The organism is Stenotrophomonas rhizophila, from assembly GCF_000661955.1.
GTDB lineage: Bacteria > Pseudomonadota > Gammaproteobacteria > Xanthomonadales > Xanthomonadaceae > Stenotrophomonas > Stenotrophomonas rhizophila.
This window is the reverse complement of the sequence record NZ_CP007597.1, coordinates 737,605-968,290: the sequence shown is the minus strand read 5'-3', so window position 1 is coordinate 968,290 and position 230,686 is coordinate 737,605. Positions and strand designations below refer to the sequence as shown.

The following is a 230,686-nucleotide window of genomic DNA, read 5'->3' as shown; positions in this document are numbered from 1 at the left end:
TGGTGGTCCAAGGCAACCTAGCCAAGTTCACCCAGAACGCGGCGTTGGGTGCTTTCCTGCGCAGCACCGGTGACCAGGTGCTGGTGGAGGCCAGCCCGGTGGACACAGTGTGGGGAATCGGGCTGGCTCAGGACCATGCCGATGCATGCAACCCGGCACGCTGGAAGGGTCTGAACCTGCTGGGTTTTGCGCTGATGGAGGTTCGGGCGCGGTTGTAACCGGCGCCATTGGGGTTGCCGGCCAGCGGCCGGCACTACCGGTCAAATGCAGAAGGCCGGGGAATTCCCGGCCTTCTGGATTACATCTACATCATCGAACGCTGTGCGTCAGAGCGCCTTGGCTGCCGCCACCACGTGTTCGGTGGTGATGCCAAAGTGCTTGTACAGCGCTTCGGCCGGGGCCGAGGCACCGAAGGTGTCGATACCGATCACCGCACCGTCCAGGCCCACGTACTGGCGCCAGAAACCGGTAACGCCCGCTTCCACCGCCACGCGCTTGCGCACGGCGTTGGGCAGCACGGACTCGCGGTAGGCCGCGTCCTGGCGCTCGAACACGTCGGTGGACGGCATGGACACCACGCGGGTCTTGATCCCGGCGGCATCCAGCTCGGCCTTGGCGGCCACGGCCAGACCCACTTCCGAACCGGTACCGATCAGGATCACGTCCGGCACACCGCCTTCGGCGTCGGCCAACACGTAGCCACCGCGCGCGATCTGGGCAACCTGCTCGGTGCTGCGCGGCTGGTGCGGCAGGTTCTGACGGCTGAACACCAGGCAGCTCGGGCCGTCGGTGCGGGTGATCGCCGACTTCCAGCTGACCGCCGACTCAACCGCATCGCACGGACGCCACACATCGTTGTTGGGGATGTAGCGCAGCGAGGCCAGGTGTTCCACCGGCTGGTGGGTCGGGCCGTCTTCGCCCAGGCCGATCGAGTCGTGGGTGTACACATGGATGGCGTGCGCCGGGATCAACGCGCTCATGCGCACGCCGTTGCGGGCGTAATCGCTGAACACCAGGAAGGTGGCGTCGAACGGAATGAAACCGCCGTGCAGGGCCAGGCCATTGGCGATGGCGGTCATGCCGAACTCGCGCACGCCGTAGTACACGTAGTTGGCGTTCGGGTCGTCGGTGGCCACCGACTTGCTGGCCTTCCACAGGGTCAGGTTGGAATGGGCCAGATCGGCCGAGCCGCCCACCAGTTCCGGCAGCAGCGGTGCGAAGGCCTCAATGGCCAGCTGCGAGGCCTTGCGCGAGGCGATGGTCTGGCCGTCGGCCTGCACCTGGGCGATGTAGGCATCGGCCTTGGCGACGAAGTCGGCCGGCAGTTCGCCGTGCGAGCGACGGGTCAGTTCATCGGCTTCGGCCGGGAAATGCGCGGCGTACTTGTCGAACTGCTGTTCCCATTCGGCCTGGCGCAGGGTGCCGGTACCGCCGGCACGCCAGCCGGCGTAGATCTCTTCGGGGATTTCGAACGGACCGTAGTTCCAGCCCAGCTGCTTGCGGGTGGCCTCCAGTTCGTCCTTGCCCAGCGGCGCGCCGTGGCTGGATTCCTTGCCGGCCTTGCCCGGCGAACCGAAGCCGATCGTGGTGCGGCAGCAGATCAGGGTGGGCTTGTCGAACTGCGCCAGCGCGCCGTCGATGGCCGCCTTGATGCTGTCCGCGTCGTGGCCATCGACGCCGCGCACCACGTTCCAGCCATAGGCTTCGAAACGCTCGGGGGTGTTGTCGGTGAACCAGCCGTCGGTGTTGCCGTCGATGGAGATGTGGTTGTCGTCCCAGAAGCAGACCAGCTTGCCCAGGCCCCAGGTACCGGCCAGCGAGGCGGCTTCATGCGAAATGCCTTCCATCAGGCAGCCGTCGCCCAGGAACACCCAGGTACGGTGGTCGACGATCTCGTACTCGGGGCGGTTGTAGCGCTGGGCCAGCAGCTTTTCGGCCAGCGCAAAGCCCACGGCGTTGGCCAGGCCCTGGCCGAGCGGCCCGGTGGTGGTTTCCACGCCGGGGGTTTCATGGTGCTCCGGATGGCCGGCGGTCTTGCTGCCGAGCTGACGGAACTGCTTGAGCTGTTCGATCGGCAGGTCGTAGCCGCTCAGGTGCAGCAGCGCGTACTGCAGCATCGAGCCGTGGCCGTTGGACAGCACGAAGCGGTCGCGGTTGAACCACTTGGGGTTGTTGGGGTTGTGACGGAGATAGTCGTTCCAGAGGACCTCGGCGATATCGGCCATGCCCATCGGCATGCCGGGATGCCCGGACTTGGCGGTTTCGACCGCATCAGCGGCAAGGAAGCGGATGGCATTGGCCAACTGGCGGCGGGTAGGCTGCGTCATGGTTCTGAGAGTCGGGAGGCTCCCGCGGAGCTGCGGGCAGCCAATTGTCCCACAGACCTCCGGCGGGGTCAGGCCGGGCGTCGGCTTTCTGAACAAAAACGCCCCGCACGGGGCGGGGCGTTTTCGGGGGCGGTGCGCGGCAGGCCGCGCCACGCCGGGCGGTCAGTCGCGCTTGACCTGTTCCGGCACCGGGCTGTCCTCGGTCTCGCCCTTGGCCACCAAGGTGGTCAGGGCCAGGTCGCCGGTGACGTTCAGCGCGGTACGGCACATGTCCAGGAAGTGGTTCACGCCCAGGATCAGGCCGATGCCCAGCGGGTTGACCCCGACCATGGCGCAGATCATCGCCACCACCGGCAACGAGCCCGACGGCACGCCAGCCGTGCCGATGCCGCCCAGGATGCAGACCGCCATCACCATGATCTGCTGGCCGATGCTCAGGTCCACGCCAAAGAACTGGGCCAGGAAGATCACCGTCACGCCTTCAAACAGCGCGGTGCCGTTCTGGTTGGCGGTGGCACCCACGGTCAGCACGAAGCGTGACACCTTCTGCGGCAGGCCCATCTGGTCGGCCACGCGCAGCGCGGTCGGCAGGGTGGCGTTGCTGGAGGCGGTGGAGAAGGCCATCACCGTCGCTTCCTGGGTGTCGCGGAAGAACGACAGCGGCGAACGCCCGGACAGCCACACCGCGGTGCCGTAGGTCACCACCATGTGCAGGCCCAGCGCCAGCACCACCACGCCCACGTAGGCGCCCAGGCGGATGATCAGGTCGAAGCCGAACAGCGCGGCCAGGTTGAACATGAAGCAGGCCACCGCGTACGGGGCCAGCCGGATGACCAGGTTGATCAGCGTCATCGACACTTCGAACACGCCTTCCACGGCGCGACGCAGCGGGGCAACCTTCTCCTCGTCGCTGAGCACCATACCGATGCCGAACATCAGCGCGAAGAACATCAGCGACAGGATCGCGCCATTGTCCGATGCGGCCTGCAGCACGTTGCTGGGCACGATCGACAGCAGCATGTCCATGCCCTTGGGGGTTTCATGGATACCGGCGACGATTTCCTTGCTGCGCTCGGCGTTCTCCGAGAGCATCTGCGCGGCCACATGCGGGTCCACCCCGGCGCCGGGCTTGAGCACGTTGACCAGCACCAGCCCGATGCCCACCGCGATGCCCGACAGCAGCACCGTGTAGGCCAGGGTCTTCCAGCCGATCCGGCCGAGCGCGCGGATGTCGCCCATCTCCGACACGCCCATGATCAGCGCCGAGAAGATCAGCGGCACGATCAGCATGAAGATCAGGTTGAGGAACAGGCCCGACAGCGGCGTGGTCACCCAGGCCATCACGCCCCTGGCGACGTCGGTCAGGCCGGGCACGCCCGGGCCGGCGGCGTGCACGATCAGGCCCAGCACCAGGCCCAGCGCGAAGCCAATGCCCATTTTCCAGTGCAAGGGCAGTTTCTTGCGGGTCGTTGCGGCCTCAGTCATCTAGCAGCTTTCCTGTAAAGAATTGAACGAGCTTAGCAAAGCCGGCCCGTCAGGCCCGGCAGCGCATCAAGATCCCGAAGGATATAGAGGCGCCAGCCCATTGTTTTCCGCCACCGCGGCGAGCTGCCAGTGCGGTCCGTCATGGAAGGCCCGGCGCAGCGCCTGGCGCGCGGCGGCCACGTCGCCGCCCTGGCCGGACCAGCGCACCCGCTGCATCGCCAGCAGCGCTTCGCGCTGGACCGGGTCGGCCAGCCGTGCCAGCAGGGCCTCCAGGCCCACTACCCCGCCCATGCTGGCCAGCAGCGCGATGATCTCATCCAGCCCTTGGCTTTCCAGCGCGCGCCGCAGTTCAGCGCGCGACACCACGACCGCGGGCGAACCGGGCGGGCCCGGCTGCGGGGCGGTGGCCGTATCCCGGCGCTGCACCCGGCGCCAACCCCACCACAGCGTCAGCAGCCAGAGCACCGCGAACCCGGTGGCGGCCGCGATCCAGCCCCAGGGACGCGCCGACGCCGGCGGGTTGGCCAATGGCAGCGCGTTGGAGGCCGGCGGCGCCTCGCCCGGCAGCGCCGACTGGGTGTCCACCGGCACCGCGGCGGCGGCACTGCCCGCCCCCGCGGCGGCGACCTGCAGGGTCAGTGCCGGCAAGCTGGCCGTCCGCGCCTCGCCCGCCTTTACGTCCCACCAGGGCATGCTCGGCCCGGGCACGCGCAGGGTGCCCGGCGTGCGCGGCACGATCGAGTAGCGCCGGGTCAGCTTGAGCTGGGGCGTGTTGCCGCTGAAGGTCTCGTCGAACTGGGCCGGTTCGGCGAACACCTGCGCGTCGGGGCCGACGTCCAGCGCCGGCAGTTCCGGGAACTGCGCGCGGGTGGCGCCCTGGGCCACGGCTTCCACCACTACCGTGGCCGCCTCCCCGGCACGCGCCTGGGTGGGGGCGGCGGTGTAGCGCAGGCGCAGGTCGTGCAGCGGCAGCCACGGCTGCGCCGCGTTGGCCGGCTGCGGCTGCACCTGCAGCGTGCGCGTCGGCGCCGTTGCGCGCAGCCGTCCGTCGCCACCGAACATGTCATCGAAGAAGCCACCGGCGGCACGTCCGTTGAACTGGGCGGCCGGCAGCTGCAGCGGGCCGCTGCGTTCGGGAATCAGCAGGAAACGCCGCTCCACCAGGTTGTAGCGGCGGCCATTGACCTCGCGCACCAGGCTGCGGTCTTCACCTACCCGCTGCATCGACGCACCGGCTGGGGTATCCAGCAGCAGTTCGCCCGACACCAGCTGCGAGGCGTAGTACAGACGCACCACCACGCCCACGCTCTGCTGGACGTAGGGGGTAAGGTCGTCGACCTCGGTTTCCATGAAGACCGCCGCGTTACCGGGGACGGCCGCCGGCGCAGCGGAACTGGCGCCCACCTGCAGCAGCAGCGGTGCGGTGCGGTTGGCCCCCACCTGCAACGCGGGAATCTGCAGCGTGCCCGTGCGACGTGGCGACAGGGCCACCGCGTAGAGATTGCGCGCGGTGGTACCGCCCGTGCCCCATTGCATCTGGCGGCTGCTGGTCTGCGCGCTGAGCTCGAAATCAGCGCGCAGGGGCGTGTAGTCCGGTGCCCCGCCTGCATCGCTCTCGATGTTGAGGGTCACCGTTTCGCCGTCGCTGATCTGCTCGCGGTCCAGCCAGGCACGGGTCTGCGCCTGGGCCCAGCTGCTCGCCGCCAGCAGCAGCCAGCAGCAGCCGCGCATCCAGCGTCGCGTGGTCGAAATGGTGCTCATCGTCCTTCCCGTTTCCTGCGTTCGTTTTCGAGTTGGAACTTGGCGCGCAACAGGCTGCCCGGATCATCCGGCACCCGCCGCATCCAGGCTTCCACGGCCTGGCGCTGCTCGCGCTGCTGCGGGGTTTCCGCGGCCTGCCGCTGCGCCGGGGTGTCCTTGCCGTCCTTGCCCTGCCGCTGCAGGGCCTGTTGCATCTGCTGGCGCTGGGCTGCATCGGCCTGGGCCTGCGCGGCGGGGTTGGGATCCGGGTTGCCGGCGTCCTGCGTGTCCTTGTCCTTGCCCTGCGCCGGCGTGCTCGGCGGCTGGCCAGGGGTCTGCTGCCCGGGCTGCTTCGGCGGCTGGCCGGCGTCCTTGCCCGGTTGGCCCTGGCCCTGCGACGGTGGCGAGGTCGGCGGTTGCTTGCCCTGGCCGTCTTTGGGCGGCGCCGACGGCGGCTTGCGCTTGCGGGCGGCATCCACCGCCGCGCGGTTGGCGACCGCATCGGGCATGCCCGGGGTCTTGCGCAACGCCTTGTCATACGCCTCGATCGCGGCGTCGTACTGACCCTGGCGCGCCAGCGCATTGCCCAGGTTGTACCAGCCGACGTCGCTGTCGATACCGTCGAACTGCGCCTGCGCGGCCTTGAAATCGCCCCGCCGGTAAGCCTCCACACCCGCGCCCAGTGCCTGTTGGTCCACCTGGTCGGCACGCGTCCACCAGGTGCCTTCGGCAGCATGCGCGGGGGTTGGCAACGCCAGGGGCACCGACAGGCAGGTCACCAGCACCACGGCCAGGCCGCGTCTGCGGAACGCCCACAACGACAGCAGCATCAACGGCGGCAGCAACCAGAACCCTTCATCGCGCCAGGCCATGCCATTGCCGTCGCGGCGATCGTCCATGCTCGTCTTGGGGGTCAGCACGCCCAAGGCGCGCAGGTCGCCATCGTCGCTGGCCATCCGCGCGTACTGGCCGCCGCCCGCACTGGCCACCGCGCGCAGGGACGCTTCTTCCAAACGCGCCTGGGCAATCTGCCCATCGCCACTGCGGTAGGCGGCGCCGGTGGGTGTGCCCACGCCAAGCACCGAGACCGTTACGCCCTGGCGGCGCGCCGCGGTGGCCGCGCTGCTGGCGGCGGCGTCGGCACGATCGGTGAGCAGCAGGATGTCGCCGCTGCGTGCGCCGGACTGTTGCAGCAGCAGTACGGCCGCGTCCAGTGCGCGCTCGGCGCGCTGGCCATCACGCGGCATCACGTCCGGCCCGAGCGCATCCAGATACAGCGCCACATTGGCGGTATCGGCCGTCAGCGGCGCCACGGTGTACGCATCGTCGGCGTACACCAGCAGGGCAACCTCCCCGCCTTTGCGCTCGCGCAGCAGCGCGGCCAACTTGGCCCGCGCCTGCAGCAGCCGCGAGGGCGGCAGGTCGGTGGCCGTCACCCGAGAGGACAGATCCAGCGCCACCACCAGCGGCGCCGGCGATTGCCACAAGGGCTGCGCCACCTGCCGCCAGCTGGGACCCGCCAACGCAACCACGGCCAGCGTCCACCCCAGCAGCAACACCATCAAGCCGCCCCACGCACGCTGCCCACCGGCCACCAGCAGGTGGCGCAGCAGGTGCGCATCCACCGCGCTGTGCCAGGCGCTGCCGCGGCGGCGGCGCCAGTACCAGAGCGCGGCGATCAGCGGCAGCGCCAGCAGCAGCCATAGTGCGTTTGGACGCACCAGGTGCAGGGCATTCCAGTCGATGTTCATGCCCACCGCCTTGGCAGCAACCACGCCAGGCCGGCCAACAGCAGCGACAGCGCCAACGGCCATGCATACCGTTCGATGCGGGGCCGCACCGCCGGCCCGGCCGATGCCACCGGTTCCAGCCGCTGTAGTTCGGCATAGATACCGGCCAGCTCGTCGGTATTGCGCGCACGGAAGGCGCGGCCGCCGGTGAGCGTGGCGATCTTCTGCAGGGTGGCTTCATCAACGGGGTCTTCGCCCGGCGCGATCTGCACGCCGAACAGGCTGAAGCCGCCGTCACCGCCGAAGGCCACGGTGTACACGCGCACGCCTTCGGCCTTGGCCAGTTCTGCTGCGCGCAGCGGTTCGAGCACGCCGGCATTGCTCACCCCGTCGGTGAGCAGGATCAGCACGCGCTGCCCCTGCGGTTGTTCGCGCAGGCGTTTCACCGCCAGCGCGATCGCATCGCCGATGGCGGTCTCACGCCCGGCCAGGCCGACCACGCTGTCCCCCAGTTGCAGGCGCACGCTGGCCAGGTCGCCGGTCAACGGGGTCAACGTGTAGGCGCGTTCGCCGAAGATCAGCAGACCGACGCGGTCACCGGCACGCCGGTCGAGGAAATCCGCCAGCACCGCCTTGGCGGCCGTCAAACGGTCCACCACCTGGTGGCCGAGCAGCATGTCGGCCTCGCTCATGCTGCCGGACACATCGACGGCCAGCATCATCTGCCGTCCCTGCTGCGGCGGCGTCACCGCCTCACCCAGCTGCTGCGGGCGCGCGGCGGCCACGCACAGGCAGGCCCAGGCCAGCCACAACACCAGCCGCCCCAGCCCCAACGAACGCCCGCCCGCTGCCACGCCCAACGCCTGCAACTGCGCCGCCGCATAGGGCACGCGCAGGGCGGCAGCGGTGGCGCTGCGCTGTGGCCACCAGCGCATCAGCACCGGCAACGGCAGCGCGGCCAACATCCATGGCCACGCCAGCGTGTCCAACCACGCCAGCCAGCTGGGCAACCAGGCGGCCCAGTGTTCGGGTATCTGCATCGCGATCATCGGCGACGCCCCGCCATCAACCCCAGGAAGCGCCGGCGCGCCAGTACCCGCAGCCGCGTGGCGGCCTCGGCCTCCACCTGGGGGCGGTAGCCGCCGTCCAGCAGCAGTCGGCCATCGCCATCGGAGAAGGCGCGGCTGCCGGGCTCATCGAGGAACTCGAGCCAGGCCTGACCCTGCAGCAGCTCGGCACCGGGTTGATGGGTGCGCGCGGCGCGGCGCAGTAGTGCGGCGATGGCGGCCACTTCATCCACCCGGGTGGCCGCCTGCGCCACGCCGTCGTCGAACGTGCGCATCCAGCGCTGTTCGCGGCGACGGCGACGCGCCCGCCACCACCACAGCAGCGCGACCACACCCAGCAGCGCCGCCAGCACCAGCCACCAGCCCGGGGCCGGCGGCCACCACGGCGGCGACGGCGGCAGGTGCACATCGCGCAGCGGCAGGCTGCTGGCCGCGGTCATGCCACCACCGCCGAGGGCATCGGGGTCAACCAGCAGTCGCTGGCGTCATCGGTGGCCACCACGTGCACCTGGATGCGGCGCGACGACAGCTGCTTCTGCAGCGTTTCCAACGGTGCCACGAAGCGCTCGCGCCAGTGCTCACGGACAGCGGCCCGGTCCAGGTCGAGCATCACGCGTCGGCCCTGCGACAGGAACGCGAGCGGTGCCGATGGCGGGGCCAGTTCCAGCGGGTCCACCAGCAGCATCACCACCACTTCGTGGTGCATCGCCAGGGCGGTCCAGCGTGCAACGCTGATGGCGGAAGCCTGGCCGGGGTCGGCCAGCACCACCACGCGCGCGCCCGGCCGCAGCAGGCGGGCGGCATGTTCCAGTGCACGGTCCAGGCCGGCATCGTCGGAAGGCGGTTGTGCGTACCAGCGGGTCAAGGCATCCAGCACGCGCAGGACGCCCCGGGTGCCACCGGCCGGCGGCACCGGCGCTTCGACCGCACTGCCGCGCAGTGCACCGAGGCGATCGCCCTGGCGCTGCGCCAACCAGGCGGCAATCGCGCCGACGCGCGCGGCCTGCACCGATTTGAAGCGCACCCGGGTGCCGAAATACAGCACCGGGTCGGTATCGGCGACCAGCAGGGTCAGACGCTCACGCTCGGCCTGGAACAGCTTGGTATGCGCACGGCCGGTGCGGGCGGTGACGCGCCAGTCGATGTGGCGGGCGTCGTCACCGGCCACGTACTCGCGCGACTCGGCGTATTCCATGCCGCGGCCGCGCATCGGTGCGGGCGCGCTGCCGGCATGGCCAAGCCGGCCCCGCCGGGCCGGCGCCAACCGGTGCGCATTGCGTCGCAAGGCGACCAGTTCGGCCAGGCTGGGGCGCAGGCCGTCGCCGTTGGTCGCGCCTGCAGCGCTGTCCACGTTGGCGTCCATCCGGATCAGGGTGCCGGTACGCGGGCCAGCAGTTCGGCCACCAGACGGTCGCCATCCCAGCCTTCGGCGGTGGCTTCGTAGCTGGGCAGCACGCGGTGGCGCAACACGTCCGGGGCTACGCTGCGCACGTCATCGGGCGTCACGAAGTCGCGCCCGGCAAGCCAGGCTCGCGCACGTGCGCAGCGCTCCAGTGCGATGGAGCCACGCGGGCTGGCGCCCCATGCAATGCGTCGGGCCAGTGCGGGGTCGTAACGGGCGGCGTCGCGCGAGGCCAGCACGATTTCGATCAGGTAGCGTTCCAACGCCGGCGCCATGTGCAGCGACAGCACCGCCTTGCGTGCGTCAAACACATCCTGCAGCGGCATCCGCGCCGGGGCCGGTGGCGGTGTGCCCAGGGCATCGCGGGCACGCTCGCGCGCCAGGCGCAGGATCTCCGCTTCGGCGTCGGAGTCGGGGTAGCCGATGCGCACATGCATCAGGAAGCGGTCCAGCTGTGCTTCGGGCAGCGGGAAGGTGCCCTCCTGCTCGATCGGGTTCTGCGTGGCCATCACCAGGAACAGCGCCGGCAGCGCGTAGGTGTGGCGACCCACGGTGACCTGGCGCTCGCCCATGGCCTCCAGCAGCGCCGACTGCACCTTGGCCGGGGCCCGGTTGATTTCATCGGCCAGCAGGATCGGGTGGAAGATCGGCCCTGGTACGAATTCGAAGCGGCCTTCCTGGGGACGCCAGATTTCGGTGCCGGTCAGATCGGCCGGCAACAGGTCCGGGGTGAACTGCACGCGCGAGAAGTCGGCCTCCAGGCGTGCGGCCAGCGCGCGGATGGCGGTGGTCTTGGCCAGCCCGGGCGCACCTTCGACCAGCAGGTGACCGTCGGCCAGCAAGGCGGTCAGCAGCCGATCGACCAGCGCCGCCTGTCCGACGATCTCGCCGGCCAGGGCATCGCGCAGGGCGCGGAAACCGTCGTGCAGGCGGTCGTGGGCCAGTTCGGCGGCAGCAGGGGTATCGATCGAGGCGTCTGGCATGGGGGGAGGCAGGTTCATGGCGTCCGTGTGACCCGCGCGGCGTGCGAAGGTTCCATCCACATGATGGCAGGCACGCCGGGGATCGGCATCAAGATTGCCTGAACGCGAAAGGGCCGCACGTGGCGGCCCTTTCGTTGGAGCAGGTGGCGCGACCTCAGTTGGTCTTGGCCACGCGCAGCACCTTCGGGGTGACGAAGACCAGCAGTTCGGCCTTGTCCTTGTTGCGGCTGCGCTTCTTGAACAGGTTGCCCAGGAACGGCACGTCGCCCAGGAACGGCACCTTGTTGACGCTGTTGCGGTCGGTGAACTCGTACACGCCACCGATCACCACGGTCTGACCATCTTCCACCAGCACCGCGGTGTTGACTTCGCGACGGTTGATGGTCGGCACTTCGCCGTAGCCGGCAAGGCGGATGTAGCCTTCCACTTCATCCTTCTTGACGGCCATGTTCAGGAACACGCGGTTGTCGTTGGTGATGGTCGGGGTGACCTTCAGCTCCAGCACCACTTCCTTGAACTGCACGTTGGGCGTGGCAGCGCCGCCAGCACCACCACCGGTGATGGTGACATAGCCGATTTCCTTACCCTGCTTGATGATCGCTTCACGCTGGTTGGTGGTCACCACGCGCGGATTGGAGATCACTTCGCCGCGCGATTCCTGCTGCATCGCCGACAGTTCGACGTCCAGCAGATAGCCCGCATTGAGGATCGACAGCGCCAGCGAACCCGGGTTGCTTGCCGCAGCGACCGGCAGGTTCCAGTTCAGATTGCCGGGCGAAATCGTGTACGGCGCGCGAACCGGCACCGCCCCCGTCCGGCCACCGGCATCCCAGTCGGCGACTGCCTTGGCGTAGTCATTGTTGACCTTGGCCTGATCGGTGATGTTCTCGTGATTATTGTCGGTATTGCCGCTGAAGAACACATTGTCACGACTACCCGTGATGCCGAACTTGGCACCCAGCTCACGTGCAAACGTATCCGTAGCGATGACGATGCGGCTTTCGATCAGCACCTGGTCAACCGGGCGGTCGATCACGTTGATCAACTCGCGCATGCGCGCCAGCTTCTTCGGGATGTCGCTGATCATCAGCGTATTGGTGCGCTCGTCGGCGACGATGCGACCACGCGAGGACAGGAACCCGCTGTCTTCCTGCGCGCTGTTGCCGCTACCGCCACCACCACTACCGCCACCACCGCCGATGCCCTTGGCTTCGGTCAGCGCTTTGAAGATCTGCGCGGCATTGTGGTAGTTGATCTGGATGTAGTCGGTGACCAGGTCTTCGCGGTTCTCGATCGCGATCCGCGCGTCTTCCTTGTCCTGCTCGAACTTGGCCAGTTCCGGCTGCGGGGCAACCCACACCACGCCGCCATCACGGCGCTTGTCCAGGCCCTTGGCACGCAGCACGATGTCCAGCGCCTGGTCCCACGGCACGTTGACCAGGCGCAGGGTGACATTGCCTTCGACGCTGTCGGAGGCCACGATGTTCAGGTTGGACTCTTCGGCGATCAACTGCAGCACGGTGCGCACCGGCACGTCCTGGAAGTTGAACGTCACCGGCTTGCCGCTGTAGCCGCGCTGGGCGATCGCGCTGGCCGCCTGCGTCACCGCGGTGGCGTTGATCGCACCGGTAGCCGGGGCCGCCTTGCGCGGGCTGATCTCCACCACGTACTCGTTGCCGGTCTGGTAGGCCAGCGATTCAAACGCGGTATTGGTGTTGAGCACCAGCTGGGTGCCGCCGCCGTAAGGCTTGGGATCGATGCGCTGCACCGGCGTGGCGAAGTCGGTCACGTTGATCGACTTCTGCAGGTTTTCCGGCAGACGCACGTTGCCGACGTCGATCACCACGTTGTTGCCCTGGGTGCGCAGGTCCGGGCTGGCGCCCTTGCCGTCGAACTGCAGGATCAACCGCCCGGCGCCGTCTTCACTGCGCTTGAAATCGATCTTGGATACCGACAGCGAAGCCGGCGCGGTGATCGGCGCGGCGCTGGCGGCAGGCTGCGGCGCCGCTGCGGCAGGCGTGGCCGCCAACAGCGTGCCATTGGCCACCATGAGCGCGACTCCCAGCGCGCACAGGTGGATCAGCTTCGGGCGCCGGTTGGGACGCTGCCGCATGGCATTGGAAAAGGTCATCGTGCTATCCCCGTAATCATTCATTGATCTTCAAGCGCAAGCGATGCAGGCCGTTCCAGCCAGCCGCCCGCGCCATCCGGCACCAGTTCAATCAGTTCGATCCGGTCTTCGAAGACCCCGGTCACCCGGCCGTCGCTCTGCCCCAGGTAGACGCCCGGACGCACCCGATAGGTGACCTTGTCCGGCGCCATCACCAGCGCGACCAGCCCGCCGCCCTTGCCGATCGAACCGACCATGTCCAAGGCATCCAGCGGGAAGGCTTCCAGCGGCTCCTTGCGACGGTTCGGATCGGGACGCAGCCCCGAGCCGCCCTGTGGATTGGTCCAGGCATCGGTGAACGGATCGCGCATCCCCTGCGCGGAGTATTCAAACGTCTCGAACTGCTGCATCACCGGCAGTGGCTCAAGCGGCGGCGCCGGGCGCGCACGCACGTCCTCCACCCACTTGGCCAGGTTCGGCGCATCGCCCGGGGTACTGCTCACCCCGCGCGCGCAACCGGCCAGCAACGCCAGCACCAGCAGCCCACACACCCGTGCGGTCATCCCCAGGCTCATTGCTTGCCTCCGGACTTGGCGGTCTTGTCATTGGCGGCGGCGGCTTTTTCCTGCGCTTCCATTTCCAGCTCGTCCAGGTAGCGGTAGGTCTTGACCGTACCGGACAGCTCCAGCGCACCGCTGCGCGCGGTGATGCCGGTCTTGGGGTCCTTGGGCTTCAGATTGATGTCATGCATGGTCAGGATGACCACGCGCGGCAGCGAAGCCACGCCGCTGACGAAGGCACCGAACTGGTGGTAGCTGCCCACCATGCGCAGGGCGATCGGCTTTTCGGCGTAGAACTCCTTGGGCTGCTCGGCACCAGGCTGGAACAGCTCATTGACCAGGCCGCTGGACAGCGCGGTCTGCGAGATGTCGATGATCAGGTCCGGCATTTCGGTCTTGCTGGGCAGCTGGCGCAGCATCTGCTGCAGCACCTGCTCCATCTGGGCCAGCTGTTGCTTGAGCGGCGCCAGGTTCACCGCGCGGCCCTGTTCCTTCTCGAACTCGGCACGCAGGCTGGTCTCGGTGCTTTCCAGCGACGCCAGCTCTTCACGCTTGCCGCTGATCAGGGCAAACCACGCCAGGAACACGATCAGCAGCGACAGCAGCACGCAGAACACGACTTTGGCCTGCTGCGGCCAGTTGCCGATGTTGTTGAAGTCCAGCTCTTTGAGGTTCATTTTCTGGCTCATGCGCCCCCCTTCTGCGGCGTACTGGACGCCGTCGGCTGTGCGGGTGCGGCGGGCGGGGCGATGCGGCTGCCCGACGGCTTGGACGGCTCGGCGGCCGGCGCAGGCGCAGCGGCCGGCGGGGTCGACGCAGGCGTCGCGGCCGGCGACAGCGGGGCGACCGCCGGTGCCGGTGCGGCGGCCGGATCGGCCGGGATGGCAGCGGCATCGGCCGGTACCACCACACTGCCATCGGGGCCTACGCCACCGACCGGTTCACTCTGCGCAGGCAGGGTCACCTTCACCTCGAACATGTACGGCAGTGCGCTGATGTCGGTCACCGGACCGGGGCCATCCTTGCCGGCCTCAGGCTTCTTGGCCTCGATCACCGACAGTTCCGGCTTGCTCATCCAGCCCGAGCTTTCCAGGTTGCGCATGTACGCACTGACGCGGGCGTTGGACTGGGTGCGCCCCTGCAGGGTGAGGATGTCCCCTTCCTGCTTGAGCGCGGTCAGCACCACGCCGTCCGGAATCGTACGTACCAGTGCGTCGAACAGGTGGACCATCTGCGAACGCTTGGCCTGCAGTTCCTCGATCACCTTCTTGCGCGCCAGCAGGCGTTCCTTCTGGCGATCCAGGCGGTCGATTTCCTTGTTCTGTTCCTTGACCTTGTCGATCTCGGTCTGCAGGAAGGCATTGCGTTCGCCCTGCCCGCTGACCTGACGGTCGTAGTAGAACCAGATCATCAACGACAGCAGCAGGCCGCCGATGGCCGCAAAGCCGAGCATGCCGTAGAAGTCGCGCTGGCGTTGCTTGCGCCGCTCGGCGCGCCACGGCAATAGATTGATTCTTGCCATCAGTCAAAGCTCCTCAGCGCCAGACCGGTGGCAATCATCAGCGCCGGGGCATCCTGGGCCAGGGCATGCGCCTGGACCTTGGGACCCAGGGTCATCTGTGCCAGCGGGTTGGCCACCACGGTAGCCACGCCCAGCTGTTCTTCCACCATCTCCGGCAACCCGGCCAGCGCCGCGCAACCGCCGGCCAGCACGATGTGGTCCACACGGTTGAATTCGCTACCGGCATAGAAGAACTGCAGCAGGCGGCTGATCTGCTGGACCGTGGCTTCCTTGAACGGCTCCAGCACTTCCATCTCGTAGCTTTCCGGCAGCCCGCCCTGGCGCTTGGCCAGGCCGGCTTCCTCGTAGGTGAGGCCGTAACGGCGCATCACTTCGTCGGTGAGCTGCTTGCCGCCGAACACCTGTTCGCGGCTGTACAGGCTACGCCCGCCACGCAGGACGTTCAGGGTGGTCATGGTGGCACCGATGTCCACCAGGGCGACCACGCCATCACTGGCGATGGGCAGTTCGCTGGCGACCAGGGCAAAGGCGTTCTCGACCGCGAAGGCCTCCACGTCCATGACCCGGGCGGTCAGCCCGCCGAGCTCCAGCGCCGACTGGCGCAGCTCCACGTTCTCCGACCGCGACGCCGCCAACAGCACCTGGACCATCTCCGGGTTGTTGGGAATGGCGCCCAGCACCTCGAAATCGAGGTTCACTTCCTCGATCGGGTACGGGATGTAGTTGACCGCTTCGAGCTCGACCTGGGCTTCCATGTCGTTCTCGTCCAGGTCGGCCGGCATCGGGATCAGCTTGGTGATCACCGCCGAGCCGGCGACGGCTGCGGCAGCGTGCCGGGCCTTCGTACCGGAACGGTTCACGGCGCGGCGGATAGCCTCACCCACGGCCTCCACTTCCACGATGTTCTTTTCCACGACCGCATTCGGCGGAAGTGGTTCCACAGCGTAATGTTCCACGCGGAAACGATTGCCACTGCGGGAAAGCTGCAAGAGCTTTACTGCAGTCGAGCTGATGTCGACGCCAATAAGCGGCGACTGGCTTTTTGGGATAAGCCCCACGGTTTCTCCCCTGCCGACGGGCACTTGGACGCATAACCTGCGCCCGCGCATTAATAACGTTTTTTTTGCAAACCGCAACCATCACGCAGTGAAACGTGCACTACCGCACGTTTCACGGCTCCCCAGACGGTCGTCGATCTGCGCTCCCCGGGAACAACCCCAGCCGTTCCCTTGCGTAATCTATACTCTGCGGCCACGAAATTCGCAATCGGAATCTGTCACTGATGACACGCTTTCGCCGCTGGCTGCGCTGGTTGCTGGTCGCCATCCTGGTCCTGGGCCTGATCGGCGCCGCCGTCGCAGGTGGCCTGTACTACGCCATTTCCTCCAAGCTTCCGGACGTGCAGACCCTGCGCGACATCGAGATGCAGGAGCCCATGTACGTGTATGCCAGCGATGGCAAGCTGATGGCCGTGTTCGGCGAGTCGCGGCGCGTACCGATCACCATGAAGGAGGTCCCGGAACGTCTCAAGCAGGCCTTCCTGGCCACCGAGGACGCCCGCTTCTACGAGCATGGCGGGGTGGACTACAAGGGCATCGGCCGCGCGGTCTGGCTGCTGGCCACCACCAACGACAAGCGCGTGCCGGGTGGGTCCACCATCACCCAGCAGGTCGCCCGCCAGTTCTTCCTGAGCTCCGAATACAGCTATACGCGCAAGCTGGCCGAGATCCTGCTGGCGCGCAAGATCGAGTCCGAGCTGAGCAAGGACGAGATCTTCGAGCTGTACCTGAACAAGAGTTTCTTCGGCAACCGCGCCTACGGCGTGGCCGCTGCGGCCGAGTTCTACTACGGCAAGAAGCTGGGCGATCTGGACCTGGACGAGATGGCCTCCTTGGCCGGCATCCCCAAGTTCCCGTCCTCGGGCAACCCGATCAGCAACCCCGAGCGGGCCCGCGAGCGCCGCGACTTCTATGTGCTGCAGCGCATGGCCAGCCTGGGCTTCATCAGCCAGGCCGAGGCCGACGCCGCCAAGGCGGTGCCGATGCACGCCAGCGCGCATGAGCCGCCGGTGCAGGTGGAAGCCCCCTACGTGGCCGAGCTGGTCCGCCAGGAAATGATCGCCCGCTTCGGTGGCGACGTGGTCAACAAGGGCTACCACGTGACCACCACCATCAACGCCGAGTTGCAGACGGCGGCCAACATCGCCGTGCGCGATGGCCTGCGCGTGTACGACCACCGGCATGGCTGGCATGGCGTGGAGCAGCACTTCGAGGTGCCGGCCGATGCCGATGCCAAGGCGCTGGCGGCCAAGCTGGTCGGCATTCCGGCCCAGTCCGGGCTGCTGCCGGCGATCGTGGCGTCCACCGCCGCCGATGGCAGCGCCACCGTGGTGCTGGCCAACCGCAGCGAGCTGGTGCTGCCCGTCGCGGCCAGCCGCTGGGTCAACAAAACCCCGGCCAAGCTGCTGACGCGGGGTGACCTGGTGCGGGTGCGCGCCGGCGAGAAGGAAGGCGAGTGGCTGATCGACCAGATCCCGCGCGGCCAGTCCGCGCTGGTCTCGCTGGATGCTGAAAGTGGCGCCTTGAAGGCACTGGTGGGCGGCTTCAGCTTCTCCGGCAACAAGTTCAACCGCGCCACCCAGGCGCGCCGCCAGCCGGGTTCGAGCTTCAAGCCGTTCATCTATGCGGCCGCGTTCGACAAGGGCTTCAACCCCGCCTCGATCGTGCTGGATGCCCCGGTGGTGTTCCGCGACCGCCGCGGCAAGACCTGGTCGCCGCAGAACGACGGCGGCGGCTTCCGTGGCCCGATGCGCCTGCGTGAGGCGCTGGTGCAGTCGCGCAACCTGGTCTCGGTGCGCCTGCTGGACGGCATGGGCGTGGACTACGCACGCAAGTACATCAGCGAGTTCGGCTTTGCCGAGGCCGAGCTGCCGCCCAACCTGTCGATGTCGCTGGGTACCGCCTCGGTGACCCCGTTGTCGGTGGCGCGCGGTTACGCCGTGTTCGCCAATGGCGGTTCGCGGGTGGATACCTGGGTGATCGACCAGGTGACCGACCGTGACGGCGTGGTGGTGTTCAAGGAAAACCCGGCGATGGCCTGCCGCGATTGCGCCGGCACCAGCGGCGGCGCGCCGGTCAGCCAGGTGGTGGACGGCTTCAACTTTGGCGCACCGCCTGCCCCGGCCACCGCCGCGGCGGCCAAGCCGCAGCAGGCGGCTGAACCGGCCAAGCCGGTCAACCCGGACGCCAAGGTCGCCCCGCGCGCCATCGACGCACGCACCGCCTACCAGCTGGTGTCGATGATGCGCGACGTGGTTCAGCGCGGCACCGGCACTGCGGCCAAGGTCCTCGGCCGCGAGGACGTGGGCGGCAAGACCGGCTCCACCAACGACCACCGCGACGCCTGGTTCTCCGGTTTCGGCGGTCCTTACGCCACGACGGTCTGGGTGGGTCGCGATGACTTCCGCTCGCTCGGCTACCGCGAGTACGGCGGCAAGGCTGCACTGCCGATCTGGATCGACTACATGCGCGCCGCGCTGAAGGACACCCCGATCGCGCAGAACGAGCCGCCGTCCGGGATGGTCCAGGCCACGCTCAACGGCGCCACCGAGTGGGTCAAGGTGGAGGACATGGACAAGATCGAGGAGTACAGCTTCGATACCCATGTGCAGCAGGCCGACGACGCCGCGTTCGATATCTTCTGATGTCGACGGCAGGATGACGAGGAAGGCCGGGCATTGCCCGGCCTTTTTCGTTGCCACCGCCCCCACGTCACGTAGAGCCGGGCTCTGCCCGGCTGCCTGCCATGTCGGCCATGTCGGCCAGCCGGGCAGAGCCCGGCTCTACACGTATGTCACATCGCCGGTGTACATTGCCGTGCAGGTCGCACAGGAGTACCGGTCATGCATCGAGCCCGCCAGCATGCAGCCACCCAGACCCGCGAGCGCCGCCACCGGCTTGCCCATGAAGCCGCCCGGCTGATGGCCGAGGGTGGCATCCGCGACTACCACCAGGCCAAGCTCAAGGCGGCGGCCCGGCTGGACATCCACGACGACGCCTCCCTGCCCCGCAATGCCGAAATCGAGGACGCGCTGCGCGAGTACCAGCGTCTGTTCGCCGGCGCCGATCATGGCGCGCAGCTGCGCCAGCGCCGCGAGGCGGCCCTGCGCGCGATGGAGTTCCTGGGGCAGTTCGCCCCGCGTCTGTGCGGCCCGGTGCTGGACGGCACCGCCGACGCCAACAGCCCGGTGCAGCTTCAGGTGCACAGCGACGACCCCGATGCGGTGCAACGCTACTTCGACGAGCACGGCATTCCGGCCGAGTTGCGTACCCGCCGCCTGCGGCTGGACCGCGAGCGCGTGCTGGACGTGCCGGTGTGGGTGTTCAGCGCGGAGGAACTGACCTTCGACATCGCAGTACTGCCGTACGACGCGCTGCGCCAGCCGCCCTTGTCGGCCATCGATGAGAAGCCGATGCGGCGGGCGTCGGCGGCGCAGGTTCGCCAAATGCTGGCCGAAGCGGAGATGGCCGGCTACCTGCAGACGGGGTAGTGCTGCGTAGTACGGCATGACCGCCCCCGCCAACGCGATGGACCGGGCGTCACGCGTCGGGAATGCTGCGCGCCTACGGTCTCACCAGCCCAGCAAGCCACGCTCGAATGCACCGGGTTTGAGCTTTCCGTAGAACGCATCGAGGAAGATCGTACCGTCCGGCTTCCCCTCCACTATCGCGGCGGCCGCCGGAACACGGACATCATCAATCACCTGCCACAGGTCTTCAGCGGCCATCGCATACGAGCTGCCTGGCAGGGAGAAGCGTGCCGTCGGTGGCAGCGCGCTGTCCATGGTCCTGGCCACCGCTTCGGTGAACGACTCCAACGATGCGGTTTTGCGCGGGCGACGCCGCACCATCTGCGCGAACATCAACTCCGAGAATATCCACGGCGAGCCGATGTAGTCGCGCCCCTCCACGTAGTCCTCGATCCTCACCGCCTTGCTGTCCAGGAACAGCAGCAATTCGGACTGATCGATCATGCGTTGCAGGGCCACATTCAAGATCATGTACATGCTCGCCGCAGTGCGTGTTACACGCTCGTAGTAGTACGTGTTCGGTTTGTGGGGAATAATCGAGCGGATCTTGTCGACGTCCTGAAGCAGCGTGTACACGTCGCCCCATACGCAGGAATCCACGAACATCTCCAATCCCAGGCCCTCCAGGTGCACGGCAAGGGCAACCACCGCATCGTGATCCTGGTGGGTATGCGACAGGAAGACATCGGCCTTCTCGGTTGGAAACAGGTCTTTGGCGATGGTATCGGCGTCGATCAGGTTGTCATCATTGAGGATGTATTCCTTGATCTTCACCAAGCGGTGCTCGTTGCGGCTCTTGAACGTGTCGATGGCGCTGCGATCGGCATCGATCGCCAGCGCATCGAAATTGGTGATTCTTGCATCCAGAAGCATGTTCGTTCCTTCTCATTCATGGGGGTGTTTTCGCGGGGCATGGCGTTCCCTCGCAGACTTCATATCCAGCCCAGCAGGCCTCGTTCCTGCTCACTCAGGGGCAGCTTTCCGTACAGGTGATCCAGGAACACCGGATGGTCGTGGCAGTAGGACGCAGCTGGAAATCCCGTGGTATCGGCGATGGCACGCTGGAGAACGTCCCACTCCATAACGTGCGTCGCTTCGGGCGCAGCGAATGCCGCAGGCCGTGTGGGCTGCATGGCTTTCAGTGCTTCCAGGCCCAGTCGGGGACGGCCACGTCGTGGCAGATGGCGGGCGAACATGAGCTCGGAGAACACCCACGGTGCGCCGACATGGCGACTGTCCTCCACGCATGCGTGTACCCGGGCAGGTTCGCCCTCCAGATGGAGGAACAGCTCGCAGCCATCGATCAGTCGCTGCAGCGTTGCATTGAGCACCATGCAGACGCTGGCCGACGTACGCGCCACCTTGAAGTAGTGAAAATGATGCGTACCGGGAGAATCGCGGCGCGCGGAGAGCATGTCGTCCATCTCCTGCTGCACCGCATACACGTTGCGCCAGAGGCAGGAGTCCACGAACACCGTCAGCCCCAACGCCTCCAGCATCACCGCCAGTTGCAGTACCTGCTCTCGATCGACGGCACCATGGGAGAGGAAAACATCCGCCCGGGGCGCAGGTAACAAGGCCTGCTGCACCGACTCGGCATCCAGCAGATTGTTGCTGTCCATCAGGTAGGCGGCAATGTCGTGCGAGGCGGGCCTGCACCGTGCCTGGAAGGCCGCGATGGCCAAGGTGTCCACCTTCAACCTGTCTGCGGCGAAGTTCCGGATGCGCAGTTTCAGCAGCATCGGCGTGCCTCCTCGACAACCCCGTATACCAGCAGGACCGCGGCCACCAAGGAGAGATGGAAGGCGAGCACTGTCGGCCGGCACATCACCTTCCACAGCGGCTCGCGTACCAAGGCGAGCCGAGTCGCATCGATCCGGAAGGCAAGCACCTGCGCCAGCGGTGCGTCGCTGGCGGCGTTGTACAGCTGCACGAAGGCGCGCTCCTGCTGCAGGAAGAAGGCATGAAAGCCCATGAACAGCCCGCCGGGCAGCACGAACAACGCCCAATGAAACGGCGTCTGTTCGCCAACCGAACAGGCCAGCAGGGCGGTCATCACCGCCACGCTGCCGCCCTTCATCGCAGACGCGCTGTTGGCGAGGCGCGCGATGATCCCCTGCAGGATGGTGAGATACCCCAGCCGCAAGGCGATCTGGTTACTGACGTTCTCCATGACGATCCCCTTCTATGGAGGCCGGCAGGGCGCCTCGTCGGCGCCCTGCCCCGGCCCTTACCAGCCGATACCCACGCCCAGGCCCACACTCTGCTCACCGCTGTTGGTGAACGCGCCATTGAGGCTGAAGGTGGCCGAGCCGCGCTCGTTGAGCACGCGCTGGTAGCCCACCGCCATGGCCGACTCGCCATCGCTGTAGCCCACGCCCGCGCCGAGGCGGTTGTAGGTGGCCAAGCCGGCGGTGTTCATGGCCATCGCCGTCTGCGCACTGCTCATCGCCGCCATGCGGTTGAAGCGCTTGTCCATCTTGTCCAGGCGCTGTTCGACCCCTTTGATCGCGTCATCGGTGTACTCGTTGGCGCGGGCGAGCATCTTCTCCAGATCGGCGGTGCTGACCTGCGGCGTGGGAGTGGGTGCAGGGGCGGGTGCGTCGGCCTTGGCCGGCTTGCCGCCGTCGTCGGCACTTGCAATGCGACCCCCACCGTCTCCGGCAGAGGCGGTCTCCGGCGTACCCGATACCGCTCCACTGCCTTCCTCCTCCGCCACGGGCGGCGTGGGTGCACTGGCGGTCGCCATTGCGCGACCCTGCAGCGGGGTGTCAATGCGCTGTTCCAGGCCGTCGATGCGGCCATCCAGGCGCTGCTCCATGGCATGCAACTGGCCGCCGTTGACCGCATCCCGGCTGCCGGGTGCGATCAGACCGTTGGCCACGTTGCCGAGCACCATGCCGTTGGCGCCGGCCAGGTTGAGCTGGTTGAGGCCGTCAGTGCGGGGGGCGGGGCTGTCTTGGAAGACCGAGCTGAGCTGGTGCTCCACCCGGTCGACGCGGGTGCCGTTGGTGAGCACGGCGCCGTCGAGCACTGCTAGTGCATCGGCGACCGTGCTCTGCGTGCTTCCTTGCATGCTATAAGTCGGACTGATGATGTTGCCGTTCACATCTACGCCTGCGCCACCGCCAAGCAGGGCGAGAGACTCATCAAGCTGGGCAACGGTGCTTGCATCTTCAGCGCCTCGGCCGCGGGCCACGTTCACAACGCGTCGCTTCTTCGTCAGGTTTCCAACAGACACGACATTCTCTTCAGTCGCCGTTGATTCTGCCCCGAGCGCGACTGAGTTCTCCGCTCCGCCCTCTACTCTGGAATAGCCACCAAGTGCAGTGCCATTCTTACTGAGAACTGTAGAGCCAGTCCCAAGCGCAAATCCGTTCTCCGCAGCCTCGTCCACGAACGACGCTCGACCCAGTGCAACTGAACCCTTTGCTCTGGCCCTTGCGTAAGCGCCGACTGCGGTAGCGCCATTGGTGCCTTCACCTGCCTCAGCGCTATCGCCAATAGCAACGGAGAAATCACCTGCTTTTGCAGGAGAGCTCATTTCATCAAAAGCCACGGCAATAAACCGCCTGGCGCTTTCCATCAAGGAAACTCGATGATTGGTGGCAAACAACTGTCCACCATTCACCGCTTCGGTACTCGCCGCCGAGCTCACATCCCCCGCTGCCAGTCCACGCACCCGACCACCGTTCATATCGATGGCGCCGTCAGCGGAGAACTTCACCACCCCCTCTAGGTCCGGATCGAAATTGTCGAACTCGGTGCGCAGTTCGTCCAGGTCACGACGGTTGTCTGTGATGCGCCCATCCTGCCCGGACAGTTGCGAGGAGTGTGTCGCCAGTATCCCTTCATTGGCCGTCACTTTCTGCTGGGTACCGAACAACTGCTTGCCCGTAACCACGTCGGTACTGGTCGCACTCAGGGTGCCATCTGCCACACCGCTCAGCTTGCGCGCTGCATTGGACCTGTTGCGCAGGTCCAGCGTGGTGCCGGTATTCTCAGCACCCAAGCGCAGGTTCCCGCTGGCTGACACCTGGCTGACCAAGCCTTCCAGAGCCGTCGCACGGGTTGCGACCCCGTCCGCCGTTCGCTGTGCGGCGGTCGCTGCCGCTTGCGCCGTGGTCGCCGTATTCTGCGCTGCGGTCACGTTGGTGTTGGTGGCATTGAGCTGCTTGCCCGTCACCGCGTCGGTACTGGTGGCACTGAGGGTGCCATCGGCGACACCGCTCAGTTTACGCGCCGCGTTCGACTTGTTGCGCACGTCCAGGACGGTGCCGGTGTTCTCCCCGCCCAGGCGCAGGTTGCCGCTCGCCGACACCTGGCTGACCAGGCCCTCCAGTGCCGTTGCACGGCTCACCACCCCATCGGCGGTTCGCTGTGCGGCCGTCGCAGCGGTCTGCGCCGTGGTGGCGGCGCTCTGTGCTGCGCTGACGTTGGTGTTGGTAGCATGCAACTGGCTGCCGGTGACCGCATCGGTACTGCCCGCGCCGATGGTGCCGTCCGCGACGTACTGGATCTTGCGCTTGGTAGTGGCATTGCCGACCGACACTGAGTTGGCGGAGTTGGTCACCGAGCCGGCGCCCAACGCTACCGCGTTGGTGTGGGTGGCACTGCTGCGGTCGCCCAGCGCCAGTGCACTGTTGCCGCCGGCCTTGGCCAAGTTTCCCAATGCGGTGGCATAGCTGCCCGTGGCAGCCGACTCGCGGCCGACGGCCGTGGCCTGGTTGGCGGTTGCCTGCGCACTGAAGCCCAGCGCAGTGGCATGCGTGCCCTGTGCCTTTGCCGAGGTGCCGCTGGCCAGTGCGCCGGTGCCGGTGGCTGTAGCCTTGTTGGCGTTGGTTATGGCGGTGCCGGTCGCAGTGGTGTTCGTCGCCACGGTAGCCTTGGCCAGCGCGCTGTCGGCGGCGGTCTTGGCGGCGGTTGCGGTGGTATGGGCGTTGGTTGCCGTGGTGCTCGCCGCCGTCACGTTGGTATTGGTGGCGTTCAGCTGCTGACCGGTGACTGCGTCGGTGCTGGTGGTGCTGAGCACGCCATTGGCGATGTTTTGGACGCGGCGCCGGGTGCCGCTGCGGTTGGACACGTCCAGCACCGTGCCGGTGTTGTCCATGCCAATGCGGATGGTGCTGCTTGCCGAGGTCTGGGTGACCAGCCGGGTGTTGGCCAACGCCGTGTTGGCTGTGCTCAGTGCGGTGGCGGCATTCTGACTTACCGTATGAAGCTGCCTGCCATTCACTGCATCGGTGCTGGTGCTGCTCAGGCGCGCATCGGCCACGTTGACGATGCGTCTTTTGGTGGTCGCATTGCCCACCGATACCGTGTTTGCCTCGCTGGCAAGGGCGCCCCTACCCAGTGCCACGGCTCCGCTCGCCGTAGTTTTTGCCTCATAACCCACGGCTACGCTGTCGTGGGAAGCCGCCGCCGCGCCGCCCAGTGCAATCGCACCGGTCCATCCCGCGGTACCGGCAAATGCATCGCCACCGATGGCAATCCTGGAGATTCCGCCCGTATCCTCATGAGTACGCGAGCCACTACCTACTGCGATGGAGTTCTGGCTATACGCGCGCGCTTCGTTTCCCAGTGCGGTAGCGCCAATGCCGCTAGCCACGGCGCTTGCCCCCACACCGGTAGCATAGCCGCCACCGGTGATCTGCACCCCGTTGCCGATTGCGGTGTTGTTGTCGCCACGGCTGGTGATGAGGCTGCCATAGGCGACTGAACGATTCCCGGACAGCGTGGAGCGGGAGCCCAAGACCACCAGCAGATCGCCGCTCACCGTCGAATCCCGGTAGGAGTAGTCCGTTGTCAGTGAGACCTGTCGGGTAATCGGTGACGCCATGACACCAGCAAGTGGTGCAGCCATCGTCGCAGGCGCCGCCGCTGTCGCTGCGAATGCAGCTTGGATTGCCCACTGCTGCGTGGACTGCTCCAACGACACATCGCTCTTCGGATCCTCGTCTGCCGCATGGGCAGTCGATGTAGCGAGTATCAGAACAGCAGCAAGCGCCCCGGCACCGATCACTTGGCTGGCCTTGCCTTGGGATTTACTGAGTTCACTTGCAACCACCCAACAATGGTGGGCGGTGGACCAGACACGGCGATGAATCCTATTCATGGAGACTCCTTGGGAAGCGAAGCGATGGGTGGCGGGCACGAACCGTCGTGCCCAGATGATTCAGGGGGTTAGGGTCTGCACGTGCTCTCGGTGGCCGTCGCGGGTGAGCCGGTAGCGCAGCTGTACGGTGTGGCCCGGCTGGATGGCGAAGGGCAGCTGCAGCGCGCTGCCGGGATACAGGCTGCGCGAGAGATCGTGGGCGGAGCATTGATTACCATCGCAGTCGGCGATGCTGGTGATGCCCAGGCGCAACGTGCCGGCGTTGCGCAGCTGGTCACCCTGTACACGGATATCCACCGAGCCGTCGGCGGGCAGTACATTCACCAACGCCCCCCACACAAGGTTTACGCCGATGCTGGCCTGGGCGCCCTCGCCCGCGTCCTGATCGCGTTCGTCCGGACCGCGCACCCCTTCGAAGTAGATGCGGTAGGCGGTCTCGGCCTGCACGGGCTGCAGTGGAATCACGCGGATCAGGCGGTTGCCACCGCCGGCCAGGGCGAACTTGCCCGGCGTGACCGCGATGGCCGCTTCGCTGGGGTCCACGTCGACCTCATGCTCCTGCTCGCCGGCGGCATCGACGATACGGCGGACCGAGGTCTGGATGTACTGCGGTTGGGTGGACTGGGAATAGATGCGGATCTGCGTGCTGCGCTTGCCATCGACCGCGGCGCGCATCGGGTGCACGGTGAGATTGGCGTGTGCAGGTGCCGCCAGCAGCAGCGACAGGGACAATAGAACAACGGCTGGAATTTTCATGGAAGCTCCTGGAAGGTCAGGGCGTGACCGTGGGGACGCGCAGCTCCACCTGCAGCTCGCCGAAGTAGGTGCCGGCCTGCTGGGTGGAAATGGGGACGCGCGGAATATCGAAGGTGATCGGCGTGGGGACGCAGAACACCGGTTGGCTCATGCCGGGCAACAACACCAGGCGCAGCAAAGCTGTGTCGATGCCATGCAGCTGTTGCTCCACGCCGTTGGGCATGAGCACCGGGGCGCCGTTGTGGTCCAGGGTGACGGTGTAGTCCAGGCGACGGGTATCGTCGCTGCCACCATCGGTATGCCAGAGCGAATAGCCACTCGGACCGGGCGGCTTGCCACTGCGGTCACGCACGGTCACGCCGAGGTACTGGGCTTGGGAGCCGAGCCCGTCGTACAGACACATCTCGAGTACGGTGCGGCCGCCTACCGTCTGGCGTATAGGGTCGTAGTCAGAGTTGAGCTGTACCAGTGGAGTGACGTGGTGAAAGGCCGGGAAGTAGATTGAGACAGCGTTGCGGTCGGTAATGGTGAGATCAAACGTAAAGCGATGCGTCGCAACCGCCGGCCCCGACAGCTCGTCACGCAACGTAAGAATGAGTTCAGCATCCCAGTGCCCGGCTACAAGCTTGGATATCTCCTCCACGGGAATCAGCAGGCCAGCTCGGGTTCCAACGGAAGGTTCGCCTCCACAGTCATCCTTGACTGCAATCCAAGGTGGACGAATGGGGTCGAGCCAGTAGGAACCGCATATCCGCGTCTCCATGCCCCGATTGATCCATCCTCTCACTGAGAAGCTTGTACGTAGACCCGAGCGCCGCTCTGTGGCCTGCACCTCGATCATTGCCGAACCGCTGCCGATAGTTGCAATGCCCGTGACGGGGCAAGCGCCCGTTCTTGGGTCAGTTGCCGATGCGCACGTAAAATGGAGCTGGCCATACTTCAGAGACTGGTTCGCGCTGTATCCGAGGACAACTTCAGGCACCCAAAGTTCGATATCCCCCGGCAGCGCCGACCGATCCCACGACATCACAATGTTCTGCGTAGCACTCACCGGATGCGTCTCCGGCGGCCGCTGCCCCCACGCCTTCGGCATCACCACCAACAGCGTCATCAGTAGCATCACCGCCCACACACCGCGCCGGTTCATGGCGTACCTCCAGCAGAAGCCGTCTGCGGCGTCGCCGCCAGCAGGGCCTGTTCCTGCAACAACCGGGTCACCCGCGCCTGCTGGCGGATCTCCGCCGGCAACTGCGCCACGCCCAGCGGCTCGCACTGCACGGCGCCCACCAGCATCACCACGCTGCGACGCTCACGCACCCTGAGCGGGCACTGCAACAGGCGGTCGTCCTGCAGCAGGTACAGGGTGCGTTCGCGGCGCGGGAAATCGGCCACGAAACCGCCGTTGCTGCCGGTGCCAGGCACCGGCGCATTGAGGATGCGGGCGCCGCCCAACGGCAGCCCGGCGATGTCGCGCGCGTTGCCGATAAAGGTGTAGGTCACCTCGATCGGCACCGGCATCTGCAGCAGCCGACCGGGTGACAGAAATACCGGGCGCGAGCCGCCCACGCCGGTCACGCGGATCGCGGCATCGCTGTTCAGAGCGCTGGCGTCCTGCACTTCGGCGCGGTGGCTCTGGTAGGCCGGCAGCGGCAACAGTCGGCGCTCGCCGAGTGCCAGCCGTTGCCGGCGCAGGCCGCCCACCTGCAGTTCGGCGGCGACGCCGGTCAGTTCCAGGTCGTCGGTGTCGTCCACCTGCACGGCCAGACCGGCCTCGGCCCCCAGCCCGCCGCCCCAGTAGAACCCGTGCCGGCCCAGTGCCAGGCCAGAGCTGTGGGTGGCGCTGTAGGCCATCTCGGTGCGGCCGCGCTGCTGGTAGTGGGCCACGGTGCCGCCGGTGTGGCCGATGCTGTTCTGCAGTTGCGCGCTGAGCGCGGCGCTGTAGCGGTCGCTGTTGTTGCCGCGCAGATCCACGGTGGCTTCGCGGTACTGCGCGTCCACGTCCTGGCGCAGGGTCTGCCCGGCGCTGTAGTTGATCTCCGGCCGCGCATGCTGCGGCTGGCGCACGTCCAGGCTGTAGCGGCGCTGCGAGGTGCCGCGGTCGCCGCGCTGCAGGCGGGTCAGGCTGAGGTTGAGGAAAATGCCGCGGTCCCGGCCGTCGCGCAGGCTGCTGTGGCTCTGCTGCTGCCACACGCCGACACGGGTGGAGATGCTGAACTCCTGCCAGCGCTGCACGCGGTTGTAGCTGGCCTGCCAGGTGCGGGTGAGACTGGGCTCGCTGCTGTAGCGCTGCTCCCACGGTGGCGGCAGCGGGTCCAGTGCGGCCAACGGGTCGTCGATGTCCCCTGCCAACAGCCGCCCGCGGCTCCAGGTCTGGCGCCGGGTATAGGCCACGTACGCACTGCCACCGGCAAGCGGCAGCGCCATCGAGGCACTGAGTGAATCGGCACAGCCCAGCCGGTCTCGGGCGTCGTCCTCGAACTGGCACGCCTTGCCGCGCATGCGCTGCTGGTACAGGTTCCAGGACGCATGGCGGCGGTAGGAGAGCTGGTGCTGCTGGCCGGTGCTGCCATCACTGCCCCGCAGGCCACTGAAGGTAGCGCGTATATCCTGGGTGGCGAAGGCGTGGCGCAGGTCCACGCGCAGCTCGCCATAGCTGAAGCCGCCGAGGTCGGCGGCCCCAGCGGTGACGGCGGCAGCGCGTCCCAACGGCAGGCGCAGGCCGGCCATGGCTGCCATCTCGCCGTCGAAACGGTCGCTGCGGCGCTCGTTGCGGCGGCCGCCCTGCAGGAACCACTGCACGCTGCTGTTGGTCCAGTCGCCGCCTTTGTCGAACGGCGCGTCCTCACTGCGTACCAGCACGCCATCTTCGTAGATGCGCAGGGTCACGCTGTAGTTGCCGAACGGGAAGCGGCGGGTGTCGAGTTCGTTGATGCCCGCCTGCAGGTAGAAGGTCTGCAGCAGGCGCTCACCGTCGAAGGCATCCACCCGCGCATCGCGCGCCAGCAGCACGGTCAGCGGTATCGCCTGCACCGCCGCCTCAGCATCCACGTAAGCCTGGGTGGTGCCCACGCGGAGGCCGGCGAAGCGGTCCATCGGCAGCATGCTGAAGCTGAAGGTGCCCCCTTGGGGGCTGGACAGGTTGCGACGATCCATGCGCCCGGCCTGCAGATAGTGCTGCTGGCCCAGGTCATGGCGGTAGTACGCGTTGTCGAACTGGACGTCATGGCGGCGCTGGCCACCGCGGTACTGCTGGCTGTTGAAGTTCCAATCCACCGCAATGTGGCCGCGCTGCAGTACACCCAGCGCACCTGCGCCCTGTGCAGTCAGCGCCTGGTAGCCGCGGCCACCACTGAAGTTCACTGTCTGCTGGTGCAGGAACGCATTGTCGGCGTTGCTGCTGACCGTGTGGAAACGGTCGGCCGCCGGCTCGGCGGTAATCCATTGGCGGGCGACGAACAGGCGCACCGCGCCCTCGCCCTCGTCGTAAAGTGCACGCACGGTATTGGGGTCCTCTGGCGGGTCGAGATAGCCGCAGCCCGCGCTGCCGGTGCCGTAGCGGCAGGCAAGATGGCTGTTGCGCGGCAGCGGCTGGGAAAGCGCGGGCAGCAACGCAGCCTGGGCCTCGGCGGAAAGGTCGAGTGCCTGCAGCACGCGCGCCGGATCTTCCAGCTGCACGTTCTCCAGAGTGACGCGCACCGGCGACAATCCGGCGGTGCGGCCGAACAGGCGCACATCAAGGTGCTCGGTCTGGCCGGCGACCAGATCTTCGAAACCGACGGGGACGCCGCGCGCCGCGACCAGCGGTGTGGCCAACGACAAGGCGAGCGCGACCGCCAGCCGGGTCAGGGCGGGTGCGTGAGCTTTCATGGGGAGTACTGCCTGAGGCCGCCGGCCCGGTGTCCGGGCCGGCGTGGGGTAACGCGAGGATTGAACCGTTACGGTTTCTGGGTCAGAACCACGCTGACGATCCCTTCGTACACGCCCTGCACCGTGATCGGGGTGCGGGTGGTCTGGGCGATATCGAGGTCCATGACGATCGATGCACCACTGAGCGCACCGTCGTACAGGTCCGCTGCCAGGAAATCCTGTGACGCAACGGTCAGGGCGCGCTTATTGAGGCTTACGGTGAGTGGAACGGCGGCGCCGATGCCGCTCTTGGGTACCAGCGACGGCGCATGTCCAAGCCGCACTTCCACATCCTTGTCTTCATCGTTGGTGTAGATACGCACGCGCTCGTTGTGCGTATTCAACCCCTGGCCCGGAACGTGGTCCAGTGCGATCGAGTCCGGCAACGCGGTGCCATCCTGCTTCATCAACGCCAGGGACGGATCGACATTGGTGTAGACGGTGATATGGGATTCGGCGGCGTTGGCCGACAGCGAAGCGGTGACCAGCGCTGCAGCGAGCGCGGCCTTCTTGAGAATGTTCGACATGGGGTTCTCTCTCTATTTTTGGGTACTTCGAAAGTAAGCTTCCGCAGGAAGCACCGCCGTCACCGCGTGGGGGTGTAGCAGCCCAGTCAGGTTAGTCAGGGAGGCGTGATTTACCCATTCAACCACTCCTAAAAACCGCAGCGCGGGTGCGATTTTGCGACGACACGCGCACTCCCGGAACATTGCAGAAATTCCTACGCAGCGTGCCTCTATCGGTTCGTATGGGAAGGCGTTGGATACGCAAAGGACGGCCGCAGCCGCCCTTCGCATGTTCCTGTCTCCAGCCACTTGGACGCGTGTCCCTGCGGCCCACACCCCACTCAACACCGGCTCATCCAGCAGCATCTCCTGGACATCCTTCCACATCTCTTCGCGCACCCGCCGTACCATCGCCGAGTCGCGCGCGGCCGGCACCGGCACCGGCAGCACCTCGCGGGCGTAGCGCGCCAACACCTCTGCCGCAGCAGTCGCCGGCGGTCTCCGCGCGGGGTCTGCTGGACCGGCCATGTGTGCGTCTCCATTTCCGTTGGAAGGAACTGCAGCGTCTGCCTGTGGTCCAGCGGGCATTGCTTCCGGCGATGCGCCCCGGGCAGGGGCGCAGGGCACGCGGCGTCCTGCGTCCGCCCATGGCGGCCACGTCATCATCAACCTGTGCGTTGCGCAGAGGGGGGTGGGCACGGCGGCGACAGTGCTGCGTCGCCGTGCGATGTGCCATCGCCCACGACGGTACGCAACGACGCGCGATCGTTCACCTGCTTCCACCAGTTCGTCTGTCCGGTGCAGCGCGTCTGCGAGGCGTTGGCACGGGTCGGTTCGGTTACCGCTGTTGCGACTTCATCCCCATCACACCCCCCTGCGTTGCGGATGCCACATGCATCGGCGGCGGGTCGGCGCCATGCCTGCGCCAGCCCGGTCCTGGTCATCCCGCGCTGCACGGCAGGCCGCAGGATGCGACGAGAGCGTCCGCCCGGCCATTGGGCGCGTCGATGCCTGAATCACGTGATGCCCTATTCAACATTTGAATCTGGGCGCGTACGCACAGTTCCGTTCGGCCGGTGTTCTCACATTCACGCACCGGGCTGGCGCAGAGATACAGCGATGTGCGCAAACGGGCATGCGGGAGGTCAGCGCGGCGGCAGCACCTGCACGCGCTTCACCTCGATATCAGTGGGCTTGAAGCGGTGCGTGTCGACCTTGCCCAGCAGTTCCACCGTGGCAGATGCGCCAATGGGCGGGTGAGGCATGTCCTCGTCGTCGATCTCGACCTCGATGTCGCCGGTGGCGTCGCGGAAGCGGTAGCGTTCGTCGCCGACCTTGGCGACCAGATGGCCCAGCAGCAGCACCGCATGGTCGTCACGCTGCTGGCGCGCCTGCGCTACGGTGGTGGCGACGGCGGAGGCGCCCGGCCCGGTATAGCCGGCCAAGGCGTCGCTGGCATGCAGGGCAACGGGGGCAACAAGCAGGGGAATCAGCAGGTAGCGCTTCATGGTTGGTCTCCTTCGGGAACGGCTCGATTGATGCGACCAGCCTGATCCGCAGAGCCCGATAGACCCATGCAATAAGTACGAAAACGTCAGCGCAGCGCGCCTGCGCGGAGACACCGTTCATCGTCATGACGGGGGGAACCACCCCATGGGTGGCTGCACGGGGTGCCCACACCAACCGGCGCCACCGCGCAAGACTCAAGCTTCTTCGCCCATGTACGGCGAGCGTCTTGTTGCAACGGCCGTCGCAGAGTGAGTACGCCGCGACGCGGATGGCCGGGGGTGCAGGCGCCGTTTGGATCGGCTGGCGTCTCGATCCGGCCGGTCGCGAGCGTGAGGGCCCCGTAGCAGCCCGTAGGCCCCTGGCGCAAATGTCCCCCGGCCGCGTGGCGGCCTCCTCCTTTATTTTGCCCAGGAGCCTACCGGCCGCTACGGGGCTCGGCTTGCGGTAAGCAGGGGACGCCAGGCTTTTCTGGTGCTGTCGGTGGGTCGGGCGCGGGGCCCCCATGCCCTTGGAGGCGAAATAAAGGGGGAGGTGGCGGCCGCAGGCCGACGCCGGAGGACATTCGCCGGAAAGGGCATGGGGGCCCCGCGCCCGACCCGCCGGCGACTGCACCTGCAAATCGTCAAGGCACGTTTCTGCTTGCACCCATATGGGAGAAGAACCAAAAGAAACGCCCCGCAGTGCGGGGCGTTCTTCAACACGCGTTACCGGGACGATCAGCCCTGGTAGTCGCGCACGTCGCTGCCGGTGTAGACCTGGCGCGGACGGCCGATCTTCATTTCCGGATCGACCTGCTGTTCCAGCCAATGGGCCACCCAGCCGGAGGTACGGCCCAGGGCGAACATGACGGTGAACATTTCGGTCGGGATCTGCAGCGCCTTGTAGATGATGCCGCTGTAGAAATCGACGTTCGGGTACAGCTTGCGGGCAACGAAGTAGTCGTCCTGCAGCGCGGCCTGTTCCAGCTTGACGGCCACGTCCAGCAGCGGATCCTGCACGCCCAGCTGCTTGAGCACCTTGCCGGTCATCTCACCGATGACCTTGGCGCGCGGATCGAAGTTCTTGTACACGCGGTGGCCGAAGCCCATCAGGCGGAAGCCGGAGGTCTTGTCCTTGGCCTTGAGCACGGCGGACTCGACGTTGTCGGCCGAACCGATCTCTTCCAGCATCTTCAGCACGGCTTCGTTGGCACCGCCGTGGGCCGGACCCCACAGCGCGGTGACGCCAGCGGCGACCGACGCGTACGGGTTGGCACCGGTCGAACCGACCAGGCGCACGGTCGAGGTCGAGGCGTTCTGCTCGTGGTCGGCATGCAGGATGAACAGCAGGTCCAGTGCCTTGACCACGTCCTGGTTCAGTTCGTACTGGCCGTCGGCCGATTCGAAGGTCTGCTTCAGGAAGCGGCTGACGTAGTCCAGCGAGGTGTCCGGCGTGTTGGCCGGCAGGCCCTTGCCGTGGCGGTAGATCAGCGCCGACAGGGTCGGCACCTTGGCGATCAGGCGCACGGCGGCCTGGCGGCGCTGTTCGGCGTCGGACAGGTCCAGCGAGGCGTGGTAGATGCCCGACAGCTGCGCGATGGCGGCAGTCAGGATGGCCATCGGATGGGCATCCTTGGCGAAGCTGCCGATCAAGGTGTTGATCGACGCATCGACGTTGGCTTCAGCCGCCAGCTCGTCGGTGAAGGCCTTCAACTGCTCGGCGCTCGGACGCTCGCCATTGATCAGCAGGTAGGCCACTTCGACGTAGCTGGACTTTTCCGAGAGCTGCTCGATCGGATAGCCGCGATACAGCAGCACGCCCTTGTCACCGTCGATGTAGGTGATGGCGGACTTGCAGCTGGCGGTGGCGGTGAAGCCGGAGTCGTAAGTGAAGAGACCGGTTTCCTTGGTCAGCTTCGAGATATCGACGCAATCGTTGCCGAGCGTAGGTTTGATGACGGGCAAAACAACCGACTTTTCGCCGGCGTTGAGCGTGACCTGATCAAGATCGGACACTGTGTGCGCTCCTCGAGGGAAGGCGCCCACCCAAGCGCATGGGGCAGGCACGTGAAGGAAGTCCACGATCGTTACCGTGGATCCCGCCATTATCGCACAGCAACATTTCTGCCGCCCTAGGACGGAAGTCGTAGACGCGGGTACGGGGCTGCGTATGGTGCGCCCTGCCAGCAGCGCCAAGGCTCCGCGCGGCATGCGGACAACAACGTCCGGACACAGCGTTCCGCAGGCACCCGTGCATCGCTTGGCCTGCGTTCAGTTCACGGCCCTGGAGCGGACACAAAAAAACAACGGCCGCCAAGGCGACCGTTGTTTTCGTGCAACTGCAGCGACAACTCAGCGCGCGTAGCGCTTCTGGAACTTGTCGATACGGCCGCTGGTGTCGATCACCTTGTGCTTGCCCGTGTAGAACGGATGCGAAGCCGAGGAGATTTCAACCTTGACGAGCGGGTACTCGTTGCCATCTTCCCACTTGACCGTTTCCTTGGCGGACATGGTCGAACGGGTCAGGATCTTGAAATCAGAGGTAACGTCGTGGAAAACCACGTCGCGGTAAACAGGATGAGTATCGGCCTTCATGGGCGCGCACCGTAATAAGGGCTGGTGATCAAGAGCGGCATTATAGCCCCGGATGCCGCAAAGGGCAAGCCGGGACCATCAACCGTGCGAAAGGTCCGCCGCAGCGGCGTCGTCAGACGCCGAGTGCCGCCCGGACCTGGGCTTCAAAACGCCCCTGGTCGTAGGCCATCAGCAGCTGGGTGTTATCCGGCTGCCCGGTCTGGCGGTTCCAGTCGACAATGGTAGCACCTCGGCTGTGCACGCCGGCCAGTTCGACGTTCAGCGGACGCGATTCGACCCGCAGGGCGCCTTCGGGCTGCAGCGCCCAGGCCATGGCCAGGGCATCGGCGGCGAACCAGCGCTCGCCGCGGCTGTCTTCGGACCACAGGCGGGTCTGGCGCGAAATCAGCTCATAGAAGCGGGCCTTGTCGGTGTCGGCAGCCAGCCACTTCTCGACGTCGGCGTGCAGCAGGCCGTGGGCGACGGTGGCCTCCCAGTCGGCTACTTCGATGTGCGGGAAGCCGGTGAACACCACGTGCGCCGCTTCGGGGTCGAAGGCGATGTTGAACTCGGCCGCCGGGGTAATGTTGCCGTGGCAGGTCACCGCCCCGCCCATCACCAGGAAGCGCTTCACGCGCTGCGGCAGGCTCGGGTCGAGCTTGAGGGCCAGGGCCAGGTTGGTCAGCGGGCCAAGGGCCACCAGGAACAGCTCGCCGGCGTACTGGTGCGACAGGCGCAGGATCGCCAGGGCGGCGTGCTCGGCTTCGGCCTGGCGCTTGGCGGCCGGCAGGTTCACATCGCCAAAGCCATCGGCGCCATGCACGTGGGCCGCGTCGACGGAGGGGTGCAGCAGCGGGTCGGCGGTACCGGCGTAGACCGGCACGTCTTCGCGGCCGGCCACTTCACACAGCTTCAGCGCGTTGCGCACGGTGTGGTCCAGGCCGACATTGCCGGCGGCGATGGTCAGGCCCACGATATCGTGGCGCTCATCGGCGAAGGCCATCAACAGGGCCAGGGCGTCATCGACACCCGGATCGGTGTCGATCAACAGCGGAATCTTCTTGGTCATCGTTGCCGTCTTGATAATCGGCAAGGGACTTTCGCACCCTGTCATGACAAATACAAGGCGGGGGCGATGCCTATCCGGACCGACCTACGGTTCGCCCATCATCCGCCCCATGCGCCGGCCTGCGCGCAATAGGCGCGGAAGGAGATTCCTGACCCAATTCGCGCAGATCGCTTCAGAGGGCGTTGTGCGAGCCCCTCCAACTTCGCCACTCCCTCAATCACCAGTTGTAAGGGCAGACCCAGCGAGTCTGGACCCAGGCAACGCTCTATGACGGGCCGAGCAATGCTGTGGATGTCATCCGCCACCTATATCCAGACACGACTACGTGTCATTGCGGTTGATAGGGACGCCTACCGTTAGGCAACGAATGGCATCTTTTTCTCCGGAATAGTCAATCGTTACCTCCAGGCCCTTACGCGTCCACATGTCCACTTCGTCCGAGAAGCCCATCTGCCTGGCTTCTCCGAATCCGCTTTCAAGCAACGCCATCCTTGCTGCGTCGCGCGACATCTGGAAATTCACCCCATAGGGCAGAGGATGGCTGTATGGGATCTTCTTCTTTCGTGCGCCCCAGAATACGACCTTCGTAAGCATCCAAGGCCCCTCGTGTTGTGCATGGCGAGGATCATCGCCCAGCAGCCAAGCATTCTTAAAATCCAGTTGCAGCCCCCGCGCTTCATCTGACCATAGCCGCCGCCCTGGGAGATTCAGGGGATACTTTTCCAAGCGATCCTCTCCGATGCCAAGTTCAGCGAATAGTCGTTTCAGCAGCGAGGAATGCGAGTCAGCCCCCACCGATGTTACGAGCGTATCCGTCGAGGTTTTTCTTGCTTTGTCCATTTCAGAATTTCCCTTTCGGGAGTCTCCAGTTTGTGTGTCGGATACTGCGCCTTGGTCAGCCGACGGAGCGATCGGTATCGCGGTTCGCCCGTCAACGGCCGACACCACCAGGCAGGCGGCGTTCTATGCCGAGGCATACCGCACGGCCGTGCCGATCCAGCGGCGCACGACCTTGTCAGCCACGTCCGGTGCTTCGGCCAGCAGGCGCTCGGCCAGGTCGTGCACGCCCGGCAGCAGGTCGGCGTCGCGGGCCAGGTCGGCCATGCGGAACGCGGCCAGGCCGGTCTGGCGGGTGCCGAGCAGTTCGCCGGGGCCGCGCAGTTCCAGATCCTTTTCGGCGATCAGGAAGCCGTCGTTGGTCTGGCGCATGGTTTCCAGCCGCTCGCGGGCCATGGCCGACAGCGGTGCCTGGTACAGCAGCACGCAGCGCGACACGGCCGAGCCGCGCCCTACCCGACCGCGCAGCTGGTGCAGCTGGGCCAGGCCAAGTCGCTCGGCGTTTTCGATGATCATCAGCGATGCATTGGGAACGTCCACGCCAACTTCGATCACGGTGGTGGCCACCAGCAGGTCGAGCTGACCGGCCTTGAACGCCACCATCGTGGCGAGTTTTTCGCTGGCCTTGAGCCGCCCATGCACCAGGCCCACGCGCACGCCCGGCAACAGCGCCTGCAGCGATTCGAAGGTGGCCTGGGCCGGGGTGGCATCGAGCTCTTCGCTTTCCTCGATCAGCGTGCACACCCAGTACACCTGCTGCCCCTCGGCGCAGGCCACGGCGATGCGCTGGATCAGTTCGGGGCGCCGGTCGTTGTTGAACGCCACGGTCTGCACCGGGGTGCGCCCCGGCGGCAGTTCGTCGATGGCCGACACATCCAGGTCGGCATACTCGGACATCGCCAGCGTGCGCGGGATCGGGGTAGCGGTCATCACCAGCTGGTGCGGCACGCTGCGCCCGTCCGCCCCCTTGTCGCGCAGGGCCAGGCGCTGATGCACGCCGAAGCGGTGCTGCTCGTCGACGATGGCCAGGGCGAGGTCCTTGAACACCACGCTGTCCTGCATCAGGGCATGGGTGCCGACCACCACCTGTGCGTCGCCGGAGGCCACGTCGGCCAGCACCTTGGTGCGCGCCTTGCCGGTGACCTTGCCGGCCAGCCAGGCAGTGCGCACGCCCAGCGGTTCCAGCCAGGCGCGCAGGTTGTTGAGGTGCTGCTCGGCCAGCAGTTCGGTGGGCGCGGCCAGCGCAACCTGCTTGCCCCGCTCCACTGCCAGCATCGCCGCCAACGCGGCCACGACGGTCTTGCCCGACCCCACATCCCCCTGCACCAGGCGCAGCATCGGGTGCGCCTTGATGAGGTCCTTGCGGATCTGTTCGAACACGCGCTGCTGCGCGCCGGTGAGCTGGAACGGCAGGCTGTCGCGCAGCTGCCTGACCAGCACGCCCGGGCCCCGCAGCGACGGTGCGTGGTGCGCCTGCAGTGCCATGCGCTGGCGGCGCAGGCTGAGGTGGTGGGCCAGCAGTTCTTCGATGGCCAGGCGGCGTTGTGCCGGGTGGCGGCCGGCGGCCAGCGCGGCCAGGTCGGCATTCGGCGGCGGCCGGTGCACGGTCAGCAGCGCGCTGCGCAGCGACGGCAGGCCCATGCCGGACAACCAGCCCGGCGGCACCAGTTCCAGCGTGGATTCTTCCGGCAACCGGTCCAACGCCAGCCCGATGAACTTGCGCAGGGTGGCCGGGCCGACGCCCTCGATGGCCGGGTAGACCGGGTCGAGGCTGTCGCCGAGATCGTCATCGTCGTTGACGCCCATCACCCGGTAACTGGGGTGGACGATCTCCAGCCCGGTATGGCCGGGCTTGGCGGTGCCATAGCAGCGGATGCGCGCGCCAACGGCGAACTGCGACACCTGCTGCGAGCGGAAATGGAAAAAGCGCAGTACCAGGGTGCCGTAGGAGTCGTCCTCGATGGCGACCTTCAGCACCGGGCGGCCACGGAAGCCGCGTTCAACCGCGCTGACCCGCCCTTCCACCTGCGCGGCCACGCCGGGCTGCAGTTGGGCGATGGTGGTCAGCCGGGTGCGGTCTTCATAACGCAGGGGCAGGTGCAGCCACAGGTCCTGCAACGAGGACAGGCCACGGGCCTCCAGCTTGGTGGCCACCGCCGGGCCGATCCCGGGAAGCATCGACAGCGATGCTTCCCCGGCCGCGGCCAGTGCCGGTGCAGGAGCCCGTGACCGTGCCACGTCAGGCCTGGTCGAGCACCATCACCGCATCAACCTCGAAGTTGGCGCCCTTGGGCAGGCCGGACACTTCGATGGTGGAACGGGCCGGGAACGGGGCCTTGAAGTAATCCTGCATGACCGCGTTGACCTTGGCGAATTCGGCCAGGTCGGTGAGGTACAGGCCGAGGCGGACGATCTGGTCCAGCGAACCACCGGCTTCTTCGGCCACGGCCTTGAGGTTGTCGAAGGCGCGGCGGGCCTGCGCTTCGATGTCGCCGGCGCCGACGATGTCACCGGTGGCCGGGTCCAGCGGGATCTGGCCGGAGAAGTACACGGTGTTGCCGGCACGCACAGCCTGCGAATACGGACCGATCGCGGCCGGGGCGTTGGCGCTGGTGATGATCTGGCGGGACATGGGAGCTCCAGGGGAACAAAAGTGGGCCCACCATTGTACCGCCGGACTCGCCCTCCCCGACGACGCATCCGAAGCCGACATCGAAGCCGAAATCCCTGGTAGAGCCGACCGTTGGTCGGCTGGCCGGAAAATGACGAAGACGGTTGGTCGGCCGGCCGACCATGTCGATCATTGTTGTGCGGTGCGCGAGCAGCCGACCAACGGTCGGCTCTACCCCCGGTGGTGCGCCAAGAGCGTCGGCGCCCATCATCGCCGCGCGGTACGCGGTTTACTGCCGACGAACCGACTGCACCACCGACAACCGCCGGAGTCTGCGCATGACCTCGGCCAGGTGGTTGCGGTCGCGGACCTGGATGTTGAAGGCCAGCACCGCGGCGTTGAAATCGCGGTCGAGGTAGTCCACGCGTTCGATGTTGGAATGGCTCTGGGCGATCGCCGCGGCCAGCTGGGCCAGCACGCCGGTGCCGTTTTCCACTTCCACCACCAGTGAAGTGTCGTAGTCGCCGGACACGGTGGTGTCCCAGCCGATGGGCACCCAGCGCTCGGGCGACTTGCGCAGTTCGGCCAGGTTCGGGCAGTCCATGCGGTGCACCACGATGCCCTTGCCGGCGGTGTGGTAACCCATGATGTCGTCCCCCGGGATCGGCTGGCAGCAGTTGGCGAAGCTGACCACGCCGCGCTCGCTGCCGTTGATCAGGATCTTTTCCTGCGAGTGCTTGGAATGCGCGCCGCCGCGCAGCTCGGCGTAGGCCATCAGCGCCTGCGCGGCCTGGTTGGGCATCCAGTTGCCCAGCGCCACTTCGGCCAGCAGGGCCTCCAGGCGCGGGTACCGGTGTTCGGCCAGGAACGCATCCAGGCGCCCCTTGGGCAGGCGTTCGAGCGAGCTGTCCATCGCCTCCAGCGCGCGGTCGAGCATGCGGTGGCCCAGTTGCACCGCGTCTTCGTGCTCCAGCTGTTTGAGCTGGTGGCGGATGGCGGTGCGTGCCTTGGAACTGACCACGAACTCCAGCCACTGCGGCTTGGGCGTGGCCGAGCGCGCGGTGATCACTTCCACGGTCTGCCCGCTGACCAGCTTGGTGCGCAGCGGCACCAGCTTCTTGTCCACGCGCGAGGCCACGGCCATGTTGCCCACGTCGGTGTGCACCGCATAGGCGAAATCGAGCGCGGTGGAGTTGCGCGGCAGGGCCAGGATCTTGCCCTTCGGGGTGAACAGGTAGACCTCGTCCGGGAACAGGTCCACCTTGACGTTGTCCAGGAACTCCAGCGACGAACCGGCGGCGCGCTGGGAATCGATCAGTTCCACGATCCAGGCATGCGCGCGGCTCTGCGCGCTGTTGGGCGAGTCGCCGCCGAACTTGTAGGTCCAGTGCGCGGCCACGCCTCGCTCGGCGATCAGGTCCATTTCCTCGGTGCGGATCTGCACTTCGATCGGCGACCCGTACGGCCCGAACAGCACCGTGTGCAGCGACTGGTAACCGTTGGCCTTGGGGATCGCGATGAAATCGCGGAAGCGCCCGTCCAGCGGTTTGAAGGTGGCATGCACCGCGCCCAGCGCGTGGTAGGCGCTGGGCACGTTGCGCACGACCAGGCGGAAGCCGAAGACATCCATCACCTGGTCGAAGGATTTGTTCTCGTCGTGCATCTTGTTGTAGATGCTCCACGGGGTCTTGATGCGGCTGACCAGACGGTGCTCCAGCCCTTCCTTGGCCAAGCGCTGGGACAGCTGCACTTCCACCTGCGCCATCGCCTCGCGGCGGACCACCGGCTGGCTGCGGATGTGCTTTTCCAGGATGGCGTGGCGCCACGGGTACAGCGCCTTGAAGCCCAGGTTCTGCAGCTCGCTTTTGACCAGGCTCATGCCCAGCCGCTGCGCGATGGGGGCGTAGATCTCCAGCGTTTCACGGGCGATGCGGCCGCGCGCTTCGCGGCTCTGCGCGCCCAGCGTGCGCATGTTGTGCAGGCGGTCGGCCAGCTTGATCATGATCACGCGCAGGTCGCGCGACATCGCCAGCAGCATCTTGCGGAAGCTCTCGGCGGCCGCTTCCTGGCGGTCGCGGAATTTCAGCTTGTCCAGCTTGGTCACACCGTCGACCAGCTCGGCCACCGCTTCGCCGAACTCGGCCGCCAGTTCCTCACGCGTGAGCGGGGTGTCTTCGATGGTGTCGTGCAGGATCGCGGCGATCAGCGCTTCCACGTCCAGGCCGAGCTCGGCCAGCACCTGGGCCACGGCCACCGGATGGGTGATGTAGGGCTCACCGGACTTGCGGGTCTGCCCGGCATGCGCGGAGGCACCCACTTCCCAGGCACGGCGCAGCAACGGCAGTTGCTCGGGCGGCAGGTAATGCGCTGCGCGTTCGAGCTGGAGGACATAGTCGGGTACGGCCGCGCCGGGGGGCGAGGCGACCTTGGCAGTGGGGCCTGGGTTCATGCTGGAAGACTATTCCAGCGGCGGGATAACGGCAAACATCTGAACAGGGATCGGAGGGGGCTGCGACGACCAACGGTCGTCGTCTACCGCGTTGGACGGTGGTGGCGCGATGGCCAACGGTCGTTGCCTGGACAGATCACCCTGCGTCGTTGCGTGCCGGTGTTTCCGCGGCCCAGACGCAGAACAGCCCGCCAAGGCGGGCTGTTCGTGCAACCACAACCGGTTCGCGCGAGGCGATCAGTCGTCGTTCTTGGACATGTCTTCGTCGGCGACGACTTCGGCAGCGGCCCATTCCAGTGCTTCACGCTCTGCACGCTCGCGTTCGGCCTTCTCGACTTCGTCGATCAGGGCGTTGTCGATCTTGCGGGCCGCAATTTCGCGCAGCGCCAGCACGGTCGGCTTGTCTTCGGTTTCGCTGTTGTCCAGGGTGGCCTGAACGCCATTGGCCAGCTGACGGGCGCGCTTGGACGCCATCATGACCAGTTCGAAACGGTTGTTCACGACTTCCAGACAATCTTCTACGGTGATGCGGGCCATGCGGGCTCCCGGCAGCCGGTGAGGGCTGCTCAATCGAATGAGGGAAAGGGGACGGATTGTACCGGCGGGGGCTGGACAAAATCAAGCCAACCCGCTAGCACCCCGTTTGGAATCAGTCAGTTGAGGCCGCATCCTGGGTCAGCAGAGCCTGGATCAGGCCCGCGTGGCGGACCTTCTGGGCCTCCCGGCGCAGCCGGCTGGCCGTGAAGATGGCGCACAGCTCGTCCACTGCGGTCTCGAACACCTCGTTGACGATGACGTAGTCGAAGTCGTTGAAGTGCAGCATCTCTTCACGCGCGGCGGACAGGCGCTGGGCAATCACCGCCTCGCTGTCCTGGCCGCGCTTGCGCATGCGGTCCTGCAGGGCCTGCTTGGACGGCGGCAGGATGAACACCGTCACCGTGCCCGGCACCAGCTGCCGGACCTGCTGGGCGCCCTGCCAGTCGATCTCCAGCAGGACGTCCTGGCCCGCGGCCAACTGCGGTTCCACCGACTGCCGCGCGGTGCCCTTCCAGTCGCCATGCACCCAGGCATGTTCGAAGAAATCGCCGGCGGCGATCATCCGCTCGAATTCCTCGGCGCTGACGAAATGGTAGTGCTCGCCGTTGATTTCACCCGGGCGCGTGGCCCGCGAGGTGAACGAGATCGACAGGGCGATCTGCGGGTCGCGCGCCAGCGTGGCGTTGACGATGCTGCTCTTGCCGGCCCCGGAGGGCGCGGCCACGATGTACAGGGTGCCGCGCGCAGGCGCACCGGCGGGCGTGGGCTGGCTGCTCATTCGATGTTCTGCACCTGTTCGCGGATCTGGTCGATCAGCACCTTCAGCTCGACGGCGGCATTGGAGGTACGGCTGTCCACCGACTTGGAGCCCAGCGTGTTGGCTTCGCGGTTGAATTCCTGCAGCAGGAAGTCCAGGCGGCGGCCCACCGGCTCGCGCTGGGTGAACACCCGGCGGATTTCGACGATGTGGCTGCCCAGGCGGTCCAGCTCTTCATCCACGTCCAGCTTCTGCAGCCACATCACCAGCTCCTGCTCGGCACGGCCCGGATCGACCGGGTGCGGCAGGTCGGCCAGGCGCGCGGCCAGCTTGGTGCGCTGGCCCTCGCGGATCAGCGGAATCAGCGTGGTGACCTCGGCAGCGATGCGCTCCACCCCGTCCACGCGTTCCTGGATGGCGGCGGCCAGCTTGTCGCCTTCACGCTCACGCGCGGCCACGAATCCGTCCAGGGTGGCATCCAGCAGGGCCAGCGCCTCGGCATGCAGCGCCGCGGCGTCCACCGCTTCGCCCTGCATCACGCCCGGCACCTGCAGCAGCTCGGTGAAGCTCACCTGCAGGCTGGGGAAGCCCGGCGCCAGACGGCGGGCCAGTTCGCCCAGCTGGGCCAGCAGCACGTCGTTGACCACCAGTGCACCGGTGACCTCCGGCGCGCGCAGGCGCATGACCAGGTCGATCTTGCCGCGGCTGCAGCGGGAAGCGACGCGCTCGCGCAGCTGCGGTTCCAACGCACGCAGCTCGTCGGGCAGGCGCACGCCCACCTCCAGGAACCGGTGGTTGACCGAGCGCAGCTCACAGGCCAGCGTGCCCCAGCGGGTGGCGCGCTCGCCGCCGGCATAGGCGGTCATGCTTCGAATCATGGTGGGTTTTCCGATGTTCCCAAAGGGGGAATGGTACCCTAGCGGTCTCATTCGAGCCTCCCTGCCTGCCCCCTCGGGGTGCGGGCATGGTCGCGTTCCCCCAGCTTCCACGGAACCCCAACGCATGTCCGACACCCGTCCCAGCGGCCGCCAGGCCGACCAGCTGCGCGAAGTGCGCATCGAGCGCGCCTTCACCCGTCACGCCGAGGGCTCGGTGCTGGTCAGCTTCGGTGAAACCCGCGTGCTGTGCACCGCCAGCGTGGAAAACCGCGTGCCCGGCTTCCTGCGTGGCAAGGGCGAAGGCTGGGTCACCGCCGAGTACGGCATGCTGCCGCGCTCCACCCACACCCGCAACGACCGCGAAGCGGCGCGCGGCAAGCAGGGCGGCCGCACGCTGGAAATCCAGCGCCTGATCGGCCGCACCCTGCGCGCCTGCATCGACCGCGGCGCTTTGGGCGAACGCACCATCACCCTGGACTGCGACGTCCTGCAGGCCGATGGCGGCACCCGTACCGCCGCCATCACCGGTGCCTACGTGGCGCTGGTGGACGCGGTGAACTTCCTGATCAAGCGCGGCGACATCAAGCGCAACCCGATCTTCGGCGCGGTGGCGGCGGTGTCGGTGGGCGTGTACCGCGGCACCCCGGTGCTCGACCTGGACTACGCCGAAGACAGTGACTGCGACACCGACATGAACGTGGTCATGAACGACGGCGGCGGTTTCATCGAACTGCAGGGCACCGCCGAAGGCCACGCGTTCCGCCGCGACGAGCTGGACGCGCTGCTGGTGCTGGCCGAGAAGGGCATCAAGGACCTGTTCGCGGCGCAGCAGGCCGCCCTGGCGTCTGCATGAACCGCCGCATCGCGCTGACCACCCTGGTGGTGGCCGACTACGACGAGGCCATTGCCTGGTACACCGGCATGCTCGGCTTCGCCCTGATCGACGACATCGACCAGGGCGACAAGCGCTGGGTGGTGGTCGGTCCGAGCGACGGCAGCGCAGCTGCCCTGCTGCTGGCGCGTGCCAGCAATGACGAGCAGCGCAGCCGGATCGGCAACCAGACCGGCGGCCGCGTCGGCTTCTTCCTGAACACCGACGATTTCTGGCGCGACCACGCCGCGATGACCGCGCGTGGCGTGGAATTTCTGGAGACCCCGCGCAACGAGGTGTACGCCACCGTGGCGGTGTTCCGCGACCTGTATGGCAACACCTGGGACCTGCTGGAGCCGAAATGAAGACACTGGTACTGGCCAGCGGCAACGCCGGCAAGCTGAAGGAACTGCAGGCCATGCTGGGCGACCTGCCGCTGCAGATCGTGGCGCAGGGCGAGCTGGGCGTCAGTGACGTGCCGGAAACCGGCCTGACCTTCGTCGAGAACGCGCTGATCAAGGCCCGCCACGCCAGTGCCGTCACCGGCCTGCCGGCGCTGGCCGACGATTCGGGCCTGATCGTGGACGCGCTGGACGGCGCGCCCGGTCTGTACAGCGCGCGCTACGCGGGCAGTCCGACCAACGATGCGGCCAACAACGCCAAGCTGCTCGACGCGCTGCGCGAGGTGCCGGCCGAGCGCCGCACCGCCCGCTTCTACGCGGTGATCGTGCTGCTGCGCCACGCCAACGACCCGCAGCCGCTGATCTGCGAAGGCAGCTGGGAAGGGATGATCCTGGACGAAACGCGCGGCAGCAACGGCTTCGGCTACAACCCGGTATTCCTGGACCCGACGCACGGCCTGACCGCGGCGGAAATGGACCCCGCGCAGAAGAATGCCATCAGCCATCGCGCGCTGGCCCTGCAGTTGCTCAAGCAGAAACTGCCCGCGTTGCTGTGATGCCACCCCTGATGATGTCTGGAGAGCCGGCCAGCGGCCGGCACTACCCGTGAATTCCATGTCTCAGCCACACGACCATTGCGACCACCTGCCCGGCGAACACTGCGCGGGCGACCACGACCACGCGCCGCGGCTGATTCCGCCGCCGCTGGCGCTGTACGTGCACCTGCCGTGGTGCGTGCGCAAATGCCCGTACTGCGATTTCAACTCGCATGCGGCCAAGGGTGAACTGCCGTTCGAGGCGTACATCGACGCCCTGATCCGCGATCTGGATCAGGACCTGCCGCTGGTCTGGGGCCGGGTGGTGAGCAGCGTGTTCTTCGGCGGTGGCACGCCCAGCCTGTTCCCGCCCGAGGCGATCGACCGCTTCCTGCAGGCGGCGTCGGCCCGGCTGCGCTTTGCGCCGAACCTGGAAGTGACCCTGGAAACCAATCCGGGCACCGCCGAACACGGCCGTTTCGACCGCTACCGCGCGGCCGGGGTGAACCGCATCAGCTTCGGCATCCAGACCTTCAACGACGAGGCGCTCAAGCGCCTGGGACGCATCCACGACAGTAGCGAAGCCGAGCGTGCGGTGAAGCTGGCCCAGGATGCGGGCTACGACAATTTCAACATCGACCTGATGTACGCGCTGCCGCAGCAGACGCTGGCCCAGGCCGAGCATGACCTGGAACGCGCGTTCGCGTTGCAGCCCACGCACATGTCCCACTACCAGCTCACGCTGGAGCCGAACACGGTGTTCTTCGCGCGGCCGCCGCAGGGCATCCCCGACGAGGATTCGGCGTGGGACATCCAGGAGCACTGCCAGGCGCTGCTGGCCGAGGCCGGCTACGCCCAGTACGAAGTGAGCGCCTACGCCAAGCCGGGCCGACAGAGCGCGCACAACCTGAACTACTGGCGCTTCGGCGACTACCTGGGCATCGGCGCGGGCGCGCACGGCAAGATCAGCAGCGGTGCCGAGCAGCACGTGCTGCGGCGTTGGAAGCACAAGCACCCGCAGACCTTCATGGACGCGGCGGGCACGGCAGCGGCGATCGGCGGCGATGACGTGATCGATGGCGAGCGCCTGCCGTTCGAGTACATGCTCAACCTGCTGCGTCTGCATGAAGGGTTCACGCTGAAGGACTTCGAATCGCGCACCGGTCTGGAGCGCGCGAGCATCGCCGTGCCCTTGCAGGCGGCGATCCAGCGCGGCTGGATGACCCTGGACGGCGAGCATGCCCGCCCCACCGAGCTGGGCCGGCGTTTCACCAACGACGTGGTCGAACTGTTCCTCCCCGCGTAGAGCCGACCGTTGGTCGGCTGCTGTTGGCGACATCCTGGCCGTGCGCGAAGAACAGCCGACCAACGGTCGGCTCTACGGCGGGGGCAATGCGTGGGGGTAGAGCCGACCGTTGGTCGGCTGCCGTTGGCGACATCCCGACCGTGCGCGAAGAGCAGCGCCGGGTGTCGGGGGATCCCTTCTGGCGGGGACACCGCGAAACCGTTAGATTCCTTACTCTCAGGGGAGCCGGAACCACAACGGATGTCTGCGTCCGCACCTTCATCGTCCCAGACCGACCCGGCCCGTTTCGCCCACGTGGCCGCGCCGCCGCGCGTGCGCCGCCTGCTGGCGTCGCTGCACGCGTTGGCCGCGCAGACCCTGGCCACCCCGCTGAAACTGACCATCGTCGAACTGGAGCGCGAGCTGTTCCGCGATGCCGAGCGCGCACGCAACAGCCAGATCCAGGCCGACATCTACGCCCAGACCCGGCGCCTGCACGAGGTCAACGCACAGTTCGCCCCGCTGTTCCTGGACGCACTGGGGGAGGCCCTGGCCCAGCTGCGCGAGCCGCGCGTGCGCCATGTGCCGACCCCGGCGGCCAGCACCCTCACCGCCAGTACCCTGACCCTGGTGGCCGACACCGACATCGACCGCGACATCGTGCTGGTGGAGATCATCCGCCGCGAGGCGCAACGGTCGGCCAGCGCCCTGCAACTGCTGGGGCAACGCTTCGCGGTGCTCGCCGCCGGCCCGGAGTTCGATGTCGAAGACCTGCCGTTCGGCCCGCACGTGCTGTGCCGGATCGTGCGGGAACTCGGCGAACGCTTCGAACTGGGGCTGGAAACCCAGCTGGCGCTCTACCGCGTGTTCGACCGCCAGTTGATCGACCGATTGGGCGAACTGCTGGAACGCGCCAACATCCTGCTCGGCCACGAAGGTGTCCTGCCCGGCCTGGTCTACACCCCCTACCTGGCGCGGTCGGCCACCACCCGGCGCATCGTCACCGGCGCCGAACGCAGCGGCCCGGCCCGTGAAGGCGGCAAGGTCAATCGCCCCCTGACCGGGTGGAGCGGATCGGCCAGCAACAGCGCGTGGGCGGCGATGACCAGCGAGGCAATGGGCGACCTGCCCGCCTCGCTGCGCTCCGGCCCGCCCGTGCCCGCCGGTGCGGAAAGTAACGCACCGGTTTCAGCAGCAGGCGCTGCGCCGCAGGATCTGTCGGCGCCCGCCATGTCTGCCCTGCACCAGCTGCTCGACGCCGCGCGCCAAGCCAGCGCCACGGGCCTTGCCGGGGCGACGGGCAGTGCTGGCGGTACCGCTGCAAGCAGCGGCGCGGCGGCTTGCGGCGCCGTGGAGTCGCCGGGTGTTCCAACGGCGGCCAGCCCCGCCTCCTCTGCCGGCCCGCCGGTTGCGGTGGCCAGCGAATCGGTCCATGCCACCCTGGCCAAACTGCAGGCGCAAAGCGCCGGTACCGGCACGGCCCGGCGCAGCATGGCCGACCTGCACAACGCGCTGCTGGCCCAGATGCGCGCCGACCATGGCGCGCAGGCCGCCTTGACCGTCAAGGACAGCGACACCTTCGACCTGCTGGACATGCTCTACGGGCAGATCCAGCGCGAAGTGCGCCCGGACGCGGTCGCCGCCGACCTGCTCGCGCGCCTGCAGGTCCCGGTGGCCCGGGCCGCCCTGTCCGACCCGGCGTTCTTCGTGCGCGACCAGCATCCCGCGCGGGAGCTGCTCAATGCGGTGGCCGAAGCAGGCGCCAACTGGCTGGGCGAAGACGACGTGGACCCGCAGCTGGTGCAGAAGCTGGGCCGCGCCGTGGACCAGGTGGTGGACGACTACCAGGGCGACGCGGCGGTGTTCGAGGCCGCCAACGAAGACATCCAGCAGCACTTCCGCGCACTGGCGCACAAGGCCGAACTGGCCGAGCGCCGCCATGTGGAAGCCGCGCGCGGCAAGGAACGCCTGGAGTCGGCCAAGCAGCAGGCCGGCGCCAGCATCGAACAGCTGTGCGCCCAATCCGAACCCCCGCGCTTCGTGCAGTCGCTGCTGAAGCAGGCGTGGTCGGACGTGCTCACCCTCACCCTGCTTCGGCATGGCGAAGGCTCCGAGCAATGGCAGCAGCGCGAGCAGGAAACCGCCCGGATTGCCGAGGTGACCTGCCAGCCGCCCGGCACCGCGCCGAGCGATGCCGACCTGGGCGGCCAGGTGGAAGCCGCGCTGCTGCAGGTGGGCTACCACCAGGACGAAGCGGCCGCGATCGCGCGGCGCCTGTCCTCCCCGGGCGGCGAAGATGAAGGCAGTTCGCGCACCGAGCTGACCGCCCGGATCCGTGCCCGCACCCGCCTGGGCGAACAGGGCGAGGGCCACGAGCCACGCAAGGTCGCGCCGCTGGCACGCAGCCTGGCCGAGGAAGACTGCTATCGCCAGCTGCGCACGCTGCCGTTCGGCACCTGGTTCGAATTCACCACCAACCAGCAGGGCGACCTGCGCCGCCAGCGGCTGTCGTGGTACAGCCTACTCACCGACAATGCGTTGTTCGTCAATCCGCGCGGGCAGAAGGTGGGGGAACACTCGCTGGATGCGCTGGCCCGCCTGATGGCGCATGGCCAGGTGCGCATCGTCAACGAGGACAAGAGCCGCCTGATCGACCGCGCCTGGCAGGCGACGCTGCGCACGCTGCGTTCGCTGGCCGGCCCTGGCCCTGCCGCAGAGACCGCTCCATGACCGCCGATACCGATACCCGCCGCGCGCCGCGCCGCCAGGTGGCCGAACTGGTGCCTGTCACCGACATGCTGGCCGAGGCAGTGGTGGGACGGCTCGGCAATATTTCCGAAACCGGCATGCTCATGCTGGCCTCGGCACCGATGCACGACGACGCGCTGTACCAGCTGCAGTTCGCCATTCCCGGCCCGAACGGCCAGCCCGTTGCCCTGGACGTGGGCGCGCACCAGCTGTGGAGCGAGCAGACCCATGCCCCCGGCCAGGCCTGGGTGGGCTTCCGTTTCATCACCCTCAGCCGCGAGCACCGCGAATTGCTGCGGGCGTGGATCGCGCAGGAAACTTCGGCGGTCTGAGTGCCGGTTCCGGCACAGCGCGACGGGCCTGATTGCGGCAGAATCATGGGCTGCACTCCGCACTGCCCAACGAGCCTCCGCGATGAACCAGCCTGACCTTGGCGCCCTGTACTCCCATCACGTCAGCGTGCTGCGCCAGCGTGCCGATGAAGCGCTGGCCCGCGGCGGTTTCGACCACCTGGTAATTCCCAGCGGCACCCAGCACTACCAGGCGTTCGACGACCGCGACTACCCCTACGCGGTGAACCCGAACTTCAAGGCGTGGCTGCCGCTGACCAAGCTGCCCAACAGCTGGCTGGTGTACACCCCCGGCCAGCGCCCGACGCTGATCTTCTTCCAGCCGTTCGACTACTGGCACGTGGTGCCCGATGCCCCCAACGGCTGGTGGGTGGAGCACTTCAACATCGAGATCATCCGCAGCGCCGAGCATGCCCTGGCGCTGCTGCCCCAGGACCCGGCGCGCTGCGCGATCCTGGGCGAGCCGCAGAGCGCCTTGGGTGCGTTCGTGCCGAACAACCCCGAGCCGGTGCTGCATTACCTGGACTGGCAGCGCGGCTACAAGACCCCGTATGAAATCGCACTGATGCGCCAGGCCCAGCGCCTGGGCGTGCGCGGTCATCGCGCCGCCGAGGCCGCGTTCCGCGCCGGCGCCAGCGAGTTCGAGATTCACATGGCCTACTGCAGTGCGGTGGGCCAGGACGCCAACGAACTGCCCTACGGCAACATCATCGGCCTCAACGAACATGCCGCCGTGCTGCACTACACCGACCTGGGCCGCAGCGCGCCGACGCCGTTGCGCAGCTTCCTGATCGATGCCGGTGCCAGCGCGTACGGGTATGCCAGCGACATCACCCGCACCTATGCCGCCGCCGGCCATGACGAGTTCCAGGCCATGATCGATGCGGTCGACGCGGCCCAGCAGCAGATGGCCGCCGGTGTGCGTGCCGGGGTGGACTACAAGCAGCTGCACGTGGACGCGCACTTGTCGTTGATGGGGATCCTGAAGGACTTCGGCGTGCTCAAGGTATCGCCCGAAGCAGCCCTGGCCACCGGCGTCAGCGCGGCGTTCTTCCCGCACGGCCTGGGCCACCTGATCGGCCTGCAGGTCCACGACGTGGCCGGTTTCGCCGCCAGCGACTGCGGCGGCCGCATCGAACGTCCGCAGGGCCATCCGTACCTGCGCCTGACCCGTGTGCTGGAGCCGGGCATGGTGGTGACCATCGAACCGGGCGTGTACTTCATCGACATGCTGCTGGACGAAGTGAAGCAGGCCGGTAACGGTGACAGCATCGACTGGAGCCGCGTCGACTTCTTCCGCCCCTACGGCGGCATCCGCATCGAAGACGAAGTGCTGTGCACCGACGGCGATGCCGACAACCTGACCCGCCCGGCGTTCGCCGCGGCCGATTGACGGCAGCCGGCCCGTAGAGCCGGGCTCTGCCCGGCTGCACGCGATGCCGGCCAGCGGCCGGCACTACCGGTGTCCCGGCCGCTCGTAGAGCCGGGCTCTGCCCGGCTGCACGCCACGCGATGCCGGCCAGCGGCCGGCACTACCGGTGTCCCGGCCGCCCGTAGAGCCGGGCTCTGCCCGGCTGCGTGCAATGCCCACCCACGGCCGGCGATACCGGTGTCCCGGCCGCCCGTAGAGCCGGGCTCTGCCCGGCTGCACGCAATGCCGGCCAGCGGCCGGCACTACCGGTGGTCCGGCAGCGCGCTCAGCCGGGCAGAGCCCGGCTCTACGGGTGTCAGCGCGCCGCCATTTCCTCTTCGATCTCATCGGCGCTGCGCGCCAGCGCCGCGGTCAGCACCTGGTGCCCGTCCTCGGTGATCAGCACGTCATCCTCGGTGCGGATGCCGATGCCGCGCCAGCGCGCTTCCACGCTGCGGTCATCTGCCGAGACATACAGGCCCGGTTCGATGGTGAACACCATGCCCGGTTCCAGCATGCGCGAGTCGCCGGCCAGCCGGTAATCGCCCACGTCGTGCACGTCCAGCCCCAGCCAGTGCCCGGTCTTGTGCCGGTAGAAGCGCTGGTAATGGCCTTCGGCGATGTTCTCTTCCGCACTGCCCTTCAGCAGCCCCAGGTGCAGCAGGCCTTCGGTGAGGGTCTGCACGGCCGCCAGGTGCCCGGCTTCATACGCGTTGCCCGGCTTGGCCTGCGCCAACGCTGCCGCCTGCGCCGCGCCGACCAGGTCGTGCAGCGCGCGCTGTTCGGCACTGAAGCGCCCGTTCACCGGGAAGGTGCGGGTGATGTCGCTGGCGTAGCCGCGGTACTCGGCGCCTGCATCGATCAGCACCAGCTCGCCATCGCGCGATCGCGCGTTGTTGTCGCGGTAGTGCAGGATGCAGCCGTTGGAGCCGGCCCCGACAATGCTGGAGTATGCCGCGCACGCATCATTTGCCCGGAACTCGCGCTCCAGGTCGGCCTGCAGTTCGTACTCGTGGATGCCCGGGCGCGCCACCCGCATTGCTACCCGGTGGGCCTGCACGCTGATATCGGCGGCGCGCTGCATCAGCGCGATCTCGGCGCTGGACTTGAACAGCCGCTGTTCGTGCAGCAGGTGGCCCAGCTCCAGGAATTCATGCGGCGGCTGCGCGCCATGCCGCACCTGCGAGCGCACCCGGTTGACCCAGCCGATCAGCTTGAGGTCGAACTCCGCGTCGCGGCCGAAGTGGTAGTACACCCGCGAGCGCCCCTCCAGCAGACCCGGCAGGATGTCGTCGAGGTCGTCGATGGGATACGCATCGTCCATCCCATACTGCGACACCGCGCCTTCCTGCCCGGCGCGCGCGCCGTCCCAGGCTTCGCGGTCGGCGTCGCGCTCACGGCAGAACAGGATCACCTCGCCGTGGCGCCGGCCGGGGATCAGCACCAGCACCGCGTCCGGCTCCGGGAAGCCGCTCAGGTACCAGAAGTCCGAGTCCTGGCGGAACGGGAAATGCGTATCCAGACTGCGCACCCGCTCGGCCGCGGCCGGCAGCACCAGGATCGCGTCGTCGCCGGCCATTTCCATCAACTGCTGGCGGCGGCGGGTGTACTCGGCGGCGGAGATGCCGGTCAGCTGCCGGATATCCATCTCAGTTCAGACGCTGCCGGTGGCGCGCGGCCATCACGCAGTCGCCGTGCAGCAGCAGCACCGCCACGCGGATGAACTCTTCGATCTCGGCCAGCGCGTCTTCGTCATCATCGTTGCCGCTTTCGAAGTCTTCGCTGGAGGCCTGGGCCAGCTTGGCCAGGTCGTTCAGGGCTTCTTCGCCCTCTTCGGACAGCGTCGGGCGACGGCCACCGGAGCCCAGCCCGAAGCCGCCCAGGAAGGCGCGCGCCCAGGTGAACAGCGCATCGGCCTGCGCGGCGGTGTCGCTGGCGTCGCTGAGCAGCAGCTCGAACGCAAAGTCGCGGTCTTCCAGCTGCGCCACGCTGGCCTGCAGCAGCTGCGACAGCGGATCGTCCTCGGCCGGCAGCGGCAGGTTGTCATCGGCCAGCACCCGCGCCGGCCATTCGCGCACCGGCGCACCGCCGGCAGACAGCCAGCCGCACAGCCCGCCATGCAGTTCGGCGGCATTGGCGCCCAGGCCCAACGCCTGGCTGGCCTTGTTTACGTCATCGACACTCGGAAGTTCGGTCATCTTGGGGCTCGATCGGAAAAAGGCGCCGGGGCCGCCGGGGGCGGCGCTCTGGCAGCCTCACAGTGTAGCAATCCGCCCGTGGCCGTCGGGTTGCCATCGCGTTCCCGGGCAGGCGCTGCGGGGGTAACCCGACCCCTGCTGAAGCCCCCGTCATTATTCGCTTGACCGGCTCCACCGCCCTTGCCTATCGTGCCGGGCATGGAACCTTCCGACGCCATCACCCAATTGCAGGCCTTCGCCGCCCGGGTGGAGGCGTTGCTGGAACGCAACCAGCGCCTGGCCGAGGAGAACCGCAGCCTGCGCCATCAGCAGGAGCAACTGGTGGCCGAGCGCTCCCAGCTGCTGGCCAAGAACGAACAGGCCCGCTCCCGGGTCGAAGCGATGATCACCCGCCTCAAGTCCCTGGAGCAGCACACATGAGCCAGACCGAACCGGTCAGTGTCCGCATCCTGGACCGTGAATACACGGTGGGCGTGGGCCCGGAAGAGAAAGAAATCCTCACCGCAGCGGCCCGCCTGCTGGATGCGAAGATGCGCGAGATCCGCGGCAGCAACCGCATGGCCGCCGTGGACCGGGTGGCCGTGCTGGCCGCCTTGAATCTGGCCCATGAACTGCAGCAGCTGCGCGATGAACACGCCCGCCAGGGCGTGGCACTGCAGCAGACCCTGGCCGATTTGAACCGGCGGCTGGACCGGGCGATCGACGGGGCGTGAGCCGTTGACCGGTAGAGCCGACCGTTGGTCGGCGCCACCCGAATGCTTGTGCAGCCGACCAACGGTCGGCTCTACCGATGTTCCACGCCATGTTCCATTCAACAAGGCCATCGCATGGCCTTCATCGATCTGAATTCAGGTGCAATCCGACCGACGAACGGCCTATCCCTCGGCGCGCGCTTGGCTATAATGGCGACGCGTTCTCTGCTGTGAACGACGGCGTGTGCAAACATTCGCCTTGTCCCTTAATTACGACCACGGGTGCGCGACGGCGCCGGGAGTGCAAGTCCGCCTTGTAGCGGGAAGCCCGAAGGAACCCCAGCGTACCCACTTGAACCCCGGGTTCAAGGTCGTTTCGCACGCATCGTCACCGCGGAGAATGCAGTATTCCTGCAAGAGCGACGCCCCTACCGGGACGTCGCTCTTGTTTTATCCGCGCCCGCACCACGCCCCGGACCCAGGCATGACCGACCCGCGCTCCGCACTGCGCCAGCAGCTGCGCCAACGCCGCCGAGACATCCCCGCCGCGCAGCGCCTGGCCGCCGCCGAACATCTGGCCGATCGCCTGCTCCAGCTCCCCTTCGCCCCTGCGCACGGCTTCGTTGCCGGGTACTGGGCGATGGATGGCGAAATCGCCCTGCACCGCTGGCAGATGCAGCTGCCCGACGCGCTGCAGTACTGCCTGCCGATCCTCGCCGGCGACACGCTGCGCTTCGCGCCCTGGCGACCCGGCCAGCCACTGACCGCCAACCGCTACGGCATTCCCGAACCGGACATCGCACTGGAGGCCACCCTGGCACCGGAGCAGATGACACTGGTGGTGGCGCCCCTGGTCGGTTTCGACGCGCAGGGCCGGCGCCTGGGCATGGGAGGCGGCTGGTATGATCGCAGCTTCGCGTTCCGCCACCAGCGCCCCGCACCGCCGTGGCTGGTGGGGGTCGGCTTCTCGGTGCAGCAGGTCGATGACCTGCCGGTACAGCCCTGGGATGTCGCGGTGGATGCGATCTGCACCGACATCTCCACCCTCGTCTGCGTACCGGCCAACGGTCGGCACCTACCGTAATCAAAGACTCCGCATGACCGCACGCAAGCGCTACTGGCTGATGAAGTCCGAACCGGACGCCTTTTCCATCGACGATCTGCAGCGCGTGGGCCGCGAGCCCTGGAACGGCGTGCGCAACTACCAGGCGCGCAACTTCATGCGCGACGGCATGAAGGTCGGCGACGGGGTGCTGTTCTACCACTCCAATACCAAGGTGCCCGGCATCGTCGGCATTGCCACGGTGGCCAGCGAGGCCTACCCGGACGACACCCAGTTCAACCCCAAATCCGACTACTACGACCTCAAGGCCACCCGCGAAGAACCGCGCTGGATGCTGGTGGACGTGGCCTTCGAGCGCAAACTGCGCGACACCATTTCGCTGGACGAGATCAAGCTGCACGCCGATGCGCTGGGCGAAGGTTTTCCGCTGACCGCGCGCGGCAACCGCCTGTCGATCCTTCCGGTGACCGCCGCGCAGTGGAAGCTGCTGCTGTCGCTTGAAAAACACTGATTCCCCTTTTCCCTCATAGAGTTGCCCGCCATGTCCGAAGCCAAGCGCCTGGCTGCTGAAAAAGCCCTGGAATACGTCGAAGACGGCATGATCGTCGGGGTCGGCACCGGGTCCACCGTTGCCTACTTCATCGACGGCCTGGCCCGCATCAAGCACCGCATCAAGGGCACCGTGTCCAGCTCCGAGCAGAGCACCGCCCAGCTGAAGTCGCACGGCATCGAGGTGATGGAGCTCAACCACACCGGCAACCTGTCGCTGTACGTGGACGGCGCCGACGAGTGCGACGGCAACAAGTGCCTGATCAAGGGCGGCGGCGCCGCGCTGACCCGCGAGAAGATCATCGCCGAGGCCAGCGAGCGCTTCGTGTGCATCATCGACCCGAGCAAGCAGGTGCCCGTGCTGGGGCGTTTCCCGTTGCCGGTGGAAGTGATCCCGATGGCCCGCAGCCTGATCGCGCGCCGCATCCTGGACATGACCGGCGGCCAGCCGGCCTGGCGCGAAGGCGTGGTCACCGACAACGGCAACGTGATCCTGGACATCCACCACCTGCAGATCACCGACCCGGTCAAGCTTGAGCGCGAGCTCAACCAGCTGCCCGGCGTGGTGAGCGTGGGCCTGTTCGCGCGGCGCCCGGCCGACGTGGTCATCGTCGGCGGCGAGCCGCCCCGCGTATTCTGATTCCGCGGCCGGCCCACGATGGCCGGCCTTCTTCCTGCCGAGGTAGACCCCGATGTCGCTGATCCGCCTGTTGCCGCTGCTGCTCCTGATGACCCTGACCGGCTGCGCCAGCAGCGGCACCCGCCACTGGGTGGAACTGAGCGGTGCCCGCTACCAGGTGGAACTGGCCCGCGATGACGCCAGCCGCGCGCGCGGGCTGATGTTCCGCGACCAGATGGATGCCGACCATGGCATGTTGTTCCTGCACGAGCGCGAGGAACTGCAGGCGTACTGGATGAAGAACACCAAGATCGCGCTGGACATCCTGTACTTCGACGAACAGCGCCGGCTGGTCAGCCAGCAGCGCGATGTGCCGCCGTGCTCGGCCGGCGACCGTTGCCCGCCCTACCCCAGCAGCGGCCCGGCCCGTTACGTGCTGGAGCTCAATGCCGGCCAGGCCGAAAAGCTGGGCTTGAAGGACGGCACCGAGATCACCTTCGGCCCCGGCATCGCCGACCGCTGACACCGCGTCCCCGCCCGGGGTAGAGCCGACCGTTGGTCGGCCGCCCCTGGCCCTCCTCAACGTTTCCGCTCAGCCGATCAACGGTCGGCTCTACCGGCGGGCGTGATCCGGCGCTGAAGCCCTTGAAACCGGCTGCGTTTGTCGCCAGTCTGTAGCCATGCAGGGGCAGATCACATTGCCGACGTGGGATTCACTGGCCGAGCTGGATGACGAGGCCCTGCCGCTGTTGCCCACAGCACTGCTGATCGCCCGCGACGAATACCCCGACCTGGACCCCACCGTGTACGACGCGGTGGTGCAGGCCCATGCCGACCACCTGCGTACCGAGGTGGACACCATCGAGCACTGGCCGCTGAAGATCGCCGCCGTGAACCGCCACCTGTTCGACGAACTGGGCTACGGCGGCGACCACGGCGAGTACTACGACCCGCGCAACAGCTACCTCAACCAGGTGTTCGAACGCCGCCTGGGCAATCCGATCTCGCTGGCCCTGGTGCAGATGGAAGTCGCGCGCCGGCTGGGCATTCCGCTGGACGGGGTGTCCTTCCCGGGGCACTTCCTGGTGCGTCTGCCGGTGGACGACGGGGTGCTGGTGATGGACCCCTACAACGGCGGCCGCCCGCTGGACGTGGAAGAACTGCGCGAGCGCGCCCGCTCGCACCTGGGCGGCGAAACCCCGGACGACCACGTGCTGGCGCAGATCCTGGATGCCGCCCCGGCACGCGCGATCCTGATGCGCATGCTGCGCAACCTGCACGGCGTGTATGTGGAGCGCGGCGAATGGGACCGCGCCGCGCGCAGTGCCGACCGCCTGCTCAAGCTGGCGCCCGAACAGGACGATGCGCTGCGTGACCGCGGCTTGGCGTACCTGAACCTGGATTACGAGGCCGGGGCGCGCCATGACCTGGCGCTGTACCTGCAACGCAACCGCCAGGCCACCGATGCGCAATGGGTGCGCGAGAAGCTGGTGGAACTGGGCGGACGGGCGCCGCGGTTGCATTGACGAAGGGGCGTATCGACCAACGGTCGATACCCGCCGGTCAATCGACCTCGACCATCTCGAAATCGTCCTTGGTCACGCCGCAATCGGGGCAGGTCCAGGTGTCGGGAATGTCTTCCCAGCGCGTGCCCGGCGCAATGCCTTCTTCCGGCAGGCCGTCTTCTTCCCTGTACAGAAAGCCGCAGACAACGCACATCCAGGTGCGGAAAGTGGTGGCGGTGGCATCGGTCATTGGATAATCACGGCTGGACAAAAACGGGCGACCGCCATTGTCCCACTCCCGTCGTGCTACCGGTAGCCACCGATGAATTCTGCTTCAGTCTCCCCCGTGCGCCCACGCGGCGTCTACCTGATCACCCCCGACGAGGCCGACACCGCCCGCCTGCTGGCGCGTACCGCGCCGCTGCTGGCCGCCGGCGCGACCTGGCTGCAGTACCGCAACAAGACCGCCGCGGCCGCCCTGCACCTGCAGCAGGCCACCGCGCTGCAGGCACTGTGCGCCCAGCACGGGGTGCCGTTGATCATCAATGACGACCCGGCACTGGCCCAGGCCGTGGGCGCCGCCGGCGTGCACCTGGGCGGCACCGACGGCGACATCGGCGCCGCGCGTGCCCTGCTGGGCCCCGACGCCATCATCGGCGCGTCCTGCTACGACCAGCTGGCCAATGCCGAACGTGCCGTGGCCGAGGGCGCCAGCTACGTGGCGTTCGGCGCGTTCTTCCCCACCACCACCAAGGTCACCTCCAGCCGTGCCACGCCGGACCTGCTGCGGCAAAGCGCCGCACTGGGCGTACCGCGGGTGGCGATCGGCGGGCTCAGCCCGGACAATGTGGGTCCCATCATCGCGGCCGGTGCCGACCTGGTGGCCGTGGTCAGCGGCATTTTTGCCGCCCCCGATCCGGTCGCCACCCAGCGCGCTTTCCTCGCCCAGTTTCCGTAAGACCCAGGACACCCCATGAACCACGACCAGTCCCACGCCCTGTTCACCCGCGCCCAGAAGCTGCTGCCGGGCGGTGTCAACTCGCCGGTGCGCGCGTTCAAGTCGGTCGGCGGCGAGCCGTTCTTCGTGCAGCGCGCCGATGGCCCGTACCTGTACGACGTGGATGGCAACCGCTACATCGACTACGTGGGGTCGTGGGGCCCGATGATCGTCGGCCACAACCACCCGGCCGTGCGCCAGGCGGTCAAGCATGCGATCAACAACGGCCTGTCGTTCGGCGCGCCGTGCGAGGCCGAAGTGGTGATGGCCGAAACCCTCACCCGGCTGATCCCGTCGTGCCAGATGGTACGCATGGTCAACTCCGGCACCGAAGCCACGCTGTCGGCGATCCGGCTGGCGCGCGGGGCCACCGGGCGCAATCGCATCGTCAAGTTCGAAGGCTGCTACCACGGCCACGGCGACTCGTTCCTGGTGAAGGCCGGCAGCGGCATGCTGACCCTGGGCGTGCCCACCTCGCCGGGCGTGCCGGCCGGCCTGAGCGAACTCACCCTCACCCTGCCCTACAACGATTTCGACGCGGCCACCGCGCTGTTCGCCGAACAGGGCGAGCACATCGCCGGGCTGATCATCGAGCCGGTGGTGGGCAACGCCAACTGCATTCCGCCGCGCGACGGCTACCTGCAGCACCTGCGCGCCCTGTGCACCCAGTACGGCGCGCTGTTGATCTTCGATGAGGTGATGACCGGGTTCCGCGTCGCCCTCGGCGGTGCGCAGGCCCACTACGGCATCACCCCGGACCTGACCACCTTCGGCAAGATCATCGGCGGCGGCATGCCGGTGGGTGCCTACGGCGGCCGTGCCGACCTGATGTCGCAGATCGCCCCGGCCGGCCCGATCTACCAGGCCGGCACGCTCAGCGGCAACCCGGTGGCGATGGCCGCCGGCCTTGCGATGCTGGAACTGGTGCAGGAACCGGGCTTCCATGACCGCCTCAGCGCGGCCAGCGCGCGCCTGTGCGCCGGGCTGGAAGCGGCGGCGGCCGAGGCCGGCGTGCCCGTGACCACTACCCAGGTGGGCGGCATGTTCGGGCTGTTCTTCACCGACCAGAAGGTGGACACCTACGCCCAGGCCACCGCCTGTGACATTACTGCGTTCAACACCTTCTTCCACGCGATGCTGGAGCGCGGCGTGTTCCTGGCCCCGTCGGCGTACGAGGCCGGCTTCATGTCCAGCGCGCACGACGACAGCGTGATCGACGCGACCATCGACGCCGCCCGCGAGGCGTTCAAGGTCGTCAAAGGCTGATCGGGTACCGGACGACGGCCGGGACGACGGATCGGCCCCGGTCAAGGGCGGGGGCGACGGATCGGCCCCGGTCCATGGCCTTCGGCGATGCAGGAGGGAACCGGGGGCGTTCGGCGATGCGCCTCGCTGGCAGGGTCGCATCCCGATCGACCGCCGTTGGTCTGCGCAACGTTCGGTGAGGGCATGCCCCCAAAGCGAAGATCGCTTCGGCACAGGTGATGCGTTCGCCGCACCCACACGCATCAACGGCAGTCGTTTGGGAACCGACCCTACCAAGGCGCGTGCCTTCCATCATCGCGGAGCCGCCAACGGTTCTCATGATGCCGAGGGCATTCGGCGATGTGCCTCGCTGGCAGGGTCGCATCCCGATCGACCGCCGTTGGTCTGCGCAACGTTCGGTGAGGGCATGACCCCAAAGCGAAGATCGCTTCGGCACAGGAGATGCGTTCGCCGCACCCACACGCATCATCGGCAGTCGTTTGGGAACCGACCCTACCAGGCGCGTGCCCTCCATCATCGCGGAGCCACCAACGGTTTTCATGATGCCGAGAGCGTTCGGCGATGCGCCTCGCTGGTAGGGTCGCATCCCGATCGACCGCCGTTGGTCTGCGCAACGTTCGTTGAGGGCATGACCCCGGAGCGCAGATCGCTTCGGCACAGGTCATGCGTTCGCCGCACCCACACGCATCATCGGCAGTCGTTTGGGAACCGACCCTACCAAGGCGCGTGCCGTCGCCGCACCGATGACGTTCTTACCCGAAGACCAGCTTGCCCTTCATCATCGCGAAGTGCCCCGGGAACGAGCAGAAGAACGTGTAATCGCCCCCCTTGGCCAGCTTCGCGGTCGAGAAGGTCACGCTGGTGGTCTGCCCACCGCCGATCACTGCGGTATGCGCCAGCACGCGCGCATCGCCCTTGGGCAAATAGCTGTCGGCCAGGCTCGTGCGCATGCCAGCCATCGCCACCGGCTGATAATCGGGGGTCCGCGTGAGCACCCAGTTGTGCCCCATCGCCGTGGCGGCCAGCTTGCCCGTGTGGCGCAGGGTCAGCTTCACCTGGCTGCAGTCTGCGCCGACCTTGATCTCCTTCTGGCTGAAGCTCATCTGGTCGGTGCTGTCGATGCTGACCGCACACACGCGGGCATGGGCAGCCGGGGCCAGCATCAGGCCGGCGAGCAACACGGGAACAAGCAGTTTCACGGCAATCTCCATCGAACAGTCCACGCGATTCTAGAGTCCGTGCCCACGCCCGGCCTGCGACGCGATGTCGCAGCGCGTGCCCCGGGTGGGGTACGGTCAGCAGTGGACCTGGACGAGAGTGCGCGATGGCCGTTGCCGTGGAGTGCCTGCTGCTGGATTTCGATGGCGTTCTGGTGCGCCATGCGCGCCACCTGCGCGTGCGTCACCTGGCGGCCAGCACCGGCTGCAGCGTCGCGCAGGTGCAGGCGGCCTTGTTCGACAGCGGCCTGGAGCAGCAGCACGACGCCGGCCTGGACAGCACGCTGTATCTGCAGCAGGTGAGCGCTGCGTTGGGCAGCACGCTGAGCATTGCGCAGTGGCAGGCGGCGCGCATCGCCGCCTCCCTGCCGCAGGCCGGGGTGATCGAACGCATCGAGCAGGTCGCCCGCCGCCTGCCGATTGCGATCCTGACCAACAACGGCGCGCTGATGGCCGACACCATCCCGCGCATCCTGCCTACCCTGGCCACGGCGTTGCACGGGCGCATCCTGTGCAGCGGTGCGCTGGGCGGACGCAAACCGGACCCGGCCGTCTTCGTGCAGGCGGTGGAACTGCTGGGCGCACGTGCCGGGCGCACGCTGTTCATCGATGACCTGTTCACCAACGTGCGCGGTGCACGTCAGGCGGGATTGCAGGCGGAAACGGCGACCGACAGCCGCAGCATCGGCAAGGTGTTGAAGCGGTACGCCATGGTGTAGAGCCGACCGTTGGTCGGCTGCATTGGCCCCAGAGCAACCGCAGCCGACCAACGGTCGGCTCTACCGGGAGGCGATGAAGGATTGCACCGCCGCGCGCAGGCGCTTGAGGCCCTCGGCCACTTCCTCGTCGGTGATGTTCAATGACGGCACGAAGCGCAGCACGTCCGGCCCAGCCTGCAGGGTCAGCAGGCCGTGCTCGGCGGCGTGGTCCAGGATGGCACCGGCCTGGCCGGCGAAATCCTTGTCCAGCACCGCGCCCAGCATCAGGCCGCGGCCGCGCACCTGGCTGAACACCTTGAACTCATCATTGATCCGGCCCAGGCCATCGCGCAGCGCCTGCGACTGGCGGCCCACGTTGTGCCCGATCTCCGGCGAGGACAGCTTGCGCAGCGCCACGCGCGCCACCGCCGCCGCCAGCGGATTGCCGCCGAAGGTGGTGCCGTGCGCGCCGAACTGCATCACCTCGGCCACCTTCGGCCCGGCCAGCATCGCGCCAATCGGGAAACCGCCGCCCAAGGCCTTGGCCAGGGTCACGATGTCCGGTTTGATGCCTTCCTGCCAATGCGCGAACAGGGTGCCGGTGCGGCCCATGCCTACCTGGATTTCATCGAGCACCAGCAGGGCGTCGTGCTGGTCGCACAGCTCGCGGATGCGCTGCAGGAAGCCCGGCTTGGCCGGCATCACCCCGCCCTCGCCCTGGATCGGCTCGAGCATCACCGCCGCCACGTCGCCGGCGGCCATCGCGGTTTCCAGCTGCACCTCGTCGTTGAAATCGACGTAGCGGAAGCCGCCGGGCAGCGGCTCGTAGCCTTCCTGGTACTTGGGCTGGGCGGTGGCGGTGACCGCGGCCAGGGTGCGGCCGTGGAAGCTGCCGCGGAAGGTCACGATCACCCGCTGGTGGGCCGGGCGGCCCTTCGAGGACGCCCACTTGCGCACCAGCTTGATCGCCACTTCATTGGCTTCGGCGCCGGAATTGCACAGGAACACACGCTCGGCGAAGCGCGAGCTGGTGACCAGCTCCTCGGCCAGGCGCAGCGGCGGTTCGCTGTAGAACACGTTGCTGGTGTGCCACAGCTTGCCGGCCTGCTCGATCAGCGCGGCGGTCAGGTCCGGGTCGTTGTGGCCCAGCCCGCACACGGCGATGCCGGCGGCCAGGTCGATGAATTCACGCCCCTGGGTGTCCCACACGCGCGCACCCTGGCCGCGCTCAAGCACCACCTGGCGCGGTTTGTACACCGGCAGGTAGTAATGCGACAGGGACAACAGCGGATCGGTGGCAGCGGCGGTCATGGCGGTCAGGGGGTTGCGGGAAAGTCCCATTCTCGCGCTTCCGGCCGGTGAGGCACAATGCGGCGCATGCGACCGCTCACCGCCCCCCAGCTCAACCCCGCCACCGAGACCGGCTGGCGCCGGACCTGGTTCGAGATCATCTACCGCCACGACACCCGCCCGTCGCGCAATTTCGACCTGCTGCTGGTGTACGCCATCATCGCCAGCGTGCTGGTGGTGATGTTCGACAGCGTGCAGCGCTTCCACATCGCCCATGCCGACTGGCTGTACGTGCTGGAATGGGGCTTCACGATCCTGTTCACCGCCGAGTACCTGCTGCGGCTGGTGGTGGTCAAACGGCCCCTGCGCTACGCGTTCAGCATCTGGGGCATCATCGACCTGGCCTCGATCCTGCCCACCTACCTGTCCCTGTTCATCCCCGGCGCGCAGAGCCTGCTGGTGGTGCGCGCCCTGCGCATCCTGCGGGTGTTCCGCATCCTCAAGCTGACCCGTTACATCGAAGAAAGCGGCGTGCTGATGGAATCGCTGTGGCGCAGCCGGCGCAAGGTGCTGCTGTTCCTGTTCACGGTGGTCACCATCACGATCATCGCCGGCACCCTGATGTACGTGATCGAGGGGCCGAACCACGGGTTCACCAGCATCCCCAGCAGCATGTACTGGGCGGTGGTGACCATGGCCACGGTAGGGTTCGGCGACATCGTGCCGCAGACCGTGCTGGGCCGCTTCGTCACCTCGGTGCTGATCCTGATCGGCTACAGCATCATTGCCGTGCCCACTGGCATCTACACCGCCGAACTGGCCAGCACCATGCGCGAGGCCGACCTGGCGGCGCGGCGCGATGCGCGTGGCTGCCCGCACTGCGGGTTGGAAGGCCACGAACCGGACGCCCGGCATTGCCGCCGGTGCGGCGACACCTTGCCCGATATCTTCAACCAGTGACCGCGATCCACCCCGGCGCGCGGCACGCACCGGGGTGGATCGCCATGCCGTTTACTGGCGGTTGCTCTGGAACACCAGGCTGTTGTACTCGTTCAACAGGCGCCCGGCCGAGCCCTGCGGGGCATGCGACGGCGAATCCAGCATGCGCTGCTCGAAGTCGGTGTACGGGGTCTTGTCGACCACGCGCTTGATGCGCTCCTTGCCCTCGCGACGGAAATTCTCCGCGGCGGTCTCGAAGCTGTTCCAGTCCATCTTGCCCGGCTCCTGGTCGGCCACCTTGGCGTGCGCTTCGTCGGCGATGGTATTGAAGGCATCCAGTCGGGCACGCCCCTGCACCACGTCGAAGTCATCCTCGGCCATCAGGTCCATCAGCGACTTGGCCTCCATCATGATGGCCAGGCGGTAATACGTGCGGGTGCGGCCTTCCTGCTTCTCCAGCGCCTGCAGCTGCGCCTGCTGGGCGCGGTCGTTCTCGGCCTCCAGCGCGGTGCTGAACACACCGCTGGCCTGCACGAACGCGGCCAGCGCCTCCATCAGCGGCGCATGCATCGCCTTGCCGCGCGCGTAGCCGTCGTCTTCGAAGTCTTCGCGCTTGTAGTAGTCGTACGCCGCATGGGTAAGCGGCTGCAGGGTGTGCAGGCTGTCCAGGTAGGCCTTGGCCGCCTTGTCCAGCTCCGGCAGTGCCGGCGCGGCGGCGATCGCCGTGGGAATGGCCGCATCGCAGGTCTTGAGGTCGTTGGCGTCCAGGTCCGGCGGGCCGATCGGGCGCTCTTCGCGACCGGTCGGGCCGGCCTTGGGGTCCTTCATCCAGCTGGTGTAGTACCCAATGCCTTGGTGGATGCCCGAATCGACATCGTTGTAGCAGTCGATGTAGCTGTTGAGCTTGCCGGTCAGCGCCTGCTCGGCCTCTTCGGCCTGGGCGTCGGCCTTGCTGGCCGGGGCGGCGGCCTCCTTGGCAGGCTCGGCGGACTTGTTGCCGCAGGCGGCCAGCGCCAGGGTGATCGACACGGCCAGTACCGCCGTGGAAAGAACGTGCTTCATCAAACGTCTCCGTGTTGTAAACGATTCCAGAGACGTAGTTTACCAACCCGGACCGCACAGGTCTGCGGTCCGGGTTGGCGGTGCGTGCAACGCCGTCGCGCGGGAGCGCTTCACGTTACCGGCATCCTGCCGATGCGGCCCTCAGCGCGCGCCGCTGAACCGCGCCATCCGGTTGGCCATGTCCACCAGATCGTTGTAGCTGGCCATCACCGCTTCGGCCGACCCCTGCGGCAGGCTCGCGCGCCCACCGCCCTGCAGCAGCATCTGCTCGCTGCGGGTGAGCGGCGTGTTGGCCTGCACGCGTTCGATGCGGCGGCCGGCATCACGGGCCAGTGCATCGGCCGAACGCTCTACGTGACCCCACATCGCATCGCCCTGCCCGACCTTGTCGTTCTGCGCCTGCTGCAACAGCGCCTGGAATGCAGCCAGCTCGGTGCGCGCCAGCGCCAGGTCCGGTGCATCAGCGCTGAGCAGCTGGGTCAGCCGCTTGCCATCGCCCACGATCCTGAGCTGGTAATACGCCAGCGAGCGGCCTTCGTCGGCTTCGATCTCCTTGAGCTGCGTCGCACGTCGTTCGTCCTCGCGCTTCTCCAGCGCGGCATCCAGTGCGGTGCCGGCGGCGAAGAACGCCGCGTAGGCCTGCATCAGCGGCGCATGCTGGCTGCGCATGCCGGCATGGTCATCGCGGAGGTAGTCTTCGCGGCTGTAGTAACGGTCGGCCTGCTCGATCAGCGCGTACAGCTCGACAAAGGTCTTCTGATACGCGCGTGCCGCCGGGTCCAGGTCCGGCTCGGCCGGGGTCATGGCCAGTGCCGCCACCATCGGGGCGTTGCACGCATCCACGCGATGGGACAGCACCGTGCCGGGGCCGCGCACCTGCGTTTCCTTGCCAGTGGGGCCGGCGTCGGCGTCCTTCATCCAGCCGGTGTACTGCTGGAAGCCCTGATGGATCGGCTCCTCCACTGCGTTGAAGCAGTTGATGTAGGCATTCACTTTTTCCACGCCCTGCGCATCGGCGGCGGTGGAGGCGCCTTTGCTGCAGGCGCCGAGCAGGCCGGCCACGGCGATGGCCGCGGCGAGGGAGAGACGGGAAACACACTGGGACATGGCAGGGATCTGAAACACGGGGGGTGCGCACCTTAGCAGCTGCGCGTGCAATCGCTGTCGATAACGTCACGCCATGCCGCCGGTAACTTCAATCCAGGAACAGATCCGGCAACAGCGGCCGCGACGGGTCCATCGCATAGCCACTCAGGTCGGTGATACCGGCCGCAGCCAGCACCTCGTCATCGAGCAGGAACTGCCCGCTGAAGCCGGCTGCATCGCGGGTCAGCACGGCGTGCGCGGCATCGGCCAGGATCTCCGGCGTGCGGCAACCAGCAACATCCACGCCGGGAATCATGTTGATCGCATCGGTGGCGATGATGGTGCGCGGCCACAGTGCATTGACCGCCACGCCCTGCGGACCGAATTCGGCCGCCAGCCCCAGGGTGACAAAGCTCATGCCCATCTTGGCCAGCGTGTAGCCGGTGTGCGGGCCCCACCATTTAGGGTCCAGGCTCGGCGGCGGCGCCAGCGTCAGGATGTGCGGATTGGGCGCCTGCAGCAGGTACGGCAGGCAGGCCTGCGCGCACAGGAAACTGCCGCGTGAATTGACCTGCTGCATCAGGTCGAAGCGCTTCATTGGCGTATCCAGCGTGCCGCGCAGCCAGATCGCGCTGGCGTTGTTGACCAGGATGTCGATGCCGCCAAAGGTGTCCACGGTAGCGGCCACCGCGGCGCGCACCTGGTCTTCCTCGCGGATGTCGCACTTCAGCGCCAGGCCCTGGCCGCCGGCGGCGGTAACCGCCTCGACCGCGCTGTGGATGGTGCCAGGCAGCTTCGGGTTGGGCACCGACGACTTGGCCGCGATCGCCACGTTGGCGCCATCGCGCGCCGCGCGCAGCGCGATGGCCAGGCCGATGCCGCGCGAGCCACCGGTGATGAAAATGGTCTTGCCTTGCAGACTGGCCACGTCGAAAGCTCCTGCGCATGAATGTCTCGCGCCAGTATGCCGCGCCCACAGAATTTTCACCGCTCCTTGACGATAGTGGCCTCCCGGTTACCGCTGCGAGGTACTTGCCATGCGCCGTTCCCGTTGTCTGTTGCCTGCCCTGGGCCTGCTGCTGCTAGCCGCCTGCCAGAAAGACCCTGCCGAACCCGCCGCCCCGACCCCCACCGCTACCCCAAGCGCGCAGAAGATGGCTGCCGATGCCACGGTGCGCTGGAGCAATGCAGTGGTGTGGAGCGGCGACCTGAACAGCTGCCGCCAGGGCGAGGCGGCCGCCACCCGCGAGTGCCTGATCAAGGCGATGCAGGCCGGTGGCGCCAGCGCGGATGCGGTCACGGCGGCCGGGCAACTGTCCAGTGCCGGTGAGCTGGCGTTTGTCACCGCCTGGCATGAGCACGACGGCATCGGCGTGGCCACGGTGGCCTACCCGTTCCGGGCCAATACCAACGAGGGCACGCGGCTGGTGGATGCCGCCGGCAAGCGCATTGATGTGGACGCCGTGCAGCTTGACGACACCGTGCGTGCCGACCCGGGCGTGCAGGCCCTGCTGGCCGCCCACCCACAGGCGACGCCGTTCGCGCCGGCGCAGGCAAGCGGCAGCACGCCGCTGGACAATGGCGGCATCCGACTGCTGTACCGCACGCCGCTGCGCGACTGCCATGCCTGCGCCGATGTCGGGCAGATTCAGATCGGCTACGACTTCGATGGAACGCGGCATTTCATCGGGCACCAGGTGGTGCCGGTGACCACGCCCTGATGGCGAAGCGGCCAACGTCAGGCCGCGCCGATGTCACACAGGGTGTTCGACCCATCGATACGCTGCCAGGGACGGCACACTACTTCTTGTCGATGGCCTCCAGCCTTGGCATGGGCAGAACCCCGTGTGAGTAGCCCATGCTGCAGTTTCCGAGCGCATTGCACTCCTCCACAATTTCATCCAGGGAGGACATGCGCTGCGCCTCTGCAATGCGATCAAATCGACCGGCAACAACGGCCAACGGTGTTACCCCTTCACCGACAATCACCGGCTTGGATCGTTCGAAGTGAGCGAGCACGCGGTAATAGCCGGGCTGATCCAGCGTTGGCTGTGTCCCCTCCCCTCTTGCACGGTCCTCGCCGGGAACAACGAACCCGGATGACAGATCGTTGCTCTGCGCCGCATCGCGGCTGGCGAACAACACGCGGGCTCCGAAGCCGGGGTAGTAGAGGACCACGACGACGTCCCTGCCCGCCAGCTTCTCCGGCGCGGTCAGCAGCTGGGTCGGCGAGACGTGGCACACGCCGCCGCTCATCCGATAGGCGCATACATCTTCGACGCCGCTGACGGTAACGGGCTCCGCGCGTTGGCATCCCGCCAGCGCCAGGACGATCAACGCCGATACTCTGATACTAATCATTTCACCTCCCTCACCAGGCCACCAAGCCGCATCCTCTTTCCGTCACCCCGGAATGGGATCGCCGATTGTGCCAACTAGAAAGAACCACATTCGCCACGTCATCGGGCAACACATGCCGCCGGTAGCTGGAACGCGAGGCATGAAAACGCGGATTACTCTTGCGCCTTGGATGGCTTCTGCTGAGGCAATGCGCGACATCTACAGGATGCCGCCCAGCAGTTGCACCAGTGGCAGGGGCTGATCTGGTGATGGCGGTTGTGCCGACCGCTGGCCGGCTGCGCAAAACCAAGATCTCACGCGGAAGCGCCCCAAAGGCATAACAAGGCGAACTCCCGCAAGCGGATTCGCCTGCAGGCGGCATGCGAGGTTCATCCCCCACACAAGCCCACCTACAACTTGAAGCCATCCAGTTCCAGGCTGCCCAGACGAATCCTCTCAAGGGTTACGCCCTGCCTCTTTCCAACCGGAACTGTTCGATTCAAATGAAAGACACCCATCACAACGACGCGCGACGCGGAATCCACACGCGTTGGTGATAGCAGATACGCCCTCAGCTCAGGCACTCCGTCACCCGAACGCAGTGACAGCGACGCCTGGATCTCATTGCCCTCGAACGAATCAAGCGAGGGGTAGAGTTCAATGACATCCTTCGCCACCGCTCTACCCTGTATCTGGATACGCCGACCATCATAGCGCTCGGGATGCGCAAGCAACTGCGTGTAGGTCGTGGCGCAGTAAATGCGATCGGCACGGTTACCGACATGCCAGCAATCGCCATCGCGTAGCGCAGCATCATCATGATCGGCGACACCGCAACCTGCCACAAAGGACGAGAGCAGCCGTCAGCAGCAACGGGGATGCACGATAACGTTTCACCGCACACTGCCCGGACCGGGTTGCGATTTGGACGCACGACGGCATTGCACCTGCCCGGACGCTGCGAGACATGCTCCACCACCAGCCCATCGCGTTCTCGTCTCCGTGCGCCCTGCTCATCGATCCTTATTCCTGATACAGCACATGTGTCGTCTCGCCGCGAGCAAGCTGCTCCACCTCGGCAAGGCTGTCAACGACCAACACCGAGTACGTCAGCTCGACGCCTGAGTCCAGCTTTCTCTCGGTCTTGTCCGAATCCAGCTGAACGTCAAGATGCATACCCCGCCACCTGCCGCCGCAACAGATGCGGCACGATCACCCGATGTACCGGCGCCACCGGCAGCATGTACAACCGCCCGAAGGCATTGTGCGTATGCACCACCGTGGCGATCTCCAGTGCATCGCCACGCCATTGCAGTGCCAGTTGCACATGCAGGTGCCGGTCGTCGTCCTCCAGCACGATCGCCTCGCGCGTGCACCGCTGCACGGTGAAGATGCCCAGCCGTTGGCCGGGCGTGGGGTCGGCCGCGTCCTGCACGGCACGCAGCGACCCCAGGTCCTTCATGCCCAGCAGCCGCATGCCACTGTTGCGCACCGCCATCAGCCCGTCGAACCAGCCCGGCACGGTGGACGCCATGTCCTTGTACGCCTGCAACGCCGAACGGCCGCCGCGTGGCACCGTCGCCCGGCACGCGTGCACGAAGTCGGCGCCGGGCAACTGCGCATGCAGCACGTTGTCGGCGTCCACCGGCACCACGCGCACCACCGGCGCACTCACGGCTTGGGCCCCTGCCCTTCGTTGTCTTCCCAGTGCAGGATCTTCCGGGTGACGAACCGGTAGACCGGCTTGCCGGTGCGGAACCACAGGTCGCGTACCCACGAGGTGCGCTTCAGCAGCCGCTTCTCCACCGGGGTCAGGTGCTGCCGGCAGTACATGCGCTTGTGCTTGAGCAGGTGGCGCAGGTCTTCGCGGGCCAGCAGGCGCATCCAGCGCGAGCGCGGGTTGCCGATCACCGCCAGCTGGAAGTCGATCAGGGCCGGCGAGCCGTCCTCGCGTACCAGCCAGTTGGCTTCCTTGGCCAGGTCGTTGTGCGCGATGCCATGCCGGTGCACGCGCTGCAGCAGCCGGCGCGCGGCGCGGAAATAGGCCAGGTCGCCGTGCGGCGGGCGCTGGTACATCGCATCGCCGGCCATGAAGCTGCGGTCCAGCCAGCGCCCGTTCCAGGACAGCAGCGCCGGGGTGTCGGCCATGCCGTCCAGGTGGGCCAGCGCGCGCGCTTCGCGCCGGGCCAGCCACCAGGCCGGCAGGCGCAGCCACCACGGGGTGGCGCCCAGGTCGCGGCGGACAAAGCGCTGCCCGTCCTGCTCGATCAACAGAATGCAGCCGAAACTGTCGGCCTTCAGGGCATGCGGAGCGGGATCAGGGGGGCGGTTCATGGCGACATTCTAGGCGTGCGATCGCGTTCATTCACTGTAGATCACGCACGTTGGCCGCCGCTGGCCGGCAGTCAGTCACCTTCACACCTCTATAATCCGACGATGGACTCGTCATGGATCGATACCACGCTTGCGTGGATCTCAGCTCACCCCGTGCTCGCCGGTGCGGTCATTTTCCTCATTGCCTTCTGCGATGCGGTCATCGTGCTGGGCGCGATCGTACCCGCGCTGCCGCTGCTGTTCGCCGTGGGCGTGTTCATCGGCCTGGGCCAGATCTCCGGCCCGTACGCGGTGGCATGTGCGGCGGTGGGTGCGTTCGCCGGTGACGGCATCAGTTACTGGGTGGGCCGCCGCTGGGGCGACCGGCTGCGCGGCTTCTGGCCCTTCAGCAAGTACCCGCAGCTGCTGGACCGCGGCGAGACGATGTTCCGCCGCAATGCGTTCAAGAGCATCCTGGTGGCGCGCTATGTGGGGGCGATCCGGCCGTTCGTACCGGCCATTGCCGGCATGATGAAGATGCCGCTGTCGCGCTACTTCCAGGCCAGCGGTATTGCCAGCCTGTCCTGGGCAGTGTTGTTCCTGGCGCCGGGCTGGGTGCTGGGCGAAGCCTACGACGCCGTTGCGGCCGTGGCCGGGCGGCTGGTGATGGTGCTGGGTCTGGTGGCGGTGCTGATGGGCGTGGTGTGGGCGATCGTGCTGTACGGCTACCGCTGGTCGGCCTCGCGCATGGACAGCTGGCTGGCCACGCTGCTGCGCTGGTCGCAGCGCCACCCCACCCTGGGCCGTTACTCGGTGGCCGTGTTCGACCCGCAGCGGCGTGAGTCGGTGCCGCTGGCCATGCTGGCGTTGATGCTGCTGTTGCTGGGCTGGTGCTGGTTTGCGCTGCTGATGGCGGTGGTGGCGCACGGTGAGCCACTGCGCCTGGACATGGTGGTCCACCAGGCCATGCTGGCGCTGCGCAACCCGCTGGCCGACTACCCGATGGCCGCACTGGCGTCGCTGGGCGCATGGCAGGTGCTGCTGCCAGCCACGGCGGCCGGCATGGGCTATCTGGTCTGGCGCCGGCGCTGGATGGCGGCCGCGCATTGGCTGGCCGCGCTGGCCTTCGGGCTGGCACTGACCAAGCTGCTGGGCGCCACCGTGCACGTGGTGCGCCCGCCGGATGCCAGCAGTGGCTTCGGCTTCCCGTCGGTGTCGGTGACCATGGCCACCATCATCTTCGGCTTCTTCGCCGTGCTGATCGCGCGCGAGCTGCCCGGGCGCACGCGGGTGTGGCCTTACCTGCTGTCGGGCATCGTGGTCAGCCTGATCGGGTTTGCGCGGCTGTACCTGGGCGCGCATTGGCTGAGCGATGTCATCGGCGGCATGCTGTTTGGCATCTTCTGGCTGCTGGTACTGGGCATCGCCTACCGCCGCCGCTTCAACCGCTCGTTCTGGGTCAAGCCGGTGGCCTGGCTGTTCTACGGCGTGTTCGCGGTGGCTGCGCTCTGGTACGCGCCGCGCAATATTCCGCTCAAGCTGGCCCGCTTCGAGCCGGCCCAGCCGGCCCCGGTGGACATGCCCGCCACGGCCTGGCTGCAGGACGCGTGGCGGCAGTTGCCCGCGCGCCGCAACGAGTTCGATGACGACCAGCGCTGGCCGCTGGACGTGCAGGTGGCCGGCCCGCTGGCACCGCTGCAGAAGCGCCTGGAAAGCCAGGGCTGGCGCGTGCAGCCGCAGGCCGGTTGGGAACAGGCGCTGCTGATGCTCGACAAGTCGGCTACGCCGGACGAAGTGCCGGTGCTGCCGGCCACGCTGGATACCCAGGTGGAGTCGCTGCTGATGCTGCGCGCGGGCAATGCGCCCAATGAGATCTTTGCGCTGCGGCTGTGGCCGGCACCGGCGCGGCTGCAGCCGGGCAACCAGCCGCTGTGGCTGGGCAGCGCGCAGACGCTGCATTACCAGCAGCATTTCCACCTGATCGGGATGTGGCGGCCGATGCGCGGCATCGACCCGTCGTTGAAGGCGGTACGCGACGCGCTGGACGGCCTGCCGCAACAGGTGGACACGCATCCGGAAACGCAGATGCCGGTGTTGCGGGTGCGCACGAAGGCCGAATGACGCGGAAGCCGGCACACGCATGACGTAGTGCCGGGTTCTACCCGGCAGGTGTGGGTACGTGCGGTTGCGTTGCTGCGTCGAGCAGCGGGGCAGAGCCTCGCTCTACGCGGGGGGTGTCAGGTCGGGGATCCAGGCCAGCAGGTGCTGCAGGCGCTGGTGGGGGTCGTCCTGCTGTAGCAGCTGCAGGCGCTGCGGCTCATCCAGCGGCAGCAGTTCGGCCAGGCGCCAGCCTACCCAGGCGGCCTGCTCCAGCTGGGCCGGATGGGTCGGGGCGAAGGCCGCGCCGGCCTGTTCGATGATGTGCTCCAGCACGGTGGCCAGCAGCGCGTGTTCGGGGCGCAGTTCGTCGTCGTGGTCGGCGGGTGCCCATTCCACGTCGGCCAGCACCAGCCCGTTGTCGCGGATGCGCGTGCGCAGCACATGGAAGCGACGCTGGCCGCGCAGGCGCAATACCAGCACGCCGTCGGCGCCCACGTCGAAATCCTCGACGCGTGCTTCCACGCCGTACGCGGCCGGCACCGCCGGCGCCCCCACTTCATCGCCGTCCAGAATCAGGCAGACGCCGAAACGGGTGTCCTGCCGGCTGCACTCGCGCAGCATGTCCAGGTAGCGGCGTTCAAATACCCGCAGGCCCAGCGCGGCGCCAGGTAGCAGCACCACGTGCAGCGGGAACAACGGCAGCGAAGCGGTATCGGTCATGGCCTGTGGCGCGCCCGCCTCATCCCTGCTGCAGCTGCGCCAGGAAGCGCCGCGGCGCGCCGTCGAAACCGCCGTTGGACATGAACACGACATGGTCGCCGGGGGCTGCGATCTCGCCCAACCGCGCCAGCAGCGCATCGGTGTCGGGCACGGCGTGGGCCTGCCCACGCACGGCGGCGATCACACCGGCCGCATCCCAGGCCAGCTCCGGGCGGTGCAGGAACACCACCGCATCGGCCAGGTCCAGCGACGGCGCCAGCGCTTCGGCATGTGCGCCCAGCCGCATGGAATTGCTGCGCGGTTCCATCGCCACCACGATGCGCGCGGCACCGACCTTGGCGCGCAGCCCTTCCAGCGTGGTGTGGATGGCGGTGGGGTGATGGGCGAAATCGTCGTAGACAGTGATGTCCTGCGCCTGCCCGATCACTTCCAGGCGGCGTTTGACGCTGCGGAAGTTGGCCAGCGCCGGAATTACCGACGACAGTTCCACCCCGACCGCGTGCGCGGCAGCCAGCGCCGCCAGGCCGTTGAGCACGTTGTGGCGGCCCAGCAGGGGCCAGCGCACTTCGCCCACGCGGGTGCCACGGTGATGCACCACGAACGCACTGCCGTCGGCGTTGACCAGCTCGGCATGCCATTCCAGCGCCGGATCAAACCCGAAGCGCTCCACCGGGGTCCAGCAACCCATCGCCAGCACCTGCGCCAGGTAGGCGTCCTCGCCATTGACGATCAAGCGGCCGCGCGCGGGCACGGTGCGCACCAGATGGTGGAACTGGCGCTGGATCGCGGCCACGTCCGGGAAGATGTCGGCGTGGTCGTATTCCAGGTTGTTGAGGATCGCCACCAGCGGCCGGTAATGCACGAACTTGCTGCGCTTGTCGAAGAAGGCCGTGTCGTACTCGTCGGCCTCGACCACGAACTCGCGCCCGCCGCCCAGGCGCGCCGACACGCCGAAGTCTTCAGCGACGCCGCCGATCAGGAAACCCGGCTCGCGCCCGGCGGCCTGCAGCAGCCAGGTCAGGATGGTGGTGGTGGTGGTCTTGCCATGGGTACCGGCCACGGCCAGCGTGTCACGCCCCGGCAGGACCTGCTCGGACAGCCACTGCGCACCGGAAATGTAGCGCTGGCCGGCGTCGAGCACCGCTTCCACCGCTGGATTGCCGCGCGACAGCGCATTGCCGACAATCACCTCATCGCAGTCGGCGGCAACGCTGGTGGCGCGATAGCCCGGATCCAGTGCGATGCCCAGCTGTTCCAACTGGGTCGACATCGGCGGATAGATGGCCTGGTCGCTGCCATGCACCTCATGGCCCAGTTCCCGCGCCAGCGCGGCCACGCCGCCCATGAAGGTGCCGGCGATACCAAGGATATGAATCTTGCTCATGCGGTGGATTGTGACCGATCACCTGCGACTGTGGATATTGTCGTCAGACAATTCCCCAGATGCGTGTAGGAAAAATACTCTGGGTGTCGGGGAATCCCCGATAGCGATGCAGTGTGAAGACGGACACAATTCAGGTGGCCAGCCGCAGCACCCCATTGGTCCTACTCCCCAAGAGGCCATCCCCAGGGGAGCTCATGCTGCGGGGCTCTGAGCAAGCCCGTCCGCTGGCACCTTAAACCGCACGCCTGGCCCCATGGGGCCAGGCGTGTGTGTTTACAGGCCAGGCAGGCGCTGCCGCAGCAGCGCCACCGGCTCAGCCATGGATCGCCGCGCGGATGCGCGCTTCCACGTCGTCCAGCTCACCCACGCCATCAACGCGCGCCAGGGTGCCGCGGCCGGCATAGAAATCGACCACCGGGGCGGTCTGGTCGTTGTAGACCTGCAGGCGCTGACGCACCGATTCGGGGTTGTCGTCGGCGCGGCCCTGTTCGGCGGCACGGCCGGCAATGCGCTCGACCAGCAGTTCGGTCGGCACGTCCAGCTGCACCACCGCATCCAGCGGCTGGCCGATCTTCACCAGCAGGGTGTCCAGCGCGTTGGCCTGGGCCACGTTGCGCGGGTAACCATCGAGGATGAAGCCGTTGGCCACGTCGGCCTGGCCCAGGCGCGATTCGAGCATGCCCAGCAGGATGTCGTCGGACACCAGGTTGCCGGCGTCCATGACAGCCTTGGCCTGCTTGCCCAGCTCGGTACCCGCGGCTACTTCGGCACGCAGCAGGTCGCCGGTGGAAATGTGCGCAATCGACAGGTGTTCCTTCAGGCGCGTCGCCTGTGTCCCCTTGCCCGAACCGGGCGGTCCCAACAGAACCAATCGCATCAACCTGACTCCAACTTGGTAAAAAAATGGAAGGGCGCGCGCCCCGGGATTGTCCACAATCACGCTGCACCGCAATACGCGCACTTTACCCCATACCGGTAATGTCTCTGCAATGTCCTTCCCCCACCCCCAGGTGAAATGATGTCCAAAGGTACCCTGCTCTACGCCCAGTCAGGCGGTGTCACCGCCGTGATCAACGCCACCGCCTCGGCGGTGATCAGCACCGCCCGAGCCAAGGGAATCAAGGTCTTGGCCGCGCGCAACGGCATTCTTGGCGCGCTCCGCGAAGACCTGATCGACACCACCAGGGAGTCGGCGGCGGCCATCGCCGCGCTGGCCCATACCCCGGGCGGGGCCTTCGGCTCGTGCCGCTACAAGCTGAAGTCGCTCGAGGCCGACCGGGGCAAGTACGAACGCCTGCTGGAGGTCCTGCGCGCCCACGACGTGCGCTGGTTCCTCTACAACGGCGGCAACGACTCGGCCGACACCGCCTGGAAGGTCTCCCAGCTGGCCAAGGCCTTCGATTACGACCTCACCTGCATCGGCGTGCCCAAGACCATCGACAACGACCTGGCGGTCACCGACACCTGCCCGGGCTTCGGCTCGGCCGCCAAGTACACCGCGGTGTCGGTGCGCGAGGCGGCGCTGGACGTGGCGGCCATGGCGGAAACCTCGACCAAGGTGTTCGTCTACGAAGCCATGGGCCGCCACGCCGGTTGGCTGGCGGCGGCCGCCGGCCTGGCCGGGCAAGGCCCCGACGACGCCCCGCACATCATCCTGCTGCCCGAGCGGGCCTACGACGAGGCCGCCTTCCTGGCCAAGGTCAAGCAGGTGGTCGAGCGCGTGGGCCATTGCGTGGTGGTGGCCTCCGAAGGCATCCAGACTGCGGACGGTACGTTCGTTGCCGATGCCGGCGGCGGCAAGGACTCGTTCGGGCACACCCAGCTGGGTGGCGTGGCTTCGCAGCTGGCCGCCCGGGTCAAGGACACGCTGGGCTACAAGGTGCACTGGACCCTGCCCGACTACCTGCAGCGCTCGGCGCGCCACATCGCGTCCAAGACCGACTGGGAGCAGGCGCAGGCGGTGGGCAAGGCGGCGGTGCAGTTCGCGCTGAAGGGCCACAACGCGGTGATGCCGGTGATCGTGCGCAGCAGCGACGCGCCCTACCGCTGGAAGATCGAGGCCGCCCCCCTGCACAAGGTGGCCAACCACGAGAAGAAGATGCCGGCCGGCTTCATCCGCAAGGACGGCTTCGGCATCACGGCCAAGGCCCGCGCCTACCTGTCACCGCTGATCAAGGGCGAGGCGCCCCTGCCCTACGGTGCCGATGGGCTGCCGAAGTACGTGACGCTCAAGAACGTGGGCGTGAAGAAGAAGCTGCCGGCCTGGCAGGAAGGCTGAGCCCCTCCGGCGGGTGGCGCGCCCCGGGGCGTGCCGCTCGCCGGCAATTGCGGCGCGCCGGGACGCCCCATACAATCGCGCCGAGCCGGCAGGACATGCGGGCTTTCGCACCCGCGACCCACCCTCCGCACTTGTGTGCGATGACAAGGACTGTACCGATGAAGCGCCACACCCTGGTTCCCCTGCTGCTGCTCGCCGTAGCGGCGCCCGCCTTTGCCGATACCTGCGAAAGCAGCTTCCAGAAGAAGGGCAACCCCCTGTCCGGCACCACCTATACCGCCTCGGTGACCGTGCCTGAGCTGACCGTCAAGAGCGCGATCGGCCAGATGAACGTGATTGCCAAGGGCAACAACATGGACGTCTTGAGCTCGGACGTGGAAAACGGCGCGATGCTGATCGAAGATCCGCAGACGGCGATGCACAAGACCATTCCGATCATCATCAGCGCCACCAGCGAGGGCCGCACCGGCACCGTGGCGATGACGGTCAAGCTCAACCCCGGCGCCTTTGCCAAGGCCGATTCGATCCGCGCCGAGATGTGCAAGATGCTCACCCAGGTGAAGCCGGGCAAGGCCGGCGAGCAGCTTGCCGCGTCCACGCCGAAGGCCTCCACGGTGAACATTTCGGCCAGCGATTTCGGCTACCAGCTGCGGACGCAGAACAAGGACAACCCCGCCGCGATCGAACCGCGCTACAAGGGCAAGATCTATTCGATCACCGGCCGGGTCAACGGCGTGCTCAAGAGCGGTGGCACCTACAACACCGGCTTCGAGCTGCCCAACGGCTCCGGTGGCATCGACTTCGAAAGCGTGGCCATCACCTGCGCCTTCGCGCCGAGCCAGGCCGCCTTCGCGCTGGCGTTGCGCCCGAAGGAAAAGGTCACCCTGGTCGGTGTGGTCGACCATTACGACCAGATCGGCCGCGTGCTGTGGCTGAAGGACTGCAAGGGCAACTGAGCCCGGCCAGCCTCGCGTCGCACCCAAGCCCGGACCGGCCCTGCCGTCCGGGCTTTTTCGTGGGCCTCAGCGGCAGGCAGTGCCTTCCACCTTCAGCTGCGCGGCGAACATCGGGATCTGTGCGATCTTGCCGGCGGCCGCCTGTTTCTTGGCCTCTTCCAGATAGATGCGCGACTGGCCCTGGCCATCCAGTTCGGCCTTCTGCGCCACCGGCATGCGCCACACGCGTACCACCGCCTGCTGCGCCGGGCACGCGGCGTTCGGCACGCGGATCACGTCGTTGAGCTTCCAGCCTTTGGCCTCGCTGGGCTGGGCCTTGTCGAAGTCAACGAAGCGGGCGCGCGGCTGGCACTGCTCGCTGGTGCGCACCACGGCGAATTTGTAGGGCTGTGCGGCATCGGCGGTGAACATGCCCTCCAACCGTGCACAGGCTTCGGGGATCTGGCGCAGCGTATGGGCCGCGCCCACCGCCTGCGGCGCACCGACGGCGCGTTTCAGCTCGGGGGTTTCAGCGGCGCTGGCAGCCACGGCGGGCAGCAGGGCCAGCCAGAGCAGGTGACGGGTGGACATGGCGGAACTCCGGATGCTGGGGATGGGCCGAGGCTGCCAGTGGGTGGCTGAACGGCGTGGCAAGGCGCCCATCAACGCCTGGCGGGATCCAGACGACTGGACACCAGCCCCCTGAGTCAGGGGGCAGCCGCGAAGCGGCGGGGGATTGGATGCTGATAAGAGGGTCCCATGGTTTGCGCAGCAAACCATGGGGCGACAGCGCGCATGCGATGGCGCGTACCCGGCAGATCGCGGATGCGGAGGGGTGTGCGTGGTTGCCGGCCAGCGGCTGGCGGTGTGTCGCTTCGGATGGGTGTGCGTGGTTGCCGGCCAGCGGCCGGCACTACCCGTATGCGGGCTGTTGCCCGCATACTCGGGTCACCAGGGATTGCTGAACACCGCCACACGCTTGAAGACCGGGCACGGTCTGAACGGGTTGGTCCAAGGTTGCAGCCCGTTGTGCCCCCGCGTGGAGAGGTTCATCCGTTCGTCTGGATGCCATTCCATCACCCGGGAGGGGACATGCTGGAACGTTATGGGCTTTCTCTGGCGCTGTTCTGCGCCATTCTCGCGATTCTCTACGGCATCGTGTCGGCACGCTGGATCCTCCGGCAACCGGCTGGCAATGCCCGCATGCAGGAAATCGCCGCCGCCATCCAGGAAGGCGCGCGCGCCTATCTCAACCGTCAATACCTCACCATCGGCATCGCCGGCGTCGTGCTGTTCGTGCTGGTCGGATTCTTCCTCAGCTGGTACACCGCAATTGGCTTTGCGATCGGCGCCGTGCTGTCCGGCGCGGCCGGCTACATCGGCATGAACGTGTCGGTGCGCGCCAACGTGCGCACCGCCGAAGCGGCCCGCAACGGCCTCAGTGCCGCCATGGACGTGGCGTTCCGCGGTGGTGCGATCACCGGCATGCTGGTGGTCGGGCTGGGCCTGCTCGGCGTGGCCGGGTACTACGCGCTGCTGCTGCGGCTGGGGCTGGATACCGCGCAGGCCCTGCATGCGCTGGTCGGGCTGGCCTTCGGTTCCTCGCTGATTTCAATCTTCGCGCGACTGGGCGGTGGCATCTTCACCAAGGGCGCCGACGTTGGCGCGGACCTGGTCGGCAAGGTGGAAGCCGGCATCCCTGAGGATGACCCGCGCAACCCGGCGGTGATCGCCGACAACGTGGGCGACAACGTCGGCGACTGCGCCGGCATGGCCGCCGACCTGTTCGAGACGTATGCGGTGACGGTGATCGCCACCATGCTGCTGGGCAGCCTGATGATCGCCGAAGCGGGACGCAATGCGATCCTGTATCCGCTGGTGCTGGGCGGTGTGTCGATCATCGCCTCGATCATCGGCGCGCTGTTCGTCAAGGTGAAGCCCGGTGGCTCGATCATGGGCGCGCTGTACAAGGGCGTGATCGTGTCGGCGGTGCTGGCGGCGATCGCGTTCTATCCGATCACCCTGCAGCTGATGCCCGACAACAGCCACGGGGCGCTGAACCTGTACTTCTGCGCGTTGATCGGGCTGGTGCTGACCGGGCTGATCGTGTGGATCACCGAGTACTACACCGGCACCCAGTACAAGCCGGTGCAGCACGTGGCGCAGGCGTCCACCACCGGGCATGGCACCAACATCATCGCCGGGCTTGGGGTGTCGATGAAGTCGACCGCGTTGCCGGTGATCGCGGTGTGTGTGGCGATCTGGCTGGCGCACTATTTCGGCGGCCTGTACGGCATCGCCATCGCCGCCACCGCAATGCTGTCGATGGCCGGCATGATCGTGGCGCTGGATGCCTACGGCCCGATCACCGACAACGCCGGCGGCATTGCCGAGATGGCGGAACTGCCCTCCAGCATCCGCGACATCACCGACCCGCTGGATGCGGTGGGCAACACCACCAAGGCGGTCACCAAGGGCTATGCGATCGGCTCGGCGGCGCTGGCCGCCCTGGTGCTGTTCGCCGATTACACGCACAACCTGCAGGCGGCCAATCCGGGCGAGACGTTCGCCTTCGACCTGTCCGACCACACGGTGATCATCGGCCTGCTGATCGGCGGGCTGATTCCCTACCTGTTCGGTGCGATGGCGATGGAAGCGGTGGGCCGCGCGGCCGGTGCGGTGGTGGAGGAAGTGCGCCGCCAGTTCCGCGAGATCCCCGGCATCATGGAAGGCACCGGCAAGCCGCAGTACGACCGCGCGGTGGACATGCTGACCCGCTCGGCGATCCGCGAAATGATCGTGCCCTCGCTGTTGCCGGTGGCCGTACCGGTGGTGGTGGGCCTGCTGCTGGGGCCACGCGCACTGGGCGGATTGCTGATCGGCACCATCGTCACCGGCCTGTTCGTGGCGATCTCGATGACCACCGGCGGTGGCGCGTGGGACAACGCCAAGAAGTACATCGAAGATGGCCACTTCGGCGGCAAGGGCAGCGAGGCGCACAAGGCGGCCGTCACCGGCGACACCGTGGGTGATCCGTACAAGGACACGGCGGGCCCGGCGATCAATCCGTTGATCAAGATCATCAACATCGTCGCGCTGTTGCTGGTGCCGCTGCTGTAGGCACACCGTCGCCCGGCCCATGGCCGGGCGTTACCGGGGTCAGCGCCGGCGGATGAAGAACGCCACCGGCACCATCACCTCCACCGGGTCGCCGCCGATCTCCGGCGGCGGCGCCGGCACCGGGCTGCCGCGGCGCACGGTGTCCAGCGTTTCGGCATCCAGCAACGGATGCCCACTGCTCTGGCCAATGCGGATGTTGCGCGCATTGCCCTGCCGGTCCACCGCAAAGCGCACATAGGCCACGCCTTGTTGGCGCAGGCGCTCGGCCCCGCGTGGATAGCGCCGGTGCTGCTCCAGATGGCCCAGCAGCAGCCCCTGCCAGGTGACCTGCGCGTCACTGCGCTGGCCGGCCATCGTCTGCGGCGCCGCGTAGCGTTGCGTGGCCTTCGCCTGTACGTCCGGCGGAGCCAGGGTCTGGTCCACATTGTGGGCGTCCGCGGGCGTCTGCTCGGTGGGCGGCGGCGTGCGCTGCGCTACCGCCTCACCGTCCGGGTGCGGCTGCGGGGGCAGCGCCAGCGCGCGCACCGGGCGCGGTTCCGGCGTGGGGCGGTGCTGTTCCTGCTGCGAGGGCCCCTGCGCGATGTCGGTGGGCGGCACCGGCGGCGCTTCGGCGACCGGTGCCAGCTCCACCATCAGCGCTTCCGGCGGCGCGCTGGCCGGTGCGGGAGGCGCGCGCCCGATCCACCACAGCGTGGCCGCGATGCTGATCGCGTAGATGGCCAGCACGATGCCAAGGCTGCCGGCCCAGCGTGCATGCCCTGCACGGCCTGCGCTCATGGCGCGGGCTGTTCCAGCCCGACCAGGGCCACCTTGAGGTAGCCGGCCGCACGCAGCGCGTTCATGGTCTGCATCAGGTCGCCATAGGCCACCTGGCGGTCGGCGCGCAGGTAGATGCGCTGCTCACGGTCGCCGCCGGTCAGCCGCTGCAATGCGGCTGGCAGTGCGTCGGTGGTAACGGCGGCATCGTTCACCCGCAACGAAAGGTCGGCCTGCACGGTCAGGAACACCGGCTCGTTCTCGCGCGGTTGCGGGCGCGCGCTGCTGGCCGGCAGGTCCACGGCGGTGTCCACGGTGGCCAGCGGTGCGGCGACCATGAAGATGATCAGCAGCACCAGCATCACGTCGATGAAAGGGGTGACGTTGATCGCGTGGGTTTCTTCCAGCGCGTCGTCGTCGTGGCGTGCGGTACGGAGTGCCATGTCAAAGCCTCAGTGCGCAGCGCGCGCCAGCACCGGGCCGGCATGCACTGCCGCGCGGTCCAGGTCGCGCGACACCAGCTGCTGCACGGCCGCCGACAGGTCGCCCAGCAGCGCGCGCAGGCCGGCCAGCACCCGGGTGAAGTGGTTGTAGATCACCACCGCGGGAATGGCCGCCACCAGCCCCAGCGCGGTGGCCAGCAACGCTTCGGCGATGCCGGGCGCCACCACGGCCAGGTTGGTGGTGTTGGACTGGGCGATACCGACGAAGCTGTTCATGATCCCCCACACGGTGCCGAACAGGCCTACGAAGGGCGCGATCGCGCCGATGCTGGCGAGTACGCCGATGCCGCGCCGCGCCTGCCGCGCACAGGCCAGTTCGATACGCTCCAGGCGTGAGCCGACCCGTTCCTTCACCCCCGCCGGATCGCCGCCGTGCGGCGACAGCCGCAGCTCGGTACGCGCGGCCTCCAGCAACAGGCGCACGGGTTCTTCCTGCAGGCGCGGGTCGAGCTGTGGGTCCGGCAGCTGCACGCTCTCCAGCAGCAGCGCGCGCGCCTGCAGCAGATGGCGGCGCTCGCGTGCCAGTTCCCAGCCCTTGGCCAGCAGCACCGTCCAGGTGGCCACCGAGGCGACGGCCAAGCCGATCATCACCGCTTTGACCACCACGTCGGCGGCCAGGTACATGCCCCATGGCGTCAGTGCAGGTGCCGGGGCGGCGATGGCGAAGGGAAGCAACACAGTCATGGTCATGCTCATCAGGAAAGAGGGCGCGGCGTTGCGGCAACGCGCGCCGGAACAAGGGACAGGCTCACTCGGGCGTGGGCGGCAGGCGCGGCGACGGTCGCGTCAGCACGTAGGCCGCGCTGGCAATGAAGAACGCGCCCACGCCCAGCAGCAGCCGCCACGACGGATGCGCGCCCCAGCAGAACATCACAAAGCCGAACGCCATGCCGCCGGCCGCAAAGGCCTTGCCCTTGCGGCTCACCGCGCCCTGCTCGCGCCACAGGCGCAAGGCCGGGCCGTAACGGGGGTGGTCGAGCAGCTTGCGTTCGAAGCGTGGCGAGCTGCGGGCGAAACAGCCCACCGCCAGGATCAGGAAGATGGTGGTGGGCATCACCGGCAGCAGCGCGCCGATCACGCCCAGCGCCACCATCACCCAGCCCAGGCAGAACCACAGCCAGCGCATCAGCGCGCGTCGAACTCGAGTTCGACGTGTCCGTGCACGCTGCGGAACGCCGCATCGGCGGCATCGATGACCTGCTGTTCCTGCGCGTCGTCCAGCACCACCCCGTCGAGCGCGGCGGTGAACTCGCGCCAATGGCGTGCCGCACCGACGGGGTGCGCGGCCAGGTGGCGTGCACCGAAACCGGCATCCAGCCCCAGTCTGGCGGCCATCTTGCACAGGATGGTGCCGCCCAGGTTGGAGCCTTCGGCCACGTACAGCCAGCCCAGCGCGGCTGGCAGCGCCAGGTCCGGGTCCAGCCGCATCGGGACCGGGGCCGGCAGGATCTGTTCAAGGTCGGCGAGGTCGCGCGCGATCAGCGGCAGCCGGCGGCGTGCCTCCAGGTCAGGCAGCAGGGCGTCAAGCGCGGCGTTGGCGTAGAGCGCGTCGATATCGCGATGGAAGCGGTACTGCACGCGCAGGAAACGCGCGAACTGGCCGCGGCTGGCGAAGATGTCGCCGGCCATGATGCGCTTGTCCAGCGCGCCGTGGCTGTCGCGGGTGGCGGCCTTCAGGCGCTGGCTGCGGGTGGCTTCAAGGGTATCGATGACGGTCATGGCGCTCGTGCTGGGCAATGGGGAATGCAGCCCGCGCAGGCCCCGGGAACAGGCCGTGCGCAGGTTTCCCGATTGAGACGTCTGCCACGGCGGCAACCCCAAGCCTGGTTGCGCGGCCGGCCACCCCTACCCGATCCGGCGATGTCGGCCTCACGCGGCTGCACCGATAATGACGGCACATTCTTGAGGAGCACCCCGCCATGATGATCACCACCGAACCGCGCATGACCAACCTGTTCCTGCAGCTGGGCCTGGACGCGAGCGACGCGGCGATCGCGCGCTTCATCGTTGACCACCAGCTGCCCGCCGAGGTGGCCCTGGTCGAGGCGCCGTACTGGAATGATGGCCAGCGCCAGTTCCTGGCCGAGCAGCTCAAGTCCGATGCGGACTGGGCGATCATCGTCGATGAACTGGGCGAGGCCCTGCATGCCGACGCGGTGGCGCAGCAGACCGGCGCCTGAAACGAACACGGGGGCCGGCAGTTGCCGGCCCCCGTGGGGCACATCACCTCACCCTCAGTAGCGCCAGGTCAGCGCCAGCCGCACGATCCGGCCCGGTGCCGGCATTACGCCCAGCGCCAGGGGATCCAGGTAGTAGCGGTCGGTGAGGTTGTCGACATTGAGGTCCACCGCGAACTGCTCGCTGGCCTGCCAACTGGCGAACAGGTCCACCACGGTGGCCGGGCGGTACAGCTGCTGGATCGCCGACAGGCCGACGTTCCATTCCTTGTCCAGCTTGCTGATCGGACCAGCGTTGTGGATCACCCGGGTGCCGAAGCTGAGCCGTTCGTCGAACAGGCGTGAGCCCAGGGTCAGGTTGACGGTGTAGCGCGGCGGGTTCTGCGTGTTGCTGTAGGAACCCTCAAAGCCGCCATCAACGCAGTCGGGGGTATTGGCCAGTTCTTCGATCCTGCGCTGCACGCCGTAGGTACGGCGCTCGGCGGCGATGTCCGGCGCGCAGGTCTTGGCTTCGAAGTAATAGTGCGCGGACAGGTCGGCGAACACTTTGCCGGCATCGTAGCTGGACTGGAATTCCATGCCCGATACCTTGAAGCGGTCGATGTTGCGGATGTAGCCGGCCGACAGCGTGCGGTAGTCGCGGGTAATCAGGTCATCGATGCGGGTGTTGAAGTAGGCCAGCTTGAACGCCGCCGTATCGCCGTCGGTGAACAGCCCCTGCCGGACCGTGCTGGCGCCGATTTCCCAGGTGCCGGCGCGTTCGGGCTTGAGTTCGCCCCCGATCGGCTTGGCGGCGGTGAACAGGCCCAGCGTGCTTTCGAACAGGCTCGGCAGCTTCACGCCTTCGGCGTACTTCACGTAGACCATGCTGTCGTCGTTGAAGTGGTAGGTGACGCTGGCAGTCGGCATGAAGGCATGGTCGGTACGGCGGATCGGCTGCGACCACGTCCAGCTGGTCGGCACGATCAGGTCCTCGGCCTCGGTCATGTCATGGAAGTTCCAGCCGGTGATGTCGGCCACGGTGCCCTTCTTGTACGGCGAGGCCAGCAGCGACGCTTCGGTGAACTGCCCGTTCGCATCGGGGTACCAGTTGAGCATGGCGATGCGCTTGGCACGCCAGGCCGGCAGCGCCGGGTTGCCGTCCAGCAGCTGGGTGTAGCGGTACTGACCGATCACTTCCTCACCGTCCGGCGTGGCCAGACGGTTGCGGTCGTGCACGCTGACGCGGTTGAAGCGCCCGCCCAGCAGCACTTCCCAATTGTCGTCGGGCTGCCACTTCATCGAGGCCACCGCGCTGTATTCCTTGCGGTCGGCGTTGCGCAGAAAACGGTTGTTGATCAGGTCGTCGTGCATGATCGGCGCATTCTTGCCGGGCCCGACGTCCTCGTCGCTGAAGGACAGGCCGTAGTCGAAGGTGAACACCCCCGCGGCATCGGTCACCAGGTGGGTCGTGTTGGACACGTCGAACCCGAGACGCTGCTGCTGCATGCTGTTGCGGTAGGCGTCCTTGTAGCCCGGGTCGGTATTGAAGCTCGGGCCGTCATACCACTCGGTGCGGCGATCGAAGTACCACGGGGTGATGCCGGTCAGGCCGTTGTACATCAGGCTGTCGGCGTCGGTGTACCAGAGGTTGGCCTTGAGGTCGACGCGGTCGTTGCCCGGGTTGAATCGGTAGCGCAGGTTGTAGGCATCCATGTCGACACTGCCCGGCTCCCACTGCGGCACGCGATCACGGTCCACGCGGATGATCTGCGAGGCCATGATCTCGCCCTGGCGACCGCTGTAATGGCGGTAGCCCGCTTCCAGGGTCTGGGTGTCGTCGATGCGCCAGGTGCCCTTCAACAGCACCGAGTTGGACTTGGACGAGGTGTTGAACACTTCGGTGTTGGGCGGATTCAACGGGGCCAGCGTGCGCCGGGTCTGCGGGAAGTCGTCGTAGCCGTGCTTGCCGCCGTAGTAGTTGCCGGTGTCACGCCAGGCATAGGCGGCCACCAGGTCGAACGCATCCCAGTGCTTGCCACCGGCGATGTTGAAGAACTGCCCGCCCAGGCTGTTGCGGTTGCTGCGCGGCGCAGCGCCATACGCCGGCACATCGCGTGCGCTGCCGTTGGACACGCCGCTGCGTACGCGCAGGCCGACGTCCTGGCCCTCGCGCAGCACGTCGCCGATCTTCAACGTTTCCATCTCGACCACGCCGCCGATGCCGCCGGACGCGTTGGCGCCCAGGCTGGGGCCCTTGGTCACGGTGAGGCTGGAGATCAGGTCCGGGTCCAGGTAGGTGCGCTGCGACTGGCCGGCGTAGCCCCGGTAGGTGTCCATGCTGGACTGGCCACCGTCGATGATCACCGGGATGCGGCTCTGGCCCTGGATGCCGCGGATGTTGAGGTCCAGCGCGTTGGCGGTACGCGGGTCGCCGGCGGTGACGCCGACCACGCCCTTGACAATGTCGGCCGCGGACGTGCCGCGGAAGCGTTCGATCGTGGCGCGCGGCACGTACACGCTGGAGCCGGCGGTGCGGTACACATCCAGCGCACGTGCGGCATCGCTGCCGCCGTCGCCGGACTGCTCACCGGCCACCCGCAGCGCGTCGGTGACGATCACGCCGTCCTCGCGGCTGGCGGTGGCGGCTGGTTCCAGGGTCACCGCATCGGACCCGACGCTGCGCATCACCAGACCACTGCCACGCAGCAGCTGCTGCAGGGCCCGCTGCGCATCGAGGTCGCCGCTGACCGCGCTGGAGCGCACGCCCTCGGTGAGCGCTGCCGGCCAGGCCACCTGCACGCCGGACTGGCGCATGTAGGTGCGCAGTGCGTCGGCCAGCGGCTGGGCGGGAATATCGAAGCGATGCACGGCGGCGGCACGCGGCGTGCTGGCCTGGGCCATCGCCGGGAATGCAGGCGCGGCCACCAGGCCGGCGGCCAGCAAGGCGATGCAGAGGCGGGACGGACGCGGAGAACGGCCCGGGGAGGAGGTGATGCGCATGATGGAACCTGTCGAGAAGGCGATATCGCAGAAGCGACGTCCCCGCATACGGTGTGCGGGCGCTGCGAAGTACGTGGCGGCGGCGGGTACGTTCGGGGGGTGAGACGACTGGGGCGGCGACAACCCCAAGACCCATTTCGTTCGGCAGCGCGCGCCGCTACTTGCGGGCGTCGACCTGCACGATCGCCACGCCCATCGGCAGGCGGGTGACGCGCAGGCCGGCACTGCCGGCCAGTGCGTCCAGCGCCTGTTCGGGCCGGTCGATGCGGAACGCCGCGTTGATCGCCGGCAGCTGCGCCAGGTCGCCGCGGATGAAGGTGGGGCCACGCCGATAGCGCCCGATGCGCTGGACCGCCTCGGCAACGCCCACTTCGTCGAGCAGCAGTTCGCCCTGCCGCCATGCCGCGATCCGGTCGCGCGCCTCGTCGGCCAGCCGCTGCACGCGGCCACCGGGCGCGAATGCGGCACGCTGCCCGGCCTGCAGCCAGGTCCAGCCACCGCCGTCGCTGGCCGCCACCCGCACCTGGCCCTGTTCCACATCGGCCTGCACGCCGGTGGCGTCGCTGGATACCGCAAACGCGGTGGAAATATCCTCGACCACCCCGCCCTGCGCGCGCACTTCAAACCGCTGCGGCTGGCCGGGCGCCACCTGGAACCAGGCACGACCGCGCAACAGCGCGATGCGGCGCACCTGGCCATCGAACTGCACGGCAATGGCCGAATCGGCATCCAGCACGGCGCGGCTGCCGTCAGGCAGCGCGACCTCGGCGATGCCGGTACCGGTGCGGTGGTCCGATTGCAGCCGCAGCCACGCATCCGGTGCCACCCAGGCCAGCGCCAGCACCGCCGCAGCGGCCAGCGACCAGCGGCGCACCCGCGCACGCCGGCGCGGCGGCGCGAGGGTGGCCTGCGGCCGTGGCCCCACGCTGCGCCAGAGCTGGCGTTCGCGTTCGAACACGCGCCGGTGGCCCGGCGCGGCCAGCCACCGCTCGAAGGCCTGCATGCCGGTGTCATCCACCGTGCCGGAGGCCAGCCACGCGATCCACGCCTGCGCCTGGACGGCGACAGACTCGGTGGATGCGGACGGCGGCGGAAGCGGATCGATGTGCGGCGGGCTCATGGCTGGCGGGGTGGCGCGGTCGGGGGCAATGCCACCGGCAAGGGACGGAAGCGGGGCACGCGACACCGCCCCAGTATGATCAAGACGAATGGCGGGTGCGGTTCCCCAATGCCATGACGCGCGCGGGCGCCATCAGCGCCCGTTGCGGGCCCAGGCCAGGCGCTGCAGGGCAGCGCGCACGTGGTTCTCCACGGTCGTCACCGACACCTTGAGGCGCTTGGCCACGTCGGCCTGGGTCATTCCCTGCAGGCGGTTGAGCCGGAAGATGGTGCGGGTTGGCTCGGGCAGGTGCTCGGCGGCGGCGAGCACACGCTGCAGTTCGTCCTGGGCCATCGCCTGTTCTTCGGTCGACAGCACTTCGTCCGGTCCCCACAGGTAATGCTCGGCCAGCAGGCGCGCGCGGCGGGTGCGCTCACGCCCGTGGTCGGTGGCCAGGTTGGTGGCCAGCCGGTACAGATAGGCCCGCGGGTTGTCGATGGCCTGGCCGCTGTCCACCCCGCGCGCCTTGAACCAGATCGCCTGGATCACGTCCTCGGCGCCGCCGTCATTGCCCAGGATGCGCTGCACCAGGCGCAGCAACGCCGGGCGTTCGCGGATCAGCATCTCGGTGAGGGCGGAGGCGTTGGTGGTCATGCGACGGACGCAGGGGCCGGGGCGGAAGGCGCGCCATGCTACCCCGCAAATGCGAATGAGTCACGTTTGTGCGGGCGCCGGGCGCTTCACCGCGCACACCCTGCCGTGGCCGGCGCCGCAGTAGAACAGCCCGGCACCGTCGGACTCCAATCCACTGACGCCGCGTCCGTCCGGCATCTGCAGGCGGTGCTGCACCGCGCCGCTGGCCGGGTCGATGCGGCGGATGTCGCTCTGCCCCGCCTCGTCGGTCCCGTGCCAGAGTTCGCCGTCCACCCAGGTCACGCCGGTCACGAAGCGGTCCGACGCGATCGTGCGCAGGATGCTGCCGGTGGCCGGGTCGACCTGGTGGATGCGGCGCTGCCGGTATTGCCCCACCCAGAGGCTGCCTTCGGCCCAGGCCATGCCGGAGTCGGTGCCGCCGCCCGGTGCGGGGATCGACGCCAGCACCTCGCCGCTGCGCGGATCGATCCGGTCGATGCGCGCGCCGGCGATCTGGTACAGGTGGGTGCCGTCGAAGGCGGTGCCGGCATCGCAGGGCAGTGCCAGGGTGCGTACCGCGTCGCCGCTGTCCGGGTCGAACGCCACCAGCGCAGCACCGGTGGCCGCCCATACGTGGTGCCCGTCGAAGCTGACGCCGTTGACGCAGTCCGAGCCGGCGAACGGGCCGTATTCGCGCACCAGTTCGGCGGCCTCTACGGGGGCAGCGGTACCCAAGGTGTCCGTGTTCATCGTTGCAGTCTCCTGGCCCGTGGAAGGCGGTGCCTGCCAGCGACACTAGCCAATCGGCAGCGCGGCAGGGAGTAACAAAATCGTCGTGAAACCGGCCAGCGGCACCGACCGCCAGCGCTGCGCCCGGCCACGCCCCCGGGTGTGGACCTGCCCCGCGGCCTGCAGCTCGGCCAGCGCACGCTGCACGCTGCGTTGGCTGGCGCCCACCGCCAGCGCCAACGACGAGGTGGACCAGGCGGCACCGTCGGCCAGCAGCGCGACCAACGCCGCCTGCTCACCATCGAACGGGGGCACCAGCACCGTGACCGTCTGCGCGTGGCAGGGCTGGATCCGGAATCCTTGCGGGGTGGCGTCAATCCGGGCCTGCGCGGCGATAAGCGCGCGCAGGCGGCCCAGCTCTACCCGCAGCCGCACACGCAGCGAGTCGTCGGGGTGGGCAATACCGAAGACCCGTTCAATCAGCACATCGCGTTCGACCCCACCCGGCCACGCCTCGGCCAGTGCGCGCAGCAAGGCGAACAACACCGGACGCCGCGCCAGACAGTGCCACTGCGTGCCGGTGCGTACGCCCCGTCGGCATGCATCCACCACCAGCGCGCCGGACGCGAGCAGGGCCGGAACATCCTCGATGCGCAGGGTGCGCGCCACGCCGGCCTGGAGGCTGCGGGCGGCCGGCCGGTCCAGCGCGGCGCGCGCCTCGTCCACCTCCCGCCGCAGCGGGGCGATGCCGGCGCGTTCGGCCGCTGCCTGGGCGCGGGCCAGGGCGGCACGCGCCGGTGCGACCTGCAGCGCACGCAAGGCCAGTGCGGCAGCGGTCAACTCGGCCATGGCGGCCAGCGCCGGCGGCATCGGGCGGTCGGCCAGCTGGGCCAGGCCGTATTCGGCATCGCGCAGGCGGCCCAGCAACAGGCAGCGCCGGGCCAGGATCAGCCAGGCCTGCAACGCATTGGCGCCGTCTCCCCGCGCATCCAGCAGTGCCGCCACCTCCTGCAGGGGCTGCGACGATCCCGCCAGCTCGCGCATGGCCAGTGCCACCTCGGCCTCGGCGACCAGGCAACGCGCCCGCGCCACCGTCTCATGCGGGCCGAACGCGCGACGGGCGCGCCGCAGCAGGTCACGCGCGGTATCAAGTTGACCGAGCTGGGCCATGGCGATGCCGCGCAGCGCCAGCGCGGGCGGGTCGTCGCGCAGCGCAACGCAACCAAGCGCGGCCAGCACATCGCCGTTGGCAAGGGCGCGAGCGGCAGCCGTGATGAGGGCATCCATCTGCACAGGCTACCTGCCCGGCGCGGCACATGCAGCGATCGCGCCGCAGCTTAGAGGCAGGTGGTCAGCCCTTCGTACACGGTGGTGGCGGTGCCAGGCAACACGGTGTCGATGGCCTCCGGCCCCTGAAGCGTGGCCAGCAGCCGCGGCAAGGGGGTCTGCGCCGCCAGCGGCAGCCGGCAGGCCCAATCGCGGGCATCCACCGTGACCGCGCCGGTGGCGGCGTCGACGTCCATGTTGCTGCCGGCGAATGTCCACCGGCACTCACCCACCCGCCCGCTGGCGGCGTGCACCGAACAGCGCAGGCGCATGGCCTGCAGGTTGTAGTACTCGCCCTCGCAGAAGGTGTCGCCGCAGACGTCATCGAAACCGCGTACCAGCGCCTGTTCCAGCGCACGGAAACGCGTCCCACCCTGCCCCTGGCCGGGATAATCCCGCGCGTCCACGTAACGGGCCGCCGACGCTGCGCGCTCCGGCTGCCGGACCTGCTGGAGGCAGCCGCCCACCGCCTCGCCGATGGACAGCGCCGCACCGGGCAGCACGACATCGAGCGCGTCGGCGCGTTCCAGCGACGCATGGAAGGCCTCCACCCCCACCCCCGTGCCCAGCGGCAAGGGACAGTCCCAGCGTCGGTTGTCCACCAGGACCACGCCCGTGTCCGGCGCCACCTGCAGTTCGCTGGCAATGAACAGCCAGTTGCAGGCGTGCACCTGCCCGCTGGCCGCGTTGACCGAGCAGCGCAGCTGCAGTGCGCGCAGGTTGCTGTAGTCGCCTTCGCAGAGGGTATCGGCACAGACCGCGTCGAAGCGGTTCGCCAGATGGGCTTCCAGGGAATAGAAGCGGTCCCAGTTGGCCTCGTTGCGCGGGAAATCCACCAGGTCGACGAACGGCTGGGCAAGCAGCGGGGCGCTGGGCAGCCAGGCCAGCAGGGCGAACAGGCGCAGCAACGGCCGGAAACGTGGGTACATGGCCAGACTCCAACGGAAGGAGAACCAGCGTGGCCTGGCCCGGTGCACGGGCCCATCCGGCAAGGCCGCGCCGGGCCGTGGGAAAACCCATCGCGGGGCGGTCATCCGGCCCCCGCTGCACGCGGCCCGGCAAAGGCATAAAATGGGGGGCTATCTGCCTTCATCCCCCTCTCGGAGTACACCCATGGGTCTGGAACTCGTCTCGCCCGGCAAGAACCCGCCGGAAGAAATCAACGTCATCATCGAGATCCCGAAGGATTCCGAGCCGGTGAAGTACGAAGTGGACAAGGAAACCGGCGCGATCTTCGTCGACCGCATCCTGTCCACCCCCATGCGCTACCCGTGCAACTACGGCTACGTGCCGAGCACCCTGTGCGGCGACGGTGACCCGGCCGACGTGCTGGTGGTGCTGCCGCTGCCGCTGATCCCCGGTTCGGTGGTGCGTTGCCGTCCGGTCGGCGTGCTCAAGATGAGCGATGAAGCCGGCAGCGACGAGAAGATCCTGGCCGTGCCGATCTCCAAGGTGTTCAGCGGCTACGCCCACGTGGAAGACATCGAGCAGGTGTCCAGCCACTGGCTGGAGCGCATCGGCCACTTCTTCGAGCATTACAAGGACCTGGAAAAGGGCAAGTGGGTCAAGCTTGACGGCTGGGCCGGCGCTGCCGAAGCCAAGCAGATCCTGGTGGAAGCGCACCAGCGCTACCTCAGCAACAACGGCTGAGGCTGAACCGCATCGCTTCGGCGCTGGCCGCCGAAGCGATGGACATCACGTTTTTTGACTGCGGCACATCACTATTTGTGCCGGATTGGGTACATTGCGTCTTCACACCGTCCACGGTGCGTTTCACCGTGGTCAGCCAGGGGACTTGTCGTGCGCATTCTGCTTGTTGGGGACCAGGCCAGCCTGTCGGCTGAACTGATGGATTTCATTGCCGATCTTGGGGAAGAGTGGCAACCGCTGACGGCCTCCGATGGCCAGTCGGCCATGAGCATCGTCGCCGCCGGTCCGGTGGACGCGGTCATTGCCTGCCCTACCCTGCCCGATCTCACGGCCACCACGCTGCTGGGGCAGATCCGTACCCTGCGCCCGGAAACGATCCGGATCGCGCTGGTAGATGCCGACCACAACAACCGCCCACCGCCGGCGCGCCTGATCGGGGTGGCCCACCGCTTCCTGCCGATGCCGCTGGCCCCGGAAGTGCTGCTGGAAGCACTGACCAGCCTGGAAGAACTGCGCGAACTGCTCGACAGCGCGCATCTGCGCAGCGCGATCGGTCGCATCGAAAAGCTGCCTTCACCGCCGCACCTGTACCTGAGCCTGACCCAGGCGCTGGAACACGACGACGACACCAACACCGCCGATGTCTCCAAGCTGGTGTCGGCCGACCCGGCGATTGCGGCGAAGGTGCTGCAGTTGTCCAACTCGGCGTTCTTCAACAGCGGCCGCACCATTTCCGACCTGCGCACCGCGGTAACGCGGCTGGGCCTGTCGACCCTGCGCGACCTGGTGCTGGCCAGCGAAGTGTTCTCCGCCTCGGCGTTGTCCGGTGCCGAACGCAATTCGCTGCAGCAGCGCGCGTTGCTGGCCTCGCGGCTGGCAGCCAAGCTGCTGCCCGATTCCAGCGCCGAGCTGGGTGCAACCGCCGCCCTGCTGGCGGACATCGGGCTGCTGCTGCCGGGCGTGCGCAACGAGCGCGGCGCCCCGGCCGACGCAACCGATGAACGCCCTGGCCATGCCGAGGCCGGCGCCTACCTGCTGGGCCTGTGGGGCCTGCCGATGCCGATCATCGAGGCGGTGGCCTTCCACCTGCAGCCGCAGAAGTCCAACACGCGCAGCTTCTGGGTGACCGGTGCGGTGCACGTGGCACTGGCGCTGATCAACGGTGACCCGGTGGATGAGGAATACCTGCAGCGTGCCGGCGTGCTGCACAAACTGCCGCAGTGGCGCGACCACGCCAACGGCCTGATGGGGCTGGTGGCTGCAGAAGCCTGAGGGCACCGCCCCGCGCCATGACGCGGGGCAGCAGTGCAACGGAAAAGCCGGCCAGTGGCCGGCTTTTTTGTGGCTCTTCACCCATGTGCGGGGCAAGCAAAAACGTGCCTTGACGCTTTTCAGGCACAGCCGTCGGCGGGTCGGGCGCTGGGCCCCCATGCCCTTTCCGGCGAATGTCCTCCGGCGTCGGCCTGCGGCTGCCCCCTCCCCCTTTATTTCGCCTCCAAGGGCATGGGGGCCCAGCGCCCGACCCACCGACAGCGCCAGAAAGGCTTGGCTTCCCCTGCTTACCGCAAGCCGAGCCCCGTAGCAGCCGGTAGGCCCCTGGGCAAAATAAAGGAGGAGGCCGCCCCGCGGCCGGGGGACATTTGCGCCAGGGGCCTACCGGCTGCTGCGGGGCCCTCACGTTCGCGACCAGCCTGATCGGAGACACCAGCCGATCCGAACGGCGCCTGCACGCCCGGCCACCCGCGCACCGTCGTGCTCACGCTGCGACGGCCCTCGCAACGAGACGCTTCCCTCAGAACCTTTTTGTGGCCGCAGCATCGAAACCGGGAGGGTGGAACGCTCAGGCCCCGGCACAAACAAAGAGGGCGGACCTTGCGGTCCGCCCTCCTTTTTTACTGCAACAGAGCTTCGATGGATCAGAAGCGCTGGGTGTACTTCATGTACAGGAAGCGGCCGATATCGAAGCCGCCGTAGTAGGCGAAGCTCGAGTTCTGCTGCGAGTACATCAGCGGACCCTTGTGATCGAACACGTTGTTCGCGCCGACCGCAATGGTGGCATCCCACGGTGCCTTCCAGCTGACCTGCAGGTCATGGAAGGTGTTGGAGCCGGTCTTGCGCAGCGGAGCGGTTTCGCCATAGGCGAAGCGGTCCGGATCGGTGCAGCCGATGTCGATGCACGGCTCGTTCAGGCCCGAGTAGTAACGCGCGGTGTAGTTGACACCGAAGTCGCCCATCGCCCAGTTGACGCCCAGGTTGGAACGCACGCGGAACAGCGCGTCCTGACCAACCTTGCCGATCATGATGCTGTCGCCGGCGCTGTTCTGGTTGGCTTCGTCGTACTTGGCCAGGTAGCTGGTCTGCCAGTCGATGCTGAACTGACCGATGGCCAGCTCCGGCAGGCGGTACTTGATGCCCAGGTCGTAACCTTCGGTTTCCATCTTGCCGAGGTTGGCGGTGCCGTAGGTGATGCCGCTGATGTGGCCATCAGCCGCACGGGTCACGCCGCTGCAACGGCCAGCATTGCCCAGCACGTAGCAGTCACGCAGGATACGGTCGACGCTGTCTTCGATGATCATGTCGCTGATCTCGTAGCGGTACCAATCCAGCGAGATGTCCAGGCCCTGCACCCAACGCGGGCTCCAGACCAGACCCATGGTCTTGCTCTTGGAGGTTTCCGGCGACAGGTTCGGGTTGGCGCCGGAGACGAACTGGTCACCCGACTGGCACGGCGTGGTCGAGCACGGCACGTTGCCCTGGCCCAGCTGCACGTAGTTGGCCGGTGCACCACCGGCAAGGCAGGCGGCATTGCCAGCCACGCTGCCCGACACGCCCACGGCGCACGGATCGGTGTAACGCTCGAAGCTCGAGCTCAGGCCACCGTACAGATCGGAGATGGTCGGAGCGCGGAAGCCCTCGGCATAGGTGCCGCGGACCAGCAGCTCGTCCATCGGACGCCAGGTCAGACCGAACTTGCTGTTGGTGGTGCCGCCGAAGTTGCTGTAGTCCGAATAACGGCTGGCAACATTCAGGGTCAGTTCCTTGGCAAACGCCATGTCGGCCAGGATCGGCACGTTCAGTTCGAGGTAGACCTCGTTCAGATCGTACTCACCCTGGGTCGACTTCTGGCCCAGGCCGGTGGACTGGCCGGACTGCGCGAAGGCGTCCGGCACGTAGGAGCCTTCTTCCTTGCGGTGCTCCACGCCCACGGCGAAGCCGAGGTCGCCGGCCGGCAGGGTCACGATGGAACCGGCCAGGTTGGCGGTGAAGCTGGTGGTCTTGGTGACGCCACGGGTGGTGAAGGTCGGGAACAGGTATTCCTGCAGCGCCGGGTCGGCGAGCGAACCCTGGCCAGCCACGCCGTACGGCAGCAGCGGGTTCCACGGAATGCAGTCGGCCAGGGACGGATCCACAACGCCGGCAACGCCGCAACGTGCCACGCCGCCTGCATCGATGTAGGACGGGCCCAATGCCTTGCGCGAACCGATCAGGCTCATGTCACCGCGCTGGGTCTTGATCGACTCATTGCGGTTCCACAGTGCACCGACGTCCCAATCAAAGGTCTTGTCAGCCACTTCGAAGTAGCCGCTGACGGTCGGCGCGAAGCGCAGGGTCTTCAGCTGGCTGTCGGTGGTGCGCGGCACTTCCCACAGGCGGCGACGGAACTCGATGTCCTTGCCACCGACGCCATTGACGTTGGTCGGGTTGAAGGCGCTGGAGGCCGACAGCGGGGTCTTGATGTTGGACGCGCTGGACTGGTACGGGTAGCCGGCGATCTGCTGGAACGTGTTGCGCTCGTTGTAGAGCACATCGGTGTTCAGGCTGATGCGGTCGGTGAAGTCGTAGGTGCCGTTGATGTACAGCGACTTGCGCTCCACACCGGTCAGCAGGCTCATCTGCTCGTTCGAATTGACGTACTCGTCTTCGGTCAGGACGTGGTAGTCATTCGGGTTCTTCGGATCGCCGCCCGGGTTCAGGGTCTTCCACACGGCGGTCTTGGAGTCGCCGCAGTTGACCTGCAACGGGTTGCACCAGCTGCCGGTCTCGGTGATCGGGCTGCCGTCGCCAGCAACCGAATTCGGACCACGGCCGCCATCACGGCTGTACCAGCGGTCCTTGGCCCACACCGGATCCTGCTTGGAGTATTCGGCCGCCAGGGTCAGGCTGCCGCGCTCGCCGGACGCGCCCAGCAGCATCGAGTACTGCTGTTCGTCGCCGTCGCCGTTGCCGTACTGGCCAACGCGGACGCTGGCTTCGCCACCGTCGAAGTTCTTGCGGGTGATCACGTTGACCACGCCGGCAATGGCGTCCGAACCGTAGATCGAGGACGCGCCGTCCTTCAGGATTTCAATGCGCTCCACGGCAGCCATCGGGATCTGGCTCAGATCCTGGTAACCGGCCGTGGTGGCGCCCAGGCGCTTGCCGTTCATCAGCACCAGGGTGCGCTGGGCGCCCAGGTTGCGGATGTCGACGTAGTAACCGCCCACGTTCTCGCCCGAGGACAGCGAATCCGAACGCGAGATGGCCGGGGAGCCGGCCGAGGTGAGGTTGTTCAGCACGTCAGCGACGTTCGAGAAACCCTGCTTCTCCAGGGCTTCACGCGTCATCGTCAGAATCGGCTGCTGGGTCTCCATGTTGGCGCCGCGGATGCGCGAGCCGGTGACCGAGATGCGATCCAGGTCAGTGGTGCCGGCTGCAGCTTCCTGCGCCGAGGCAAAGGTCGGCGACAGCGCGAGCGCAATGCCGGCGGGCAGAAGGCCCAGCCGCACTGCAGGAGTACGAAAATTCATTTATCTCTCCGAGGTACGTTAGTAGCGTGTTAAACCGCCTCGGAAAGTTACGATTGCGTTGCGGTTAATTATTTGCGGGAAGCAACCGATGGCTTTGCCGACTTTGGCGGGAGCATTCCACCGCCCTCGCGGAAGCCTGACGCAGACTGCCCGTAACGTGCCCGAAACGCCCTTGCAAAGCTGCAGCAGTTGTCAAATCCACTGGCAGCGGCGACTTCGCCGATCATCATGTCGGTATCACGCAGCAGGTCCGCCGCGCGCTCCAGCCGCAGGCGTGCCGACAGCGACTGCGGGCTTTCTTCATACAGGCTCTGGAAGGTCTTGGACAAGTACCAGCTGGAGAAGTTGGTCAGCTCGGCCAGTTCACCGATGCGCACCACGCGGTGGCTGTTGCCTTCCAGGTACAGGCGCGCACGCTGCATGCGGCCGAACACCTGGCGCTTGCGCACGCGCGAACGGCCCGGGCAACGCTGCACGCCGGTGGCCAGCACGCGCTGCAGAGAGGCCAGATGCAGCAGCACCGGGCGCAATGCCTGCGCTGGCTGGCCGCTGGCCAGTGCATCGCGCCACAGGCGCAGCGCTACGCGGACTTCGGCGCGGCTCATGCTGCCGCGGCCGGCATACAGGCTGCAGTCTTCCAGCTCGCCCAGCGCGCGCAATGCATCGGGGGTGAGGCTCAGGCCGATGCACAGACCATCGCGGCCGGCCTGGATCATCGGCTTGGATTCTTTCTCGAAGGCAATCCATTCGCGCTGGCGCAGGCGGAAGCGACCTTCCTTGGATTCCACCCACGCGCTGCCACGCAGCTGCATCCACACAGTGAAGGTTGCGCCGGCGGTCTGCAGGCTGCCGAGCCGGGCCACGCCCAGGCAGGTGGGCAGCGGACCGTCGTCGACGATCTTGTCCAGGGAAAGCGATTGGCCGCGATCGGCCAAGGAAAGCTGACGCATGACTGCACACCGTGTTTGCCGTTGCGGGGCAAACGTTTTGCCAAATCAGGCGAGCCAGGTCAGGAAAGTCCTACGAGATTCATCCGAATTCGACACGAGGCCGATACGAAAGAAGTACGAAGACTATTTTCCCTTCAAAAACAGGGCGTTGGACACCGCCGAGAAGACCGCCACCGGGGCCTCGGGCAGCGGCATCACGCCGATGTCGGCACCGTCGGCCACCGCCAGCGCCACATACAGGGCGCTGCCATCGGGTTGCGCACTGAAGCCGTTGCCGGCACTCAGCCGATCCACGTCCAGGCAGTGCTCGGTGCGGGCAGCGCCGGCGTTGATGCGCGAAAACAGCGTGGCGCAGGCGGCGCCATTGGACAGGTAGTCCACGCTGCCATCGCGTGCCACCGTCCAGGTCCGGTAGCGCCAGCGCGATGGCCGGTCTTCGCTGACCTGCTGGATGCTGCCGGTGCTGAGCTGCGCATCCACCGACCACAGCCCGCCTGCCGACAGCCGGGTGAACAGCACCCGTTGCGCGCTGCGGTCGAAGCGCGCCTGCGACACCCCTTCGATACTGGCCAGCAGCCGCCACGGCGACTGCCGACGATCGAACAGGGACAGCCGCAGCCGCTCGCGCGCGTCACGGTCGACGATCAGCACGTGGTCACTGTCGCCGCCATACAGGGCCTGCAGCGGCTGGGCGACCGGAACCGGCAACGCCACCACCTGCTCATCGCGCGGTGACACTTCATAGATCACCGGGTTGGCCTGCGCATCGCGCCCGGACACCAGCAGGTGCGTGCTGTCCGGCGACCAGTCCGCAGCCTGCCGCGTTTCCGGCCGCAGGCCTTCCACCGGGCGCAGCGAGTCGGGCCGGGTCAGGTCCGCCCACCACAGGCCGTAATTGCCGGACCGGTCGGAGGTGAACACCAGTTGCCGGCCGTCAGGGGCGAGCATCGGCTGGCCATCGCGGCCGTTGGAGGGGAACAGGCGTTGCGGTTGCCCCGGCTGGCCGTCCTTGAGCGGCACCCGGAACAGACCGAACTGCGCCTTGCGATGCACGAAGGCCAGCATCTCGTTGTGGCGCGACACCGCCGGTGACTGCGCATCGTCGATGCCGACATCGCGCAGCGTGCGGTTCTGCGTATCCAGTTCATACAGGCGCGATTCGCTGTCCACGCGGCGGCCGAACACGATGTGGCGGCTGTCACCGCGCCAGGCCCAGCCGCGGATCTCGGCCGAATCGGCGGTGAGCTGTTCGGGCACCCCGCCGCTGGCCGGGAGACGCCACAGATCGCCAATCTGCGGGTTGCGCACGAACACGATCCAGCGCCCATCGGGCGAGTAGCGCGGCGCGTAATCAAAGCTGTCCTCGGCCACCTCGTAGGCCAGCGGCGTCCAACGCCCACTGGCGATATCCAGGACGCGGATGCCGCGGTGGGCATGCGCGCCGGCCAGGGAGCCGAACACCAGGCCGCGCCCGTCCGGGGTCCAGTCGAAGCTGAGCAGTTCGGTGCCGTCACAGCGGGTGACGTGACGTACCGCGCCGCCGGTGGCGCTGGCGATCAGCACCTCGCAGCTGCCGCCCGGCCCGAACCGCGCGAACGCGATGTCGCGCCCGTTGGGCGACCAGTTGGGGAAGCGGTCGGAATAGCCGTCCGGGGTTTCGGCCAGCAGCCGCGCCGGCGCGTTGCCGGACGTCTGCACTTTCACCGAGCTGCCATTGCGGGCGCTGCTGTCGGCCTCGTAGGCAACCTGCGAACCGTCCGGGGACAGCGTGGGATAGGTCTCGAACCCGGCCGTGGCGGTGATCAGCCGGTACGGCCGCTGTGGGCTGCCGATCACCCGGCTGCCATCCTCCAGCACGCCGCTGGAACCGGGCTCGGCCGACGGGCGCTGCAGCAGCAATGCGGCCATCACCAGCAGCGCCACCAGCATGGCCAGCCCAACGGCCAGCAGCACGTAGCGACGGTGGCGCCGCCAGCGGCTGCGTACCGACGCCGTTGCCGGGCCAGGTGCGGTGCGCGCTGGCGCAGGGGTTACCGCGTTGGCCGCAGGCGCCACGTCCGGTTCGGCGGCCGCCGGCACGACGGGATCGTCGGCCAGCATGCGTACCGGCACCAGCAGGCGGTACCCGGTCTTGGCGATGGTTTCGATGTACGCGGCGCCGTCGCCGTCGTCGCTGGCAAACGCCTTGCGCAGCTGGGTGACAGCCTGGGTGAGGACATCATTGGTGGGCAGGGTGTCGGGCCACACCTCGGCGAACAGTTCATCGCGGGTGACCACCGCACCGGGCGAACGCAGCAACGCTTTCAGTACGCCCAGCGCCTTGGGGGTGAGCCGGCGCACGCGACGCGCACCGGGCACCGTGACCTCGCGCGAGGACAACGTGACGGTGCAGCTGCCGATACGCACGACATCGGCCGAAGGAGGCTCACTAATGTTGCTGATCATTCCAGTGGTACGAAGGACTGCAGAACAACAGGAACGCAGCATTCATCGCAACCGACACCGATCGAACGAACCGCCAGATTCCGCACATGCCATCAGCGCAAACCGTAAAACAACTGAAGCGCGCGAATACTAGCCTATGCCGGTTAACCGCGCCTGTGCGTGCGGCCAACATCAGGCTCTCTCTCGCCGACGAATTCACATAAATCGCTTCAGTATTCGCGCCTTCGGGCGCGAATTTTTTATCTGCGATTCAGCTTTGTACACGCTTGATCATGGTCAATCCGACCAGTCGCGAGACCACCAAAGCCACGTACATCACGCCTGCGAACTGCTCCAGCATGACCAGTGCGCGTGCTTGCGGATGCACCGGCACCACGTCGCTCAAACCCACCCCGGACAGCAAGCTGAAGCTGAGATAAAGAAGCTCCATCCAGGTGCGCAATTCGCTCTCGCTGGTGGCCAGGAAACTGCCCGGGTACCACTGCTGGCAGACCGAGAAGGCGAACGCGAATGCCCAAGCCAACAGGGTGAACGTTGCCCCGGCCGCGAACAGTTCGTCGCGGGTGACCTTGTGGTCCTGGAGCATGTAGGCGGTCAGGCTGCCGGCGGTATAGAAGTACAGCAGGCATTCCAGCAACTGGGCGGTGGTGGTGAGGGTGGGCCTGTCGAGCAGTGCCCCGGCGATGGAGAAGACCACCGCCGGGATGGCCAGCAGCAGCGCCAGCCACATGCCCAACGGGCTGCGCCGCACCACCCACAGGGCCAGGCCGAGCACGGCGATGCCGAACGCACCGAACACCGCGCGGCTGGCCCCGGCTTCGTCCATCGCCGGGTACAGCAGCACGCCCAGCAACTGCACGGCCAGCAACCACGCCGACGGATGCCGCCGTGCGATGGCCAGCCACTTGGTGGTACGTGCGATTGCCATGCCAGATCCCTTCCCTGCCCCGTTCGCCGCCGAGCTTAGCGCGCTTGCCGCCCCTGCCGCATGAGCACCGGGGCGACGGCCCGCCGCCCCGGCACCGGCCTCATTCCTGCCGGTAGACCTGCGCGCCGAGGTCCCGGAACTGCGCCGACTTGTCGGCCATGCCCTCCTCGATCGCGTCCTGTTCGGACAGACCGTGTTCGGCGGCATAGTCGCGCACGTCCTGGGTGATCTTCATCGAGCAGAAGTGCGGGCCGCACATCGAACAGAAGTGCGCCAGCTTGTGCGCGTCCTTGGGCAGGGTTTCATCGTGGAATTCCTTGGCCTTCTCCGGGTCCAGGCCAAGGTGGAACTGGTCTTCCCAGCGGAACTCGAAGCGCGCCTTGCTCAGTGCGTTGTCACGCACCTGCGCGCCGGGGTGGCCCTTGGCCAGGTCCGAGGCATGCGCGGCGATGCGGTAGGCCATGATGCCGTCGCGCACGTCCTGGCGGTTGGGCAGGCCCAGGTGTTCCTTCGGCGTGACATAGCAAAGCATCGCGGTGCCGTACCAGCCGATCATGGCCGCACCGATCGCGCTGGTGATGTGGTCGTAGCCCGGCGCGATGTCGGTGGTGAGCGGCCCCAGCGTGTAGAACGGCGCCTCGCCGCATTCGCGCAGCTGCTTGTCCATGTTCTCCTTGATCAACTGCATGGGCACGTGGCCCGGGCCTTCGATCATGGTCTGCACGTCGTGCTTCCAGGCGATTCTGGTCAACTCGCCGAGGGTTTCCAGCTCACCGAACTGGGCGGCATCGTTGGCATCGGCAATGCAGCCGGGGCGCAGGCCGTCGCCGAGCGAGAAGGTCACGTCGTAGGCCTTCATGATCTCGCAGATGTCCTCGAAGTGCGTGTAGAGGAAGTTCTCCTTGTGGTGGGCCAGGCACCACTTGGCCAGGATGCTGCCACCGCGCGAGACGATGCCGGTCACGCGCTTGGCGGTCAGCGGCACGTAGCGCAGCAGCACGCCGGCGTGGATGGTGAAGTAATCCACGCCCTGCTCGGCCTGTTCGATCAGCGTGTCGCGGAAGATCTCCCAGGTGAGTTCCTCGGCGCGCCCATCCACCTTCTCCAGCGCCTGGTAGATCGGCACGGTGCCGATCGCCACCGGCGAGTTGCGCAGGATCCACTCGCGGGTTTCGTGGATGTGCTTGCCGGTGGAGAGGTCCATCACCGTGTCGCCGCCCCAGCGGATCGCCCACACCAGCTTTTCCACTTCCTCGGCGATGCCCGACGACACCGCGCTGTTGCCGATGTTGGCGTTGATCTTGGTCAGGAAGTTGCGGCCAATGATCATCGGCTCGCTTTCCGGGTGGTTGATGTTGTTGGGCAGTACCGCGCGGCCGCGGGCGATTTCGTCGCGCACGAATTCGGGCGTGATGCGCGCGGGGATGGACGCGCCGAAAGACTCCCCGGGATGCTGCCTGAGCAGCGCGGCATCGCGGATGGCCTCGATGCGCTGGTTCTCGCGGATGGCCACGAATTCCATTTCCGGGGTGATGATGCCGCGCCGTGCGTAGTGCATCTGGGTGACGTTGGCGCCGGCCACCGCACGGCGCGGCTGCAGCCGCGACGGAAAACGCACCGCGTCCAGGCGTGCGTCGGTTTCGCGCGCCCGCCCGAAGCTGGAGCTCAGGCCGTGCAGCAGTTCGGTATCGCCCCGCTCGGCCACCCAGCCGGCCCGCAACGGCGGCAGGCCGCAGGAGAGGTCGATGCGCGCATTCGGATCGGTATACGGGCCAGATGTGTCATACACGGTGACCGGCGCGTTCTCTTCCCCACCAAACAGGGTCGGCGTGCGGGTCAGCACGATCTCGCGCATGGGCACCTGCAGGTCGCTGCGTGAGCCGGGCACGTGGATCTTGCGCGAGCCGGGAATGGGTCGGGTGACCGATTCGGACAGTTGCTGGGCCTGCTGCTGCAGGGAGGAAAGCGCTGCGTTCATGACTTCGTCCTGGATCGGGTTCCGCCCAGGAATAGGCGGAACGGACGAAGCGGCGGCGCACGACGGACGCAACACGGGCGGTCTTCGGGCGGGGCAGCCCTACGGCGCATTGCGTCAGCATTGCGAAGCATCCCTACGCCGGTATCAACCGGATCAGGTTCGAAGGGACTGTCTCAACCGTGGCCACTGGGCCGCGGTACCCCCGCTTCGGGGCGAATTAGACCACAACCCTGACGCAATTGCCGCGTCCGGCCCGAGGCCGTGCAGACAGCGGCTGGAACGTGAAAAAGGCGCTGATCTGCCATCCGCTAGAATGCTGCGGCGCGGAATGGCCGTCTGGCTGGTCCGCCCTGGAGTTCCGCAACCGGCATCGACCGGCTTGAATCGCCCCAGCCGCCGCCTCGGCAGCGCTGGAGACGGCAGGCATTCGCTCGCCCCCTTTGTACGGAGAAACTCCTCCATGGTGTTTCGCATTTCCATCGCACTGATCATTGCATTGGTGCTGATCGCCGGCCTCGCGCCCGGCCCCTTCAACGACGTGATCCAGAGTGGCCTGGGCCACATCATCCGCAGCACCGGCTGGCTATACCTGCTGGTGGTGTTCATCACGCTGTCGTTCCTGATGTACCTGGCCTTCGGGCGGTTGGGCTCGCTGCGCATCGGCGGCGAAGATGCCGAGCCGGATTTTTCCAACGCCAGCTGGATGTCGATGCTGTTTGCCGCCGGCATGGGTATCGGCCTGGTGTTCTGGGGCGCGGCCGAGCCGATCTCGCACTTCGTCAAGCCGCCGGAAGGCCTGGCACCGCAGAGCATGGAGGCGGCCCGTGCCTCGATGCGCTACGCGTTCTTCCACTGGGGCCTGCATCCGTGGGCGATCTATGCGCTGATCGGGCTGGCCATGGCGTGGTTCCAGTTCAACCGCAATGGCCGCGGCCTGATCAGTGATCTGTTGCAGCCGATCATCGGCGCGCATCACCGCGGCTGGATGGGCACGGTGGTGAACGTGGCGGCGGTGGTGGCCACCGCGATCGGCGTGGCCACCACGCTGGGCTTCGGTACGATCCAGATCGCGGCCGGCCTGCACCGCGTGTTCGGCATCCAGGATTCGATTCCGGTGCAGCTGACCATCATCGCGGTGGCGTTCGTGCTGTACATGGCCTCCACCACCAGCGGGGTGAACCGCGGCATCAAGTGGCTGTCCAACTTCAACCTGGGGCTGGCGGCGGTATTGCTGGCGCTGGTGATGGTGCTGGGGCCGACCGGGTTCATCTTCGATACGTTCACCACCACCATCGGGTCCTACCTCAATTCGCTGGTGACGATGAGCCTGCGCATGTCGCCGTTCTCGGGCAGCACGTGGGTGGCCGACTGGACGATCTTCTACTGGGCCTGGTGGATCGCGTGGGCGCCGTTCGTGGGCTCGTTCATTGCGCGGGTGTCGCGCGGGCGCAGCATCCGCGAGTTCGTGCTGGGCGTGGTGATCGCACCCAGCGTGCTGGGCTTCCTGTGGTTCTCGGTGTTTGGCGGCACCGCGCTGTGGTCGCAGATCTTCGGCCACGTGGACCTGGCGCAGGCGCTGGGCAACGGCTATGAGACGGTGCTGTTCACGATGTTCGACAGCCTGCCGATGCCGATGGTGTTGTCGGTTGTCGCATTGGTGTTGTTGATCATCTTCTTCGTGACCTCGGCCGACTCGGCGGTGCTGGTGCTGGCCACGATGTCCACCGAGGAGGCAGGTGACCCGCCGTTGGCGCGGCGGATGGTGTGGGGCGTGGCGATCGCGCTGATTGCCGGTGTGTTGCTGCTGGCCGGTGGGCTGACCGCGCTGCAGGGCATGATCACGATTGCGGCCTTGCCGTTCGCGCTGTTGATGCTGCTGGTGATGTGGTCGCTGTACCGGGTGCTGGATATGGAGTACGCGTTGCAGCGCCGGCGTGCGCAGCGGGCACGGCGGATGATGGACGAGTGGATCGAGCGGGAGATCGCCGCGCAGGAAGAGACGCGGGATGAGGCGGCGCGGGCGCCGTAGGGCGTACACCGTTGCGCTGTCGGTGGCAGGGTCGCGCCGGGTGGGTTGACGGGACACGCTGCAAGTCCCGCTCCGCGGCCCGGCCCAGCCGCTGGCGGCTGTGCGTTCGGGCACATGCGAGGCAGTGCCTCGCAAGCAATGTGCCCTCACCCATGTAAGCTCCGTCGCCGCATCCATGCGGCTCAGGGTCCCGCCAACCCACCCACCGCGCCCCTCTGACAGTGGGTCGGTGAGTTGAGGAGAGCAGCCGACCAACGGTCGGCTCTACCCCGCCGCGTTGGGTTAATAGCCTGCGGCTTGGCCGTCTTTGCGGCTTTCTGAGGCGCCGTAGTACACGCCGGTGTCCGGGTCGCGCAGGATGGCCTGGTAGCCGCCGTAGGGGCCGTCGGCGAAGGTGACGCGGTGGCCCTTGCGCATCAGCGCGCGCACCGTTTCGTACGGGAAGCCGGTTTCCAGGTTGACCTCGCCACCGTCGCTCATCGCCGTGGCCTGCCCGGTCGGTTCGGTCGACCCTTCGTGCTGGATGCGCGGCGCATCGCCGGCTTCCTGCAGGTTCATGCCGAAGTCGACCATGTTCATCACGATCTGCGCGTGCCCCTGCGGCTGCATCGCCCCGCCCATCACCCCGAAGCTCATCCAGGGCTTGCCGTCCTTGGTCACGAAGCCGGGAATGATGGTCTGGAACGGGCGCTTGCCCGGCGCGTAGCCGTTCGGGTGGTCCTTCTGCAGGACGAACATCTCACCGCGGTCCTGCAGGATGAAGCCCAGCCCCGGGGGCGCCATGCCACTGCCCATGCCGCGGTAGTTGGACTGGATCAGCGACACCATCATCCCGTCCGCGTCGGCGACGGTCATGTAGATCGTGTCGCCTTCCTGCAGCTGCTTCGGCGTGCCCGGCTGCACTTCGCGCAGGGCCTTGTCCATCGAGATCAACGCACGCCGCTGCGCCGCGTAGCCCTTCGAGACCAGGCGTTCCACCGGTGCCGGGTGGAACGCCGGATCGGTGTAGAAGCGTGCGCGGTCCGCGAAGGCCAGCTTCTTGGCTTCCACGAACAGGTGCACGTGTTCGGGCGAGCCGAAGGGGATCTTCGAGAAGTCGTAGCCCTCCAGCACGTTCAGGATCTGCAGCGCTGCGATGCCCTGGCTGTTGGGCGGCAGCTCCCAGACGTCGTAGCCACGGTAGTTGCTGCTCACCGGTTCCACCCACTCACCGTGGTGGCTGGCCATGTCCTCGTAGCTCAGGTAGCCGCCGTTGGCCTTGAAGTAGCTGCCGATGGTGCGGGCGATGTCGCCCTTGTAGAAGGCATCGCGGCCACCGCGGCCGATCTGTTCCAGGGTGTTGGCCAGGTTCGGGTTCTTCCACATCTCGCCCTTGCGCGGCGCATGCCCGTTGACGGTGAACTGCTCCTTGAAGCCCGGGTACTGCGACAGCTTGGGCACCGAGCGGTCCCAGTAGTAGGCGATCACCTCGGCCACCGGATGGCCCTCGCGGGCGTAGCGGATGGCCGGGGCCAGGTTGTCGGCCATCGGCTTGCGGCCGAAGCGCTCGTGCAGCGCGAACCAGCCGTCCACCGCGCCCGGCACCGAGACCGGCAGCGGGCCGGTGGCCGGGATCTCCTTCAGGCCGCGGCGCTGGAACTCGGCCAGGGTCAGCGACTTGGGCGACCGGCCCGAGCCGTTGTAGCCGTAAAGCTTCTGGGTCTTCGGGTCCCACACGATGGCAAACAGGTCGCCGCCGACGCCGTTGCCGGTCGGCTCCATCAGGCCCAGCGCGGCGTTGGCGGCGATCGCCGCGTCCACGGCCGAGCCGCCGCCCTTCATCACGTCCAGCGCGATCTGGGTCGCCAGCGGCTGCGAGGTGGCGGCCATCGCGTGCGGGGCGATCACCTCCGAGCGGGTGGCGAAGGGATGGCCGGTGACGCGGTCGGCGGCACTGGCGGCGATGGGAAGGGCACACAGCACGGCGGCGGCAAGCAGGCCGCGGGCAAGTCGTCGGGACACGGGGGATTCCTGATGGGTGGTAGCCACACCGATAGTGGCGGCAGAGCGGCCGCGATGGCATCCCACAATGGTCATGCCGTGGGCCGCATCGGCACCGAAATCCGCGCAGAACGTGCCTGCAAAATAGTGAATTCGGGTTCACCGCAACGATTTCAACCGCAACCATCCTTGCGTGGCGGGGCTTTGCGCTGGATGCAGGCGAAACTGTTGGAAATATGCCTGCCAGGGTTGACAGCCTTAAAACCGCTGTGGTTTTCTCGATCTCATGTTGCAGCGCACAGCCATCCGCGAATCCATCGAGCACGCCGACACCGGCGGGGCGTCGATCCGTTCGCTTCTTGTCCTCGTACTTATTACCCAACCAACAGGTGCGGGACGGACCGGCGTGTAAGCAAGACTGCCAGGTATCCATCAAAACCCGCACCCACCCAGGTGCGGGTTTTTTCGTTTCAGAGCCTCCTCATTTTCCTCCCCCTTCCCGAGTTGCCCTTCCCGCCATGACCCGCCCGTCCGCCACCACCGCCTTCATGCCCACCGCCCCCACGGCGGATGCGTGCGGTTGTGGCGCTGCGCGTGCCACCCCTTCCCCTGACTGGCCGACGCGTCGCTGACCGTCGGCCATCTTTTTATTTCCGCCAAAGGACCTCCCCCATGAGCACCAACGACCTGCCCCAGATCAAGATCGCTGTTGTCGGCTACGGCAGCCAGGGCCGCGCCCACGCACTGAACCTGCGTGAATCCGGCTTCGACGTTGTCATCGGGCTGCGCCCGGGTGGCCCCACCGAGGTCAAGGCGCAGGCCGATGGCTTCACCGTCAAGGCCCCGGCCGAGGCGGTCAAGGATGCGGATCTGGTCGCCGTGCTGACCCCGGACATGGTCCAGAAGAAACTGTACGAGGACGTCCTCGCCCCGAACATGAAACAGGGCGCGGTGCTGCTGTTCGCGCATGGCCTGAACGTGCATTTCGACATGATCAAGCCGCGTGACGACCTGGACGTGGTGCTGGTCGCGCCCAAGGGCCCGGGCGCGCTGGTGCGCCGTGAGTACGAGATCGGCCGGGGCGTGCCGTGCATCTGGGCGGTCTACCAGGACCGGAGCGGCAAGGCCGCCGAGTACGCGCTGGCCTATGCGGCCGGGCTGGGCGGCGCACGTGCCAACCTGATCCAGACCACGTTCAAGGAAGAGACCGAAACCGATCTGTTCGGCGAGCAGGCAGTGCTGTGCGGCGGTGCCTCGGCGCTGGTGCAGGCCGGCTTTGAAACGCTGGTGGAAGCCGGCTACCAGCCGGAAATCGCCTACTACGAAGTCCTGCACGAACTGAAGTTGATCGTGGACCTGTTCTACGAAGGCGGCATCACCCGCATGCTGGAATTCATCTCCGAGACCGCGCAGTACGGCGACTACGTCAGCGGCCCGCGCGTCATCGACGCCGGCACCAAGGCGCGCATGAAGGACGTGCTGACCGACATCCAGAACGGCACCTTCACCAAGAACTGGGTGGCCGAGTACGAAGCGGGCCTGCCCAACTACAACAAGTTCAAGCAGGCCGACCTGGAGCACCCGATCGAGAAGGTAGGCAAGGAACTGCGCGCCAAGATGGTCTGGTTGCAAAGTCAAGCCGCGTAACCGCGCGGCTCCCCCACCCGCTTTCGTAAAGGTCACCGCATGAATACCTCCGCACACAGCACCGCGCCCCGCAACGGCGCACGCTGGTTGACGCAGGCCCTGGAAGCCGAGGGCGTGCACACGCTGTTCGGCTACCCCGGCGGCACCATCATGCCGTTCTACGACGCCCTGGTGGATTCAGGGTTGAAGCACATCCTGGTCCGCCACGAACAGGGTGCGGCACTGGCCGCCAACGGCTATGCCCGCGCCAGCGGCCAGGTCGGCGTGTGTGTCGCAACGTCCGGCCCCGGCGCGTCGAACCTGGTCACCGGCATCGCCGATGCGATGCTGGATTCGGTGCCGATGGTCTGCATCACCGGCCAGGTCGCCACCCCGCTGCTGGGCACCGACGCGTTCCAGGAACTGGACGTGTTCGGGCTGACCATGCCGATCGTCAAGCACAGCTGGCTGGTGCGCTCGGTGGACGACCTGCCGCGCGTGGTCCGCGAAGCCTTCCGCATCGCCCGCGAGGGTCGCCCCGGGCCGGTGCTGATCGACCTGCCCAAGGACGTGCAGATCGCCGATGCCTCGCACCTGCCGGCGCACACCCCGGCCACGGTCAGCCCGCCGCCGGCACCGCAGGACGACGCAGTGGCGCAGGCCATTGCCGCGATCGCCGCCGCCGAAAAGCCGGTGATCTACGCCGGGGGCGGTGTTGCGCTGGGTGATGCGGTGGAGGACTTCCGTGCCTTCGTCGACGCCAGCGCGATCCCCACCGTGCTGACCCTGCGCGGGCTGGGCGCGCTGCCGCCGCAGCATCCGCACTACCTGGGCATGCTGGGCATGCACGGCACCCGCGCCGCCAACATGGCCGTGCAGGAAAGCGACCTGCTGATCGTGGTCGGCGCGCGCTTCGACGACCGCGCCACCGGCAAGTTGAACGAGTTCGCCCCGTTCGCGCGGGTCATCCACATCGACGCCGATGCGTATGAGATCTCCAAGCTGCGCAGTGCCGACATCGCCGTGCCGGGCAACGTGGGCAGCGCGCTGCGTGCATTGACCGCCGCGGCCACCACGCCGGCGTCGCAGGAGGCCTGGCGCAAGCGCTGCGGCAGCCACCGCGAACGCTTCGCCGCCCGCTACGACGCACCGGGCAAGCACATCTACGCCCCGGCGCTGCTGAAGCGGCTGAGCGAGCTGGCCCCGAGCGACGCGATCATTGCCTGCGACGTGGGCCAGCACCAGATGTGGGTGGCCCAGCACTGCCGCTTCAACCACCCGCGCAACCACCTGACCAGCGGCGCACTGGGCACCATGGGCTTCGGCCTGCCGGCGGCGATGGGCGCGCAGTTCGCCTGCCCCGACCGCACCGTGGTGCTGGTGTCCGGCGATGGCAGTTTCATGATGAACGTGCAGGAGCTGGCCACCATCGCGCGGTGCCGCCTGCCGGTGAAGATCGTGCTGCTGGACAACAGTTCGCTGGGCATGGTGCGCCAGTGGCAGGAACTGTTCTTCGCCGAGCGTTACAGCGAGATCGACCTGTCCGACAACCCGGACTTCGCCGCGCTGGCCCAGGTGTTCGGCATTCCCGCCACCCGTATCGAGGCCCGCGACGACGTCGAGGGTGGCCTGGCCGCGCTGCTGGCCCAGCCGGGCCCGGCGTTGCTGCACGTGGCCATCGATGCCCGCGCCAACGTGTGGCCGCTGGTGCCGCCCAACAACGCCAACAGCACCATGCTGGAAAGCAACCCTGCCCATCAGTCCCAGGAGTTCCCCAATGCAATACCGGCTTGACCTGGTGCTGGTTCCCGCCGAGGGCGCGCTGCTGCGCGTGATCGGCATGGCCGAACGCCGCGGCTTCGCGCCGCGCGCGATCGCCGGTGCGCCCAACGCGGCCGACAACGGCCGCTGGCACCTGCAGATGGTGGTGGACAGCAGCCGTCCGCCGGAAACCCTGTGCCGCCAGATCGAGAAGATCTACGACTGTGTTTCGGTGCGCATCAGCGCGCTCGAACCCGGAGTATCCGCATGAACGCCCGCACCGTTGCATCGGTGCCGGTACGGAGGTCTCTTCTCGCAGCACATGGATGTGCAAATGGTGCGCGTGCAGGATGCACAACGTCGCACCGTGCGCCGTCGCAGCGCGTACCGCGCCGCGACGATCACCATGGCCGGGTGCGTGATGCCGGCTAGCCGTACCCCGCAGGAACCGGACGTAGGCGACGTAAGCGTCGCCGACGTGCTGGCCGCGCAGGCGCGGCTGCGCCGCTATCTGCCGCCGACCCCGCTGCACTATGCCGAGCGTTTCGGGGTCTGGCTGAAGCTGGAAAACCTGCAGCGCACCGGCTCCTACAAGGTGCGCGGCGCATTGAACGCGCTGCTGGCCGGGCGCGAACGCGGTGACGACCGCCCGGTGATCTGCGCCTCGGCCGGCAACCACGCCCAGGGCGTGGCCTGGGCCGCCTACCGACTGAACATTCCGGCCATCACGGTGATGCCGCACGGCGCACCGGCCACCAAGATCGCCGGCGTGGCCCACTGGGGCGCCACCGTGCGCCAGCACGGCACCAGCTACGACGAGGCCTACGCCTTCGCGCGTGCGCTGGCCGACCAGCACGGCTACCGCTTCCTGTCTGCGTTCGACGACCCCGACGTGATCGCCGGGCAAGGCACGCTGGGCATCGAACTGGCGCCGCATGCGCCGGACGTGGTGATCGTGCCCATCGGCGGCGGTGGCCTGGCCTCCGGCGTGGCGCTGGCGCTGAAATCGCAGGGCGTGCGCATCGTCGGTGCCCAGGTCGAGGGCGTCGATTCGATGGCCCGCGCCATCCGCGGCGACATCCGGGAGATCACCCCGGTGGCCACCCTGGCCGACGGCGTCAAGGTGAAGATTCCCGGCTTCCTGACCCGCAAGCTGTGCAGCGCGCTGCTGGACGATGTGGTGATCGTGCGCGAGGCCGAGCTGCGCGAAACCCTGGTGCGGCTGGCCCTGGAAGAACATGTCATCGCCGAGGGCGCCGGTGCCCTGGCGTTGGCCGCGGGCCGCCGCGTGGCCGGCAAGCGCAAGTGCGCGGTGGTGAGCGGCGGCAACATCGACGCGATGGTGCTGGCCCAGCTGCTGGCCGACATCCGCCCGCGCCCCCCGCGCAAACCCCGCCGCCGCGCCAGCGAGCGAACGCGACTACCGCTGCCCACCGCGCTCGCCCCACCCAAGATTCCCGCTGCTTCCCCTTCCTTTGTGACCCCATCCGACATCGCTGTCGAGGAGACCTCCTGGTGACCACGCCCAACTCCCCCCGCATTAGAATTTTTGACACCACCCTGCGCGACGGCGAGCAATCCCCCGGCTGCAGCATGACCCCGCCGCAGAAGCTGGTGATGGCCCGCGCCCTGGCCGAGCTGGGCGTGGACATCATCGAAACCGGCTTCCCGGCCAGTTCGCAGTCCGACCGCGAAGCGATGACGCTGATCGGCCGCGAACTGCGCCAGACCACCCTGGCGGTGCTGTCGCGCTGCCTGGCGACCGACATCGAAACCTCGGCCAAGGCGCTGGAAGCGGCCGCCCATCCGCGGCTGCACCTGTTCCTGTCGACCAGCCCGCTGCACCGCGAACACAAGCTGCGCATGAGCCGCGAGCAGGTGCTGGAATCGGTGCACAAGCACGTCAGCCTGGCCCGCGGTTACGTGGACGACGTGGAGTTCTCCGCCGAGGACGCCACCCGCACCGAAGAAGACTTCCTGATCGAGGTAGCCCGCGTGGCCGTGGCCGCCGGTGCCACCACCATCAACCTGCCCGACACCGTGGGCTTCACCACCCCCGAAGAGATCCGCGGCATGTTCCAGCGGGTGATCGCCGGGGTGCCCGACAGCGACCGCATCATCTTCAGTGCGCATTGCCACAACGACCTGGGCCTGGCCGTGGCCAACTCGCTGGCCGCCATCGAAGGCGGCGCGCGGCAGGTGGAGTGCACCATCAATGGCATCGGCGAGCGCGCCGGCAACTGCTCGCTGGAAGAGATCGCCATGGTGCTGAAGGTGCGCAACGCCTTCTACGAGGAAGACACCCGCATCAACACCCCGCGCATCGTGTCCACCTCGCAGCTGCTGCAGCGTCTGGTCGGCATGCCGGTCCAGCGCAACAAGGCGATCGTGGGCGCCAACGCGTTCGCGCATGAGTCGGGCATCCACCAGCACGGCATGCTGCGCCACCGTGGCACCTACGAGATCATGCGCCCGGAAGACGTGGGCTGGGAGTCCTCGCAGATGGTGCTGGGCCGCCACAGCGGCCGCGCCGCGGTTGAACAGCGCCTGCGTGCGCTGGGCTTCTGGCTGGACGAAGACGAACTGAAGCACGTGTTCGAACAGTTCAAGGCCCTGTGCGAGCAACAGCGCGTGGTCACCGACGCCGACCTGCAGGTGTTGATGCAGGGCAGCGCCACCCAGAACGGCTACCGCCTGGCCTCGATGACCATCAGCGACGTGGGCAGCCGCGCCAACGCCCTGGTGGAACTGTCCGACCCGGACGGCAACCGCGTGGCCGAAACCTCGCAGGGCGATGGCCCGGTGGATGCGCTGTTCGGCGCGCTGTCGGCAGCCACCGGCGTGCAGCTGATGCTGGACAGCTACCACGTACACAGCGTCGGTATCGGTGCCGATGCACGGGGCGAGGCCAACCTGAGCGTGCGCCACGACGGTGTGGAGTACGAAGGTACCGGCACCAGCCGCGACATCATCGAAGCCTCCGCACTGGCCTGGCTGGACGTGGCCAACCGCCTGCTGCGCCAGCGCAACGCCACCGCCGAACAACCCGCGGCCAGCGCCGCGGCATAAGGAGTTTCCATGAGCGCCTTCGACAGCTTCGACACCCCCGGCACGGATGCCCACCCGTGGAACGCCCACGACTACGCCATCGACGCCGGCTTCGTGCCCGTGCTCGGTGGCGCGGTGGCGCGGCTGCTCGACCCGCAGCGCGGTGAGCGCATCCTCGACCTGGGCTGCGGCGACGGCGTGTTGAGCTTCGACCTGGCCCTCAGCGGCGCGCACATCACCGGCGTGGACGCCTCGCCGGAACTGGTCGGCGGTGCGCGCGCACGCGGCATCGAGGCGCACGTCATGGATGCCCATGCCATGACCTTCGACCGCCAGTTCGATGCGGTGTTCAGCAACGCCGCCCTGCACTGGATGCGCGGCGCCGACCAGGTGATCGCCGGCGTCGCCCGCGCGTTGAAGCCGGGCGGCCGCTTCGTCGCCGAGATGGGCGGGCACGGCAACGTGGTGGCCATCACCAGCGCGCTGCAGGCCGCCCTGTGCAGCAACGGCCACGCGGTGCCGGCGTTCCCGTGGTACTTCCCCACCGCCGACGACTATGCCGATCGCCTGCGCGCGCACGGCTTCCAGGTGCGCTACATCGAGTCGCAGGTGCGTCCCACCGCACTGCCCACCGGCATGCGCGGCTGGCTGCGGACCTTCGCCCCTCCGTTCCTGGCCGGCCTGGACGCCACGCAGCGCCAGCACGTCATCGGCGCTGCGGTCGCGCTGCTCGAACCGACCCAGTGCGACGGGCGCGGCCAGTGGACCGCCGATTACGTGCGGCTGCGCTTCGACGCGCGCCTGCGCACTGTTTGATCCATCTTTGACACGCACACAGCAAGGCCATTCCATGACCCCAGCTCCCCGCACCCTGTACGACAAACTGTGGGACGCCCACATCGTCGTGCCCGAATCGGACAGCGCGCCCGCCGTGCTGTACATCGACCTGCACCTGATCCACGAAGTGACCTCGCCGCAGGCCTTCACCGAACTGCGCGAGCGTGGCCTGGCGCCGCGCCGCCCGGACCGGACCAAGGCCACCATGGACCACTCCACCCCGACCCTGCCGGCCGGCCCCGACGGCAAGCTGCCCTACGCCAGCGCCGCCTCCGAAGCGCAGGTGGCGATGCTGGCGCGCAACTGCGCCGCGTACGGCATCGAGCTGTTCGACCTGCAGTCGGCCAATCGCGGCATCGTGCACGTGATTGCGCCCGAGCAGGGCTTCACCCAGCCGGGCATGACTATCGTCTGCGGCGACAGCCACACCTCCACCCACGGTGCGTTCGGCGCGCTGGCGTTCGGCATCGGCACCAGTGAAGTCGGCCACGTGCTGGCGACCCAGTGCCTGCTGCAGCGCAAGGCCAAAACCATGGCCATCACCGTCGACGGCGTGCTGCCGGTGGGCGTGGGCGCCAAGGACGTGGTGCTGCACATCATCGGCGTGATCGGCGTCAATGGCGGCACCGGCCACGTGCTGGAGTTCCGCGGCAGCGCCATCGAGGCGATGGACATGGAGCAGCGCATGACGTTGTGCAACATGTCGATCGAGGCCGGCGCACGCGCCGGCATGGTCGCTCCCGACCAGACCACCTTCGACTGGGTCGCCAATACCCCGCGCGGACCCAAGGGCGCCGACTTCGACGCCGCCGTGGCCGCCTGGTCGCAGCTGCGCAGCGACGTCGGTGCGCGCTTCGACGTGGAGGTCCACATCGAGGCCGCCGACATCCGCCCCACCCTGACCTGGGGCACCCACCCCGGCACGGCGATCGCGGTGGACCAGCCGATCCCGGCGGCCAACGATGCCGCCGACCAGAAAGGCCTGGACTACATGCACTTCCACGCCGGCCAGACCCTGGCCGGCACCCCGGTGGACGTGGTGTTCGTCGGTTCGTGCACCAACGGCCGCCTGAGCGACATGCGCGAAGTGGCGCAGGTGCTGCAGGGCCGCCGCGTCGCCGATGGCGTGCGCATGCTGGTGGTGCCCGGTTCGGAGATCGTCAAGCGCCAGGCCGAGGCCGAAGGCATCCACACCATCGTGCGCGCGGCCGGTGCCGAATGGCGCGAGCCGGGCTGCTCGATGTGCATCGCCATGAACGGCGATCTGGTCGCCCCGGGCCAGCTGGCGGTGAGCACCAGCAACCGCAATTTCGAGGGCCGCCAGGGCCCGGGCTCGCGCACGCTGCTGGCCTCGCCCATGACCGCGGCCTGGGCGGCGGTGAACGGCCGGGTGTCCGACCCGCGTGAACTGTATGCCGCCCAGGAGGTGGCCTGATGAGCGGCTTCCGTACCCTGACCTCGACCAGCGTGGTGCTGCGCGAGACCAACATCGACACCGACCAGATCATCCCGGCGCGGTTCCTGTCCACCACCGAGCGCGCCGGCCTGGGCAAGCATGCCTTCAACGACTGGCGCTGGCAGAGCGAGGGCGTGCCGAACCCGGCATTCGCCTTCAACCAGCCACACAACGCCGGGCGCAGCATCCTGCTGGCCGGGCGCAACTTCGGCTGCGGCTCCTCGCGCGAGCATGCGCCGTGGGCACTGACCGACCTGGGCCTGCGCGCCATCGTCAGCAGCGAGATCGCCGATATCTTCCGCGGCAATTCGCTGAAGAACGGCCTGCTGCCGATCGTGCTGGACGAGGCCGATGTGCAGACGCTGATGCAGCGCCCGGATGACGAACTGACCATCGACGTGGCCGCGCGCGAACTGCGCACGCCCGATGGACGCGTGTATGCCTTCCCGCTGGACGGCTTCTCGCAGACCTGCCTGCTGGAAGGCGTGGACCAATTGGGGTATCTGTTGGGCCGTACCCCTGACATTGAACGTTACGAGAGTGAACATGCACGCTGAGATTGTCGTATTGCCGGGTGACGGCATCGGTCCGGAAGTCGCCGCCGCCGCCATCGCGGTGCTGGAAGCCGTCGCCACCCGTTTCGGTCACACCTTCGGGTTCCAGGAACACGATATCGGGGGCATCGCCATCGATCGCCGCGGCGAGCCGCTGCCGGCCACCACGCTGGAGGCCTGCCGCAAGGCGGACGCCATCCTGCTTGGCGCGGTCGGCGGGCCGAAGTGGTCCGACCCGAATGCCAAGGTCCGCCCCGAGCAGGGCCTGCTGGCCATCCGCAAAGCGCTGGGTCTGTACGCCAACCTGCGCCCGGTGCGCACGCATGCTGCCGCGCTTGGCGCCTCGCCGATCAAGGCCGAACTGCTGGAGGGCGTGGACTTCGTCGTCGTGCGTGAGCTGACCGGCGGCATCTACTTCGGTGAGAAGACCCGCACCGCCGACACCGCCAGCGACCTATGCAGCTACAGCGTGGGCGAGATCGAACGCGTGCTGCGTACCGCCTTCCGCCTGGCCCGGACCCGCCGCGGCAAGGTCACCTCGGTGGACAAGGCCAACGTGCTGGAAACCTCGCGCCTGTGGCGCGATGTCGCTGCGCGGATCGGTCGCGAGGAATTCCCGGACGTTGCACTGGAGCACCAACTGGTCGATTCGATGGCCATGCACCTGCTGGCCAAGCCGCGCGAATACGATGTGATCGTGACCGAGAACATGTTCGGTGACATCCTCACCGATGAAGCCTCGATGCTGGCCGGCTCGCTCGGTCTGCTGCCATCGGCGTCGCTGGGCGAGCCCGGCGCAGTGGGCATCTACGAGCCGATCCACGGTTCGGCGCCGGACATCGCCGGCAAGGGCATTGCCAATCCGTACGCCACGATCTTCAGTGCCGCGATGCTGCTGCGGCATTCACTGGGGCTGGACGACGAGGCTGCTACGGTCGAGGCTGCGGTGTATGCCGTGCTGGATGACGGCGTGTTCACCGCCGATCTCGCCGCCAAGGGTTTTGCGGTCAGTACCGCCGCAGCAACCGACGCGGTCCTTGCCAAGCTGCAATGATCGTCACGAACGCGGCCTGAGGGCCGCGTTCGTGTTTCCACATCCCGCACGGCCTCCCTGTCCCGTCGGCCACGTCGCAGCCAGCGGCCGGCCCCCAACAAGGAAAGCCTTTGAACCCTCGTTCCTCTGCCGACTTTCTCACCCACGTGGCCCAGCGCGATCCGCATCAGCCGGAGTTCCTGCAAGCCGTCAAAGAAGTGATCCAAAGCCTGTGGCCGTTCCTGGAGCGCAATCCCCGCTACCTGGAACATGGCCTGCTGGAGCGGCTGGTGGAGCCCGAGCGGTTGATCCAGTTTCGCGTGGCCTGGGCCGATGATGCCGGCAAGATCCATGTGAATCGCGGCTGGCGCGTGCAGCACAGCTCGGCGATCGGCCCGTTCAAGGGCGGCATGCGCTTTCATCCGTCGGTCAACCAGTCGATCCTGAAGTTCCTCGCGTTCGAGCAGACCCTGAAGAACGCGCTCACCACCCTGCCGATGGGCGGTGGCAAGGGCGGTTCGGACTTCAATCCCAAGGGCCGCAGCGACACCGAAGTGATGCGCTTCTGCCAGGCCTTGATGCTGGAACTGCACCGCCACCTCGGCGCCGACACCGACGTGCCCGCGGGCGATATCGGCGTCGGCGCGCGCGAGGTCGGCTACATGACCGGCATGATGAAGAAGATCACCAACGACGCCTCCTGCGTGTTCACCGGGAAGGGGCTCTCCTACGGTGGCAGCCTGATGCGTCCGGAGGCGACCGGCTTCGGCACGGTCTACTTCGTCGAGCAGATGCTGCACCATGCCCGCCGCGATACCGATGGCGCCAGGGTGTTGATTTCCGGCGCCGGAAACGTGGCTCAGCATGCCGCGATCAAGGCCATCGAACTAGGTGCGAACGTACTCACGCTCTCCGATTCCGGCGGCACGCTGTACGCCCGTGACGGCTTCGATGAAGCGGCGTTGCAGGAGGTGGTGGAACTGCGCAACGAACGTCGCGGCTGCCTGTCCGAACTGGCTGACGACAAGCGCTTCGAGTACCTGGACGGTAAGCGCCCCTGGCACATCCCGGCTGAGATCGCCCTGCCCTGCGCCACCCAGAACGAACTGGATGAAGACGATGCGCGCGCCCTGGTCGACAACGGCGTGCTGTGCGTGGCCGAAGGCGCCAACATGCCCTCGACGCTGGAGGCAGTGGACGTCTTCCTCGCGTCCGGCACCCTGTACGCACCCGGCAAGGCCAGCAACGCCGGCGGCGTGGCCACCTCGGGGCTGGAAATGAGCCAGAACGCGCAGCGCCTGTCCTGGCATCACGCCGATGTCGACGAGCGCCTGCACGGGATCATGAAGGACATCCACGCCAACTGCGTGCGCCACGGCAAGCGTGCCGATGGCAGCGTGAACTACGTGGATGGCGCCAATATCGCCGGCTTCGTCAAAGTGGCCGATGCGATGCTGGCGCAGGGCGTTTACTGAAGGCGGACCGTTGAAGAGGCGCGGCGGTGTTTATCCGCGGCGCCCTGCGGCGTGTCTTACCGCAGCGGTCAGTGCGCGGAGCGAATGTCGCTCGTCATGCAGCCGGCCAGCACCCCGCCGCTGTCGGTGGGTATGACGCTGAACGACCGCACGCGCGTGTATCCAGAGGACGCCTCCCGCGTTGCTTCGCGCCTCCAATACCCCTCTACCTGCCGATCCGCCGCGCCCAGACCGGTGACAGCGAGCACCGCCCTCAGCGGCGCATCGCCCATGTCCGCCGCGAAGTAACCTCCGTAGGCGAGGACGAGCGACTGCGCAGGCAGACCCTTCAACGCCACCGGCTGCTCCAGCGTGACGACCATGACGGGCATCTCCTGGCCATTGGCATGGTACTCACGCTCGGCGACCGCGCTTACATTGTCCGGCCATGCCAGCGGCGACAGTTCCGAGACACGCTCCCACATGTTGGCGATGCGCCGCATGGCAGCGTCGTCCGCCCGACATTCGAGCGCAGCGCCCATATCATCCGCCGTGGCCGTCTCGCGCAATCGGGGCGGAATGCGCGCTTCGCGCATCAGACCCGGGTAGTCACATCCCACCCGATAGCCCTCACCATCGCTGCTCACCACGATCGCGCCGGGCGATGACGTGTTGACGGCTGTAGGGGGCGCTGACCACACCTGGAACGGCTCACGCAACGTACTCGACCGACGCCGCAGTCCGGTCTCGCTGACAATGCGCGCACGCTGCCCGGCATCGATGGGAATCGAGAAGCCCCTGTCATCCACCACCACGCGGCGTGTTGTGATGCCGTGCACCGTCAACGCGTCCGGCATGTCGATGAAGGTCGTCACGTCCTCCTCGTCACTGCTGCGTGTGAAGCCCCAGCCCTGCAGATAGGCCGGACGCTCCTGCGGCGAGCCGTACCGTGCGCCCCGCAGCGCCGTCGTCACCGCCTCCACCGTCGCCGGTGAGGCACGGCATTCCAGGAGTTCGACGAGATCGCGCTGGAAACTGGCAGCAGTGTTCGCCTGCGCGGGCGGCGCGACGGCCATCAACAAGGCAACGGCCGCAGCAGAAACGAACAGAGAGGAAAAACGAAGCGACATCATGCGCGGCCGAAGACAATCCGGTGTGCATTGTGCACTCGCCAGTACCGCGAGACGACAGGCCATCGCGCCGAAAAGAAGAAGCCGGCCACCGGCCGGCTTCATCGTCCATCAACCTTCGCTGGTCTTGGCCTCATCCGGCTTCACCCGGAACCATGCCGCATACAGCGCCGGCAGGAACACCAACGTCAGCACGGTGCCGACGATCAAGCCGCCCATGATCGAGATCGCCATCGAGCCGTAGAACGCACTGCGCGACAGCGGGATCATCGCCAGCACCGCGGCCAGCGCGGTCAGCACGATCGGGCGGAAGCGGCGCACGGTGGCGTCGATGATGGCGTGCCAGCGGTCATGCCCGGCGTCGATGTCCTGCTGGATCTGGTCGATCAGGATCACCGAGTTGCGCATGATCATGCCGGCCAGCGCGATGGTACCCAGCAGCGCCACGAAGCCGAACGGCGCGCGGAACAGCAGCAGGAACAGCGTGGCGCCGATGATGCCCAGCGGCGCGGTGACCAGCACCATGGCCGCACGCGAGAAGCTGCGCAGCTGCAGCATCAGCAGCGTGGCTACCACGATCAGGAACAGCGGCATGCCGGCCTTGATCGAGTTCTGCCCGCGTGCCGAGTCTTCCACGGTACCGCCGGTCTCCAGCAGGTAGCCTGACGGCAGCTGCGCGCGGATGCCGTCCAGCGTGGGCAGGATCTGCTGCACCACGTCCAGCGGCTGCATGCCATCGCCGATATCGGCGCGCACGGTCACCGTGGGCAGGCGGTTGCGGTGCCAGATGATGCCGTCCTCGAAGGCGTACTCCAGGCGCGCCACCTGCGACAGCGTCACCGGGGTGCCGCTGGCGGTGGGAATGGCCAGGCTGCCGAGCAGGCCCAGCTGGGCGCGCTCGTTGTCCGGCCCGCGCAGCAGCATCTCGATCTGGCGGTTGCCTTCGCGGTAGGTGCTCACGCTCATGCCCGACAGCGAACTGCTCAGGAACTGGCTCACCTGCGCGCTGCTCACGCCCAAGGCGCGGGCACGGTCCTGGTCGATCACCAGCCGCACCACCTTGCTTGGCTCGCTCCAGTCCAGGTTGACGTTGATCACGTGCGGGTTCTCGCGCACCTTGGCCTCGACCTGGCGGGCAATGGCCTGCACCTGCGCGATGTGCTCGCCGGAGATGCGCATCTGCACCGGGTAGCCCACCGGCGGACCGTTCTCCAGGCGGGTCACGCGCATCTGGACATCGGGGAACTGCTTGATCACGTCCTTCATCAGCCAGTCGCGGGTGGACTCACGGGCCTTGGCGTCGGCGGTGAGCACCACGAACTGGGCGAAGTTGGTGGCCGGCAGCTGCTGGTCCAGCGGCAGGTAGAAGCGCGGCGAACCGGTCCCCACGTAGGCCACGTAGTTGCTGATGCCCTCGCGGCCCTTCAACAGCTTTTCCAGCTTGCTGGCCTGGGCCTGGGTGGAGGCCAGCGATGCACCTTCGGCCAGCTCGATGTCGACCATCAGCTCGGGCCGGGTCGAATCGGGGAAGAACTGCTGCGGCACGAAGCGGAAGATCGCCAGCGAGAAGATGAACAACGCAATCGTCGCGCCGATCACCCACCAGCGGTGGCGCAGGCAGGTATCCAGGAAGCTGCGGAAGCGGGTGTAGAACGGCCGCTGGTACGGGTCATGGTCGTGCGCATGTTCGGTCGGCCTGATCCAGCGCGCGAACGCCGGGTGGCGGTCGGCCCACTGCAGGCGGCGGGCGTGCCAGCGCCCAGCCAGGCTGGTCGGCTTGGGCGGCTGCCGGTTGAACAGGTCCGGCAGCATCTTGTCGCCCAGGTACGGAATGAACAGCACCGCAGCAATCCACGACACCACCAGCGCGATGGTCACCACCTGGAACAGCGAACGGGTGTATTCACCGGTGCTCGATGCCGCGGTAGCGATCGGCAGGAAGCCGGCGGCGGTGATCAGCGTGCCGGTGAGCATCGGGAAGGCGGTGGATTCCCAGGCGAAACTGGCCGCGCGTAGGCGGTCGTAGCCCTGCTCCATCTTGGTGGCCATCATCTCCACCGCGATGATCGCATCGTCCACCAGCAGGCCCAGCGCCAGCACCAGCGCGCCCAGCGAGATCTTGTGCAGGCCGATGCCGAAGTAATGCATGACGAAGAAGGTCATCGCCAGCACCAGCGGAATGGTCACGCCCACCACCAGGCCGGTGCGCAGACCCAGCGAGAAGAAGCTGACCAGCAGCACGATCACCACCGCTTCGGTGAGCACCTGCACGAACTCGCCCACCGACTCTTCCACCGCGTGCGGCTGGTCGGACACCTTGCGCAGCTGCATGCCAGCCGGCAGGGTCTTCTGCAGGCGCTCGAACTCGGCGTCCAGGGTGGCGCCCAGCTTCAGGATGTCGCCGCCGTCCTTCATCGCCACGGCCAGGCCGATGGCGTCCTCGCCCATGAAGCGCATCTTCGGCGAGGCAGGATCGGCGAAGCCGCGCTTGACCTGCGCGATATCGCCCAGGTGGATAGTGCGCTCGCCGGCCTGGATCGGGAACCGGCGGATGTCCTCGATGGAATCGAACTGGCCGGTCACGCGCAGCTGCACGCGGTCGCTGGGGGTTTCAAAGAAGCTGGTGGCACTGACCGCGTTCTGGTCGGCCAGCGCCTGCTGCACCTGCTGCAGCGACACGCCCAGCGTGGCCAGCTTGGTGTTGGACAACTCGATCCAGACCTTCTCGTCCTGCAGGCCCACCAGGTCGATCTTGCCGACGTCCGGCACGCGCTGCAGTTCCAGCTGGATGCGGTCGGCGTAGTCGCGCATCACCGCGTAATCGAAGCCCTTGCCGGTCAACGCGTAGATGTTGCCGAAGGTGTCGCCGAACTCATCGTTGTAGAACGGCCCGACGATCTCGCGCGGCAGCGTGGCGCGGATGTCGCCCACGCGTTTGCGCACCTGGTACCACAGGTCCGGAATCTGCTTGGAGCGCAGGCTGTCGCGCGCCATGAAAATCACCTGCGATTCGCCCGGACGCGAGTAGGACCGGATGAACTCGTATTCGCCGGTGTTCATCAGCGCTTTTTCGATCGGCTCGGTAACCTGCCGCGAGACCTGCTCGGCGGTGGCGCCGGGCCACATCGTGCGCACCACCATCGCCTTGAAGGTGAACGGCGGATCCTCGGACTGGCCCAGGTGCTTGTACGACCACGCGCCGATGACCGCGAACGCCAGCATCGCAAACAGCACCAGCGGGCGGTTGCTCAACGCCCATTCGGAAAGATTGAAGCGGCGCACGGCTCAGTGCCCCTTGCCGGCGGCAGCGGGCGCGGCCGCCGGTGCCAGCACCGGTCGGTTCTGGCGGTCCACCGGCGTCACCACCTGGCCCTCGCGCAGCAGGTGGCCGCCGGCGGCGACCACCCAATCGGTGCCGGTGACACCGGACAGCACCGGCACCGCGTCGGCACCGTAGGCACCCACCGTTACCGGGGTGGCCTTGAGCGCGCCGTTGGCCGGGTTCACCACCCACACGCTGGCCGTGCCGTCGGCGCCACGCAGCACCGCCGCCAGCGGCAGCTGCAGGGTGCCGCTACGGCCGGCGCGGGCGAACACGCGTGCGCTCTGGCCCAGTTCCACTTCGCTCAGCGCTTCGGGCGCCAGGCTGACCCGGGTGGCGTAGGTGCGGGCCTGCGCATCGGCGGCCGGGGCGATCTCGCGGATCGTGCCGGGCAGCAGCTGGCCCGGGCGGTTCCACAGTTCCACCTGCACCGCCTGGCCCACCTGGTAGTCGCGGATGCTGCTTTCCGGCAGTGCGATCAACACCTCGCGCCCGCCGTCGGCGGCCAGGGTGAACACGGTCTGCCCCGCGCTCACCACCTGCCCGGCTTCGGCCTGGCGGCTGGCGATCACGCCGTCGGCCGGGGCGCGCAGCTGCGCGTAATCGGCCTGGTTGCGGGCCACGGCCAGGTTGGCGCGGGCGGCGTTGGCCTGGCCCTGCGCGGCCTTGAAGGCGGCGGTCTGCTGGTCCAGCGCCGAGCGGCTCACCAGCTGGTCTTCGGCCAGCTTGGCGTAGCGCTTCTGGTCGTCGCGTGCGCGCACCAGGTCGGCATCGGCGGCGGCCAGCTGGGCCTGCGAGGCGGCGGCCTGAGCGCTGTAGTCGGCCGCGTCCAGTTCGGCCAGCAGCTCGCCCTTGCGCACGCGCTGGCCGGCATCGACCAGGCGCTTGACCATGTTGCCTCCCACCCGGAAGGACAGTTGGCTCTCCTGGCGGGCATGCACTTCACCCGGATAGGCGGCCGCTTCCTGCCCGGCCACGGTGCCCGGATGCACCACCAGTACCGGAATGGCCGCCACCGGCTCGGCATCGTGCTTGCCGCACGCCGCCAGCAGCACCACCAGCAAACCACCGCCCATCCAACGCATGCTTTTCATGAGGTACAGGACCTGAGAAGAAATCCGGGAAAAATTCGCGCCGGCAACATACTGTTGCAGCACGGCTAATAGTGAACCAGCCGGTATAGTATAAATATCGAACCGATTGGTCTAGTATTGTTTGGATGACCGATCCGACCGCCCCCATTGCCCCTGCCAAGCCCGCCGCCAAGGCCTCCGGGCCGGGGCGCCCGAAGGACCTGGGCAAGCGCGCGGCGATCCTGGAGGCGGCCAAGGCCCTGTTCGTGGACCAGGGCTATAACGGGGTAAGCATGGACAGCATTGCCGCCCAGGCGGGGGTGTCCAAGCTGACCGTTTACAGCCATTTCGGCGACAAAGAGGCACTTTTCACCGAAGCTGTGAAGTCCACCTGTGTCGCCATGCTGCCCGACGCGCTGTTTGTCACCGACGCCGAAGGGCCGCTGCACGACCAGCTGCTGGGCATCGGCCACGCGTTTTTCAGCATGATCACCTCGGCCGAGGCGGTGGCGGTGCAGCGGGTGATGATGGCCCCGGAAACCGATGACCGCCTGCGCGAGATGTTCTGGGTGGCCGGCCCGCAACGCACCACCGACGCCCTGGCCGAGTTCCTGCGGGCCCGCGTGGCCCGTGGCGAGCTGGAGATCGACGACTGTGAAACCGCCGCGCTGCAGTTGATGACCCTCATCAAAGGCGAGCTGCATACGCATATGATGTGCGGGCTGCGACCGACCCCGGCCGACTGCGACGCCGATGCCCACGTGAGCGCCAGCGTGGCGTTCTTCCTGAGGGCCTACGCGCCGCGCCCCACGGCGTGAGAACAACATGAATGGACCGGAGGTCGCGGTGACTTCCGGCACTGCGACCCCGGCGCGACGGCAGCGATGCTCTCAGCGCGCCGCCGGCTCCCGGCACCGGTAAAATGGCCGGCCCACTGCGCTGGAACTAGAAACCTCATGACGATCGATTACTCCCACGCCCGCGAACTGATGGTTGAACAGCAGATCCGTCCCTGGGACGTGCTGGAGATCCGCGTGCTCGATGTACTGGCACGCCTGCCGCGCGAAGCGTTCGTCGCTGAATCGCACAAGGCCCTGGCGTATGCCGACATCGAACTGCCGCTGGGCTTCGGGCAGAAGATGATGAAGCCGGTCATCGAAGGCCGCACCCTGCAGGCGCTGGATCTGCAGCCGGGCGACGAAGTGCTGGAAATCGGCACCGGCAGCGGCTTCCTGAGCGCCTGCATGGGCGAGCTGGCCCGCGAAGTGCTGAGCCTGGAAATCCAGCCGGAACTGGCTACCGGTGCGCGTGCGCGCCTGGATGCCGCCGGCCTGGGCAACAACGTGCGGATTGAAACCGCCGATGCCCTGACCTGGGAAACCGAGCGCCGCTTCGACGCGATCTGCGTGACCGCCGCGGTGGACACCATCCCGTCACGTTTCACCCAGTGGCTGCGTCCCGGTGGCCGTCTGTTCGTCATCCGCGGCCAGTCGCCGGTGATGGAAGCGGTGCTGGTCAAGGCCGACGGCAGCACCGAGTCCCTGTTTGAAACCGATATCGATTACCTGCGCGGTGCCGCTCCGGCGCCCCAGTTCCAACTCTGAGTCCAAGGAAGCCGCAATGATCCGCCGATCCCTCGCTATTGCGCTGGCCGCCGCCCTGCTGCCGATGACCGCCTCTGCCGCCGACCTGCTGCAGGTCTACGAAATGGCGCGCAATGGCGACCCGCAGCTGTCCGCGGCTGAATCGACCCGTCTGTACGACAAGGAAGGCGCCGTGCAGGCGCGTGCCGCGCTGCTGCCGCAGCTCAATGGTGAGGCCTCGCTCAACCGCAGCCGCACCGACGACCGCGGTGGTACCGGCGGCACGCCGCCGACTGGCAGTCTCACCAGCAATCGTCGGGTGTACTCCATCAACGGCAGCCAGACCCTGTTCAACTTCACCCAGTTCGCCAACCTGCGCTCGCAGCGCGAACTGAGCCAGGCCGCCGACTTCACCCTGGACTCGGCCAACGACAGCCTGATCGTGCGCACCTCGGCGGCGTACTTCAACGTGCTGGTGGCGATCGAATCGCTGACCGCCGCGCAGACCAACGAAGCGGCGGCCAAGAAGCAGTTCGATTTCGCCGACAAGCGCCTGGAAGTGGGCCTGGCACCGATCACCGACGTGCATGAAGCACGTGCCCAGTACGACCAGGCCCGCGCCAACACCATCGTCGCGCAGAACACCCTGGCCGACAGCTACCAGGCGCTGACCGAGTTGACCGGCCAGCCGGTGGCCGACCTGCGCGCCCTGCCGGCCGACTTCCGCCCGGAACTGCCGGCCAAGTACGCCCAGATCGACCAGCTGGTGGGCGAAGCGGTGGCGCAGAACCCGGCGCTGAAGGCGCAGGAGCTGAAGGTCAGCGCAGCCGAGTCCGGCGTCTCGGCCGCCCGTGGCGGCCATTACCCGACCCTGTCGCTGGGCGGTAGCTGGGGCAAGACAGCCACGTGGGGCGACAACGGGATTGGTGCTGGCAATTCGTATAACCCCGACCTGCGCACCAACAGCGTCGGCCTGACCCTGAGCGTGCCGATCTTCTCCGGCGGTGCCACCCAGTCGGGCGTGCGCCAGGCACTGGCCCAGCGCGACATCGCGCAGGACGGTTACGAGCAGCAGAAGCGCGCCCTCGACCGCAACACCCGCAATGCCTACCAGACCCTCGTGGCCGGCATCAGCGAAGTGGAAGCGCGCCGCCTGGCCGTGGTCTCGGCACAGAGCGCCTACGACGCCTCGCAGGTGGGCCTGGAAGTGGGTACCCGCACCGTGCTGGACGTGATCCAGAACCAGCGCATCCTGTTCTCGGCGCAGCTGGACTACGCCAACGCGCGCTACACCTTCCTGCAGAACCGTCTGCAGCTGGGCCAGGCCGTGGGCACGCTGGACATCGCCGAACTGCAGGACATCAACCGCCTGCTGACCCAGGCAGCCGCCACGCCGAGCACCCAGGTCAACTGATCTGCCGCAACAGCGTTGGATGGAAAACCACCCGCATGCGGGTGGTTTTTTTATGTCTTGACGCAAGTCCAAGAATGGGCAAAGCCAGCTTCCAAGAACGCGACGTGGCTAAAAGCAGAAAATCGATATCTGCCACAGACGGGATGGCTGACGCTCCTTAGTAATTTTGAGGAATGTGGCAGAGCGACTCACTTCCTCTCCTGTGCGCCCCTCATCAGCCAGACGCGCATACCGTATAGATTTCCACGATCACGTCTGCATTGGTGAAGCCGAATGTGCGCCACCCATTTCCATTCGGATGACTCCCGACCAATGCGAAGCGTGGGGTTACCGCCCAGTGATTGGGTATATTCGTCTTCATGGGGTAGTTAAGTGTGTACTCGCTAGACGGGTCACTCGGCCGCCACCCACCAGCTATTGGCGCGAATCCTGCGGGGCACTGGGGGGTCAGATCAATAGCACCATTTACACTGCCCGTGGCTGTCTGACTGACCGTCTGAAAAGCAACGGCCATCGCATTTGGTGAAACAACTATCAATGCTGCAGCAACTGAAAAAGCGAATCCCATCCTGCTCATTTGTGACTCCATTTTCGCCAGCCTATTCCGGCTTTAGAAGGATGCGCGAAGCAACAGAGTCGCGAAGTAGGAATACTCCCTGTTCAATGGTGGGAAGATTCCTTACTGCCTCTGCATGTCGAGTTTGGTCACCGCATCAGTTACTCGGCCTCAGCCGTTTGGTGATTTATCGCCATCGGGCAGAGACACGCATCGAATAGCCATAGGCGATGGAAGAGCGGCGTTGCAGCCATTTGGAGCAAGTGCTATCACCCGCGCCACGCCAGCCAATTGCGTCATTACGCGACACACGCACGCGCGCTCCACTTCCGCCGTCAAACCAACACATCCCCGTTTCCAAGGCGCGCACCCGCATACCCCGCCGATACCTTGGTATAGACCGGCGAAAAGCGCTTGACCCCCACCGGAACACGCTCTAACGTCCGCCCCGCACCACCCTTCCCTTCGCCCAGAGACCCCTCCTTGGACAGTCATAGTCGACCTCGTTGCTGCTCCTGAGCCGACGGACCCGCTGACCCCAAGGTTGGCTCCGTCCGCACAGGACGGGGCTTGCCCGCGCATCGCATGATGCGCCCGCCTCGCATCACCTGCATCGCCGTTTCCAACGACCCCGACGAGGGTGCCGCTGGCGTTTCCGATTGCCTGGAGATTGCCCATGCACCAGTGCCGTGTACTGGTCCCGCTGTTGTTGAGCGCGGCCGTGCTTCCCCTCGATACCCGCGCCGCCGCCAGCCTGCTGGTGGACGATGCCAGCATCACCGATGCGCACCATTGCCAGCTGGAAAGCTGGGTGCGGCATACCCGCGACGGCCAGGAATGGACCGCCGTGCCGGCCTGCACCGTGGCCGATACCGAATGGTCGCTCGGCCTCACCCGCCTGCCGGGCCAGCCCGCCACGCAGTGGGCCATGGGCGCCAAGCGCGTGCTGGTCGAGCGGAAGGAGCGACGCTGGGGCCTGGCCGCCAGCGCCGGCCTGGGCGGCACCACGCACCGACCGCGCGGCGATGACTGGAACCTCACGGTTCCGCTGACTGTCGCGCTGGATGCGCAGGACCGGGTGCAGCTGCACCTCAACCTCGGCTGGGCCCACCACGCACACGGGCAGGGGCGCACCAGCGGCGTCGGCATCGAGGTGGCGCTGCATCGCGACTGGTCACTGCTGGCCGAAAGCGCGCGCGATGCCGACCGCCAGCGCAGCAGCCAGATCGGCGTGCGCCGGCTGCTGTGGCCCGGTGCCAGCGTGGACCTGCTCGCCGGGCGCGTGCATCACCACCCCAACGGGCAGTGGCTGACGTTGGGCTTCAATCTCGCCGCCCTGCCCTGAGCAGCGGTCGCGCGCGTCGCCTGTCGCACCGCGTCACTTCGTCCACTGACCGCCTGCCGCGCCAGCGTCGTTGCCGATGCCCGCTGCGGCCTGCCCCATTGCTACCTGCTGGAGAATTCCATGAACCGCGAAGACCTTCTGTTCTCGATCCGCACCCTGATCCGCTCGCGCGATGCCGCTGCCTTTGCCAGCATCGCCAGCACCACGCATGCACTGGATCTGGTCGAAGCGCTCGACCTGTTCGGCACTGAGGTCACGCTCGGCCTGCTGATGCTGCTGCCACCGCCCGCACGTGCCGAGCTGTTCGCCCACTTTCCCGACGGCGCGCAGGACGCACTGCTCACCGCGATGCCGCGCGACGCCGTGGTAACGCTGTTCGAGCACCTGCCGTCCGACGACCGCGCCGACCTCTACCACCGCCTCGATGAGGCGGCGCGCCAGCACCTGCTGCCCGCGCTGGCCAAGGTCGAGCGCGATGACCTGCTGCGCATGGCGGCCTACCCCGAGGGCACCGTGGGCGCGGTGACCACCTCTGACTACGCCTGCCTGGCCCCGCAGATGACGGTGGCCGACGCCATCGCCCACCTGCGCCATACCGCGCTGGACAAGGAGACCATCGACATCATCTTCGTGCTCGACCTCGACCAGCGCCTGCACGGCAGCATCTCCCTGCGCGACCTGGTGCTGGCCGACGGCAACGCGCCGATCGAATCGATCATGCGCAGCCCGCCCACCACCGCCGATGCCTACTGGCCGCAGTTGCAGGCCGCCGAACTGATCCGCCGCTACGACCTGCTGGCGCTGCCGGTCACCCATGCCGATGGGCGCATGATCGGCATCGTCACCGTCGACGATGCGATGGACATCGAGAAGCAACAGGATGCCGCGCAGCTGGCGCGCTTCGGCGGCACGGTGAGCGCGCAGGGCAACGACCTGGATGTACGCACCACGCCGCTGAAGCAGATGTTCCGGGTACGCGTGTTCTGGCTGGCGATCCTGACCGGCTTCGGCATCCTCACCAGCACCTTCGTGGCCGCGCAGGAGGCGCTGCTGTCGCAGGTAATCGTGCTGGCCGCGTTCATCGCCCCGATCGTGGACATGGGCGGCAACACCGGCAGTCAGTCGGCCACGCTGGTGATCCGCAGCATGGCGCTGGGCGAGTTGAAGCTGAGCTGGCGCGACGTGTGGTTCGTGGTGCGGCGCGAGCTGCCGGTGGCCGCCGGCCTGGGCGTCACCATCGCCGTGCTGGAAGCGATCCTGGCGTACTTCAGCAAGGGCGTGGGCATGGACGTGCTGCTGGTGGTCGGCTCCAGCATGCTGGTGTGCACCGCGCTGGGCGGCATCATCGGCGCGCTGCTGCCGTTTGCGGCGCGCCGTATCGGCACCGACCCGGCCACGCTGTCGTCGCCGATGATCACCTCGATCATGGATCTGATCGGCGTGTTCATCTACTTCGGCTTCGCCTACCTGTTCCTGGGCGACCTGCTGGTGGCAGCGGCATAAGCGGCCTGCTGCCGCCGGAGCTCACGCCACCGGCGGCGGCAGGTGCGGGGCGATCAGCGCCACGGTGCGGTCGAGCGCGCCGCGTCCATTGCTGACCAGCATGCAGCCGGCGCGGGCCATGTCTTCGCGCGCCTGCGGATCGCGCAGCAGGGTCAACAGCGCATCGCCCACGCCCTGTGCATCGTCGGCGATCACCACCGCACCGGCCTCGCGCATGCGCCGGGAGATCTCGGCGAAGTTGTGCAGGTGCGGGCCGGTCACCGACGCCGTTCCCATGGCTGCCGGTTCCAGCAGGTTGTGGCCGCCGATCGCCTGCAGGCTGCCGCCGACGAAGGCGACCTGCGCACAGCCGTAGAAGGACATCAGCTCGCCCAGCGTGTCGATCACGAACACGTCGGTGTCGGCCTGCGGCCACTGCTGCTGGCGGCGCGTGGCCACCTTCCAGCCCTGCTCGCGGGCCAGTGCCTCCACCCGCGGGAAGCGCTCGGGATGGCGCGGCGCCCACAACAGCAGCAGGCCCGGCAGTGCCTCGCGCAGGCGCCGGTGCAGGTCGATGGTGGCCTGCTCTTCGCCTTCATGGGTGCTGGCGGCGATCCACACCGGGCGATCACCCGGCACCAGCGCATGGAACTGGGCCACGAAGGCCTGCACGTTGGGTGCGGCGATATCGAACTTCAGGTTGCCCAGCGCCTGCACCTGCTCGGGACGTGCACCCAGCTGGATGAAGCGCTCCGCATCGTCCTGCGACTGCGCGGCCACGCAGGTGACCGTGCGCAGCGCGCGCCCGATCAATGACCTCAGCAGGCGATACCCGCGCAGCGAGCGTGCCGACAGACGCGCGTTGAGGATGTACACCGGAATGCCCCGGTCCCGGCAGCCGAACAGCATGTTCGGCCACAGCTCGGTTTCCAGGATCAGCGCCAGGCTGGGCTTGAAGTGGCCGAGGAAGCGGCCGACGCTGCCCGGCACGTCGTAGGGCAGGTAGACATGGTCCAGGGCGTCGCCCCACAGCGCGCGTACGCGTTCGGAACCGGTCGGGGTGATGGTGGTGATCACCCAGCGGATATCCGGGCGCAACGCACGCAGGGCATTGACCAGCGGTGCGGCGGCGTTGACCTCGCCCACCGACACCGCGTGCAGCCACACCCGCGGCTGCCCGCTGGGGTGCGGATAGGAAGCGTAACGCTCGTCCCAGCGGCGGAAGTACTCACGCACCCGGAACCCGCGCCAGACCAGGTGGTACACGGTGATCGGCAGCAACAGGTACAACACGGCCGAGTACAGGCCGCGCAGGATCCATTCGACAGGGCTTTTGCGCATGCGCAGAGGATACGGGAGCGGCGCGGGGAAGGCATCCCGCACCGCCGTGATGGGCCTGCCGGGATGCATCCATTAGAATCCAATCCATGTCAGATAACGCTTCCACCGCCACCCGCCCGTCCCTGCGCGACCCGCGCAACTGGCCGATGTTCGCCGTCATGTTCGCCGCCTTCGGCGTGGCCCGGCTGCCCTGGATGCTGCAGCGCGCGCTGGGCCGCGGCGTTGGCACCGTGGCCTACCGCCTGGCCGGCAGCCGCCGGCGCGCGGCCGAGGTCAACCTGCGCCTATGTTTCCCGGAAAAGGACGAAGCCTGGCGGCAGCGCCTGCTGCGCGACAGCTTCGACGCCCTGGGCGTGGGCATCTTCGAGTTCGCCCGGGCCTGGTGGGGCAGCATCGACAGCATCCGCCCGCAGGTGCAGATCGAAGGGCTGGAGCACCTGCAGCGCCTGCAGGCCGAAGGCCGCGGCGTGCTGCTGGTCTCGGGCCACTTCATGACGCTGGAGATGTGCGGGCGCCTGTTGTGCGACCACGTGGATCTGTCGGGCATGTACCGCAAGCACCGCAACCCGGTGTACGAATGGGCGGTGAAGTTCGGCCGGCTGCGCTATGCCAAGGCGATGTATGCCAACGAGGACATCCGCGCCACCGTGCGCCACCTGAAGAAGGGCGGGTTCCTGTGGTACGCCCCGGACCAGGACATGCGCGGCAAGGACACCGTGTTCGTGCCGTTCTTCGGGCACACCGCCGCCACCATCACCGCCACCCACCAGTTGTCCCGCATGACCGGTTGCGCGGTGGTGCCGTATTTCCATCGCCGCGAAGGCGGCCGGTATTTCCTCAAGATCGGCGCACCGCTGGAGAATTTCCCCAGCGAGGATGTGGAAGCCGATACCGCACGCGTCAACCAGGCCATCGAAGCGATGGTGCGCGAAGCACCGGATCAGTACCTGTGGATCCACCGCCGCTTCAAGCGCCAGCCGGGCGGCCGCAGCGATTATTACCGGTAGAGCCACCCCATGGGTGGCTGCACAAATTCCGCCGGTAGAGCCACCCCATGGGTGGCTGCACAAATTCCGCCGGTAGAGCCACCCCATGGGTGGCTGCACAAATTCCGCCGGTAGAGCCACCCCATGGGTGGCTGCACAAATTCCGCCGGTAGAGCCACCCCATGGGTGGCTGCATGGTGCCAGACCGCGAACAGCCACCCATGGGGTGGCTCTACCCTTCCATGGGCCACCGCGACCACGCGTGCGGGTACTCACCCAGCGCACCGGCCAATCCCGCACGTATCGGGTTGGCGAGGATGTACAACGCCTGCCGGCGCAAGGATTCCTCACTTCTCACGGCGTGGTCGAAGTACCCGTGCTGCCAGAGCTTCCCCTTTCGCCGCAGACGTTCATTCAACAATCGGCTGCTGCGTGATTTGAACAGCAGCATGCAACGCGCCAAGGTGTCTTGCCGCAGCCGGATCAACCAATGCACGTGGTCCGGCATGACCACCCAGGCCAACGTGCAACTGACTCCACAACGATCCATATAGCGCAGCGTGTCGATGATTACCTCTGCATTGAGGGGATCGTCGAACCATCTCCGCCTGCCGTGCGTGGTGGTGGTGAGCGCGTAGCAATAGCCCGGATGCGAGTAGCGGCCGCGTTGGAGGCGTGGGCTGGTCATCGCACGAGGGTGCGTGGGACGGGGCGTGGTGCCCATCGGTGGATGGCGCGCGTGTGGGTCGGTATGCCGCCATCTACGGGTAGAGCCACCCCATGGGTGGCTGCGCGGAACGCCAGATTCCCAATCAGCCACCCTTGGGGTGGCTCTACCCGTCGTCCCGCGCCAACAGGCTGCCGGCATACAGCGCGGCCAGCAGCAGGGTGAGCCCGCCCCAGAAGGTGGAATAGAACGCCAGGTGGGTGTTGAGCGGGAACACGGTGACCGCCAGCGCCAGCATGGCCGGCCGGGCGCGTTCGCGGGCCGGTAGAGGCGCGAAGCGCCACGCGCGCCAGGCCTGGGCGGCGGCAGCCAGCCACAGCAGCAGGCCCAGTACGCCGGTTTCAGCGAGGATTTCCAGCACGATCTGGTGCGCGTGCAGCGCCGGGCCTTCGCCCCACACTTCCTGCGCCTGCGGTGCGGGGTTGCAGCCCGGGTACGCATCGCGGAAGCCGCGCGCGCCCACGCCGTTAACCGGATGGTCGGCAATCATGCAGCCGGCCGCAGCCCAGATCTGCGCGCGCCCGGACAACGCCTGGTTGACGCCGTCGCCGTCGCCGTCGCCCTCCCACGCCATCGCGGTGCGCGCCACGCGCTCACGCACCTGGCTGGAACCGAATCCGATCGCCACCGCGGCCACCAGCCCGATGGCCAGGCAGCCGATCAACGCGCGCGCGCCGAGCAGGCGCCAGCCGGAGTACGCCACGACCAGCGCATAGGTGAGCCACGCAGCACGCGAGCCCGCCAGCACCAGCACCACGCCCACTGCGGCAGCGGCCACGCCCCAGCCCCACAGTCCGCCGCGTCGCGCGGCGGCAAACAGCAGGAACGGGGAGAGGCTGGCCAGGACCTGGCCAAATTTCAGGTTGCACGGCCCCAGCACGCCGCTGAGCCTGTCCACGGCAGCCACTTCAGCGGCGTTGCACAGGCCGTGCCCGCTCACCAGCTGCTTGAGCTGGTCCAGCGACCAGAACAACGCACTGCTGCCGAAGGCGGCCTGGGCCAGCGCATCGGCGGTCCACACCGCAGTGATCAGCGCGATGCCGCCCAGCGTCAGACGCCGCCGCTGCGGGGTGGCCACGGCAATCGCCACCAGCCACATGAAGGGCAGATAGCGAAGGCCGGCCGCGGTCTTGCGCCAGGCCGTCGCCGGGTCGATCGCATCGAACGCGGAAAACGCCTGCGGCAGCCAGTAGCCCAGGAACAGGATGCTGGTCAGCGCCCATGCCGGGCTGCTCAGCAGGTGCTGTTTGCCCTGCATGCGCAGCTGCACCATGCGCACGGCGGCATACAGCGCGCCCAGCACCAGCACGCTTTCGGCGATGCCGGGCAACGGCCACAGTGCCACGAACGCCAGCACCCACCACGGCGCCCAGCGACCGGCGCGGGACGCCGGGGAGCCGGGCACAAGCACCGGCTCAGCCGGCAAGGGAGGTGTAGAGCTTGAGGGTGTCACGCTGCATCGCCTGCAAGGTGAAAGGAATGCGGGCAGGCAGGCTGGGCGGTTGCTGCAGCAGCTGCAGCGCACGCGACAGCAGCGCCGCACCGTCGTGCAAGGCTACCGCACCAGAGGGTTGCAGCTGCGTCAGCAGTTCACCCACGCCACCGTGGTTCCAGCCCAGCACCGGGCGCCCCACCGACAGCGCCTCGACCACGGTGCGGCCGAACGCTTCGGGCTTGTCCGACACCTGCAGCACCAGGTCGCTGGCCGCGTAGGCCTGGGCGATGCGCGTGGTGGGCGCGGTCATCAGCACCGCATCGGCGACGCCCAGGGTGCGTGCCTGTGCCTCCAGTTCGGCTACATAGGCCTCGCGGCCCGGCTCGCGGGTGCCCGGCATCCACAACGTGGCGGGCACACCGGACGCATGCAGGCCGGCCAGCAGCTGCAGCGCATGCCGGTGGCCCTTCAACCGGGTGCCACGGCCAGGCAGCAACAACAGCGGCGCATCGCCGGCCAGCGTCGGGTGCTGGGCGGCCACCGCCAGACGGGCGCGGCGATCGGTGCGCGCCACGCGCGGGAACTGGGCCACGTCCACGCCGCGCGGAATCACCTGCAGACGGTCGGCAGGCACGCTGGGGTAGTGCGTCTGTACGAAGCTGCGCACCGTGTTGGACACGCAGATCACCCGCTCGCCACTGGTCATCACCGCGCTGTAGCGGCCCGGCGAGTTCAGCCCGTGCACGGTGGTGACCCAACGCGGGCGCTGGGCCTCGGGAAGGCTGCGCAGGGCGTACAGGCCGAGCCAGGCCGGCAGGCGTGAGCGCGCATGCACGATGTCGGCGCCCACTTCGGCAAACAACGCGCGCAGGCTGCGCACGTGGCGCAGGGTCAGCAGCGACTTGCGGCCGATGTCCAGGGTGAGGTGTTCGGCACCGCTGGCCAGCAGCGGCTCGACCAGTCGTCCACCCGCAGACACGACGATGGCCCGGTGGCCGGCGGCAACCAGGGCAGAGGCGATTTCAAGGGTGGAGCGTTCGACCCCGCCGGAGTGCAGCGCCGGCAGCAGCTGCACCACGGTCAGTCGGCGCACGGGAGCAGCGCTGACTTAGTCGGCCAGCACGAACACGGCGCCGCAGTACGGGCACTTGGCCTCGCAGTTGGGCTCGTCTTCGATCGGCAGGTACACGCGCGGGTGCGAATTCCACAGCGCCATTTCCGGGGTCGGGCAGCTCAGCGGCAGGTCGGTGCGATGCACGGTGTAGCGCTTCTCGGCGTTGGCGGGCGCAGTGGCGGTATGGCTCATGGCGTGGACACACACAAAGGAATTGCGAAGGGGGTGATTCTAGCACCCGGGGCTGTTGCATCGCCGTCCTCGCGCAGGCCGACCCACGCGGCAAGGACCCACCTTCGGCGCACAGCACCGTTCTTTTTAAATCGATCCAAAGAAACTGTCAACCGCGCCCGCAACAGGCTGATTTTCCGGGTTTGGATCGAACTAAATGGCACTTGCCAGCATCCCCCGGCTGTTGCAGCATCGGTCCGGTTCGATTCCTGCCCCGATCGCATGGCCCGTCCCCCGCCGGACCTGCATCGCCCTTGTGTCCGCCCCCGGCGGCCGGGGTGGTGCCTGTCTGCCGAGGTCGCCGATGCGGGCTCTGCCTGCCGCCTGCCCTTCCCGGGAGTTCCCTGCATGACCCTGCCTGCCCCGCGCCCTGCCCGCCACGCCCTGCTGCCCCTCGCCCTTGCCGTGGCGTGCGCCTCGCTCGCCCTGCCGGCCCTCGGCCAGGGCCTGCAGACCTCCTTCGAGCGCGGCGAACCGGCCCCACTTGCCGGCAAGCAGGCCCTGCAGGTGGAAGTGGGCGGCGGTCCGCGCGCGCCGTATGCGGCCAAGCCAGGGGTCGGCTACAGCGGCCTGCGTGCTCTGCATTACACCGGCAGCGGCGGCACCCAGCAGCGCCGCCTGTTCAACACCGACGTGGCCATCGAGGCCGACACCACGCTGAGCTGGCTGGTGCTGCCGGAGATCGTCGGCACGGACACCGTGGCCTCCACCTACGTGTCGCTGGACCTGCTGCTGGACGACGGCAGCCGGGTCTCGGCCAGCGACGCGCGCGACCAGCACGGCAGTGCGCTTGGCGCCGCCGCGCAGGGCGACTCGAAGACGCTGTACCCGCAGCAGTGGGCACGCAAGGCCGTGCGCCTGGGCGAGGTGCCGGCGCTGCGCGGTCGCCGCGTGGTGGCGGTGGAACTGCAGGTGGCCAGTGCGACCGGGGCGCCGGTGTCGGGCTGGATCGACGACGTGCAGCTGGCCGCGCAACCCCGCACTGCCCCGCAGCGCGCGTCGGACTGGGTGCTGACCACGCGCGGCACGCAGGCCAACGGCACCTTCTCGCGCGGCAATAACTTCCCCGCCACGGCGGTGCCGCACGGCTTCAACTTCTGGACCCCGGTGACCGATGCCGGCGCGTTGAACTGGCTGTACCGCTGGAACGAACAGAACGACGCGCGCAACCGGCCGCAGCTGCAGGCGCTGGCCCTGAGCCACCAGCCCAGCCCGTGGATGGGCGACCGCCAGACCTTCCAGGTGATGCCGTCCAGCGGCCGCGGCGTGCCCGAGGCCGACCGCAGCAAACGCGCGCTGTCGTTCTCGCGCGACAACGAACGTGCGCGCCCCTACCGTTACGACGTGCGTTTCGACAACGGCATCGCCGCGTCGATCGCGCCCACCGACCATGCCGCGTTGTTCCAGTTCACCTTCCCTGAGAAGGGGGACGCCAACCTGCTGTTCGACAACGTCGACGCCCGCGGTGGGCTGACCCTGGATGCGGCCACGCAGACGCTGTCCGGCTACACCGACACCCGCAGCGGCCTGTCCAACGGCGCCACCCGCATGTACGTGGTGGCCAGCTTCGACGCGCCCTGGCGCAGCAGCGGTCAGATCAAGACCGGCCGCCCCACCGGCTACATCAAGTTCGATGCCGGCAGCACGCGCACGGTCACCATGCGCATCGCCACCTCGTTGATCTCCGTGGAGCAGGCCCGCCACAACCTGGCCCTGGAACTGGCCGCCGATGACACGCTCGACCGCGTGGCTGGGCGCGCGCAGGACGCGTGGGATGCACGGCTGGCTCCGTTCGACATCGGCGATGCCAGCGACGACCAGAAAACCACGCTGTATTCCAGCCTCTATCGCCTGTACCTGTACCCCAATTCCGGCCACGAAAACGTGGGCAGCGCCGCCGCGCCCGAATGGCGCTACGCCAGCCAGGCCAGCGCCGCCGAGGACAACACCGACGGCAGCGCCACGCGCAGCTTCGCCCCGGTGCGCGACGGCAAGGTGTACGTCAATAACGGTTTCTGGGACACCTTCCGCACCACTTGGCCGGCCTATGCGTTGTTCACCAAGGACGACGCCGGTGCGCTGGTGCAGGGCTTCCTGGAGCAGTACCGCGCCGGCGGCTGGGTGGCGCGCTGGTCCTCGCCGGGCTATGCCGACCTGATGGTGGGCACCAGTTCGGACGTGGCCTTCGCCGATGCCTGGCTGAAGGGCATCGGCGGCTTCGATCCGGAAGAGGCGTACACGGCCGCACTGAAGAACGCCACCGTGGTGCCGCCGGACCGCCATGTCGGGCGCAAGGGCATGGACCGGTCCACCTTCCGGGGCTACGCCAGTGACGACGTGCACGAGGGCATGTCGTGGACGATGGAAGGGGCACTCAACGACTTCGGCATCGCCAACATGGCCCAGGCCCTGGCCAAGCGCGCCACCAGCGCCGCCGCACGCGAACGCTATGCCACCGAGGCCGACTACTTCGGCCATCGCGCCGGCACCTACGCCACGTTGTTCGACCCGGCCGCCGGGTTCTTCCAGGGCCGCACTGACGACGGCAACTGGCGCCTGACCGACAAGGACTACGACCCGCGCGTGTGGGGCCACGACTACACCGAGAGCAACGGCTGGACCTTCGCCTTCACCGCCGCGCACGACGGCGAGGGCCTGGCCGGGCTGTATGGCGGCCGCGCCCAGCTGGCCGCCAAGCTCGACACGTTCTTCGCCACCCCGGAAACCGCCGATCCCGCCTTCGCCGGCTCCTACGGCGGCACCATCCACGAGATGACCGAAGCGCGCGACGTGCGCATGGGCATGTACGCGCACAGCAACCAGCCGGCGCACCACATCCCGTGGATGTACCTGTACGCCGGCCAGCCGTGGAAGACCCAGCAGCACGTGCGCGAGATCCTGGCGCGGCTGTACGTGGGCAGCGAGATCGGCCAGGGCTACCCGGGCGATGAGGACAACGGCGAGACCTCGGCGTGGTACGTGCTGGCCTCGCTGGGCCTGTACCCGCTGCGCATGGGTGCGCCCGAATATGCGATCGGCTCGCCGGCGTTCCGCCACGCAAAGGTGGCACTGCAGGGCGGCGCGGTGCTGACGGTGAATGCTGCCAACAACTCGCGTGAGAACGTGTACGTGCAGTCGCTGAAGATCAACGGCAAGCCGTGGTCGAAGACCTGGGTGCCGCACGAGGTGATCGCCAAGGGTGCCACGCTGGACTTCGTGATGGGGCCGCAGCCCTCGACCTGGGGCAGCGGCCCGGACGATGCCCCGCGCTCGCTCACCGCACGCGGCCAGCGCCCTGCCCTGCTGCATGACCTGCTGGGCAGCGGCGCACGCGCGCAGCTCGCCGACGGCCGCGCGGTGCCGGCGCTGCTGGACGACGATGCCGGCACGACGGTGCCGGTGGGCGCGGGCACGGTGGTGTTCACCGGGGTGAGCGATGGCACGCCGTCGATGTACACGCTGACCAGTGGCAACGGCGCGATACGCGGCGGTGCGTGGACGCTGGAAGCCCGCCGCGCTGGCGGCCGCTGGGTCACGCTGGACGAGCGCCGCGGCGAGGACTTCGCCTGGGCGTTGCAGACCCGGCCGTTCGCCATCGGCAAACCCGGTCGCTATGCCGAATACCGGCTGCGCATTGCCGGGCCGGGGCGGATGCAGTTGGCCGAGGTGGAGCTGCTGGCACCGATGGGGGAGCAGTGAGAATGGGCAGGACCGGTTTTTTGAAGCGGGCTGCGGCCTGGATTGTGGGGAGCCGGCCAGCGGCCGGCACTACCCGGGCGCGTGTGCCGATCGTGGCGTGGAGCCTGCCAGCGGCAGGAACCACCCGGGTGCGTGTGCCGATCGTGGCGTGGAGCCGGCCAGCGGCCGGCACTACCGTGTTGCTGGGGGCGTTGGTGGTGTTCGATGCTGCCGCGTTCGAGGCCAGCCAGCAGCGTGAGGGGGTGACGCTGGCCTACAGCGATCCGGCCGATGCGCTGGCCGCCCCGATGCGCACGCGCATCATCGACACGTTCTTTGCTGCGTATGTGCGCGAGCGCGCCGACTTCCATCCCGGTGCGCCGTCGCAGGTGCGCATCGTGATCGACCCGGGCTACGACGGCATCGCCTTCGTCGGCGAAGGCAAGGGCGCGGCCACCATCACGATCAATCCGGCCTGGCTGGCCAAGCACCCCGACGACGTCGACCTGGTCACCCACGAGGCGATGCACATCGTCCAGGGCTATCCCGAATACGCCAATGAGCGCGTGCCGGGCTGGCTGGTGGAAGGCATTGCCGACTACGCGCGTGATCGTTACGGCCGGGAAAATGCGGCCGCGGACTGGGCACTGCCGATGACGGTGAAGGACGGGCAGAACTTCGACACCGGCTACCGGGTGACGGGTGCGTTCCTGGCGTGGAGCGAGGCGCAGCATCCGGGGCTGGTCAAGGCACTGGACGGCGCATTGCGCGACGGGCGTTACACGCCCGCGTTGTGGCAGGCGCGCACGGGGCTGGCGTTGCCGGCGCTGTGGGCGGCGTACGTGCAGGCGCGTTGAGACGACCGCTGGGCGAGGGGGCGGCGGGTACCGACCGTGGGTCGGTACGCTTTCGTGGGTCAGCGCGCGCCCACCAAGCCGGCATACAACGCGAACAACTGCTGGAAATAGCGTCGGGTCATTCGATGGCGCATGGCACGGCTCCGGACTCTCAAGGGGATCTGGTCGGGCCCAGGGCGGCGGGAGCCGGTAGCCCGCCGCCGCGGCCGGGCCGCGTGGGGGTATTGGGCCCTCGGCAGGTTGCAGGCGGGTGACCGGGGTGCGGCGTGCGTGTGGCAGAGCAGAACGCCTGCCCACCAACGGTCGGTAGCTACCGGTTTCGCGGCGCGAAACCAAAACGCGCCCCGAAGGGCGCGTTTTGGCAACTGCAGGGGGAAGAACACCTTAGGCGTTCTTCTCCGCCTCCAACTGCTTGCGGATCTGCGCATCCACGGCCGCGATGGCGGTCATGTTGAGCACGCGGCGCGAGGTCGCGCTGGTGGTCAGGATGTGCACCGGCTTGGCCACGCCCATCAGGATCGGGCCGATCGCCACGCCGTCGGTGAACACGCGCACCAGGTTGTAGGCGATGTTGGCCGCTTCCAGGTTGGGCAGCACGAACAGGTTGGCGCGGCCCTTCAGCGTGCTGTCGGGCAGCAGCTTCTGGCGCAGTGCCTCGTCCCAGGCGGTGTCGCCCTGCATTTCACCGTCCACGTTCAAACGCGGGTTGCGCTTGAGCAGCAGCGAACGCACGGTGCGCATCTTCAGCGCGTCGCGGGAATCGTGGCTGCCGAAGTTGGAGTGCGACAGCAGCGCCACCTTCGGTTCAATGCCGAACAGCTTCATGCGGTAGGCCGCCTGCAGGGTCGCTTCGCAGATCTGCTCGGCGGTCGGGTCTTCCTGCACGTGGGTGTCCACGAAGAAGAACACGCCCTGCTGGTTGATCACGCCGGTCATCGCCGAGGTCGAGGTCACCTTCGATTCCAGCGGCAGCACGCTGCGCACGTAGCCCAGCTTCTTGTGGAAGCGGCCCACCACGCCGGTGAGCATGGCATCGGCTTCGCCGCGCGCCACCATCACCGCGGCAATCAACGTCGGCCGCGAACGCATCAGGTTCTTGGCCGCCGCCACGGTCACGCCGCGACGCCCGGTGAGGTTGTGGTAGTACTGCCAGTACTCGTTGAAGCGCGGATCGTCGTTGATGTTGGTGATGTCGAAATCATCACCGGCCTTCATGCGCAGGCCCAGGCGCTCCACGCGCGATTCGATGACGTCCGGGCGGCCGATCAGGATCGGACGGGCCAGCCCTTCATCCACCACGTTCTGCACCGCGCGCAGCACCACTTCCTCTTCGCCTTCGGCGTACACCACGCGCTGCTTGTCGGCGCGCGCACGGTCGTACACCGGCTTCATCATCAGGCTGGTGCGGTAGACGAACTGGGCCAGCTTCTCGCGGTAGGCACCCATGTCGGCCACCGGGCGGGTCGCCACGCCCGAATCCATCGCAGCCTGCGCCACGGCGGCCGACAGCTCCACCAGCAGGCGGCGGTCGAACGGACGCGGAATCAGGTAATCGCGGCCGAAGCTCGGGGTCTCATCGCCATAGGCCGAGCCCAGGTCGCTGGCCTCGCGGCGCGCCATCGCGGCGATCGCGTGCACGCAGGCGATCTTCATTTCTTCGTTGATCGCCGTGGCGCCCACGTCCAGCGCACCGCGGAACAGGTACGGGAAGCACAGCACGTTGTTGATCTGGTTCGGGTAGTCCGAACGGCCGGTGCCGATCAGCGCGTCCGGACGCACCGAACGGGCCACTTCCGGCATGATTTCCGGGGTCGGGTTGGCCAGCGCGAAGATCACCGGGTCCTTGGCCATGGTCTTGACCATGTCCGCGGTGAGGATGCCCGGGGCCGACAGGCCCAGGAAGATGTCCGCGCCGTCGACGATCTCGGCCAGCGTGCGCTTGTCGGTGTCGCGTGCGTAACGCGCCTTTTCCGGGTCCAGGTCGGTGCGGCCGGTGTGGATCACGCCGTCGCGGTCGAAGGCCAGGATGTTTTCCTTCTTCAGGCCGAGCGACACCAGCATGTTGACGCAGGAGATACCCGCCGCGCCCATGCCGGTGGTGGCCAGCTTGACGTCTTCGATCCGCTTGCCGGTCACGACCATGGCGTTGAGCACCGCGGCACCGACGATGATCGCCGTGCCGTGCTGGTCGTCATGGAACACCGGGATGTTCATGCGCTCGCGCAGCTTGCGCTCGACGATGAAGCACTCCGGGGCCTTGATGTCTTCCAGGTTGATGCCGCCGAAGGTCGGCTCCAGCGAGGCGATGATGTCGACCAGCTTGTCCGGGTCGTTCTCGTCGATCTCGATGTCGAACACATCGATGCCGGCGAACTTCTGGAACAGCACGCCCTTGCCTTCCATCACCGGCTTGCCGGCCAGCGGGCCGATGTTGCCCAAGCCCAGCACGGCGGTGCCGTTGGAAATGACGGCGACGAGGTTGCCGCGGGCGGTCAGTTCGCTGGCCTGCTGCGGGTCGGCCATGATCGCCTCGCAGGCGTGTGCCACGCCCGGCGAGTACGCCAACGACAGATCACGCTGGGTCAGCATCGGCTTGGTCGCTGCGACGCGGATCTTGCCCGGCGGCGACATGCGGTGGTAATCGAGGGCAGCCTGTTTGAAATCTTCGTTGGACATCGCTTTCTGCAGATGAATGGGCGAGAGGAACAGGGGATCATACCCCCGTTGGCGTGGATGGACCTGTCGCTACGCTGTCGCGATCATGCTGCAACCGCACATATCGGCGCCGTTCGGCAGCGTATGCGCAGCGTGGCGCAGTGCGATGACAACCCGCATCAGCGGCGGTACGTCAATGAAAAAATCAGGGCCTGCCATCCGGGGGGACGGTGCAGGCCCTGCAACACACGCACGCATCAAACGGGTATCAGCGGGCCGGGGCGGTCAGCGGCGACGGCAGGTCGTCGGTGGTCAGCGCCGGCAGTTCGGCCTCGCGGCCGTCCAGCGCCAGCGCCAGGCGGTCGCGGTCCAGCGCGCCTTCCCAGCGCGACACCACCACGGTGGCCACGGCATTGCCGATGAAGTTGGTCAGCGAGCGGCATTCGCTCATGAAGCGATCCACGCCCAGGATCAGCGCCATGCCGGCCACCGGCACTTCCGGCACCACGGCCAGGGTGGCGGCCAGCGTGATGAAGCCGGCACCGGTGACGCCGGCGGCGCCCTTGGAGCTCAGCATCGCCACCAGCAGCAGCGCGATCTGGTGGCCCAGGGTCAGTTCGGTGTTGGTGGCCTGGGCGATGAACAGTGCGGCCAGGGTCATGTAGATGTTGGTGCCGTCCAGGTTGAACGAGTAACCCGTGGGCACCACCAGGCCCACCACCGACTTGGCGCAGCCGGCGCGCTCCATCTTCTCCATCAGCGACGGCAGCGCCGACTCCGACGAGGAGGTGCCCAGCACCAGCAGCAATTCAGCCTTCAGGTAGCGGGCCAGCTTGAACACCGAGAACCCGCACAGGCGGCAGACCACGCCCAGGATGACCGCCACGAACAGGAAGGCGGTGAGGTAGAACGAGCCCACCAGCCAGGCCAGGTTGACCAGCGAGCCCACCCCGTACTTGCCGATGGTGAAGGCGATGGCACCGAAGGCGCCGATCGGGGCGGCCTTCATCAGGATGTGGACCAGGCGGAACACCGGGGCGGTCAGCGCCTCCAGGAAGGTCAGCACCGGGCGGCCCTTGGCACCGGTCAGGGCCAGGGCCACGCCGAACAGGACCGCCACGAACAGCACCTGCAGGATGTTGCCATCGACGAAGGCGCTGACCAGGGTGGCCGGGATGATGTCCATCGCAAAGCCGGTCAGGGTCAGCTCATGGGACTTTTCCACGTAGCTGTGGACCGCGGTCTGGTCCAGGTCGGCCGGGTTGATGTTCATGCCGGCGCCGGGCTGGACCACGTGCGCCACCACCATGCCCACGATCAGGGCCAGGGTGGAGAAGAACAGGAAGTAGGCCATCGACTTGGCGAACACCCGGCCGACCGTGCGCAGGTGGGTCATGCCGGCGATGCCGGTGACGATGGTCAGGAAGATGACCGGGGCGATGATCATCTTCACCAGCTTGATGAAGGCATCGCCCAGCGGCTTCAGCGATTCGGCAAAGGCCGGCTCGAAGTGGCCCAGGATGGCGCCAAGGACGATCGCCACCACCACCTGGAAATACAGTTGGCGGTAGAACGGCAGCGGCTTGGCCGCGACGGGGGCGGCGGTGGGAATGTGCATGGCGGACTCCGGAGGGACGGTATCGGCGCGTCCGGCCTGCAGGGGGTGCGGGCCGGTTCCGTGGGCAACACCGCAGCCCGGATCGTGTGTCGGGGGTTGCGGCGGATGGACGCATTTGTACGCGCGAGTCACCGCCACGCAGATAACCTATTGGTACTAGCCCCCCGGTTCAGGTGGCGTTGGGTGCCTACACTGCGCCCCACACCGCCCTCCCCCACGGCGGCAAGTGACGCGCGCGCGGCCGGCTGGGCAACAGTTTCCGGCGCAGCGGCCGTTGTTGTCCTGTCCCGTCTCAAAGAGAGAGCTGCACGTCCATGCGCCCGACCCCGACCCTGCTGGCCCTGTGCCTGGCTGCTACCCCCGCCCTGGCTTCGGCCGCCGATTTCGACAACTGGCCGACCAAGGTCGCCTTCAGCGATGGCACCGAACTGGCCGCCACCGCCAACATCGCTTACGACCTCAACGATTTTTCCGGCAACAGCGGCATCGAAGACGATGACGCGGTGCGCCGCAAGGAATTCGGCGCCACCCTGAAGAAGAAGGGCGTGTACGACGCGATGGTGTACTACGACTTCCAGGCCGACACCTGGCTGGACGTGTTCGTGCGTTTTGAGAGCAAGGCCTTCTTCGGCAGCGACATCGGCCGCTTCCGCTTCGGCTACATGAAGACCCCGGTGGGCCTGGATGCGGGCACTTCCTCGCGCGCCGGCAGCTTCCTGGAAACCGCCCTGCCCGTGCAGGCGTTCTACGAAGGCCGCCGCACCGGTGCCGAATGGGTGCTGGAGCGCCCGCAGTACCTCCTGCAGGCGGGCGCCTACGGCGGCAAGGATCTGCAGGGCGACAACCCCGGCACCACCCAGGCCGTGCGTGCGGTGTGGACCCCGGTCAAGGCCGCCGGCGACGTGCTGCACCTGGGCCTGGCCTACTCGCAGGAAAACCCGCGCGGCTACCGCGATGGCCGCGATGTGCACCACGACGCCAGCGCCCGCCTGCGCGCCCGCCCGGAAGCCGGCCTGACCGACATCCGCCTGGTGGATTCGGGCGCGCTGGCCACTGCCGACCAGATCCGCCGTACCGGCCTGGAAGGCATCTGGATCCGCGGCCCGTTCTCGGTGCAGGCCGAAGCGCTGCAGACCACCGTCACCCGTGAAGGCAAGCCGGACTACACCGGCAACGGCCAGTACGCCATGGCCAGCTGGGTGCTCACCGGGGAATCGCGTCCGTACAACGCCGGCGCGGTAGCCAACATCAAGCCGGCCCATGACTACGGCGCGGTGGAACTGGTGGCCCGTTACAGCCGCCTGGACCTGGACGACGCCGATGTCTTCGGTGGCCGCCAGCACGATTGGACCCTGGGCGCCAACTGGTACCTCACCAGCCACTTCAAGTTCCAGGCCAACTACGTGAAGGCGGATGCGAGCCGTCGTGGCGTGCATACCACGCCGGAAATCTTCGAGCTGCGCGCCCAGATGCACTTCTGATCGGCATCGCGGCGGGCGTGTACACCGCGCCCGCCGCACACCCGTAGACTGCCGCCATGTACTGGCTCGGCCGCCACCGCACCCTGTTGTTGACCCTGCTGCTGATGATCGGCGGTACCGTGCTGTGCGCGGCCGCCGCCGGGCACTATGCGTGGCGACGTGCACTGGCCACCGAAAGCGCGCAGGTGCAGCGCCAGCTGGAACTGTACGGCCAGGGCCTGCAACAACGCATCGACCGCTTCGGCACCTTGCCGCAGGTGCTGGCACTGGACCCGGACCTGCGCCGCGCGCTGCTGCAGGTGCCCGATGCCGCCGCCCGGCAGCGCCTCAACCTGAAACTGCAGCGCGCCAACCAGGTCACCCGCGCCTCCACCCTGACCTTGGTCGGCCACGACGGCGTGGCCGTGGCCGCCAGCAACTGGGACCAGCCCAGCAGCAACGTGGGCGAGGACTACAGCTACCGCCCCTATTACCGCCAGGCGCTGGCCACCGGCCGGGGCCGCTTCTACGGCATCGGCATGACCACCGGCGTGCCCGGCTACTTCCTGTCCCAGGCCATCGAGGAAGACGGTCGCCGCATGGGCGTGGTGGTGATCAAGATCGAGTTGTCGGCGCTGGAACAGGAATGGCTGTCCAGCCCGGACGTGGTGCTGGCCAGCGACGAGCACGACGTGGTGTTCCTGGCCAACCGCGATGCCTGGCGTTACCGCCTGCTGCGCCCGCTGGGGCCGGGCGAGCGCCGCGAGATGCTGGAGGCGCGGCAGTACGCCGACCGCTCGCTGCAACCGCTGCGGGTCCGCACCGAGGATGTGCTTGAGAACGGCGGGCGCATGGTGCGCCTGCTCGACCCCCTGCTGGCCGGGCCGATGCTGTGGCAGAGCCTGGCGCTGCCCGAGGAACACTGGAACCTGCACCTGCTGCACGATGCCGGCGCGGCCACCAGCGCCGGGCGCAGTGCGGCCATCGGCGGCGGCGCGGCGTGGCTGGCGCTGGGCTTCCTGGTGCTGTTCGTGCAGCAGCGGAGGCGCCTGGATGCGCATCGGCAGCGCAGCCGACGCGAGCTGGAAAGCGTGCTGGCCCAACATGCCGAGGAGCTGCGCACCGCGCAGGATGGCGTGCTGCAGGCCGCCCAGCAGGCCGACAGCGGGCTCAGCCGCAGTCTGGCGCACCTGCCGCAGGGCGTCGTGGTGATCGACAACACGCAGAAGCTGGTGGCGTGGAATGCGCGCTACCTGGAACTGTTCAAGTTCCCGGCCGGCTTGATCCGCGAAGGTCGCCCCATCGAGGAGATCTTCCGCTACAACGCGCGCCGCGGGTTGCTGGGGCCAGGGCCGATCGACGAGGCCATCGAGCGCCGCTTGAACCACCTGCGCAGCGGCCGCCCGCACATGCGCGAGAGCGAGAAAGACGACGGCACCGTGCTGGAGATTCGCGGCAATCCGCTGCCCGATGGCGGCTTTGTCACCAGCTACGCCGATATCACCGCCTACAAGAATACCGCGCGCGAACTGCGCTCGCTGGCCGATGCGCTGGAACACCGCGTGGCCGAGCGCACCCGCGACCTGGACGAGGCGCGCCGCGAGGCCGAGCGGGCCAACCGCTACAAGAGCCGCTTCGTGGCCTCGGCGGTGCACGACCTGCTGCAGCCGCTGAACGCCGCGCGCATGTTCGTGTCGGTGCTGCGCGGCAAGCTGGCCGGTGATGCACGTGAGTTGAGCGAGCACGTGGATGCGGCGCTGGCCGCGCAGGATGCGATTCTGACCAGCCTGCTGGATATTTCACGGCTGGAATCGGGCGCCTTGCAGACCCAGGTGCAGGCCTTCGCACTGTCGCCGCTGCTGGAAACGCTGGCGCGCGAATTCGGCATTGCCGCCGACAGCCGTGGCCTGCAGCTGCGCTGGGTGGACACCCGCGCGGTGGTGGTCAGCGACGAGGCGCTGTTGCGTCGCATCCTGCAGAACTTCCTCTCCAACGCGCTGCGTTACACCCCGCGCGGGCGCGTGCTGCTGGGCTGTCGGCGCGTGGGCGACCAGCTGCGCATCGAAGTGCACGACCAGGGCCCGGGCATTCCGGAGAGCCTGCAGGGCGAGATCTTCGAAGAGTTCCGCCGCCTGGACGACGGTGTCGAACAGGAGCGCGGTGCCGGGCTGGGCCTGGCCATCGTCGAACGCATCGGCCGCCTGCTGGGTCATGGCATCCACCTGCACTCCACGCTGGGCCGCGGCAGTGTGTTCGCGGTGAGCGTGCCGCTGGGCGATGCGGCGGCCATTCCGGCACCGACGCCGGTGCCGGCCGTGGCGGCTGACGCCGGCGATGACAGCCCGCTGCGGCATTGCCGGGTGTGGAGCATCGATGACGACCCGCGCGTGTGCGCCGCCACCCGCGCGCTGCTGGAGCGCTGGGGCTGCGCGGTGGAGCTGGCCGACGGCCCGCAGGCCGCGCTGGAGATCGCCTCGGCACTCAACGTGCCGCAGTTGCTGCTGCTGGACGTGCGCATGGGCCAGTGGCACGGCCCGGACCTGTACGACCACCTGTGCGACCTGTGGCAGGCGCGCCCGCCGGTGATCCTGGTCACCGCCGAACGCGACGACGCGTTGAAGGCGCAGGCAGCAGAGAACGGGTGGGGGTTCCTGTCCAAGCCGGTACGGCCGCCGGCACTGCGGGCGTTGATGACACAGTTGTTGGTAAGACACAGGGCATAAAGCGGCTACACCTATCTCCGACCCGAAATGCCGGTAGGGTCGGTTCCCAAACGACCGCCGGCCCTGCCGATCCGCACGGCGAACGCATGACCTGCGACGAAGCCGCCTTCGACACAGGTCATGCCATCACCGAACGCTGCGAGGGTCATCGGCGGTCGATTGGGATGCGACCCTACCTCGGTCTACGCATCGCACCTTTGCCACTCGTGAGGGATGGGCGGATGTTCGCCTGCGCGCGTCAGCCGTCCAAGCCCGCGCCGGCATCGCCTTCCGGCTCCAGCGCCTTCACCAGTACCGCGGCCTGCGTGCGGCTGTGGCATTCGAGCTTTTTCAGGATCGCGGTGACGTGCACCTTCACCGTGTTCTCGGCCAGGCCCAGTTCGTAGGCGATCTGTTTGTTGAGCAGGCCGTCGGCCAGGCACAGCAGCACGCGGAACTGCTGCGGGGTGAGCTGGGCCAGGCGTGCGGCGAGCAGCGCGTCGGACTCGGAGCGCTCCGGTGCCATGGCCGGGAACCAGACCCCGCCATCGAGCACCGCCGCCACCGCCTGGCCGATGGTTTCGGCGGGGGCGGATTTGGGGATGAAGCCGGCTGCGCCGAACTGCTGCGCGCGGCGGATCACGCGGGGGTGGTCGTTGGAGGAGACGATGACCACCGGGATGTCGGGGTGCGCGCCGCGTACGTGCAGCAGCGAGGAGAACCCGCGGGCGCCGGGCATGGTCAGGTCCAGCAGCACCAGTTCGATTTCCGGGTGCTGGTCCAGCGCGGTTTCCAGCGTGGCGGCACTGGCCACTTCGATCACCTGCGCCTGCGGCAGTGACTGGCGCAGGGAATGGACGACGGCCGCGCGCAGCAGAGGGTGGTCGTCGGCGATCAGGACGGTGAGTTCGCTCATGCGGTCCATTGTAATGCGGTTGCCGGGCAGAGCCCGGCGCTACGCGTGGTGGTTCGTTGTGATGAGGTTGACGGCCAGCGGCCGTCACTACCGGATGGATCGTTGCAATGAGGCTGACGGCCAGCGGCCGTCACTACCGGATGGATCGTTGCAATGAGGTTGACGGCCAGCGGCCGTCACTACCGGGGTGGTTCGTTGCAACGAGGTTGACGGCCAGTGGCCGTCGCTACCGGGTGGAGGCCGGTGGCCGTCGTTACCGGTCGTCGCGCTGCCGCATGCTGCCGCGCCAGGCTTCGAGGAACTGGCGGCGCTTGAGGCCGTCCAGGTACACGAGCAGGCCCGGGCCCAGCTGGATGGGGCAGTAGCTGCGCGCGGGCGAGCGGCCACGTTGCTGGCCCTGTGCGGGCAGGATCGGCATCAGGCGGGCTTCGCGCGAGAGCACCTGCTGGCCGCGGGGTGACAGCAGGTAGTCGAGGAAACGCCGCGCCTCGTCCGGATGCGGGCTGCTGCGAGGAATCACCGCCGTGCGCAGCACCACCAGCGTGTAGTCCTCCGGTTCCACGATGCCCAGCGGTGCACCGGCCTCGATCCGCGCCTGCGCGTAGGAGCCCAGCACGTTGTAGACCAGCGACAGCTTGCCGCTGCTGACCTGGTCGAGCAGCACGCCGGTGCGTTCTTCCAGGTGCACGCCGTTGTCGCCCAGCGCGCCCAGCAGCGCGCCGGCAATGCTGCCGCGCTGGCCGTCCTGGGTGGCCAGCAGGTAGCCCACGCTGCTGCGCTCCACGTCGTAGGTGCCCACCCTGCCCTGCAGCGGTGCGTCCGGCGCGCGCAGCAGTTCCAGCAGTTGCCGGCGCGTGTGCGGTACCCGCGCCGCTGGCAGGGTGCGGGTGTTGTAGACGATGGCCACCGGCTCGTAGCTGATCCCGAACGCTTCGTGCCGCCATTGCGCCCACGCCGGCAAGGCGTCGGTCTGCACCGAGCGGTGCGGCAGCGCATGGCCGTCGTTGACCAGCTTGGTCTGCAGGTCCATGCCGCTGCTGATCAGCATGTCCGGCGCCTGTGGACCGCCGCGATCGCGCAGGTAGCGCGCGTAGATGTCCTGGGTGATGACATCCTCGTAGAGGATCTCGGTGCCCGGGTGCAGGCGCTGGTAGTCGGCGATCACCGTGGCGAACACTTCGATGTCGGTCGAGCCATGGATGCGCAGCTGCGCCACTGCCGGCCCCTTGGCCGGGAAGCGCTGCACATCGCCCGGTGCGGCCAGCGCCGGGCCTGCCACCAACAACTGCAACAGCACCAGCCACACGTACTTCATGCATGCATCCTCGGCAGGCGGATGGTGGCCACCAGGCCCCCTCCCACGCGGTTGCTCAGGTCGATCTGGCCGCCATGGCTGTCCACCACGCGCTTGACGATCGCCAGGCCCAGCCCGGCGCCGCCCGCTGCGGCCCCTTCGCCGCGCGCGAAACGCTCGAACACGCGCTCGGCATCGGCCGCGGCAATGCCCGGACCGTGGTCGGCGATGGTCAGCACCCAGTGCTGCGCCTCTTCGGTAAGCGCCACCTGCAGCGCACCGTCGCCGCCGTATTTAATGGCGTTGTCGATGAGATTCTTGATGGCCTCGCGCAGCAGCAGCGCGTCGCCATGTATCCAGGCCGCCTGTGCGCTCACCGCCAGCTGCACGCGCGGGGCCGGCAGTGCCTGCGGCAGCGCTTCATGCAGCGCCTGGTGCACGGTTTCGGCCAGGTCCACCGGGGCGAAACGCTGCAGGTTGGCCCGGTGGATCACGCTGGCGTCGCTGAGCAGCTGGTTGAGCAGGCGGCTCATGTGGGTGGCGTTGCGTTCGATGGCGTGCAGGCTGCGCCGCATGTCCTCGGGGTCTTCCTCGTCCAGTGCCAGCTGCGCCTGCGCGCGCAGTGCGGCCAGTGGCGTGCGCATCTGGTGCGCCGCCTCGGCCATGAACGCGCGCAGGGTTTCATTGCTGCCCTGCAGGCGGCCCATGAAGTGGTTCAGCGCGCCCACCATCTTGTCCATCTCGCGCGGCACGCTGGCATCGAGCGGCTTCAGGTCGGACGGTTCACGCCGCGCCAGTTCGCGCTCCATCCGCACCAGCGGGCGCAGCGCGCGGTGCACGCCCAGGCCCACCAGGGCCAGCGACAGCAGCGACAACACGGCGATGGCCAGCAACGCACGGGTCACCATGTCCTGCGCCAGCGCTTCGCGCGCGCGCCGGGTCTGGCCCACCTGCACCCGCACTTCGCCCTGCGCCGACGGCGAGGACACCCGCCGCGACACCACCACGAAGCGCACCTGCTCGCCGCTGTAGAGAGCATCGAACAACTGCGGGCGGTCACTGGGCGCGTGCGGCGGCAGCGGCAGGTCCGCATACCCGGTCACCGTCTGGTCGCGCGCGTCGGACACGCGGTAGAACACGCGGTCTTCCGGCGCCATGGCCAGCAGGTCCAGCGCGGCATACGGCAGATCGACCTGCCACTGCGCCTCCACCAGCGCCACCGAATCGATGATCGACAGCGCCGAGGACACCAGCAGGTGGTCGTAGGAGCGGTTGGCGGCACGTTGTCCGTAGGCGCGCGCGCCGAACAGCAACGCCACCGCGAACAGCGCCAGGAACGCGCCCAGGTACAGCCACAGCGTGTGCCGGATCGATCCGGAGGTGCGCGGGTCAGTCGTCATCGCCGCCCGCACTGCCGGCATCGTCGCCCAGCGCTTCGAGCAGGTAGCCGCTGCCACGCACGGTCACGATCCGCAGCGGCGCGTCGGCCAACTTGCGGCGCAGGCGGCCCACGTAAAGTTCGATCGCATTGGGGCCGGCCTCGTCGTCGAAGCCGAACAGGCCGTTGCCGATCTCGTCCTTGCCCACCACCTGGCCCAGCCGCCCCATCAGGATTTCCAGCAGGCGGTACTCGCGGTTGGGCAGTTCGATCGGCTGGCCGTCCAGGCTGACCCGGTGCGAGGCGTTGTCGAACTGGAACGCGCCGATCTGCACCACTTCGCTGGCCTGGCCACGGGTACGCCGCAGCAGCACCCGGCAGCGCGCCTCGAACTCGCGGAAATCGAACGGTTTGCCCAGGTAATCGTCCGCGCCCACGTCCAGTGCCTGCACGCGGTCTTCGATGCCGTCGCGCGCGGTCAGCATCAGCACCGGGGTGCTGTCGCCGCGCTCGCGCATGCCGGCCAGCACGCGCAGGCCGTCCAGCTTGGGCAGGCCGATGTCCAGCACCACCAGGTCGAAGCTCTGGTAGCGCAGCACGCTGGCCGCCGCCAGCCCGTCGCTCTGCCAGTCCACCGCGTGGCCACTGCGGCGCATGCGGCGAACGATGGCATCGGCCAGGTCCGGGTTGTCTTCCACCAGCAGCAGGCGCATCGGGTCAATTCGTCGAAGGTGCATGAATGCTAGCGCGAGCGGCCGCTGCCGTGGGCTTCGCTGCACTGCACAAACCCCTGACAGGTGGATGACAGCTTCCCGGCACTAGGCTGCGCCATCGCGTCGCAGTCCCCTGCTACGCCATTGGCGACATCACCGCACTGACGTACCTGGGAGGGTCCGTGGAACTGAACTCACTGCGCTGGCGCACGCCGGCTGCCTGCACCCTGCTGTTGCTGACCGCGCCGGTCTGGGCCGCCGAGGACAACGACGACGACCGCCCGGTCACCGCCACCGTCGGCGGCCGCCTGCACCTGGATTTCGCCGATTTCAGCAACGATGGCCGGGGCACCCCGAACAAGGACGACACCGAGATCCGCCGCGCCTGGCTGGATGTGTCCGGCAAGTTCTTCGTGGTCGACTACAAGCTGGAAGCGGACGTCTCCGGCGACCGGGTGGAGGCCAAGGACGTCTTCGTCAGCCGCAGCTTCGGTGACGCCGGCAAGCTCACCGTGGGCCAGTTCAAGCAGTTCTTCTCGCTGGACGACCGCACCAGCTCCAACTACGGCACCTTCCTGGAACGCGGCAACGCCGGCACCACGCTGGCCCCGCTGTACCGGCTGGGCGCCTCGTGGCAGGCCGCGCGCGGCGACATGACCTGGGCGGCCAGCGCCTACAGCCTGGAGAGCATCGACGCCTGGCAGGTCAAGGGCCGCGCCGCCGGTGGCCGTGCCACCTGGGCACCGGGCGCCACCGCTGGCGAAGTGCTGCATCTGGGCCTGTCGCTGGCCCACGAGCGCTACGACAATCCCGGCGCCAACGGCGTGCCCGGGCTGAAGATCCGCCCGCGCCCGGCCGGCCACCTGTCCGACAACAGCCGCCTGACCCTGGTCGACTTCTCGGCCGGCCGCGACACCGACGTCAACAAGTGGTCGCTGGAGTACGCGCAGGTGCGCGGCCCGCTGTCCTGGCAGGGCGAGTTCAGCGGCGCCACCTTCGACGACGGCAGCCAGCGCGGCAAGGTACTGGCCGGCTACGGCCTGGTCAGCTGGTTCGTCACCGGCGAGTCGCGCGTGTACGACCGCAAGACCGGCCGCTTCGGTCGGGTCAAGGATTTCCAGCACAAGGCAGGCGCCTTCGAGCTGGCACTGCGCTACGACCAGATGCGCGGCGACCAGCACCTGATCGGCCAGCCGGACCTGCGCGATGCACAGACCGAGGCATGGACGCTGGGCGGCAACTGGTACATGCGCCCGAACCTGCGCTTCATGCTCAACCTGATCGAAAGCCGCAACCGCGACCGCCTGACCGCAACCACGGTGGACCGCACCCGCGCGGTGACCGGCCGCCTGCAGTTCGATTTCTGAGCCTTCCCTTCCGTCTTTCCCTTCCAGGAGTCTGCAGATGATGCTGAGCATCCTCGGCTTTGGCATGGTCATTACATTCATGTATTTGATCATGAGCAAGCGGCTGTCGCCGCTGGTTGCCCTCATCACCATTCCGATCATCTTCGCGCTGCTGGGCGGCTTCGGTGCCGACATCGACGAGATGATGCTGGAGGGCATCAAGAAGATCGCGCCCACCGGCGTGATGCTGATGTTCGCCATCCTGTACTTCGGGGTGATGATCGATGCGGGCCTGTTCGACCCGCTGGTGCGGATCATCCTGCGCTTCGTCAAGGGCGACCCGATGAAGATCGTGCTCGGCACCGCGATCCTGGCGATGCTGATCTCGCTCGACGGCGATGGCTCGACCACCTACATGATCACCGTGTCGGCGATGCTGCCGCTGTACCAGCGGCTGGGCATGAACGCGCTGAACATGACCTGCGTGACCATCCTCGCCGGTGGCGTGATGAACCTCACCCCGTGGGGCGGGCCCACCGCACGCGCAGCCACTGCGTTGCACGTGGACCCGGCCGACGTGTTCGTGCCGCTGATTCCTTCGATGGTGATCGCCTGCGCGGGCGTGCTGCTGCTGGCCTGGTACCTGGGCCTGAAGGAGCGCCGCCGGCTCGGCGTGGTGAGCCTGCCGCAGGGTGGCAGCTGGATGGACAACAGCGTGTCCGATGACGGCAACGCGCTGCCCACGGTGGAAGACGCCGAAGACACCAAGCGGCCGAAGCTGCTGTGGGTGAACCTGGCGCTCACCCTGGCGCTGATGACCGCGCTGATCATGGGCGTGCTGCCGATGCCGGTCTTGTTCATGGTCGGCTTTGCGATCGCGCTGGTGATCAACTACCCCAACCTGGCCGAGCAGCGCCGCCGCGTGGTCAACCATGCCGGCAATGTGCTGTCGGTGGTGGCGCTGATCTTCGCCGCGGGCATCTTCACCGGCATCCTCAACAACACCGGCATGGTGGAGGCGATGTCGCACAGCTTCCTGGCGATCATCCCGGACAGCTGGGGCCCGTACCTGGCGGTGATCACCGCGATCGCCTCGATGCCGTTCACCTTCTTCATGTCCAACGACGCCTTCTACTTCGGCGTGCTGCCGATCCTGTCCGAGGCCGCCGGCAACTACGGCATCACCCCGGTGGAAATGGCCCGCGCCTCGCTGGCCGGGCAGCCGGTGCACCTGCTCAGCCCGCTGGTGCCCTCGACCTACCTGCTGGTGGGCCTGGCCAAGGTGGAGTTCGCCGACCACCAGAAGTTCACCCTGAAGTGGGCCATCGCCATCTCGATGCTGCTGATGCTCGGCGGCCTGCTGTTCGGCCTGTACCCGCTTGCGTCCTGATCCGCCTACCAAGGAGCGTTCTGCCATGACCCTTCGCATCGCCTACGTCACCAGCGGTATGGGCAGTGTCGGCACTGCCATCTGCCAGAAGCTGGCCCGCAACGGCCACACCGTGGTGGCCGGTTGCGCACCGAACTCGCCGCGCCAGGCCGGCTGGCTGCGCGAACAGCGCGAGCTGGGCTTCGATTTCATCGCCTCCGAGGGCAACGCCGCGGACTGGTCCTCGACCGTGGCCGCCTTCGCCAAGGTCAAGGCCGAGGTCGGCGAGATCGACGTGCTGGTCAACAACGCCGGCGGCAGTCGCGACGTGTTGTTCCGGCAGATGAGCCCGGACGACTGGAACGCGGTGATGGGCTCGAACCTGCACGCGCTGTTCAACATCACCAAGCAGGTCATCGACGGCATGGCCGCGCGGGGCTGGGGCCGCATCGTGAACATCGGCTCGGTGAGCGCGCACAAGGGCCAGATCGGCCAGGTCAATTTCGCCACCGCGAAGGCGGCCATGCATGGGTTCAGCCGGGCGCTGGCCAATGAAGTAGCCACGCGCGGGGTGACGGTCAATACGATTTCGCCGGGCTACATCGCCAGCCAGTCGATCAGCAGTTTCCCGCCGGACGTGCTGGACCGGTTGGCCGGCTCGGTACCGATCCGCCGCCTGGGCAAGCCGGAAGAAGTGGCCAGCCTGTGCGCGTGGCTGGCGTCGGATGATGCGGCGTATGTGACCGGCGCGGATTACGCGGTGAACGGTGGGCTGCACATGTTCTGATGTTTGACGCGTCGAGTTGACGCGTGACCTCCCCCACGAGGTGGCCGCGACGCTGAGAGGCGTTGCGGCTTTTTTTTGCCTGGTTTGCGTTGGGTGGACGTCGTCTTGGTAGTGCCGGCCGCTGGCCGGCGACTCGCCTGGCCGGCGACTCGCGATGACGGGCTCATGGGGTTGCCGGCCAGCGGCCGGCACTACCGGCACCACCGACCAACGGTCGGTGGCTACCGCGGGGTCGTGTTACGTATCCGGTAGGTGCCGACCGTTGGTCGGCACACCCGCGCACCCCAACCGCGATGGACGGTTGACGGTGCCCGCGTTGGTCAGAACTCCGCTGCCACCGTCATGAACACCTGGCGCGGGGCGCTGGCGTGGATGGCGTAGCGGGTGCCGGTGGGGTCGGTCGGGGCGAACGAGCTGAGCTGGCCGGCGTAGCGCTTGTTGGTGAGGTTGGTCGCGTTGAGCGACACCTTGACGTCGCGCAGGCCCAGGCCGGGGCCGAACGAATAGCCCACGCCCGCATCGAAGGTGGTCACGCCTGCCACCGACTGGTCGTTGGTGTAGGTGTAATAGCGCTTGCCGGTGTACTTGGCGCGCAGGCTGGCGAAGTAGCCGTCGCGGTTCCAGCTGATTTCACTGGACGCCATGCGCTGCGGGGTGTCCACGGTGATCTTGCCGGCCACCGGCACGATCGCCCCGCCGGAGGTGTAGTTGTCCTCGTAGGTGGTCTTGTTCCACGACAGCGCGTTGTACCACTGCAGGCCATCCACCGGCTTCAGGATGAAGGTCAGCTCGGCACCGCGGCTCTTCACCGAGCCCACGTTGATGAAGCGGGTGATGCACTCCGGGCGCGTGCCCACCTCGATGCTGGTGCACGGGTTGAGCGAGAGCAGGCGGTTGTCGAACATCACGTGGTACGCCGCGATCGAGGCCTGGTACTTTTCGCCGAAGGTGCGGAAGCCCGCTTCCAGCGTCTTGGACTTCTCCGGCTCCAGCCCGGCGCTGGCCGCGAACGATTCCGGCGACACCTGCAGCGGGCCGCCGCTGCCACCGCCGACGAATGCGGCGATGTTCTCCGAGTACGAGGCGAACAGCTCCTGGTTGGGGCTCAGCTTGAAGCCGACGCCGGCCTGCGGCAGCACCGATTCCTTGGCGGTCAGCGTGCCCGACGCGTAGCTGGCCTCGGTGCCCGGCTTGGCGTTGGCGGTCATGCGGGTGTTGGGGCTCTTGATGCCCACATCGACGGTCAGGCGGTCATCCAGGAAACGCATGCGGTCCTGCACGTAGAACTGGCGCGTGCGGATGTCGAAGTCCTGGTCGAACAGGCGGCGGTTCGGGTAGTTCAGGTAGGCGTCGTCCAGGAACGGACCGGTGATGTAGTAGAAGTTGCGCTCCACGTTGTGGTCGTTGCGCTCGTACCACAGGCCCGCTTCCAGCTCGTGGATGCCCCACTGCCAGCTCAGCGCGGCGGTGATGCCCTGGCGGTTGATGGTGTAGTTGGTGCTGCGGATGGAGATCGGCAGCGCCTGCGCGGTGCCCGGGTAGGACGGCTGGCCCGGTGCCCACCAGTGGCCCTGGCCACGGTTTTCATGGTGGTAGCCGAGCAGCTTCAGGCGCGCGGTGTCACCCAGCGCCAGGTCGGCATCCAGCGCGTACAGGTTGTCGTCGCGCAGCGCGCGGCTCTGGTAGTAGGCATCGTCGATGCTGTTGACGCCCCCGCTGAAGGCGCACTTCTGCGCGTCCCGGGTGCCCGGCGCGCAGTATGCGGCGGCCACGGCGCGGTCCCAGTCCGGGGCGTAGATGTTCCAGTCATAGCCCAGGCCGCGACGCAGCATGTCCTTGGACAGGTAGGCGTAGTTGGCCTGGCTCACCCGCGAGGTGGCGGCGAACGCACCAAAGCGGTGGTCGCCCACGTTCCACACGGCCTTGGCATTGAACTGGCGCGTGGTCTGGTTCTGGTTCGGCGCGGCCCACATGTCCGAATCCTGGTGCACGCCGGACACGTAGGCCGAGAAACCGTTGAGGTCGCCGGTGTCCACGCGCAGGTAGCCACGGCGCTGGTTGTCGTCGCCCACGGTCACGCTGGCACGGCCGCCGAATTCGGTGGACGGGTCCTGAGAGAAGTACTGGATGGTGCCACCCAGGTTGCTGGTGGACGCCACGCCCAGCGAGCCGATGCCCTGGGACAGTTCCGCCCCGGCCAGGTTCTCGGCGATCAGGGCACGCGCGATGCTCAGGCCGTTGTAGTTGCCGTAGCTGTTGTCGCCCAGCGGAATGCCGTCCAGCGTGTAGCCCAGGCGGCTCTTGTCGAAGCCGCGCAGGGTGATGCTCTGCGATTCTTCGTTGGCGCCGAAGGCATCGTTGGACTGCACCGACACGCCCGGCAGGCGGTCGAGGATCTTCTGGCCGCTGGTGCCCGGCGGCAGCACCTGCTTGTCCACCGTGCCGATGCGCTGCACCTGGCGGGTTTCGCCCTGGCCGATCACCGACACGGTGTCCAGGGTCTGCGCGCTGAGCGCAACGGTGGCATCGGGGCCTGCGTTGGCGGCTACGTCGGCAGCGTGGGCATTGGCGGCGCACAGCGCAATCGCCACGGCGATCGTCAGGGGTCGGGTAAGCATGGTAGTCCGTTGCATGGGGGGTGATGACCTGCGCACTGCAGGTGCGTGACCATCATGCGAGCGCAACATGAAAGGATTCTTACGCCACGGGGTGCGGTGTATGAAATGCGACCCGACGCGCGAAACCGTGCGCGCATGCTCCCCGTATGCACCGCACGTACAATGCCCGCCTTACCGCAACGGCAGGGACAGCAGACAATGAACGAACAAGAGTACGAGGCCACCAAGTGGACGCTGCTGCACGCGCATCTGGTGCAGGCCACGCCGGAACAGCGGCACCTCTATGTGGCGCGCTCCAACTACGGTGACAACCAGCGCGCCCTGGCATGGCTGGCCGACCAGCCCGACCTGGACCGCGCCACGGCGCTGATGCTGTTCTGGAGCGTGGGTGCTGGCGCGCATGCGCAGTACGAAACGCTGGACGACGTGCCCGACTACGATCGCGACACCCACCAGTTCATCGGTTTGGTGCAGCAACGCTTCCTGGACGGTTTCTATGCCGACCATGGTATCGGCTTCGATCCAACCCGGTGGGACGGCGCCGGTCCGAACGAGCATTCGGCCGCCGAACTGCAGCGCGTGCCGGCGCAGATGCTGCAGGCCGTGGATGGCGCGCATCAGATCGATCCGTTCGATGAAGCCTACGACGAGGACTACGACGACGGCCTGCCGATGGCGCTGGTCGAGCAGCTGTACGAGCTGGCTGACGTGCATATCGCCTGGGAAGAAGCGAACCCGCGGTAGGTCACCACCGTCGCTTTCAGGTAGGTCGCCACCGTTGGTGGTGACGCGCCAGGTAGATCCACCGTTGGTGGTGACGCGTCAGGTACGTCACCACCAACGGTGGTGACCTACTCGGCGGCCAGCTGGTCCATGCGGATGCGGTTGGCGAACAGCGAAAACGCCAGCATGCCGGCCAGGCCATTGGCGCGGCTGACCCAATGCGGCAACCAGCGCGGCGGGCGCAGGATGCCCTCTTCGAACAGCGGCGCGAAGGCGATGGCATCGTGCAGCGACATCTTGCCGGCAAACAGCCAGCGGCAGACCTGCAGGCGGTCTTCGGCCAGCATGTGGCGGAAGAAGGTGTGCACCGACACCAACCCGCGCAGGTACACGGTGTCCTTGGTGAAGGCCGCGCCGCCGGTCGGCGGCACGCCGCGGAACACGCGCTGGGCCGAGGCGAAACTCTCTTCGTTGTTCTGCCCGGCCTCGCAGAAGTAGCGGAACACCTGGATGAAATCGGCGCCTTCGCGCGCCATCGCGATGGCTTCGGTGCGCAGGCTGATGCGCTTGAGGCGTTCGATGTCGATGCTGCCGGTGATCTGCTCGGCGAACGTGGCCAGCCCTTCCTGGGTGGCGGTGACCCGCGGCGAGGACAACGCCAGGCTGGGCAGGTGCGGCTGCTCGCGTCCGTTGAGGGCGGTCAACGAATGCACCAGCGCTTCGTGGTGGAACAGCTGCGCGCGGTCGTAGGCGCTGAAGCGCGCACTGGTGCGCAGGCGGATCCGGGTGGGACCGGCGGCCGCCTTGGAAATCAGTTCCGGGTCGAGCTGCACGCTGATGATGCGCGATTCAAAGAAAGCGTCCAGGTCGCTTTGCAGCTGCAGCTGGAGCGCGGTGGCCGAGACCGGCACCTGTTCTTCGGGGGCAAGCAGTTCGTGGTCCAGTTCCTGCGCGATCTGGATGAAGTGGCGCGCTGCCTCGCGGGTACTGGGGCCGTTGCCGGGCAGCGGGTGCTCGGGCGCGCCGAACAGCTCCACCGAGTAGTGGTCCACCGCGGCGGTGCCCAGCGATTCCAGCAGGCCGGCGGCCAGGTCCCAGCTGTGCGCCGAGCGCTGCACATACAGGCCGATGGGATGGGTGGGATCGCACTGGGCGCTGATCGCGGCCAGGGCACGGCGCGTATCGCTGAAGTCCAGCCGGGGATAGGACACCTGGGGCAGCACCGGGTTGCCGCGCGCGACGCTGGCCAGGAACGGTGCCTGCAGCGCGGCCGGCCAACTGGTCAGGCCAAGCAGCTTGATGCCGCCCACCGCCTCCACCAGCTGCGCATCGAGCGCGGTGTGGTGGGCCACCTCACGATCCACGGTCATCGGTGTGTCCATGGGCGGACAATAGCAGCCCCCCATGGGGTGGCTCTACCCGGCGTGGGTTATCGCCGGCCGCCCTTTCCGCCCGGTCGCCACTGCGCGCCCTTGCCCACGTGCTTGCGCTCGATGGCCTGCTGCGCCTGGCGCACCGCCAGCTTGGCCGCCGCGGCTGCCACTTCTTCCTTCAGCTTGAAGTAGTTCAACAGGCGTTCTTCATCCAGCGAGCCATCTTCGATGGCCGCCCGGATCGCGCAGCCCGGCTCACGCTGGTGCGCGCAATCGCGGAAACGGCATTGCGCCGACAGGGCTTCCACGTCGGAGAAACCGCCTTCGCTCAAGGCCTCTTCACCGGTCGGCTTGAGCTCGCGCATGCCGGGTGTATCGATCAGGCAGGCACCGGCCGGCAGCGGGATCAAGGCGCGGTGGGTGGTGGTGTGGCGGCCGCGCGAATCGTTCACACGCACGTCGGCGGTTTTCATGCGCTCCTCGCCGAGTAGGGTGTTGGTCAGCGTGGACTTGCCCGCCCCCGACGACCCCACCAGCACCACGGTGCGCCCCGCGCCCAGCCACGGCAGCAGCGCCGACGCGCTGGCCGGGTCGCGGCCGTTGATGGCCAGCAGCGGAATGTCCTGCGCGGCCAGCTCTTCCAGCACGTCCAGGGCATCCTGGCTGTACTCGGTCTGGTCGGCCTTGGTCAGTACCACCACCGGCTGCGCGCCGCCACCGCCCACCAGCAGCAGGTAGCGCTCGATCCGGCGCGGGTTGAAGTCCGCATCCAGCCCGCACACGATGAACACGGTATCGATGTTGGCCGCGATCACCTGCTGGTGGTAATGCTCGCCGGCCGCCCCGCGCTTGATCGCGGTGCGCCGCGGCAGCAGCGCGATGATCTTGATGCCGTCCAGCAGCACCCAGTCGCCCACTGCCGCGCGTTCATGGCTGGGGAACCGCGGCCGCTGCCACTCCGGCGGGGATTCGGTCTTGATCGCCGCGTCCGGCATGTCGGCCACGATGTAGCCGGTGCGGTGCTGCTCGATCACCCGGCCCGGACGGGCCTGCGGGTGTTCATCGAACAAGGCCTGCCAGCTGGGCAGCTCGGGGGCGCCTGCCCAGGGCCAGCCTATGGTCTGCAGGGCGCGGAAATCGATCGGTTCGCTCATCGCCCCATTCTACCCTCCCCCGCCGCTCCGGCCGGGCCCGGCAACTGCCCGCCAACAATGGGGTTTTGGCCCCGGCGGGGGCTTGCCCCGCAACGCACCAATTCCGCTACCATGCAGATTCCATGCCCTCCAACGGCCCAGTCATGTCCACGCCCCCGATCAAGCCGCTTGCCACCCGCGAGCGCCTGTCCGAAGTCCGCTACGAGATCCGGGGCGAACTGGCGCGGCGAGCGCGTGAGCTGGAGGCCCAGGGGCGCAAGCTGATCAAGCTGAACATCGGCAACCCGGGCAACTTCGGCTTCCGCGCACCGGAACACCTGCAGCGCGCGATCGCCGACGACATGGGCCGCACCGACCCGTATACCCACCAGCAAGGCCTGCCGGAGGCCCGCGAGGCCATCGCCGCCGCCTACGCCCGCCGTGGCGCGCCCGATGCGCATCCGGACCGGGTGTTCGTCGGCAATGGTGTCAGCGAGCTGATCGACCTGTCGCTGCGCGCCCTGCTCAACCCCGGCGATGAAGTGCTGGTGCCCTCGCCCGACTACCCGCTGTGGTCGGCGGCCACCATCCTCAACGACGGCCGCCCGGTGTACTACCGCTGCGCCCCGGAGAACGGCTTCCAGCCGGACCCGGTGGAAATCGAGACGCTGGTGTCCTCGCGCACCCGCGCCATCGTGCTGATCAACCCGAACAACCCCAGCGGCGCCAGCTACTCGCGCGACCTGCTGGAGCGCATCGTCGCCATCGCCGCCAAGCACAACCTGCTGCTGATGGTCGATGAGATCTACGACCAGATCCTGTACGACGACGCGCAGTTCCACCCGGTGGCCCCGCTGGCCGGCGAGCATCCGTGCATCACCTTCAGCGGGCTGAGCAAGGTGCACCGCGCCTGTGGCTGGCGGGTGGGCTGGGCGATGTTGTCCGGTGCAGCCGAACGGCTGGGCGAGTTCCGCGCGGCGATGGACCTGCTCAGCGCGCTGCGCCTGTGCGCCAACGTGCCCGGCCAGTACGCCATCGATGCGGCCGTCAACGGCCCGGACACCGTCTCGGCGCTGTGCGCGCCCGGCGGCCGCCTGTATGAAACCCGCCGCGCGGTGATCGAGGCCTGCAACGCCAGCGAGCACCTGTCGCTGGTGGCGCCGGCCGGCGCGCTGTACGCCTTCCCGGCGGTGGTTGGGCCGGCGGCCCGCAGCTTCGACGACCACGATTTCGCGCTGGAACTGATGAACGAGGAAGGCGTACTGGTGGTCCCGGGCTCGAGCTTCAACGTGCCCTACCGCCACCACTTCCGGGTCACCCTGCTGCCCGAAGCAGAGGTGATGCGCGATGTCTTCGCCCGCATCGACCGCGCGTTGGCCCGGCGTGCCGAAGCGAATACCAAAGTAGTGCCGCTGAAGCCGCGCAGCGCGGTGGCCTGAGTGGCGCTGTCCTATCTGGCCCTGGGCGACTCCTACACCATCGGCGAAGGGGTTGAACCGGCCGCGCGTTGGCCACTGCAGCTGGTGGCCGGCCTGCGCGACATCAGCGTGGCGGTGGACGACCCGCAGATCATCGCCACCACCGGCTGGACCACCGACGAGCTGGAGGCCGGCATCGATGCCGCCGCGCCGCAGGGGCCGTTCGGCCTGGTCAGCCTGCTGATCGGGGTGAACGACCAGTACCGCGGCCGCAGCGTGGACGACTACCGCCCGCGCTTCACCGCGCTGCTGCAGCGCGCACTCGGCTTTGCCGGCGACCGTGCGCAGCGCGTGCTGGTGCTGTCCATTCCCGATTGGGGCGTGACCCCGTATGCGCGCGACAACAACCGCGACCGTGTGCAGGTCGGGCAGGAGCTGGACGCCTACAATGCGGCCGCCGCCGCGATCTGCGCCGAACACGGCGTGTCGTTCATCGACATCACCGACCTCAGCCGGGTACCCGGCGGCGAAGCGGTGATGCTGGTCGACGACGGCCTGCATCCCTCTGCGGCGATGTACGCGCTGTGGACCGAACGCGCGTTCCAGGTGGCGCGCGTGCAGCTGGCCGACGAGGTGCCGCGCTGAGCACGGACGCCCTGCCACTGGCCAAGGAACAGGCCCGCCGCATCGCTGACGCCTTCATGCCGGCCCAGCGCTTCGGCAACCGACGCGATTACTACTACAGCCGCGGCAAGCTCGGCAGCGATCCGTTGTACCCGGGCGTACTGGCCGCGCTGGCGCCCGCGCACGGCGCCCTGCTCGACATCGGCTGCGGCCTGGGCCTGCTGGCGCACGTGCTGCGCCAGGCCGGGCACCGGCAGCCGTACCTGGGCGTGGACATCGATGCGGACAAGATTGCCCGTGCGCAACGCGCCGGGACGCGCGCGGCACTGGCCGATGCGCGGTTCGACTGCCTGGATGCCAGTGCCACCCTGCCCGCCCACCACGGCAGCGTGGCGCTGCTGGATGTGCTGCAGTACCTGCCCGCGCACGCCCAGACCGGGCTGCTGCAGGCGGCGGCGGCCCGCGTGGCACCGGGCGGGCGGCTGGTGATCCGCACCACCCTGGCCGACAACAGCGGCCGCGACCGCACCACCCGCATCACCGACATGCTGGCGCACCTGGTGGGCTGGATGGGCACGCGCCCGCGCCACTATCCGGACGCCGCCAGCGTGCGCGCGCCCCTGGAAGCGGCGGGCCTGCACCTGCAGATGCGCCCGCTGTATGGCAACACCCCGTTCAACAACTGGCTGGTCAGTGCCGAGCGGCCCGCACTTGCCTGAGGGTCGCGCGCAGCGCGGCGCACGCGCATACTCGCGCCCCGATACCGGCATGGAGCCCGCATGACCCCGCCGTCGCCCCGACATTCCGCCCTGGGCATCGCCGCGCTGGTGATCAGCCTGTGCGGGCTGGTGATGTTTGCGATCAGCGCGCACTACGCGCATACCCCGGCCCATGCGCAGATGCAGACGCTGCCGGTGGTGCTGCTGGTGGTGGTGTGCATCAGCATCGGCCTGGCCGTGCTGGCCACGGTGATGGGCATCGGCAGCCTGCTGCAGCACCGCCGCCGCCGGGTCACCGGGGTGCTGGCGCTGGGGCTGGCGGTCACCCTGCTGCTGGCCCAGGTGTCACTGGCCAGCTGGATGCGCCAGCAATGGCAGCACGCGCACCCGGTGGCGGGCAGCGCGCAGCCGTAACGCGGCGGCCCGTGCCGCCTACGCCGCGTCGGGTAGGACCGCGCTCAGGCCACGATCCTGCAGGGCCTGCAGCACCGCTTCGATGATCGCCAGGTTGTGTCCGTGGGCGGCCCCCTCATGCAGCAGCACGATGGCGCCCGGCCCCAGGTCGGCCACGATGCGCTCCACCACGGCCGCCGGCTGGCAATCGACCCCGTCAAACCCGCGCGCGCTCCAGCCCACGCGGGTGAGCTGCCACTGCGCCAATGCCGGGGCCACGAACGGGTTGGTCATGCCCACCACCGAGCGGTACCAGCGCGGCGGCTGCCCGGCGATGGCGGTCAGCGCCTGCTGGCACTGCGCGATCTCGTCGGCCATCGCCGCCCGCCCGAGCCGCCAGAAGCGGGTCTGCGGGTGGCGGTGGCTGTGGTTGCCCAGGGTGTGGCCGCGGGCCAGCATCTGCCGCACCAGTTCGGGCTGGGCCAGGGCCCGCTCGCCGACCAGGAAGAAGGTGGCCTTGGCCTGGTAGCGGTCCAGCAGGTCCAGCACCGCCGGGGTTTCGGGCGAGGGGCCGTCGTCGATGGTCAGCCACACCCGGGGCGCGCTGCCCGGCAGGCGGCTGAGCACGGGGGCATAGAAGCGGCTGTTGGGCAGGAACACGGGCACCATGAACAGCGCGTGCGAGGCCACCATCAGCGCCAGCCCGACGGGCCAGCCCAGGCCCACCCACGCCAGCACCACCAGCAGCTGTGAGACCAGCAGCCAGGGCAGCCAGCGCCAGGGGCGCAGGGGAATGCGATGCAATGTTTCCGGTACGGTCATGCCCCATGATGCCATGCGGCGTAGAATGACCGGTTCCAAACGCCGGACCCGACCGTCATGTCCCTTGATCCCGCCCTGCGCTCGCGCATCGAATCCATCCTCACCGCCAACCGCGTCGTGCTGTTCATGAAGGGTCAGCCGAGCATGCCGCAGTGCGGTTTTTCGGCCAAGGCCGTGGGCGCGCTGCAGGACCTGGGCGTGGAGTTCGCCCACGTCAACGTGCTGGCCGACGCGGAGATCCGCGAAGGCATCAAGGCCTACGGCGACTGGCCGACCATCCCGCAGCTGTACATCGACAGCGAGCTGGTGGGCGGCAGCGACATCATCCTGCAGATGGCCGGCAGCGGTGAGCTGAGCAGCGTGCTGGGTCTGGCCGCACCGGACCGCACGGCGCCCTCGATCACGGTGACGCCGGCAGCGGTTGAGATGCTGCGCGGCGCGCTGGCCGATGCACCGGGTGCGTCGCTGCAGCTGGGCATCGATGCAAACTTCCAGCCAAACTTCCAGCTGGCCCCGCACGACGACAACGCGATCGCGGCCGAGTCCAACGGGCTGCGCGTGCAGTTCGATCTGGCCAGCGCGCGTCGCGCCGAGGGCATCACCATCGATTGGGTGGACGATATCCGCGGCAAGGGTCTGGCGATCGACAACCCGAACGCGCCGCGTGCGGTGAAGGAATTGGCGGTACGCGATGCCGACGACCAGCTGCGTGCCGGCCGCCTGATGGTGGTGGACGTGCGCCCGGCCGACGAGCGCGCGATCGCATCGATCAACGCGTCGTTTGAGACGTTCGACGGTGACAACCGCGCCCGTCTGGAAGCCCTGCCGAAGGACACCGCGCTGGGCTTCCTGTGCCACCACGGCGGCCGCAGCGCACAGGCCGCCGAGCAGTTCCGCGCCCTGGGTTTCACCAACGTGCACAACATCACCGGCGGCATCGACGCCTGGTCGAACGACGTGGACAACAGCGTGCCGAAGTACTGATCGACGTCAGTTCAGCGCTCAAAGAAAAACGCCGGCAATGCCGGCGTTTTTCGTTTTCTGTTCTGAAGCCAAAGCAGCTTGGCTGTGAAGTCTCGGGCTGGGCGGGGGTGTGGGGGTTCACGGGACACGCCGTAAATCCGTCCCTGGAGGCTCGTGGGCGCCATCCATGGCGCCCAACGGTCCCGCGACCCCCCACACCCCCACCCCTGACAGTTGGCTGGCAGCCATGGCAAAAAACACACAGCACAAGCAGCACCCACTGGTTCGAGTGATTCGAGTGGTCCGAGTAATTCGAGGTATTAGAGGTAGTGCTCCACCGCTTTTCCGTTGAGCACCCGAACACTGTCAATGGGTGGGTACGGGTGGGTTGGCGGGACCGTTGGGCGCCATGGATGGCGCCCACGAGCCTCCAGGGATGGATTCACGGCGTGTCCCGCCAACCCACCCGTACCCGCCAAGCCAGCGCAGGCGCGCACCCGCCGCTGTGGCTTGGCAGTTAGCTGTTGAAGTTGAAGTTGAAGTTGAAGTTGAAGTTGCTCACGCTCTTCCAACCTCAACCCGCAAACCCACCCTCGGCCAGGTAATCCAGCTCCTCCGGCGTCGGCATCCGGCCCAACACCGCGTTGCGGTGCGGGAAACGGCCGAAACGCCGGATGATGTCGCGGTGCAGCTCGGCGAACTGCAGGTATTCCTTGTCGCCCAGCACATCGAACATCGCCACCGACCGCTCCTGGTCCTGCGGATCTTCCGAATGCTCGAACGGCAGATAGATGAACGCACGCAGCTTGGGCACCAGCTGCAGATCCAAGCCCTCCTCCACCGCGCGCATCGCGTAGTGCCGGGCCAGACCGTCGGTCGCGTAGGAATGGGCCGTGTCGCGGAAACAGTTACGCGGGAACTGGTCGAGCAGAATCATCAGCGCCAGCGCACCGTCCGCGCTGCCCAGCCAATGTTCGCGCCCACGCCGCGCCGCCGCGAAGTGTTCCTCCAGGAACGCCTCGCGGAACCGCGCATCGAACGCGTCATCGCGCGTGAACCATTGTTGTGGGCCGGCATCGCGCCAGAACTCCACCACTTGTACCGCCACGTCCATTCACTACCCCTGAGGGCGGAACGTCGCCAGGACGCCCGCCGGTTCCATTGCCATCACTCGTCAAAACGCAGGTGGCGGACCGACTTGCCGTTGCGCCGTATAAGCTTAAGCGCCTCGATACCGATCTGGATATGGTTTTCGACGAACTGCGAGCTGACCTTGGCGTCGGACGCCTCGGTTTTCACCCCGTCCGGGATCATCGGCTGGTCGGACACCAGCAGCAGCGCCCCGATCGGGATGTGGTTGGCAAAGCCCGCCGCGAACAGCGTGGCCGTCTCCATGTCGATGGCCATGCAGCGCATCAGCCGCAGCTTCTCCTTGAACGCCTCATCGTGCTCCCAGACCCGGCGGTTGGTCGTATAGACCGTGCCCGTCCAGTAATCATGGCCCAGATCGCGGATGGTGGTGGACACCGCCCGCTGCAGCGCAAAGGCCGGCAGCGCCGGCACTTCCGGCGGCAGATAGTCGCCCGAGGTGCCCTCGCCGCGGATCGCCGCGATCGGCAGAATCATGTCGCCCAGCTGGTTCTTGCGCTTCAGACCGCCGCATTTGCCCAGGAACAGCACCGCCTTGGGCATCACCGCTGACAGCAGATCCATCACGATGGCCGCGTTGGGGCTGCCCATCCCGAAGTTGATCAGCGTGATGTCATCGCTGGTGACGCTGGCCATCGGCCGGTCCATGCCCTGCACCGGCGCGCCAGTGAGGTGGGAAAAGGTGTGCAGGTAGCCTGCGAAGTTGGTCAGCAGGATGTGCTGGCCGAACTGGTCCAGCGGCACGCCGGTGTAGCGTGGCAGCCAGTTTTCGACGATTTCCTGTTTGTTCTTCATAGTGCGCGTGCGGTCCGACAAATGGTTCCAGTGTGCCTATTCTGCGGGTGCGCACCCAACAAGCAAGAAAAAGGCGGCCAATGGCCGCCTTTTTCCGTGTTGCCGTTACCGCTGGATCAGAACTGCACGGACCAGCGCGCAGTGGCACCGTGGTCACGCGACTCGCTGCCGAACTGGCCGTTGTAGCCCAGTTCCAGCTGGTTGCGCGGGCTCAACCAGGCCGACAGGCCCAGCTCGGCCACCACCGCATGGTCGGCGATGGCCGCGCCACTGACGGTGTAGCCGCTGCCACCGGCCAGGGCCAGGTTGGCCACCTGGTTGCGGTCGCCCGAGGCGCGGCGGTAACCCACCCCGCCACGCACGTGCAGCCAGCTTTCCTGCTGCCACGCGGTCTTCAGGCCGCGGTCGAAGCGCACACCGGCGGTGCCGATGGTGGTGCGGGTATCGGCCACGTTGCCGTGCAGCGCAGCCGCGCCACCCTGCTCGTTGACGCCGTCCACGTCCACTTCCACGCGCGCCAACTGCAGGTACGGCTCCAGGCCCGCTTCGGCGCCGCCGATGCGGTAGGCACCTTCCACGAACAGCTGGCGGGTCTTGGCGTCGTAACGCGCGGTCAGTGCGTCCTGGAACCCGGCAAAGGCCAGTTCGCGGCGGCTGTCCACTTCGTGACGGGTGTAGCCCAGACCGGCGCGCAGGCCGAACCCACCCCACTGGTTGCCCACGTAGGCACCCAGGTGGGTGTTGTCGATTTCCGCACGGGCGCGACGGCCCTGGGCCTGCTTGCTGTCGGTACGCCCGGTACCGATCAGGCCGCCCACCTGCCAGCCACCCGCGAAGCGGTGGTCGGCACCGACCAGCAGCCCGCTGGTGTTGCTTTGCGTGCGCGCCGCATTGGCATCGCCGTCGAGCTTGCCGCTGCCGCCGATGGCCTGCACCCAGGCGCCGGTGGCGGCCGCATCGCCCGCACCCGGCGCACGCGCGCCGACACTGCGACTGAGCGCGGCATCGCGCAGGTAACGGCTGCTTTCCACCAACGCCATTGGCGTGGCGGCATGCAGTTCACCGCTCAAGGCATCCAGTGCCGCGCCCACCTGGGCCGGGAACAACTGGGTCAGCGGCTTGGGCAGGCCCTGGTTGATACCCAGGCTGTCGGCGCTGGTGGCCACGCCGCGCTGGTTGGCGGTGACCGCCGCGCTGGCCAGTGCGTTACCGCGGGCCACGTTGATCTGCACGCCGTTGGCGCCGTAGCCCAGGTTGAACTTCAGGAACGGCGAGAACGAGGAGAAGTCCAGCGTCGCAAAGCGACCGTTGACGCCGCCGTCGGCCTGCAGGAAGTTGAACTGCTCGCCCAGGTAGTAGGTGCCCACTTCCGGCAGCGCCTTCAGGGTGCCGTCCAGGGTGGCGGTGCCGGTCACGTGCAGCATGTCGCTGCGGCTGCCCGGGGCCAGTTCGGCCAGGTAGATGCCGCTGGCGGTCTGCACGTAGTCGCCGTCGATGGTCAGCGTGCCGATCGAGTTGCCCGGCGCGATGATGCCTTCCACGCGGGTGTCGCCGAGACGGCCGATACCCTTCAACGCGCCCTTGCTCCCCACCACGGTGGAGCCGCCCTGCTGCAGACCGTTGAACGACACGGTACCGCCGTTGACGAACAGGTCCACATTCTCCAGCAGTGCGTCGGCGTTGACCCGGGTGGTGCCCGACGAGCGCAGCGTACCGGCCTCCAGGCTGCCGTTGAGCACGAACGTGCCGGCCGTGCCGACCTCCGTCACCGCGCCTGACTGCACGCCGTCCAGGGTCACCGTACCGCCGCTGACGTTCAGTGCCGAGCCGTCGAGCACGCCCTTGGCGCTGATGACGCTGGTGCCGCCGAGGTTGTTCAAGGTGGTGGCCACCAGGCTGCCGTTGAGCACGAACCGGCCCGCCTGCACATCCACCGACGCGGTGAGCGCATTGGTGCCGTCCAGCTCGAGTACGCCCTCGCGCACGACGGCGCCGTTGAAGGTGTTGTCACCGCTCAGGCGCAGCCAGCCGATACCGGACTTGGTCAGCTTGCCCGGGCCGCCGATGTCGTTGGTCCAGTCGTCCCATGCATCGCCTTCCCACACCTTCAGGCCACCGGCTCGCTGGTTCATCACCACGTCGGTGTCCACGCGCAGCAGGCCGTAGCCTTCGATAGCCTTGCGCAGGTCCATCAGGCCCCAGCCGTAGACATCGTCGACGCCGGCTGCACCGAGGTCACGGGCGGTGGTGAGCAGCACGTCGCGTACCTGCGCGTTGTCCAGGTACGGGTAACGCTCGAACAACAGACCCAGCGCACCGGTCACATGCGGCGTCGCCATCGACGTGCCGCTCAGCAGCCCGTAGGAGTAGGTCGGCAGGCGCTCCAGGACGTCCAGAATCAGGTTGCCGTTGTCGTCGGCGTACAGATCCGAGTTGACCTGCGAATCACCGCCATACACCGTGGAGTTGATATCCGTACCGGGCGCGGCCAGGCACCAGTTGGCCGCAAAACCGCAGCGCATCGACTGGTTGCTCAGCACCAGGTCCTGGTCGACGTTGACCACGGCAAGCCAGTACTTCTCGATATCGGGCATCGCACGCGGCAGCGAGGCGTACATGCCGGCGATCGGGCTTTCTTCCGGGCTCGGGTTGACGCCGCTGTTGCCGGCGGCCCACACCTGGATCATGCCCTTGGCACGCGAACCGTCGGCGATGGCCTGCAACCGCTCTTCGAACACTGGGTGGGACAGGTAGAAGTCCAGATCCTCTTCCGAGTTCGGCTCGCTTGCCAGGCCCCAGCTGTGGTTCACCGCACGCACGCCCTGCTCGTTGAGCTGGTTGTACAACTGCGGGAAGATCGAATTGGACGCCCCGATGGACGCCACGTTCTGCACGTCGAGGTAGCCATCGGGCGTGGCGGTGTAATAGGAGACGCTGTTGGAGAACAGGCGCGCCACGCTCAGGTCGGCACCGAAGGCAACGCCATGGGTGCCGCTGCCATCGCGGTTGGCCGCGATCGTGCCGCTGACGTGCGTACCGTGGATGCCGTAGCTGCCCCCTTCGAAGTACCCCCAGCTGTTGAGCAGGTCGACGATGCGCTGGTCGAAGGAGGGATCGAAGATGTTGAACTCGATGGCGACCTGGTCGCCATCCGTGGCGAAGCACGCGTCCGGGCCGTCCACTGCGGCGGTGTTGGTGCACAGGGTGCCATCCGGCATCACGTCGGCCAGGTGGATGCTGCGATGGTCCTTGCCGGCAAACTCATCGTGATCCAGCCCGGTGCCGCTGTCGAACACGCCCAGGCGGATGCCCTTGCCGGTCAGTCCGCGCGCATAGGCGTACTCGGCATTGACGGCCTGCAGGCCCCAATCGGCCTTGAATTCGTCGGTGCGCCAGCTGGCTGCATCGCCGGCAACGCCCATGGTCGGCTGGGTGGGACCCGGTGCGGTCGGAACGATCGCCGCGCTCGTGCGCGGGGCCACGTCCACCACGTTCGGGGTCAGCTGGTAGGCGGCACGCTGCACGAGGCGCTGCTGCTGGTAACTGGTCAGGGTGTCGTCGGCGGCGCTGGCCACGCTGGGCAGCACCAGTGCGCTGAGCAGGATGCCGCCAATGGTGGTCGCCAACAGGCTGGGCGACGGGCGACGGGAGACTGCGGAAGAACGCTGGTTCATCTGTTTACCTTCCTTGAGTGATGCGCTTTCAGAGCAAATACGTGATCAATTTCACGGAACTGAGCGGGGTGAGCCCCACCCCGAGCGTACCTCATATTCACCATTTGTTCACAACCGCTTAATGATTACGAAACATTTCGCGATAGCCAACACCCCTGCAGTTCGTCACTTGGCAAACGCCCCCCTGCCCGGCTAGCGTCGGCGGCTGCGTCCATGTAACCCCGGGGAATCCATGCACAAGTTGTTGAGCGTCGGCGTCGGCCTGGCGTTGTTTTCGATCGGCCTCTCGCCTGCGCCCGCCGCCTCGCGCTTCGTGCAGGACCCCTACCCCAGCACCTATGCGCCGATCGCCTCGGCACCGGTGCTGATCCACAACGCCACCGTGCTGACTGGCACCGGCACGCGCCTGGACAACGCCGACGTGCTGCTGCAGGACGGCCGCATCCGCGCGGTGGGCAGCGCGCTGGCGGCACCGGCCAACGCGGTCCGGATCGATGCGGCCGGGAAGTGGGTCACCCCCGGCATCATCGACGTGCATTCGCACCTGGGCGTCTACCCCAGTCCTGGGGTAAGCGCGCACAGCGACGGCAACGAGATGACCGCGCCGGTCACCGCCAACGTGTGGGCCGAGCATTCGGTGTGGCCGCAGGACCCAGGCTTTGCCGCCGCGCTGGCCGGGGGCGTGACCGCGATGCAGGTGCTGCCCGGGTCGGCCAACCTGGTGGGCGGGCGCGGGGTCACGCTGAAGAATGTGCCGGCCACCACCTACCAGGCCATGAAATTCCCGGGTGCGCCATGGGGCCTGAAAATGGCCTGCGGCGAGAACCCCAAGCGCGTGTACGGCGGCGGCAAGGGCGTGGCCCCGGGCACCCGCATGGGCAACGTGGCCGGGTACCGCGCGGCCTTCATCGATGCCAGCGAGTACATCGCCAAGAACGCGCCGAAGAAACAACAGAAGAAGCGCTGGTTCAGCGGCAGCGACAAGGGCGACAGCGCCGGCGATACCGGCGGCAAGCGCGACCTCAAGCTGGATACGCTGGCCGGTGCGATCCAAGGCGACATCCGCGTGCACATCCACTGCTACCGCGCCGATGAAATGGCCACCATGCTCGACCTGTCCAAGGAATTCGGCTTCAAGATCGCCGCCTTCCACCACGCGGTGGAGGCCTACAAGCTGTCCGACCGGCTCGCCGCCGAAGGCGTGTGCGGCGCGCTGTGGGCCGACTGGTGGGGCTTCAAGATGGAAGCGTTCGACGGCATCCAGGACAACATCGCGCTGGTCGACCGACCGGCCAACAGCTGCGCGATCGTGCACTCCGATTCCCCCGAGGGCATCCAGCGGCTCAACCAGGAAGCGGCCAAGGTGATCGCCAACGCGCGCCGGGCCGGGATCGAGATCGCCCCGGAGCGCGCGATGATGTGGCTGAGCTACAACGCGGCGCGCTCGCTGGGCGTGGAGAAACAGACCGGCAGCCTGGAGGCGGGCAAGATGGGCGATGTGGTGGTGTGGAACGGCAGCCCCTTCAGCTCCTACGCGCAGGCCGAACAGGTGTTCATCGACGGGCACCAGGTGTACGACCGTCGCGATGCGCGGCGGCAGCCGCTGTCGGACTTCATGCTGGGCCAGGAGGTGGGTCGATGAGCCGGGTTGTGCTCCTTCCCGCGCGTTGCCGGGCGTGGCTCGGCACGACCGCGCTGCTGATGCTGGCCGCGTTGCCCGTGCACGCGCAGGACCTGCTGGTGCGCAACGCCACGGTGCATACCGCCAGCGCGCGCGGCAGCCTGGAACACACCGACGTGCTGGTCCAGGGCGGCATCATCCGCGCGGTCGGCGCCGGCCTGGTCGCACCGGCCGGCGTCAGCGTGGTCGAGGCGGCGGGCAAGCCGCTGACCCCGGCCCTGTTCGGCGGCATCACCGACATCGGCATCGAAGAGATCTCAGGCGAGTCGGCCACGGTGGACAGCACGTTGAAGCTGGACGACCAGCCGCTGCGCCCCGAATTCGACGTCAGCCTGGCCTTCAACCCGGCGTCGGTGTTGATTCCGGTGGCACGGCTGGATGGCATCGGCTTCACCGCCTTGGGCGCCAACAGCGGCGGCGGCTTCATCGCCGGCCAGGGCGGGGTGATGCGGCTGGACGGCAGCGCCGACCCGATCGGGCCGCTGGCGCTGTATATCCGGCTGGGCGCGGCGGGGGCGGAACTGACCGGCAACTCGCGCGCGGCGCAGTGGATGCTGCTGGAGCAGATGGTCAGCGAAGCGCGCGGGCGCGTGCCCGCCGATTCCCCGCATGCCCTGCTCACCCCCGCCGGGCGCGCCACGCTGGCACGTTACCTGGCCGGGCAAGGCCGGCTGGTGGTGCAGGTGGACCGCGCCGCTGACATCCGCCAGCTGCTGCGCTGGGCCGGCCGCGAGAACGTGAAGATCGCCATTGCCGGCGGTACCGAGGCCTGGCGCCTGGCCCCGCAGCTGGCGCAGGCCAACGTGCCGGTGTTCGTGGATGCACTGGGCAACCTGCCCAGCAGTTTCGACCAGCTCGGTGCCACGCTGGAAAACGCCGCGCGGCTGCGTGCCGCCGGGGTGCAGGTCAGCTTCGCCCAGCGCGACGATGCCTCGCACAACGCACGCAAGATGCGCCAGCTGGCCGGCAATGCCGTGGCCAACGGCCTGCCCTGGCAGGACGGTCTGGCCGGGCTGACCCGGGTGCCGGCGCAGGTGCTGGGCGTGGGCGATCGCATCGGCAGCATCGAGGTGGGCAAGCTGGCCGACCTGGTGCTGTGGGAAGGCGACCCCCTCGATGTGGGCCACTATGCCGAGCAGGTCTGGCTGGGCGGCCGCGCCATGCCGATGCGCTCGCGGCAGACCGAGCTGCGCGACCGCTACATGACGCCAGCGTCGGCCGAACCGCGCGCATACTCACGCTGAGCCCCATCCTGCGGCGGGCATGACGCCCGCCGCACCGTCCCCCCGGGAGTGCCCATGGCGCTGCGCTGGTATTTCGATTTCGTCTCGCCCTTCGCCTACCTGCACTGGCAGCAGCTCAAGACCCTGCCGCAGTTCGAGCGGATCACCCCGGTGCCGATCGCCTTCGGGGCGGTGCTGCACCACCTGGGCAACCTGGGCCCGGCCGAGATTCCGGCCAAACGCCGCTTCACCTACCGCCAGGTGCTGTGGCAGGCGCAGCAGCAGGGTGTGCCGCTGCGCTTCCCGCCCGGGCACCCGTTCAACCCGCTGGCCGCACTGCGGCTGTGCCTGGCCGCCGGTGCCACCCCGGCGTCGGTGGACATCCTGTTCAACTGGATCTGGCGCGACGGCCACGCCGCCGACAGTGCCGCGGCCCTGGCCCTGCCGGGCGCCATGCTGGACGTGGCCCATGTGGCCGAGGCGATCAGCGCGCCCGACGTCAAGGAGCAGCTGCGGCGCAATACCGATGCGGCCATCGCCGCCGGGGTGTTCGGGGTACCCACCCTGTCCATCGACGGCGAGCTGTACTGGGGCAACGACGCCCACGCGCTGATGCAGGCCGTGCTGGCCGATCCCGACACGGTCCAGGGCGGCGAGTGGGACCGGGTGGATACCCTGCCGGTGGCGGTCCAGCGCAGCCGTTGACCCGACGCCAGGTCCCCGGTCAGGCAGCGGCGGCGGTTTTGGGATAGCTTTCACAGTTCCGAACCTACAACCTGCCCGGAGGGGGGCTCAGGATGCGCATCGGAATCGTCGTCGACTCTGCCTGCGATTTGCCGCAGGACTTCATTGAACAACACAACATCGTGCTGCTGCCGATCACGGTGCGCATCGGCGAAGCCGTGCTTGCCGACCACCGCGACGAGCAGGCCACGCTCAGTTTCCTGCACGCCCATGTAGCCGAACACGGCGCCGAAGCGGAGACGATTCCGTTCAGCGTCACCCAGATCCGCGACCTGTTCCTGGGCAAGCTGGTGATCGATTACGACCATGTGTTCTGCATGACGATCACCAAGACCCGCAGCCCCATCCACGACAACGCGATGCAGGCGAGCTTCGCGATCCTCAACGACTACAAGCCGGTGCGCCAGGCGGCAGGCTTCAACTCGCCCTTCGCGCTGCGGGTGCTGGATACCCAGAACCTGTTCGCCGCCCAGGGCGTGACCGCGGTGGAAGCGGTGCGCCTGCGCGAGAGCGGGGCCAGCGTGCAGCAGATCCGCGAGCGGCTGGAAATGCTGGCGCAGAACGTGCACGGCTACATGGTCACCCGCGACCTGTACTACATGCGCGCCCGCGCACGCCACAAGGGGGACCGCAGCGTGGGCCTGCTCAGCGCGGCGCTGGGCAGTGCACTGGACATCAAGCCGGTGCTGCACGGGTACCGCGGTGAGACCGGCCCGGTGGCCAAGATCAAGGGCTTCGACAACGCGGTACAGAAGCTGTTCGACTTCGTCGGCCAGCGGGTCAAGGCCGGGCTGATGACCCCCACCGTGTGCGTCAGTTATGGCGGCGAGCTGGCCGACCTGCAGGCGCTGCCGGGCTATGCCAGCCTGCGCCAGACCTGCGAGGCGCACGGCGTGCAGATGTTCGAAGCGGTGATGAGCCTGACCGGCATGGTCAACGTGGGCAAGGGCGCACTCACGGTGGGGTTTGCCGACGGGCCGCATACCTTCAGCGCGTAGTGCCGGTCTTCAGCGGTTATTGCCGGGCTCTGCCCGGCAACAACCGCCGCGATCTGCACGCCAAATCCACCGCGTTTCTGCCAGCCTTGCAGCCTTCAACGGAGATGACCATGTCGCAGTACCACATCAGCCTGCCGGACCCCTCCAAGGCCCGCGGCAACGATCCAGACCTGTCCTTCCACTCGCAGAGCGCGGCCGGCTTCGCCGAGGAGCTGCAGGACGCCCTGCGCAGCACCGCCCTGTTCGAGAAGTGGCGCGCCAAGCAGCCCGACCCGGACGCGGTCGAGTCGCAGTGGGGCGCCACCGACCCCGATGCCACCGTGACCGGCGCGCAGGATGACCTGCGCATCAACCTGGTGGTGACCACCCGCATCGACAGCGATGTGTTCAAGCAGCGCCTGCGCATGCTGGCCGGGCACCACTGGGAACTGCGCGACGTGCGTTGAGGTTGGGTGCCGGCCAGCGGCCGGCACTACCGGGTGTTGTGACATTGCTGGGTGCCGGCCAGCGGCCGGCACTACCGGGTGTTGTGACATTGCGGGTTGCCGGCCAGCGGCCGGCACTACCGGGTGTTGTGACATTGCTGGGTGCCGGCCAGCGGCCGGCACTACCGGGTGTTGCGACATGGCGGGTTGCCGGCCAGCGGCCGGCACTACCGGGTGTTGTGACATTGCGGGTTGCCGGCCAGCGGCCGGCACTACCGGGTGTCGTGCCAGCCGCCGCCCAGCGCGCGGTACAGATCCACCCGCGCCATGGCCGCGGTGGCCTGGCTGTTGGCCAAGGCCGCTTGGTTGTCCAGCGCGATGCGCTGGGTGGTGAGCACGTCCAGCATGTCGACCACGCCCGCCTGGTACTGGCGCCGCGCCGCGTCCAGCGCGCGTTCGCTCTGGTCCACCGCCACCTGCAGCGCGGTACCGCGTTGCTGCTCGGCGGCGTAGCCGTCGATCGCATCATCCACTTCATGCCAGGCCTGCAGCACGGTGCGCTGGAACTGGAGCGCCGCCTGTTGCTGCTGCAGCCGGCTCACGGCGAGGTTGGCCTTGAGTCGGCCACCCTGGAAGATCGGCAGGCTGATCGCCGGCCCGATGCTGAAGCGATGCGCGTTCCAGCCGTCCAGATCGTCCAGCTGCTGCGCCTGGTAGCCGATGTCGCCGTTGAGGGTGATGCGCGGCAGGAAGCTGGCCTTGGCCACGCCGATGGAGGCGGTGGCCGCATGCAGGGCCGCTTCGGCGCGCCGGATGTCCGGGCGGCGCTCGGCCAGTTCGCTGGGTAGCCCGGTGGCCATCGCGGGCAACACCGGCCAGTCGCGGCGGATGTCGGCCAAGCGGGCATCCAGCGCCTGCGGGGGTTGGGCCAGCAGCATCGCCAAGGCATTGCGCAACTGCGCATCGCGATGGCGCAGCGGTGCCAGGCGCGCCTCCAGCGCCGCTACCTGGGCCGCGGCACTGGCCACCTGCAGGCTGCTGGCCACGCCTTGGCGTTGGCGCACGCGGGTCAACCGCGCGATGTCGCGCGCGATGCGCAGGTTGTCCTCGGTGATGGCCAGCAGCTGGCGGGTCGCGCGCAGCTGCAGGTAGTCGCGCGCGGTTTCGGCCAACACCGCGGTCTGCATCGCATGGGCGTCCTCAGCGGCGATCTCGATGCGCGCGTCGGCTGCCTCCACCTGGCGCCGCACGCGGCCCCACAGGTCCAGCTCCCAGCTCATGCCGATACCAGCCTGGAACAGGCCGTAATCCTCCCGCCCGCCGTTGCCGGACGGATCGTTGAGGCCCACTTCGCTGTTGCGTGCCCGTACGCCGCTGGCGGTGGCACTGACGCTGGGAACGCGGTCGGCCGCGACGACGCCGCGCGCGGCACGGCTCTGCTGCACGCGGTTGGCGGCCAGCTGGATGTCCAGGTTGGCCTGCAGCGCCTGCGCGGCCAACGCGGCCAGGGTGGGATCCTCGAAGCCGGCCCACCACTGTGCATCGCTGGCCAGGGCGTCCGCGCTGACCGCAGCGCCCTGCCAGCCGGCGGGCAGCTGCGCGGTCGGGCGCACAAAGTCGGGGCCCAGGGTGCAGGCCGTCAACGCCGCACAGAGCACGCCCAGCGGAAGCGCGCGCCAGGTTACTTTGCCGGTCATGCGCCCGCTCCTTCAAGGCCGCGATGCCCGCTGTCCAGGTCGACGCTGGCCTCCACCGACATGCCCGCACGCAGCTGGCCGAGCAACGGCTGGTCCTTGTCCAGCAGGATCTTGACCGGCACCCGCTGCACCACCTTGGTGAAGTTGCCGGTGGCGTTTTCAGGGGCCACCGCCGCGAAGGTCACGCCCGTGGCCGGGGCGATGCTGTCGATGTGGCCATGCAGCGGCTGGCCGGGGAACATATCCACCTGCAGGTCCACCGCCTGCCCCGCGCGCATGCGGGTGAGCTGGGTTTCCTGGAAGTTGGCCACCACGAACGCCTGCTGCAGCGGCACCACCGCCAGCACCGCCGTGCCCGGGGTGAGATAGGCGCCCACGCGGATCGCGCGACGGCCGACCACACCGTCGATCGGCGCGCGCAGTTCGGTGTGCGACAGGTCCAGTTCGGCCCGCGCCTGCGCCGCTTCGGCGCGTTGCACCGCCGCCTGTGCGGCCTGCACGCCGGCGCTGAGAATGCCGGTGCGTTGGCGTGCGGTAAGCAGCGCCGCCCGGCCCTGGTGCAGGTGCGCGCTGGCCACGGCCTGGCGCGACTGGGCCTGCTGCGCGTTCTGCACGGTGCCGGCGCCGTCGCGGGCCAGCGCACCGTAGCGCTGCTGGTCGGCCTGGGCCAGGGTCAGTTCGGACTGGCTCACATCCAGCGTGGCGCGCGCCTGGTCGATCAGCGAATCCTGCTGGGCCAGCGCGGCCTGCGCATTGGCCAGCTGCGCACGCGCATTGGCCAGGTCGGCACGCGCGGCGGTCAGGGCCACCTGGTAGTCGCGGTCATCGATGCGGGCCAGCACGTCGCCGGCCTTCACCGGTTGGTTGTCGGCCACGCGCACCTCGCTGACGAAGCCGGCCACCTTGGGCGCCACCACAGTGAAGTCAGCGGTGACGTAGGCATTGTTGGTGCGCTGGTGGCGGCCGTCGCGCAGCAGCAGCCAGCCGCCGACGGCAAGTACCAGCACGCCTGCGGCGATGACGAAGGGAACGTGTTTTCGGGTGTCGCTCATGGGAAATATCCTGGAATTCAAGCCACGGCGCGTGGCGGGAAGATGCGGGTGGGCAGCCATGGAATCAGCGCGATCAACGCGACGGCGACCACGGCAACCAGCAGGTAGAGATCGGCGGCGGTGAGTGCGACCACCTGCGCATGCAGGCGCGCGCCCAGCGACGGCGAGGCGGCAGCGTCCAGCCACGGCGCGTTGCCCAGGCGGTCCACCAGCACGGTGGAATGCAGGTGGTTGCGCGCGGTGGTCACCGCCTCAAGCACGCCCCCGGCCAGCACCGCGGCAAAGCCCTTGACCGTGTTGAACCAGGCCGATGCGAACGGGCCATCGGCCGGCGCCAGGCTGCCGGTGGCCAGCAGCAACAGCGGCAGCACCGCCATCGGCTGGGCAAGAATCTGCACCAGTTGCAGCAGCACGAAGTTGTCGCGGTTCCAGTCGGTGCCCAGGTGGCTGCCCAGCCAACAGGCCAGCGCCAGCAACGCCAGCCCGGTCGCCTGCACCCAGCGGCAGTCCACCCGGCGCTGGTTGAGCAGCGTGGCCACCAACGGCAGTGCCAGCAGCTGTGGAATGGCCACCCACAGCATCAGCGGCGCGGTCTGCAGCGGCCGGTAGCCCTGCACCTGGGCCAGGAAGCTGGACGGAATCAGGATCACCGCCAGCAGCACGAACAGCACCCCGCCCAGGGTGATCAGCGCGTAGCTGAGGTTGCGGTTGGCCAGCAGCTGCAGCTTGAAGAACGGCAGCGGGTGCGACCATTCGTTGTAGAAAAACAGCACGAGCAGGCCACTGCCGCCGCCGAGCAGCGTGCAGATCAGCGGCGAGGCGAACCAGTCCAGCCGTGGCCCCTGCACCAGGCCCAGCACCAGCATCACCAGCGCCGGCAGGCCCAACGCCAGGCCCAACCCGTTGAACTGTGCAAAGCGTTCCAGCCGCAGCGGATCCTGCGGCAGGCCCCAGCCGACCATGGCGATGGCCGCGACGCACCACGGCACGATCTGCCAGAAGGCCCAGTGCCAGCCCACGTATTCCACCCACAGCGCCGCCATCGGCGTGCCCAGGCTGGGCCCGAACGTGGCGGTGAGGGCATAGCCGGCCAGCCCGTACAACTTGATGCCCGGCGGCAGGAAGCGCAGCGCCACGCTCATCAGCAGCGGCGGCAACGCGCCACCGGCCAGGCCCTGCAGCGCGCGCAGGATCAGGAAAGAAGGCAGGTCCGGCGCCAGCGGGCAGAGCACGCCCAGCAGCATGAACGCACCGATCATGCACATCGCAAAGCGACGCAGCGAGAACGTCACCGCACACCACGGCGCGAACGCCATCGCGCTGACCGACATCGCCGTGTACACCGCCACGATCCAGCTGCCCGCATCGACGCTGAAACCCATCGCACCGCGAATGTCGGCCAGCGCGACCTTGGTGACGTTTTCGTTGATGCCCGAGATCAGCACCGCCAGCAGCACGCCGCACAGGCCGACCGCCAGGCGCGGGCTCAGCACGGCCTGCGGCGGCGACGCCGGGGCGGCAGGTGCGGCAGGTGCAGCGGCGGCCGGCACGGGTGCGCTCAGCGCATTCATCGCGCACCGCCGCTAACGGCACAGTGCACGGCATACAGCAGGAACATGGCAACCACTCCACGACGGGGAGCGGCAGTCTAGGCAGTGCGCATGCTGCGAAAAATGCTGTGCCGGCCAATCCTGGAATGCGTCACGCGCACGTCTCGCGCGTCACCCTGCACGCCCGGCCCGCGTCCCCAACTCAAGCCAGGCCTGACTGTGCGTCACACAGGGCTTTGATGCTGCGGCGCAGCCAACGATGCGCCAGATCGCTGTCCAGGCGTGGGTGCCATGCCTGCACCACAACGGCGGTGCTGACCGGAATCGGCAGCTCGAACAGGCGCAGCGGCACCCCCAGACGTTCCAGCCGCCCCAGCATCACGCTCGGCATCTGCGGCAGGATCAGGTCCGAATCGGCCGCGGCGAAGATCGCCGAATGGAAGGTGGGCATGATCTGCGCCACCCGGCGCTGCAGGCCCTGCGTGGTCAGGTAATCGTCGATCGGCCCATGCGCGCGCCCGCGCCGCGACACCGCGATGTGGTCGTAGGCGACGAACCGCTGCACGGTGATCTCGTCGGCGAACAGCGGGTGGTCCTCGCGCGCGGCCCCGAAGAAGGAGGTACTGAACAGGTTCTGCACCTTGGTGTCGGCACCGTGCTTGCCGGCGGTGCTGATGTGCAGGTCGATGCGGCCCTGCTGCATGGCATCGTCATCGCCGTCGCCTTCGGGCACGAAGCGCAGCACTGCGCGCGGTGCCTGGGACTGGAACAACTCGCGCATGCGGCCGCCGTAGGTACCCACGAACACATCGTTGGCGCGGATGCTGAAGGTGCGCTCCAGGGTCAGCATGTCGACCTCGCGGCCGGCGTTGAACACCAGGTGCGCCTGTTCGATCACCTCGCGCACCTGCTCGCGCAGTTGCAGCGCGCGCGGGGTGGGCGCCAGCCCCCGGCCCGAGCGCACCAGCACCGGGTCGCCCACCGCCTCGCGGATGCGCCCCAGGGTGCGGCTCATCGCCGGCGCGCTCAGGTTCATCCGCCGCGCAGCGCCGACCACGCTGCCCTCCTCGATCAGCACGTCCAAGGCAAGCAGCAGGTTCAGGTCAGGCATGGCGGTGGCACACAGGGGGGATGGCAGTCACTTTACGGCATGCCAATTCGAGGATTCATGCGTTTGGCGCAATCCATGCCTGCGGCGCACGGCATGGGTGCGCGCGGTGCTTTGCGCGACCATCCCCGTCCCCCTTGCGAGATGCCGCATGTTCACCTCCATCCTGGTCGCCATCGACGGCGGCCCCCAGCACGCCCAGGTGCTGGCACTGGCCGGGTCGCTGGCCACCCCGCACACCCGCCTGCACCTGCTGTGCGTACTGGACCCGGCCTTTGCGCTGGCCGACGATGCCCCGCGCGCCGATCGCACCGAGTACGCGGCCGCCGACGCCCAGCGCCAGCAGGCCGTGCACCTGCTGACCACCGCGCTGGACCAGCTGCGCGAGCGCGGCATCGATGGCGTGGCCAGCCACCCGGCCGGGGAACCGGCCCAGGTCCTGTGCGATTACGCCCGCGAGCACGACTGCGACCTGATTGTCATCGGCCACCGGCATCTTTCCCGGATGGAGCGCTTGTTTGAACGCTCCGTCGGCCAATGGACCATCGACCACGCCCCGTGCCCGGTGCTGGTCGAGGTCCGCGACGCCGGTCCCTGACCCCCTCGCAGGCCGCCCATGCCCTATCGCACCCCCATGTCCCCCACCCGCGTCAGCTACCAGTCGATCGGCAGGCGATGCAATGCCGTCGAGCAACGCCTGCTGTGCGCGCTGCGCCGCGTGGCCGACCCCGCGACCCGCGATGATGCCGTCGCATTGCTGGGCGGCCTTGGCCTGGATGCCGACGGCGTCGGCGCCTTCACTGCGTTGGTGCCACTGCTGCGCACCGGCCACGCGCCGATCGAACTGCTGCAACCCGGCTCGCCGTTCATCGGCGCCACCGAACTGGACCTGCTGGCCTGCGTACGCCGACTCTCGCAATGGCGCCATCCGCGCCCGCGTGCACACCACGACGGCGATGCCATGGTGGCGCTGCGCGACCAGTTGGCCCAGTGCGCCCACGCCGCACGCCAAGCCGACCTTGGCCTGCGCCTGACCACGCTGTCACCGGTGGGCCTGCGCCTGCTCGATCCGGCTGCCTGGGTACGCAGCTGACTGTCGTGCGGGATACGGATCTACGGTTGAGCGTGCGCCTCGGGCAGCCGACCTTCCACCACGCGATTGCGGCCGGCGCGCTTGGCCTCGTACAACGCGGCATCGGTAGCGGCCAGCAACGCGATGGGGTCGGCCGAGGTTACCTGCGCCACGTGCGCCATCCCGATGCTGATGGTGACACCCACGCTGCCGATCGGATCGGCGGTGGCCAGCCGCAACCGCTCCACCGCCAGGCGCATGGTCTCGGCCAGGGCCAGCGCGCCGTCGCGGGTGGTACCTGACACCACCACCGCAAACTCCTCGCCGCCGTAGCGGGCCACCACGTCGGTGCCACGGGTAGCGCATCCGGACAGCGCGGTGGCCACGGCACGCAGGCAGGCGTCGCCCAGCGGGTGGCCGAAGCGGTCGTTGAATTCCTTGAAATGATCGATGTCCACCATCAGCAACGCCATGCCCTGGCCGCTGCGTCGCGCGCGGCTCCACTCCGCCTGCAGCACCTGATCGAACTGGCGGCGGTTGGCCACACCGGTCAGTGCATCCACCCGCGCCAGCACGTTCAACTGATCCTGGCGTTCCATCGCGCGCACCTGCATCACCACCCCGCGCAGGCCCGATCCCAGCGTGGCCAGCGCGAAGCCGACCACGGCCAGGTGCGGGTGTGCCTCCACCATCAAGGCCGACACCACCAGCAAGGCCGCCGGCAGGATCAACGGGCTGCCGGCACGCACCGCCAGGGCCAGGCGTCGCCGCGCGTCCATGGCCACCGCGTCGCCACGGCGCAGCGCCAGGCAAGCCAACAGCAGGAACGGAATGTCGATGATCAGATCGGTCAGGCCACCGTAACTGGCCTCGGTGGCGACATGGTTGATGTAGGCTGCCACGCCCATGTACACCCAGGCGAAGGCGGTCAGGGCGCGGAAGAAGATGCGCCGCGATGCGTCCTCGCTGGCCAGGTAGCGCACCAGCGCGAAGGCGGCGATGAACAGGTTTTCGATGTCGAACATCAGGCGCAGGCTGTTGATGCCCTGCTCGGGGGCATCGCTCATCGTGGCGAACGAGAAGGTGTGCACGAAGAACAGATAGCCCAGCAGCAGGGCCAGCGCGCCGTCGATGACCACCAGGTACCACGGCTCGTAACGCGGATGGGCCATCGCAAACGTCAACGGCACCCCGTACAGCACGTACAACAGCATGCTCACCCCGGGGGTTGCATCGGGCGTGCCCAGGCCGATTTCCTGGTACATGTTCAGCGCCATGCCACCGACCCACAGCAGCATGCCGGCGCTCAAGGCCAGCCACCCCACCCGCGCCTGGCTGTGCAGCATCCGCCACAGACAAGCCAGGGCGGCCAACACCGGCGCACCGATCAGGAACGAGAACGACACCGCCTGCGCATGGCCCGGCAACAGCACCAGGGCCAATCCGTGGCACACGATGTACAACGCCGCCAACACAGCTGCCATGCCATCCCCGCCCGGATGCGATGTGGACCCACGATACCGCCTTTGCCCTGCACCCGGTGCAGCCGCGCGCGCCACTTCACGGCGCCTGCACGCGCTCGCCGCTGCGCTCAGCTGCGCGTCAGCGTTTTCACAACAGCCGTGCACACCGCTGCGGCATGGTGCAGGTGAGCCCGCCCTGGAGTAGTCAATGCCGTTGCGTCCCACTGCCACCGTTTCGCTGCTGGTGCTGGCCCTTGCCAGCGCTACGCCCGCATTTGCCCAGCAACCGGCTGCCCTGCCCGCACCGGTTGCCGAAAGCAGCACACCCGCCACCGGCCCGCGTTCGGACCTGCACGCGCAGGTGCTGCTGGATCGCGCGCATTTCTCGCCCGGCCAGATCGACGGGCTGACCGGCTCCAACCAGAAGCGCGCGGTGGCCGGCTTCCAGGCCGCACGTGGACTAAAAGTGACCGGCGAGCTGGATGACGCCACCTGGCAGGCGCTGCAGCCGGACGCAACCCCGGTGCTGGCGCGCTACACGCTCACTGCCGAGGATGTGGCCGGCCCGTTCGCGCCCATTCCGAAGAAACCGGCCGAGCAGGCCAAACTGAAGGCGCTTGGCTACGCATCGGTGGACGAGGCGCTGGGCGAACGCTTCCACGCCGCGCCCGAACTGCTGCGCGCGCTCAACCCCGGCGTGGACCTGGCCAAGGCCGGCAGCGAGATCCAGGTACCCAACATCGCACAGGCGGCGTTGCCGAAGGCAGCCAAGCTGGTGATCGACAAGTCCGATTCCACGCTGCGCCTGTACGACGCGCAGGGCAAGGTGTACGCACAGTTCCCGGTGTCCTCGGGCAGCAAGCACGACCCGCTGCCGATCGGTAAGTGGAAGATCCTGGGCATCTCGCGCGACCCCACGTTCCACTACAACCCCAAGCTGTTCTGGGATGCCAGCAAGAAGGAAAGCAAGGCGCTGTTGCCGCCGGGCCCGAACAACCCGGTGGGCCGGGTCTGGATCGATATTTCCAAGCCGCATTACGGCCTGCACGGGACGCCCGAGCCGGGCCACGTGGGCAAGACCGAATCGCACGGCTGCGTGCGCATGACCAACTGGGACGCGCTGCAGGTGGCCGACGCGGTGGATGCGTCGGTGCCGGTGGTGATGCAGGAGTGACCGCATGAAACTGACCAAGCTGCTGGCACTGGGACTGGTGGTCGGGATCGCCGGCTGGTGGTGGCTGGGCCCGGTGGTGAACGGCCCGCGCGCGGATGCGGACGCCACGGCTGCGGTCCCGGTGCCGCCCCCGGCTGATCCGGCGGCGCTGGCCGCCCCGACCCGGGCGGCGCCAGCGGCGATGGCCAGCAGTGCGGCACCGGCAGCGCCGCTGACGCTTGCTCCGGCTGCGGCACCGGCCCGCCCGGCAGACGGCAGCGCGCTGGTGCTGCCGGTGCAGGGCATCACCGCCGCCCAGCTGCAGGACACCTTCACCGACGCCCGCAGCGAAGGCCGCGTGCACGATGCCATCGACATTCTGGCGCCGGCCGGCACCCCCGTGCTGGCGGTGGCCGATGGCACCATCGAGAAGCTGTTCAACAGCGATCGCGGCGGGCTGACGGTGTACCAGTTCGAGCCCGGTGGGCGGTATTGCTACTACTACGCCCACCTTGAGCGCTATGCCGACGGCCTGGCCGAGAAGCAGACCGTCACCCGCGGCCAGGTCATCGGCTACGTCGGCAGCACCGGCAATGCCAGTCCGGCCGCCCCGCACCTGCACTTCGAGATCCATACCCTGGGCCCGGAAAAGCACTGGTGGGAGGGCGCCTCGCTGAATCCCTACCCGGTGCTGCGCGGCGAGCAGCGGCTGCCCTGAGCCCGCCCGGCGGTGCGGCGGCCCGCTTGAACAGCCGCCGATGGCCGGCCCGCCCCGAAGATGCGAAAATCCCTCCCCCTTTCAGGCTGGCGCATTGGCGCCGGCCGCATACCCGAGATTCCGTGAAGACCCCCCAAGGCTTGCAGGCGCTGATCGACGACGGCGTGATCGATGAAGTGTTGCGCCCGCTCAAGAGCGGCAAGGAAGCGGCCGTGTACGTGGTCCGCAGCGGTGACGACGTGCGCTGTGCCAAGGTCTACAAGGACATGGCCCAACGCAGCTTCCAGCAGCGCGTGCAGTACCAGGAAGGCCGCAAGGTGCGCGGCAGCCGTGAAGCGCGTGCGGTAGGCAAGGCCAGCAAGTACGGTCGCAAGCAGCAGGAAACGGCCTGGAAGAACACCGAGGTGGACGCGCTGTACCAGCTGCGCGACGCCGGTGTGCGCGTGCCCGAACCGCATGGCTACTACCACGGCGTGCTGGTGATGGAGCTGGTGACCGATGCCGACGGCTTTTCCGCCGCGCGCCTGGGCGAAGTTGAGCTGGAGGCCGACCAGGCCCGCGACTTCCACCAGACCCTGGTCCGCCAGGTGGTGCGCATGCTGTGCTGCGGGCTGATCCATGGCGATCTGTCGCCGTACAACGTGCTGGTGGGGCCGGATGGCCCGGTGGTGATCGACTTCCCGCAGGTGGTCAGCGCCGGCGGCAACAATGCCGCGCGCAGCATGCTGCTGCGTGACGTCAACAACCTCACCGCCTACCTGGGGCGTTTCGCGCCGGAGCTGCTGGACAGCTGGTACGGCGAGGAGATGTGGGCGTTGTTCGAGGCCGGCGACCTGCTGCCCGACAGCCCGCTCACCGGCACCTTCGTGCACGACGAAACCACCATCGACCTGGACAGCGTGCGCCACGCCATCAACGATGCGCGCGAAGAAGCGTTGATCCGCCAGCAGGGTCGCGAGGCCGCGGAAGAAGACGAGGATTGAGGCGGCGGTAGAGCCACCCCATGGGTGGCTGTTCCTTGTTCCGGTATCGCGTGCAGCCGACCAACGGTCGGCTCTACCCTTCCGTCACCGCGTGCAGCCGACCAACGGTCGGCTCTACGATCAGGCGTGCAGCGCCTTGGCGTGGTGCGCGATGTGGTCGCCGATGAACGTGCTGATGAAGTAGTAGCTGTGGTCGTACCCCGGCTGCAGGCGCAGCTGCAGCGGGTGGCCTGCGGCGGTGCAGGCGGCCTGCAGCCACTGCGGCTGCAGCTGGGTGTCCAGGAATTCATCACCACCGCCTTGGTCCACCAGCAGCGGCAGCTTTTCTTCGGCGGTGGCCACCAGTTCGCTGGCGTCCCACGCCGCCCAGCCGCTGCGGTCTTCGCCCAGGTACGCGGTGAACGCCTTCTGGCCCCACGGCACGCGGGTGGGTGCCACGATCGGCGAGAACGCCGACACGCTGCGGTAGCGGCCGGGGTTCTTCAGCGCGATCACCAACGCACCGTGGCCGCCCATCGAATGCCCGCTGATGCTGCGCGCACCGCTTGCCGGCAGATGCGCTTCCACCAGCGCCGGCAGTTCGTCCACGATGTAGTCGTACATGCGGTAGTGCGCCGCCCACGGCTGTTCGGTGGCATTGAGGTAGAAGCCCGCGCCCTTGCCCAGGTCGTAGCCCTCGGCGTCGGCCACGTCGTCACCGCGCGGGCTGGTGTCCGGCGCTACCAGAATGACCCCATGCTCGGCCGCATAGCGCTGCGCGCCCGCCTTGGTGATGAAGTTCTGCTCGGTGCAGGTCAGCCCGCTCAGCCAGTACAGCACCGGCAGTGTCTGCGTGGCCGCTTGCGGCGGCAGGTACACCGCCACCTTCATCTCGCAACCCAGCACCGCCGAGCGGTGCTGGTACACGTCCTGCCAACCGCCGAAGGCGGCGCGATGTTCGATGCGTTCCATGGAAGTTCCTTCAGGGGCGGTCGCGCGCAGGCGCGCCGCCGGTGTTGATGTCATGGTCGAGCTGCGCAAGCAGCTGCAGCAAGGGCTCGCATTCGTCCTGACCATCCAGGTTGCGCCGCGCCGCCACCGCAACCTGGCTCTGCGGCGGCCATTGCCCGTCGCGGCGTGCTTCGTGCAGGCGCGGCAGGAACACCTGCACCAGCCACTGTTCGAAGGGCATCTCGTCGATGCCGAACGGTGAATCGACGTGACGCGGCGCGCCGACCGGCCCCTGCAACCAGCCGAGCGCGCGCAACGCCTGCTCGATCTGGTCGACCAGCGCATCACGCAGCGGCACGGCCGGACGCTTCCAGAAGTCGGTCAGTCCCATGGGCCGCTCAGTAATGCACCACCGAGCGGATCGACTTGCCTTCGTGCATCAGCTCGAAGGCCTCGTTGATCTGCTCCAGGTCCATGGTGTGGGTGACGAACGGCGCCAGTTCGATGTCGCCCTTCATGGCGTCTTCGACCATGCCCGGCAGCTGGCTGCGGCCCTTCACGCCGCCGAAGGCGGTGCCCTTCCACGAGCGGCCGGTGACCAGCTGGAACGGACGGGTCGAGATTTCCTGACCCGAGCCGGCCACGCCGATGATCACCGACTGGCCCCAGCCACGGTGCGCGCATTCCAGTGCCGCACGCATCACGTTGACGTTGCCGATGCACTCGAAGGTGTGGTCCACGCCCCAGGTGGTCATCTCCACGATCACCTGCTGGATCGGCTTGTCGAAGTCCTTCGGGTTGACGCAGTCAGTGGCACCGAACTGCTTGGCCAGGTCGAACTTGGACGGGTTGGTGTCGATGGCGAAGATGCGGCCGGCCTTGGCCTGGCGCGCGCCCTGGATCACCGCCAGGCCGATGCCACCCAGCCCGAACACCGCCACCGAATCGCCTTCCTGCACCTTGGCGGTGTTGTGCACCGCGCCGATGCCGGTGGTGACGCCGCAGCCCAGCAGGCACACGTGTTCCGGGTTCGCCTCGGGGTTGATCCTGGCCAGCGAGACCTCGGCCACCACGGTGTACTCGCTGAAGGTCGAGCAGCCCATGTAGTGGTAGATCGGCTCGCCGTTGTAGCTGAAGCGGGTGGTGCCATCGGGCATCACGCCCTTGCCCTGGGTGGCGCGTACGGCCACGCACAGGTTGGTTTTGCCCGAGGTGCAGAACAGGCACTCACCGCATTCGGCGGTATACAGCGGAATGACGTGGTCGCCCGGCGCGACGCTGGTGACGCCCTCGCCCACTTCCACCACGATGCCGGCGCCTTCATGGCCCAGCACGGCCGGGAACAGGCCTTCCGGATCATCGCCGGACAGGGTGAACGCATCGGTATGGCAGACACCGGTATGGGTGATCTTGACCAGCACTTCGCCCTTCTTCGGCGGGGCGACGTCGATCTCGACGATCTTCAACGGCTGGCCGGGACCAAACGCTACAGCGGCACGGGATTTCATCGGGAACTCTCCAAGGCAAGGAACAAGACAGGTGCGCGCGCGGGTGTCCGCGCGCTTATTTCAGGTAGGAACGGATCAGCGCGCTCATGTCGCGCACACGCTCGGCGCGCTGCGCATCGGACTGCGCCGGCTGGCCGAATTCTTCACGCAGGTGGGCTTCCATCACTTCGGACATCAGCCCGTTGACCGCACCGCGGATCGCCGCGATCTGCTGCAGCACCGGCCCGCACTCGGCCCCGGCGTCCAGCGCCCGGTCCAGCGCATCGCACTGGCCGCGGATGCGGCGCACGCGGGCCAGGACCTTCTTCTTTTCTTCCGGGGAGTGCGGCACGGGCAAATGACCAGAGAACTATACTGGGGGATAGTATACACAACCGCTCGCGCGGGTCACTGCGCGGTTGCTTCGGCGCAGGCCATGGGCTAGAACGGTGCTCCCTCCCGTGAACCGCCCGCATGGACCGCCACGCATTCTGGACCCTCATCGAGCAGGCCCGGCAGGACGCCCCGTCGCCGGACGCCCTGCCCGCGCTGCTGACCCAGCGCCTGGCCGCACAGGACGCCGATGCCCTCCTGCGCTGGTGCGGGTATTTCCAGATTTACCATGCCCTGTCATACAAGAGCCGGTTGTGGGCGGCGGCCTACATCATCACCGACGGCTGCAGCGACGATGGCTTCGATTACTTCCGCGGCTGGCTGATCGGGCAGGGTCAGGCGTGCTTCCTGGCCGCCCTGCGCGACCCCGATTCCCTGGCCGCCCATCCGCTGGGCGCTACGCCGGCGGAGGGCGAAGGCATGCTTGCGGCGGGAGGCGCGGCCTGGTTTCAGCACCAGGGCATGGAGCCGGACCATGTCGCGCTGGGCGAGGCAATGCGCGCGCACGCGCCGAGTGCAGCCGACCACGCCGCGCTCATGGCCACGATCCATTACGCCGCCGATATCGATGCGCCGTGGGACGACGTTGATGGCGACGTGGAGGCGCTGGTGCCGCGGTTGGCGGCGCGGTTCGGCTGAGCCAGAAACCTCCTACCCTTCGCCGCCGTCCTCGACAGCGGGCGTGCCATGCAACCAGTCCAGCACGTCCCGGTGCAACTCAAGCGCCTGTGCCTCAGTGGGCGTACTCCACAGGCTGTGCCGCATGCCGGGCACCTCCACGTAGCGGAAGGTAACGCCCGCCCCCTGCATCGCCGTGGCCAGCTTACGTGCCGACGCCACCGGCACCGAGCCGTCGCGCTCACCGTGCACCACCAGCAACGGGGCACGCAGATCCCGCAGCACGTTGGCCTCCACCGCATCCAGGCGACCGGCCCAGACCGCGAAGGTGTTGGCCTCGCCCATCCAGTCCTTGCCGGGCACCGGCTCAGCGCGAATGGTGTCCATCCTGGCGCGCAGTTCCTGGCGGCAGGTGGTTGGCGTGCCGTTGGCTGCACACACCATGTCCTGCATCGATTCGGCCATCGGTGTCCCGCCGCCGAAGCCGATCAGCGCCACCGCCGTAGTCTGCGGCGCGTACGCGGCCAGCTGCGCGCCGATGCGCCCCCCATCGGAGAATCCCCAGATCCACAGCGCGCCGTTCCACCACGGTGCGTGGCGGTGCAGATACTGCAACGCACGCAGGTGATCGATAACGCGTTGATCCAGGGTGTAGTGCTGGCGGAACGCGTCGCTGCAGCGGAACTCCGGGCCGATGTCGATGCCACCGTCGGCAGTGCGCGGCGGGACGACGGTGCCGGGCTTTTCGATCACGGCAAAGGCGAAAGGATGCGGGCCGTCCACCTGCTGCTGAAGCCACGCCACGCTGTCGTTGAGCGTGGACGGAATGCACAGCGAGCCATCGATGAAGACCAGCAACGGCACCTTTCCCGCCGACGCAGGCCGGTGCACCTGTACATCCAGAAGGGTTCCGTCCACGCGGGGTACGCTCAGCTGCTCATGCAGCGGCGACGCGCTTGCCGCGCCCAGGCACAGCACGCCGACAATTGCCCAGGTGACACGATGAATCGCGTTGATCATGGTGCATCCATTGGCGGTGTCATTCCGCTGCGAACGTCAGCGCGCGCCGCGCACGGAGCGGCGTTTGCGTGCGCGCGGCGTCGGGCGGAAACAGGCTGATGTAACCGGCAGCGATCGCCCGGTCACGCAGGCGCGTGCCCACGCCCTCGGCCGCGACGATGGCCACATGGGTGACGCGCCCCTGCGGGTCCACGTCCATCTGCCATTCCACCCGTCCCACCCAATCCGCGGGCGAAATGTCCGCGTCGTAGTTGGGGCGGCCGTACACATAGGCGATGGCGGGGTCGCGCATGTACGGTGAATCATCCAGCGTGCGATCCACCCGCACGGTAGCGCTGGCATGGCGTCCATCGCCCAGCCACGTGTCCACCGTCCACTGCCCGGGCGCGCCGTCGTGGCCCAGCTCTGCGGGGAAACACTGCTTGCGGCCGCGATAGTCGGCATGGGTGCTGCGGGACACCTCCATGCCAGCCCCGTCGCGGATCGCCAGGGTCAGGCCCTGCACATCGGTATCGTGCGCATTCGCCGCGACGCACACCTGGTGCACCGGACCACCTTCCAGAACGAACTGCCGCGTCTGTTGCCGTGCCAACGCCCCCACCGGTGTCCTGGCCCACAGAAATTCGATGTAGATGGCCTCGGTACTTGCGGCCTGGCTGGCCTGCGCCGCCGGGCTTGCCAGCAGCAGTATCGGCAGCCCGCACCGGATCGTGCTCATCACTGCGTGTGCGCCGCGCATCTCCACTCCCGTCCGTGGTTGGTGGCATTGATGATGGCCTGCTTGGCACGGCACTGACAACCGATGCCTACCGGCCCGGCTCAGTCGAACGCACCGGCATCGGCCAGTGTCGCCAGCGCATCCACCACGTAGCGCACCTTCGGGCGCAGGTGCCGGGTCTGCGGCCATAGCGCGTGGATCTCCACATGGTGCTGCATGCAGTGGCCCAGCACCTGCTGCAACGCGCCCGTCTGCAGGTGCCCCTTCACCAGGAAGTGCGGCATCTGGCAGATGCCCAAGCCGGCGATGGCCGCCTCGATCACGGCATCGCCATCGTTGAGCTGGTGGGTGCCGCTGGGAATGAAGCGCGCTTGCCCCGCGTCTTCTCCGATCCGCCACGCCACCGGCTGGCCGTACCGATAGCCGACGATGCTGCGATGCGCATGCAGGTCGTCCACGGTGGCGGGCGTGCCGTGCCTGTCCAGGTAGGCCGGCGACGCGCAGGTGATCAGCTGCTGGGTGCCCAGCCGTCGCGCAACCAGGTGCTGGGCCTGGTCCAGCCCACCGAAGCGGATCAACAGGTCGATGCCTTCTTCGACCGGGTCCACGAAGTGGTCGGTGAACGTCATGGTGAGCTGCAGTTCGGGGTGTTCGGCACAGATGCGCAGCAGCACCGGCAGGATCATCAGCCGCCCGAACGAGGACGGCATGTCAATGCGCAGGCGGCCTGCCGGCAGGTGCGAGGCCGAGCCCAGGCATGCCTCGGCCGAGGCGATCTCTTCCAGCGCGGTGGCGCAGGAGGCGAAGTAGGCCTGGCCATCGGCGGTGAGCGAAATGCGCCGCGTGGTGCGATGGAACAGCCGCACGCCCAGGCGCTCCTCCAGCCGCGCGATCGCCTTGCCCACCGCCGAGCGCGAGATGCCCAGGGTCTCGGCCGCTTCGGTGAACGTGGCCGAGCGCGCCGTGGTGACGAAGGTGACCAGCCCGTTCAACGATTCCACTGGCAGCATCACCGCGCTCCATTGGGGACACAATGTCCCACTTGCTGGGAAATTGAAGTCCTTTATGCACCTCCAGGTCAACCCTATCTTGAAGGGGTCGCGCCGCTGGCGCCCCCTTCCCCACGAGTTCCGCCTTATGACCGCCCTGCTCTTCCAGCCCTACGACCTCGCCGGCACCCCCCTGCGCAACCGCATCGCGATGGCGCCGATGACCCGCGCACGCAACCCCGGCACCGTGGCCAACGCCCTCACCGCGCAGTACTACCGGCAGCGCGCCAGTGCCGGGCTGATCATCAGCGAAGGCACCCCGGTGTCGCCGCAGGGCCAGGGCTACATCGACGTGCCGGGCATGTGGTCGGCCGAACAGGTGGACGGCTGGAAGCCGGTCACCGCTGCCGTGCATGCCGAACGGGGCGTCATCTTCGCCCAGCTCTGGCACGTCGGCCGCATGTCCCACGCCTCACTGCAGCCCGACGGCGGCCAGCCGGTCAGCGCGGGCACCCGCCCGGTGGCCAGCGACCCGAAGAGCAGCGCTTTCGTGTACCGCGAGGACGGCAGCCGTGGGCAGGCCGATCCGACCCCGCCGCGTGCCCTGCGCACCGACGAGCTGCCCGGCATCGTCGACGACTTCGCGCGCGCGGCCGACAACGCGATCGCCGCCGGTTTCGACGGCATCGAACTGCACGCGGCCAACGGCTACCTGTTCGAACAGTTCCTCAACCCGGTCACCAATGACCGCACCGACGGCTACGGCGGCACGCTGCAGAACCGCGCGCGCCTGATCCTGGAGACCGTCGACGCGATGGTCGCGCGGATCGGGGCGCACCGCGTGGGCGTGCGGCTGGCACCGAACAACCTGCAGTTCGACATGCCCGAGTACGTTGGCAACGAAGCGGCGTATCTGTACCTGGCGCAGGAACTGGGCAAGCGCGGCCTGGCCTACGTGCACCTCAACGACAACCATGCACGGGGCGTGTCGGTCCTGAGCGAGGCGTTCCTGCGCACGTTCAAGCAGAGCTACGGCGGTACCCTGATCCTGGCGGGCAGCCTCACCCGCGAGCGCGCGCTGCGACTGGTGGACGAGGGCATCATCGATCTGGCGGCGTTCGGCCAGCCGTTCATCGCCAACCCGGACCTGGTGGCGCGGCTGGAGCGCGACGTCGCGCTGGCGGTGCCGGATCGGGGCACGTATTACGGCGGTGGTGCGGAGGGGTATACCGATTACCCGGTTGCCGGCTGATCATGGGGCCGGCGCGGGCGTGGTGATTCCGTGGGTGCGTGCAGCCACCCGCGGGGTGGCTCTACCTGTGCCCCGCCGGCGGTAGAGCCACGCCATTGAACTGACCCCCGGAAGTTGGACACCCATTCAATAGCCGGGGTGTTCATGACGAAGTACGACAGGTGTTTCAAACTCAAAGTCGCCCGGGAGGGTGCCGCAGGCACCCTCCCGGTGAGGGCTGTAGCCGCGCGGCATGGGCTGGATCCATCAATGGTCCATCGGTGGATCGCTGCTTACCGCCACCATGGACAGGACAGCTTCCTGATCGATGCTGGGCGCTACACCGACCAGTTCAAGGTGTCGGTTCTGGCGCGGATGAGCCGTGATGGCCTTTCGGTACGTCAGGCCATGGCAATCTTCGGGATTGCTGGACCCGGCGTCATCCCCCGTTGGCAGCGGCAGTATGATTCGGGTGGTATCGGCGCACTGACGCCCACTCGTGATCGATTCCGAATGAGAAAAAAGCCCGCGACCTCCCAGCCTGCCAAGGATCTCACGCACGATCAGCTGCTCAAGGAGGTGGAGTATCTGCGCGCGGAGAATGCCTTCCTAAAAAAACTCGATGCCTTGATCCAGGAAGAGCAGGCGGCCAAGCGCGCATTACAGCGCAAGCCGTCCAAGGATTGAGGCAGCATCACCGACTGTCGCTTTTGCTCAAAGCGGCAGCGCTATCTCGCAGCACGTTCTATTACCAGACTCAGGCCATCTCCCGGCCTGACCATCAGGCCGGGTTGAAGCGCCGCATCAAGGCAATCTACCGTCGCCATGAAGGCCTATATGGCTACCGACGCATTGCCGATGAACTGCGCCAGGCCGGCGAGCTGATCAATCGCAAGGTCGTCCAACGTCTGATGGGGTTGATGGGCCTCAAATCGGTGGTGCGGGTGAAAAAGTACACCTCATACCGCGGCGCGGTGGGCGCGGTTGCCCCGAACACCCTTCAACGCGAATTTCATGCTTCACGTCCTAATCAAAAGTGGGTTACCGACGTCACGGAGTTCAGGGTGGGCGGGAAAAAGCTCTATCTGTCGCCGATCATGGACTTGTACAACGGCGAAATCGTGGCCTACCAGACAAACACACGCCCATTGCTGGATATGGTCACAGCCATGCTCGGCAAGGCCTTCTTGCGACTGAAGTCCGGTGAAAAGCCACTTCTTCACTCAGATCAGGGTTGGCAGTACCAGCACCGGACATATCAGCACCTGCTGAAAAAACAGGCCGTCACGCAGAGCATGTCGCGCAAGGGCAATTGCCTGGACAATGCCGCCATGGAGAGCTTCTTTGGCACCCTGAAATCGGAATTCTTCCATCTCAAGCGCTTCACCAGCATTGACCAGCTCAAACGCGGACTGGACCACTACATCCGGTACTACAATCACCAGCGCATCAAGCTCAAACTGAATGGCCAGAGCCCGGTTCAATTCCGGATCCAAGCCTTCGGTACCTAGATCCCACTGTCCAACTTTGTGGGGTCAGTTCACATGCGTGGCTGGCTTTTCGACGTCGGCGCTGCGTGCAGCCACCCATGGGGTGGCTCTACCGTCCGCCCGCGCGGGGTCATCGCAACATCAGGCCCCGCCATGGGTTGGGTACGTCGCCCATGAGGGCCACCACCGCTGCATCGAGTTGCCCGGTGGCGGCCAAGGTGGCCACCGGGTGCGCACGCAGGTGCGGCGGCAACGGCGCCGGCATCCGTCCGGCATCCAACGCCAGCAGATGGTCGGCCAGCTGGCGGAAGTCCGCGTCGCTGAGTGCGGCAGGCCCGGGCATGGCCGCCGTCATGCCTGCACGTAAGGAATGCGCTCGTTGATGCGCGCGAAGCCGATCACCTGGCGGATCAGTGCATCGGCCTGGTCTTCGTGCAGTGCGCCATCGGCGATGGCGTCGGTTTGCCCGAACCACGTTTCCAGTGCCTGCACCTGGTCGGCACGCAGCCACGCGCGGTGCGTGCCCAGCCAACGCTGCAGGTTGTCGGCCAACGCGCCGTCGTCCAGCAGCGAATCCTCCAGGTCCAGCACCGACTCCACCATCTTGCGGAACAGGAAGTCCTGGTAGTTCGCGGCCAGCAGGTCGGCGCGGTCGTCGTCGTGCCAGACCAGCAGCACCGGCGGTTCGGCAAAGCCGGGTGCGTTGGTCCAGAAACAGTACACATCGCCGGCACCGGTTTCGGCAAACGGCAGCAACTGCATGTCCGCCCGCAGCGGGTTGTAGTGGTCGGCGGCAGTCAGGTCCGACCACGCCTCGTGCAGCCGCTCGCGCGCGATCGGCTCGTAGTCGTAGGCATACAGCAGCACCGGCGGTGCGGCCTGCAGCGCCGGAAACACGACCTTGAACCACTCCGGGTGCGGGCCACCAAAGCCCAGCCGATCCTCGGCGTCCAGCTGCCGGTAGAGCGGCGGGAAGGCTTGGCCGGTGGCCTGTTCGATATCGGAAAGCGTGTGCATGCAGGATCCATGAAGCCGAAGAGAGGCGCGCTCAGCGCGCGGTGTAACGATAGACCACGCTGGACGAAGAAGGGCGTGCAATCGACTGCCCGGACACGGCGACCACCGGCAGCGCATAGCTGCCATCGCGCATCACACCGACATGCTCGACGCGCGCATGGCCTGCCCGCCGCGACGCCAGCATGGCGTGCAGGCGTGGCTCAATGCACGCGCCTGCGCGGCTAGGCGGTGGTGTCGCGCACCATGTCCACGAATGCGCGCAGCGCCGACGACATCTGCCGTTGCCGCGGGTAATACAGCACGAAGCCGGGGAACGGTTCACTCCAGTCTTCCAGCACCGCCACCAGGCGGCCATCGTCCAGGTACGGGCGCGCGGAGTCTTCCAGCACGTAGGCCAGGCCAAGGCCGTCGAGCACGGCCTGCAGGATGGTGTGCTGGTCGCCCAGGGTGAGCCGGCCGGGTACGTCCACCTCCAGCTCCTGGCCGTCGCGTTCGAACTGCCACTTGTACAGATGGCCGCTGGCGAAACGGAAGCGCACGCACTCATGCTGCGCCAGTTCGTGCGGATGCGCTGGAATGCCGCGGCGCTGCAGGTAGGACGGCGCGCCCACGATCAGGCCGCGCAACGGCGGGCCCAACGGCACCGCCACCATGTCTTCGGGCACCGACTCGTGCAGGCGCACGCCGGCATCGAATCCCTTGGCGACGATATCCACCAGGCCATCGTCCTGCGCCAGTTCGATGCGCACGTCGGGGTGGGCCTGCAGGAACCGCGCCAGGCGCGGGCCGAGCTGGGTCTGCACGGCGGCGCGAGTGGCGTTGATACGCAGCAGGCCGGCCGGGGCGGCGCGGAAGTGATTCATTTCCTCCAGCGCGTCATGCACCTGATCCAGGGCCGGCTGCAGCCGTTCGAGCAGGCGCTGGCCGGCCTCGGTGAGGGCCACGCTGCGGGTGGTGCGATGGAACAGGCCCACCCCCAGCCGTTCTTCCAGCGCGCGGATCGCATAGCTCACCGCCGAGGTGGACAGGGCCAGCTCGGCGCCCGCCTTGCGGAAGCTGCGGTGGCGGGCCACGGCGGCGAAGGCGGCCAGATGGGTCAGATTGTCAGTGGCCATGATTATCCCGTTTTACTTGATGAATCATGCCGATATCCTGACTGTTTGTGCACGGGATCGGGGCGTATTGTAAAGCGCCTTTCTACAAACCTGCCAAGGATTCCCCATGTCCCTCGCCCATGGTTATGCGGTGCACGACCAGACCGCCCCGCTGGTGCCGTTCTCCTTCGAACGTCGCCCGGCCGGTCCCGATGACGTCCGCATCGAGATTCTCTTCAGCGGCATCTGCCACTCCGATCTGCACCAGGCCCGCGACGATTGGGGCGGCGCGATGTTCCCGATGGTGCCCGGCCACGAGATCATCGGCCGCGTGACCGAGGTCGGTGCCAATGTCACCCGCTTCAAGGTTGGCGACTTCGCCGGCGTCGGCTGCATGGTCGATTCGTGCCGCCACTGCGCGGCCTGCGATGAAGATCTGGAGCAGTACTGCGAGAAGGGTGCCACCTACACCTACAACAGCACCGAGCGTGATGGCGGCCAGCCGACCTTCGGCGGTTACTCCGACCACATCGTGGTCGAGCAGCGCTTCGTGGTGAAGGTGTCCGAAAAGCTGGACCTGAAGGCCGCTGCACCGCTGCTGTGCGCCGGCATCACCACCTATTCGCCGCTGCGCCATTGGAAGGTCGGCCCCGGCCAGAAGGTCGGCGTGATCGGCCTGGGCGGCCTGGGCCACATGGGCGTGAAGTTCGCCAAGGCGATGGGCGCCACGGTGGTGATGATCACCACCACTCCCGAAAAGGGCACCGATGCCAAGCGCCTGGGCGCCGATGAAGTGCTGGTCTCGCGTGATCCGGCGCAGATGAAGGCGCATGCCGGCAGCTTCGATTTCCTGCTCAACACGATCCCGGTGGGTCACGACACCAACCCGTACATGGCGTTGCTCAAGCGTGATGCCACCATGTGCCTGGTCGGCGTGCTGACCGAGCTGGATCCGCCGCCGACCGGCGTCAGCGTGATCTTCGGCCGCAAGCACATCACCGGTTCGGCGATTGGCGGCATGGCCGAAACGCAGGAAATGATGGACTTCTGTGCCGAGCACAACATCGTCAGCGATGTGGAAGTGATCGACATCAAGACCGTCAACGAAGCCTGGGAACGCATGGCGAAGAATGACGTGCGCTACCGCTTCGTGATCGACATGGCCACGCTGGAAAAAGCGGCCTGATCCTTCCGCACCGGCATGAAAAAACCCCGGTAATGCCGGGGTTTTTTTCAGCTGTACGCGTGTGGTCGGGCAGTCCAGGCGCCGCATGGATCCTGTTGTGTATTCGCCCGGGTCTGTCGCGAGCGTGAGGGCCCCGTAGCAGCCGGTAGACCCCTGGCGCAAATGTCCCCCGGCCGCGGGCGGCCTCCTCCTTTATTTTGCCCAGGAGCCTACCGGCTGCTACGGGGCTCGGCTTGCGGTAAGGAGGGGAAGCCAGTTTTTTCTGGCGCTGTCGGTGGGTCGGGCGCTGGGCGCCCATGCCCTTGGAGGCGAAATAAAGGAGGAGGGGGCCGCCGCGGGCCGACGCCGGAGGCGTCGCCGGAAAGGGCATGGGCGCCCAGTGCCCGACCCACCGACTACCGCTTTCGCCCACTCAGTACGCGAATTCCTTGAACACCGGATCGATGTTGCCGCCCCACTCGCCATGGAACAGCGCCAGCTTGCGATCGGCCGGGGTCAGCCCGGAATCGACGATCTCCTGCAGCACCTCCAGGAACTTGCTTTCGTCCTGGCCATCGGCGTTGCGCGCCGCACGGCGCTTGAGGCCCGCCACGGCGATCTTCAACGCTTCGCGCGAGAGGTCCAGAACGGTGCCGTTGCGGAACGGCAGCTTCAGCCCATGCCGCGGCACGCCATCGCGCAGGACATTGCGCTCGACCAGGCTGAAATCACGCACCAGGTCCCAGGCCGCATCCAGTGCGGCATCGTCGTACAGCAGGCCCACCCAGAACGCCGGCAATGCACACAGGCGGCTCCACGGGCCGGCATCGGCACCGCGCATTTCCAGGTACTTCTTCAAGCGCACTTCGGGGAAGGCGGTGGTCATGTGGTCCGACCAGTCGCGCAGCGTGGGCAACTGGCCCGGCAGCACCGGCAGCTTGCCGACCATGAAATCGCGGAAGCTTTGGCCGCTGGCATCGTGGTACTTGCCATCGCGGTAAGAGAAGTACATCGGCACGTCGAGCAGGTAGTCGACGTACCGCTCATAGCCGAAGCCGTCCTCGAACACGAAGTCGAGCATGCCGGTGCGGTCGTTGTCGGTGTCGGTCCAGATGTGCGAGCGGTAGCTCTGGTAGCCGTTCGGCGCGCCTTCGGTGAAGGGCGAATCGGCGAACAGCGCGGTGGCGATCGGCTGCAGCGCCAGCGACACGCGGAACTTCTTGACCATGTCCGCTTCGGTGGCGTAGTCCAGGTTGACCTGCACCGTGCAGGTGCGGGTCATCATGTCCAGGCCCAGCGTGCCGACCTTGGGCATGTACTCGCGCATGATCTTGTAGCGCCCCTTGGGCATCCACGGCATCGCGTCGCGGGTCCACTTGGGCTGGAAGCCCATGCCCAGGAAGCCCAGCTGCAGTTCGCCGGCCACCTGCGCCACTTCATTGAGGTGGGTGCCGGTTTCCACGCAGGTCTGGTGGATGGTCTCCACCGCCGCGCCGGACAGTTCCAGCTGGCCGGCCGGCTCCAGCGTCACCGAGGCGTTGTCGCGCAGCAGCGCGATGGTGCGGCCCTCTTCCTGCACCGGATCCCAGCCGAAGCGGGTCAGGCCGTTGAGCAGGGCTTCGATGCCGCGGTCGCCGTCGAAGGTGGGCGGGCGCAGGTCGTCCAGGCGGAAGCCGAACTTCTCGTGCTCGGTGCCGATGCGCCACTGCGCCTGGGGCTTTTCGCCGGAGGCCAACGTGGCGACCAGTTCATTTCGGTCGGTGATCGGCGTCTCGGCGACGTGGCTGGGGCTCGACAAGGGGAGGCTCGCAGTATTCTGGTCAGGGCGGGGATGTGGGGTTCCAGCCCCCGCATCGCAAGGGCGCACTATATCGTGGCGTCCCCCACCGTCGTGTCACCGTGACGGTTTTCAGCATCCTATAAAAAAGGGCTTGACCGGGCCGCAGCGCCGTTGCGACGCATTTCGCCCCGCGCGGCGGGCGCGCCCTACACTGCCCCCATGAGCCGATCCAGACATCCGGAAGTACATCGCTCCGACCGCGTGGGCTGGCTGCGGGCCGCCGTGCTGGGCGCCAATGACGGCATCGTCTCGGTGGCCGGGCTGCTGGTCGGCATTGCGGCCAGCGGGGCCAGTGCCACCACGATCCTGGCCACCGGCATCGCCGGCACCGTGGCCGGGGCCATGTCGATGGCGGCCGGCGAGTACGTGTCGGTGCAGTCGCAGGTCGATACCGAGCATGCCGACCTGGCGGTGGAGAAACGCGAGCTGCGCGAAGACCCGCACAGCGAGCTGGAAGAACTGGCGGCCATCTACCGGCATCGCGGCCTGACCCCTGAACTGGCCCAGCAGGTGGCGGTGCAATTGACCGCCCACGATGCCCTGGCCGCACATGCCCGCGACGAGCTGGGCATCACCGACGAACTGCGCGCCCGCCCGCTGCAGGCCGCGATGGCCTCGGCCGGTGCCTTCATCTGCGGCGCGGCGCTGCCGGTGCTGACCGCACTGCTGGCCCCGCATGCCTACGTTGCACAGGTCACCACCGCCGCCACCCTGGTCGGGCTGGGCCTGACCGGCGCGATGGCCGCGCGTGCCGGTGGCGCACCGCCCCTGCGCGGCGCGGTGCGGGTGATGTTCTGGGGCGCGCTGGCGATGGCGGCAGCGGCACTGATTGGCCAGTTGTTCGATACTGCGCGGTAATGAACGCCCTCCTGCACCCCGCCTCGCTGCTGGACGACATGGCCAGCCTGGCCACCTGCGCGCGCGCCGACGGCTATGCCTGCGTCACCGCGCGTCGCGAGCACGGCGCCTCCTCGGTGGACATCCCGCAGCCGCAGTTCGCGATCCTGCTGCAGGGGCGCAAGCAAGTGGCCTGCGGCACGCAGTCGCTCACGTTCGTGCCCGGCGACCTGTTCCTGATCACCCGCCGCTGCCGCATCGACGTGGTCAACATTCCCGATCCGCACAGCGGCGTGTACCTCAGTGCGATCGTGCCCCTGTGCAGCGAAGCGCTGGCCGCCGCGCGCGTGCTCTGGAACGAACCCCTGCCCGAGGCCGGTGACGCGCTGGCGCGGTTGTCGCTGGACGACCACGGCGACACGCTGCGGCAATGGCGCCATGCGCTGGAACACGCGCGCTACACCGAGGCCCGGCTCGCGCTGGCGGCGCTGGTGCTGGCATTCTGCCGGCGCGGCCACGGCAGCCTGCTGGTGCCGCCCGAGCCCAGCCTGGGCGAACGCATCCGCGACCTGATCGCCGCCCAGCCCGAACGCGACTGGCAATCGCGCGACTTCGAAGCGCAGCTGGGCCTGAGCGGTGCGACGCTGCGGCGGCGGTTGGCCAACGAGCAGGCCAGCGTGCGCGAGCTGATCGCCGATGCACGCCTGGCGCACGCGATGAACCTGCTGTACACCACCCGGCTGCCACTGAAGACCGTGGCCGCGCGCGTGGGCTACCGCTCGCTGGGCAGCTTCAACAAGCGCTTCGCCGCGCGCTACGGACTGGAACCGGCAGCAATCGGCAACAGCTGAAACGGCGAGCGGATCACGGCGCATTCTGAGCGGTACGCGGCATCGCCCGCGTGCAGCATGGGGGCACCGCGGCACCGCCGCCTTGTGTAGAGCCTCTGCCATGTCCCTTCCCCGCATCCGCTTACGTGCTGCTGCCCTGTTGCTGGCCGTCGCCACCGGCCCGGCGCTGGCCACCACCGCGCACACGCCCTCGGCGCAGGTGCCCGGCGTCTACCACCAGCAGATCGGCACGCTGCAGGTCACCGCACTGTTCGACGGCACCGTGGCACTGGGCCGACAGGAACTGACCGGGATCGATGCCGGCGCGGTGACCCGCCTGCTGGACCACCGTTACGTGCCCGAAGACGGCAAGGGCCTGCAGACCGCGGTCAACGCCTATCTGGTTCAGCGGGGCAATCACCTGACGCTGGTGGATACCGGCACGGCCGCCTGCTTCGGGCCCGGCCTGGGCCAGGTCCTGGGCAACCTGCGCGCGGCCGGTTACGACCCGGCCGAGGTGGACGACGTGCTGCTCACCCATGCCCACCCGGACCACCTGTGCGGGCTGCTGGATGCGCAGGACACGATGGCCTACCCCAATGCCACGGTGTGGTTGTCGGCCGCCGACGCGGCCTATTGGCTGGACCCGGCCAGCGAAGCCACCGCACCGCAGGGCGTGCGCTTTGCCTTTGCGCTGGCGCGCAAGGCGGTGGCCCCCTATGAGGCGGCGGGCAAACTGCGCCGTTTCAGCCCCGGGCAAACCTTGCCGGTTGGGGTGGCGGCGCTGGACAGCCACGGGCATACGCCGGGCCATGTGTCCTGGAAGCTGGACGCCGGCAAGGGCCAGGCGGTGCTGGTGTGGGGCGACATCGTGCATTTCCACGCGGTGCAGTTCGCCCAGCCCCAGGCGGCCTACGAGGCCGACAGCGACCGCACGGCCGCCGTCGCCAGCCGTCGCGCGATGATGGCGCAGGCGGCGGACGGGGGCTGGTGGGTGGCCGGTGCGCACCTGCCGTTCCCGGGGTTGGGCCACGTGCGGCGCGAGGGTGAGGCGTTTGCGTGGGTGCCGGGCGAGTTCGCGCCGTTGCCGGGGCGCTGACCCGGGGATGCGGGCTGCGCGGCGTTCGTTGGTGGGCGCGCGGCTGACCGGCGTTCGTTGGTGGGCCCGCAAGCTGACCGGGTAGTGCCGGCCGCTGGCCGGTTCCTCTTTCGGCCGGCTCCTCTTTCGGCCGGATGTATCGGGAGCCGGCCAGCGGCCGGCACTACCGGGATGCGCGACCCGTTATCGGGAGCCGGCCAGCGGCCGGCACTACCGGGATGCGCGCCCCGTTACCGGGGGGCGCGGCCCACGGTTACGGGGCCGCGCGCGGTAGTACGGGGATGCGGGCTGCGCGGCATTCGTGAGCGGGCGCGCGGCTGACCGGCGTTCGTTGGCGGGCCGCAAGCTGACCGGGTAGTGCCGGCCGCTGGCCGGCTCCTCTTTCGGCCGGATGTATCGGGAGCCGGCCAGCGGCCGGCACTACCGGGATGCGCACACCGTTACCGGGATGCGCACACCGTTACCGGGATGCGCACACCGTTACCGGGATGCGCGCACCGTTACCGGGTCCGGCCCACGGTTACGGGGCCGCGCACGGTAGTACGGGGATGCGGGCTGCGCGGCATTCGTGGGTGGGCGCGCGGCTGACCGGCGTTCGTTGGCGGGCCCGCGAGCTGACCGGGTAGTGCCGGCCGCTGGCCGGCTCCTCTTTCGGCCGGATGTATCGGGAGCCGGCCAGCGGCCGGCACTACCGGGATGCGCACACCGTTACCGGGATGCGCACACCGTTACCGGGATGCGCACACCGTTACCGGGATGCGCGCACCGTTACCGGGTCCGGCCCACGGTTACGGGCCGCGCACGGTAGTACGGGGATGCGGGCTGCGCGGCATTCGTGGGTGGGCGCGCGGCTGACCGGCGTTCGTTGGCGGGCCCGCGAGCTGACCGGGTAGTGCCGGCCGCTGGCCGGCTCCTCTTTCGGCCGGATGTATCGGGAGCCGGCCAGCGGCCGGCACTACCGGGATGCGCGACCCGTTACCGGGGTGCGGCCCACGGTTACGGGGCCGCGCGCGGTGTTACGCGGTTTCGGGGGCCGGCTTGTTCAGACCCAGCCAGCCGCCGATGATGCCGCGGGCTTCGTCCACGCCCTGGCGGGCGGGACCGGAGAAGGTCTGCACGCTGACGGTGTCGCCGAACGAGGACTGCAGTTCCTTGCGCACCTTCTGCAGGGCAATGCCCTGCTGGCCACGGCCCAGCTTGTCGGCCTTGGTCAGCAGCGCGTGCGCGGGCAGGCCGCGCTGCACCGCATAGGCCAGCATCTGGCGGTCGTAGTCCTTCAGCGGGTGACGGATGTCCATCACCACCACCAGGCCACGCAGCGCCTCGCGGGTACGGAAGTACTGGTCGATGAAGGCCTGCCAGTGGGCCTGCAGGTCCAGCGGCACCTTGGCGTACCCGTACCCGGGCAGGTCGACCAGCTTGGCCTCCGGGGTGACTTCGAAGAACACCAGCTGCTGGGTGCGGCCGGGGGTCTTGGAGACCCGGGCCAGGCTGTTCTGGCGGGTCAGGGCGTTGAGGGCGCTGGATTTGCCGGCGTTGGAGCGCCCGGCAAAGGCAACTTCGGCCCCGACATCCTCCGGCAATTGCCGGGTGTTGTGGGCCGAAAGCAGGTAATGGGCACGTTCGAGGAGCAATGACATGGGCATAGGATCGCATGTCCGGGCCAGATCCGCGCTGCCGCGGCCGGTTTTGCTGCACCCTGCGTTGACCGTGGCGTGAAAGCGCATGGATAATCGGGCGATCCCCGCGGGTGCACCCTGTACCTGCCAGGCCGGTCCACACGGAGCTTCCGCATGCGCCACGCTCGCGTTCTTGCCGTTTCCGCTGTTGCTGTATCGCTGCTGGCCGCTGTTGCGGTCGCCCAGACCTCGATCACGCCCTTGCCTGACAACGGGCCGATCAAGACCGCGTCGCTGGAGGTCGATTTCAGCAAGACCACCTGGGGGGATGCCAAGGCCGGCCAGACCAAGGCAGCCGCCTGCGCGGCCTGCCACTCGGCCGACGGCAACTCCACCGTGGAGATGTATCCGAGCATCGCCGGGCAGAGCGAACGCTATACCGCCCAGCAGATGGCGTTGATCGCCAACGGCCAGCGCACCTCCGGGGCCTCGGCGGCGATGGTGCCGTTCGTGCAGGACCTCACCCCGCAGGACATGCGCGACATCGGTGCGTATTTCGCAACGCAGAAGGCCAGCGCCGGGCTTGCCGACGATGGCCTGGTGGGCGAAGGTCCGTACGCCGGCAAGAAGTTCTACGAGATCGGGCAGCAGCTGTATCGCGGGGGTGATGCCGAACGCGGCATCCCGGCGTGCATGGCCTGCCACGGTCCCACCGGTGCCGGCAACCCGGGCCCGGCCTACCCGCATATCGGCGGGCAGCATGCGGCCTACGTGGCGCGCCGGCTGCAGGAGTACCAGGCCGGCACCACCCAGGAAACCGACAAGGCACACTTCCAGATCATGGCCACCATTGCAAAGCAGCTGACCGAGCAGGAGATCCAGGCCCTGGGCAGCTACCTGCAGGGCCTGCACAACCGGGCCGACGATGTGGCCTCGGCCACGCCCGCGCAACCGGCGAAGGCCCCGTAAAGACCGCTCGGCGGCACAATGGCCGCCCCGCCCCCGTGGCGGGTTATGTTCACCGCCACGCCGGCACTGGGCCGGCGTTGTTTTTTCCGATGGAGATGGATGTAGATGACGTTGATGCCCCGCCTGATGTTGTTGCTGCTGGCCCTGAGCCCCCTGTCCACGCTGGCGGCCGCGCCGGTCGCCCTGGTCGAAGGCACCGACTACGAACTGATCGAACAGCCCGGCCCGTATGCGCCGCTGGCCGGCAAGATCGAAGTGGTGGAAATGTTCGGCTACACCTGCCCGCATTGCGCGCGCTTCGAGCCGCAGCTGGAAGCCTGGGCCGCCAAGCTGCCCAAGGATGTGCGCTTCACCCCCGTGCCGGCCGCGTTCGGCGGTGTCTGGGATTCGTTCGCACGCGCCTACTTCAGCGCCGACCAGCTGGGCGTGGCCAAGCGCAGCCATCGGGCCATGTTCGAGGCGCTGCATGAGAAGAACAGCCTGCCCATGCAGAACGTCTCGCCGGACGAACTGGCCGTGTTCTACAAAGACTACGGTGTGGCACCAGAGCGCTTTCTGGCCACCATCAAGGGCGATGCGGTCGAGCAGAAGCTGAAGGCCGCCCGCGCCTTCGCCCAGCGCACCAAGGTGCCGGGCACCCCGGCACTGGTCGTCAATGGCCGTTACCTGGTCAAGGGCGACTCGTTCGAAGCGCTGCTGCGCAACGCCGATGCCCTCATCGCCAAGGCCCGCAGCGAACGCACGCGCTGAGTGCAGGCTCGCTGAACCGTCACACACCGTCCACGCCGGACGCGCGTTGGCGCATGCCATCATTCCCCTCTGGCCGGCACCCCGGGTGCCGGCCCCACCATGTTCATCCGCTGGAGATGCCTAGATGAAGACCCGTTTCGCGATTTCGCTGCTGGCCCTGCTGCCGATTCTGGCGGCCTGCAAGGCCCAGGACGGCACCGCCAACACCACCGCTCCGACCGAACCGGCCACCCCGAGCAGCACCCCGGCCGCCGAACCGGCAGTGCCCGCCACCGAGGCACCGGCTGCCAGCGGTGACACCGCCGCCGCCGAAACCGCCGCTGCCGCCGCGACCACCCCGGCCCCGGCCGCGGCGTCCTCGCGCCCGACCGGCCCGGAGCCGGTGGCAGGCACCGATTACGTGCTGATTGAAAACGGCCAGCCGTTCCAGCCGGCCGCCGGCAAGATCGAAGTGGCGGAGATCTTCGGTTACGTGTGCCCGGCCTGCGCCGCGTTCCAGCCGCTGATCGGGCCGTGGAAGGCCGGCCTGCCGAGCGACGTCAACTTCGTCTACGTGCCGGCCATGTTCGGTGGCACCTGGGACAACTACGCGCGTGCTTTCTATGCGGCACAGAGCATGGGCCTGCAGGAAAAGACCCATGAAGCGCTGTATTCGGCCATCCACGCCGAGCAGACCCTGAAGGGCGAGCGCGGCCGTGATTCGGTCGAAGACATCGCCGCCTTCTACGCCAAGCACGGTGCCGACGCCAAGCAGTTCGCCAGCACCATGAGCAGCTTCGCGGTGAATGCCAAGACCAACGCCGCCAAGCAGTTCGCCCAGCGCAGCCAGATCACCGGCACGCCGTCGGTGATCGTCAACGGCAAGTACCTGGTCAAGGGCAAGAGCTTCCCCGACATGCTGCGCATCGCCGATCACCTGATCGCCCGCGAACGCGCCGCCAAGGGCAACTGATTCCTACCGAGCCTGCAACCGTCGTGAATTCCCCCACCACGCGGACCCTGCGCCTGCTGACGGCCAACATCCAGGCCGGTAGCAGCACCCGCCGCTACAGCGACTATGTGACCCGCAGCTGGTCGCATGCGCTGCCGGCGGGGCGCAAGCGCACCAGCCTGGACGCCATTGCCCAGCTGGCGCGCGGTCATGACATCGTTGGCCTGCAGGAGGCCGATCCGGGCAGCCTGCGCTCGGGCTTCACCAACCAGACCCACTACCTGGCCGAGCGCGCCGGCTTCAATTACTGGAGCCACCAGCCCAACCGCCGCATGGGCGGGGTGGCGTCCAGCGCCAACGGCCTGCTGAGCAAACTGGAACCGGTGGAAGTACAGGACCACGCCCTGCCCGGCCGCATCGGCGGGCGCGGCGTGCTGCTGGCCAAGTTCGGCGAAGGCAGCGAAGGCCTGGCGGTTGCCGTGGCGCACCTGTCGCTGGGGACCAACTCGCGGATGTCGCAGTTGGCCTTCATCGCCGACCTGCTCACCGACCATCCCAACGCGGTGCTGATGGGCGATTTCAACTGCCTGGCCGACCGTCCGGAAATGCAGGCGCTGTACCAGAAGACCAACCTGCAACCGCCGGGTTGCGCGGTGCCGACGTTCCCGAGCTGGCGCCCGGACCGGGCCATCGACCACATCCTGCTCAGCACCGGCCTGCAGCAACGCAGCGCCGAAGCAGTCCCGGCCGCCTTTTCGGACCACCTGGCGCTGGCCATGGAAATCGACGTCCCCAGCCACGCACTGCGCTGACACGTCCCCGTAGAGCGGGGCTCTGCCCCGCTGCACCAGAATTCGTAGAGCGGGGCTCTGCCCCGCTGCATTTCGCATGCACCCCGTCAGCCGGGCAGAGCCCGGCTCTACGGGCTTGGCGGTCGCGTAAACAGCCCGTCCACAGCCGCTATGCGCTAATGCTCCGGGTCTGCCGTGTTCGGCACCGAGAGTATTGCTCCCCATGAGCGCTGTGGAGTCGCCTCCCTACGAGGTACGCACGCTTCGACCGGTCTTCCTGCTTGCCGCCACGATCGTGGCGGCATTTGCCATTCTGGTCGCCGTGTTTCCCATCCAGTCCGGCAGCCTGCTGCTGGACGCGCAGACCTGGGCGTCGCGCAATGTCGGCTGGTACTACCTGCTGGCGATGACCGTGTACCTGGTCTTCGTGGTCGGCGTGGCCTTGTCCGGCTACGGCAACGTCAAGCTGGGCGCGGACCACGACGAACCGGAGTTCAGCTATCTGTCCTGGGCCGGCATGCTGTTTGCCGCCGGCATCAGCATCACGCTGTTCTTCTTCTGCGTGTCCGAGCCCCTCACCCATTACCTGTTGCCCCCGCAGGGCGGCGTGGGCGAAGGCGAAGCCAGCGCGCGCCAGGCGATGCAGCTGCTGTTCCTGCACTGGGGCCTGCACGGCTGGGGCGTATTCGCGTTGGCCGCCATGGCGCTGGCCTACTTCGCCTACCGCCACAACCTGCCGTTGGCGCTGCGCTCGGCGCTGTACCCGCTGATCGGCAAGCGCATCAACGGGCCGATCGGCTACACCGTGGACGCGCTGGGCATCGTGGCCACCGTGTTCGGGCTGGGCGCGGACATGGGCTTTGGCGTGCTGCACCTCAACGCCGGCCTCAACACCCTGTTCCCGGTGCCGCATGCGGCCTGGGTGCAGGTGGGGCTGATCGTGCTGATGATGGGCGCGGCGATCACCGTGGCCGTCTCCGGCGTGGAAAAAGGCGTGCGCTGGATGTCCAACATCAACATGCTGCTGGCGATCGGCCTGCTGCTGTTCATGCTGTTCGCCGGCCCCACCCAGTACCTGCTCAACGCGCTCATGCAGAACATGGGCGACTACCTGGGCAACGTGGTCGGCAAGAGTTTCGACGTGTATGCCTACGGCGGGCGCCCGGACTGGCTGGGCAACTGGACGGTGTTCTACTGGGCCTGGTGGATCGGCTGGGCGCCCTTCGTGGGGCTGTTCATCGCGCGCATCTCGCGCGGCCGCACCATCCGCGAATTCGTGCTCGGCGTGCTGCTGATCCCGCTGGGCTTCACCTTGGCGTGGCTGTCGATCTTCGGCAACAGCGCGCTGGACCAGATCCTGCACCACGACCAGGTGCACCTGGCGCAGATGGCGGTGGATAACCCGCCCACCGTGCTGTACGCGCTGCTGGAAAGCTACCCGTGGAGCCGCGCGGTCATCGCGGTCACGGTGATCGTCAGCTTCGTGTTCTTCGTCACCTCGGCCGACTCGGGCACGGTGGTGCTGTCCACGCTGTCCTCGCATGGCGGCGCACCGGAAGACGACGGCCCGCGCTGGCTGCGCGTGTTCTGGGGCGTGATGACCGGGCTGGTCACCGCCGGGTTGCTGCTGGCCGGCAGCATGGACGCGCTCAAGTCGGCGGTGGTGCTGGCCTCGTTGCCGTTCTCGGTGGTGTTGCTGCTCATGATCTGGGGACTCACCCGCGCCCTGGGCGAGGAATCGCAGCGCAAGAAGGCCTCGCAGTACTCGCCGATTCCGCTGATCGGGCAGTCACGGCACCAGCGTGGCTGGCGCCAGCGCATCACCCAGGCCGTGCATTTCCCGGTGCGCGACGAGGTGTACCGGTTCATGGACACCGACGTGAAGCCGGCGATCGAAGCGGTGGCCGCACAACTGGGCGAACAGGGCCTGGACGTGCAGACCAAATTCGAACCCGGCCAGATGGAACTGACCGTGGACCATGGCGAGCAGCAGGTGTTCACCTACCAGGTGATCATGCGCGGCTACCTCACCCCGTCGTTCGCCGCGCAGCGCTTCCGCAACCTGCGCTACTACCGCGCCGAAGTGCACCTCTATGAAGGTGGACAGGACTACGAGCTGTTCGGCTACAGCCGGCAGCAGATCATCAACGACATCATCGACCAGTACGAGCGCCACCTGCAGTTCCTGCATCTGACCCGTTGAACCGCTGGTCTCCCGCTGCAAAGGAGTCATCGACATGCCTACATTCCCCGACCAACAGCTCTACATCGGCGGCCGCTACGTTCCCTCGCAGGGCGGACGCACCTTCGAGGTGATCAACCCGGCCACCGGCGCGGTGCTGGCCAAGGTGCACAGCGCCAACAGCGACGACCTGGATGCGGCCGTGGAAAGCGCACAGGCCGGCCAGAAGGTGTGGGCCGCGCTGACCACGGTGGAGCGCTCGCGCATCCTGCTGCGCGCCGTTGCCCTGCTTCGCGAGCGCAACGACGCGTTGGCCGAGCTGGAAACGCTCAACACCGGCAAGCCGCTCAGCGAAACGCGCAGCGTGGACATCGTCACCGGCGCCGACGTGCTGGAGTACTACGCCGGGGTGATGCACGGACTGGAAGGCAGCCAGGTGCCGCTGCGCGAAGGCAGCTTCTTCTACACCCGGCAGGAGCCGCTGGGCGTGGTCGGCGCCATCGGCGCATGGAACTACCCGATCCAGATCGCGCTGTGGAAGGCCGCCCCGGCGCTGGCCGCCGGCAACGCGATGATCTTCAAGCCCAGCGAAGTGACGCCACTGACCGCGCTGAAGCTGGCCGAGATCTTCACCGAAGCCGGCCTGCCCGATGGCGTGTTCAACGTACTGCCCGGCGATGGTGCCGGCGTGGGAACGGCGCTGACCGAGCACCCCGGCATCGAGAAGATCTCCTTCACCGGTGGCACCAGCACCGGGCGCAAGGTGATGGCCAGCGCCTCCAGCTCCACCCTCAAAGAAGTAACCATGGAGCTGGGCGGCAAGTCGCCGCTGATCATCTGCGCCGACGCCGACATCGAGCTGGCCGCCGACGTGGCGATGATGGCCAACTACTACAGCGCCGGCCAGGTCTGCACCAATGGCACCCGGGTGTTCGTGCCGCAGGCGCTGCTCACCGACTTCGAGCAGGCGCTGAGCGAGCGCATCGCACGCATCCGCATTGGCGATCCGTTGAACGAGGACACCAACTTCGGCCCGCTGGTCAGCGCCGCGCACATGCAGCGCGTGCTGGACCACATTGCCAGCGGCAAGACCGAGGGCGCGCGCCTGGTCTGCGGTGGCGAGCGGCTCACCGACGGTGCGTTCGGCAAGGGCTGTTATGTGGCCCCCACGCTGTTCAGCGACTGCCGCGATGACATGCGCATCGTGCGCGAGGAGATCTTCGGGCCGGTCCTGAGCCTGCTGGCCTACCAGACCGAAGAAGAAGCCGTGCGCCGCGCCAACGCCACCGAGTACGGCCTGGCTGCGGGCGTGGTCAGCAGTGACCTGAGCCGCGCGCACCGCCTGATCCACCAGCTGGAGGCCGGCATCTGCTGGGTGAACTGCTGGGGCGAATCGCCGGCGCAGATGCCGGTGGGCGGCTACAAGCAGTCCGGCGTGGGCCGCGAGAACGGCCTGGCCACGCTGCGCGCCTACACCCGCACCAAGTCCATCCAGATCGAACTGGACCGCTACGCGTCGGTGTTCTGAACCGGCCTGACAGGAGAACACCGCGATGAAGCGCGAATACGACTACATCATCATCGGCGCCGGCTCGGCCGGCAACACGCTTGCGGCGCGCCTCACCGAGGACGACGGCGTGAGCGTGCTGCTGCTGGAAGCCGGCGGCCCGGACTACCGGCTGGATTTCCGTACCCAGATGCCGGCCGCGCTCGCCTACCCGCTGCAGGGCCGCCGCTACAACTGGGCCTATGAAACCGAGCCGGAGCCGCACATGGACAACCGGCGCATGGAGTGCGGGCGTGGCAAGGGCCTGGGCGGCTCGTCGCTGATCAACGGCATGTGCTACATCCGCGGCAACGCGCTGGACTTCGACAACTGGGCCCGCTTCGACGGCCTGGACGACTGGAGCTACCTCGACGTGCTGCCGTATTTCCGCAAGGCCGAAACGCGCGACATCGGCCCCAACGATTACCACGGCGGCGAGGGCCCGGTCAGCGTGGCCACCCCGAAGAACGGCAACAACGTGCTGTTCCACGCCATGGTGGAGGCCGGCGTGCAGGCCGGCTACCCGCGCACCGACGACCTCAACGGCTACCAGCAGGAAGGCTTCGGTCCGATGGACCGCACGGTGACCCCGCGCGGGCGTCGCTCCAGCACCGCACGTGGTTACCTGGACATGGCCAAGGACCGCGCCGGGCTGGAGATCGTGGTGCATGCCACCACCGACCGCATCCTGTTCGCCGGCAAGCGCGCGGTGGGCGTGCGCTACCTGGCCGGCAACAGCGCCGAGCCGATCGATGCCACCGCGCGCCGCGAAGTACTGCTGTGCGCCGGTGCCATCGCCTCGCCGCAGATCCTGCAGCGCTCCGGCGTGGGCGCGCCGGCGCTGCTGGCCGCGCTTGGCGTGCCGCTGGTGCACGACCTGCCCGGCGTGGGCGAGAACCTGCAGGACCACCTGGAGGTGTACATGCAGTACGCCTGCAAGAAGCCGGTGTCGCTGTACCCGGCGCTGCAGTGGTGGAACCAGCCGGCCATCGGCGCGGAGTGGCTGTTCGCCGGCACCGGCATCGGCGCCAGCAACCAGTTCGAGGCCGGCGGGTTCATCCGCACCCGCGACGAATTCGAATGGCCCAACATCCAGTACCACTTCCTGCCGGTGGCGATCAATTACAACGGCACCAATGCGGTCAAGGAGCATGGGTTCCAGGCGCATGTGGGCTCGATGCGCACGCCCAGCCGCGGCCGCGTGCATGCCAAATCGCTGGACCCGCGTGAGCATCCGTCGATCCTGTTCAACTACCAGTCCACCGACCAGGACTGGCAGGAATTCCGCGACGCCATCCGGATCACCCGCGAGATCATCGCCCAGCCCGCGCTGGACGAATACCGGGGCCGCGAGATCAGCCCGAGTGCGGACTGCAAGACCGATGCGGAGCTGGATGCGTTCGTGCGGGCGCGGGCCGAGACCGCCTACCACCCGTCGTGTTCCTGCGCGATGGGCACCGATGCGATGAGCGTGGTGGACGGCCAGGGCCGCGTGCACGGCATGGAAAGCCTGCGCGTGGTGGACGCCTCGATCATGCCGCGCATCATCACCGGCAACCTCAACGCCACCACCATCATGATCGCCGAGAAGATCGCCGACCGCATCCGCGGCCGCGCCCCGCTGCCCCGCAGCACGGCGGACTACTACGTCGCCGGGGACGCGCCGGTAAGGCGCTGAAACCGCGGCGAAAACGGCAGGCGCCCACCGTTGGTGGGCGCGCGCCAAGGTAGTGTCGGCCGCTGGCCGGCTCCCGATACCGTTGGATCCTGAGCAGCCGGCCAGCGGCCGGCACTACCGGGTCATGTGACCGGTACGGCCGGCGCCACCCGCCGTGCGGTCACCGTGCTTCCCACCGACGCCACTACCGTGCAGCCAATGGCCGCCCACTGCAGCGGAGTAAGGTGCTCGGCCAGCAGCCCCATCGCCAGCAACGCGGCCACCGCCGGTTCCATGCTGATCAGGATGCCGAACGTCTCCTTCGGCAGCCGCTTCAGCGCCATCATCTCCAGCGACATCGGAATCGCGCTGGAGACGATCGCCACGCCCAGCCCGAACAGCAGGATCTTCGGGTCCAGCAAGGCCATGCCGGCGTGCGCGATGCCCACCGGCACCACTACCAGCGCCGCCGCGCACAACCCCAGCGATACCGTGTGCCCGGCGTGCAGATGCCCTGCCCGCTTGCCAAAGATGATGTACATCGCCCAACAGGCCGCCGCGCCCAGCGCGAACATCACCCCCACCGGATCCAGCGGCGCGCCATGGCCCAGCGGCAACAACAGCAGCAGCCCGACCACCGCGCAGCCCACCCAGACAAAATCGATCGGCCGGCGCGAGGACCACATCGCCACCGCCAGCGGCCCGCAGAACTCGATGGCCACCGCGATGCCGAATGGAATCGTGCGCAGCGCCATGTAGAACAGCAGGTTCATCACCCCCAGCGTGATCCCGTAGCGCAGGATCGCCCCGGCGTCGGCGCGCGTGGTGGTCCAGCGCCACGGCCGGAACACCGCCAGCAGCACCAGCGCCGAGAACCCTACGCGCAACGCGCTGGTGCCCTGCGCGCCGATCAGCGGGAACAACTGCTTGGCAAACGAGGTGCCCACGGACAGGGCGGTGACCGAGCCGAGCACGGCCAGGACGGGAATGAGCGAAGCATGGCGGGAGGTCGACATCCGGCCAGCATATTGCGTAGCGGCCGAAGGAGATGCTCAATTGCAGGGGCCTTCCTGCATGTTTCACTCACCCATGACCGCCGCGTACGCCCCCGACGAATTCGACCGCGCCATCCTGGCCATCCTGCAGCGCGACAACACCACCGCCCAGCGTGAGATCGCCGAGACCGTGCACCTGTCCGCGCCCGCCGTGCAGCGCCGGATCAAGCGCCTGCAGGAAGCCGGCTTCATCCGCGCCAACGTCGCCGTGCTCGACCAGAACCGGCTGGGCCGCCCGCTGACCATCATGGTCGAGGTGCGCGTGAGCAGCGAACAGCCGCATCGCGTGGCCCCGTTCCGCCGCCGCGTGCAGGACGACCCGGCCGTGCAGCAGTGCTATGCGATCACCGGCGACGCCGACTTCCTGCTGATCCTCACCGCCGCGTCCATGGAAGAGTACGAGGCCATCAGCGAACGCCTGTTTGGCAACGACGACAACATCGAGCGCTACCGCACGGCGGTGGCGCTGAGTACGTTGAAGCGGGGGCTGGACGTGCCGCTGTAGGACGGCCGGCGCGCCCGCGAGGGATGCACCGGCCACCCGCGCCCTCAAGGCACGCGCGTGAAGTGGATCGTCATCAGGATCGGCTTGCCGTCCTTGCTGAAGAACGCCTTGGACTCGGTCATCTGGTTGCCATCGCCGGCCACGGTATAGATGCGCGTGGAGGCCGGCGTGCCGTGGTCCACCAACTGCATCACCAGTACATTCGGCGCGGGCATGCTGAGCGAGGCCACGTCGGCGCCGTAGTTGCCCACGATCGGGCCGGGCGTGCCATCCAGCGGCAGGGTGCTGTCGGCGGTCATCTTTCCGCCTTTCGGATCGACGATCTCGGCGCGGGTGGTCCAGCGACCCGCGCCGGCATCCTTGAACTCCAGCAGCACACTCTTGGGCCGGTCGGCCGCCGGCATCGGCAGCGTGGCGACATCGATCGCCCAGCGTCCGGCCAGGGGGGAAGCGGCTGGCGTGGCGGCAAACAGCATCAGCGGAGCGGCCTGCAGTACGGCCGTGGTCAGGCAGACGGCGAACATCCTCTTCATGGAAGCTCCTTCCTGGGTGAGTGCACGACGTGAACCGTGCACGGGACAACGGTGGCGAGATCAGCCCCGGACGGCTGCTTCAATCGCCGCCACGTCGATCTTGCGCATGGTCATCATCGCCTCGAACGCGCGTCTGGCCACTGCCGGATCCTTGCTGGTGACCGCCTCGGTCAACACGCGCGGGCTGATCTGCCAGGACAGGCCCCATTTGTCGCGGCACCAGCCGCAGGCGCTTTCCTGGCCGCCGTTGCCGACGATGGCATTCCACAGCCGGTCGGTCTCGGCCTGGTCGTCGGTGGCGATCTGGAAGGAAAACGCCTCGCTGTGCTTGAACGCCGGCCCGCCATTGAGACCGATGCACGGGATGCCGGCCACGGTGAAGTCCACGGTCAGCACGTCCCCCTGCTTGCCGGACGGGAAGTCACTGGGCGCGTGGTGCACGGCGTTGACCGCACTGTCAGGGAAGGTCTGGGCGTAGAACGTGGCCGCGTCCAGCGCGGTGCCGTCGTACCAGAGGCAGATCGTGTTCCTGGCCACCATGGCGGTCTCCTGCAGCGATCGAGTGGGGCCAGCCTACGACCGACGGTGTTAAGCCGCTGCTCAGCAGGCCCAGATCCAAGCAGCGCAAGGCGTCGGGGGGTGTCCGGATGCGGCCCGATGGACCAGCCTGAATTGCTGATACGACTGATTCGCATTAACATGGCGTTATCCCGTCCGCGCCAGGGAGGCGCCGCGGCGATCAGTGCCTGCGCCCGCGCCTTGTCCTGCAAGGCCTCCGCCAGCCGCGTACTGACCCCCACCCACTGCAGCGCGCCCGGCCACCGAGGATGTCGGCCATGTGCGTGCTGCCGCCCTGGAACCGCCGATGACCCGTTCTTCCGTTGTGCTGCCCCGCCTGTTGCCACAGGCCCGCCTGACCCAGGCCCTGCTCGCTGCGTTGTGCGCGCTGGCCGCCGCCCCTGCGTTCGCGCAGGACGCCCCTGCCGATGCCACCACCCTGGACAAGGTGGTGGTCAAGGGTGAGCGTGCCGAAGGCTACTCCGTGCGCAAGACCTCGGCCGGCACGCGTTTCGACCTGGCCCCACGCGAGATCCCGCAGTCGCTGAGCATCATCAGCCACCAGCGCATCGAGGACCAGAACCTCGATGACATCATCGACGTGCTGGCCAACACCACCGGCGTCAGCAGCACCCAGTCCGATACCGAACGCACCGAGTTCTACGCGCGTGGCTTCTACATCGACAGCTACCAGTTCGATGGCCTGCCTACCCAGATGGTGCAGAACTGGAGCTACGGCGATTCCGGCCTGGACCTGGCCCTGTATGACCGCGTGGAAGTGGTGCGTGGCGCCACCGGCCTGCTCAGCGGCGCGGGCAATCCCTCCGCCTCGGTCAACCTGATCCGCAAGCACGCCGACAGCGCCGAGCTGACGGGCACCGTGTCGGTCAACGTGGGCAGCTGGGGCCGCACCCGCAGCACCGTGGACGTGACTACCCCGCTGAATGCCAGCGGCTCGGTGCGCGCGCGCGTGATCGGCAGCTACCTGGACACCGACGCACAGATGGACCGCTACAACCAGCACAAGACGCTGGGCTATGCGGTGATCGATGCTGACCTGACCCCGGACACGCAGTTGAGCGTGGGCTACGACTACCAGCAGAAGCGGGCCAACGGCGCCACCTGGGGCGGCTTCCCGATGCTGTACTCCGACGGCACCTCGACCGGCTACGACGCATCGTTCAACGCCAGCCCGAGCTGGACCTACTGGGACACCACCAGCAAGCGCCTGTTCGCCACGTTGGAACATGCGTTCGCCAATGACTGGAAGGTCAGGATTGGAGCCTCGCACGACAAGACCAACGCCGATGACAAGCTGTTCTATCCAGCCTACAACGACTGGGTGACCGGTGCTTCCAACCTGGACAAGGATACTGGCGCAGGCGTGGTGGGCTCGGCAGGCTTCTACAATACCGAGCGCAAGGTCGATGCCGTGGACGGCTACGTGGAAGGTCCGTTCCAGCTGTTCGGGCGGGAGCATCAGTTCATGGCCGGGCTGAGCTACAACAAGCGCGATTTCGCCAACTACGGTGACTATCAGGGCACAGCGGACAATCCTGGTTGGCAGCCACTGGACAGCTACCTTGGATGGACGGGCAACTTCCCGGAGCCGAACTGGAACCCACTGACGCTCGCGAGCAAAGGCACCATCACCCAGAAGGCCGGCTACGCCGCCACCCGCCTGTCGCTGGCTGACCCGCTGAAGCTGATCATCGGCGCGCGCTACACCGACTGGAAGAGCGAAGGCGAAGACGCCGACCGCTCGCACAAGGTGACCACGCCGTATGCCGGCCTGGTGTTTGACATCAATGACACCTACTCCACCTATGCGTCCTACACCGAGATCTTCCAGCCGCAGATGCTGAAGAACCGCACCGGCAGCTACCTGGACCCGGTGGACGGCAAGAGCTACGAAGTGGGCGTCAAGGGTGCATGGTTCGACGACCGCTTGAATGCCTCGCTTGCCGTGTTCCGTATCGAGCAGGACAACGTGGGCCAGTCCACCGGCGAACCGGTGGTGGGCGGAACGGGCGGCGAAACCGCCTACATCGCCGCGCGCGGCACGGTCAGCCGTGGCGTCGAGTTTGAAGTGAACGGCGAACTGGCCCCGGGCTGGAATGCCACCTTCGGTGCCTCGCGCTACGTGGCCAAGGACATCAACGACGCGGACATCAACACCAACCTGCCGCAGACGACGATCAAGCTGTTCACCAGCTACACCCCGCAGTCGCTGACGGCGCTGACCGTGGGCGGCGGTGCCAACTGGCAGAACCGCATCTACTACCCGGTGCCCGCGTACGGACGCATCGAGCAGGACGGTTATGCACTGGTCAGCGCCTTCGTGCGCTACCGCATCTCGCCCGAGTTCAGCGTGCAGGCCAACCTCAACAACCTGCTGGACAAGAAGTACTTCTCGCAGATCAACGGCTACGGTGCCTACGGCGACGGCCGCAACGGCTCGATCACCTTCAACTGGTCGTTCTGACCGGTCATTGACCACAAGGTGACACCACAGAACGCCGGGCATTGCCCGGCGTTCTGCGTTCTGCACGACGCGCGATGGATGCGCAGCCACGCATGGCGTGGCTCTACCGGCCGCGGCGCGATGCGTCGCGCGGCCACGCCTGGCCGGGCGCCGGTAGTGCCGGCCGCTGGCCGGCAACCTCATGAACGATGACGGTCTTGCCTGGTTGCCGGCCAGCGGCCGGCACTACGGTCGGGCGCGCAGCAGCGCCAGCCCGAAGCCGATGAAGATGGTGCCCACCACGCGATCGAACACCTTGCGCAGGCCCGGGCGCGCCAGATAACTGGCCAGGCCGCGCCCACCGGCGGCGTACACCGCGTACCAGAACATTTCCATCAGCGCGAAGGTGCCTACCAGCACCACGAACTGCGGCAGCTGCGGCTGGCCGAGGTCGACGAACTGCGGCAGGAACGCCGACGCGAACAACAGCAGCTTGGGGTTGCTGATGCCGATGATGAAGCCATCGCGGAACAGGATGCGCCGCGAGCTGGGCGCGATCGTTGCCGCGCTGCCCACGTCCAGTGGCGCGTCGCCGCCCCGCCAGGCCTTGATGCCCAGGTAGACCAGGTAGGCCACGCCCGCATAGCGCAGCACGTCGAACACCATCGGTGAGGCTTTCAGCACCGCACCCAGCCCGGCCGCGGAGATCGACAGGGCCAGCACCAGCGCCGTGAGGCAGCCGGCCATGGCCGCCACGCTGCGACGGAAGCCGACCCGCACGCTGCGGGTCATCACGTGCAGCATGTTGGGCCCCGGGGTGCCGCACAGGACGAACACGGTGACGGCGAAGATCCACCAGGTATGCAGGTTCATGGCAACAACGTTCTGAAGGGAGTAGAGCCGGGCTGTGCCCGGCTGTACATGATGCCTGACGCGGCCGCCGCCGTAGAGCCGGGCTCTGCCCGGCTGCGATCGGCCACGCGATCGACAGCGACAGCCGGGCAGAGCCCGGCTCTACGTGGCTGCGATCGGCATGGACAGCCGGGCAGAACCCGGCGCTACGCGGTGCCACCGGCCACGGCCCGGGTGGCGGACCGTGGCCGGTGGGTCAGCGCCGGATCAGAACCGCAGGTCCGCGCGCAGGTACCAGTAGCGGCCACGCGGGATGTCATAGGTGGACGCGTCGTAGCCGTTGAGCGAGCACGACAGGCAGATCGGCGGATCCTTGTCGAACACGTTGTTCAAGCCGGCGCTGAGCTGCAGGCCCTTCATCCAGTCCACCTTGTAGCCCACCTGCAGGTCATGGAAGGTGGTGGCATCCAGCGTATTGGTGCCCTCCTGCTGGTTGCTGCACACCGGGAACGCCACCGCGTCGCCGCAGTCCTCGGTCAGCTCGGAGATGTGCCGCACGGTCCAGGACGCGCTCCAGTTGGCCAGGGCCCAGCTCAGCGTCGCGTTGCTGGTCCACTCCGGGATCGAACTGTCGGCCACTTCCACGCCCGGCTTCTGCGGCTGCCGCTGGCCCGCCGCGCCCAGCGCTTCATAGCGCCCCACGAAGGTGTTCTGCCAGCCCAGCTTGAACTGGCCGATGTCGCTCTGCGGGAACGTCCAGAACAGGTCCACGTCCCAGCCGTCGGTCTTGATCGAGCCCAGGTTCGTGAGCCGGTTGTTGAAGCTGCTCACCGCACCGGTGGAGGCGCGGCTGATGCCCTCGCAGTAGACCGGGTCCAGGGTGTCCACGCACAGGTCCAGCTGGGTCTGCGCGTTGATGGCCTGGATGGCGCCTTCGATGGTGTGACGGTAGAAGGTCACTTCCACGTCGAAGCGCTCCGACCACGCCGCATCGTTGCCGAACCACGGGCTCCACACGAACCCGGCGCTGAAGCTGCGCGAGCGCTCCGGATCCAGTTCGGCGTTGCCGCCGGTGGTGACCGAGATCTGCGAGTTGGCCTGCTGGAAGCCGCTGGGTACGCCGAGCGCGGCGCAGTTGGCCGGGTTGCCGCGCGGCGCGGTACCGCCCAGGCCGATCGAGCACGGGTCGAACAGCTGCAGGTCGGCACGCGCCGCCGAGCCATACAGCTCACCGATGGACGGTGCGCGGAAGCCTTCGGCGTAGCTGGTACGCAGCACGAAGTCGTTGGTCACCTGCCAGCGCAGGCCGTACTTGGGGGTGAACTCGCCGCCGAAGGTGGAGTAGTCCGAGTAGCGCCCGGCCAGGCTCAGGTCGAGCTTCTCGCCGATCGCGCTCTTGGCGAAGATCGGCACGCTCAGCTCCAGGTACGCTTCATTGACGTCGTAGGAACCGGAGGTGGGCAGCGACGGCACGCCGTTGTAATGACCGATCACGGTGAGCGGATCGGGATCGTAGCGGCCTTCGTACTTGCGGTACTCGTAGCCGGTGGCGAACGACACCGGGCCGGCCGGCAGGTTGAACAGGTCACTGCTCAGGTTGGCGGTGAACAGGCTCAACTCGTTCTGGCTGCGGTCGCGCACCACCGGCTGGATCCAGTCCAGCATCGCCGGGGTGATCGACCCCGCGCCCCCGAAGATGTTCAGCGGCACGCAGCCGGGCGTGGCCGCGCAAACGGCCGGGTCGCCCAGGGCCATGTTCACCTTGAAGATGTCATAGCTGCCGTAGTTGGTCTGTTCGGCCTTGTTCTTGCTGTACATGCCGTTGACGTCCCAGAACCAGCTGCGGCTGCCGGCCTCGAACTGGCCGACCAGGCCGGTGGCGAAGTACTGGGTGTTGACCTCCTGCTCGAAGATGCGCGCGCCGCCTTCCACCGGGCGCCGGCCGATCAGGCTCATGTTGCCCGAGGACACCAGGTCGAACCCGAACGGGTTGTACGGGTTGAGCGCGGACACCACGATGTTGTCGGCCAGCGGGTTGCCGGTGGCGCCATCGGGGCCGAAGAACAGCGGCTCCGGGCCGGCCTGGTTGGTCGATTCGCGGCGGTTGCCCAGCGCCTTGATGTACCACTGGACGTTGTCGGTGATGTCGAAACGGAACTGGCCGAAGATGCCCTTACGTTCCGACGGCGTCAGCACCATGTTGTATTCGGCGAAGTTGAAGCGGTCGGCCGAGGTGAAGCAGTGGTAGTCGTCGGTACGGCTGCAACCGGCGCTGCCGTCGTAGCGCGGGTTGCTCACCCCGGTGTTGGGCACGATGTCCTGCTCGGCCCCGGTGTTGGGGTCGACGAAGGCGAAGCGGCCCTGCGGAATGCCACCGCTGCCGAAGGCCAGCCCGGTGCCGGGGATCGGGAAGCGCGACTGCTCGCGGTCCCGCGCATACACCGGGTCCTGCTTGGTCCAGCTGGCGCCCAGGAACAGGGTGTAGCGGTCGCCGCTGGTGCCCCAGGCCAGGTCCACGCCCTTCTGGGTGCCGTCGCCCTTGCTGTATTCGCCGTAGTTCAGCGTGACCTGGCCACCGTCGAATTCGCGCCGGGTAATGATGTTGACCACGCCGGCGATGGCGTCGGAGCCGTACAGCGACGACGCGCCATCTTCGAGCACTTCGATGCGCTCGACGATCGCCAGCGGAATGGTATTGAGATCGGTGGCCGCGCCCACGCCGGAGGCCGAGGATTCGTTGACCCAGCGGATGCCGTCCACCAGCACCAGCACGCGCTTGGCCCCCAGGTGGCGCAGATCGACCTGGGCCGAACCGGCGCCCACGCCGCTGCCGTCAGGCGGGAAGCCGAAGTTGCCGGAGGAGTTGAATTTGGCGTTCAGCGCCGACCCGGACCCGGTCAGCTGCTGCAGCACTTCGCCAATGGAATTCATGCCGGTGCGTTCGATCTCGGCGCGGGTGAGGGTCTGGATCGGGACCTGGCCTTCTACTTCGGCGCGCTTGATGCGGCTGCCGGTCACCTCGACGCGGTCCAGCTCGGTGGTCGTACGGGGCGTTTCCTGCGCGCCGGCCAGCGCGGGCACTGCCAACAACAGACACAGCGATACGGCGACCGCCAAGGGGCGGTAGTGCAGGTCGTTCATTCGCTCTCTCCACAAAGGAATGTTGGGCTGGGCTGCCGCACTCCCCCTGCATGGCGGCAACGTCTCCTTTGTAAACAAACGGTAAAACGCCGGTCGTGACGGAAGGCACCTTTTCACGTCGCTACGACAAATCCGAACAGGCAACATGTAGGCGCCGCAACGCAAAACGCCCCTGAAGGCAGGGGCGTTGTTTGGTGCGCTGCAGTGCGTACCCGCGCTACTGCACGAAGGCGATGCGCTTCAGGTGCGCGTTGTTGGCGGCCGCCAGCACCTTGGCCATCACCGCATACTCGGCGTCGGGGTCGGTGGCGATGCGCAGCTCCGGCAGGTTGCCGGCGTGCGACTGGGCCTGGCCCTGCATGCGTGCCTGCAGGGAGGCGACCGGCACCACCTGCCCGTTCCAGGTGACCTGGTTGGACGCATCCACGCGCAGCTCGATCGGCGGCGGTGGCTCGGTGGGCGGCACCACGGTGGTGGTGCGTTGCGGCAGGTTGACCGGGATGGGCAAGGACACCATCGGGGCGGTCACGATGAAGATGATCAACAACACCAGCATCACATCGACCAACGGGGTGACGTTGATGTCGGCCAGTGGTCCAGACGTCGCGGCTGCGCGGAATGCCATGCTCTGTCTCTCCCGGGAGCGGGCTGCCCCATGGCCGACACTACGCCCGGCGCGGCGGGTCTTCACGGCGTTGTGCGGCGCTCGTTCATGATCGAGTCGGCTTGCCCTCACCGCCCTTCACCGCGCGCCGTTATGCTTTCGGCCATGACTCGACTTCCCCTGTATTTCCTCAGCGCCTCCGTCCTGCTGGCCTGCACCGGGGTCAGCCCGGTGGCCGATGCGCAGAACCTGGATGCGCAGCGCGCGCAGCTCAAGGCAGCCATCGACAACGCCGAGCGCGGCCAGTACGACCCGGCCCAGGCCGCAGCGCTGGCCAGGCACCCACTGTACGGCTGGCTGGAATACGCCAACCTGCGCCGGAACATCGACACCGTCAGTGCCACGCAGGCGCAGGACTTTCTCAAGCGTTACAACGGCCAGGCCGTGGCCAGCAGTTTCCGCAGCGTCTGGCTGCCGGCCCTGGCACGCCGCCAGGACTGGCCCACGCTGCTGGCCAACTGGGTGCCTACCGACAACGTCGGGTTGCGCTGTGCCCAGCTCAATGCACGCCAGGCCACCGGCAAGGCCGACGCACAGTGGACCAGCGAGGCCCAGGCGATCTGGCGTAGCACCGGCAAGTCGCTGCCCGATGCGTGCGACGCGGTGTTCGCCGTGCTCGATGCCAAGGGCGGCCTGAGCGCCGACCTGCGCTGGGCCCGTATCGATGCGGCCGCCGACGAACAGCAGCCGGCGGTGATGCGCAGCGCAGCGCGCGGCCTGCCCGCCGCCGACCTGGCCCTGGCCAACACCTATGCCGCCTTCGTCGACAAACCCAATGCCAGCGCGTTGAACTGGCCGCGCAATGAGCGCAGCCGGCGCATCGCCACCGACGGCTTGGCCAAGCTGGCCAAGGCCGACCCGGCCGCCACCGAGCAGCAGCTGCCGCAGTACGCCAACGCGCTGCAGCTGAGCGCGGCCCAGCAGGCGCAGGTGCTGTACCAGGTGGCGCTGTGGACGGTGGCCTCGTACGGCCCCGAATCGGCGCGCCGTCTCAACGCGGTGCCCGATTCGGCCTACGACGAGCGCCTGCACGAATGGCGCGCGCGCGAGGCGATGTCGCGCGGCGACTGGCCGCAGGCGCTGGCCGCGATCCGCAAGATGGGCCCGACCCAGCGCAGCGACTCGCGCTGGCGCTACTTCGAGGCCCGCATGCTGGAGAAAACCGGCAAGCGCAGCGAGGCCCAGCCGCTGTACCGCGAGGCGGCACGTGCGGCCACCTTCCATGGCTTCCTCGCCGCCGACCAGCTCGGCCAGTCCACCTACACGCTGTGCCCGTGGGAACCCAACGACAGTGCGCAGGCGCAGGCCGCCGTTGCCCGCGACCCGGCCATCGTGCGGGCCATGGAGCTGTTCAAAATCGAACGCGCCGGCTGGGCCGTGGCGGAGTGGAACGACGCCCTGAGCCGCTACGACACCATCCAGCGCCGCATCGCGGTGGAAGTGGCGCGCGACAACGGCTGGTTCGACCGTGCGGTGTTCTCGCTTGGCAAGACCCCGGACGAGCAGCGCCTGTATTCGCTGCGCTTCCCGCTGCACCACGACGACGCCATCCGCCGCGAATCGGCCCGCAACGCGATCGACCCGGCCTGGGTGGCCGCCGAGATCCGCGCCGAGAGCATCTTCAACCCGAAGGCACGCTCGCCGGCCAATGCCATGGGCCTGATGCAGGTGCTACCGGCCACCGGTGCCAGCGTGGCCAAGTCGATCGGCCTGACCAACTACGGCGGCGCCGCCAGCCTGTACGACCCGGACACCAACATCGCCCTGGGCACGGCCTACCTGCGCCAGCTGATGAACAAGTACGAGGGCCTGCCCTACATCACCATCGCCGCCTACAACGCCGGCCCCACGCCAACCGCGCGCTGGCAGACCCAGCGCCCGGGCTTCGACCCGGACATCTGGATCGAAACCATCAGCTACAAGGAAACTCGCGAGTACGTGGCCCGCATCCTGGCCTTCAGCGTGATCTACGACTGGCGCTTGAACGGCAATGCCCTGCCGGTGACCGACCGCATGAACGGCCGCCTGCAGGCCAAGCGCAAGAACTTCGCGTGCGCCGCCAACGCAGACAAGGGCGGCGACTGACCGGCCCGGTAGGCCGGCCGCTGGCGGGCTCGGCGGACCGCCCGAACACCCCGGTAATGCCGGCCGCTGGCCGGCTCTGCGGACCGCCCGAACACCCCGGCACGGCCGGCCGCTGGCCGGCTCCCCGCACCGCCCGAACACCCCGGTAATGCC

Annotated in this window: 196 protein-coding genes, 1 other RNA gene and 1 riboswitch (1 of these 198 cut by a window edge); of the genes, 87 read left to right on the top strand and 110 right to left on the bottom strand. The window is 67.8% G+C overall.

The annotated features are described in order from the left end of the window. Positions 1-218, top strand: partial view of a riboflavin biosynthesis intermediates N-glycosidase gene (gene ybiA / locus DX03_RS04080; RefSeq protein ID WP_038686543.1) — the end only. Its footprint begins 331 nt before the window's first position; 218 of the gene's 549 nt are visible here — the last part of the coding sequence; the start codon falls outside the window, past its left edge; the stop codon is at positions 216-218. A gap of 108 nt (positions 219-326) precedes the next feature. On the opposite strand, the gene tkt is transcribed toward ybiA, so the two are convergent. The 13 genes from tkt to DX03_RS04015 all read right to left on the bottom strand — a co-directional run bounded on the left by tkt (position 327) and on the right by DX03_RS04015 (position 15,984). Further along, positions 327-2,327 (bottom strand): transketolase, encoded by a 2,001-nt coding sequence (gene tkt / locus DX03_RS04075; protein WP_038686542.1) that lies wholly within the window; start codon positions 2,325-2,327, stop codon positions 327-329. 162 nt (positions 2,328-2,489) lie between these two features. Beyond that, positions 2,490-3,812, bottom strand: coding sequence for a dicarboxylate/amino acid:cation symporter (locus DX03_RS04070; RefSeq protein ID WP_038686540.1), 1,323 nt, complete (start codon positions 3,810-3,812; stop codon positions 2,490-2,492). 66 nt (positions 3,813-3,878) lie between these two features. Then, on the bottom strand, positions 3,879-5,573 hold the full coding sequence (locus DX03_RS04065) for a BatD family protein (RefSeq protein ID WP_051598737.1): 1,695 nt from the start codon (positions 5,571-5,573) through the stop codon (positions 3,879-3,881). Further along, positions 5,570-7,303, bottom strand: coding sequence for a VWA domain-containing protein (locus DX03_RS04060; RefSeq protein ID WP_038691874.1), 1,734 nt, complete (start codon positions 7,301-7,303; stop codon positions 5,570-5,572). The genes DX03_RS04065 and DX03_RS04060 overlap by 4 nt, the downstream gene beginning before the upstream one ends. After that, positions 7,300-8,322, bottom strand: coding sequence for a vWA domain-containing protein (locus DX03_RS04055; protein WP_038691873.1), 1,023 nt, complete (start codon positions 8,320-8,322; stop codon positions 7,300-7,302). Before DX03_RS04055 ends, DX03_RS04060 begins: the two co-directional genes overlap by 4 nt. Positions 8,323-8,327: 5 nt before the next feature. After that, complete coding sequence (locus DX03_RS04050; protein ID WP_038686537.1) at positions 8,328-8,789, bottom strand: DUF4381 family protein; 462 nt, start codon at positions 8,787-8,789, stop codon at positions 8,328-8,330. Then, positions 8,786-9,712, bottom strand: coding sequence for a DUF58 domain-containing protein (locus DX03_RS04045; RefSeq protein ID WP_038686535.1), 927 nt, complete (start codon positions 9,710-9,712; stop codon positions 8,786-8,788). The genes DX03_RS04050 and DX03_RS04045 overlap by 4 nt, the downstream gene beginning before the upstream one ends. Positions 9,713-9,717: 5 nt before the next feature. Beyond that, entirely contained in the window at positions 9,718-10,752 is a 1,035-nt protein-coding gene (locus DX03_RS04040) for an AAA family ATPase (protein ID WP_038686533.1), read from the bottom strand. A gap of 136 nt (positions 10,753-10,888) precedes the next feature. Next, on the bottom strand, positions 10,889-12,865 hold the full coding sequence (locus DX03_RS04035; protein ID WP_038686531.1) for a type IV pilus secretin PilQ: 1,977 nt from the start codon (positions 12,863-12,865) through the stop codon (positions 10,889-10,891). Between the two features lie 20 nt (positions 12,866-12,885). Further along, positions 12,886-13,419 (bottom strand): pilus assembly protein PilP, encoded by a 534-nt coding sequence (locus tag DX03_RS04030; protein WP_038686530.1) that lies wholly within the window; start codon positions 13,417-13,419, stop codon positions 12,886-12,888. Continuing rightward, complete coding sequence (locus tag DX03_RS04025; protein WP_038686528.1) at positions 13,416-14,093, bottom strand: type IV pilus inner membrane component PilO; 678 nt, start codon at positions 14,091-14,093, stop codon at positions 13,416-13,418. The genes DX03_RS04030 and DX03_RS04025 overlap by 4 nt, the downstream gene beginning before the upstream one ends. Beyond that, complete coding sequence (locus DX03_RS04020; RefSeq protein WP_038686525.1) at positions 14,090-14,926, bottom strand: PilN domain-containing protein; 837 nt, start codon at positions 14,924-14,926, stop codon at positions 14,090-14,092. The genes DX03_RS04025 and DX03_RS04020 overlap by 4 nt, the downstream gene beginning before the upstream one ends. Then, positions 14,926-15,984 (bottom strand): pilus assembly protein PilM, encoded by a 1,059-nt coding sequence (locus DX03_RS04015; protein ID WP_038686523.1) that lies wholly within the window; start codon positions 15,982-15,984, stop codon positions 14,926-14,928. The genes DX03_RS04020 and DX03_RS04015 overlap by 1 nt, the downstream gene beginning before the upstream one ends. A gap of 224 nt (positions 15,985-16,208) precedes the next feature. Between DX03_RS04015 and DX03_RS04010 the strand changes: the two genes are divergently transcribed. Both DX03_RS04010 and DX03_RS04005 read left to right on the top strand, forming a co-directional pair. Further along, positions 16,209-18,629, top strand: a complete 2,421-nt coding sequence (locus tag DX03_RS04010) for a penicillin-binding protein 1A (RefSeq protein WP_038686521.1) — start codon at positions 16,209-16,211, stop codon at positions 18,627-18,629. A gap of 198 nt (positions 18,630-18,827) precedes the next feature. Continuing rightward, positions 18,828-19,475 (top strand): hypothetical protein, encoded by a 648-nt coding sequence (locus DX03_RS04005; protein WP_038686519.1) that lies wholly within the window; start codon positions 18,828-18,830, stop codon positions 19,473-19,475. A gap of 81 nt (positions 19,476-19,556) precedes the next feature. Here DX03_RS04005 and DX03_RS04000 read toward each other — a convergent pair whose 3' ends face one another. From DX03_RS04000 to DX03_RS03910, 19 genes are all read right to left on the bottom strand, one after another. After that, positions 19,557-20,387: a hypothetical protein gene (locus DX03_RS04000; RefSeq protein WP_051598736.1), complete on the bottom strand. Its 831-nt coding sequence runs from the start codon at positions 20,385-20,387 to the stop codon at positions 19,557-19,559. A gap of 59 nt (positions 20,388-20,446) precedes the next feature. After that, complete coding sequence (locus tag DX03_RS03995; protein WP_038686517.1) at positions 20,447-21,256, bottom strand: toll/interleukin-1 receptor domain-containing protein; 810 nt, start codon at positions 21,254-21,256, stop codon at positions 20,447-20,449. Next, on the bottom strand, positions 21,247-21,687 hold the full coding sequence (locus DX03_RS03990; protein WP_038686515.1) for a hypothetical protein: 441 nt from the start codon (positions 21,685-21,687) through the stop codon (positions 21,247-21,249). The genes DX03_RS03995 and DX03_RS03990 overlap by 10 nt, the downstream gene beginning before the upstream one ends. 57 nt (positions 21,688-21,744) lie before the next feature. After that, on the bottom strand, positions 21,745-25,629 hold the full coding sequence (locus DX03_RS20555; RefSeq protein ID WP_081797142.1) for an ESPR-type extended signal peptide-containing protein: 3,885 nt from the start codon (positions 25,627-25,629) through the stop codon (positions 21,745-21,747). Positions 25,630-25,689: 60 nt separating this feature from the next. Then, a complete protein-coding gene (locus tag DX03_RS03980) occupies positions 25,690-26,385 on the bottom strand; it encodes a fimbria/pilus periplasmic chaperone (protein WP_038686513.1) in 696 nt (231 codons plus the stop codon). 16 nt (positions 26,386-26,401) lie between these two features. Further along, positions 26,402-27,532, bottom strand: a complete 1,131-nt coding sequence (locus tag DX03_RS21390) for a CblD like pilus biogenesis initiator family protein (RefSeq protein ID WP_038686511.1) — start codon at positions 27,530-27,532, stop codon at positions 26,402-26,404. Then, on the bottom strand, positions 27,529-30,252 hold the full coding sequence (locus DX03_RS03970; RefSeq protein ID WP_038686509.1) for a TcfC E-set like domain-containing protein: 2,724 nt from the start codon (positions 30,250-30,252) through the stop codon (positions 27,529-27,531). Before DX03_RS03970 ends, DX03_RS21390 begins: the two co-directional genes overlap by 4 nt. Positions 30,253-30,320: 68 nt before the next feature. Next, positions 30,321-30,818 carry a CS1 type fimbrial major subunit gene (locus DX03_RS03965; protein WP_038686507.1) on the bottom strand — a complete coding sequence of 166 codons (498 nt, stop codon included), beginning with the start codon at positions 30,816-30,818 and terminating at the stop codon, positions 30,321-30,323. Between the two features lie 1,124 nt (positions 30,819-31,942). Next, entirely contained in the window at positions 31,943-32,305 is a 363-nt protein-coding gene (locus DX03_RS03960) for a NirD/YgiW/YdeI family stress tolerance protein (RefSeq protein ID WP_038686505.1), read from the bottom strand. Positions 32,306-33,022: 717 nt separating this feature from the next. Then, positions 33,023-34,390, bottom strand: coding sequence for a citrate synthase (locus tag DX03_RS03955; protein WP_414715949.1), 1,368 nt, complete (start codon positions 34,388-34,390; stop codon positions 33,023-33,025). Between the two features lie 246 nt (positions 34,391-34,636). Beyond that, positions 34,637-34,879: a type B 50S ribosomal protein L31 gene (locus DX03_RS03950; RefSeq protein ID WP_038686500.1), complete on the bottom strand. Its 243-nt coding sequence runs from the start codon at positions 34,877-34,879 to the stop codon at positions 34,637-34,639. A 112-nt stretch (positions 34,880-34,991) separates the two neighbouring features. Next, on the bottom strand, positions 34,992-35,927 hold the full coding sequence (locus DX03_RS03945; RefSeq protein WP_038686499.1) for a nucleoside hydrolase: 936 nt from the start codon (positions 35,925-35,927) through the stop codon (positions 34,992-34,994). Between the two features lie 321 nt (positions 35,928-36,248). Next, positions 36,249-36,767, bottom strand: coding sequence for a hypothetical protein (locus DX03_RS21070; protein WP_038686497.1), 519 nt, complete (start codon positions 36,765-36,767; stop codon positions 36,249-36,251). A 123-nt stretch (positions 36,768-36,890) separates the two neighbouring features. Continuing rightward, entirely contained in the window at positions 36,891-39,002 is a 2,112-nt protein-coding gene (recG, locus tag DX03_RS03935; RefSeq protein ID WP_038686495.1) for an ATP-dependent DNA helicase RecG, read from the bottom strand. A 1-nt stretch (position 39,003) separates the two neighbouring features. Next, positions 39,004-39,396, bottom strand: a complete 393-nt coding sequence (locus DX03_RS03930) for a RidA family protein (RefSeq protein ID WP_038686492.1) — start codon at positions 39,394-39,396, stop codon at positions 39,004-39,006. Between the two features lie 268 nt (positions 39,397-39,664). Continuing rightward, entirely contained in the window at positions 39,665-41,824 is a 2,160-nt protein-coding gene (locus DX03_RS03925; RefSeq protein WP_038686491.1) for a RelA/SpoT family protein, read from the bottom strand. A gap of 237 nt (positions 41,825-42,061) precedes the next feature. Continuing rightward, on the bottom strand, positions 42,062-42,361 hold the full coding sequence (gene rpoZ, locus DX03_RS03920) for a DNA-directed RNA polymerase subunit omega (RefSeq protein WP_005410877.1): 300 nt from the start codon (positions 42,359-42,361) through the stop codon (positions 42,062-42,064). A gap of 112 nt (positions 42,362-42,473) precedes the next feature. Next, positions 42,474-43,139 carry a guanylate kinase gene (gmk, locus tag DX03_RS03915; RefSeq protein WP_051598735.1) on the bottom strand — a complete coding sequence of 222 codons (666 nt, stop codon included), beginning with the start codon at positions 43,137-43,139 and terminating at the stop codon, positions 42,474-42,476. Next, a complete protein-coding gene (locus tag DX03_RS03910) occupies positions 43,136-43,996 on the bottom strand; it encodes a YicC/YloC family endoribonuclease (protein WP_038686490.1) in 861 nt (286 codons plus the stop codon). The genes gmk and DX03_RS03910 overlap by 4 nt, the downstream gene beginning before the upstream one ends. A 124-nt stretch (positions 43,997-44,120) precedes the next feature. On the opposite strand from DX03_RS03910, the gene rph reads away from it, so the two are divergent. The 7 genes from rph to pepQ all read left to right on the top strand — a co-directional run bounded on the left by rph (position 44,121) and on the right by pepQ (position 51,580). Then, on the top strand, positions 44,121-44,849 hold the full coding sequence (rph, locus tag DX03_RS03905) for a ribonuclease PH (RefSeq protein WP_038686489.1): 729 nt from the start codon (positions 44,121-44,123) through the stop codon (positions 44,847-44,849). Further along, the gene (locus DX03_RS03900; RefSeq protein ID WP_038686488.1) at positions 44,846-45,232 is read left to right on the top strand and encodes a VOC family protein; all 387 of its coding nucleotides are present in this window, start codon (positions 44,846-44,848) and stop codon (positions 45,230-45,232) included. Before rph ends, DX03_RS03900 begins: the two co-directional genes overlap by 4 nt. Then, a complete protein-coding gene (gene rdgB, locus DX03_RS03895; protein ID WP_038686487.1) occupies positions 45,229-45,825 on the top strand; it encodes an RdgB/HAM1 family non-canonical purine NTP pyrophosphatase in 597 nt (198 codons plus the stop codon). The genes DX03_RS03900 and rdgB overlap by 4 nt, the downstream gene beginning before the upstream one ends. A gap of 58 nt (positions 45,826-45,883) precedes the next feature. Further along, entirely contained in the window at positions 45,884-47,110 is a 1,227-nt protein-coding gene (hemW, locus tag DX03_RS03890; RefSeq protein WP_081797140.1) for a radical SAM family heme chaperone HemW, read from the top strand. 240 nt (positions 47,111-47,350) lie between these two features. Further along, positions 47,351-49,819: a DUF1631 domain-containing protein gene (locus DX03_RS03885; protein ID WP_038686486.1), complete on the top strand. Its 2,469-nt coding sequence runs from the start codon at positions 47,351-47,353 to the stop codon at positions 49,817-49,819. Continuing rightward, positions 49,816-50,169, top strand: coding sequence for a PilZ domain-containing protein (locus DX03_RS03880; protein ID WP_038686485.1), 354 nt, complete (start codon positions 49,816-49,818; stop codon positions 50,167-50,169). The genes DX03_RS03885 and DX03_RS03880 overlap by 4 nt, the downstream gene beginning before the upstream one ends. Before the next feature lie 82 nt (positions 50,170-50,251). Then, positions 50,252-51,580 (top strand): Xaa-Pro dipeptidase, encoded by a 1,329-nt coding sequence (gene pepQ, locus DX03_RS03875; RefSeq protein ID WP_038686484.1) that lies wholly within the window; start codon positions 50,252-50,254, stop codon positions 51,578-51,580. A 334-nt stretch (positions 51,581-51,914) separates the two neighbouring features. Here pepQ and DX03_RS03870 read toward each other — a convergent pair whose 3' ends face one another. Further along, on the bottom strand, positions 51,915-53,240 hold the full coding sequence (locus tag DX03_RS03870; protein ID WP_038691863.1) for an aminopeptidase P N-terminal domain-containing protein: 1,326 nt from the start codon (positions 53,238-53,240) through the stop codon (positions 51,915-51,917). Between the two features lie 7 nt (positions 53,241-53,247). Further along, positions 53,248-53,796 carry a UPF0149 family protein gene (locus tag DX03_RS03865; protein ID WP_038686483.1) on the bottom strand — a complete coding sequence of 183 codons (549 nt, stop codon included), beginning with the start codon at positions 53,794-53,796 and terminating at the stop codon, positions 53,248-53,250. 198 nt (positions 53,797-53,994) lie between these two features. Here DX03_RS03865 and DX03_RS03860 point away from each other — a divergent pair, with 198 nt between their 5' ends. The 8 genes from DX03_RS03860 to DX03_RS03830 all read left to right on the top strand — a co-directional run bounded on the left by DX03_RS03860 (position 53,995) and on the right by DX03_RS03830 (position 58,245). Beyond that, positions 53,995-54,216 (top strand): TIGR02449 family protein, encoded by a 222-nt coding sequence (locus DX03_RS03860; protein ID WP_038686482.1) that lies wholly within the window; start codon positions 53,995-53,997, stop codon positions 54,214-54,216. Further along, positions 54,213-54,509: a cell division protein ZapA gene (locus DX03_RS03855; protein WP_038686480.1), complete on the top strand. Its 297-nt coding sequence runs from the start codon at positions 54,213-54,215 to the stop codon at positions 54,507-54,509. Before DX03_RS03860 ends, DX03_RS03855 begins: the two co-directional genes overlap by 4 nt. 198 nt (positions 54,510-54,707) lie before the next feature. Further along, a non-coding RNA gene (ssrS, locus tag DX03_RS20545) (6S RNA) lies at positions 54,708-54,892 on the top strand. Between the two features lie 80 nt (positions 54,893-54,972). Beyond that, complete coding sequence (locus tag DX03_RS03850; RefSeq protein WP_038686478.1) at positions 54,973-55,572, top strand: 5-formyltetrahydrofolate cyclo-ligase; 600 nt, start codon at positions 54,973-54,975, stop codon at positions 55,570-55,572. 13 nt (positions 55,573-55,585) lie between these two features. Next, complete coding sequence (locus DX03_RS03845) at positions 55,586-56,062, top strand: EVE domain-containing protein (RefSeq protein ID WP_038686476.1); 477 nt, start codon at positions 55,586-55,588, stop codon at positions 56,060-56,062. Positions 56,063-56,092: 30 nt separating this feature from the next. Continuing rightward, positions 56,093-56,740 (top strand): ribose-5-phosphate isomerase RpiA, encoded by a 648-nt coding sequence (gene rpiA, locus DX03_RS03840; protein WP_038686473.1) that lies wholly within the window; start codon positions 56,093-56,095, stop codon positions 56,738-56,740. A 52-nt stretch (positions 56,741-56,792) separates the two neighbouring features. Then, positions 56,793-57,242, top strand: coding sequence for a DUF192 domain-containing protein (locus tag DX03_RS03835; RefSeq protein ID WP_038686472.1), 450 nt, complete (start codon positions 56,793-56,795; stop codon positions 57,240-57,242). A 157-nt stretch (positions 57,243-57,399) separates the two neighbouring features. Continuing rightward, on the top strand, positions 57,400-58,245 hold the full coding sequence (locus tag DX03_RS03830) for a SirB1 family protein (RefSeq protein ID WP_038686470.1): 846 nt from the start codon (positions 57,400-57,402) through the stop codon (positions 58,243-58,245). A 37-nt stretch (positions 58,246-58,282) separates the two neighbouring features. Here DX03_RS03830 and DX03_RS03825 read toward each other — a convergent pair whose 3' ends face one another. After that, entirely contained in the window at positions 58,283-58,474 is a 192-nt protein-coding gene (locus DX03_RS03825; RefSeq protein WP_037553342.1) for a rubredoxin, read from the bottom strand. A gap of 72 nt (positions 58,475-58,546) precedes the next feature. Between DX03_RS03825 and thiE the strand changes: the two genes are divergently transcribed. Both thiE and hemL read left to right on the top strand, forming a co-directional pair. Next, the gene (gene thiE, locus DX03_RS03820; RefSeq protein WP_038686467.1) at positions 58,547-59,182 is read left to right on the top strand and encodes a thiamine phosphate synthase; all 636 of its coding nucleotides are present in this window, start codon (positions 58,547-58,549) and stop codon (positions 59,180-59,182) included. A 15-nt stretch (positions 59,183-59,197) separates the two neighbouring features. Then, positions 59,198-60,487 (top strand): glutamate-1-semialdehyde 2,1-aminomutase, encoded by a 1,290-nt coding sequence (gene hemL / locus DX03_RS03815; protein ID WP_038686465.1) that lies wholly within the window; start codon positions 59,198-59,200, stop codon positions 60,485-60,487. Positions 60,488-61,239: 752 nt separating this feature from the next. On the opposite strand, the gene azu is transcribed toward hemL, so the two are convergent. Next, the gene (azu, locus tag DX03_RS03810; RefSeq protein ID WP_038686464.1) at positions 61,240-61,698 is read right to left on the bottom strand and encodes an azurin; all 459 of its coding nucleotides are present in this window, start codon (positions 61,696-61,698) and stop codon (positions 61,240-61,242) included. A 113-nt stretch (positions 61,699-61,811) separates the two neighbouring features. On the opposite strand from azu, the gene DX03_RS03805 reads away from it, so the two are divergent. Further along, a complete protein-coding gene (locus DX03_RS03805) occupies positions 61,812-62,423 on the top strand; it encodes an HAD-IA family hydrolase (RefSeq protein WP_038686463.1) in 612 nt (203 codons plus the stop codon). Positions 62,424-62,483: 60 nt separating this feature from the next. On the opposite strand, the gene DX03_RS03800 is transcribed toward DX03_RS03805, so the two are convergent. Further along, positions 62,484-63,713, bottom strand: coding sequence for an acetylornithine transaminase (locus DX03_RS03800; protein WP_038686461.1), 1,230 nt, complete (start codon positions 63,711-63,713; stop codon positions 62,484-62,486). A gap of 66 nt (positions 63,714-63,779) precedes the next feature. Here DX03_RS03800 and DX03_RS03795 point away from each other — a divergent pair, with 66 nt between their 5' ends. Beyond that, positions 63,780-64,652, top strand: a complete 873-nt coding sequence (locus DX03_RS03795; protein WP_038691861.1) for an ion transporter — start codon at positions 63,780-63,782, stop codon at positions 64,650-64,652. A 51-nt stretch (positions 64,653-64,703) separates the two neighbouring features. Here the strand turns inward: DX03_RS03795 and DX03_RS03790 are convergent, their stop codons facing one another. From DX03_RS03790 to DX03_RS03780, 3 genes are all read right to left on the bottom strand, one after another. Further along, positions 64,704-65,693: a YiiG family protein gene (locus DX03_RS03790; RefSeq protein WP_038686458.1), complete on the bottom strand. Its 990-nt coding sequence runs from the start codon at positions 65,691-65,693 to the stop codon at positions 64,704-64,706. 141 nt (positions 65,694-65,834) lie between these two features. Beyond that, complete coding sequence (locus tag DX03_RS03785; RefSeq protein WP_038686456.1) at positions 65,835-66,800, bottom strand: YiiG family protein; 966 nt, start codon at positions 66,798-66,800, stop codon at positions 65,835-65,837. 88 nt (positions 66,801-66,888) lie between these two features. Further along, a complete protein-coding gene (locus DX03_RS03780) occupies positions 66,889-67,707 on the bottom strand; it encodes an SDR family oxidoreductase (protein WP_038686455.1) in 819 nt (272 codons plus the stop codon). A 109-nt stretch (positions 67,708-67,816) separates the two neighbouring features. On the opposite strand from DX03_RS03780, the gene DX03_RS03775 reads away from it, so the two are divergent. Continuing rightward, positions 67,817-68,500 carry a hypothetical protein gene (locus tag DX03_RS03775; protein WP_038686453.1) on the top strand — a complete coding sequence of 228 codons (684 nt, stop codon included), beginning with the start codon at positions 67,817-67,819 and terminating at the stop codon, positions 68,498-68,500. Positions 68,501-68,579: 79 nt separating this feature from the next. Here DX03_RS03775 and DX03_RS03770 read toward each other — a convergent pair whose 3' ends face one another. The 4 genes from DX03_RS03770 to DX03_RS03760 all read right to left on the bottom strand — a co-directional run bounded on the left by DX03_RS03770 (position 68,580) and on the right by DX03_RS03760 (position 71,453). Beyond that, complete coding sequence (locus DX03_RS03770; RefSeq protein WP_038686451.1) at positions 68,580-69,140, bottom strand: hypothetical protein; 561 nt, start codon at positions 69,138-69,140, stop codon at positions 68,580-68,582. Positions 69,141-70,142: 1,002 nt separating this feature from the next. Further along, positions 70,143-70,295 carry a hypothetical protein gene (locus DX03_RS21065; RefSeq protein ID WP_185753456.1) on the bottom strand — a complete coding sequence of 51 codons (153 nt, stop codon included), beginning with the start codon at positions 70,293-70,295 and terminating at the stop codon, positions 70,143-70,145. After that, positions 70,285-70,794 (bottom strand): DUF2867 domain-containing protein, encoded by a 510-nt coding sequence (locus tag DX03_RS03765; RefSeq protein ID WP_038686449.1) that lies wholly within the window; start codon positions 70,792-70,794, stop codon positions 70,285-70,287. Before DX03_RS03765 ends, DX03_RS21065 begins: the two co-directional genes overlap by 11 nt. Then, complete coding sequence (locus DX03_RS03760; RefSeq protein ID WP_038686448.1) at positions 70,791-71,453, bottom strand: protein kinase family protein; 663 nt, start codon at positions 71,451-71,453, stop codon at positions 70,791-70,793. Before DX03_RS03760 ends, DX03_RS03765 begins: the two co-directional genes overlap by 4 nt. Positions 71,454-71,555: 102 nt before the next feature. Here DX03_RS03760 and DX03_RS03755 point away from each other — a divergent pair, with 102 nt between their 5' ends. After that, the gene (locus DX03_RS03755; protein ID WP_038686446.1) at positions 71,556-73,553 is read left to right on the top strand and encodes a bifunctional DedA family/phosphatase PAP2 family protein; all 1,998 of its coding nucleotides are present in this window, start codon (positions 71,556-71,558) and stop codon (positions 73,551-73,553) included. A gap of 102 nt (positions 73,554-73,655) precedes the next feature. Here the strand turns inward: DX03_RS03755 and DX03_RS03750 are convergent, their stop codons facing one another. The 3 genes from DX03_RS03750 to DX03_RS03740 all read right to left on the bottom strand — a co-directional run bounded on the left by DX03_RS03750 (position 73,656) and on the right by DX03_RS03740 (position 76,513). After that, entirely contained in the window at positions 73,656-74,252 is a 597-nt protein-coding gene (locus tag DX03_RS03750) for an LON peptidase substrate-binding domain-containing protein (protein WP_038686444.1), read from the bottom strand. A gap of 19 nt (positions 74,253-74,271) precedes the next feature. Then, positions 74,272-75,636, bottom strand: a complete 1,365-nt coding sequence (gene mpl, locus DX03_RS03745) for a UDP-N-acetylmuramate:L-alanyl-gamma-D-glutamyl-meso-diaminopimelate ligase (RefSeq protein ID WP_038686442.1) — start codon at positions 75,634-75,636, stop codon at positions 74,272-74,274. Positions 75,637-75,949: 313 nt separating this feature from the next. Then, entirely contained in the window at positions 75,950-76,513 is a 564-nt protein-coding gene (locus tag DX03_RS03740; protein WP_038686440.1) for an adenylate kinase, read from the bottom strand. 141 nt (positions 76,514-76,654) lie between these two features. On the opposite strand from DX03_RS03740, the gene DX03_RS03735 reads away from it, so the two are divergent. After that, entirely contained in the window at positions 76,655-77,914 is a 1,260-nt protein-coding gene (locus tag DX03_RS03735; RefSeq protein WP_038691859.1) for a 6-phosphofructokinase, read from the top strand. 158 nt (positions 77,915-78,072) lie between these two features. Further along, complete coding sequence (locus tag DX03_RS03730; RefSeq protein ID WP_038686438.1) at positions 78,073-78,870, top strand: OB-fold protein; 798 nt, start codon at positions 78,073-78,075, stop codon at positions 78,868-78,870. A gap of 66 nt (positions 78,871-78,936) precedes the next feature. On the opposite strand, the gene DX03_RS03725 is transcribed toward DX03_RS03730, so the two are convergent. Beyond that, positions 78,937-79,440 (bottom strand): hypothetical protein, encoded by a 504-nt coding sequence (locus DX03_RS03725; protein ID WP_038686436.1) that lies wholly within the window; start codon positions 79,438-79,440, stop codon positions 78,937-78,939. Between the two features lie 501 nt (positions 79,441-79,941). Here DX03_RS03725 and DX03_RS03720 point away from each other — a divergent pair. Beyond that, a complete protein-coding gene (locus DX03_RS03720) occupies positions 79,942-81,969 on the top strand; it encodes a sodium-translocating pyrophosphatase (RefSeq protein ID WP_038686434.1) in 2,028 nt (675 codons plus the stop codon). Positions 81,970-82,008: 39 nt separating this feature from the next. Here the strand turns inward: DX03_RS03720 and DX03_RS03715 are convergent, their stop codons facing one another. The 5 genes from DX03_RS03715 to DX03_RS03695 are packed head-to-tail and all read right to left on the bottom strand — an operon-like array spanning position 82,009 to position 84,947. Next, positions 82,009-82,746, bottom strand: coding sequence for an energy transducer TonB (locus DX03_RS03715; RefSeq protein ID WP_038686432.1), 738 nt, complete (start codon positions 82,744-82,746; stop codon positions 82,009-82,011). Further along, positions 82,743-83,168, bottom strand: a complete 426-nt coding sequence (gene exbD / locus DX03_RS03710) for a TonB system transport protein ExbD (RefSeq protein WP_038686429.1) — start codon at positions 83,166-83,168, stop codon at positions 82,743-82,745. Before exbD ends, DX03_RS03715 begins: the two co-directional genes overlap by 4 nt. Before the next feature lie 9 nt (positions 83,169-83,177). Further along, the gene (gene exbB / locus DX03_RS03705) at positions 83,178-83,924 is read right to left on the bottom strand and encodes a tonB-system energizer ExbB (protein WP_081797138.1); all 747 of its coding nucleotides are present in this window, start codon (positions 83,922-83,924) and stop codon (positions 83,178-83,180) included. 52 nt (positions 83,925-83,976) lie between these two features. Next, a complete protein-coding gene (locus DX03_RS03700; protein WP_038686428.1) occupies positions 83,977-84,354 on the bottom strand; it encodes a YbaN family protein in 378 nt (125 codons plus the stop codon). Further along, on the bottom strand, positions 84,354-84,947 hold the full coding sequence (locus DX03_RS03695; protein WP_038686426.1) for a biliverdin-producing heme oxygenase: 594 nt from the start codon (positions 84,945-84,947) through the stop codon (positions 84,354-84,356). The genes DX03_RS03700 and DX03_RS03695 overlap by 1 nt, the downstream gene beginning before the upstream one ends. 203 nt (positions 84,948-85,150) lie before the next feature. On the opposite strand from DX03_RS03695, the gene DX03_RS03690 reads away from it, so the two are divergent. Then, a complete protein-coding gene (locus DX03_RS03690; protein WP_038691855.1) occupies positions 85,151-85,408 on the top strand; it encodes a DUF2789 domain-containing protein in 258 nt (85 codons plus the stop codon). A gap of 54 nt (positions 85,409-85,462) precedes the next feature. Here the strand turns inward: DX03_RS03690 and DX03_RS03685 are convergent, their stop codons facing one another. The 6 genes from DX03_RS03685 to DX03_RS21385 form a co-directional block, all read right to left on the bottom strand. Continuing rightward, positions 85,463-88,387 carry a TonB-dependent receptor gene (locus DX03_RS03685; protein ID WP_038686425.1) on the bottom strand — a complete coding sequence of 975 codons (2,925 nt, stop codon included), beginning with the start codon at positions 88,385-88,387 and terminating at the stop codon, positions 85,463-85,465. A gap of 157 nt (positions 88,388-88,544) precedes the next feature. Further along, positions 88,545-89,507: a FecR family protein gene (locus DX03_RS03680; RefSeq protein ID WP_038686423.1), complete on the bottom strand. Its 963-nt coding sequence runs from the start codon at positions 89,505-89,507 to the stop codon at positions 88,545-88,547. Between the two features lie 132 nt (positions 89,508-89,639). Next, positions 89,640-90,140, bottom strand: a complete 501-nt coding sequence (locus DX03_RS03675) for an RNA polymerase sigma factor (RefSeq protein ID WP_038686421.1) — start codon at positions 90,138-90,140, stop codon at positions 89,640-89,642. 60 nt (positions 90,141-90,200) lie between these two features. Further along, positions 90,201-90,869 carry a Vgb family protein gene (locus tag DX03_RS03670; RefSeq protein ID WP_051598734.1) on the bottom strand — a complete coding sequence of 223 codons (669 nt, stop codon included), beginning with the start codon at positions 90,867-90,869 and terminating at the stop codon, positions 90,201-90,203. A 45-nt stretch (positions 90,870-90,914) separates the two neighbouring features. Then, complete coding sequence (locus tag DX03_RS03665; protein WP_038686420.1) at positions 90,915-92,135, bottom strand: hypothetical protein; 1,221 nt, start codon at positions 92,133-92,135, stop codon at positions 90,915-90,917. A gap of 50 nt (positions 92,136-92,185) precedes the next feature. Beyond that, positions 92,186-93,103: a hypothetical protein gene (locus DX03_RS21385; RefSeq protein WP_244880176.1), complete on the bottom strand. Its 918-nt coding sequence runs from the start codon at positions 93,101-93,103 to the stop codon at positions 92,186-92,188. A 184-nt stretch (positions 93,104-93,287) separates the two neighbouring features. On the opposite strand from DX03_RS21385, the gene ppa reads away from it, so the two are divergent. Together ppa and DX03_RS03645 are read left to right on the top strand one after the other, a co-directional pair. After that, positions 93,288-93,824 carry an inorganic diphosphatase gene (gene ppa / locus DX03_RS03650; protein ID WP_038686419.1) on the top strand — a complete coding sequence of 179 codons (537 nt, stop codon included), beginning with the start codon at positions 93,288-93,290 and terminating at the stop codon, positions 93,822-93,824. Between the two features lie 150 nt (positions 93,825-93,974). After that, the gene (locus DX03_RS03645; protein WP_038686417.1) at positions 93,975-95,096 is read left to right on the top strand and encodes an HDOD domain-containing protein; all 1,122 of its coding nucleotides are present in this window, start codon (positions 93,975-93,977) and stop codon (positions 95,094-95,096) included. Between the two features lie 644 nt (positions 95,097-95,740). Here DX03_RS03645 and DX03_RS03640 read toward each other — a convergent pair. The 5 genes from DX03_RS03640 to thiC all read right to left on the bottom strand — a co-directional run bounded on the left by DX03_RS03640 (position 95,741) and on the right by thiC (position 104,912). Next, positions 95,741-98,611, bottom strand: a complete 2,871-nt coding sequence (locus tag DX03_RS03640; RefSeq protein WP_038686415.1) for a TonB-dependent receptor plug domain-containing protein — start codon at positions 98,609-98,611, stop codon at positions 95,741-95,743. A 68-nt stretch (positions 98,612-98,679) separates the two neighbouring features. Then, positions 98,680-99,561 (bottom strand): helix-turn-helix transcriptional regulator, encoded by an 882-nt coding sequence (locus DX03_RS03635; protein WP_038686412.1) that lies wholly within the window; start codon positions 99,559-99,561, stop codon positions 98,680-98,682. 123 nt (positions 99,562-99,684) lie between these two features. Beyond that, a complete protein-coding gene (locus DX03_RS03630) occupies positions 99,685-102,006 on the bottom strand; it encodes a winged helix-turn-helix domain-containing protein (protein WP_038686410.1) in 2,322 nt (773 codons plus the stop codon). A gap of 250 nt (positions 102,007-102,256) precedes the next feature. Beyond that, entirely contained in the window at positions 102,257-102,934 is a 678-nt protein-coding gene (locus DX03_RS03625; RefSeq protein WP_038686408.1) for an ion channel, read from the bottom strand. Between the two features lie 100 nt (positions 102,935-103,034). Then, positions 103,035-104,912: a phosphomethylpyrimidine synthase ThiC gene (thiC, locus tag DX03_RS03620; protein ID WP_038686406.1), complete on the bottom strand. Its 1,878-nt coding sequence runs from the start codon at positions 104,910-104,912 to the stop codon at positions 103,035-103,037. A gap of 112 nt (positions 104,913-105,024) precedes the next feature. Continuing rightward, a riboswitch (TPP riboswitch) is annotated at positions 105,025-105,126 on the bottom strand. A gap of 246 nt (positions 105,127-105,372) precedes the next feature. On the opposite strand from thiC, the gene DX03_RS03615 reads away from it, so the two are divergent. After that, positions 105,373-106,941: a BCCT family transporter gene (locus DX03_RS03615; RefSeq protein WP_038686404.1), complete on the top strand. Its 1,569-nt coding sequence runs from the start codon at positions 105,373-105,375 to the stop codon at positions 106,939-106,941. Positions 106,942-107,223: 282 nt separating this feature from the next. Here the strand turns inward: DX03_RS03615 and ggt are convergent, their stop codons facing one another. After that, entirely contained in the window at positions 107,224-108,942 is a 1,719-nt protein-coding gene (gene ggt, locus DX03_RS03610) for a gamma-glutamyltransferase (RefSeq protein ID WP_038686402.1), read from the bottom strand. A 651-nt stretch (positions 108,943-109,593) separates the two neighbouring features. Between ggt and ilvC the strand changes: the two genes are divergently transcribed. The 10 genes from ilvC (at position 109,594) to gdhA (ending at position 120,711) form a co-directional block, all read left to right on the top strand. Next, positions 109,594-110,568, top strand: coding sequence for a ketol-acid reductoisomerase (ilvC, locus tag DX03_RS03605; protein WP_038686400.1), 975 nt, complete (start codon positions 109,594-109,596; stop codon positions 110,566-110,568). A 39-nt stretch (positions 110,569-110,607) separates the two neighbouring features. Then, entirely contained in the window at positions 110,608-112,341 is a 1,734-nt protein-coding gene (gene ilvG, locus DX03_RS03600; protein ID WP_038686398.1) for an acetolactate synthase 2 catalytic subunit, read from the top strand. Then, entirely contained in the window at positions 112,325-112,579 is a 255-nt protein-coding gene (locus DX03_RS03595; RefSeq protein WP_038686396.1) for an ACT domain-containing protein, read from the top strand. Before ilvG ends, DX03_RS03595 begins: the two co-directional genes overlap by 17 nt. Positions 112,580-112,729: 150 nt before the next feature. Continuing rightward, entirely contained in the window at positions 112,730-113,827 is a 1,098-nt protein-coding gene (locus DX03_RS03590; protein WP_038691847.1) for a threonine dehydratase, read from the top strand. After that, on the top strand, positions 113,824-115,377 hold the full coding sequence (locus tag DX03_RS03585; protein ID WP_425598293.1) for a 2-isopropylmalate synthase: 1,554 nt from the start codon (positions 113,824-113,826) through the stop codon (positions 115,375-115,377). Before DX03_RS03590 ends, DX03_RS03585 begins: the two co-directional genes overlap by 4 nt. 9 nt (positions 115,378-115,386) lie before the next feature. Continuing rightward, positions 115,387-116,172: a class I SAM-dependent methyltransferase gene (locus DX03_RS03580; protein ID WP_038686394.1), complete on the top strand. Its 786-nt coding sequence runs from the start codon at positions 115,387-115,389 to the stop codon at positions 116,170-116,172. Positions 116,173-116,206: 34 nt separating this feature from the next. Continuing rightward, positions 116,207-117,628, top strand: a complete 1,422-nt coding sequence (gene leuC / locus DX03_RS03575; protein WP_038686393.1) for a 3-isopropylmalate dehydratase large subunit — start codon at positions 116,207-116,209, stop codon at positions 117,626-117,628. Next, positions 117,628-118,206 carry a 3-isopropylmalate dehydratase small subunit gene (gene leuD / locus DX03_RS03570; RefSeq protein WP_038686391.1) on the top strand — a complete coding sequence of 193 codons (579 nt, stop codon included), beginning with the start codon at positions 117,628-117,630 and terminating at the stop codon, positions 118,204-118,206. Before leuC ends, leuD begins: the two co-directional genes overlap by 1 nt. Beyond that, positions 118,196-119,257, top strand: coding sequence for a 3-isopropylmalate dehydrogenase (gene leuB / locus DX03_RS03565; protein WP_038686389.1), 1,062 nt, complete (start codon positions 118,196-118,198; stop codon positions 119,255-119,257). Before leuD ends, leuB begins: the two co-directional genes overlap by 11 nt. A gap of 110 nt (positions 119,258-119,367) precedes the next feature. Continuing rightward, on the top strand, positions 119,368-120,711 hold the full coding sequence (gene gdhA / locus DX03_RS03560; protein WP_038686388.1) for an NADP-specific glutamate dehydrogenase: 1,344 nt from the start codon (positions 119,368-119,370) through the stop codon (positions 120,709-120,711). 68 nt (positions 120,712-120,779) lie between these two features. Here the strand turns inward: gdhA and DX03_RS03555 are convergent, their stop codons facing one another. From DX03_RS03555 to DX03_RS03545, 3 genes are read right to left on the bottom strand one after another with little or no spacing between them, the layout of a single operon-like run. After that, entirely contained in the window at positions 120,780-121,925 is a 1,146-nt protein-coding gene (locus DX03_RS03555) for a hypothetical protein (RefSeq protein WP_185753455.1), read from the bottom strand. Positions 121,926-121,931: 6 nt separating this feature from the next. Then, the gene (locus tag DX03_RS03550; RefSeq protein ID WP_038686385.1) at positions 121,932-125,102 is read right to left on the bottom strand and encodes an efflux RND transporter permease subunit; all 3,171 of its coding nucleotides are present in this window, start codon (positions 125,100-125,102) and stop codon (positions 121,932-121,934) included. 3 nt (positions 125,103-125,105) lie between these two features. Further along, positions 125,106-126,236 carry an efflux RND transporter periplasmic adaptor subunit gene (locus DX03_RS03545; protein WP_038686382.1) on the bottom strand — a complete coding sequence of 377 codons (1,131 nt, stop codon included), beginning with the start codon at positions 126,234-126,236 and terminating at the stop codon, positions 125,106-125,108. 125 nt (positions 126,237-126,361) lie between these two features. On the opposite strand from DX03_RS03545, the gene DX03_RS03540 reads away from it, so the two are divergent. From DX03_RS03540 to mgtE, 5 genes are all read left to right on the top strand, one after another. Beyond that, positions 126,362-127,033, top strand: a complete 672-nt coding sequence (locus tag DX03_RS03540; protein ID WP_038686381.1) for a TetR/AcrR family transcriptional regulator — start codon at positions 126,362-126,364, stop codon at positions 127,031-127,033. Positions 127,034-127,171: 138 nt separating this feature from the next. Continuing rightward, positions 127,172-127,819: a protein-L-isoaspartate O-methyltransferase family protein gene (locus DX03_RS03535; protein WP_038686379.1), complete on the top strand. Its 648-nt coding sequence runs from the start codon at positions 127,172-127,174 to the stop codon at positions 127,817-127,819. A gap of 16 nt (positions 127,820-127,835) precedes the next feature. Then, positions 127,836-129,212: a TolC family outer membrane protein gene (locus DX03_RS03530; RefSeq protein ID WP_038686378.1), complete on the top strand. Its 1,377-nt coding sequence runs from the start codon at positions 127,836-127,838 to the stop codon at positions 129,210-129,212. Positions 129,213-130,444: 1,232 nt separating this feature from the next. Next, complete coding sequence (locus DX03_RS03525) at positions 130,445-131,113, top strand: hypothetical protein (RefSeq protein ID WP_038686375.1); 669 nt, start codon at positions 130,445-130,447, stop codon at positions 131,111-131,113. Positions 131,114-131,233: 120 nt separating this feature from the next. Next, positions 131,234-132,616 carry a magnesium transporter gene (gene mgtE / locus DX03_RS03520; protein ID WP_038686373.1) on the top strand — a complete coding sequence of 461 codons (1,383 nt, stop codon included), beginning with the start codon at positions 131,234-131,236 and terminating at the stop codon, positions 132,614-132,616. Positions 132,617-132,637: 21 nt separating this feature from the next. Here mgtE and waaA read toward each other — a convergent pair whose 3' ends face one another. Further along, positions 132,638-133,936 (bottom strand): lipid IV(A) 3-deoxy-D-manno-octulosonic acid transferase, encoded by a 1,299-nt coding sequence (gene waaA / locus DX03_RS03515; RefSeq protein ID WP_038686372.1) that lies wholly within the window; start codon positions 133,934-133,936, stop codon positions 132,638-132,640. 86 nt (positions 133,937-134,022) lie between these two features. Here waaA and DX03_RS03510 point away from each other — a divergent pair, with 86 nt between their 5' ends. Next, positions 134,023-134,943, top strand: coding sequence for an LpxL/LpxP family Kdo(2)-lipid IV(A) lauroyl/palmitoleoyl acyltransferase (locus DX03_RS03510; RefSeq protein WP_038686370.1), 921 nt, complete (start codon positions 134,023-134,025; stop codon positions 134,941-134,943). Positions 134,944-135,154: 211 nt separating this feature from the next. On the opposite strand, the gene DX03_RS03505 is transcribed toward DX03_RS03510, so the two are convergent. From DX03_RS03505 to DX03_RS03490, 4 genes are all read right to left on the bottom strand, one after another. After that, positions 135,155-135,610 carry an REP-associated tyrosine transposase gene (locus tag DX03_RS03505; protein ID WP_038686367.1) on the bottom strand — a complete coding sequence of 152 codons (456 nt, stop codon included), beginning with the start codon at positions 135,608-135,610 and terminating at the stop codon, positions 135,155-135,157. A gap of 145 nt (positions 135,611-135,755) precedes the next feature. Next, positions 135,756-137,054, bottom strand: a complete 1,299-nt coding sequence (locus DX03_RS03500) for an O-antigen ligase family protein (RefSeq protein WP_038691843.1) — start codon at positions 137,052-137,054, stop codon at positions 135,756-135,758. A 10-nt stretch (positions 137,055-137,064) separates the two neighbouring features. Then, positions 137,065-138,177, bottom strand: coding sequence for a glycosyltransferase (locus DX03_RS03495; RefSeq protein ID WP_038686366.1), 1,113 nt, complete (start codon positions 138,175-138,177; stop codon positions 137,065-137,067). Between the two features lie 15 nt (positions 138,178-138,192). After that, positions 138,193-138,390, bottom strand: coding sequence for a zinc-finger domain-containing protein (locus DX03_RS03490; RefSeq protein WP_038686364.1), 198 nt, complete (start codon positions 138,388-138,390; stop codon positions 138,193-138,195). A 387-nt stretch (positions 138,391-138,777) separates the two neighbouring features. Between DX03_RS03490 and DX03_RS03485 the strand changes: the two genes are divergently transcribed. Beyond that, positions 138,778-142,128: a GH92 family glycosyl hydrolase gene (locus DX03_RS03485; RefSeq protein ID WP_038686362.1), complete on the top strand. Its 3,351-nt coding sequence runs from the start codon at positions 138,778-138,780 to the stop codon at positions 142,126-142,128. A 176-nt stretch (positions 142,129-142,304) separates the two neighbouring features. Then, positions 142,305-142,964, top strand: a complete 660-nt coding sequence (locus tag DX03_RS03480; RefSeq protein ID WP_051598962.1) for a basic secretory protein-like protein — start codon at positions 142,305-142,307, stop codon at positions 142,962-142,964. Positions 142,965-143,348: 384 nt separating this feature from the next. Here DX03_RS03480 and DX03_RS03475 read toward each other — a convergent pair whose 3' ends face one another. Then, positions 143,349-145,640: an NADP-dependent malic enzyme gene (locus DX03_RS03475; protein WP_038686361.1), complete on the bottom strand. Its 2,292-nt coding sequence runs from the start codon at positions 145,638-145,640 to the stop codon at positions 143,349-143,351. Positions 145,641-145,887: 247 nt separating this feature from the next. Beyond that, positions 145,888-147,237 (bottom strand): dicarboxylate/amino acid:cation symporter, encoded by a 1,350-nt coding sequence (locus DX03_RS03470; protein WP_038686359.1) that lies wholly within the window; start codon positions 147,235-147,237, stop codon positions 145,888-145,890. A gap of 314 nt (positions 147,238-147,551) precedes the next feature. Here DX03_RS03470 and DX03_RS03465 point away from each other — a divergent pair, with 314 nt between their 5' ends. Further along, positions 147,552-148,718 carry an OprO/OprP family phosphate-selective porin gene (locus DX03_RS03465; protein ID WP_038686357.1) on the top strand — a complete coding sequence of 389 codons (1,167 nt, stop codon included), beginning with the start codon at positions 147,552-147,554 and terminating at the stop codon, positions 148,716-148,718. Positions 148,719-148,774: 56 nt separating this feature from the next. Continuing rightward, complete coding sequence (locus DX03_RS03460; RefSeq protein WP_038686355.1) at positions 148,775-151,420, top strand: hybrid sensor histidine kinase/response regulator; 2,646 nt, start codon at positions 148,775-148,777, stop codon at positions 151,418-151,420. 238 nt (positions 151,421-151,658) lie between these two features. On the opposite strand, the gene DX03_RS03455 is transcribed toward DX03_RS03460, so the two are convergent. The 4 genes from DX03_RS03455 to DX03_RS03440 form a co-directional block, all read right to left on the bottom strand. After that, positions 151,659-152,315: a LuxR C-terminal-related transcriptional regulator gene (locus tag DX03_RS03455; protein ID WP_038691839.1), complete on the bottom strand. Its 657-nt coding sequence runs from the start codon at positions 152,313-152,315 to the stop codon at positions 151,659-151,661. Positions 152,316-152,568: 253 nt separating this feature from the next. Beyond that, the gene (locus DX03_RS03450; protein ID WP_038686353.1) at positions 152,569-153,630 is read right to left on the bottom strand and encodes an ABC transporter substrate-binding protein; all 1,062 of its coding nucleotides are present in this window, start codon (positions 153,628-153,630) and stop codon (positions 152,569-152,571) included. Beyond that, positions 153,627-155,009 carry a sensor histidine kinase N-terminal domain-containing protein gene (locus DX03_RS03445; protein WP_425598292.1) on the bottom strand — a complete coding sequence of 461 codons (1,383 nt, stop codon included), beginning with the start codon at positions 155,007-155,009 and terminating at the stop codon, positions 153,627-153,629. The genes DX03_RS03450 and DX03_RS03445 overlap by 4 nt, the downstream gene beginning before the upstream one ends. Continuing rightward, a complete protein-coding gene (locus DX03_RS03440) occupies positions 154,999-155,700 on the bottom strand; it encodes a response regulator transcription factor (RefSeq protein WP_038686349.1) in 702 nt (233 codons plus the stop codon). The genes DX03_RS03445 and DX03_RS03440 overlap by 11 nt, the downstream gene beginning before the upstream one ends. 182 nt (positions 155,701-155,882) lie before the next feature. Here DX03_RS03440 and DX03_RS03435 point away from each other — a divergent pair, with 182 nt between their 5' ends. The 3 genes from DX03_RS03435 to phbB are packed head-to-tail and all read left to right on the top strand — an operon-like array spanning position 155,883 to position 159,202. Further along, positions 155,883-157,067, top strand: a complete 1,185-nt coding sequence (locus DX03_RS03435) for an OprO/OprP family phosphate-selective porin (protein WP_081797136.1) — start codon at positions 155,883-155,885, stop codon at positions 157,065-157,067. A 40-nt stretch (positions 157,068-157,107) separates the two neighbouring features. After that, positions 157,108-158,436, top strand: a complete 1,329-nt coding sequence (locus tag DX03_RS03430; RefSeq protein ID WP_038691835.1) for a CitMHS family transporter — start codon at positions 157,108-157,110, stop codon at positions 158,434-158,436. 25 nt (positions 158,437-158,461) lie between these two features. Then, positions 158,462-159,202 (top strand): acetoacetyl-CoA reductase, encoded by a 741-nt coding sequence (gene phbB / locus DX03_RS03425; protein WP_038686347.1) that lies wholly within the window; start codon positions 158,462-158,464, stop codon positions 159,200-159,202. Between the two features lie 320 nt (positions 159,203-159,522). Here the strand turns inward: phbB and DX03_RS03420 are convergent, their stop codons facing one another. Further along, positions 159,523-161,820, bottom strand: a complete 2,298-nt coding sequence (locus tag DX03_RS03420; protein WP_081797135.1) for a TonB-dependent receptor — start codon at positions 161,818-161,820, stop codon at positions 159,523-159,525. A gap of 198 nt (positions 161,821-162,018) precedes the next feature. Between DX03_RS03420 and DX03_RS03415 the strand changes: the two genes are divergently transcribed. Further along, on the top strand, positions 162,019-162,564 hold the full coding sequence (locus DX03_RS03415) for a DUF4274 domain-containing protein (RefSeq protein WP_051598732.1): 546 nt from the start codon (positions 162,019-162,021) through the stop codon (positions 162,562-162,564). 107 nt (positions 162,565-162,671) lie between these two features. On the opposite strand, the gene DX03_RS03410 is transcribed toward DX03_RS03415, so the two are convergent. Next, positions 162,672-163,913: a flavohemoglobin expression-modulating QEGLA motif protein gene (locus DX03_RS03410; RefSeq protein WP_038686344.1), complete on the bottom strand. Its 1,242-nt coding sequence runs from the start codon at positions 163,911-163,913 to the stop codon at positions 162,672-162,674. Between the two features lie 59 nt (positions 163,914-163,972). Next, positions 163,973-165,070, bottom strand: a complete 1,098-nt coding sequence (gene rsgA, locus DX03_RS03405; RefSeq protein WP_038686342.1) for a ribosome small subunit-dependent GTPase A — start codon at positions 165,068-165,070, stop codon at positions 163,973-163,975. 143 nt (positions 165,071-165,213) lie between these two features. Between rsgA and DX03_RS03400 the strand changes: the two genes are divergently transcribed. Genes DX03_RS03400 through DX03_RS03385 form a run of 4 tightly spaced genes read left to right on the top strand, consistent with a single transcriptional unit; the run spans position 165,214 to position 168,224 of the window. Further along, positions 165,214-166,488 carry a pyridoxal phosphate-dependent aminotransferase gene (locus DX03_RS03400; protein ID WP_038686340.1) on the top strand — a complete coding sequence of 425 codons (1,275 nt, stop codon included), beginning with the start codon at positions 165,214-165,216 and terminating at the stop codon, positions 166,486-166,488. Further along, positions 166,489-167,112 (top strand): SGNH/GDSL hydrolase family protein, encoded by a 624-nt coding sequence (locus DX03_RS03395; protein WP_038686339.1) that lies wholly within the window; start codon positions 166,489-166,491, stop codon positions 167,110-167,112. A 56-nt stretch (positions 167,113-167,168) separates the two neighbouring features. Continuing rightward, the gene (locus tag DX03_RS03390; protein ID WP_081797132.1) at positions 167,169-167,810 is read left to right on the top strand and encodes a class I SAM-dependent methyltransferase; all 642 of its coding nucleotides are present in this window, start codon (positions 167,169-167,171) and stop codon (positions 167,808-167,810) included. A gap of 60 nt (positions 167,811-167,870) precedes the next feature. Further along, on the top strand, positions 167,871-168,224 hold the full coding sequence (locus DX03_RS03385; protein ID WP_038686338.1) for a hypothetical protein: 354 nt from the start codon (positions 167,871-167,873) through the stop codon (positions 168,222-168,224). 18 nt (positions 168,225-168,242) lie between these two features. Here the strand turns inward: DX03_RS03385 and DX03_RS03380 are convergent, their stop codons facing one another. Next, positions 168,243-169,025, bottom strand: a complete 783-nt coding sequence (locus DX03_RS03380; RefSeq protein ID WP_038686336.1) for a polysaccharide deacetylase family protein — start codon at positions 169,023-169,025, stop codon at positions 168,243-168,245. A gap of 57 nt (positions 169,026-169,082) precedes the next feature. Here DX03_RS03380 and grxD point away from each other — a divergent pair, with 57 nt between their 5' ends. After that, on the top strand, positions 169,083-170,009 hold the full coding sequence (gene grxD, locus DX03_RS03375) for a Grx4 family monothiol glutaredoxin (protein WP_038686334.1): 927 nt from the start codon (positions 169,083-169,085) through the stop codon (positions 170,007-170,009). Positions 170,010-170,562: 553 nt separating this feature from the next. On the opposite strand, the gene DX03_RS03370 is transcribed toward grxD, so the two are convergent. From DX03_RS03370 to DX03_RS03360, 3 genes are all read right to left on the bottom strand, one after another. Beyond that, a complete protein-coding gene (locus tag DX03_RS03370; RefSeq protein WP_038686332.1) occupies positions 170,563-171,102 on the bottom strand; it encodes a DUF924 family protein in 540 nt (179 codons plus the stop codon). A 53-nt stretch (positions 171,103-171,155) separates the two neighbouring features. Further along, on the bottom strand, positions 171,156-171,932 hold the full coding sequence (locus DX03_RS03365) for an AMP nucleosidase (protein WP_038686330.1): 777 nt from the start codon (positions 171,930-171,932) through the stop codon (positions 171,156-171,158). A gap of 116 nt (positions 171,933-172,048) precedes the next feature. Next, positions 172,049-175,606 carry an autotransporter domain-containing protein gene (locus DX03_RS03360; RefSeq protein ID WP_038686328.1) on the bottom strand — a complete coding sequence of 1,186 codons (3,558 nt, stop codon included), beginning with the start codon at positions 175,604-175,606 and terminating at the stop codon, positions 172,049-172,051. A 232-nt stretch (positions 175,607-175,838) separates the two neighbouring features. Here DX03_RS03360 and DX03_RS03355 point away from each other — a divergent pair, with 232 nt between their 5' ends. The 5 genes from DX03_RS03355 to DX03_RS03335 all read left to right on the top strand — a co-directional run bounded on the left by DX03_RS03355 (position 175,839) and on the right by DX03_RS03335 (position 180,698). After that, positions 175,839-177,248, top strand: coding sequence for an amidohydrolase (locus tag DX03_RS03355; protein ID WP_038686325.1), 1,410 nt, complete (start codon positions 175,839-175,841; stop codon positions 177,246-177,248). Further along, positions 177,245-178,531, top strand: coding sequence for an amidohydrolase family protein (locus tag DX03_RS03350; protein WP_038686323.1), 1,287 nt, complete (start codon positions 177,245-177,247; stop codon positions 178,529-178,531). Before DX03_RS03355 ends, DX03_RS03350 begins: the two co-directional genes overlap by 4 nt. 54 nt (positions 178,532-178,585) lie before the next feature. Then, entirely contained in the window at positions 178,586-179,215 is a 630-nt protein-coding gene (locus DX03_RS03345) for a 2-hydroxychromene-2-carboxylate isomerase (RefSeq protein WP_038686321.1), read from the top strand. 92 nt (positions 179,216-179,307) lie between these two features. Then, complete coding sequence (locus DX03_RS03340; RefSeq protein WP_038686319.1) at positions 179,308-180,252, top strand: DegV family protein; 945 nt, start codon at positions 179,308-179,310, stop codon at positions 180,250-180,252. A 104-nt stretch (positions 180,253-180,356) separates the two neighbouring features. Continuing rightward, on the top strand, positions 180,357-180,698 hold the full coding sequence (locus DX03_RS03335) for a hypothetical protein (RefSeq protein ID WP_038686317.1): 342 nt from the start codon (positions 180,357-180,359) through the stop codon (positions 180,696-180,698). Between the two features lie 251 nt (positions 180,699-180,949). Here the strand turns inward: DX03_RS03335 and DX03_RS03330 are convergent, their stop codons facing one another. The 4 genes from DX03_RS03330 to DX03_RS03315 form a co-directional block, all read right to left on the bottom strand. After that, positions 180,950-182,374, bottom strand: a complete 1,425-nt coding sequence (locus DX03_RS03330; RefSeq protein WP_038686315.1) for an efflux transporter outer membrane subunit — start codon at positions 182,372-182,374, stop codon at positions 180,950-180,952. Next, positions 182,371-183,426 (bottom strand): HlyD family secretion protein, encoded by a 1,056-nt coding sequence (locus DX03_RS03325; RefSeq protein ID WP_038686313.1) that lies wholly within the window; start codon positions 183,424-183,426, stop codon positions 182,371-182,373. The genes DX03_RS03330 and DX03_RS03325 overlap by 4 nt, the downstream gene beginning before the upstream one ends. Before the next feature lie 17 nt (positions 183,427-183,443). Continuing rightward, positions 183,444-184,997, bottom strand: coding sequence for an MFS transporter (locus DX03_RS03320; protein ID WP_038686311.1), 1,554 nt, complete (start codon positions 184,995-184,997; stop codon positions 183,444-183,446). Positions 184,998-185,178: 181 nt separating this feature from the next. Beyond that, positions 185,179-186,087 (bottom strand): LysR family transcriptional regulator, encoded by a 909-nt coding sequence (locus DX03_RS03315; protein ID WP_038686309.1) that lies wholly within the window; start codon positions 186,085-186,087, stop codon positions 185,179-185,181. 148 nt (positions 186,088-186,235) lie between these two features. Here DX03_RS03315 and DX03_RS03310 point away from each other — a divergent pair, with 148 nt between their 5' ends. Together DX03_RS03310 and DX03_RS03305 are read left to right on the top strand one after the other, a co-directional pair. After that, positions 186,236-186,682: a universal stress protein gene (locus DX03_RS03310; RefSeq protein ID WP_038686308.1), complete on the top strand. Its 447-nt coding sequence runs from the start codon at positions 186,236-186,238 to the stop codon at positions 186,680-186,682. 36 nt (positions 186,683-186,718) lie between these two features. Then, complete coding sequence (locus DX03_RS03305) at positions 186,719-187,177, top strand: hypothetical protein (RefSeq protein ID WP_244880175.1); 459 nt, start codon at positions 186,719-186,721, stop codon at positions 187,175-187,177. Positions 187,178-187,197: 20 nt separating this feature from the next. Here the strand turns inward: DX03_RS03305 and DX03_RS03300 are convergent, their stop codons facing one another. Then, on the bottom strand, positions 187,198-188,640 hold the full coding sequence (locus DX03_RS03300) for a GGDEF domain-containing protein (protein WP_051598731.1): 1,443 nt from the start codon (positions 188,638-188,640) through the stop codon (positions 187,198-187,200). Positions 188,641-188,827: 187 nt separating this feature from the next. Here DX03_RS03300 and DX03_RS03295 point away from each other — a divergent pair, with 187 nt between their 5' ends. The 3 genes from DX03_RS03295 (at position 188,828) to DX03_RS03285 (ending at position 191,473) form a co-directional block, all read left to right on the top strand. Then, positions 188,828-189,793, top strand: coding sequence for a L,D-transpeptidase family protein (locus tag DX03_RS03295; protein WP_038686304.1), 966 nt, complete (start codon positions 188,828-188,830; stop codon positions 189,791-189,793). A gap of 4 nt (positions 189,794-189,797) precedes the next feature. Further along, entirely contained in the window at positions 189,798-190,490 is a 693-nt protein-coding gene (locus DX03_RS03290; protein ID WP_038686302.1) for a M23 family metallopeptidase, read from the top strand. Positions 190,491-190,612: 122 nt separating this feature from the next. Continuing rightward, positions 190,613-191,473, top strand: a complete 861-nt coding sequence (locus DX03_RS03285; RefSeq protein ID WP_038686301.1) for a PA4780 family RIO1-like protein kinase — start codon at positions 190,613-190,615, stop codon at positions 191,471-191,473. Positions 191,474-191,593: 120 nt separating this feature from the next. Here DX03_RS03285 and fghA read toward each other — a convergent pair whose 3' ends face one another. The 4 genes from fghA to DX03_RS03265 are packed head-to-tail and all read right to left on the bottom strand — an operon-like array spanning position 191,594 to position 194,242. Further along, entirely contained in the window at positions 191,594-192,424 is an 831-nt protein-coding gene (gene fghA, locus DX03_RS03280; protein ID WP_038686298.1) for an S-formylglutathione hydrolase, read from the bottom strand. Between the two features lie 10 nt (positions 192,425-192,434). Further along, positions 192,435-192,794 carry a YqcC family protein gene (locus tag DX03_RS03275; RefSeq protein WP_038686297.1) on the bottom strand — a complete coding sequence of 120 codons (360 nt, stop codon included), beginning with the start codon at positions 192,792-192,794 and terminating at the stop codon, positions 192,435-192,437. Between the two features lie 7 nt (positions 192,795-192,801). Beyond that, the gene (locus tag DX03_RS03270) at positions 192,802-193,911 is read right to left on the bottom strand and encodes an S-(hydroxymethyl)glutathione dehydrogenase/class III alcohol dehydrogenase (protein WP_038686296.1); all 1,110 of its coding nucleotides are present in this window, start codon (positions 193,909-193,911) and stop codon (positions 192,802-192,804) included. 55 nt (positions 193,912-193,966) lie between these two features. Continuing rightward, positions 193,967-194,242 carry a metal/formaldehyde-sensitive transcriptional repressor gene (locus DX03_RS03265; protein WP_038691827.1) on the bottom strand — a complete coding sequence of 92 codons (276 nt, stop codon included), beginning with the start codon at positions 194,240-194,242 and terminating at the stop codon, positions 193,967-193,969. Between the two features lie 122 nt (positions 194,243-194,364). On the opposite strand from DX03_RS03265, the gene DX03_RS20355 reads away from it, so the two are divergent. After that, entirely contained in the window at positions 194,365-194,922 is a 558-nt protein-coding gene (locus tag DX03_RS20355; RefSeq protein ID WP_051598730.1) for a DUF4240 domain-containing protein, read from the top strand. Between the two features lie 12 nt (positions 194,923-194,934). Here DX03_RS20355 and DX03_RS03255 read toward each other — a convergent pair whose 3' ends face one another. The 3 genes from DX03_RS03255 to DX03_RS03245 form a co-directional block, all read right to left on the bottom strand. After that, on the bottom strand, positions 194,935-195,921 hold the full coding sequence (locus DX03_RS03255; protein ID WP_038686294.1) for an alpha/beta hydrolase family protein: 987 nt from the start codon (positions 195,919-195,921) through the stop codon (positions 194,935-194,937). Between the two features lie 19 nt (positions 195,922-195,940). Further along, a complete protein-coding gene (locus DX03_RS21380) occupies positions 195,941-196,660 on the bottom strand; it encodes a hypothetical protein (protein WP_244880174.1) in 720 nt (239 codons plus the stop codon). An 80-nt stretch (positions 196,661-196,740) separates the two neighbouring features. Continuing rightward, positions 196,741-197,649 carry a LysR family transcriptional regulator gene (locus DX03_RS03245; RefSeq protein ID WP_038686292.1) on the bottom strand — a complete coding sequence of 303 codons (909 nt, stop codon included), beginning with the start codon at positions 197,647-197,649 and terminating at the stop codon, positions 196,741-196,743. A 127-nt stretch (positions 197,650-197,776) separates the two neighbouring features. Here DX03_RS03245 and DX03_RS03240 point away from each other — a divergent pair, with 127 nt between their 5' ends. Further along, the gene (locus tag DX03_RS03240) at positions 197,777-198,880 is read left to right on the top strand and encodes an alkene reductase (RefSeq protein WP_038686290.1); all 1,104 of its coding nucleotides are present in this window, start codon (positions 197,777-197,779) and stop codon (positions 198,878-198,880) included. A 144-nt stretch (positions 198,881-199,024) separates the two neighbouring features. Then, positions 199,025-200,370 (top strand): IS3 family transposase gene (locus DX03_RS20540; RefSeq protein WP_425598280.1). Its coding sequence is split into 2 segments (ribosomal slippage): positions 199,025-199,478 and positions 199,478-200,370, totalling 1,347 coding nucleotides; the frame shifts between segments, so codons are not numbered across the junction. A 109-nt stretch (positions 200,371-200,479) separates the two neighbouring features. Here the strand turns inward: DX03_RS20540 and DX03_RS03225 are convergent. From DX03_RS03225 to DX03_RS03215, 4 genes are read right to left on the bottom strand one after another with little or no spacing between them, the layout of a single operon-like run. Further along, complete coding sequence (locus DX03_RS03225; RefSeq protein WP_185753454.1) at positions 200,480-200,692, bottom strand: hypothetical protein; 213 nt, start codon at positions 200,690-200,692, stop codon at positions 200,480-200,482. An 8-nt stretch (positions 200,693-200,700) separates the two neighbouring features. Next, positions 200,701-201,366 carry an SMI1/KNR4 family protein gene (locus tag DX03_RS03220; protein WP_038686282.1) on the bottom strand — a complete coding sequence of 222 codons (666 nt, stop codon included), beginning with the start codon at positions 201,364-201,366 and terminating at the stop codon, positions 200,701-200,703. A gap of 31 nt (positions 201,367-201,397) precedes the next feature. Beyond that, positions 201,398-201,550 (bottom strand): hypothetical protein, encoded by a 153-nt coding sequence (locus tag DX03_RS21055; protein ID WP_185753453.1) that lies wholly within the window; start codon positions 201,548-201,550, stop codon positions 201,398-201,400. A 37-nt stretch (positions 201,551-201,587) separates the two neighbouring features. Continuing rightward, positions 201,588-202,481, bottom strand: coding sequence for a LysR family transcriptional regulator (locus DX03_RS03215; RefSeq protein WP_038686281.1), 894 nt, complete (start codon positions 202,479-202,481; stop codon positions 201,588-201,590). Positions 202,482-202,587: 106 nt separating this feature from the next. Here DX03_RS03215 and DX03_RS03210 point away from each other — a divergent pair, with 106 nt between their 5' ends. Next, positions 202,588-203,646 carry an NAD(P)-dependent alcohol dehydrogenase gene (locus tag DX03_RS03210; protein WP_038686279.1) on the top strand — a complete coding sequence of 353 codons (1,059 nt, stop codon included), beginning with the start codon at positions 202,588-202,590 and terminating at the stop codon, positions 203,644-203,646. A 412-nt stretch (positions 203,647-204,058) separates the two neighbouring features. On the opposite strand, the gene DX03_RS03205 is transcribed toward DX03_RS03210, so the two are convergent. Continuing rightward, positions 204,059-205,423: a glutamate--cysteine ligase gene (locus DX03_RS03205; protein WP_038686277.1), complete on the bottom strand. Its 1,365-nt coding sequence runs from the start codon at positions 205,421-205,423 to the stop codon at positions 204,059-204,061. A 201-nt stretch (positions 205,424-205,624) separates the two neighbouring features. Between DX03_RS03205 and DX03_RS03200 the strand changes: the two genes are divergently transcribed. The 3 genes from DX03_RS03200 to DX03_RS03190 all read left to right on the top strand — a co-directional run bounded on the left by DX03_RS03200 (position 205,625) and on the right by DX03_RS03190 (position 208,231). Beyond that, positions 205,625-206,323, top strand: a complete 699-nt coding sequence (locus tag DX03_RS03200) for a VIT1/CCC1 transporter family protein (protein WP_038686275.1) — start codon at positions 205,625-205,627, stop codon at positions 206,321-206,323. Then, entirely contained in the window at positions 206,323-207,153 is an 831-nt protein-coding gene (locus DX03_RS03195; RefSeq protein ID WP_038686273.1) for a helix-turn-helix transcriptional regulator, read from the top strand. Before DX03_RS03200 ends, DX03_RS03195 begins: the two co-directional genes overlap by 1 nt. Positions 207,154-207,253: 100 nt before the next feature. After that, a complete protein-coding gene (locus tag DX03_RS03190; protein WP_038686271.1) occupies positions 207,254-208,231 on the top strand; it encodes an MBL fold metallo-hydrolase in 978 nt (325 codons plus the stop codon). Between the two features lie 1,016 nt (positions 208,232-209,247). Here the strand turns inward: DX03_RS03190 and yihA are convergent. Beyond that, the gene (gene yihA, locus DX03_RS03185; RefSeq protein WP_038686269.1) at positions 209,248-209,871 is read right to left on the bottom strand and encodes a ribosome biogenesis GTP-binding protein YihA/YsxC; all 624 of its coding nucleotides are present in this window, start codon (positions 209,869-209,871) and stop codon (positions 209,248-209,250) included. A gap of 153 nt (positions 209,872-210,024) precedes the next feature. Here yihA and DX03_RS03180 point away from each other — a divergent pair, with 153 nt between their 5' ends. From DX03_RS03180 to betA, 7 genes are all read left to right on the top strand, one after another. Then, complete coding sequence (locus tag DX03_RS03180; RefSeq protein WP_038686267.1) at positions 210,025-210,819, top strand: c-type cytochrome; 795 nt, start codon at positions 210,025-210,027, stop codon at positions 210,817-210,819. Between the two features lie 105 nt (positions 210,820-210,924). After that, the gene (locus tag DX03_RS03175; protein ID WP_038686266.1) at positions 210,925-211,569 is read left to right on the top strand and encodes a thiol:disulfide interchange protein DsbA/DsbL; all 645 of its coding nucleotides are present in this window, start codon (positions 210,925-210,927) and stop codon (positions 211,567-211,569) included. Between the two features lie 124 nt (positions 211,570-211,693). After that, entirely contained in the window at positions 211,694-212,521 is an 828-nt protein-coding gene (locus DX03_RS03170; protein ID WP_038686265.1) for a thiol:disulfide interchange protein DsbA/DsbL, read from the top strand. A 53-nt stretch (positions 212,522-212,574) separates the two neighbouring features. Further along, a complete protein-coding gene (locus DX03_RS03165; protein WP_181406277.1) occupies positions 212,575-213,312 on the top strand; it encodes an endonuclease/exonuclease/phosphatase family protein in 738 nt (245 codons plus the stop codon). A gap of 202 nt (positions 213,313-213,514) precedes the next feature. After that, a complete protein-coding gene (gene betT, locus DX03_RS03160; RefSeq protein ID WP_038686262.1) occupies positions 213,515-215,494 on the top strand; it encodes a choline BCCT transporter BetT in 1,980 nt (659 codons plus the stop codon). A 34-nt stretch (positions 215,495-215,528) separates the two neighbouring features. Further along, complete coding sequence (gene betB, locus DX03_RS03155) at positions 215,529-217,001, top strand: betaine-aldehyde dehydrogenase (RefSeq protein WP_038686260.1); 1,473 nt, start codon at positions 215,529-215,531, stop codon at positions 216,999-217,001. Positions 217,002-217,026: 25 nt separating this feature from the next. Beyond that, positions 217,027-218,697, top strand: a complete 1,671-nt coding sequence (betA, locus tag DX03_RS03150; RefSeq protein ID WP_038686257.1) for a choline dehydrogenase — start codon at positions 217,027-217,029, stop codon at positions 218,695-218,697. A gap of 122 nt (positions 218,698-218,819) precedes the next feature. On the opposite strand, the gene DX03_RS03145 is transcribed toward betA, so the two are convergent. Then, a complete protein-coding gene (locus DX03_RS03145; RefSeq protein ID WP_038686255.1) occupies positions 218,820-219,692 on the bottom strand; it encodes an EamA family transporter in 873 nt (290 codons plus the stop codon). Positions 219,693-219,765: 73 nt separating this feature from the next. Here DX03_RS03145 and DX03_RS03140 point away from each other — a divergent pair, with 73 nt between their 5' ends. Further along, positions 219,766-220,236, top strand: coding sequence for an Lrp/AsnC family transcriptional regulator (locus DX03_RS03140; protein ID WP_038686253.1), 471 nt, complete (start codon positions 219,766-219,768; stop codon positions 220,234-220,236). Between the two features lie 44 nt (positions 220,237-220,280). Here DX03_RS03140 and DX03_RS03135 read toward each other — a convergent pair whose 3' ends face one another. Together DX03_RS03135 and DX03_RS03130 are read right to left on the bottom strand one after the other, a co-directional pair. After that, a complete protein-coding gene (locus DX03_RS03135; RefSeq protein ID WP_038686252.1) occupies positions 220,281-220,769 on the bottom strand; it encodes a hypothetical protein in 489 nt (162 codons plus the stop codon). A 60-nt stretch (positions 220,770-220,829) separates the two neighbouring features. After that, positions 220,830-221,309 (bottom strand): VOC family protein, encoded by a 480-nt coding sequence (locus DX03_RS03130; protein WP_038686251.1) that lies wholly within the window; start codon positions 221,307-221,309, stop codon positions 220,830-220,832. 325 nt (positions 221,310-221,634) lie between these two features. Here DX03_RS03130 and fhuE point away from each other — a divergent pair, with 325 nt between their 5' ends. Beyond that, on the top strand, positions 221,635-223,812 hold the full coding sequence (gene fhuE, locus DX03_RS03125) for a ferric-rhodotorulic acid/ferric-coprogen receptor FhuE (protein WP_038686250.1): 2,178 nt from the start codon (positions 221,635-221,637) through the stop codon (positions 223,810-223,812). 225 nt (positions 223,813-224,037) lie between these two features. Here fhuE and DX03_RS03120 read toward each other — a convergent pair whose 3' ends face one another. From DX03_RS03120 to DX03_RS03110, 3 genes are all read right to left on the bottom strand, one after another. Beyond that, on the bottom strand, positions 224,038-224,664 hold the full coding sequence (locus tag DX03_RS03120; RefSeq protein ID WP_038686248.1) for a LysE family translocator: 627 nt from the start codon (positions 224,662-224,664) through the stop codon (positions 224,038-224,040). A 246-nt stretch (positions 224,665-224,910) separates the two neighbouring features. Further along, positions 224,911-227,784: a TonB-dependent receptor plug domain-containing protein gene (locus DX03_RS03115; protein WP_038686246.1), complete on the bottom strand. Its 2,874-nt coding sequence runs from the start codon at positions 227,782-227,784 to the stop codon at positions 224,911-224,913. Between the two features lie 217 nt (positions 227,785-228,001). Further along, positions 228,002-228,409: an ExbD/TolR family protein gene (locus DX03_RS03110; RefSeq protein ID WP_038686245.1), complete on the bottom strand. Its 408-nt coding sequence runs from the start codon at positions 228,407-228,409 to the stop codon at positions 228,002-228,004. Between the two features lie 132 nt (positions 228,410-228,541). On the opposite strand from DX03_RS03110, the gene DX03_RS03105 reads away from it, so the two are divergent. Continuing rightward, complete coding sequence (locus tag DX03_RS03105; protein WP_038686242.1) at positions 228,542-230,533, top strand: transglycosylase SLT domain-containing protein; 1,992 nt, start codon at positions 228,542-228,544, stop codon at positions 230,531-230,533. The last annotated feature ends 153 nt before the right edge of the window (positions 230,534-230,686 follow it).

Bases quoted from the DNA above. Each gene is read 5' to 3' on its own strand.
- tkt (WP_038686542.1), bottom strand. From the start codon at position 2,327: ATGACGCAGCCTACCCGCCGCCAGTTGGCCAATGCCATCCGCTTCCTT.
- DX03_RS04070 (WP_038686540.1), bottom strand. From the start codon at position 3,812: ATGACTGAGGCCGCAACGACCCGCAAGAAACTGCCCTTGCACTGGAAA.
- DX03_RS04065 (WP_051598737.1), bottom strand. From the start codon at position 5,573: ATGAGCACCATTTCGACCACGCGACGCTGGATGCGCGGCTGCTGCTGG.
- DX03_RS04060 (WP_038691874.1), bottom strand. From the start codon at position 7,303: ATGAACATCGACTGGAATGCCCTGCACCTGGTGCGTCCAAACGCACTA.
- DX03_RS04055 (WP_038691873.1), bottom strand. From the start codon at position 8,322: ATGCAGATACCCGAACACTGGGCCGCCTGGTTGCCCAGCTGGCTGGCG.
- DX03_RS04050 (WP_038686537.1), bottom strand. From the start codon at position 8,789: ATGACCGCGGCCAGCAGCCTGCCGCTGCGCGATGTGCACCTGCCGCCG.
- DX03_RS04045 (WP_038686535.1), bottom strand. From the start codon at position 9,712: ATGGACGCCAACGTGGACAGCGCTGCAGGCGCGACCAACGGCGACGGC.
- DX03_RS04040 (WP_038686533.1), bottom strand. From the start codon at position 10,752: ATGAACCTGCCTCCCCCCATGCCAGACGCCTCGATCGATACCCCTGCT.
- DX03_RS04035 (WP_038686531.1), bottom strand. From the start codon at position 12,865: ATGACCTTTTCCAATGCCATGCGGCAGCGTCCCAACCGGCGCCCGAAG.
- DX03_RS04030 (WP_038686530.1), bottom strand. From the start codon at position 13,419: ATGAGCCTGGGGATGACCGCACGGGTGTGTGGGCTGCTGGTGCTGGCG.
- DX03_RS04025 (WP_038686528.1), bottom strand. From the start codon at position 14,093: ATGAGCCAGAAAATGAACCTCAAAGAGCTGGACTTCAACAACATCGGC.
- DX03_RS04020 (WP_038686525.1), bottom strand. From the start codon at position 14,926: ATGGCAAGAATCAATCTATTGCCGTGGCGCGCCGAGCGGCGCAAGCAA.
- DX03_RS04010 (WP_038686521.1), top strand. From the start codon at position 16,209: ATGACACGCTTTCGCCGCTGGCTGCGCTGGTTGCTGGTCGCCATCCTG.
- DX03_RS04005 (WP_038686519.1), top strand. From the start codon at position 18,828: ATGCATCGAGCCCGCCAGCATGCAGCCACCCAGACCCGCGAGCGCCGC.
- DX03_RS04000 (WP_051598736.1), bottom strand. From the start codon at position 20,387: ATGCTTCTGGATGCAAGAATCACCAATTTCGATGCGCTGGCGATCGAT.
- DX03_RS03995 (WP_038686517.1), bottom strand. From the start codon at position 21,256: ATGCTGCTGAAACTGCGCATCCGGAACTTCGCCGCAGACAGGTTGAAG.
- DX03_RS03990 (WP_038686515.1), bottom strand. From the start codon at position 21,687: ATGGAGAACGTCAGTAACCAGATCGCCTTGCGGCTGGGGTATCTCACC.
- DX03_RS20555 (WP_081797142.1), bottom strand. From the start codon at position 25,629: ATGAATAGGATTCATCGCCGTGTCTGGTCCACCGCCCACCATTGTTGG.
- DX03_RS03980 (WP_038686513.1), bottom strand. From the start codon at position 26,385: ATGAAAATTCCAGCCGTTGTTCTATTGTCCCTGTCGCTGCTGCTGGCG.
- DX03_RS21390 (WP_038686511.1), bottom strand. From the start codon at position 27,532: ATGAACCGGCGCGGTGTGTGGGCGGTGATGCTACTGATGACGCTGTTG.
- DX03_RS03970 (WP_038686509.1), bottom strand. From the start codon at position 30,252: ATGAAAGCTCACGCACCCGCCCTGACCCGGCTGGCGGTCGCGCTCGCC.
- DX03_RS03965 (WP_038686507.1), bottom strand. From the start codon at position 30,818: ATGTCGAACATTCTCAAGAAGGCCGCGCTCGCTGCAGCGCTGGTCACC.
- DX03_RS03960 (WP_038686505.1), bottom strand. From the start codon at position 32,305: ATGAAGCGCTACCTGCTGATTCCCCTGCTTGTTGCCCCCGTTGCCCTG.
- DX03_RS03955 (WP_414715949.1), bottom strand. From the start codon at position 34,390: ATGGCGGGATCCACGGTAACGATCGTGGACTTCCTTCACGTGCCTGCC.
- DX03_RS03950 (WP_038686500.1), bottom strand. From the start codon at position 34,879: ATGAAGGCCGATACTCATCCTGTTTACCGCGACGTGGTTTTCCACGAC.
- DX03_RS03945 (WP_038686499.1), bottom strand. From the start codon at position 35,927: ATGACCAAGAAGATTCCGCTGTTGATCGACACCGATCCGGGTGTCGAT.
- DX03_RS21070 (WP_038686497.1), bottom strand. From the start codon at position 36,767: ATGGACAAAGCAAGAAAAACCTCGACGGATACGCTCGTAACATCGGTG.
- DX03_RS03930 (WP_038686492.1), bottom strand. From the start codon at position 39,396: ATGTCCCGCCAGATCATCACCAGCGCCAACGCCCCGGCCGCGATCGGT.
- DX03_RS03925 (WP_038686491.1), bottom strand. From the start codon at position 41,824: ATGAACCCAGGCCCCACTGCCAAGGTCGCCTCGCCCCCCGGCGCGGCC.
- rpoZ (WP_005410877.1), bottom strand. From the start codon at position 42,361: ATGGCCCGCATCACCGTAGAAGATTGTCTGGAAGTCGTGAACAACCGT.
- gmk (WP_051598735.1), bottom strand. From the start codon at position 43,139: ATGAGCAGCCAGCCCACGCCCGCCGGTGCGCCTGCGCGCGGCACCCTG.
- DX03_RS03910 (WP_038686490.1), bottom strand. From the start codon at position 43,996: ATGATTCGAAGCATGACCGCCTATGCCGGCGGCGAGCGCGCCACCCGC.
- rph (WP_038686489.1), top strand. From the start codon at position 44,121: ATGTCCGACACCCGTCCCAGCGGCCGCCAGGCCGACCAGCTGCGCGAA.
- DX03_RS03900 (WP_038686488.1), top strand. From the start codon at position 44,846: ATGAACCGCCGCATCGCGCTGACCACCCTGGTGGTGGCCGACTACGAC.
- rdgB (WP_038686487.1), top strand. From the start codon at position 45,229: ATGAAGACACTGGTACTGGCCAGCGGCAACGCCGGCAAGCTGAAGGAA.
- hemW (WP_081797140.1), top strand. From the start codon at position 45,884: ATGTCTCAGCCACACGACCATTGCGACCACCTGCCCGGCGAACACTGC.
- DX03_RS03885 (WP_038686486.1), top strand. From the start codon at position 47,351: ATGTCTGCGTCCGCACCTTCATCGTCCCAGACCGACCCGGCCCGTTTC.
- DX03_RS03880 (WP_038686485.1), top strand. From the start codon at position 49,816: ATGACCGCCGATACCGATACCCGCCGCGCGCCGCGCCGCCAGGTGGCC.
- pepQ (WP_038686484.1), top strand. From the start codon at position 50,252: ATGAACCAGCCTGACCTTGGCGCCCTGTACTCCCATCACGTCAGCGTG.
- DX03_RS03865 (WP_038686483.1), bottom strand. From the start codon at position 53,796: ATGACCGAACTTCCGAGTGTCGATGACGTAAACAAGGCCAGCCAGGCG.
- DX03_RS03860 (WP_038686482.1), top strand. From the start codon at position 53,995: ATGGAACCTTCCGACGCCATCACCCAATTGCAGGCCTTCGCCGCCCGG.
- DX03_RS03855 (WP_038686480.1), top strand. From the start codon at position 54,213: ATGAGCCAGACCGAACCGGTCAGTGTCCGCATCCTGGACCGTGAATAC.
- DX03_RS03850 (WP_038686478.1), top strand. From the start codon at position 54,973: ATGACCGACCCGCGCTCCGCACTGCGCCAGCAGCTGCGCCAACGCCGC.
- DX03_RS03845 (WP_038686476.1), top strand. From the start codon at position 55,586: ATGACCGCACGCAAGCGCTACTGGCTGATGAAGTCCGAACCGGACGCC.
- rpiA (WP_038686473.1), top strand. From the start codon at position 56,093: ATGTCCGAAGCCAAGCGCCTGGCTGCTGAAAAAGCCCTGGAATACGTC.
- DX03_RS03835 (WP_038686472.1), top strand. From the start codon at position 56,793: ATGTCGCTGATCCGCCTGTTGCCGCTGCTGCTCCTGATGACCCTGACC.
- DX03_RS03830 (WP_038686470.1), top strand. From the start codon at position 57,400: ATGCAGGGGCAGATCACATTGCCGACGTGGGATTCACTGGCCGAGCTG.
- DX03_RS03825 (WP_037553342.1), bottom strand. From the start codon at position 58,474: ATGACCGATGCCACCGCCACCACTTTCCGCACCTGGATGTGCGTTGTC.
- thiE (WP_038686467.1), top strand. From the start codon at position 58,547: ATGAATTCTGCTTCAGTCTCCCCCGTGCGCCCACGCGGCGTCTACCTG.
- hemL (WP_038686465.1), top strand. From the start codon at position 59,198: ATGAACCACGACCAGTCCCACGCCCTGTTCACCCGCGCCCAGAAGCTG.
- azu (WP_038686464.1), bottom strand. From the start codon at position 61,698: ATGGAGATTGCCGTGAAACTGCTTGTTCCCGTGTTGCTCGCCGGCCTG.
- DX03_RS03805 (WP_038686463.1), top strand. From the start codon at position 61,812: ATGGCCGTTGCCGTGGAGTGCCTGCTGCTGGATTTCGATGGCGTTCTG.
- DX03_RS03800 (WP_038686461.1), bottom strand. From the start codon at position 63,713: ATGACCGCCGCTGCCACCGATCCGCTGTTGTCCCTGTCGCATTACTAC.
- DX03_RS03795 (WP_038691861.1), top strand. From the start codon at position 63,780: ATGCGACCGCTCACCGCCCCCCAGCTCAACCCCGCCACCGAGACCGGC.
- DX03_RS03790 (WP_038686458.1), bottom strand. From the start codon at position 65,693: ATGAAGCACGTTCTTTCCACGGCGGTACTGGCCGTGTCGATCACCCTG.
- DX03_RS03785 (WP_038686456.1), bottom strand. From the start codon at position 66,800: ATGTCCCAGTGTGTTTCCCGTCTCTCCCTCGCCGCGGCCATCGCCGTG.
- DX03_RS03775 (WP_038686453.1), top strand. From the start codon at position 67,817: ATGCGCCGTTCCCGTTGTCTGTTGCCTGCCCTGGGCCTGCTGCTGCTA.
- DX03_RS03770 (WP_038686451.1), bottom strand. From the start codon at position 69,140: ATGATTAGTATCAGAGTATCGGCGTTGATCGTCCTGGCGCTGGCGGGA.
- DX03_RS21065 (WP_185753456.1), bottom strand. From the start codon at position 70,295: ATGCATCTTGACGTTCAGCTGGATTCGGACAAGACCGAGAGAAAGCTG.
- DX03_RS03760 (WP_038686448.1), bottom strand. From the start codon at position 71,453: ATGAACCGCCCCCCTGATCCCGCTCCGCATGCCCTGAAGGCCGACAGT.
- DX03_RS03755 (WP_038686446.1), top strand. From the start codon at position 71,556: ATGGACTCGTCATGGATCGATACCACGCTTGCGTGGATCTCAGCTCAC.
- DX03_RS03750 (WP_038686444.1), bottom strand. From the start codon at position 74,252: ATGACCGATACCGCTTCGCTGCCGTTGTTCCCGCTGCACGTGGTGCTG.
- mpl (WP_038686442.1), bottom strand. From the start codon at position 75,636: ATGAGCAAGATTCATATCCTTGGTATCGCCGGCACCTTCATGGGCGGC.
- DX03_RS03740 (WP_038686440.1), bottom strand. From the start codon at position 76,513: ATGCGATTGGTTCTGTTGGGACCGCCCGGTTCGGGCAAGGGGACACAG.
- DX03_RS03735 (WP_038691859.1), top strand. From the start codon at position 76,655: ATGTCCAAAGGTACCCTGCTCTACGCCCAGTCAGGCGGTGTCACCGCC.
- DX03_RS03730 (WP_038686438.1), top strand. From the start codon at position 78,073: ATGAAGCGCCACACCCTGGTTCCCCTGCTGCTGCTCGCCGTAGCGGCG.
- DX03_RS03725 (WP_038686436.1), bottom strand. From the start codon at position 79,440: ATGTCCACCCGTCACCTGCTCTGGCTGGCCCTGCTGCCCGCCGTGGCT.
- DX03_RS03720 (WP_038686434.1), top strand. From the start codon at position 79,942: ATGCTGGAACGTTATGGGCTTTCTCTGGCGCTGTTCTGCGCCATTCTC.
- DX03_RS03715 (WP_038686432.1), bottom strand. From the start codon at position 82,746: ATGAGCGCAGGCCGTGCAGGGCATGCACGCTGGGCCGGCAGCCTTGGC.
- exbD (WP_038686429.1), bottom strand. From the start codon at position 83,168: ATGGCACTCCGTACCGCACGCCACGACGACGACGCGCTGGAAGAAACC.
- exbB (WP_081797138.1), bottom strand. From the start codon at position 83,924: ATGAGCATGACCATGACTGTGTTGCTTCCCTTCGCCATCGCCGCCCCG.
- DX03_RS03700 (WP_038686428.1), bottom strand. From the start codon at position 84,354: ATGCGCTGGCTGTGGTTCTGCCTGGGCTGGGTGATGGTGGCGCTGGGC.
- DX03_RS03695 (WP_038686426.1), bottom strand. From the start codon at position 84,947: ATGACCGTCATCGATACCCTTGAAGCCACCCGCAGCCAGCGCCTGAAG.
- DX03_RS03690 (WP_038691855.1), top strand. From the start codon at position 85,151: ATGATCACCACCGAACCGCGCATGACCAACCTGTTCCTGCAGCTGGGC.
- DX03_RS03685 (WP_038686425.1), bottom strand. From the start codon at position 88,387: ATGCGCATCACCTCCTCCCCGGGCCGTTCTCCGCGTCCGTCCCGCCTC.
- DX03_RS03680 (WP_038686423.1), bottom strand. From the start codon at position 89,507: ATGAGCCCGCCGCACATCGATCCGCTTCCGCCGCCGTCCGCATCCACC.
- DX03_RS03675 (WP_038686421.1), bottom strand. From the start codon at position 90,140: ATGACCACCAACGCCTCCGCCCTCACCGAGATGCTGATCCGCGAACGC.
- DX03_RS03670 (WP_051598734.1), bottom strand. From the start codon at position 90,869: ATGAACACGGACACCTTGGGTACCGCTGCCCCCGTAGAGGCCGCCGAA.
- DX03_RS03665 (WP_038686420.1), bottom strand. From the start codon at position 92,135: ATGGATGCCCTCATCACGGCTGCCGCTCGCGCCCTTGCCAACGGCGAT.
- DX03_RS21385 (WP_244880176.1), bottom strand. From the start codon at position 93,103: ATGTACCCACGTTTCCGGCCGTTGCTGCGCCTGTTCGCCCTGCTGGCC.
- ppa (WP_038686419.1), top strand. From the start codon at position 93,288: ATGGGTCTGGAACTCGTCTCGCCCGGCAAGAACCCGCCGGAAGAAATC.
- DX03_RS03640 (WP_038686415.1), bottom strand. From the start codon at position 98,611: ATGAATTTTCGTACTCCTGCAGTGCGGCTGGGCCTTCTGCCCGCCGGC.
- DX03_RS03635 (WP_038686412.1), bottom strand. From the start codon at position 99,561: ATGCGTCAGCTTTCCTTGGCCGATCGCGGCCAATCGCTTTCCCTGGAC.
- DX03_RS03630 (WP_038686410.1), bottom strand. From the start codon at position 102,006: ATGATCAGCAACATTAGTGAGCCTCCTTCGGCCGATGTCGTGCGTATC.
- DX03_RS03625 (WP_038686408.1), bottom strand. From the start codon at position 102,934: ATGGCAATCGCACGTACCACCAAGTGGCTGGCCATCGCACGGCGGCAT.
- thiC (WP_038686406.1), bottom strand. From the start codon at position 104,912: ATGAACGCAGCGCTTTCCTCCCTGCAGCAGCAGGCCCAGCAACTGTCC.
- DX03_RS03615 (WP_038686404.1), top strand. From the start codon at position 105,373: ATGGTGTTTCGCATTTCCATCGCACTGATCATTGCATTGGTGCTGATC.
- ilvC (WP_038686400.1), top strand. From the start codon at position 109,594: ATGAGCACCAACGACCTGCCCCAGATCAAGATCGCTGTTGTCGGCTAC.
- ilvG (WP_038686398.1), top strand. From the start codon at position 110,608: ATGAATACCTCCGCACACAGCACCGCGCCCCGCAACGGCGCACGCTGG.
- DX03_RS03595 (WP_038686396.1), top strand. From the start codon at position 112,325: ATGCAATACCGGCTTGACCTGGTGCTGGTTCCCGCCGAGGGCGCGCTG.
- DX03_RS03590 (WP_038691847.1), top strand. From the start codon at position 112,730: ATGCCGGCTAGCCGTACCCCGCAGGAACCGGACGTAGGCGACGTAAGC.
- DX03_RS03580 (WP_038686394.1), top strand. From the start codon at position 115,387: ATGAGCGCCTTCGACAGCTTCGACACCCCCGGCACGGATGCCCACCCG.
- leuC (WP_038686393.1), top strand. From the start codon at position 116,207: ATGACCCCAGCTCCCCGCACCCTGTACGACAAACTGTGGGACGCCCAC.
- leuD (WP_038686391.1), top strand. From the start codon at position 117,628: ATGAGCGGCTTCCGTACCCTGACCTCGACCAGCGTGGTGCTGCGCGAG.
- leuB (WP_038686389.1), top strand. From the start codon at position 118,196: ATGCACGCTGAGATTGTCGTATTGCCGGGTGACGGCATCGGTCCGGAA.
- DX03_RS03555 (WP_185753455.1), bottom strand. From the start codon at position 121,925: ATGAAGCCGGCCGGTGGCCGGCTTCTTCTTTTCGGCGCGATGGCCTGT.
- DX03_RS03545 (WP_038686382.1), bottom strand. From the start codon at position 126,236: ATGAAAAGCATGCGTTGGATGGGCGGTGGTTTGCTGGTGGTGCTGCTG.
- DX03_RS03540 (WP_038686381.1), top strand. From the start codon at position 126,362: ATGACCGATCCGACCGCCCCCATTGCCCCTGCCAAGCCCGCCGCCAAG.
- DX03_RS03535 (WP_038686379.1), top strand. From the start codon at position 127,172: ATGACGATCGATTACTCCCACGCCCGCGAACTGATGGTTGAACAGCAG.
- DX03_RS03530 (WP_038686378.1), top strand. From the start codon at position 127,836: ATGATCCGCCGATCCCTCGCTATTGCGCTGGCCGCCGCCCTGCTGCCG.
- DX03_RS03525 (WP_038686375.1), top strand. From the start codon at position 130,445: ATGCACCAGTGCCGTGTACTGGTCCCGCTGTTGTTGAGCGCGGCCGTG.
- mgtE (WP_038686373.1), top strand. From the start codon at position 131,234: ATGAACCGCGAAGACCTTCTGTTCTCGATCCGCACCCTGATCCGCTCG.
- waaA (WP_038686372.1), bottom strand. From the start codon at position 133,936: ATGCGCAAAAGCCCTGTCGAATGGATCCTGCGCGGCCTGTACTCGGCC.
- DX03_RS03510 (WP_038686370.1), top strand. From the start codon at position 134,023: ATGTCAGATAACGCTTCCACCGCCACCCGCCCGTCCCTGCGCGACCCG.
- DX03_RS03505 (WP_038686367.1), bottom strand. From the start codon at position 135,610: ATGACCAGCCCACGCCTCCAACGCGGCCGCTACTCGCATCCGGGCTAT.
- DX03_RS03490 (WP_038686364.1), bottom strand. From the start codon at position 138,390: ATGAGCCATACCGCCACTGCGCCCGCCAACGCCGAGAAGCGCTACACC.
- DX03_RS03485 (WP_038686362.1), top strand. From the start codon at position 138,778: ATGACCCTGCCTGCCCCGCGCCCTGCCCGCCACGCCCTGCTGCCCCTC.
- DX03_RS03475 (WP_038686361.1), bottom strand. From the start codon at position 145,640: ATGTCCAACGAAGATTTCAAACAGGCTGCCCTCGATTACCACCGCATG.
- DX03_RS03470 (WP_038686359.1), bottom strand. From the start codon at position 147,237: ATGCACATTCCCACCGCCGCCCCCGTCGCGGCCAAGCCGCTGCCGTTC.
- DX03_RS03465 (WP_038686357.1), top strand. From the start codon at position 147,552: ATGCGCCCGACCCCGACCCTGCTGGCCCTGTGCCTGGCTGCTACCCCC.
- DX03_RS03460 (WP_038686355.1), top strand. From the start codon at position 148,775: ATGTACTGGCTCGGCCGCCACCGCACCCTGTTGTTGACCCTGCTGCTG.
- DX03_RS03455 (WP_038691839.1), bottom strand. From the start codon at position 152,315: ATGAGCGAACTCACCGTCCTGATCGCCGACGACCACCCTCTGCTGCGC.
- DX03_RS03450 (WP_038686353.1), bottom strand. From the start codon at position 153,630: ATGAAGTACGTGTGGCTGGTGCTGTTGCAGTTGTTGGTGGCAGGCCCG.
- DX03_RS03445 (WP_425598292.1), bottom strand. From the start codon at position 155,009: ATGACGACTGACCCGCGCACCTCCGGATCGATCCGGCACACGCTGTGG.
- DX03_RS03440 (WP_038686349.1), bottom strand. From the start codon at position 155,700: ATGCGCCTGCTGCTGGTGGAAGACAACCCGGACCTGGCCGATGCCATC.
- DX03_RS03430 (WP_038691835.1), top strand. From the start codon at position 157,108: ATGCTGAGCATCCTCGGCTTTGGCATGGTCATTACATTCATGTATTTG.
- phbB (WP_038686347.1), top strand. From the start codon at position 158,462: ATGACCCTTCGCATCGCCTACGTCACCAGCGGTATGGGCAGTGTCGGC.
- DX03_RS03420 (WP_081797135.1), bottom strand. From the start codon at position 161,820: ATGCTTACCCGACCCCTGACGATCGCCGTGGCGATTGCGCTGTGCGCC.
- DX03_RS03415 (WP_051598732.1), top strand. From the start codon at position 162,019: ATGAACGAACAAGAGTACGAGGCCACCAAGTGGACGCTGCTGCACGCG.
- DX03_RS03410 (WP_038686344.1), bottom strand. From the start codon at position 163,913: ATGACCGTGGATCGTGAGGTGGCCCACCACACCGCGCTCGATGCGCAG.
- rsgA (WP_038686342.1), bottom strand. From the start codon at position 165,070: ATGAGCGAACCGATCGATTTCCGCGCCCTGCAGACCATAGGCTGGCCC.
- DX03_RS03400 (WP_038686340.1), top strand. From the start codon at position 165,214: ATGTCCACGCCCCCGATCAAGCCGCTTGCCACCCGCGAGCGCCTGTCC.
- DX03_RS03390 (WP_081797132.1), top strand. From the start codon at position 167,169: ATGCCGGCCCAGCGCTTCGGCAACCGACGCGATTACTACTACAGCCGC.
- DX03_RS03385 (WP_038686338.1), top strand. From the start codon at position 167,871: ATGACCCCGCCGTCGCCCCGACATTCCGCCCTGGGCATCGCCGCGCTG.
- DX03_RS03380 (WP_038686336.1), bottom strand. From the start codon at position 169,025: ATGACCGTACCGGAAACATTGCATCGCATTCCCCTGCGCCCCTGGCGC.
- grxD (WP_038686334.1), top strand. From the start codon at position 169,083: ATGTCCCTTGATCCCGCCCTGCGCTCGCGCATCGAATCCATCCTCACC.
- DX03_RS03370 (WP_038686332.1), bottom strand. From the start codon at position 171,102: ATGGACGTGGCGGTACAAGTGGTGGAGTTCTGGCGCGATGCCGGCCCA.
- DX03_RS03365 (WP_038686330.1), bottom strand. From the start codon at position 171,932: ATGAAGAACAAACAGGAAATCGTCGAAAACTGGCTGCCACGCTACACC.
- DX03_RS03360 (WP_038686328.1), bottom strand. From the start codon at position 175,606: ATGAACCAGCGTTCTTCCGCAGTCTCCCGTCGCCCGTCGCCCAGCCTG.
- DX03_RS03355 (WP_038686325.1), top strand. From the start codon at position 175,839: ATGCACAAGTTGTTGAGCGTCGGCGTCGGCCTGGCGTTGTTTTCGATC.
- DX03_RS03350 (WP_038686323.1), top strand. From the start codon at position 177,245: ATGAGCCGGGTTGTGCTCCTTCCCGCGCGTTGCCGGGCGTGGCTCGGC.
- DX03_RS03345 (WP_038686321.1), top strand. From the start codon at position 178,586: ATGGCGCTGCGCTGGTATTTCGATTTCGTCTCGCCCTTCGCCTACCTG.
- DX03_RS03340 (WP_038686319.1), top strand. From the start codon at position 179,308: ATGCGCATCGGAATCGTCGTCGACTCTGCCTGCGATTTGCCGCAGGAC.
- DX03_RS03335 (WP_038686317.1), top strand. From the start codon at position 180,357: ATGACCATGTCGCAGTACCACATCAGCCTGCCGGACCCCTCCAAGGCC.
- DX03_RS03330 (WP_038686315.1), bottom strand. From the start codon at position 182,374: ATGACCGGCAAAGTAACCTGGCGCGCGCTTCCGCTGGGCGTGCTCTGT.
- DX03_RS03325 (WP_038686313.1), bottom strand. From the start codon at position 183,426: ATGAGCGACACCCGAAAACACGTTCCCTTCGTCATCGCCGCAGGCGTG.
- DX03_RS03320 (WP_038686311.1), bottom strand. From the start codon at position 184,997: ATGAATGCGCTGAGCGCACCCGTGCCGGCCGCCGCTGCACCTGCCGCA.
- DX03_RS03315 (WP_038686309.1), bottom strand. From the start codon at position 186,087: ATGCCTGACCTGAACCTGCTGCTTGCCTTGGACGTGCTGATCGAGGAG.
- DX03_RS03310 (WP_038686308.1), top strand. From the start codon at position 186,236: ATGTTCACCTCCATCCTGGTCGCCATCGACGGCGGCCCCCAGCACGCC.
- DX03_RS03305 (WP_244880175.1), top strand. From the start codon at position 186,719: ATGTCCCCCACCCGCGTCAGCTACCAGTCGATCGGCAGGCGATGCAAT.
- DX03_RS03300 (WP_051598731.1), bottom strand. From the start codon at position 188,640: ATGGCAGCTGTGTTGGCGGCGTTGTACATCGTGTGCCACGGATTGGCC.
- DX03_RS03295 (WP_038686304.1), top strand. From the start codon at position 188,828: ATGCCGTTGCGTCCCACTGCCACCGTTTCGCTGCTGGTGCTGGCCCTT.
- DX03_RS03290 (WP_038686302.1), top strand. From the start codon at position 189,798: ATGAAACTGACCAAGCTGCTGGCACTGGGACTGGTGGTCGGGATCGCC.
- fghA (WP_038686298.1), bottom strand. From the start codon at position 192,424: ATGGAACGCATCGAACATCGCGCCGCCTTCGGCGGTTGGCAGGACGTG.
- DX03_RS03275 (WP_038686297.1), bottom strand. From the start codon at position 192,794: ATGGGACTGACCGACTTCTGGAAGCGTCCGGCCGTGCCGCTGCGTGAT.
- DX03_RS03270 (WP_038686296.1), bottom strand. From the start codon at position 193,911: ATGAAATCCCGTGCCGCTGTAGCGTTTGGTCCCGGCCAGCCGTTGAAG.
- DX03_RS20355 (WP_051598730.1), top strand. From the start codon at position 194,365: ATGGACCGCCACGCATTCTGGACCCTCATCGAGCAGGCCCGGCAGGAC.
- DX03_RS03255 (WP_038686294.1), bottom strand. From the start codon at position 195,921: ATGATCAACGCGATTCATCGTGTCACCTGGGCAATTGTCGGCGTGCTG.
- DX03_RS21380 (WP_244880174.1), bottom strand. From the start codon at position 196,660: ATGCGCGGCGCACACGCAGTGATGAGCACGATCCGGTGCGGGCTGCCG.
- DX03_RS03245 (WP_038686292.1), bottom strand. From the start codon at position 197,649: ATGCTGCCAGTGGAATCGTTGAACGGGCTGGTCACCTTCGTCACCACG.
- DX03_RS03240 (WP_038686290.1), top strand. From the start codon at position 197,777: ATGACCGCCCTGCTCTTCCAGCCCTACGACCTCGCCGGCACCCCCCTG.
- DX03_RS03225 (WP_185753454.1), bottom strand. From the start codon at position 200,692: ATGCCCGGGCCTGCCGCACTCAGCGACGCGGACTTCCGCCAGCTGGCC.
- DX03_RS03220 (WP_038686282.1), bottom strand. From the start codon at position 201,366: ATGCACACGCTTTCCGATATCGAACAGGCCACCGGCCAAGCCTTCCCG.
- DX03_RS21055 (WP_185753453.1), bottom strand. From the start codon at position 201,550: ATGCTGGCGTCGCGGCGGGCAGGCCATGCGCGCGTCGAGCATGTCGGT.
- DX03_RS03215 (WP_038686281.1), bottom strand. From the start codon at position 202,481: ATGGCCACTGACAATCTGACCCATCTGGCCGCCTTCGCCGCCGTGGCC.
- DX03_RS03210 (WP_038686279.1), top strand. From the start codon at position 202,588: ATGTCCCTCGCCCATGGTTATGCGGTGCACGACCAGACCGCCCCGCTG.
- DX03_RS03200 (WP_038686275.1), top strand. From the start codon at position 205,625: ATGAGCCGATCCAGACATCCGGAAGTACATCGCTCCGACCGCGTGGGC.
- DX03_RS03195 (WP_038686273.1), top strand. From the start codon at position 206,323: ATGAACGCCCTCCTGCACCCCGCCTCGCTGCTGGACGACATGGCCAGC.
- DX03_RS03190 (WP_038686271.1), top strand. From the start codon at position 207,254: ATGTCCCTTCCCCGCATCCGCTTACGTGCTGCTGCCCTGTTGCTGGCC.
- yihA (WP_038686269.1), bottom strand. From the start codon at position 209,871: ATGTCATTGCTCCTCGAACGTGCCCATTACCTGCTTTCGGCCCACAAC.
- DX03_RS03180 (WP_038686267.1), top strand. From the start codon at position 210,025: ATGCGCCACGCTCGCGTTCTTGCCGTTTCCGCTGTTGCTGTATCGCTG.
- DX03_RS03175 (WP_038686266.1), top strand. From the start codon at position 210,925: ATGACGTTGATGCCCCGCCTGATGTTGTTGCTGCTGGCCCTGAGCCCC.
- DX03_RS03170 (WP_038686265.1), top strand. From the start codon at position 211,694: ATGAAGACCCGTTTCGCGATTTCGCTGCTGGCCCTGCTGCCGATTCTG.
- betT (WP_038686262.1), top strand. From the start codon at position 213,515: ATGAGCGCTGTGGAGTCGCCTCCCTACGAGGTACGCACGCTTCGACCG.
- betB (WP_038686260.1), top strand. From the start codon at position 215,529: ATGCCTACATTCCCCGACCAACAGCTCTACATCGGCGGCCGCTACGTT.
- betA (WP_038686257.1), top strand. From the start codon at position 217,027: ATGAAGCGCGAATACGACTACATCATCATCGGCGCCGGCTCGGCCGGC.
- DX03_RS03145 (WP_038686255.1), bottom strand. From the start codon at position 219,692: ATGTCGACCTCCCGCCATGCTTCGCTCATTCCCGTCCTGGCCGTGCTC.
- DX03_RS03140 (WP_038686253.1), top strand. From the start codon at position 219,766: ATGACCGCCGCGTACGCCCCCGACGAATTCGACCGCGCCATCCTGGCC.
- DX03_RS03135 (WP_038686252.1), bottom strand. From the start codon at position 220,769: ATGAAGAGGATGTTCGCCGTCTGCCTGACCACGGCCGTACTGCAGGCC.
- DX03_RS03130 (WP_038686251.1), bottom strand. From the start codon at position 221,309: ATGGTGGCCAGGAACACGATCTGCCTCTGGTACGACGGCACCGCGCTG.
- fhuE (WP_038686250.1), top strand. From the start codon at position 221,635: ATGACCCGTTCTTCCGTTGTGCTGCCCCGCCTGTTGCCACAGGCCCGC.
- DX03_RS03120 (WP_038686248.1), bottom strand. From the start codon at position 224,664: ATGAACCTGCATACCTGGTGGATCTTCGCCGTCACCGTGTTCGTCCTG.
- DX03_RS03115 (WP_038686246.1), bottom strand. From the start codon at position 227,784: ATGAACGACCTGCACTACCGCCCCTTGGCGGTCGCCGTATCGCTGTGT.
- DX03_RS03110 (WP_038686245.1), bottom strand. From the start codon at position 228,409: ATGGCATTCCGCGCAGCCGCGACGTCTGGACCACTGGCCGACATCAAC.
- DX03_RS03105 (WP_038686242.1), top strand. From the start codon at position 228,542: ATGCTTTCGGCCATGACTCGACTTCCCCTGTATTTCCTCAGCGCCTCC.